This window comes from Legionella impletisoli, assembly GCF_900639875.1.
GTDB classification, from domain to species: domain Bacteria; phylum Pseudomonadota; class Gammaproteobacteria; order Legionellales; family Legionellaceae; genus Legionella_A; species Legionella_A impletisoli.
Genome location: NZ_CAAAIA010000002.1, coordinates 57672 through 288357 on the forward strand (window position 1 = coordinate 57672; position 230686 = coordinate 288357).

Here is a 230686-nt window from a genome sequence, read left to right on the forward strand (position 1 = left end):
TTAAAATTGGCGTCGTGGCTGGTTCGCTCTTATCAGCGATTATGGGATGTGTGGTATTTATTTTAGCTAAGAAAGGAAAACCCTCTTCATTACAAGATCGAAGCGGTGAACTTGCTTCGTAAATAAAACCCTCTGGGCAAGGTTTGGATCTTGTTTCCTTCCCGATCATAGCCGTAGCAAAGTGATTGTTTATTGGCAGCTTTGGGTCTTACTTGCAAATATTCTCCAATTCCAGCATGGATATCTTCAAGCTGTCCAGATGCCAACATCCAAGCTAGCTCATTCCAATCTGCGGCTAGAATTTTTTCTTGCTCAGGGTTTGGTGACCACAAAATGGCTTTACCAATTCTTCGCTCTTGAAAAGGTATTTGTTTATCCGATTCTATGGGAAGCCAAAGTACACGTTTTAATTTGGAAAAACATTGAGAGGTTAACCAATTTTCTTGATGAATGGTTAAAAGAGAGATTGAAGTCACAAAGGTTGACTCTGCGGGCTTTCCTAAATGATTCAAGGGTAACGTTTTAAGTTCAATTCCCAATTCTGAAAAATCCGGAGCAGCAAGAGACCCCGCATCGGCACCCAATACCAGCTCCACCATTTGGCCTATCCATCCTTTACGATGAGAAGACGACAAAGGAATCATTAATTTAAGTTCATAAGCAAGCTGTGCTAGCGTTAGGCCTTCAATTCGTTGACACCGCTCTAAAAGTTCAGCTTCGCTCAACACGACTGAGGCTTGAACCATGATCGTCCTCCTTAAACTCAATGCTTAATGGTGGAATAGGTGGCTTGATTCCGGCCGCTTTAAATTGGGCCATAATGGCAAATAATACGTTTGAACGAACCTCAAATCGCGTGTGCTCTTGAACATTAATGTAATAGCGCGCTTCAAATTCAATGAGCGCTTCATCAATATGCTTTAGGAAAACCTGGGGAGGGGGGTTATCCAAAATTTCAGGAATAATGGCTAATACATCCAAAATCAATTGCTGGACCATAACGGGTTCGTCACCACGACTCACCTTGATTGGAATAACACTTCGAACCACATTATCTTGATGCGTCCAGTTTGTAAAAGGCTTATTAAAGGTTTCCGCATTTGGGATTAATACTTCCATATTATCCCATGAAGAAACGCGCATCGAACGAATACCAATATGAGCCACCCGTCCTTCATATTCTCCAAGCGTAATCAAATCCCCTTCTCTGACAGGTCGCTCAATTAAGAGCATTATCCCACCAATAATATTGCTAGCAAAATCACGAAGACCAAATCCCATACCCACTGCAAGACCACCTAGAATCATAGACATTCCAGAAAAATCTAGGCCCAATGCTCGCAATGTTATAAATGATCCAATTAAAATCACGCCATATTGCGTAAACGCAGATAAGCTATTTCGAATGCCTGCATCACGGGCATTGCGATACAACCAACGATAGCAAAACTCACGTGTCCATTTTGACGCCCAAAGAAAAATAAATAATAAAACCAAGAATTCAAGAAAGCTAAACAGCGTAATGTGGATCCCTGATAGATTCACCAGGGGATAATGTCCAATCACTTTTAAATGCGTCATAACCCAGGAGTCGGAATACCAACCATAGAGTTGGAATAAAATTAATATACTGACAAGCCATAACAAAATACGTAGAATTTTGTCAAAAGGCTTTAATAGGACTTCAATCCATAACCACCCATTCCTAAGCGAGGAAATCATCCATTCCGACAATAATTCTAAAGCATCCGAAATTAAACCTCGTGCTACAACATATCCAGTGATGACCAGCAATAAATAGGCTTGATAGCGGCTCATGGTCCATGCAAGATTTATATATCCAATTAAACCAATCACAGCCGTTGTTAGTAACGTAATAGGAATTAAATTCACAAGTAATACAATCGCGCTTCGAATATAACGTTTTTTCGCCTTTAGGATTGGGCGCAACAAATAAGGAATGACTTCTTTACTTTTCCAAATTACCACCGCCATTGAAAGAAGAAACAGCATGAAGAAGCGATTAAAAATATCTTGCATTAACAATGTTAAAGGATACTGATGGCTAAAAACCATGAGTGCCGTTGCCCACCCCCCAGCTAAAAACAACCATTTTAGACGATGGTATAACCTCACATCCTTTCCGGATGAATCACTAATTCGTTCTAAAAGCATGAGCCTTGCTATCAGGATCAAATTACGAAAAGCCAGCCACACGAACATTAAATTAAGAAGGAGTCGATAATTTCCAGACGCAATATTGTTCAAATAAAACATCGTAACCAAAAGAACAATACTCGTTAATTGAGGGATATTCCGCTTAATCAACACCAATAACCCATCATAAAGATGACCGGTCAGGCGTTGTCTTTCTTTCTCTTGAATTAATTTATTTAAGAGAATTCGCAAACCAAAAGCGATGATAAGAATGAAAAAACAAATCCCCCAAAACACTCCCTTAGACCAGGATGATTGCCAAGCATAGTTATCGACTGATTTAGTCATTAACGCACTGAGATAATGATAAAATTTTATAGGGATCTGCAAAAACTCATGCGCTATCTCTGGCCAGCTCGTCAAGTGATATTCTGCCAAATTTTGACGCATCGCCAGTTGCTTTTTTAATTGTTGCTGATGCTCTGCTAACTGAGTTTGTAATCTTAATTCTCGAGTAGAAACTTCTTCAAGTCGTTTTTTTATTGCCGATTGCAAGTTTTTGAAATGATTATTTAAAGTTTTATTATTGAGTTTCATTTGCTCATGATCCACTAACGATTGCATCGCTGTTAGGGACTGTTTTACTGTATCCAATTGATTAATTGCATTTCGATAAGTATTAATTACCGATTCTAATGATTTGACATCCTGGTTTTTTAACAATAAAAATTCTGCTTTCAACTGTTTTTTATAATGTTCAAGTTCCGCAATTCGGGTTTGTATTAATAGAATAAACTGATTATTTAAGAGAAGTTTTGCCTCATGATTAATGCGTGATGTTTCATTCCCCTCATTGTTTCGTAAGGCCTGAATGCTTATATTTTCTTCATAGAGCTTGGACTTTGAGTGATCAAGTGCCCTAAGACGTTGGTTAACTTGGGATATTTGTGTGCTTAAGTCCGTTTCTGACTTCCAAAGTCGTAAGTCGTGCTGCTCTGCAAGCAATATTTTGTTTAATTTTTTCGCTAGGGTTAAGTCTTCGTGTATGAGCTCTATGGTTTTCGTGTTTATTTCAATTAAGTTATTAAGCTTGACGGATTTTTCTTGAGCCTCAACATCACTAATCGAATTTAAAGGAGATTGTTGTAATTTTTTTAACTTTTGCGATAACCGCTCTTTTTCCTTTTTCGCTTCGATTAAAAAATTCTCAAGATTTACAATTTTAATCTGAGTTACGGCCAACAAAGCATCGTTTTGTTTTTTGCGCTCAAAAAAATCGTCCAAATTGGTTGGCTCAGCAAACGGTTTGAACGAATTAATCTTAAGGCTCAGAGAAGATTTTTCTTGCGTTAGGTATTCGATGAGCTGACTTGCTCCGAGATCTTCTGCTGCATTCGCTGGAGAAATAAAATAACTTGAGAATAATAATAGACAGAAACAAAAGTACTGTAATAAGGCGTAGCGCCGAAGCGCTACACCTGATAATAAGATATTATTTGAGTGATGCCGTTTGCGCAAAGCGTATTCCCAATTCTTTCAGTTGAGCTGCTCCAGCTGGTGCTGGTGCATTCGTTAACAAACACGAGGCGGATTGGGTTTTCGGGAATGCAATCACATCACGAATTGAGCTTGAGCCAGTTAAAAGCATAGCCAGACGATCGACTCCCAATGCAATACCACCATGTGGAGGACATCCGTATTGTAAGGCATCTAATAAGAAGCCAAATTTCTCTTGGGCTTCCTTTTCGGTAATTCCGAGCATGTTAAATACCGTCTGCTGCATTTCTTGACGATGAATTCGAATCGACCCCCCTCCAATTTCATAGCCATTGATGACGATATCATAAGCATTCGCTAAGGTACCTAAGGGATTCTCTTGCAATGCTTGGGGCGTTGCATTTATGGGAGAAGTGAATGGATGATGCATGGGTTGTAATTGATGCGTTTCTATATCCAGTTCAAACATAGGCCAATCAACGACCCATAGCAATCGCCAACCTTCCTCAACTAAGCCGCAGTCATGACCTAATTTAATTCGAAGTGCTCCCATCGCCTCATTGACGATCTTTTCTTTATCTGCACCAAAAAATACCACGTCTCCGGTATTTGCCTCAACACGATTTAAGATGGCCTCGATAAGTGCTGGGTTTAAGAACTTCAAAATGGGTGATTGCAACCCTTCTAATCCAGCTGAGCGATCATTGACTTTAATGTAAGCCAAACCTTTTGCCCCATAGATCCCAACAAATTGACCATAATTATCCAGCTCTTTACGGGTCAATTTACAACCATTAGGTAACTTAAGTGCGACCACTCGACCCTCAGGATCGTTTGCAGAGAAAGAAAATACTTTAAACTCACTTTCCATAACCAGATCAGCGACGTCGACCAATTCAAGCGGAATTCTAAGATCAGGCTTATCACTCCCATAACGACGCATTGCTTCGGCATAAGTCATACGCTGTAATTTTTCTGGGAGTTCGACTTGCTTGAGCTCTTTGAAAACTTTTTTGAGCATGCCTTCTATGGTGCTCATTATGGTTTCTGAATTGATAAAAGCCATTTCAAGGTCGAGCTGCGTAAATTCAGGCTGGCGATCGGCACGCAAATCTTCATCTCTAAAGCATCGAACAATCTGGTAATACTTATCAAAACCAGACATCATTAATAATTGTTTAAACAATTGTGGCGATTGCGGCAGAGCATAAAACTCGCCAGGATGCACTCGCGATGGGACCAAATAATCTCGCGCTCCCTCGGGAGTAGCTTTCGTTAACATGGGGGTTTCTATATCCAAAAACCCTTTATTGTTTAAATATTCACGAATACAACGAACTAAGTTATGGCGGATTATAAATTTTTCCTGCATCTCGGGACGACGAAGATCCAAATAGCGATAACGATAACGTAAATCTTCACTAACGGCTTGATGTTCATCGGGTAAAATGGGCGGGGTTAATGATTGATTCAAAATTTCAAGCGCATGGCCTACAATTTCGATTTGTCCTGTGGTCATTTTTTCATTTATCATACCCGTTGGGCGTGGTCTTACCAACCCACTCACCTGGATGACGTATTCATGACGTAATTTTTCAGCGACTGCAAACACTTCTTTTTGCTCAGGCTCGTAAACTACTTGAACCAAGCCTGAACTATCTCTTATGTCTAAGAAAATCACACCACCATGATCGCGTCGATTATGAACCCACCCGCAGATTGTTACTTCTTTATCAGTCATCGCTTCATTCACTTCAGAGCAATAGTGAGATTTCATAAGACCGCCTATTTAGAAATTTGTTGTTCTTTTAAATCAAATGCAGCAGGTGATAAAGGCTGCATTACACCTAGTGAAATAATAAATTTTAACGCCTCGTCAATGGTCATTGATAATTCAATCACATCAGACCTTGGAACCATCATTAAAAATCCGGAGGTCGGGTTTGGCGTCGTTGGAATAAATATAGAGACCATTTCATCCCCAGTATGGCGTTTGATTTCAGAGGAGGTAATCCCCGTCTGAAATGCAAGACTCCATAGCCCCTTCCGAGGATATTCAACCAAAATTACTTTACGAAACGCTTCACTGTTCGTTGCAAAAATAGCTTGTATCACTTGCTTGGAAGCATTGTAAATCGAACGAACCAAAGGAATGCGCTCAAGAATAGATTCGCTCCAGCTTACTAAGCGCTGTCCGAAAAAATTCGTGGCCAAAATACCTGTTAGTAATAACAATATAAGGGATAACAAAACACCAAGCCCTGGCAAATGAATACCAAACAACGCTTCAGGTTGATAAGCATCTGGAAGCAACGCCATCGTTTGATCAAGAATATCAATAATAAACCGCAAAATGACAATGGTTGCCAATATCGGTAACCAAACCACTAAGCCTGCTAAGAGATAACTGCGAATTGATTTACTTTTCAATCCTTTTCACCTTTTGTTTGCGTAGAGGAGCTTGATGAGCTCGAATTCTGCTGATCATTTCCTCCGGATCCCGAAGATTTATTTGTATCTGACGATTTAGGTTGTCCCTTGTTTTTAAAATCGGTCACATACCACCCTGTCCCTTTTAACTGAAACCCCGCTGCTGAAACCAAACGTTCCGCTGTATTCATGAAACATTTAGGACATTGTTTCGCTGGGGCATCACTGATTTTTTGCATTAAATCAAATGTATGATGACAATTAGAACACTCGTACTCATAGATTGGCATCAAAAAACTCCTCAAAGCAAAAAAAAGAAAAACTGGTGCCAACATTTTAACAAAATGGGCAACCAATATCCAGAAAGTAACGTTAAATTAACGTGAGTTCGCCAGAAAAGTCATGTATGACTTTTCTGGCGCTAAACGAACATTGTCCCGTAAAAAGGCGAAGCTTTTTGTACGGGATCCATTCAAAATAAGCCCGTTCGATATCATCAACATTTGAATTTTTCTGATATTGAGCGGACGTTAAATTATATAGAAGTCGCGGCAGCTAAACAATAGACAACAGGCCCGCCCCACGGTTGTCGCATCAAACTTTGATCAATAGGGCGTAGGTTAGGCCTTAGCCCAACATGGTCAAATTTCATAGTCTATTTTTCTTGCCAAACATTGGCCTCATGCTTCGTATTGGACACCCATTAAGCGATTAAACGCTGCCTTAGGGAGTAGTGTGCCATTAAAATCAATTCTGGCTATTAATGGACTTTCCATCTTCCGTTTCAGCGTATGAATGTTTTCGTAAACCATCATCATGTTTGGATCGATGCAATTAGCAATCCAACCTGCACATCGTATTTTATAAGTTTGTAAAGCTGTTTCAGTAAGAAGAGCATGGTTTAGGCAACCCAATTTTATACCTACAATTAAAATAACCGGTATATTTGTAAGCTTTAATAAATCAACCCAGGTTTCATGGTTATTCAAAGGAACCATTAACCCTCCTGCACCTTCAATAAGCAACGTATCTACGTGAGAAAAAGCCTCACTAAAACAATATTCTGCGATATCTTTCGTGGTTATCGAATCATTAACTAAGTGGGGAGATACGGGTGGCTTGAAGCGCCAAGGATTAATTTCGGTGTGATGTAAGTTACACGCCAATGATAATAATTTGGCATCGCTATTGATTAATTCACCTTCTTTGTCCTCACAACCGGTAGCAATTGGCTTTACAGCAAGGGTTAGAGCACCATGGTCATTTAAATAGGCGAGCAGCTGCAAGGTGGCATAGGTTTTACCGCAATCCGTATCGGTGCCCGTAATAAAATAACGCTTCATGATATAAATTCCTTCAATAAGGCAATAAACTCATTCTGTTGAGACATAAAAGGCATATGTGCTGATTGTTTAAAAGTCCTATAAACCAAATGAGGATGTGTCTTTTCCATTGCCAATTTTGTAGCATGAGGTGTTATCGCATCTAACCGCCCGAAAAGATAGCAAACTGGAATGGCAAGATGATTTAAAGCCAGACGAAGATCCCAACGGAGCAAACAATCTAATCCCATACTTAATCCTTCTGGTATGGGATTAGAAATTAAAGCGCGTATGCTTTTTTTGTTTTCACCATGAGATTGTAACGATACAAATTCCTCTAATGTTTTCAAAGGATTTTGACGAAGACTTCTATAAAAATTATGAAATAACTCCATCTCAATGCCCGGCCAGCCATTCTCTTTAACAAACTTAGGTGAAGAAGAAACGTTCAGCAGATGTGTAATCCGCTCCGAAGCTTCCGCGGCTAATCGGGTTGCAAATAATCCTCCCATGGACCAACCTATAAGAGCAAAACGTGGGGGTAAAGCGGACAAAAGTTCAGTTTTAAAGTAACCCCAATCGCATAAGGATGTATTACCAAAACCTGGAAGATCAACAAGATAAAGTTGATAACCTGCATCAATTAATGCGGGTGTAATACTCTGCCATACACCACTATCAAACCCCCATCCATGAAATAAAACCAAAGGGTATCCTTCTCCGTAGCAATAAATCTTAATTTTCATATTGCTTCCAAACAATCAAACAAATAATCAATTTGCTCTGGCCGGTGATTCGCATTTAAAACGACTCTTAATCCTGAGTCTGGCTTTCGAACCGTGGGAGGACGCATAGGTAAGCAAAAAATATGCTTATCTCGTAAACGATTCGCGGTATGAATCGCCCGATAGGGGCACCCTAACTTTAATTGTTGAATTTGTGTGCTTGAATTACTCCAACTCCATTTTGACGTTGTTGTTTTTTTTCTAAAATATAAAATCAAATCGTTTAATGTTTGCCGCCTATCATCCGCTTGTCTTATCACATCCAGAGTATATTCAAGCCCATAAGCATAAGCGGGGCTTAGCGCAGTCGAGTAAATATAACTTCGAGCGCATTGGAGTAAAGCCTCTATCCAAAGATGCTGACCTGCAATAATTGCCCCTGATGCAGCAAATGCTTTTCCAAGAGGGATGACACGCAAAGGAACCTCATGTTGAGATAAATCCGATGCCACGACTTCCCCAAGCCCTTCTTTTCCACTTACCCCAAATGCATGGGCCTCATCGACAATGAGCTGACCAGGACATAATGCTGCAATGGCTTTCAGTGGGGTTTTTTGTCCACTCATACTAAAAATACTTTCCGTAAGTACTATGCATTCTCCTTTGATTTTAGTTCGCTTTTCAGTTAAATCGGTTAGGTTTTGATGGTGATAACGAGTATAAGAAACGTCGGCTAACTTTAAACCATCATAGATGGAAGCATGCACTTCTTTATCGATCAAAGCATGAAGTTTCAAGCGACCTAAAAAAGACGCTATACTCAAATTAGCGGCAAACCCCGAGGTGAATATAAGACACTCATCAACATCGAGCGCCTTTGCAAAGGCTTTTTCTAAAGAGGCATGAGCAGAATGATAACCACTCACAACCATGGACCCCGCGCTGCCTACTGGGAAAAAACGAAAGCCTTCTCGATAAGCATTTTGAATCGAGGTCTCTCTTCTAAGCGAGAGATAGTCATTGCTGCTGAAATTATAAGGAAGCTCTTCACACCTCTCGCGAATGCGATACAATCCATCCAGTTTAATTTGATTAATAAACTGTTCAAGTGTTTCCTTTATCATATAGAGACAGGGTGTTCGCTTTCATTTAAACCGAGCTTATTAAAAAGAAGGTGATCTTTATCACGCAGAGGGTTATCTTCTGTTAATAATTTCTCGCCAATAAAAACCGAATTCGCCCCAGCAAAAAAACAAAGCGCCTGAAGTTCATCGCTCATCTCAGTTCGACCTGCAGTGAGCCGTATAACGCTATTTGGCATAAGAATTCGAGCCGTAGCAATCGTTCGAACTAGTTCAATATTATCTACAGGCTTCGATTTAGCCAAGGGAGTTCCCAGAACGGGGATTAAACGATTAATGGGCACACTTTCTGGTGGGGTTTCAAGATTCGCTAAGGTCAGTAAAAATTCAATGCGATCCGCTCGACTTTCTCCTAGGCCTAAAATACCACCACAACAAACGCGAATCCCAGCATTTCTCACTTCTTGTAAGGTTTCGAGTCTATCTTGAAACGTACGGGTGGTAACCACCTGATTGTAATAACTAGGAGACGTGTCAATATTGTGATTATAATAATCAAGACCTGCTTCTTTAAGGGCTGTAGCCTGAAGAGAATTAAGCATTCCTAATGTCATACAGGTTTCCATTCCAAGCTTTTTTACTTCCTTTATCATGTCTATTAATTTTGGCATAGCCTTGGTAGGAGGGCATCGCCAAGCAGCCCCCATGCAAAAACGCTTTGCTCCACCCTCTTTGGCTTCCTTAGCTTTTTGTATCACCTCATCTAAGTTCATTAAAGCTTCTTTTTCAACGTGGGTGCTATGATGACCACTTTGTGAGCAATATCCACAATCTTCGGGACAAGCTCCGGTTTTGATGCTAAGCAAAGTCGCTAATTGTACTTGATTGGCAGAATGATACTCACGGTGGATGGAATGTGCTTTAAATAATAAATTATTAAATGGTTGTTCATAAATTGCCGTAACATCATCCGCATTCCAATTCATGTTCATTAGGGTCATCGTTATATTCCTATTGTTTTATCATTCTATGACCAATAAATTTGTCACAAACTTCCGCCCATGATAAATTAGCCCCACCCTTTGTCAACCTATTTTTTAAATTGTGGTTAACAGTGATTTTTTAATACATAAAGATTTAAAGCACATCTGGCATCCCTGCTCTCAGATGAAGGATTTTGAACAAACGCCTCCCTTAATTGTTCATCAAGCCAAGGGTAATGAGCTTCATACGAATCGAGGCGTATTAATTGATGCGATTTCATCTTGGTGGTGTAAATCCTTAGGACATGGTCACCCAGAAATTATTGCCGCCATCCAAGCCCAACTATCCCGCTTCGAACATGTTATTGGGGCCAATACAACTCATGAAGAGATTGCCGAATTAGGAGAACAAATCGCTCATCTCACAAAAAATCAACATGTCTTTTTTGCAAGTGATGGCTCAAGTGCTGTAGAAATTGCAATGAAACTTGCCTTACATGCTAAGCAATTACAAGGGTATCCTTCTCGCAATCAATTCATATCCTTAAAAAACAGCTATCATGGAGAAACATTGGCCACTTTAAGTGTAAGTGACTTAGGGCTTTATAAAAAACCTTATGAACACATGGGTGTAACGTGCCATGTTCTTCAGAATATTCCTTATGTCAGCGGCAAAGAAGATCCTTTATGGACTTCATGCGATCATCATTGGCAAGCCACCAGAAAAGAACTTGAAGCAATCAAAGAAAATGCCTGCGCCATCATCGTAGAACCTCTCATTCAAGGAGCAGGAGGCATGCTTTGCTATAGTGCAGACTATTTAAAAAAACTAAGTCAATATTGCAATGAAAATGACCTATTTCTTATCGCCGATGAAATCATGACAGGTTTAGGAAGAACGGGAAAATGGTTAGCTTTAGAACATGCAGGAGTTAAAGCCGACTTAATCTGTTTATCAAAAGGTTTAACCTCAGGAACACTGCCTTTAAGTTGTGTCAGCGTCGATCATTTCATTTATGAATTATTTTATAATGACTATGAATCAGGGCATTCTTTTTTGCATTCGCACACCTATAGTGGCAATGCCTTAGCTATCAGTGCGGCCCTAGCAACTTTAAACATTATGCAGCGAGAAAACAGTCACATAAAAGCCGAAGTTCTCGGTCAAACCATGGAAAAACACTTCATTGAAATTGCACAGCTTACTGGCAAATTAAAAAATGTTCGACGCTTAGGAGCTATTGTTGCAGGTGAATTAATTAACGAAAATCAAAAAAGAATTGGATTTGAATTATATAAACGTGGCCTTGATAATGGAGCTTTGCTTCGACCTTTAGGAAATACCTTGTATTGGATGCCCCCTTTAAACTGCGATAAAAAGACTATTGGGAATTTGGCTGAAATCACACTAAAATCAATAAAGGAAGCTTATACCTAATTGGAACAGTATGACGCAGCATAAATTTAGGCGCCCAGGAGGTTTTTATATTCTTATTTTTTTCTGGTTACTTTTAACCAGTCTCTTTCTTATCATTATTTTTTATTTTAATTGGAATAAAGAACAACTAGAAACACAACAAGAACTTTTTAAAGCCTCTAATTCTATCAGTCATGCGGTAGATAATTTCATCAACGACATTCAAAATTCTGTCTATTCTATACCTATACTCAGCAGTAATTTTAATGAATGCACATCAGAAGTACGGACAAGTCTTCAGAACGCCGTATTTAATAACCCTTTGATTTCTGCTTTAGCAATAAAAAATAAAGAGAATAAGATACTTTGCGCATCTCTTAGCGACATTACAACTGCAGAGGGCTTAAATCCCACAGCACAAGGTTTATTAGGACCCGTCCGTGCAACCAAAGAAGATAAACCCGCCTATATCATTCAACAACCTTTAGGCAATTTCATTTTGGACGTGTATATATTAAAACAAGTTTTAGATCAAATTTTAGAAACTCGCTCTCCTTATGCTGAAATGGTTGTACTGTATAATAATCAATCGAATAAAGCCGTTCTTCAAATCGAACGAAATAAACAATCAAGGCACTGGCAGGCAAGTCCTGAAAGCCACTATTTATCGATGAATGAGATTAGTAATTACGCTTATTTCTACATCGCAGCGGTTGATAGCCTTAAACATATCCAAATTGTTTTAATCGCTGAACCTAAAATAATCCGTCAACTAACCCTCTGGCATAAATTGGTCACTTTTTTGGCCGTTGTTCTCGTTTCAGGCTTAGTTTATTTATCCTTGAGACGGTTTTTAAATCATTTTTTTTCATTGCACCGTGCAATTGTAAACGCAGTAAAACATGAACGATTTTTTCCAGTATTTCAGCCCGTTTATGATTTAAATAAAAATCGTTATATTGGCGTAGAAGTTTTAACTCGTTGGCGAACCGAACATGATGAAGTTATTATGCCAGATGCCTTTGTCAACGACGCCGAACGAACGGGCCTAATCGTACCTATTTCCTTACAAATCATTGAAAAGGCATTTAAAGAATGTCGTCATCTTTTGGCGAATCACCGAGATTTCTATTTAGGATTTAATTTATCAGCGGCTCATTTTTCGCACCATGATTTTTTTCATCGCTTTGAGGAGTTATGCTTAACTTTTCAAGTAAAACCTTCGCAAATATTATTAGAAATCACAGAGCGTGAATTAATTAGCCATGGTGAGCCCGCTATTACAAAAAAAATGAAACAACTTAGAAGTGAAGGTTATTCTTTAGCCATCGATGATTTCGGTACGGGTCATGCTAGTATTAGTTATTTAAGGCACTTCCCGTTCAATTATCTTAAAATTGATAAGCTTTTTATCACAGCCATTGGCACAGGAGCTGTGACTGAAGTGCTAAGCCATTCCATTATCCAGTTAGCTAGAAACTTAAAACTAGAAATTATTGCCGAAGGAGTAGAGTCCGAAAAACAAGTTGAATATCTAAAAGAAAAAGGTGTACACCTAATACAAGGATGGTATTTTGCTAAGGCAATGCCCATTTATGAACTCATGCCATTTATGAACGGAGTCAAACATGAATAATCTTACTCGTTGGTTTACCATTTTTCTGAGTCCAGTCATGATAAACGTTCTATTTGCGAACCCTGCAGCGGTCATGAGAGGTCAAAACAGTTACTGGCAATGTAAAGCGTATGATGATCAAAATCATCAGTGGGTAGCTCATAGCTCTTATGCACGAGTTGCCATTAATAAAGCTTACGAAGCATGTAAAAGCCAAAGTAAAATGCCTGCAAGCTGTAAAACCGCTCATGAATACTGCGAGTCCATTATTAAAGGAGTCACCACACGGCCCATGTGGCGCTGCACTGCCCTTGACATGCATGCGCATGTTTGGGTGAGTGATCTTTATACCAACCGCAATGATGCCGCATTGGGCGCAAGAGCTTATTGCGAGCATCGAAGCGGCATGCCAGAAACCTGTTATGTTAATTTATTAACTTGTAACAATGAAAATAAAAGCGAATAAGGCTTAGAATGTATTGTGTCGCATTAACTGGTAATATCGCCAGTGGAAAATCAACGGTTGCTAAGCTCTTTAGTAAACGAGGTATCGATATCATCAATGCCGATCAAATTTCACGCGCCTTAACCCAACCTGGAGAACCTGCTTTCTCCGAAATCCTACAATACTTCGGCGAAGCCATCCTCACTGCTCATGGCGAATTAGATCGTTCAAAGCTTCGACACATTATTTTTAATGATGCCGAAAAGCGACAATGGCTGGAATCCTTATTGCATCCACCCATAAGACAAGAAATTGCCCGTAAAGTAAGCGAATGCAATAGTCCCTATTGCATGATTGAAATTCCATTATTACCAAACCGTAAACACTATCCCTATTTAGATGAAATCCTTTATGTTGATGCTCGAAGAGAGGATCAGATAGAACGAGTTATGCGACGTGATCACTGTAGCCACGAGAAAGCTTTGGCCATCTTAAACATACAAGCTTCTATCGAACAACACAAAAGCTTAGCCGATAGGATTTTATATAATAATGGATCATTAGATGATTTAGAAGAACAGGTGGATAAACTCCATCAACAGTATCTCAAACAAGCTCAAGCAAAAACTGAGTGACTATTCTGAAACGATCGTTTCGTCAGTAACTTAGGTCTTAGTTACTGCACAGAGGATATTTTCCAGCAATTTCCGTCTAACTCTAATATTAAGCTAATAAATAGATCTTTCCTGCATTGAACTTTCGGGACGGAAATTACGCGATATTTTCAAAAAAACTTGACAAAGATTATTTTTTTTTGTTTTCAACAAGAAGTATGTTAGTCTAGATGAATCATGCACTCAATGCGCAAAACCAATGCTAAATGAAACCATTACATTTCAGCTTGCAACACACTTTCTATCGAAAATTGCTTTACGTCTTGAGTGCCTATTTTTAACGATAGAGCAAGCGTGTGAAGAAACACATCCAGTTATTCATCATTATGCGTTAAAAAATATTGTAGAAATTCTAAAAATCATCGAAAAACCCGAGCTTAAGAGTCGATTTTTAAAAGAACTCATGCGCATCGAACATGCGATTAATAAAACTCAGCTCACCATAACCTCTGAACAATATGCCAAGTTATTTACTCAGGTTCAATATTTGAGCCACGCTGCAGGACGATTTGGCGGCTCAATCCAATTTGATCCATTTCTCCAAGCTATTCGATTAGCCCAAGCCGCTGAGCACAACGATTGTGAACTGCACTCCCCTCAACTGCTTTTGTGGCTAGAAAATACCCCTGAAAAAAGACAACATGATTTATTAGGGTGGCTTAAGAAGCTTCAATCGTTACAAGAAACGGTGTCGGTTTACTTATCATTACTACGAAATACTGCCCAATTTGATACCATTGACATGTATAATGGTTTTTACCAACGCTCCTTACCCTCTAAACTTTCTTGTCACTTAATTTTGTTACGAATGGATAAAGATTGTGGAATTGTTCCTAAGATGCATATTGGACATCATGGGTTAAGCTTGCGCTTATGCGAAGCGAACTCAATGAATGAAGTCAGTCACAGTCGCACACCTATCGATTTAGCAATCTGCCAAATTTAATCCGCTCTTTGCATGCTTCAGCGGACATTTCAAACCACAGTATTCTTATCTAGACCATGTAGATTATCGACTTCAGGGTATCTTAACTTCATGAGCTTGATTATTTTTTCATTAGCCTCAGGAAAATCATACTGATTTAAATCATCCAAACCAACCCATTTTAAACCAGGCTGGTTCTCCTTAGGATGGGCTTGTCCTTCAAATGAGGAAACATAAAATACGAATAACCGGACTGCTACATTCAAATAGCGATGGTTGATTTCACATAAATGAACGCAATCAATAATCTCAAGGTTAACCTCCTCTTTGATTTCTCGTTTTAAAGCCGTGATAGGAGATTCATTTGCCTCGACTTTTCCACCAGGAAATTCCCACATCCCTCCATGAGACTTATTAAACGGTCGCTGCGTAATAAGCACACGGAGGTTTTTATCTACAATAACGGCAACTGCAACATCCATTAAAGCTTACCATGGCAGGCTTTATACTTTTTGCCTGATCCACATGGGCACGGATCGTTTCGGCCTACTTTTTTGGATGTTCGTTTAAACGTGGAAACTTCCGGTTCTTCTTCCTGCGTATCGGAAGCCGCATGAATGTATTGCATTTTATAAGATTGATCTGCTCGGCGCTGCTCTTCAACCGCGTCAACATCATCCGAAGTTTGGACCTCAACGGAAGACAATAGTCGAATAATTTCATAACGCATACTATCCAGCATCATTGAAAATAGAGTAAATGCCTCACGCTTATATTCCTGCTTTGGATCTTTTTGCGCATAGCCCCGTAAATGAATCCCTTGACGTAAATGATCCATAGCAGCCAAATGTTCACGCCAGTGATTATCTAACGTTTGCAAGATGACTGATTTTTCAAATTGAGCCAATACATCGCGACTAATTTGCTGTTCTTTTTCTTTAAATTGAGTCTCACTTAAATGAATGACTTTTTCTTTAATTTGCTCAGGTAAAATTGCATGATCCTTCTCTATCCATTCAGAGATTGGGGCTTTGAGTTTAAAATCATCAAAAAGCACTTGTTCGAGCGATTGAATATCCCATTGATCTTCCATGCTTTGTGGTGGAATATAACGCTCCACTAAACTACCCAAGACATCTTCACGAATCGCATCAACTGATTGCAGGGGATCTTCTATTGCCATAATTTCAGCGCGCTGAGAATAGATCACTTTCCGCTGATCGTTTGCCACATTATCGTATTCAAGCAACTGCTTTCTAATATCAAAATTATGCCCCTCAAGCTTACGTTGCGCGTTTTCGATGGCTCTGGTCACTAAGTTATGTTCAATAGGCTCGCCTGGTTTCATACCTAGACGGCGCATTAAGGCAGCCACCCGCTCAGACGCGAAAATCCGCATTAAATTATCATCGAGCGACAAATAGAAACGACTACTACCTGGATCACCCTGACGACCTGAACGTCCACGAAGCTGGTTATCTATACGTCGTGATTCATGCCGCTCTGAACCAATAATCCTTAGCCCACCAGCCGCCACAACGGCATCATGCCGTTTTTGCCAGTCTTCGCGAATAGCTTGTTTTTCTTCATCCGTTACCTCTTCAGGAAGTGCTGCAAGCTCAGCAGAAAGATTACCACCCAATACAATATCAGTACCCCTACCCGCCATATTCGTAGCAATGGTTACTACACCAGGACGTCCGGCTTCCGCGATAATCTGAGCTTCTTTCTCATGGAATTTTGCGTTTAATACCTGATGCTTTATCTTCGCTTTATTTAACATCTGGCTGAGCAGTTCAGACGCTTCAATAGATGCGGTTCCTACCAGCACAGGTTGCTTCCTGGCCACACAATCGCGAACATCCTCAATAATTGCTTGATATTTGTCAGCAATGGTTAAATAGATTAAGTCCGGCTCATCGATGCGTTTCATGGGCTGATTGGTTGGGATAACGACGACTTCGAGATTATAAATTTGTTGGAATTCATAAGCCTCGGTATCTGCCGTACCCGTCATGCCGGACAATTTATCGTATAAACGGAAAAAGTTTTGGAACGTAATCGATGCCAAAGTCTGATTTTCATTCTGAATGTGAGCACCTTCTTTTGCTTCTATCGCCTGGTGTAATCCTTCTGACCAGCGTCGACCGGGCATGGTTCGCCCTGTATGCTCGTCGACGATTACCACTTCATTATTCTGTACGATATAATCCACATCGCGGTGGAACATGGCATGTGCCCGTAAAGCAGCGTTGACGTGATGCATTAAAATAATGTTGCTGGCATGATAAAGGCTTTCACCTGGGTCAAGCAACTTAGCTTCCGTAAGTAATTCTTCAATATGCTGATGACCCGCTTCGGTTAAATGCGCCTGTTTTTGTTTTTCATCGATGGTATAATCCCCACCACTTTCTTCATCTTCCTGTTTTTTTAATTTTGGAATCAATTGATTGATTTTTAGATACAGCTCTGAACTATCTTCTGCCGCTCCCGAAATAATTAAAGGCGTACGTGCTTCATCAATTAAAATCGAATCGACTTCATCCACGATAGCAAAATGTAAGTCGCGCTGAACTTTGTCTTCTAGGCTAAATGCCATGTTGTCGCGCAAATAGTCAAACCCAAATTCATTGTTTGTCCCATAAAGAACATCCGATCGATAAGCCTGTTGTTTTTCCTCATGAGGCATATCGGGGTAGATCACACCAACACTTAACCCTAGAAATTCATAAATAGGCTTCATCCACTCACTATCGCGCTTAGCTAGATAGTCATTCACTGTGACAACATGAACACCACGGCCAGTCAATGCATTTAAATAAGCCGGCAAGGTTGCCACCAGCGTTTTTCCTTCGCCGGTACGCATTTCTGCAATATTGCCCTCATGCAACACCATGCCGCCAATCATCTGCACATCAAAATGACGTAATCCTAATTTTCGAACCGATGTTTCACGAACGACAGCAAACGCTTCCGCCAATAGTTCATTCAGAGTTTCACCATCCGCTAATCGGGCCTTAAAATGTTTGGTCTTCCCAGCAAGCTCCTCATCGGACAGTGCTTTCATATGAGGCTCAAACGCATTAATCGCTTCCACCGTTTTTTCCATGCGCCGCAAGGTGCGTTCGTTTCGGCTACCAAACATTTTTTTCATTAACGTATTCAGCATGGCCCTGATAATCCCCTCATCGAATCAAATTTTTAAAATTGCTTAATGTACTAGAATTCCTCTCCAAAAGCCATGATTCTGCGGTAATTCTAGCGATTCTGTATGCAGTTCCTAGCCTGCTCTTAACTTTCTGAGCAAGAATTTCTAATGACTAAATACCTCACTGCTAACGTGCTCCATATCCTGCATTTTATCCAAAGCTTGTTTGATACCTTGTTCAAAATTATCGCGCTGAGCACTGAGCAAACCCTCTTTCCACCGCTTGCCATTAGGTAGTCCATAAGCAAAACCAAAAACCGGTTTTAATAATAGGCTCGCAGGAACTCCAGCTGCATACTGAGCGAGCGCATACTCAAAATAGCTCGTTAAGATTTCAACTCGTGTAATAAGTGTATACCCTGGAAACATCTTATGATGAATGTGTGCTATCTGATACGGATCCTGGCAAGCCAAACGCCCAAGCATGACCCCGTCAACTACCGTCAAATGGCTTTGTATTTCATTATAGCAGGTAATATTACCATTGATGACGAGAGGAAAAGCTCCTAGCTCTTTTTTTAATCGATAGACATATTCATAATGAATAGGTGGTATGGTTCGGTTTTGTTTGGGGTTTAATCCCTTGAGCCAGGCTTTGCGCGCATGAACAATGATCTTATCTGCACCAGCATCGACAAGTCGATGCGCAAAGTGGGCAAAAAACTCATAACTATCTTGTTGGTCAATCCCAATGCGTGTTTTAGCTGTCACCGGAATACCCACCGCGTTTTTCATCGCGATGATGCAATCGGATACCAAATCAGGCTCGGCCATCATACAAGCGCCAAAACGCCCTGCTTGCACTCGATCACTTGGACATCCAAGGTTTAAATTGACCTCATCAAATCCTGCTGCTTCAGCCATTTGTGCACAACGCACGAGTGCATCGACAGTAGCACCCCCAAGTTGTAGGGCCAATGGTTTTTCAGTACGATGAAATTGTAGCGCACGCGATGGATTATTGAATAAAGTTCCGGGCGTTTGCATATCGGTATACAGTAATGCATTGGGAGCTAATAATCGCATCAAAACCCGAAAATGGGTATAAGTCCAATCGATCATTGGCGCAATAGCTAAAGGAGAAAGTAAGCTTGGTATTTTAGACACAACACACACTACAACTTATGAACATTTTTTATAGTATACATCAATCGATTTGTGATTAAAATTTACCCTACTCCAAGTTTACTCCCTACGTCATTCTAAGGTACGTTATCTCTCTCAACTCATCACATAACGAATGCCATGATCATAAGCCAGTATAAGCAACGTTAAATTTCCACCCTTTGGGTGTATCTCTCCCCTCGCCCACTTTTGATAAGTAGAAGGGGTCATAATTCAGCTCGATTAAACCACCCCCTTCCATTTTAGGAAGCTTTTGATTCGGGTTTATCCCAAAATGCTAATGAAAGAAAAGCAAAGTTTGAGGATTACGCATTACGCTCGATTTTTTCTTTTTTTTCTAGAGATGAGTTATAATGAAGTGCCTTGAGGCAGCCAACCGCACACATGGGGCAAGTCATGCATATTTTGAAAATTGATTACAGGGATTCTGAAGCCGATAAACAATTTAGTAAGTCGCTTCGAGAAACAGGATTCGCCGTTTTAGAATACCACCCCATTTCTTCCGAACTAATTGATTCCATTTACGGCGAATGGATTAATTTTTTCAAAAGCAATGAAAAACAGCATTACCTCTATAAAAGAGAAACTCAAGACGGTTACTTCCCTCCTTCGATATCTGAGAAAGCAAAAGGCGCTTCCATTAAAGATATTAAAGAATTTTTTCAATATTATCCTTGGGGGCAGTATCCCTCTACAATAAGCCCAAATACCAAAGTGCTTTATCAGCAGCTCACTGATCTCGCCTCAACCCTTTTAACCTGGCTGGAACGAACCTTACCTCCAAGCGTTTCTAATCAATTATCCATGCCATTGTCTTCCATGATCAATCAAAGTGATCAAACGATGCTACGAATTCTTCACTATCCGCCACTCTCTGGAACTGAACCCGTAGGAGCTGTTCGAGCCGCGGCCCATGAAGACATTAACTTAATTACTCTACTAGTTGGTGCAACAAGCTCTGGATTACAAGTAAAAGACAATCAAGGACGTTGGCATGAAGTCCCTTGCTCTAAAGAACACATCGTTGTCAACGCCGGGGACATGTTGGATCTGGCAACCAATGGACATTATCGATCAACCACGCATCGAGTCGTTAATCCTGATTCAAATAATCTGGCGAGACTTTCCATGCCCTTATTTCTTCACCCACGACCCGAGGTACAACTTTCGCCTGAAAAAACTGCAAGACAATATCTTTATGAACGGTTAAGTGAATTAGGAGTGTTGTAGCTATGAATTCCGAAAAAGCCAGTCTTCCATCTGATGCCATCACACAAGTCAAACAGTATTTATTGCGATTACAACACTCGATTTGCCAAACATTGGAACAATTAGATGGAAGCAGTCAATTTATTGAGGACGCATGGACCAGGACTCAGGGTGGTGGTGGAGTTTCTCGTGTTTTAAGTCACGGTGCCGTTTTTGAAAAGGCTGGGGTTAATTTTTCTCATGTGATGGGACAACAATTACCTGCCTCAGCAACGGCTCATCGTCCTGAGTTAGCTGGTCGTGAATTTACTGCATTAGGCGTTTCTTTAGTCATCCACCCCCAAAATCCGTATGTTCCGACCTCACATGCCAACGTTCGTTTTTTTAGCGCGGAAAAAAAAGGAGAGCGTCCTGTTTGGTGGTTTGGTGGGGGGTTTGATTTAACACCGTATTATGGCTTTATCGAAGATTGTCGGCATTGGCATCAAACAGCACGCGAGGCATGTGCTCCCTATGGCGACACCATGTATCAAAAATTTAAAAGCTGGTGTGATCAATATTTCTATCTTAAGCACCGTGAAGAAGCACGCGGTATCGGTGGATTATTCTTTGATGACTTTAATGAAGGGGGATTTGAATTAAGCTTTGGACTCATGAAACGTATTGGTGATCATTTTATCAAAGCCTATGCACCGATTGTAGAGAAAAGAAAAGACACCCCTTATGGGAAACGACAAAAGGAATTTCAGTTATTCAGGCGCGGGCGCTATGTTGAATTTAATTTAATCTATGATCGAGGTACTCTTTTTGGCTTACAATCCGGAGGGCGAACCGAGTCAATTCTTATGTCACTCCCACCTGAAGTTCAATGGCAATACAATTGGCATCCAGAACCTCATACCCCCGAGGCAAGATTGTACACAGATTTTCTTCCGGCAAGAGACTGGCTAGCCTAGTCAGGGGTCAGGGGTCAGGGGTCAGGGTTCAGGGTTCAGGGTTCAGGGTTCAGGTTTCAGGTTTCAGAGTGCTAACTCCTGCATCTCCACGTCCTACGGCTTTGACCCTGTCTCTTGATCACATCTTAAGCCTACGCCACCCGGCTTGTCCGGGTGGCCCAGTGTTTTAGCGCAGTACTTATGGATTCTGTGTCAAGTCACTGAACCTAGAAGACTAGAGCTGGACTAGATTTTCAGTAATGTGTAGAAGATTCAGGGCTTTGACCGCAGCATCCATTGGTTTTGAGGCTTCTAGCATGGATCCTGCGGTCAAAGCCGCAGGACGTTGAAATATACCTGCCCCCCTCACTCCTCACTCCTCACTCCTCACTCCTCACTCCTCACTCTTGACTCCTGACTCCTGACTCCTGACTCCTGACTCCTGACCCCTGACCCTGACTCCAGACTCCCGAACCTGATCCTTATTTCCTAAAATAAATCCAAAAGATTCCAGCGGCAAAGACATTTAGAATGCCTAATGTTAAGAAAACCCCTGGGATAGGAACCTTTAAATAAATAAGCAGCATCACAAACAATGAACCAAGCACCATAAAAAAAGCATTGAATATATTATTGGCAGCAATGGTTCTTGCACGATGCGTTCCTTCGCTACTCACTTGAAGAAACGTATAGAGTGGGACAATAAAAAGTCCCCCACTGAATGCTAAGAAAAATAAATCCAATGAAATACGTATGTGCTGAATATCTAGAAAAAACTCGGTAAGCGATAACATTGTTTTAGACTGATTTGGGGTTGCCCAATACAAATCACACGCGAAAACCGATAATAGCAACATGGCTTTAGGAACCAATCTTAGAGAAACTTCTCCTTCTAAAATTTTATTAATGGCCAGAGAGCCAGCAGCGATGCCAATTGAAAATAACGCAAGAAAGACTGCAAACACCGTCGTTTCGGCATTTAATACATAATTTGAGTAATCAGGTAGCTTGGTTAAAATGACAGCACCTATTAGCCAAAACCAAGAAATTGCAAATAATGCGGGCACGATTTTGGTATTGCGAACAATATCCCTTATCATACGATTGGTTGCTCGAATAAGGCGCCAATCTACATTAATATTACTATCTTTAGAGCGTGCTGGAGGAATAAAATGACTTGCAAATAAGCCAATCAAAGCAGATGAGCAAGTCAGCAGAACAGCATACAAGACACCCGAACGTTCTCCACCAACTCCTAAAGCACCTAATGTCGTGCCGAACAAAATAGCCAAAAATGTGCTGCCCTCAATGAGTGAGGTTGCAGCGAGCAATTGTCCATTTGGAAGATGGTCTGGCAAAATAGCGTATTTGATTGGTCCAAAAAAAGTGGAGTGAACGCCCATGCCAGTTAAAGTAAGCATCATGAGGGGAATATTCCCATAATATAGCCCTACTCCACCGACTATCATGAGCATTAATTCAAATACTTTTAGTACGCGAGTCATTTTAGCTTTATCAATTTTATCTGCTAATTGACCGGCAGTCGCAGATAGAATAAAAAAAGGCAGGATAAATAATGCCCCGGCTATTGCTTGAAATTGCTCGGATTGACCTTGGCTTGTACTAAGAAAATAACTGATTAAAGTCAGCATGGCCAGCTTATATGCATTATCATTAAACGCGCCGAAAAACTGGGTTAAAAAGAGCGGGAGAAATGTTTTTTTTCCTAACAAATGTAATACTCTCGCTTTCATTGAAATAGAACCCTGTTTTAGTGAGTGTTCTCTACAACTCGACGCGTTAATGCCTGCATTACTTTTTCAAGATTATGTTGATGAGGAGCAGTCTGATTAATTATGGCTCTCATGCGCTGTTCAAAATAATCCTTCACTTCGCGATCTGGTAATATATAAAACACACCTTTTTCTATTTCGGCAAGGACATGATTGGCCACTTCTTCAGGATCGCGACTTCGTTGAATTAAATCAATCATGACAGCATGCAATGGGCTTTCCTCACTGGGCTTAGAGTTTGATAATAACCCCGTATTTGCAAACGAAGGGCACACCACCGATACATCGACCGGCTTTTCAGAAACGCTTAGCTCAAAATGAAGTGATTCGGATAGTGCAACAATCGCATGTTTTGACATGGCATAGGCTGTCATATTCGATCCGCTACATAACCCATAAAAACTAGCCATGTTAATGATGCGTGACCGATGCCGTTGCTCAAACAAGATAGGAAGGAATACTTGAATGCCATTTAAGACACCATACAAATTAACATCCATGACTTGTTGAATTTCATCCGGGCTTAACATCCATAAAGGAGCAATTCGTCCACTAATACCTGCGTTATTAAATATCCAATCCACACGACCAAAGACTCGGATTGACTCTTTAGCTAGGTGATGAACGTGTTCTAACTGTGTTACATCACAAGGAAAGCTAAGAACACGATCGCGCTCACTCATATGAAGTTGCATGACACGGCGAGTCAAGGCCTGTTCATCAATATCGGCCATTACTACGCGCATTTGTTTATTAAGGCAGGCGTTTACAAGCGCCAAACCAATCCCACTTCCAGCACCGGTTATTACAGCGACTGGCGCATTTTCCCAATGTTTACTCATGAAATAACTAGACCTTAAAATAAGTCATTTATACTCAGTAAATAAGTATATAATGAGCCCAGTTTAATATTTAATCGGGTATGCGAATGGTGTATGAATCAAATAGATAAGTCAATAAGTCGTCTCTTTTTCAATAACAACATCTTGAGCCTTAAACCCTTTGGGGCCTTTGTCAAGGACATAACTGACGGTATCGTTTTCATGAAGTGTCTTAAAACCAACCCCCTGAATATCTTTGTAATGCACAAAAATGTCATCGCCATCAGGGCTAATAATAAATCCAAATCCCTTTTTTTCGTTAAACCATTTAACTTGTCCTGTTAATCGTTGCGACATTTCGCTCATCCTCTTTTTTTTGGTTTTAAAAATCCATTAATTTTAAAATTATTGCTAAAATAAAATAGCTAATTGGGTAAACTAGCCCTAACAGCATAACAATATTTTAATTGATTATTAAGGATTTTTTTTAAAAGTCAATATCGGGAGCATCTGTGAATAATTTAAAAGAAGCGTTTATACGACTTGCTTTAGAGTGCGAGGCATTAAAATTTGGCGAATTTACCTTAAAGTCTGGAAGAAAAAGTCCTTATTTTTTTAATGCGGGTTTAATATATCAGGGGAAAGGTCTTAGAAGCCTAGGTCAATTTTATGCGAATGCGATTTTTGAGCAAGAATTAGATTTTGATCACATTTTTGGCCCTTCTTATAAGGGGATTCCCATTGCTACCGCAACAGCGATTGCATTAGCAGAAATGGGAGTAGATACCACCGTCACCTTTAATCGCAAGGAAATAAAAACTCATGGTGAAGGTGGCCAGTTAATTGGTGCCCCATTAAGTGGCAAAACGCTTGTTGTGGATGATGTAATTACCGCAGGAACAGCGTTTCGAGAAGCACAAGATTTAATTATTCGCCATGGCGGAACTTTATCGGGGGTTGTTATTTCTCTTGATCGATGCGAGCGCGGTCAGGGAGAGCAATCGACCTTGCGTGAGATTAAATCGCAAGGAATTGAAGTGATCTCATTGATTACTATTTTTGATTTAATCGATTACCTTCAAGAACACGCTGAAGAGGCTAAAGTTTCGCAATTAAAGAGTTATTTAGAAATTCATGGCGAATCGTTATAAGACGCTCTCTCAGAGCGTTATATAATAAAATTGCAATAGGGAATATTGCTAGCCAGCAATCTAATTGCTGGCTAGCAATAATAAAATAGTATTGTTATCGATTTTAATAAGAAGCGATATCGATGGTTTTCATTTTGTGGGTAATCTTCTTATCCTCTCGCAAGATGGTAAGGCTTATTTCATCTCCTACTTTAATTTTACTCAATACATTATAAAGTGTATCGTAATTTCCTATAGCCTGACCATTGAGGCCAATGATGACATCACCGAGATGAATTCGCCCAAGTCTGTCACGATAAGTGCCACGTAACCCAACTGCAGCGGCTGGAGTTTTGGGCAATACTTCTGAAATTAAAATACCTTTTTTAACCCCCAGTCTTACTGCAATATTTGGCTCCACTCGCTGGATCCCAATACCGGCGAGTTTAACACGTCCATGCTCAATAATTTGGTTCACAAGTCTTGCGATATCATCCGCAGGAACAGCAAACCCTACCCCGGAAGATGAACCCGATTGCGAATAGATAAGGGTATTTAACCCAATGAGTCTGCCAAAACTATCAAGTAATGGACCACCTGAATTACCCGGATTAATTGAGGCATCGGTTTGAATCATTTCTCGAATAGTCACCCCACCAATCCCCGGGACTTGACGACCTAGTGCTGAGATAACCCCCGTTGTTAAACTATGATCTAAACCGAATGGATTTCCAATCGCGATTGTTTTTTGACCAACTAATAGATGATCGGTATGTGCAATTTCAAAAGGCTGAAAAGATTTCACTAAATCTAAGGCTTTTCTAGATTCTAATTTCAATACTGCTACGTCTTTTCGTGGTTCAGCACCAACCACTTTGGCAGGAAAGGTATGGTTTCCTATGCTAACGGCTAAGTTATCTGCATCTGCAATAACATGAAAGTTCGTAACGATATGACCTTTGTTGTCCCAAATAATTCCAGAGCCAGCCCCTGAGGGAATATGAAGCAGCTCAGAGGTTCCATTGACTACGGTTTTAATCCGATGAACATAGATCACTTTAGGCGATGCTTTCTGAAATACTTCAATGGTATTTCTTTCATCTGGTAAAAAGTGATCAAGATTATTAGCAAACCCGGGATGAAACAGCAAAAAGAAGGTGAAGGTTGTAATAAAACGAATAAAATAATGATTCATGTTTCCCCCTAATGAGAGCCCATGAAAGCAAAGGCTTTTCTAAATTAGGCTAAGAACGGTATTCAAGATATCGGATAATAAAGAGGTATTATGCTTTATTGCTGCGCAACTTGTCAATTTTGGCAGATAACCAATAAGAGTGAATTCTAATGTAAGGATGAAAAGGCATAATGAAATTTTTGTATAAAACTTATCAATCAACAGCTTCAGTAGTAGGTACCTTCACATTTTATCGTGAGGCTTTAGGCACCACAAAAAAAGCCCATCATTCCATAACCTAAGAAATAATGGGCCTTACTAGAGAAATTTGATTATCTAAGCGGGTTCCGAAATGTATGACTGCTCATCATACTCTGTCTCAGACTCTTGCTCATAAAATGAAGGGTGAGATCCATCGTCCAAATCCGAATCATAACCATTAATCTCTCTTTCCGTATTTCTGACATCCATACGAGCAGCGCGTTCCTCCTCGAAACGACTTGGAGAGATGTTCGAACTTAGATTAAAAAACTGCAAGAGCATTTGTAAGGGTGCAGTAATTAACTTAAACGCCTGAGAACCCGACTCAATCGATTTCATGGTGACTTGTTCTGAATTTTGATTGTGCCGAATATAGATTTTTTCTAATAAGCCCGTATGCCGCTCATAGATATCATCTAATTTCTTATTACGTTCCTTTTCCTGCTGCAATAAATAATCTTGCAGATCTCTGTGAGTATCCCAAAACGTTGCACGACGAGCCTGAAGCTGACTTAATTGCTCGTCGTAGAACTCAATCTCACGGTCTATTTCCTGTCTTAACCGATCACAGACTAGTTTACGCTCATCAACTTTTTCACCGTTTATCAATGCACTCGATTCCTTGAGCATCAATTCAGAATATCGTTGAATTAAAATAAATTTTTTATTCAAAATATCATCAATTTTCTGATCCAGGTATTGAATGTCATCTTTATTCGAATCAAGCACTTTATAATGTGAAGTAAACCGTTTATTGCTTTCCATTTGCTTTCGCAAACGTTCAAGCTCAACAGCCTCTTGATCTAATGCCCGTTGCTGGGCTTTATCATTTAAATGCTTGTCGCGGCTTAATAATAACTGCCTAATAAATGCTGAAAGCGTTGTAACGACTCCGAAAATAACGGTACTGATGATCGCTATCGTGACAGGTTCCATAAACCGCCTCCTTAATGCAAATGAACCAACTGAGTATGTAATTCAACAGCAAAATAACGACTAAAATCTTGGTAATTTTTTACTTCGGGCCAGACGCCTGTTTCATCACACATGCGATGCATTTCTGCTTTAAACATGGGCTGATAATAATGCTTAAGAAAAGGTTTAACTTCCGTTAATTGATTGAAGTTTTTAACAACCACCGTAGCATTTTCAGAGATCTGAGTGAGATTCACTGTGTTTAAAATAGTGGTCAAATCCGTTTGTTCTTGAACGGCAGACTTCATCCATTTTAATAAAACCGCACGTGGTTTAATGCAAACCAACTGATGCCCATCCTGTAAAGTAGGCTCCATCAATACGATTTGTGAGTGAAGCTCAAATTTGAAACAACAGAGAAAGTCCAGAAAACTGCCTTCAATATCATTGCGGGCATCCTCACCCAGCCATCTTGATATTTCATGTCTGAACATGGTTGGAAAATGTTTTTCAATCTCATCCAGCGTGTCTTCTTCATCATCATGTTTCAAAATAGTATACGCCGTCGTATCCGTTTGAAAAACACTGAGATCAGGGATTTCTATTTCCGGTAACTGTGCCGCTAAAAAAGAACGAAAAACGGATGTTGGTTTTAATATTACAACTTCCCATTGACTTTGTTGCATAATGCTCTCCTTAAAATATTGTCTCATCCTGAGTACAACGTGAAAAGCTAATATTAATTTACATCTTTTCTCGGGGAAGACTATCAGCTTATCATTTTATAATTAAATAATGCAATAGATTTATTTATCGTAACTTGGTTATTTTATTTTTATATGGTTGCATTTCGTCACTTCTAACCCGTTGAATTCGTGACTACCAAGCGTTATCCTTGTAAGCCCATTCTATTAATGAAAACAAAATCTCTGGGAACACATTGGCTTAGAATTATGAACGTTCTTAAAAAAATCTTTTTTATATTTCTTGCGACCATTCTTGTTTTAGTTATTGGGCTCTGGTTATTTCTCAAGACCCTCGAACCCGAGTGGGTCAAAACCTATCTTTCCAAACAAATTACCCTCATTACTGGCTTACCCAGTCATATTAATGGAACGGTCAGTTGGCAGGTTTTTCCTACCCCTGGCGTTAAGGTCAACCACATTCAAATGGGTGAGGATAATATAAAAAGTAAGCTTAAACTTTCGATTAACGATTTGATATTAAAACTTCAAATAAAACCTTTATTTCATGGAAAATTAGTTTTTAGTGAGATTAAAATAGATGGGGTAGACGCGGTGATTCATCCCAATGCTCCAGCACCCGCAATCATTAAAACTACTCCCGCGAAGAAAAAAGAATCTAAGAATAAATTGCCCCCTTCTAAAATAGTCTTTGCGATTGAAAATTTTCACTTAACCAATGGCCATATAAACGTTATACAGGACGAAGCTCAATATACATTGAACGATTTACACATCGGGTTATCTCAATTAAATCTAGAAAATAAGTATTTTCCCTTACAATTAACATCTACTTTAGCCATAAATTCACCTAAACATTCAGGACATGCGGCAATAAATTATAAAGGAAAAATAAAACTCTCTAATGAAATCCTTTACTTTGCTCAAAAGAGTCTCTCAGGATTCAATACAATTGGCCAACTGAGTCTCAGCGATATTAAGCTTAATCAATTTTATATTGAAAAAATAACGGCCAATACCCAAGTTCAAAACAATGCCATTCAATTCGACCCGCTCAAAGTAACGCTTTATGAAGGGGAATCCATTGGAAATATATCTTACCAATTTGACACTCAAATCATTAGGCTCAATCAAACAGCAACCAATCTTAACCTTGAACCGCTTCTTAAGGATTTACTGAATAAAAACTTAATGGTTGGAAAATTAGACTTGACCACACATGGCAATGCTCGTTTAAGTGACACCAATTGGTTAAGTTCTTTACGAGTAAAAGGGGGTGCTTCGGTTAAGGATGGTAAGTTATTATTCATGGATATCCAAGCTTTGGTGAACGAATTGCTTAACCGTTTTCAAACGCTCATGAGTAACCCAACGATAGATCCCCAAACCATTTCTGAGCTTACTGATTTAAAACCTGAAGAATATCAGAAAGGTATTACTAAATTTAATACTTTAAATCTAACGTATGATACACCACAAAGTATGTTGCTCAATAACTCAATAGTTTTGCAGACTAACAAGTTTGAACTATCAGGCCAAGGCGTTATCAATCTACAACAAATGACTATTCATAATGGCTTAAATTTAAAGCTTTCGTCAAACAACAATCTGGCTAAAATCCAAGCCATTTTTTCTAATGGCATTCCGCTTCTTTTGCAAGGCCAACTTAGTAAGCCCGTGATATACCCAGATATGAAACAAATTAGTACAACTCTCACCCAGTATTATTTGAAAAAGACGTTAGATAAACCTGTTAAGCAATTAAAGGAAGAAGTAAAAAGTTTTTTTGATAGTCTATGAATACAACTGAAATCGCAGCGCAATTTACCATGCCGCTTTTAGAATGGTATGAGCTTCATGGTCGTAAAGAACTACCTTGGAAATCCAGTGATCCCTACCCGGTATGGATTTCTGAAATTATGTTGCAACAAACCCAGGTAAAAACAGTCATTCCATTTTTTAACCGATTCATGGCTCGTTTCCCAACCATCGAAGTGCTTGCCATGGCCTCCCTTGATGACGTGTTAGCTTACTGGTCTGGACTTGGTTATTATAGTCGCGCACGAAATATTCATAAAACAGCTCGAATACTATACTTTGAACATGGAGGAACATTTTCTAAAGATCCCAATGAACTAAAAAAACTTCCTGGCATAGGCGACTCCACTGCCGCAGCCATTACATCCTTAGTATTTAATAAGCCAACCCCTATTCTAGATGGCAATGTAAAACGAGTCTTGAGCCGTTTTTTTCTGGTGAAGGGAGCGCCAGATAAAACCTCAGTTAAAAAACAGCTCTGGAATCTTGCTGCACAATGCATGAGCTCAGATAAATGCGCAAGATATACCCAGGCAATCATGGATTTAGGCGCGACTTGTTGCACCATTAAACATTCTCAATGCGAACAATGCCCTTTACACAAAGGGTGCAAAGCATTTCAAACCAACGCTGTTTCAAACTATCCTTACAAAAAGCCAAAGAAATTAAAACCCATTAAATCACAACAGTTTTTGTTGATTTTTGATGAACATCAGCGCATTTATCTTGAAAAAAATCCACCTGAAGGTTTATGGGGCGGACTCTGGTGCCTGCCTGCTATTGATAAAGAATGCTTAACTGAGGATTATATTAATGAAGAATATAAGCTTACCGTCAAAAAGAAAATTAAGTTAAGTTCGTTTAAGCATGCATTTAGTCATTTTAGTCTTGAAATCCAACCCTTTGCTTTATTAATAGGCCATAATGATAATCAATTGACATCTATCCCTAAAGGCAGTTGGTGGAATTTACAAGAAGCACTGGATTTAGGACTTCCTAAACCGATACGAACGATTATCAATGAATACCAAAATAACATTTGTTTAATGAGTTAAACATTCTCCATGTTTTTTAAGTAGCACTTCCGTTCGTTAACATTTTCATAGCAGCGATAGCATCAGGCTGTCCTGCCTTAGCAGCACATTTGATCCAAAATAAGGCTTTTTTTCGATCTTCGGTTACACCTTGACCGTAAAAATACATATATCCCACCGCATATTGCGCATCAGGATTGCCTTTTTCTGCTTCAGGTTTCAACCGAATAAACGCGGATCGATAATCTTGTACTTGAAAACTACGAATGCCTTCTTGTAAATTCATTTTTGTGAATGAACACCCTGTCAGAAGTAGCGCAAAACTAATGGTTAACATCACAAAAAATTTTGAAACCATATTGTTCAATCCCCAATTAAAGGCTTAGCCACTGGTGCAAAGATTAATTCATTTTTGGGTAAACTTAAACTCTCTAATGAACCTTGACGGCTAACAAGAACCCCATTTGGCGTAATACGCTTAATGATTCCACCACCAGGTAACTGATCGCCTACCTGATAAACCTGCTCTTGACCATTCGCAGAACGAATGATTACCTGAGACCGAGCCTCATCTTCAGCATAAACAACACCAACTACGGTTAAATTTAACCTTGATTGTTTAATATTGGACCCCTCCAGGTGTTCAGGCACATATTCTCCAAAAAACGTTGCCTTAGAAACTTCTGTATGGGTAGGTAAGGGAATCGATTTTGGAGGGAGTGGCAAAGCGACAGGACCATGGGCGTGATGAATCTCCAAAATTGAAATTACCCCATCAATAATCAACCACACCACAAAAACCGCTAGAATGATAAAGGCAGTTTTCGGTACAAAGGGCTTTGACAAGGTATTTTTCAAATCAGTATACACCTAACCCCCTAAACATGATGTCTCAAGTCTCTAATTCTATTTACAAAAGCGATTTCTCAAGTTAGCTCAAAGGCTAGATACTGGATCAATTGCCTCTAACTAACATCCCGAACTGGCGTTTTTTAAGCTAAAAAAACTATCATGCGAAATATCCGCTCTAAATCTCTGGAAATAATTTTGAGCAAAAAATTTGATTCGGATCGTATTTCATTTTAACTGCTTTTCGCAAAGCATACGAACGTCCATAATGATTTATCCAATAATCACTATCGAGATCAGAATAAAACCAACCAGAAATATAGCGCTTACCCCCTATGCTTATTAATATATCATCTATTTTCAATAACGCTTGAATAACTTTTTTACAATCTTGCTCTTTAATTCCGGGAGGTAACACGTTTAAGGTAACGATGTTTTCACTCTCTGGAAGCATAAAATATTTAGGTGCTACAGGCGCTATGGGGAAAATATGATAAATTCCTCCAATACTATCATCGAGTATATCCATAATTTCTGCAAGTTTACTTTCTAGTAGAAAACGATCTACGTAACATTCATACCAAGGGTGCGAATAGTCCCAAGCTCCCGAGTCTTTCATGCTTTGAATTCTTGTATCATGACGATTAGTATAATCTTTAAGGGATAAATCGATGACGTCCTCTCTAAAAGACGCGTTTAATTGCGGAATATGCTCCAAAGGTTCTTGTTCATATTCCATGGCTAAATTAATAATGAATGCTTTCTTTTTCGTTTGATTAGCATTATCTGTAACAAATGCCTCAAGATAATCGCCATGCTGTTTTAACACAAACTGGTCATTCAACCATACGTGTCTATCTTCATACACAAAACGAAACACACGAACCTGATTTTGACAAGGTCTAGTTTTTAAGGCGGCTTCGATTATGACTCCGAATAAGCCAGCTCCCCCGAGACAAGCGTTAAATAAATCAGCATTCGAATGGTGGTCACATCGAATCAATTCACCCTCTGCAGTTAAAACTAATAATTCTTCGATGTGAGCAGCAGAGATGCCTTCTTTAAACGAAGCAGAACCTACTCCGCCTACCGATAGTACCCCTCCTAACGTTAGATTGGTATTGTAAGGAATAACGATTGGAAGTTGATTTTGAGTCAAAGCCTTTGCAACAACGGATTTCCAGGTTGCTGAACAACCAGCGATTAATTGATGTCCCCGCCAATAAACATGTTCCTCTAGATGAGCAATATCGACAATCACACTTCCATTAGGGGCGAGCGACTGTCCAGACTGGCCAAATCCATTGGCTCTTATAGTGATAGGCAATTGATGATGATTTGCAAACTGTAACAGGGATTGTAATCCTGAGATATTGAAGGGTTTAAAGACTGCAACCGCCTCACCTTGTGTGAGGCGGCCGAAGTCTTGATTCGCTTGGGTAACGGCATTTGAGTCCTCTAGTAACCGTTGCCCTGTTCTTTCTTCACACTGCCTCAGTAGCGCTTGATTCCACTGATATTTCGCCATGGGGTAGTTTCCTTTCTCTGGCTAATTCCAATCGATTATTACAAGCAATCATTAATCCATCGAACATTTTACTAAACGCGTCGTAACATCGATCAATCATCTTTAAAGCATTTCGGCGAGTACTAGTTGATACACGTCGCTCGTACAATTTTCGTTCCATTTCTTCTTCAAAAATAGCATGAGCCATTTCAACTTCAAGGTGAGCGCTTGAGAAATATTTCAAATCACTATCTCCACCGGCTTTTTTCACTTGATTCGCTACTTTTTCAAAAAAGACATGGCCAGATGATTCAAGAGTCAGCAACAAAACCACATTTAATAATTCATCATCAATTTTATAGATTTCTGCAAGAATTGCATACGCTGCATCTCGGGTTATTTGTAAATCCTTACTATAAAGCCAAGCCACATCGTCATTATTTTTTCCTTCAGAAAGCTCAAGTAGATACTTTTTATCATGAAGAAACCATTTTTCATGCCCCGCATCTTCCATTCGGTGGTGTCGAGCAATTTTTTTCAAGTAAGGATCACTGACTTTTTCTTCGTTAATTCGCAAAATGTCTTGGAAAGTCATGGCCCAAAATGTAAGCTCTGGCACAAAATAACTGATCTCTTCTAGTGTATTAAGTTGCTCTAGTTTTTCAAAAAAAGGATGATCAAGAAATTCATTTTGTTTAGATTCAATATATGCTTCGATTGCTTTCATGATAGCCTCCTGGCTTAAATACTTTAGACGAAGGTATATATGCATACATTGTGCCAACTTTATATTCAACTACCCTGCTTAAGCAATCTAGTAGCGCGCTGAGTTTCCTCATAGAAAAATAACTACCGTCAGAGATTCAAAGCGACAATTTTTTGACGTTTTTTTAAACAGCGAAGGCAGAAACATCCAACTCTGCCATTTTTTTGTCGTACAGAGGCATCAGTGCATCCACCCTGGCCCAATCGATCTCATTGAATGAATTGGTATTTTTGCAAATTTTGTCAATAAATTCAGTTTGGATCTGACCATGGGCATAAGCCTCAAGATAGGGCGTGTTGGTGAACATTACAAGAACATGCTTTGAAACATAGCGATCAGGATAACGACGCATCAATTCCTTTTCGATCTGTTTTTTTAAATTAAATTGTTTATCCCGAATATCATGTTGGATTTCACGATAATTATCCATAGACATCGCAGCTACTGCGAGTGTATTTTTTACACGCTCCTCAAAAAAAGCAGGCAATGCCTGATCCCATTGGTCCTCATATTGTTCTAATAACCCATCAAAAATGCGACAGTCCTCAAACGCGCAATTCATACCTTGACCAAAGAAAGGGATAATCCCGTGAGCTGCATCGCCTATCAGCAGGCAATGATCTTGGTAATACCATTTTGTACACTTTATGGTACTCATATTTCCAGTGGGGTGAGCAAAAAACTCTCCTACCAAGTTAGGCATTGCATCGACTACATCCGAAAAATGTGTCTTAAAAAAAGTCATTAACTTCTCTTTAGAATCCAATGATTCAAAGCTATTTTTGCCGCGATTTGGCATAAATAAAGAGCCCGTAATGGAATCATCTAAATTAGGGTTTCCTAAGAGCATAAACGAATCTCTTGGCCATAAATGCAGATGTTCTCGAACCATGCTGCCCCCATGGTTGCTGCTAATGGATAATTCCTTATAGCCATGGGGCAAAAATTCGCGCGTATAATCGAGATGATGATGCTGCTTCATCGCTTCGCGAACAAAAGAACCTGCGCCATCTGCTCCAACTAACCTTTGATAATCAACCATCACTGGCTCATTATTCGCATTGACGAAACGAAGCTTTTTTTCTTCGAAATGAATATCCAGCAATTTTAAATTAAAATTTAATTCGATTAATGGACTTTTTTCAGCCTCATTCAGCAACAACGCATTTAATTCGCTTCGTAAAATAGCGTTTATGTATTCATCTTTATGTCGTCCAAATGCTTGAAAACTAACCTCACCCTGCTCTTCGTGTATCGCCCTTGCCCTCATTGGAACAATAATATTGGTCACTTGATCCATTAATCCAATCGCTTTTAAGCTGGTGATGCCACGACATGAGAGTGCCAGGTTTATGGAACGGCCACCATCCATTGGTTCTTTTCGTACATCACCACGCGCTTCATAAAGACTAACTTTATATCCACGCCTAGCTAGATAAAGAGCAAGTAGCGTCCCTGCCAACCCAGAACCTACAATCGTGACTTGTTTCACACTTCCTCCATCGATCCATGCTTAATTGAGAGTAAATTATAAAAATTAAAGACTGAATTTAAGGAAGGTTCAAGAACTTATTTAATTTTAATATTTTTCTTTAAAAATTCTTCGACCAAGTCTGGCTTACAAGGCGGACTGAAATAATATCCTTGTGCACTGTCACATCCATGAGCAACAACGAAATTCTTTTCAAATTCATTTTCGACGCCTTCTGCGAGCACTTCTAAATTTAAGCTATGACTTAAATTAATAATCGCTTTTACAATGGCTTCGTCATTCTTATTATTCACCATCCCTTGAATAAAGGACTTATCAATTTTGAGCTTATTTAGAGGAAACTGCTTTAAGTAAGATAAGCTTGAATAACCCGTTCCAAAATCATCAATCGCCAACTTAACCCCAAGCGCTTTCAACTCATGCATGAGTTCTACCCCATTATCGATATTTTCAACCAATAAGCTTTCGGTTAATTCAAGCTCAAGAAATTCGGGTTTTAATCCTGTTTTTTTAAGGGTTTCATGTACAAACTGAGGTAATTTAGATTGATGCAACTGTCTTCCGGAAATATTGACCGCAATAGTCAAGTCTTTATACCCTTTTTTTTGCCAACGGACCGTTTGTTTGCAAGCTTCTTCAATAACCCATTGTCCGATGTCAATGATTAAACCGTTTTCTTCTGCAACAGGAATAAAATTAATTGGAGAGACGTGGCCTAGCATCGGATTACACCAACGTAGTAATGCTTCGTGCCCAAAAACACGTTTACGTTTTAAATCAATTAAAGGCTGATATAAAAGATAAAATTCGTTATTTTTTAAAGCGCCTCGAAGCGCATTATCGATTTGTGCATAATTAATGACCCGGTGATTCATTTCCGTTTCAAATACACGATACGTATTACGACCACTGTCTTTAGCATGATACATCGATAAATCGGCATTTTTCATTAACGTTTCATAATCTTCGCCATCTCTTGGATAAAAACTGATGCCAATGCTTGCAGTAATTTTTAAGTGATGTTGATCAATTTTAATTGGCTTTTGAATTAATATGAGCAATTCTTGGGCCAATACCTCCGCATCATGATATTGTTCAAGATTGGGTAAAAGAATAACAAACTCATCACCACCAAATCTTGCCACGGTATCAAAATCATTCGTGGCGATTAAAAGCTTATTGGCAATCGATTGCAGTAGTTTATCACCCATACCATGACCTAAGGTGTCATTGGTCATTTTAAATCGATCTAAATCTAAAAAAAGAAAGGCAACTTTGGATTTATTCTTTTTCGCTTGCAAGATAGCCTGTTCTACGCGGTCCATTAACAACACTCTGTTCGGAAGCTCGGTGAGTGAGTCATGGGTGGCTTGCCTTAATAGTTGCTCTTCCATTTCTTTACGCTGGGTAATTTCATTAATAATAAAGACATAATGCTTCACCGCATTAAATGAGTTTTTAACTGGTGCCACTCCTAATTCGCACCAAAATATCTCACCTGTTTTTCGTTGTAACTGCACTTCAACCGTTTCTTCTCGCTCTTCTCGAATTCCAAGATTAATACGTTGTTTATTTGCTTGATCCATAATTTCTGGATAAATAAGCGAAATCGATTGTCCTAATAGATCCTCTTCACTAAATCCAGTGGTTCTCTCAAACGATGGGTTGATATAAATTATTGGCAAATCCTGTTTGCTTAAATCAATAATGGCAATTCCATGGGTACTGGCTTCAATAGCACGCTCTCTTATTCGCAATTCATCATCCGCGAGACGTCGTGCGGTCACGTCTCGAAAACTATATACTCTTCCGACAATCTCTTCTCCTACTCGCTGTGGTTGAGTATAACGTTCAAAGATTCGACCGTCTTTAAAATGTAGTTCTGGGAGCTCTCCTTGCCATTCAGGGTGGCTGTATAAAAATTTGACATCAGCGATGATTTTTTCCGGCTCAATAAGTTGCTCTAAAATATATTCAAAACTTAAATTTTCAGGTCCAGCTTCCATTAAATGGGTAGGGATCCGCCACATTTCAACAAACTTTTGGTTCCAATCCACCACTTGCCCTTTTCCATTGACCATCATAATACCATCGGCAGTGCATTCTAGAGTCGCTCGTACAAGGGATAAGGATTTTTCAAGTTCGGCATTGATATTAGGATTCAACGTTTCAATTCGGATATTATCTGTGAGGGGAATATTGGATTTTCGTTGGAATTCAGGTTGAGTATGATACCATTTTTCAAGTAAGTTAGATAATTCAGGAGTAACCGTAACAAGCCCTAATTCTTCACAAATATCGGTAACAGACGGTTCAATGCCTTTCTTCTTTAGCTTCGACGCGGCTTGACAGACTTTTTTATAATCAACTTCTTGCCTACGCATGAATCCCTCTCTAGAATGGCATTCCATTATTATTAACGGCAAAGCAGCGGAATACTTTAATTTGTAACACTATGAGTAAAATTTTAGCACAGAATCAATTGGTATAAAAAAATAGTCATGCGTCACTTACATCCCGCTTTATTTTGGGAGCTAAAGAGACAGCCCTGACCTACTCGAAAAATTTGAGGTCGGAACGGTGGTATATTGTGTAATTCATACAGGAGTAATCATGTCTCAAAAAAAATTTGAAACCAGGGCTATCCACGCTGGCCAATCCTCTGATCCCGTCACAGGCGCGGTCATGACACCCATTTATGCCACCTCCACCTATGCTCAGTCTGCTCCAGGTGTGCATCAGGGTTATGAGTATTCTCGAACCCATAATCCAACTCGAAAAGCTTATGAAGATTGTTTAGCTAATCTAGAATCTGGGCAATATGGATTTGCATTCGCAACCGGTATGGCTGCCATAAATTCAGTCATTGATATGCTCGATTCAGGCGATCATGTCATTGCCATGGATGATTTGTATGGTGGAACATTTCGGTTATTTGATAAAGTTAAAACCCGCACCAATCGGTTATCATTTTCCTTTGTGGATATGCGAGAGCCTAAGCATATCGAAGAAGCCATACGCCCAAATACTAAATTAATCTGGGTAGAAACACCTTCAAACCCGATGCTAAAGCTTGCAAATTTACGTGAAATTGCTGAAATTGCAAAAAGAAAAAAGCTCATTAGTGTAGCGGATAACACATTTGCAACCCCATGGCTTCAAAGACCTTTGGAATTGGGGTTTGACATCGTTGTCCATTCGGCTACGAAATACTTAAATGGGCATTCAGATGTGGTCAATGGGGCGGTCGTTATTGGTGATAACGCCGAGCTTGCTGAAAGACTCGCTTTTTTACAAAACTCCTGCGGTGGTGTTTGTGGCCCCTTTGATAGCTTCCTTGTATTAAGAAGTTTAAAAACATTATCTTTAAGAATGGAGCGCCACTCAGAAAACGCTCGCGCACTTTCCGAATGGCTAACGCAGCATCCTAAAGTATCTAAAGTGATTTATCCAGGACTTTCCACCCACCCGCAACATCAATTAGCCAAAGATCAAATGCGTGATTATGGCGGTATGATTTCCATGGTACTGAATGGTGACCTAGAAGACGCCAAGCGATTTTTATCACGTTGTGAACTATTTACATTAGCAGAGAGTTTAGGTGGTGTTGAAAGTTTAATTGAGCACCCAGCCATTATGACCCATGCCTCTATTCCCCCAGACAACCGCAAAAAACTTGGAATTGTGGATGGATTGATTCGACTCTCCGTTGGCATTGAACACATCGATGACCTTAAAGCGGACTTAGAGCATGCCTTAAGCTAACGCGTTAAACATTGTAAAATGTCCTATACCATTTCACAAACTCTGCCACACCGACTTCAACACTGATTTTGGGTAAATAGCCAAAGTCAGTGTGTAAAGCGGTCGTGTCAGCATGCGTGGACAATACATCGCCCTTTTGCATCGGCATAAATTCTTTAATCGCTTCTTTGCCCGTTGCCGTTTCAATAGCTCGAATATAATCCATTAAGTTTACAGGATTACCATTGCCAATATTATAAATTCGATAGGGTGCGTGGCTTCTGGATGGATCAGGTTGCATAGCAGACCAAGCTGAATCGGGCTTAGGTATTTTATCAATCGCAAGAGAAAGACCCATAACAATATCATCTATATAGGTAAAATCACGCTGCATTTGACCCTGATTAAAAATTTTTATAGGGATTCCTTGCAAAATATCTCTGGTAAACGTAAAAAATGCCATATCAGGCCTTCCCCAGGGTCCATAAACGGTAAAAAATCTCAAGCCAGTCGTTGGCAATTGATATAAATGCGAATAAGAATGTGCAATCAATTCATTTGCCTTTTTAGACGCAGCATAAATAGTTAGAGGGTGAGCCGTACCATCCTTTTCACGATAAGGTTGTGATTCATTCGCCCCATACACTGAACTGGTAGAAGCATACACTAAGTGCTCAACGTGATGATGGCGGCAAGCTTCAATGATGTTCGTAAAGCCAACAACGTTTGATTGAATATAAGCGAGAGGATTTTGAAGAGAGTATCGCACGCCAGCTTGGGCGGCTAAATTGACTACACGCTCAGGCTTATGCGTTTTAAAAACCTCGGTTACTTGTTCCAGATTACAAATGTCACGCTCATAAAAGTGAAACGATGGATGAGATTGCAGCAATTCCAATCGAGCTTGCTTTAAACGCACATCGTAATAGTCATTTAGATTATCCATCCCAATGACTTGATCACCCATTTCTAAACGCGCTTTAGCAAGATGATACCCAATAAATCCTGCGCAACCCGTAATTAACAATCGCATGACAAGGCCTAATGTTAAGAATGAAGGTAACTGTAACTGCTCGCCCATCTCACCTCACTTGACTTCCCGCGGCTTGACCGTGGGATCCAGGAATCCTTTCTAGATCGCTGGATCCCGCGGTCAAGCCGCGGGAAGTCGGTAGGGGGAGAGCAGTAACGAATGAAGAAAGTATACTCCCTATCTGATTTGATGGAAACCATCATGACGATCGTTACAAAAAACGCTATACTGGCTTTTTTTAATCGCCAAATAGGATGAACATGAGTCATTTGCAGCAAATAATTGAAGCGAATTTTGAATCACGTCAAACCATTACCCCACAATCAGCTACCCGTGAATTAAAAGAGGCGGTAGAAGACGTTTTAAACGGATTAAACTCAGGGTTTTATCGCGTTGCAGAAAAAGAAGGCAAGGATTGGACGGTTCATCAATGGATTAAAAAAGCCGTTTTACTTTCATTTCGGATGAATCCCAATGAAGTGATTGAGGCTGGTTTTTGCCAGTTTTACGATAAAGTACCCTTAAAATTTAATCATTTGAGTAGCCAAGATTTTCAGGAAATGGGTGTTCGTGTTGTCCCCCATGCGATGGTACGGCATGGAGCTTTTGTTGGACGAAATAGCGTACTAATGCCTTCTTATGTCAACATTGGTGCGTACATCGACGAAAACGTGATGGTGGATACTTGGGCAACGGTAGGCTCTTGTGCGCAAATTGGTAAAAACGTTCATTTATCTGGTGGAGCTGGAATTGGAGGGGTTCTTGAACCGCTTCAAGCAAACCCTACCATTATTGAAGACGACTGTTTCATTGGTGCCCGCTCTGAAGTGGTGGAAGGAGTCATTGTAGAGCGAGGGTCTGTTCTTTCAATGGGTGTATATCTTGGACAAAGCACAAAAATTTATAATCGACTAACCGGTGAAATCACCTATGGACGTATTCCAGCTGGTTCGGTCGTTGTCCCAGGAAATTTACCCAGTGAAGATGGACGGTATAGTCTTTATTGTGCAGTTATTGTTAAACAAGTGGATGAGAAAACGCGCGCTAAGGTCAGCATCAATGAGTTATTGCGAGATATTCCATCATGAGCTCAGTCAAGGACTTACTGGCCCGGTTGATTCGATTTGAATCCGTTACGCCTTATGATGATGGCTGTCAACCATTCATGATGGATTATTTACAGGAGCTCGGATTTACGTGCACTCCCTTAAATAACCACCCTGTCTCCAATTTTTATGCTCAAATTGGAGAGGATAAGCCTTTGTTTTTATTTGCTGGGCATACCGATGTCGTTTCAGTTGGCGAAACAAACAAATGGGACACAAATCCCTTTGAGCTTGTTGAACGAAACGGTCTTTTATTTGGCCGAGGCGCTGCAGATATGAAAGGTAGCTTGGCTGCCATGCTACTTGCGACAAAACGATTTCTTGAGAACCATTCCGAATTTAAAGGCGCTTTAGGATTTTTAATCACCAGCGGCGAGGAAGGCGAAGAGTTTGAGTTAGGCACCCCACATGTCATGCGGACTTTAGCTCAAAAGAACATCATTCCTGATTATTGTATTGTTGGCGAGCCTTCAAGCACTAAATACATTGGCGATGTGGTTAAAATTGGGAGACGAGGATCATTAACCGGAAGAATGATACTCCAGGGTAAACAAGGGCATGTCGCTTATCCGCATTTAGCTGAAAATCCAATTCATACTCTAAGTCCTCTGCTTACGGAATTAGTCAGTACAAAATGGGATAAAGGCAATGATTATTTCCCCCCCACGACTTTGCAAATAACCCACATTGAAGCCGGAGGAATAGGCTCAAACATTATACCGGGTGAACTCAAATTACAGTTTAATTTCCGATTTTCAACCGAACATACTGCAGACTCTCTCATGAAAACCGTTGAAGATTGCTTTAGTCGGCATCATCTTAACCCAGAAATTCGATGGCAATTAAATGGCGAACCCTTCTTAACCGCTCAAGGAAAACTCGTCGATGCAACCGTTAGCGCCATTCGAAAAATTACCACGCTAGAACCTCAGCTATCCACCAGTGGAGGCACTTCAGACGCTCGTTTCATCGCCCCTTTTGGCGTTGAAGTGATTGAATTAGGGCCTGTTAATGCAACCATTCATCAAGTCAATGAGTGTGTTTCAATAGCTGAATTAGAAATATTAACGGATCTTTATTATGCTATCTGCGTCGATTTATTAACTTAGTACCGTTTTGATCGATTCATCCTGGTTTACTAAAACAGGATATTCATGCGAGAGTGCTTGCTTATGTTTCTCATCCACCACTTTGGTAACACAAGCATCCGACCATACGTTCAATGACGTTTCTAACATATCGATAAGGCTGTAAAAAGGTAAAATAATTCCCATCAGAGTTATAGGAACATTCATGCTGGCTAAAAGGCTTGCGCTCAGAAAAAAACATCCCATGGGTACGCCGGCGTTACCAATCGCTGCCACAGTCGACACAACCACCCATAAAGCCATCGAGGCATAAGTTACTTCGATGCCGTGATTTTGCATCAAATACATGACGGTCACAAAAATAAACGCAGCACAACCATTCATATTAATGCTGGTGCATAATGGCAACACAAATCGCCCCACCTCAGGCTTTACCTTAAGAGACGTTTCAACCGTATCCATGGTAACTGGAAGACTACCCACTGAAGACTTAGAGAAAAAGGCAAGCGATAGAGCCGGCAGCATGCCTTTTAAAGCAGCATAAGGTTTTATGCCGTGAGATCGTAACCATAACGGCAATATCACCAGTCCTTGCACGAGATTAGCTAAGACAATAACCAGTAAATATTCTCCTATTCCTCTTAACACAGTTCCTGTCCGGATCTGGATAACCGACGAGGTAATAAAGCCAAACAACCCCAATGGAATAATTGTAATGACCCATTTGGTTATCACCATGAAAAGCCCATGAGCACCTTTAAAAAATTGCGTAATGGTTTGCCTCGGCTCGTCATCAGGTATAAAACGAATCGCTACTCCGATTATTATACTGAGAAACAACACGCTTAAAACTTGCTGCTCAAGAAATGGAGAAAATAAGCTGCTAGGAATTAAATTAGATACATGGTCTAAATAACTAAACTGGCTTGTGGAAACCACCTCTGTGTGTTTTGCATCATGAACCATGCTGGGATGAATGACTAGATACAACAAACAACTAATGGCTGCGGCGACTAATGTCGTTCCTAACGTATAACGCATGGTTCTACGCCATATATGTTTCATCATCCCATCCGAGCGATAGCTTGCGAGTGTCACAATGATAGAAAGTGAAATGATGGGCAAACTAATACATTTAAAGATTTTAATAAACACATCGGCAATTAATAATCCGAGTGTTTTAAGAAGTGGTATATCAGACATCCCACTTAAAATACCTAAGAAAATCATCACGGCATAAAGAACAGGAGTGCTAAACCAAAAAGAAGTTTTTTTTGCTGAGTGTTGTGCGCACATGCGAGTACCCTTATAAGAATGAATTCATTGAAGAAAGAGAACTAACAACAATTACAAAAAGAGAAAGGATAAGTAGAGTAAGAGCGTTGGCAATAAGGGATCAAAATGGTCATCTACGCCTCTTTTGATTTATTTTTGAACATAAAGAGAATATTTTAACACAAAATCCCTAGTGAATAAAAGAGAAAATAAAAAACGTAGCTTAGTTTCTTGTAATTATGACCGCCATCTACGCTGTTTTATTTTCAATTCCATAATTTATGGTTAGAGCCTTGTTGACAATTCATCGCACGGCCTACGCCCTCGACTTTTTCTTGGTGTCTTTAGATTCCCCGGACAAGCCGGGGAACGTAGGACAGCCGGACAAGCCGGGGAACGTAGGCGGCCGCACAAGCCTTGGAACATAAGACAGGTCGTGGATTGCAACCGAATTGCCAACAGATCCTAATCTAAGCGAGATTCAGTTCGAAAGATTTGTCTACTGTGATATGTTTCTTTTTAAAATGATGAATCCGTTGAAAAGATTCTTCAACCCGTGACCGCTGCACTTCTCCGCTTTCCACTAGCGCTTCAATGCAATCAATCACTTCAGGTGCATTAATTTGTCCAAGTTGGTTTCCAAAAATCAACATGTCCGCTCCCGCATTAATGGTTCGCGCTAGAGCCTCAGAAAGTTGATAATGATTGCTAATCGCATGCATTTGCAAATCATCACTGATGATAATGCCTTCATATTGCAATTTGTTGCGCAATAATCCTGTTAAAATAGGATAAGATAACGTAGCCGGCAAGCCTGTATTATCCAAATGATGATTTACCACGTGCGCCGTCATTACCATAATCGGAGCATTACGTTCTTTTAATAAGACCTCATAAGGAATCAATTCTTTTGAATCAAACGTGTCCGTTACATCCACAAACCCTTCGTGAGTATCACCAAGAGCACTGCCATGACCTGGAAAATGCTTATAACAGCATACAATATCATGCTCTTTGAATGCTTTTACAAATTGATTAGCAGCACGTATCACCTCGATGGGATCATTCGAAAAACTTCGCCCCCGCTTACCTATAATTCCGACTTGATCGTTTAGATTTAAATCAACAACTGGGGCAAAATTAAGATTAAATCCTAATGATTTTAAGGTATGAGCCATGATTCGAGCTTCTTGCAACAAAGCATCATCCGAAAGTTTTGCCTGCATGACGGGTGGAATGGTTTGTACACAATCGTCGATGTATTTTAGACGATCAATATCGCCCCCTTCATAATCTAATGCAATAAATAAAGGTAAACATTCTTTATCATCGTTCGCTTGTAACGAGTACTTATAAAGCTTTTCATTAAGCGATTTAATTTGAGTTTTATTCTTAAGGTTTTTACCAAATTGCTGGTTAGGAAAATCATAATCAAACAGCAAAACGCCACCAATCGCATCACGCTGAATCCATTCTGTAACTGGGCTATGTTCATCAACATCATATCCTGCAAATCCCATAATGAGCATTTGGCCAATCATTTTTCTTATTGTAGTCACACAACACTCCTAGTGTAGGTTTATTGTTGTTGGGATGGCGTACATTATTGCGGAGGTACTGGTGGAATTGTTGAAAAATCACACTTGCAATTTGAACCAGCCTGAGGTGGCAGGGGCACTTCAGCAAAATCTTTTGGAAAACAGAGGTTTATATTCCAGGCGGTTTCACTGGCAGTAATCTTCTCGGGCAAAAACCAAAAACGAGCACCTTCATATTGCTTTCCAGCATCTTCCTGCCAAAATGCGGGATTAAACTCTGCTACAAATCTTAATTCTTCCTTAGGCTGACATTCAAATTTCTGCCTTTCCCAAAAAGTCCCCTCTGGCACAATAATAGTAGCCAGCGTTTTATTATCATTCATTACGGACTGTACAGTTACCGTGACATTATAATCTCCCCAGCAACTATCTTTTGCTAAAGTAATAAAACAAGGAAATGATAAAGCAGGGGAAGATAAGCCTATTAAACAGAACAATGCAGCAATTCGACTCATAACGCTTTTCTCTAAAGTGATTTTTATAATTATAATCTATTTATAATGACTTATCCTAATGGCTTTATTCTTGATCTAACACTTAGGTTTTGTTGAAGATGACCCAATGGGATTGATTTTTTTAATCAATCAGTATAATCTTGCGGCTTCGGAGAGGTGGCCGAGCGGTCGAAGGCGCACGCCTGGAAAGTGTGTATACGGAAACGTATCGAGGGTTCGAATCCCTCTCTCTCCGCCAAATGTTCTAAAAGGTCTCTTATCATACCTACCCTCCCCCAGCCTTTCTCTTCTGCAAATTACCTGCACTAGCCGTTGTAATGAGGAAGAACAATTCGCTCGATAAAATCCTTCACAATTTTATTAGAATACGGCGTCTCGTGAATAGCTGTATCAATAATCTCTTGAAGAGATTCATTATTATCTAAATAGCGCATTTGATAGCGTGTTATTCGAGTAATCAAATCCTTCGTATCCACTTCAGGATGAAACTGAAAACAATAAATCGGTTTATCGATAAATTTAACGATGTGATAAGGGCACCGCTCGCTAGAAGCCAAAAGAATGCAATTTGAAGGAATTTTATTAGCTCGTTCTTTATGGCCCGATACAGCCCAAAACGATTCGGGATAATCGTATAAGAGGGGATCATCTTTTACTTCTGAGTGTAAATTTATAGAGTAAATGCCCATTTCCATGTTTTCTTTATCTAGTATGACTTTACCCCCAAGCTCTTCCATCGCAATCTGGAAACCAAAACATGACGCAAGCACTGGGATATTGTTATCGTAACAATAACGAATCAACGCTTTGCAATGCGGAACAAACAAATAGTCTTCTACGTTTAAAACACTAGCATCACTTGAACCGCCGACAAATAAAACATCATAATCATCCATAATGGATGGAGGAAAATGAATCGTTTTAAACGTATTTAATTTTGTAAATTGCTCTTCATGAAGCTGGCTAAACTGCACAAATTCATAAAACTCTTCGAGCATGGTTTCTTCATCTTCACGAATTTGAAGCAACAATATTTTAAGTTGATGTTTTTCTTTCATATTTTTGCCTGAACACCAAGGCCATTGAGACCGTAAGAAGAAAAATCTGTAACAACGTCAGTGCTTGTCATAGAATGGAATAGACTTAGGCCTTGATTCTAAGCAGATTTAGTTCTGTGAAGCAAGCATAGAATTATGCTAGCATAGTTTGTTTGTAAAATAATTTAATGTTCTAATAAGCATGATCGGAGTGGCAACACTTATATATACCCATTCCACCTGAAGATACTGGTTTTTTCAGGTAAAATGGGTATAGGCAAATTTGAACCTTATTTTATCTACTTGTATGAGTATTACACCCTGATCCGAACACCATTCTAATCGTTCATTTTTTGCAAAATTAATGCAAAAATAGATAGACAAATAATAAAATTATCATACAATTCGCGCACCATATTATTTAACCTTTTCTGAGGGGTCAGTGGCGAAGAAAAAACCGATTAACGCATTGCCAGTCAATGATGGCGACTTTCGTCGAGCCTTAAAAACTCGACACGTTCAGCTTATTGCTTTAGGCGGCATTATTGGCTCAGGGTATTTCCTCGGAACAGGTGAAATGGTTCACCAAGTGGGGCCTGCTGTTTTTCTTGCTTACATTCTTGGCGGCTTAATTATTTATTTAACCATGCTGTGTATGGGTGAATTAGCCGTTGCTATCCCGATTTCAGGCTCGTTTATTCATTATACAGCAGATTTTATCTCCCCTGCACTGGCTTGTGGCGTAGGTTGGTCGTATTGGCTGAGCTGGATTGCTTATATTCCCGCAGAGTGCGTGGCCGGTGGAATCATTATGGAGCATTTTACTGGGATTAATGGCTATGTGTGGGCTGTTGGGTTTGGTCTATTAATTACCTATATTAACTTAGCCAAAGTAGGAACCTTTGGTGAAATTGAGTTTTGGCTTGCGATTATAAAAATTTTAGCGTTATTTGGCTTCGTCGCCTTATCCGTGTTTATTTTTTTTGGTGTAATTCATGGTCCTCGACCAGAGAATATCCTCTGGGGCAAATATATCTTTGACCAAGGAGGGCTTTTCCCCAATGGCCCTATGGCGTTTTTAACGGCAATGGTGCTGCTTTTGGTGAATTATCAAGGTTCCGAGATCATCGGTCTTGCAGCAGGCGAATCGATTGATCCTGGCCGCATGATTCCAAGTGCTATTCGCAATGTAACCTTTCGAATTATTTTTATTTACATCATTCCCGTATTTTGCCTTGTTTTAATTTTTCCTTGGCAAAAGGCGAGTTTAGCCAATTCTGTATTTGCTGAAGCACTTAATTTTTACGGACTTAAATGGGCTGGAGCTGCCACAAGTTTTGTTACCATGACCGCTGCCTTATCGTGCTCTAATTCAGGAGTCTATGGTATCGTTCGTTCCATGCACGCACTAGCTCAAAGCGGAATGGCCCCTAGAAAATTAGCAAAGCTCAATCGTAATGCAGTGCCTCAAAATGCAGGTATTGTCACACTGGCTGCGATTTGGCTATTGCTTTTAGCCGGTTATTTCTTTGGTCAATCCATGCTTTACATCGCCCTGTTACTCGTTTCAGGTTTTACTGGTGCTATTGCTTGGATTTCCTTATGTTGGGCGCAAATAAATTTCCGAAGACGGCTCATCAAAGCAGGCTATAGTGCAAACGACCTGCATTATAAAACCCCCTGGTCGCCCTATACTGGGATTTTGGCAATTATCTTAATGGTCATTTGTTTGGTATTTCTTGCTCTGGATAAAGACCCTACCTACAAAATTGCTTTTACCATCGGCGTATTAGGTCTTGTTCTGCCTACGATTATTTATAAAGTTGCAGGTTTAGATAAAAAGCGCAAAGCACTAGCCGATAAGCGAATCGATTTTGACGATCTGTTTCCCTCAAAAGCCTCCTCATCGAGCAACTCGAATTCCGATTATCAACCGGTAAATAATTAATCCTCTAGAAATTTTTTTTGAAGGTCGATATGGTAGATAGTCGTATGTAATATAGGCGAATTGGAAGGAATGAAATTTTTTTCTTAAATGGGGTTGTCACTATCGATAAATTCATGGCTAAGCTCAAATTCCTGGCTAAGATGCTCGCCTAAAGCCTGTATTCCAAAGCGCTCACTCGCATGATGACCGCATGCCAAGTAGTGAATTCCTAATTCCTTTGCTAAATAATACGTTCGTTCTGAAACCTCGCCACTGAGGTAGGCATCCACTCCAAGAGCAACCGCTTCATCAATATAATCTTGGGCGGCACCAGAACACCAGGCAATCTGTTGAATGGGTTTATCTGAAGCGTGGATCACGAAAGGGGTTTGATTTAATTTATGCGTGATCAATTGCGTTAGTTTCTGAATGGATAAAGACTCTTTCAGAGTGCCAGACCACAATAGATCAGGCGTTTTATTAATTTTGTGGCTTTGAATAGATCCGACCTCTAAGCGTTTTGCTAAACAAGCATTGTTACCCAGTGTAGCATGGCAATCCAGAGGTAAGTGGTAGGCGAAAAGATTTAATTCAGAAGCTAAAAGCAGTCCCAATCTTCTTTTCTTAATGCCCTTAACCGTTGGATCTTCACCTCGCCAAAAGTAACCATGGTGCACTAAAAGAGCATCTGCGTTTTTTGCAATGGCCTCCTCAATAGCTTTTTCAGAGGCCGTTACAGCAGTGCAAATTTTATGAATGGTGTCTTTCCCTTCCACTTGTAACCCATTGGGCGCATAATCCTGGAAACTGGCACAGGATAAAAACTCATCAAGATACTGAGAAAGGTTTGAACGTTTAATCACTGGATGAACACCGTTTAATATCCGCCCCAAGCATGGATAGCTTTTCTTCAATACGCTCATATCCGCGATCAACATGATAAATACGTTCGACCCGAGTCTCACCTTCAGCAATTAATCCTGCCAAGATCAAACTCGCAGAAGCTCTTAAGTCGGTCGCCATGACTGGAGCACCGGTTAAATGTTCCACCCCATTAATCATAGCGGTATTCCCATGTAAGCGAATTTGAGCGCCCATCCGTTGTAATTCTTGTACATGCATGAAGCGATTTTCAAAGATTGTCTCTACAATGGTAGAAGAACCATCCGCAACCGTATCTAACACCATAAATTGGGCTTGCATATCAGTTGGAAATGCAGGATACGGCGCTGTCGCTATATTCACCGGCTGTGGACGAAGTCCGTGCATATCCAATTGCACCCAATCTTCGCCTAATGTAATGGCAGCGCCTGCTTCTTCAAATTTACAAAGCATGGATAATAAATTATCCGGTTTCACCTTACGAACGGTGACCTTGCCACGAGTCACAGCACCTGCAGCAAGGTATGTTCCTGCTTCAATACGATCAGGCATAACCGAATAACTTCCCCCTCCTAGAGCCTCTACGCCTTCAATTTCAATGGTAGATGTGCCTGCTCCTGAGATTTTAGCCCCCATAAGCGTTAGAAAATTAGCCAAATCAACCACTTCGGGTTCACGGGCCGCATTTTTAATAATCGTTTTACCCTCAGCAAGCGTTGCTGCCATCATCAGGTTTTCTGTTCCGCCTACTGTTACGGTATCAAAAACCAATGTTTTACCTTGCAAGCGCCCGTGTTTACATCGTGCTTTAATAAAGCCATTTCTAACTGAAATATCAGCACCCATACTTTTAAGTGCTTTGAGATGCAAATCGACCGGCCGGGTTCCTATTGCGCATCCACCTGGCAAAGACACATCTGCCTTGCCAAATCGAGCTAATAAAGGACCTAACACTAAAATTGAGGCACGCATGGTTTTAACCAGCTCATAGGGCGCAACCATTTCATTGATATGGCTGGCATCCACTTGAACATTCATTTTTTCATCAATGGTCAACTGCGCTCCTAATTGGCCCAGAAGTTCCATCATGGTGGTCACATCTTTCAAGTGCGGCACGTTAGAAATGGTTACGTTATCATTTGCTAAAATTGTTCCCGCCATAATTGGTAAGGCGGCGTTTTTTGCTCCAGAAATAATCACTTCACCATTTAAGGGGTGGCCACCATTAATGATCAACTTATCCATGTTGTTTCTCCCATTCATCCTTTGTCCAGGTCGTCATGCTTAAAGCATGCAGACTTCCGCTTGTGATATAGTCCTTTAATAAAGCATACACCCACTGCTGTCTTGCAACCTTTGATTTTCCAACAAATGCGTCTGAAACAACGGTTAATTTATAGTGATACCCATCCCCTTCAACCGTCACAAAGTCTACTTCATTATTTGAACGAAGATACTGTTCAATTTGTTCATTACTTATCATTTAAAACCACTTCCACACCACAAAATTCAGCCAAAGCATAAATTGCCTGCGAGGCCCCAGAAATTTCTAACTTTTTTTTATATTGTTTTGACAAGCGTTTGGCCTCAATAAGCAAGGCTAGTCCTGCACTGTCACATTGTGTTACCTGACCCAAATCGAGCTTCAAATTATTTGTTTTTGAACGAGTAAGTAGCAGAACGAGTTGTTTAAGGTTACTTTGCACCGTATTAAAGGTTAGCTCACCTGTTAAACTCAACGTTTCTACCATGATTAACTCGCCTTCGTTTTTTTCATTTGTGCAATTAACTCAGCCATGTTTGAATTTTGCAACACTTGACCAAACTGAGAACGAAAACTTTGCAGTAAGCTTACACCCTCAACACTTAAATCATAAATCTTCCATTGCCCATTTTTCGTTACCAAGCTATAGCTTAAAGGAATATTTGGACCAGAACTTCGCACAATGACACTATTTACACGCACAAATCGGCCATTGATTGGACCGCGTAAGGGAAGAAATTTAACTTTTTCGTCAGAATATTCTGCAAGTGGAGTCGCATACGTACGGATAACCAGTTGCGTAAATTCCCGTATAAATTGTTGTTTCTCAGCACTTGTGGCTTTATTCCAAGCCTGGCGTCCTAAAACCGATCTTGACATGCCGGTTACATCTACAATCGGCAATAAATATTGCCTAACCGCAGTATGAATCACTTGCGGATTATTTTTTAGGCTGGCACGATTTTCCTTTAAAGTATTGGTGATCTTATTTGCAGCTCCCTCCAACATAGGAATTGGAGAGCTTTCTGCCATTACAATCTGTGATAACACTAGAGTCACTAAAATCAAGAATGCTTTTATTGTTTTCATGCTTATCCCCTCTCCAACAAATCACGATGATATCCATCTCCTGGATTCTCTGTTATTCTACTTTTTAATATTAAATAATAATTGTCCGATTAAATTTTCTAGAATGATTGCTTGCTGAGTTCTAGCGATTACATCACCATCCTGTAGATAAGGATGTGACCGGTCCTCATCATCTTCAAAACCCGGAACGATGCTAATGTAATTCGATCCAAGTAAACCTTCCGTCAAAATCCGTGCCGAGGTGTCATCGTAAGGTATAGGCTTATCTCGTCGTAATGCCATCGTCACCTTAGCATTCAGCTGCTCTGGCTGAAGCTCGATTTTCGTTACCTCGCCTATTTTAACACCAGCAACCGTCACAGGAGCTCGTACTTTAAGCCCTCCAATATCACTAAAATCGGCCGTTACTTCATAAACCTTAGACGAATTGAAATCCGACATGCCACTGACTTTTAATACCATAATTAATAAAGCCAGTGCGCCCAATAACATAAAAAGACCTACAGAGATGTCAATAAATCGCTGCTTATTCATTTACCAGCCTCCAATCATCATCGCCGTCAATAAGAAATCAAACCCCAATACCGCCAGCGATGAATAAACCACAGTCCTTGTTGTCGCTTGACTGATCCCCTCTGCCGTTGGAACACAGGAAAACCCCTGGAACACCGATATCCATATCACCAAAAATGCAAACACAATGCTTTTAATTATGCCGCTTAAGACATCTAAATGAAAACTCACTGCAGATTGCATATTCGACCAGAAACTACCCGAATCCACGCCCAACCAATCCACACCAATAAAATAGCCACCATACACAGCCACTGCTGAAAAAATTAAGGTTAAAATAGGTAGCGCGATTAAGCCAGCCAGAAACCTCGGATAAATAATACGCCCTAATGGATCCACTCCCATCATATCCATGCTGTCAAGTTGCTCAGTGGCTTTCATCAATCCGATTTCTGCAGTTAAAGCAGATCCTGCTCGCCCAGCAAACAATAAGGCACTAATAACAGGCCCAAGCTCTCTCACAATGCTTAAAGCCAATAATTGACCTAATTGACTGTCAGCGCCGAACTTTTCGAGGGTATTATAACCCTGCAAGCCCACTACTCCACCAATAAATAACCCAGAAACGATGATAATTAAACAGGACAACACGCCAATATAATATAATTGGGCCCGCAATGAAGGCCAAAGGCGCAAAATATCTGGCTTTCGAAATAAAACGCGCAACAAAAACACACCTGAACTCCCCACCATTTGGAAAGTTGAAAGGCTCATGTGACCAAAGCGGGCAATTCGGTCAAGCATCAAGTAACTCCTCAGTATAAGGACGTGCTGGATAATGAAACGGTACCACTCCATCCGCTTGCCCATGCATGAATTGATGGACATGTGGATCAGATGACGCTTGCAATTCTAAAGGCGTACCTTGACCGATTACTTTCCCTTCAGCAATCAAATAGACATAATCTGCAATGGAGCAAGTTTCATTCACATCGTGAGAAACAATCATGGTCGTAGTATTTAACAATTGGTTTAAACGCTTAATCAAGCGCACCAGCACCCCCATGGCAATTGGATCTTGACCTGTGAATGGCTCATCATACATCATGAGCAGAGGATCAAGAACAATGGTTCTAGCTAATGCGACTCTTCTTGCCATACCTCCAGATAACATATTCGGCATAAAATTCGCCGTCCCACGAAGTCCTACTGCCTCTAGTTTCATTAATACAATATCACGTAACATGGCTTCGCTAAGATTGGTGTGTTCTCTTAACGGGAAAGCGACGTTATCAAAGACTGAGAGATGCGTAAACAAAGCGCTACTTTGGAAAAGTAAGCCCATTTTTTTTCGAATTGCATAAAGCGCTTTACGAGACAATTGATGGATATTACACCCATCAACAATGACTTCCCCAGAACTGGGTGATAGCAAACCACCAATCAATCGAAGTAGCGTGGTTTTTCCACTTCCACTCGGTCCCATAATCGCTGTAATTTTTCCGCGTTGAACAGCAATATCCACGCCATTGAAAATGACACGCTGATTTCGGGAAAATGATAAGTCTTTGATTTCAACGAAATTATCCGTCATGGAATTGTTCCAATAATGAATCTCACCAAACCACAAAAAATTGAACGCGCACCGTATGGTTCTCTGCCCGTAATCTTTCAAAATGCGATCTTTTAGACGCATTTATTTTTTTCCGGCTCAATTTTAAAAAACGAGTAATGGCGATTCCATTGCGAGTTTTTTAAAATTGAGCAGAAAGAAAAAGGAACAGTATAAAACTCGCATTTTGAAGGATTACGGGTATATTATATACCCTTATTCTAAGTTTTTGCGAGAAAGGGTCGTTCTTAGATTAAAAAATAGTAAAAATGTACAGACTTAATTGTGAAAACTCCTGCTTTGAACGTTCAAGCAAGATAGATCCTCAGATATCAAAAGAATGACTCAAAACAACCCGAAATTTATTGCAATCAATTTTATGCTGCCTTCATGATGTGTTAAGATAGGATTCTTCTTTTTAAATTTTTCGCCTATGAACTTTTGCAAACTTGGGCTCGCGGTGATAGAAACCGAGGCACATGCGGTTTTTGAGTTAACTCAGCGCATTGATGAGCATTTTGAAAGAGCATGTAAAATCATGCTGGCTTGTCCAGGGCGTGTAGTGGTTACCGGGATGGGGAAATCTGGACACATTGGCAATAAAATTGCCGCCACCTTGGCCAGTACGGGTACACCGTCGTTTTTCATGCATCCTGGAGAGGCCAGTCATGGCGATCTGGGCATGATTACTCGCAAAGATGTTGTAATTGCCATTTCAAACTCCGGCAACACGGCAGAAATTGTTTTATTATTACCTCTTTTAAAGCGACTTGAAGTGCCATTGATCGTATTAAGTGGCAATCCAGATTCCGTCTTAGCAAAAGCCGCCGATGTTTCACTTGATTTGTCGATTAAAGCAGAAGCTTGTCCATTAGGATTAGCACCAACTACCAGTACTACAGTCGCCTTAGTCATGGGCGATGCCCTAGCCATTGCATTACTTCAAGCACGAGGATTTACGTCAGAAGATTTTGCTCTATCGCATCCGGCTGGGACACTCGGTAAACGATTATTACTGCGAGTCGATGAAATGAGTCATAAAGAAGACCAGTTACCCATCGTCTTCGAAAAAGCAACGGTGGCTGAAGCATTAATTGAAGTCACAGCGAAAAAGTTAGGCATGACGTGTGTCGTCGATGAGCATGGATATCTTACTGGTGTCTATACGGATGGGGATGTTCGACGAACACTCACTAAGCAGTTAGATATCAATACTACACGACTCCATGAGGTGATGACTCGCTCGTGTCGAACCATATCACCTAATTTTTTGGCCGCAGAAGCTTTAGCTTTGATGCAAAAATATAGTATTACGTCTCTTGTGATTGTTCGAGAAGACAACCGCCCTTATGGGGTTATTCATTTACATGATTTATTAAAAGCCGGTGTGTATTAGATGAACGAATTAATTAATAAAGCGAAACACATAAAATGTCTTATTTGTGATGTAGACGGCGTACTGACTGATGGTAGGTTGTATGTCGATAATCATGGTAATGAATTAAAAGCCTTTCACGTACAAGATGGAATGGGCTTAAAACTACTGATGGCGGCAGGCATACATGTGGCAGTCATAACCACTTCTCGTAATGCAGTCATTGATCATCGTATGGAACAATTGGGCATTCAACATTATTTCAAAGGACAAGTTGAAAAACAAAAATCATTTAAACTACTAAAAGAAACGTTAAATCTTAGTAACGAAGCCTGTGCCTATATAGGAGATGATCTGCCCGATTTACCCATTATTCAGCAAGTTGGATTTGGAGTCGCTGTAGCGAATGCCGTTCGTCAGGTTAAAGAATTTGCAATCTGGCATACCCAAGCCGAAGGTGGTCATGGGGCGGTTAGAGAAGTCTGTGATTTTATTTTAACAGCGCAAAACAAACATGAGGAAGCCCTGCAAGGATACTTTAATTCATGAACGCAGGTAAGCAGGCCGCTTGGTTATTTGCCGTGCTCATCGGCCTTGCTTTTTCAAGCTGGTATTTTGCAAGCTCAGCGCCCGTTAAAAAATTGGATGAAAATACGTTATCGAACACGGTTGATACCATTATCCAGGACCTAACATTAAGCCAATATAATGAAGAGGGAAAACGAATCAATTTTCTGAAAACACCCCTAATGCATCATATACCCAAAGACAATAAGCATTGGTTGAAAACTCCTTATATTGTCGTGACACAGGAAAATCAAACACCGTGGGAAATTAAAGCACTTGAAGCCACTTCACTCTACGGCGGCGACAAAATTACCTTAAGTAAGCATGTCGTACTTCATCAAGCTTCGAGTGAGAAAACTCCCGAAAGTACACTGAAAACAGAAGAAATTATCTATTTTCCTAAGAAGAAACTCGCAACAACTAAAAAAAGCGTGACGTTTGAGCAACCTGGGAACATCGTTCAATCTGAAGGCATGAAAGCCTACCTTGCCGAAAAACGAGTCAAATTATTAGGAAACGCGAGAGGTAAATATGAGCCAAAACATGGCTAAGCATGTTATTTGTATTTGTGCAGTGTTCCTCAGCCTATTCATTTCCTGCATTAGTTTTGCTCTACCGGATGATCGTGAAAAGACCTTGTATTTACGAGCGAATAAAGCAGACATCAACCAAGCAACGCATAAAGGGATCTACACCGGAGATGTAGAACTTGATCAAGGAAGCTCTCACTTAAGAGCAGCTTTTGCAATAACGCAAGGGAACGAAAGTAACCAACTCATCAAAGCCTTTGCTAAAGGAGATACGCATGCTCAAGCTCATTTTTGGTGTCTGACAGCCCACAATAAACCGGTTTTACATGCATATGCTGATAAAATATATTACTATCCTAATAAGCACATCATTGAGCTTGTAGGAAATGCAAAGGTGTCGCAAGGTGAGAATACCTTTCAAGCGCCCACAATTCTTTATAACGTTGAACAACAACACGTCATCACGAAACGTTCAGGCAATCAACGAACCAGCATTACGATTTACCCCGAGAAAAAATCATGAGTAAACTAGTTGCCCAACACTTAAAAAAATCCTTCAAAAATAGAACGGTTGTTAATGGAGTCAGCGTTGAGATTTCCCATGGGGAATGTGTGGGTTTACTAGGACCCAATGGCGCGGGGAAAACAACCTGTTTTTATATGATTGTTGGCCTGCAATCCTGCGATGAAGGTCATATTTTTTTAGATGGTCAAGACATTACCGAAACCGCTATGCACCAACGGGCTCGATTGGGCATCGGTTATCTTCCTCAAGAAGCATCCATTTTTCGCAAATTGACGGTTTCAGAAAACATTATGTCTATTTTACAGCTTCGAAAGGAGCTCAATGATAAACAGCGCAAAGAAAAACTCGATCAACTCATGCAGGAATTTCACATCAACCACCTGGCAAAAAATTTAGGCATGAGTTTATCTGGTGGTGAAAGAAGACGAGTTGAAATTGCTCGCGCTTTAGCTATTGAGCCTTCGTTTATCTTACTGGACGAACCTTTTGCTGGAGTGGATCCCATTTCAGTGCTGGATATTAAAAAAATTATTCAACATTTACGTGATAAAAATATTGGTATATTAATTACGGATCACAACGTTCGAGAAACATTAGACATCTGCGAGCGCGCCTACATTGTATCCCAAGGAAGCATCTTATGCGAAGGTTCTCCCCAAAGCATTTTATCAAACCAGCAAGTACGCGCTGTGTATCTGGGTGAGGAATTTTCGTTGTAAACAGGCTCTATAACCATGCTGCTTTTGATTGATAATTATGATTCTTTCACCTATAACCTGGTTCAATACTTTCAATGTCTAAACCAACAGGTACTTGTTTATCCTCATGATCAAATTACACTAGAAAAAATTAAAGAATTATCACCAAAGCACCTGGTTATTTCCCCAGGGCCTAAATCTCCTCTGGAAGCTGGAATATCACTTTCGGTCATTCGCCATTTTTTTACTCAAATTCCAATTCTTGGTGTTTGTCTAGGACATCAATGTCTTGGGCATGCCTTTGGCGCACGAATTATTCAAGCACCCAAGATATTGCATGGAAAAACATCACCTATTTTTCATCATAAACAAGGCTTATTTCATGATTTACCGAATAATTTTCTAGCAACTCGTTATCATTCGTTAATCATTGAACCGGAAAGTCTCCCCGATTGTTTTTCTATTGATGCTTGGGCAAATGAAGTGATTATGGCAATTTCTCATCGCCAATATCCACTCTTTGGTCTACAATTTCATCCTGAAGCCATATTAACCGAATATGGCTTGCAACTCTTACAGCGGTTTCTAGAGCATGAACATTAAACACATTTTTGAACAACTCATAGAAGGTGAAAACTTAGATACCCCGCAAATGCAAAGCATTATGAAGCAATGCATGGATGGTGAACTAAGTGATGCACAATTGGCAGCGTTTCTAGCATTAATGCGTATGAAGGGTGAAACCGTAGAAGAATTAACGGCTGCGGCTTTAATCATGAAAGAATTTGCACATACCCTTTCTTTAGGAAATGACTTGGTGGATATAGTCGGTACGGGAGGAGACGGGCGAAATACATTTAACATTTCCACTATTAGCAGTTTTGTTGCCGCCGCCGCTGGGGCTAACGTTGCCAAACACGGCAACCGTTCAGTCTCGAGTCAAAGTGGTAGTGCTGATCTTCTAACTGAAGCAGGGTTTTCAATTGAACTATCCGATAAAGCCCTTGAAGAATGTTTTAAGCAATGTGGCATTGTGTTTTTGTTTGGTCCTCGTTTTCATCAAGGATTGCGACATGCACGCGAAGCGCGAGGGGCCTTAAAAATTAGAACGCTCTTTAATTTATTAGGTCCTCTATTAAATCCAGCGGAAGTAAAAAAACAAGTGGTTGGAGTTTATGCGAAATCCTGGTTAAGACCTATTGCAACGGTACTGGCAAACCTTGGCAGTGAGCACACCATGGTCATTCACTCTCGTGACGGTTTAGATGAAATCAGTATTGCAGAAGTAACCGACGTCGTTGAATATAAACAAGGACAATTTATTGAGTGGAGCATCGATCCGAAACGCTATCACCTTGACCATGCTCATTTAGATGACATTCTTGTTCATAGTCCTCTGGAAAGTCTTAACCTTGCTGAACAGGTTTTTTCCGGCGAAAAAGGCCCAGCCCGTGACATTGTATTGCTTAATTCTGCAGCTGTTCTTTATTGTGCTGATCTCTGCACTCATTTTGAAGAAGGGATCCAATTGGCCAAAGAAGCGATTGATAGTGGAAAAGCGAAAGCACGATTTAATGCATTAAAAGAACACACAAATAGGAACCTCAATGGCTAGTATTCTTTCCAAAATTGCTCTACATAAAAAACAAGAAGTTTTGTTCGCTAAAAATAAGCGTTCTCTTCCTAATCTGCTAGAATCTGAGCCTAAGTCCATTCGTGATTTCACAGGCTCATTGCAAAAAAAAAATCCAGCAATCATTGCTGAAATCAAGAAAGCCTCTCCAAGCAAAGGGATCCTACGAGAATCGTTTAACGTGTCTGAAATTGCACAAGCTTATGAAGCCAATGGCGCATGTTGCTTATCCATTTTAACGGACATTCATTTTTTCCAGGGACATCCAGACAATATCCAACTGGCTAAATCACAAACTGACTTACCTATTTTAAGAAAGGATTTTATTGTAGATGATTATCAGGTCTATGAAAGCCTAGCCTTAGGCGCTGATTGCATCTTGTTAATTGTCGCTTTATTGGATGATTATCAGCTCATGGATTATTGCCAATTAGCGAATGAGCTTAATCTAGCCGTTTTAGTCGAAAGCCACACCCATAAAGAATTAGAACGAGCATTAAATTTACCTACCCCTTTAATAGGAATTAATAATCGCAGTCTTCATAGCTTTGAAACCAACTTGAATCAAAGCATACAACTTCGTTCTTTCGTACCACAAGATAGAATATTAATCAGCGAAAGCGGTATTCAGTCTCATCAAGATATTGTTAATTTACAAGCACATGGAATCAATACGTTTTTGGTTGGCGAACAATTAATGCGAGCAAACAATATTGGTGAAGCTCTACGAGAGTTAATAGAAGGATAAAAAACATGACTATTCGTCTGAAAAGCCATTAAATAAATGACTAATCTTCAGAAACGGTGTACTCGTGTCAAATCAAGAATTGATCATCTATGCTAAATTAAAGATAATGTCCGCTTTTTTACAAAATTACCCTTTATGACAAAAAAACTAACACTAGCCTTACTTAAAAAAATCGTTGCCCAGGCAGAGTCCAATCAGTCAGGAGAGGTAGCGAATTATATTCCTGAGCTCGCAAACGTGAACAAAGAAACAACGGCTATCGCCGTGTACCCTATTCAAGGCGAACCCTTGCATTACAGCAATAGTCCTATTGTACCTGTCACCTTGCAAAGTACGGCAAAATTGATTCCTTTGATTGGTCTGCTCGAAGATTGCGGCCCAGAGCAAGTTTTTGAATGGGTTAAAGTGGAACCCTCCGGAGATGATTTTGCATCGATTACACGTCTGGAGCAATTTGGACCAAAGCCCTCAAATCCGATGTTGAATGCTGGTGCTATTTGCTTGTGCTCTCACATTCCTGGAGAAGGTGAACAACAATTTGCCTGGCTTGAAGGCTGGACTGAGAGGTTGTTTAATCGGCATTTAAGAATTAATCCTTTGGTGTTTGCTTCCGAGAAACGCACGGGCGATCGAAACCGTGCACTTGCCCATCTGCTTCACAGTCGTGGCAACTTAGGAAGTCGCGTCAAAGCAACATTGGATTTATATTTTTCCCTATGTTCGTATGAAGCCACCATTGAAGAAATGCTTTACTTACCTACCTTGCTTGCTAATCAGGGTAAAGATCCCAAAACAGGTAAGAAAGTTCTCTCACCCGAGACATGTAAAATTACGTTAGCCATTATGGCTACTTGTGGATTGTATGATGAAACAGGCACGCATATGGTGCAAACTGGAATGCCCGCAAAAAGCGGCGTATCCGGTTATACCGTGGCAGTGGTTCCAGGAAAAGCAGGTATTTGCGTATTAAGTCCAAGAGTCAATGCAAAAGGCAATAGCATACGAGGTGAAATTATGCTTGAACAGCTTTCCAGGCTCATGAATTGGCATTTCGCCATCCCCTAATTTTATATGTGCTTTCGCACAGCATTTATTCGTCTACTGAAGGATCTTCTGGAATTTTAACCGGTCTTGGTTCCGGTTTATCGATAGGTTCTGGCTCAGGAGTATTGGGCGGCATGGGCTCTACAGGTTCGGGTAAAGGAGGCGATTCTATCGGTGGTGGCTCAGGAATTTCATCGGGCATATCTGGTTTTTGAGTATAAATCATCAGGTGCTCCATGCTAAGTTAGTACGTATGGATGTATTTTTCTAAGTGCTCAATCGTTTTTGCTCTATCTTCAAGAAGATTATATAGAATATCTCCAATTGAAACGATGGCAACAATTTTTTCATCTTCTTCGATTAGAATATGACGACGCTTGGTAAGCGTCATGGCTTCCATGGCTTTTTCAATCGTATCGGTGATGCTAAGAATGGTAATATCAGCACACATGACCTCGGAAATCTTAGTTGTTTCGGGTGATAAGTCCTTGTATACGACAAACCGTATAATATCTCGCTCACTTAATACCCCGTAGAAGTCATCTTCATCTGCCACAACTAAAGCGCCAATATTTTCATGAACCATTAGTTCAACCCCTTGTTTGACAACAACATCAGGATATACCTTAACAATAGGTCTTCTTGGCTGTGGCAAAAGTGATCGTAAAATATGAGCCATGTTGCTCTCCTTAATCATCCAATGATTTTATAATCATTGTATTGATTAATTTTAGCACATAGCCATGGATTATTAATGACAAAAAAACTTGAAAAAGAGAATTAGTAGCGTTTATACCCGTGATCTTTCAAAATAAGCCCGTTCGATATCAGCAAAATTTGGATTTTTCTGATATCGAACGTACATTAATTAGCTAACCACTCTCCAAGACCCATCAGCTTGACGACAAGCTTTGCCATAAATTTGTTGGGTTTTACCACCAATTAACGCATTGGTCACGTATTCACGACAAGGCTGTTCATTGCTGTAGTAAGTTCTGGTTGGTTTAACACTGAACTGATTCCCGGTATCTGGGTTTTTCCAAGATACCGCCCTACCAGTTGGTGCAGTTTCTAAGGCGCGCTGCATTTCCATCCGGTCTTGGCGATCCATATATTGACCAATTTTGCCGCCAAGGAACGCTCCTAAAAGCGCACCACCTGCTGCTGCGGCTACCTTGCCTGAGCCGCCACCAAACTGGCTGCCTAATAATCCGCCGACAACGCCTCCTGTGACGGTACCAACTCCTTCATTCGTCACCTGGGCACAACCAGCTAAAAATATGGATAAAGACAATGAAGCTACAACTAACTTTTTCATTCTTTCACCTGTGTAAATGTTTATAAAAACGATAGGCATTCTAGCATCAAGGATATAATTTATCCATTAATTTAACATGTGTTCGCCAGAAAAATCATTTATGCCTATTGTGGTGCAAAACGAACATTATCCTGCACAAAAAACTAATCTTTGAACGAGATCCATTTAAAATAAGCCAGTTAATTTAGTGGATATTTCGCTGATGGGCATAAAAATATTTCATGACTCGATATATAACCACTCAAAGAGTATAGATAGATTCTATTTTGGATGAACCTAACGTCTTAGTTATATGCAGGTAAAACGAGTTTTCCATCATTGAAGTTTGATATCATCTCTTCCCAATTCTTTAATATCATACATTGCTCGATCTGCTACTTGTAATAAGTCCTTTAAGTTGTTTCCATCGGTAGGGTATCTACTGATGCCAATACTCGCTGTGATTCGGGATGAAATTCCATCAATTTTAATGGGTTTTGAAATACTTACTTGAAGAGATTTTGCGATTTTTAAGACTTCATTGCCATCTTTTAAGTCTTTAGCAATAATCACAAATTCATCTCCACCTGTTCTTGCAAGAATATCCGTGTCTCTTAATTTATTTTTCATACGCTTACTAATAATTCTAAGGATTTTATCCCCGACTAAATGACCATTTTTATCATTTATGTGCTTAAAATAATCTAGATCGATAAAATATATTCCACAAAATAAATGATTCGATAAGTTTTTTTTCATTTTTTTGAATGCAGCTTCTAAGGCTTTCCGATTTAGCAACCCCGTTAAAGGATCTTCATTCACCATTTTTTTTAGTTTTTCTTCGGCTTTTTTTTGATCATCAATGTTTTGAACTTGGGTGATAAAATATAAAGGCTCATTGGAGAATTGATCACGCGCCAGGGCCACGCTTAGCAAAATCCAGATTACTTTTCCATCTTTACGAATGTATCGTTTTTGAGTTTGAAAAGTTGAAATTTCTCCAGAAAGCATTTTTTGTTGGTGGATTAAATTCTTTTCTAAATCATCTGGGTAGGTAATCGTTTGGAAATCAAGTTGCAATAGCTCTTCTTCAGAGTAACGAAGCAAATGACATAACGACTTATTGACTTTTATCCATTGCCCTCCAGGAGCAACCAACCCCATCCCAATTGCTGCATATTCAAAAGATAATTGGAAGCGTTGTTCGCTTTCAAATAATGCCAAATTTAACTTTTCCAAAAGTTTTTTTTGGTAAGTCAATTTGTTTGCCAAATGTACTAATTTCTTATTTGTTTGAATGAGGTCTTCTTCTGTACTGGATGGACATTGCGCTTTAATTTTATCGGATTTTTTTTCCACTTTAACTCCCAGTTATACGATCCGTAACAAAAAAATCCTAGAGTGCGACTAAGGAAATTAGGAATTAGATTAAGCATCGATACATCATAAAAGTATAGGAGAGATTACGATGGTTGAGTTTAATCTTTGCAAAATCTTTACAAGATATCATTTAGATTAAGTACGAACCCGAGGAGCGACTTTACAAAGCAACTCATAAGCAATGGTATCTGCTTTTTTTGCAACGGTTTCAACAGGAATATGGCTTCCCCATAATTCTACCCGATCATTAACCTTTGCATTAGGGGACATGGTTAAATCAATGGTAAGCATATCCATTGAAATACGGCCTACGATCGGCACAATGTCTCCATTTATCCAAACTTCGCCACCATCGATATGTCTAGGATATCCATCACCGTAGCCAGCGGGAACAACGCCAATAATGGAGGGCTTAGGACTTTGCCAAGATGCACCATAGCCAATGGGCGAATAAGGAGGAAAGTGGTGAATAGCACTGATTGCTGAATTAAAATGCATCACAGGAAGTAACCCTATCTCTAGACCGATTTTATCGGGAAAAGGCGATATACCATAGAGCATAATTCCTGGTCTCACCACGTCGGCATGGCTTTCTGGTAGGGTTAAAATAGCGGCAGAATTCGCAATGCTACGGATATAATCTCCTTTGGGAAGAAGGAGCTGATTGAAAGCGTTCAATTGGGCTTGGTTTACCGGATTGCCAACTTCATCTGCACAGGCAAAATGCGACATTAACCCAATTTCCCGATGTACCCAAGGACACACTTGCAATATCTGCATAATGGAATGGATTTCATGAGGCTCAAACCCTAATCGATGCATGCCTGTATCCACTTTGACCCAAACTTTAACTGGCGCGGGTAAAGCTGTATTCACTAGCCATTTTAACTGATGGTGTTGGTGAATAACTATCTGAAAGTTATTTTGATAAACAGGCTTAAGTTCGTCTGAATTAAAAATACCTTGAAACAGAACACAATCTTTACGACTTCCTAAAGCACGAATTGATAATGCTTCTTCTAAGGATGCGACTCCAAAGGCATCGACATCTGATTCAAGTGCCGAAATTACAGATGCAATTCCACAACCATAGGCATTCGCCTTAACCATTGCAATGATCTTTCGACTCATGGCATGAGCTTTTACTTGCTTTAGGTTGTGGGTCAATGCTTTTTGATCAATATGGATTCGAGTTGGCCTCGTCACCTTAATCTACCCCTTGATAGCCAGTATATGCCAAATCTTCAAATCGAGTGTATTTACCAAGAAATGCGACTCGTACTTTGCCAATAGGACCGTTTCGTTGCTTAGCAATTATAATTTCCGCCGTACCTTTATCTGGGCTGTCTTCATTATAAACTTCATCCCGATAAATAAAGCAAATTAAGTCCGCATCCTGCTCGATTGCACCTGATTCTCGCAGATCAGACATGATGGGTCGCTTATCATGACGTTGTTCTAAACTTCGATTTAACTGAGATAAGGCAATAACGGGAACATCTAACTCCTTGGCTAGCGATTTTAAACTGCGTGAAATTTCTGAAATTTCTCCTGTACGATTATCTGCCTTAAAACCAGGTACTTTCATCAATTGAAGGTAGTCCACCACAATTAAACCAAGCTGTCCATGCTCCTTAGTGAGTCGCCTTGCACGTGCACGCATTTCAGCCGGGCTTAACCCAGGCGTATCATCAATAAATAAAGGAGCTTCTGAGAGCATATGAACAGAAGACGTGACTCTAGGCCAGTCATCATCATCTAATTTTCCCGTTCGAATTCGATGCTGATCAATCCGACCTAAGGAAGACATCATCCGCATGGCTAAGGAATCTGCTGGCATTTCCATTGAAAAAACTAAAACAGGCTTCAAAGCTTTTATGGCAGCATGCTCAGCCATATTCATGACTAGGGTTGTTTTACCCATAGAGGGACGACCTGCGACAATAATCAAATCAGACTTCTGTAATCCTGAGGTCATTTCATCTAAATCTTGTAAACCGGTAGGAAGCCCTGTAATGGTCTCATCGCTATGATAAAGTTCATCAATCCGTTCAACAGCACGAACTAAAATGGATTTAATGGCTTCTGGTCCACCTTCACTTGCGGTTTGCTCGGCAATGGCAAACACTTTGGTTTCAGCATAATCTAATAGCTCAGGCACCTCACGACCAAGTGGGTTATAAGCTGAATCAGCAATTTCATTTGCAACGTTAATGAGCTGGCGTTGAACAGATTTTTCGCGAACGATATCTGCATAAGCTGAAATATTCGCCACACTAGGTGTATTATTGGCTAACTCAAAAAGATACGCTTCTCCGCCAGCTTGATCCAGAACATCAAGACTTTTTAATGTATCGAGCAGGGTTACTACATCAAAAGGTTGGGTTTTACTCGCTAAGTCACTAATGGCACGATATAGAATACGGTGTTCAGTACGGTAAAAATCGGTTTCACACAACTTCGAACTAATTTTATCCCAAGCTTGATTTTCTAACATCACCCCGCCAATGATAGCTTGCTCTGCTTCAATGGAATGGGGCGGGCGCTTTAAAGGATCAGTAGATTGTTTACGTGTTTTGAGTTCGACCATGGTGCGTCTATAACAAGATTAAAGGGTCTATTTTATAGGGGATTGTAGTAAATGCAATGGGGTCAGGGGTCAGGGGTCAGGGGTCAGGGGTCAGGAGTCAGGAGTCAGGCTAGACCTGAAACCTGAAACCTGAAACCTGAAACCTGAAATCTGATACCTGATACCTGATTACTTACGAACCCAAACTTGGGTTCTACCTAACATAGACATACCGACGTATCCACGTACATACAATTTATTCCCTTTTACCGTAATCTTGGCGTTGTATATCTTGCCGGATTTAGGATCAAGAATTTTACCGCCAGTCCAGGTGCTCTCATTTTTTTTCTCTAATCCCCAGAGGAATTGTAATCCTTTAATGGGTTTATCTTTAAATTGACCAGGACATTTGCTGCATTTTCCGGTATCGCCCTCTTGTTTATAAACGTTAACAACGCTTCCCGTTAACTTCCCTCCAGACTCAGACAATCTCACTACCGAACGAGGCTTACCTGTTTTATCATCGATGGTTGTCCACAATCCTTCAACTGATGCCGCAAATGCAAAAGGAATATATAAAACAGTTAGAACAGCAATTAACAATCGGCGCCCAAATCTCATTGTAGTTCTCCATAGGTTGAATAGAAACCGTAGAAAAGAATATGTTAAGTAAGTAAGATTTGCAATGAGCCAACTCAGAGATTTTCCAAGCTTTCTCATCTCATGGCATAAGGTATGGAAGAAGAAATAGCCGTGAATTAGACCTATCCCAACGGTGCAAAAAAAGCTTCAATTTCTTGTTCTGTAAAACGCATTGTTCCTGCTGCTTTATTCGCTAAGATTCCTTCAACTAATTGGCGTTTATTTTCTTGCATCGTTAGTATAGCTTCTTCGACCGTTCCTGAAGTAATTAACTTATATACGAACACAGGATTCTCCTGACCAATGCGATGACTTCTGTCCGTAGCTTGGTCTTCAACCGCAGGGTTCCACCAAGGATCGTAATGAATGACCGTATCAGCCTGGGTTAAATTTAATCCCGTCCCCCCTGCTCTCAAACTGATCAAGAAGATAGATGCTTTTCCTTCTTGAAATTGTCTAACCAATTCCATTCGATTTTGCGTTTGACCCGTAAGTTTCAAATATTCATAGTGTTTCGCTTGTAGTGCTTGTTCAATTAAGGCAAGCATCGAGGTAAACTGCGAAAAAATCAAAACCCGCCTTCCTTCATCCATTAAATTTTCAAGAATTGTGAATAAAGCATCCATTTTTGCAGAATGTCCATAAGCCACCCTGGCTTCAGGTAGCGATAAAAGCCTGGGATCACAACAAACTTGTCTTAATTTCAATAACGCATCCAGCAAAATGATTTGGCTGCGGCCAATTCCTTGCGCGGCAATTGCATCGCGTACTTTTTTCTCCATCAACAAGCGAATGGCTTCATACAGATCACGTTGAGGCCCGGTTAATTCGATGGTATAGGTGGTTTCTGTTTTGGGAGGAAGCTCTTTTGCAACCAAGCCTTTTGTGCGACGCAATAAAAACGGTTGCAGCCTGGCCGCCAACAATTTCTGACGTTCAAGATCACCCTCTTTTTCAATTGGATTTTTGAAGTATTGACGAAACTGACGCACTGTTCCGAGTAAGCCAGGCATTAGAAAATTGAATAAGGACCACAACTCGCCTAGATGATTCTCTAACGGAGTCCCTGTCAAGCATAAACGGTGCTTCGCTTTAAGTTGTTGAATAATTTGCGTCGTTTTTGTCCGCGCGTTTTTGATAAATTGCGCTTCATCTAAAATAAGATAATAAAAGAAATAATTTAAAAATCTTGTCTTATCTCGCTGAATCAAACCGTACGTTGAAATCACCACATCATAATGGTGGAATTCATCTTCATGACGAGAAGAACCATGAAAAACCAACACTCGCAAGCCTGGTGTAAATCGTTTTGCTTCCTCGTACCAGTTTCCAACGAGACTTGTAGGAGCAATGATTAAACAAGCTTGGTTTAGCCGCCCTTGTTCTTTTTCTAATTGCAACAAAGTCAAAGTTTGTATGGTCTTTCCCAACCCCATATCATCTGCTAGAACACCACCAAATTGATTTTCGCGCAAACATGAAAGCCAATTTAGTCCTTGCTTTTGATAGGGGCGAAGCTTTGCGATTAAACCGTTAGGAAGGGGTACGTCAGGGATCTGATTTAAATTTGATAGCTGTAAAAGAGACTGTCGTAACGCGTTTGTTCCCATCCAACGCGAGGTGGTTACATCCAACGCCTGCTCAGCTTCTATCATTAATAGAAGCTGATGCGATTTGAGTTTAAGAGATTCTTCTGCTGAAGTAGCACAATAATGTAAAAGCAATTGTAGCAGCGGTTTTATACGTCCCATAGTGATTTTTAAACTTTTACCCTGAACCAAAGGCAATTTGAGTTCCATTTTGTCTGAAAGACTTTCTAAAGTCTTTGTATCCCATCGGCTGATTAAATCCACCACAATTGGAACGATATTCACCCTCTTTCCATCGATCAAAAGGCCTAATTGATAAGAGAAAAGCGATTGATTTGACGTATCTAAGGTTGAAAACCATTCAAAATCATCCGCTTCAAGAATTTTATCTTCCTTAAAATACGATGTAGTGGATGGAGTAGGTTGATTTTTGCCATTCAATTCTTTTGCTTGAATAGCAAGAAGAGCGGCTGCGGCATGGACGCAGTTTTTTTGAGTGGTGCAATTGCATAGAGCAGGAACTTTAGGCCAATTTTTTAAATCGATGTGGACATTATAAATCTGGTTTGAAGCGCCCTTAACCCGCGCTTTAATTAATCCATCACTCAAACGGACATTCAACACAAACCCATGAGTCTGATATTCGTGGCTCTGGCTTAAAACGAAAGGAGAAAAGACTTCCGCCATGCGTGATATTGCAGTGTTCAACATGCTATAACCTGGGGTTTGGCCAAATGCTCTAAAGCCTTAGGGAATGAAAATCTCATATCTTCATTGACAAAAGGATCTATATTACCAAATTTTTACTTGTTTTTCAGTAAAACCATGCGCTAGCGCTTAAGTTTGGTATACAATGCATTATTTTCAAATGTCCTTTTATAAAATTAGACTATGCAAAACCGTTTAAACGTGTTGATGGCCCAAATTAACCCAACCGTCGGTGCCATTACTGAAAATACTAATAAAATAATTGACTGTATTCATAAAAATCAGAAAGAACATGATCTCATTGTATTTCCCGAGCTTGCTTTAACCGGTTATCCACCTGAAGATTTGCTACTTCGAGGGGAGCTATTTCAACGCATTGAAGAGGCACTAAAACGAATCCAGAATCATACTAAAGCGTGTTTTGTTATCGTAGGTCATCCTTCAAAAGAACATGATCTTTGTTATAACTCCGCTACCATTTTTCATAATCAAACCCAATTAAAACGCTATCATAAACAAACGTTGCCCAACTACGGTGTGTTTGATGAAAAACGTTATTTTTCAGCTGGAAAGCCAGATGTTTGTATCTTCAACGTTAAAAACTATCATATTGCACTATGCATTTGCGAAGATCTATGGAGCGAAGGTCCAATTGAACGAAATATAAAAGAAGGTTGTGATATTCTACTTTGTATTAATGCATCTCCCTTTGATTATGAAAAATATGATCGTCGCAAAAAATTAGTTCAAAAATATGCCCAAAAAGGCCCTATTATAATTTATGTAAACCAAGTGGGTGGCCAAGATGAACTGGTTTTTGATGGACAATCGTTTGCGATGAACCCTAACGGTGAGATTACCGCCCTTGCTCCAGCGTTTAAGGAAACCTACTCTACCGTTACGATTGAAGGTCAAAACGTTAACGGCGCAATATCCCCGCTTCTGCCAGAAGAAGCATTAATTTATGAGGCGCTGGTATGTGGCCTTAAGGATTACATTCATAAAAATCATTTTCCCGGGGTGATTCTTGGATTATCAGGAGGAATTGATTCTGCACTCACACTAGCCATCGCAGTGGATAGCTTAGGTAAAGAACGAGTACACGCCGTGATGATGCCTTCACGATTTACCGCTTCGATGAGTTCTGAAGATGCGTTAAAGCAATTAAATGATATGGGAGTTTCATACACCACACTACCCATTGAAAATACCTTTAAGGTCATTCTGGAGACGTTAGCCCCTTCATTTCAAGGGTTAAAAAAAGATACGACCGAAGAAAATATTCAAGCAAGAATTCGTGGGCTTTTCCTAATGGCTTTATCCAATAAAACGGGAAACATGGTGTTAACCACAAGCAATAAAAGCGAAACCGCCGTTGGGTATTCTACTATATACGGGGATATGGTTGGTGGACTTGCCGTTTTAAAAGATGTTTATAAAACCCAAATCTATAAACTGGCGCGATACCGAAACAAGCAATCTCATGTGATTCCTGAGCGTGTTTTAGTAAGACCTCCGTCCGCTGAACTTTCCGAAAATCAAACCGATCAAGACACATTGCCAGAATATGATATTCTAGATGCCATTGTAACGCTCTATATGGAACAAAATAAAAGCGCTGAAGACATTATAACCAAAGGCTATCCATCGGAGGTGGTTTACCGGATTATAAAGATGATTAAACAAAATGAATACAAACGCCGCCAATCAGCTCCTGGGATCAAAATCACCCCACGTTCGTTTGACCGCGACTGGCGATACCCCATCACGAATCATTTTTAGCGCTTAGTAAGCATACTTACCTTTGCCCCAGCTCTTACTAGTCCTTAGTGAAACTGAACTTCAAAAGAGAATAACAATTCCCGCCCCGAAAGTTCAGTGCAGGCAAGGTCTATCTTAGAGTTGGGCAGGAATTATTAAGAGGGAACTTTAAGCTTGCAAAAAAAAGCCAAATCGATAACATTGAGGTAATAAAAAAATAATAAACAAGGAGTGTCATGCGAATCGCTTTAATCTCTGCGGCTATAATAGCAAATACTGCTGCGGGAGCCGCAACACCAATTGATGGGTTATATTCCAGCGTATTTGGTGGATATACTTATATACCAAACAATATCAGCGTTACAAGCCAGGGTTTAACTCGCACGGATGCAGACTATCAAAGTGGGTTTAACGCAGGTGGCAGCATTGGGTTTAAAAGCAACCCCCTTCGTTATGAGGGCCAACTGACTTATTTGTCAGCCAATTTAAATAAATTCAGAGTAAACGGCACTGAGCAAACTGGTGTAGCTGGATATTCTAATGCCATTTTAGCCATGGCAAACGTTTATTATGATATCCCTCCAATTCTTGAACCTATCCAGCCGTTTTTAGGCGTGGGCTTAGGTTACGCTTGGGTTCATGCAAAATTAAAAAGCTCAGGTCCAGGAGCGACTACGGCTTACGAAGGATCTAATAGTGTGTTTGCTTATCAGGCATTGGGTGGATTAACTTATAATTTTGCTGAAAATTATGCCTTAAATCTTGGCTATCGCTACGTCGGAACAGAACGCCCTGATGACCTAGGGAAAGTCTTTCAAGCGCATCTAGCGTATTTGGAAGTAGTCTATCGCTTTAATGAAGTTTTCTATAAGTAAAGGATTTAATGTTATGAAGCAGTATGGTTTGTTTGGCGTGGCCTTATTATCTCTAAGCACCTCCACAGCGCTTGCAGTAAATCCAATGAATGGGTTATATGCTGGTGTTATCTTAGGTGGAAGTTATGCTCCGAAGGGAACCATTAATTTCAACGCCCCAGTAACTCCTAATAGTACTTCCTGTTCCAGTAGTGCTTCTTGTACCCCAGCCAGCGGGACATTAGCATATAGTGGTTATGGAAATATTGGGGGTCAAATTGGAGGCCGGTATAATCAGTTCCGTGTTGAGCTGGAGCCAGTAGTGAACTATAACCCCTACCAAAAAATCACAGTTGGCACGACCAAATATACCAGTCCTAAATCTAGTACCGCATTGCGCTTGAAAGGCAGCACGACCACTGCGGCTTTGATGCTCAATGCCTTTTATGACTTCTACACTCCCCAAAGCCAAACTGACTTCGTTCCTTATGTAGGGGCAGGCATTGGTTATGCAAATGTAGATAACAGCATTCAATTTTACTGTAATAACGTGACAATCCCCTGCACGCAACTTTCGGAAAGCACGCATTCTGCTGCTGTACAGGGAATTGTCGGAGCGGCCTATTTTATGGATGATTTCACCTGGTTTGGGTTAGATTATCGTTATATTACTACTCAAAAAGTGAATATCATGACCTCTCGAGTTGAAGTCCATACCATTAATTTATCATTTAACGGCATGTTTTATTGTGCTTAAGCAGAGTTCGTATGCGCTATAAAATTTTACCGTCTATTCTTTCCGCAGATATGATGCATTTGGCTGATGAAGTCCATGCGGTGATTAAAGGCGGAGCTGACATGATTCATTTTGATGTAATGGATAATCACTATGTTCCGAATCTAACGTTTGGTCCTATCATTTGCAAACAAATGAGACAACAGTTTAAAACGATTCCTATTGATGTTCATTTAATGGTTTCGCCAGTCGATGAACTGATTCAAGAATTTGCAAAAGTGGGTGCAACGCGACTCAGTATCCACCCTGACGCAACCATTCACCTGGATCGCAGTTTACAACAGATAAAGGAAATGGGCTGCGAAGCGGGCTTGGTTTTAAACCCATCAACCTCCATAGATTGGTTAACTTGGTGTGCCCATCGACTCGATTTTGTTTTAGTGATGACGGTAAATCCAGGTTTTGGTGGCCAAAATCTTATTCCCGAGGTCATTGATAAAATCAAAACGATTCATGACACCTATCCTAATTTACCAATCGGTGTGGATGGGGGAATTAGTAAAAAAAATATTGCTCAACTTGCTGCTGCGGGTGCTAGCCAGTTTGTTGCAGGTTCTGCTATATTTAATACAACCGATTATGCGAGCACCATCCAAGATCTTCGTGCACAACTGAATGGTGTTTAATACACAACCCTACTTATCCTCAAATCATGAAGAAATTTTTTTTACTCCTAATTACCTTAGGTTTAATGTCGTTTGCCTATGCAAGTTCAGGTGAAGCTTATCTTCAAAAATTTCAAACTTATACAGAATTAAGTGAGCACTTAAGCAGTACACCATCCGAAGCCTTCTTTACTTTTATTCAAGACGACTCCCCGTTAGCAAATAAATTACGCGCGAAATGGCTATACAAGTTAGCCAAAGAGAAAAACTGGTCTTTATTTAACGAGTATTATAAACCAACGGATGATTTAGAATTGCAATGCTATTATTGGACTGCACGCTATCATCTTGGGCATACCGGTGAGGCTTTATCAGCAGCGAAACCCCTTTGGCTTTCCGGTCAATCGCAACCTTCGGCATGTAATGGATTATTTGATCAACTTTTAACCCATGACAAAAATCGAGAACAACTTATCAGCCAAAGGATTACGTTAGCGTTACAAAAGCGGAATTTATCGTTAGCTCGCTATCTTTTGAAGCAACTCAATCCTCCTCGCCTAAAAGATGTCGATCTCTTAAATAAAATTTATCAAAAACCTTCTGAAATCGTTAAACTTGAAACAGGTGAGCTCCATGATGATTATTATTTGTATGGCCTAAAGCGCATGGTCTCAACCAATATGGACCAAGCGATTAAATATTGGAAGCACGTCAAAACCAAAAAATTACTCAGCCAAGCACAGCAACAAGAATTTCTCGCGCACGTTGCATTGTATAAAGCGATGAGAAATCATAAGGACGCCCCTTTCTGGTTTGCAGAGGTAAAACCAGAGTTTTACACCGACGTCTTACTTGATTGGCAAATACGATTCGCCCTCAAAACGCATCATTGGAAAAAAGTTGAGCGTCTTATTCGACTCGCAAATGAGCCGGATAATTTGTCCTGGCAATACTGGCTTGCCCGCTCTTTAGAAGCACAGGGAAAAAAATTTGAAGCGAATAAACTCTACAACCAACTGGCTAAAAATAGAAACTATTATGGGTTTCTAGCCAGTATACGCTTAAAAAAACCATTTACCTTTGAGCATGAGCGCACCAATACAAATCTTGAAGTGCTCACACCATATAAACCATTCATTGAACAAATTCGTGTGCTGTACTCATCTAACCAAATACTTCAAGCATCAAGAATGCTTAATGATTTTGTGCTTGAGCTGCCCAAAGAAGAGCGCAGTACTTTGGCTTACTGGCTAGCACAAGATTTAAAGTGGCATGATAAAGCATTGTATTTAAGTAACAATGATGAGCTAACGAATCATCTAACCTTGCGATTCCCGCTCGCCTATCACAAAACTATTGCCAAATACGCCAATCACTATCAACTTTCTAAAGAGTTTATCTATGCGATTATTCGACAAGAAAGTACGTTTCGCGAAAACGTAGTATCGAGTGCTGGCGCGCATGGTTTAATGCAAGTGTTACCTAAAACAGCAAAAAACATTGCAAACCAACAAAAAATTCCTTATCAGGGAGAAAAACAATTATTTTCACCCCCCACCAACATCCATATAGGATCGGCCTATTTACAATATTTAAGTAAGCGTTTTAATCAGCACCCCCTATTAATGGCCGCAGCCTATAACGCAGGTCCAAGTCAAGTTCTTTATTGGTTAAAACACCATCCTCCAAAACAAATTGATATCTGGATTGAGACCTTACCCTGGCATGAAACTCGCAATTATTTGAAAAACGTCATGGCCTTTTTTGCAGTTTATCAATATCGCATGAAAGAAAAGCCGGATTTGAGTGAGTTTATGAAACCATTTTAAGGTGCACTAGGAGCATAAGTTTGGATAATGAGCCAATACTCTCAAAAATCATATCGAATGTTTAATAATGGTTTTGATTAGGCGCCTGTTAATTGGCTAACTTACCAAGCAGAAAATATTTTGGCACTCAATGAAGTTAAACCCAAAGCATCAGCTGATTATTTAAGATAATAAGTGCTGTCTGCCATCCTAGTGGCAGACAGAATGGAGCTTAATTAGATAATCAGAATATAGAGCGCACCAGCTCCACGTAATACTTGCACTAAGAGTTGCTTGTTATTTTCTTTTGCCGCTAACTGCAAATCATTCATTGATTTCGTGGATTTATTATTTGCAGCAATAATGACATCTCCTGGCCGCAATCCAGCTCTCCAGCCAGCACTAGCTTCTGCAGCCCCAACGACCTGTACCCCTTTAATATGACCATGTAATGGAGAATCCTGATCAAAGTCGGTTAAGGCCAATCCAAAAAGAAAAGGATTTTTGGATTGTAGCTCCTGCTCATGTTTTTTCATATCCGTCACGATGACTTTAAACGTAAGATCTTTATCCTTACGTTTCACTTTAATCGTTGCCGTACTGCCTACACGAAGCAAACTAACGGTGGTCTTAACCTGAGAAGCTTGGGTGATTTTAGTATCATTAATTTGTGTGATGACATCACCTGCTCTTAATCCAGCAGATTCTGCAGGAGAGTTCTCATTGACTTGTGAAACGAGTGCACCTTTAAACTCTTCAGGATATCCCATAGCTTGGGCAAGCTCTGGGGTCAAATGCTGTACAAAAATTCCCATTAGTCCACGATGAACTGAACCGAATTTGATGATTTGCTGAGCGACATCCTTTGCCATATTAATAGGAATTGCAAAACCAATCCCGACATTACCGCCATACAAGGAGATAATCGCGGTATTAATTCCCACTAACTCGCCCTTTGTATTCACCAGTGCCCCTCCAGAGTTACCTGGATTAATGGCAGCATCCGTCTGAATGAAGTTTTCAATTCCTTCAATATTTAAATCGCTACGCTTCATTGCGCTAACAATTCCAAAGGTCGCTGATTGGCTATTACCGGTGCTATTTAAACCAAAAGGATTTCCAATGGCTACCACAAAATCACCAACTTCAAGTTGATCCGAATCCCCAATAGGTAAACTTTTTAAGTTTTTAGCGTCCACTTTAAGCACAGCAACATCCGTCGCGCTATCGCCCCCAATTAACTTCGCTTTTAGCCGGCGGCCATCATTTAACGTGACGGTAATCAGATTGGCGTTACGGATCACATGGTCGTTGGTCAGTATGATCCCATTTTTAGGATCAATAACTACTCCTGAACCAATACTTTGAAACTTTCTTGGTTTTTCAATGCCTGGCTGTGGAGGACGTTCGGACTTTTCATCCTCTTCTGACATTGGCAAATTGCTTGGTATAATTCCCTGCACCGCCACGTTCACAATCGCTGGCATCGTTGCATCCAAAACGGGTGCTAACGTTGGTAATAAAGGCGCATCTTTTTGTGCAAAGACAAGTGAAGTTACGCTTAATAGAAAAATCCCAAATATTGATCGCAATCTATAAAACATTGTCATTTATCCTGTTTAAACCAAATTAAAGTAGCCATTCTACCTGTTTCACCATCCCTGCGATATGAATAGAAATGCTTGTCATCTTCCTTGGTGCAAGCCCCTGAAGTATATACCGCATTTAATCCTTGCTCTGACATAATGAGTTTAGCGAGCAACGGCAAATCAGCATACCAGCGACCTCCTTGCTGATTAAATCCTTTTCTCATATTCGGATAGGCTCTTGCAAAAGCAGCCATTACATCCTCACCTACTTCATAACAAACACCACATATGGAAGGGCCAATCCAGGCAATTAAAGCAGCAGGTTGATTATTCATTTTCTTTAAGGTGTTCTCAATGACACCATCAGCCAACCCCCTCCAACCCGCATGGATGGTGGCAATTTCTGTACCCTTACGATCACAAAGTAGAATAGGAAGGCAATCCGCTGTCATCACCGCTAATGGTCGTTTTGCATCGCGAGTAACGGCAGCATCTGCTGTTCGAGAATCGTCCTTTTCAACAACCACACAGTCATTGGTGTGTTGTTGATTTAACCATTCTGGTTCACTTGGCAAATTGAGTTCTTGAATTAGATTAGCTCGATTGGCTCGAACATATTCTGGGTTATCTCCCACATGAAGCGCCATGTTATTACTATCATAAGGAGAATGGCTTTCTCCACCTATTCTTGTTGTTGTTAAAGCACCAATATGTGCTGGTGCCGGCCATTCAGGTATTATATGATTCATCGCTTGCATCCATTTTTGATAGTAACTGCTCAAAATCATCCGGCAATGTAATGGTGAATGTCAACTCTTCATGTGAAATTGGATGTAAAAGGGACAATGAATAGGCATGTAACGCTTGACATTTGAATTGTTGTAAAGCGATTTTCAAGGAACTAGAAACACCAGCAGGAATTCGCGCACGTCCCCCATATAATGGATCACCGACAATAGGATGATTTAAATGCGACATATGAACCCTGATTTGATGCGTCCGACCGGTTAGTAATTTAATATCTAGCAATGAAAAATGATCAAAATGGTGTTTCACTTTATACTCGGTAATCGCTTCTTTACCTTGGTTGGTTACAGCCATTTTCAAGCGATTTCTTGGGTGTCGGCCATAAAAGGTAACAAGCCGACCTCCTGCCATGACATGACCATGGACTAATGCTAAATAGTTTCTTTGGATTTCGCGAGCCTGCATTTGTCGAATCAAAGCCGTATAAGCAGGCAAGGTTTTAGCCACAATTAGGAGCCCGGTGGTATCTTTGTCAAGCCGATGAATAATACCAGCTCTTGGTAAATGCTGAAGTAGCGCATCATGATGAATGAGTGCATTAACCAATGTGGAATTAGGATTTCCAGCACCAGGATGAACCACTAATCCTCTGGGTTTATTCACAATCAACAAATGCTCATCTTCAAACACGATATTAAGCGGGATATCTTCCGCATCAAATGATTCGTCAATTCGCGCCAATTGAGCCTGAATTTTAACCAATTCACCACCTTTTAACTTTTCTTTAGGCTTTAGCAGTCGGTCATCAAACGTCACAAGCCCCTCTTTTAACCATTGAGTCAGTTGTGATCGGGAAAACTCTGAAAATAGTGCAGCAAGGACAACGTCGGCGCGTTGTCCGTGAAATTCGAAAGGAACTATGGCTTCTTTATTAACAGTTTCACTCATTAACGATTAATCGACCTCGTAGAGAGTTCGGTTGTGCTTCTGTGATGATTACTTCAGCAAATTGACCGATTAAGTTAGGATTTCCATCAAAATTAACCACGCGATTGCACTCAGTACGTCCTGCTAATTGCAGCGCTCGCTTTTTAGAATGACCGGTCACAAGAATGCGTTGGTTGGTGCCAACCATAGATTCACTATATCGACCAGCTTGAAGTAATAAACGCTCCTGCAAAATTTTAAGTCGTTCTTTCTTAACTTCCATCGGCGTATCATCTGGTAAATTCGCAGCAGGCGTTCCAGGGCGCGCGCTGTAAATAAAACTAAATGAAGTATCGAATCCTATATCATGAACCAAGTTCATCGTGTCTTCAAAATCTTTATCTGTTTCACCGGGAAAACCAACAATAATATCTGTAGATAAACGAATGTCAGGACGAACGTTCCGAAGCTTTCTAATTTTGGATTTATATTCCATGACAGTATATCCACGCTTCATCATGGCAAGTATGCGATCAGAACCACTTTGAACAGGTAAGTGCAAATGATTAGCAAGTTCAGGGACCTCAGAATAAGCATTTATCAAGTTATCTGAAAAAGCAACCGGATGCGACGTGGTGTAGCGAATTCTATCGACCCCATTAATTGCAGCAAGATAATGAATCAGTAACGCTAGATCGGCGATATCTCCGTTATGCATTTCGCCGCGATAATCATTAACATTTTGTCCAAGAAGATTAATTTCTCGCACACCTTGTTCTGCTAACTGATAGCACTCGGCCAACACATCATCAAAGGGGCGACTGATTTCTTCACCGCGAGTATATGGAACAACACAATAACTGCAATATTTACTACAACCTTCCATAATGGAAACAAAAGCTATTGGTCCTTCTGCGCGAGGGGCTGGCAAATGATCAAATTTCTCAATCTCGGGGAACGAAATATCAACCACGGGTTTTTTTGAACTCAATCGTTCTTCAAGCATCGCAGGCAAACGATGCAGTGTTTGTGGACCAAATACCAAATCAACAAATGGGGCTCTTTTAATGATGTCTGAACCTTCTTGGCTAGCGACACAACCGCCAACTCCAATGACTACATGAGGATTTTTCTGTTTGTAATCACGCCATTGGCCCAATTGAGAAAAAACTTTTTCTTGTGCCTTTTCACGAATCGAACAGGTATTGAGCAAAATAACATCCGCTTCTTCAACATTATTTGTCTTTTCAAGTCCGTGTGAGTTCAATAATACTTCTGCCATTTTAGATGAATCATACTCATTCATCTGGCAGCCATTGGTTTTGATATAGAGTTTTTTAGTCATAATGCTTAATACAAAAGGTTATTCAGTTATGTTAATTGATCATCAACGCCAACCTTCGAGGTTGTTCAATGACGGTAACGTTTATTCGTTTTCTTCAACATTTTTACAATAAGTTTCACGTATTAAGGGAAGAATCAGTAATGAGATGAGCATCCCCACTGGCAGTAAGGCCAAACCAAGATGATAGGCTTCCATGGGATAAACGCGAACCCCATTCGCCACTTTACCACTCCAAAACAAATCAAGTATATAACCAATGATTGGCTGAGCGACAGCAATTCCTATCATATTCATCATATTCATGAAGCTCAATCCAGTCGCAACATATCGCTGACTGCATAATTCTTTGGCTACTGCAAATGCAGGTAAAAAACCTGCTGAAAATACGCCAAATAAAAACAAAAGAGATTGCATCATGGCGCCCGATTTAATGGGGGCAAAAATAAATAACGTACTACAGATGCAAGCACCAATACTGCCGAAATATAACGGTGGCTTACGACGACCAATACGTCCCGAATAAATACCCCACAAAGGACTTGCAATAGCCCAACCTACGAATACTAAAGAAATGTAGTTCGCAGCTGTAGCTTTCGCCAAATCCATTTTGAACATTAAAAATGGTACACCCCAGAGCCCACAAAAAACGGGAGTAGCCATATACATTAATCCACCATACGTTGCAATCAACCACAGTTGCTTGTTTTTAATCAACGTGAATAAACTTTTCAACAATGGCTCTTCATCGCTATTCTGTAAGGGTTGTGCGGCATAATTTCTTCGCTCGTCTTTGGGTACATCTCGGGCTATAAAAAAGATCAAAAAAGCCAAAGCAATCCCAATGCTTCCCATAATCACCATGCTGTCACGCCAACCATAGTTATCAATGAGTATCGCTAAGGGAGCTTCACCACCAATTGCACCCAACATGCCGATCGTCACCATAATCCCTGTTAAGAGGGCGAATCGCTCAGAAGGAAACCAGTTGGCTGCTAACTTCATAGCGCCAATCGCTGCAAATGCTGAACCAAAACCAATCATCAGCCTTGCTACACAAGCCATATAAAAGCTGTTAGTTAATCCAAATGCGATGGTACTCACTGCGCAAATGGCCGTTGCAATGGTAAGCAACTTTCTAGGACCGAAGTAATCTAGCAATAACCCACCTGGCAATTGCATTGCTGCATATGAATAAAAGTAAACTCCGGATAAAATTCCTAGCGTATGGCTTGTGACCGCAAAATCACGCATCAACTCATGACTCATCACACTCGGTGATACTTGTAATAAACACTCATAAAAGTAAAAAAGGCAACCAAGACCCCAAACAATCCAAGGCATAAACGTTTTAAATGAAAAAACTTCCGCTGCAGCAGATTGAGGTGGGTTACTATAAGCCATATTGAAACTCCAATCGATTAAAGCTAAGAGCTATTGATATGCAATGAGATAGCTCTACATCCAAAACTTACAAGTGAACATAAAATGTTATCAGCTTGTTTAGTATTTGTCTATTACTGAGTAAGTAACTGTGTTGGGGACAAATAGAATTGTCCGGATCCGTAGCACATGAATTGTCCGCTTTGTTATAACAGATTAGCTATTCATTAATCAACCAATCTGACAAAAGACGAAGCGGCGAAATTGACGCTCACAACGTCCCCGCGCCTCAGGTGAATAGGCTGGAATCATGCTAATACCTAACTGATGTAGCCCCCGCCTAACCTGTGTAAATTGGGTTTTATTGACAAGCCCGTCCGCTTCTGGTGTATGCCAGTAGTGGCTTCCTCGGTCAGTATAGAGCGAGCAAAATATACCTTGCTTTTCTATAGTTTCTTTGATGCCACGAAAACTACTATCTGTGCCTTCTTCTTCAACAAAAAACATGGAGTAATGTTCACTATCTGCATCATCAAATGTAATGATTAAATCCCATGAAACTCCCCGTATCCATTGGTGCGTACTACCATCTTGATGAATCATCATGCCTTTTGCGGGAACCCTTACACGGCGTTTGCGATGAGGGCCTTTTTTAGATGTTTTCTCAACCAAACCCGCATTTTGCAACGTTGTTTTAAGCCATGTGTAACTTCTTGTGCCTTTATGTATCCGCCAATAAAAACTGGCAAAATGTTTAACATTCCATCCAAAATATTTTTTGCTATAAAGCTCTGTTACCTCCATAACCTCATTTACTGGGGCTTTACGATGCGAGATTTGACTCCACCGAGCATCCACGAGACCTTCAAGACCTTGCTCTTTATAATCCACTAAATAACGGCGAAAAGTTCTATCCGATACACCTAATAATCGCGCCGCCTCTTCCTGAGTGAACCTCTTTTCTTGCCAACCTTGATAGGCTTCTTCAAAACGATACATCAATAGCTCCTGTAGCAATTTTGTCCGTTTCATGAGTACCTCCTTGGTATCTACCAAGATGTACCATAAAACCGGACAATTCATTTGCTACAGATCCGGACAAGTCATTAATCCGCGACACAAAATAAATACTAACTTGTTAATAATAGTTCATTATGATAAAATCATAAACTCCTTAATCAAATACATTGCATTTTAGAGGTGTTTACTATGTCAGGTAAAGAATTTAAAGCGCGTGAAGCGCAACTGTTGAAATTAAAGGCTAAATTGCTTGAGTTAAAAGCTAGGGGGCTTGAATTACCAGACCCCAAGGAAGATAAAAATAATATTATTGAATACGCCCAAATGGTGTTTACCCAACTGCAGCAACTGCACTATGCTGACATAAATGCACAAAATCCTGAATTAATTAATTGTATTATCGCTACCTTAGAGCTGCTAGTTAAAATTGATAATAACGATGAGCTTAGCAAATTATTACCTAACTACCTACAACTGGCGCACAAATTGATGGAGGAAGGAAAAAAAGAGGAAACGGCTACCGGGAAAAGCCTCATAAAATATTTAAGCTTGGCCATGATAGTGTTAGGAGTTGCTTTGATTGGTGTGTCTTTAGGTTTTGGTGTGGCTCTTGCCCTAGGACTATTTACCAAAACATGGATTGTTCCTGCCATGGCTTCTCGCGGGATGATTGATATTGGCGCAGTTATTTTTAATGGGCTCTTCGCCGGCGCGCACAGTAGTACACCTCTGTATCCTTATTTAATATCAGCATTTAGTTTTCTTGCTGGGATCACAGCTGCTTTTGGTGGAATCTTCATAAACAATGAAATGAAGCAAAACGCGAAAGCCAAATCCCAACTCGGCAGCAATATGATAAGATTGCATGGTATGTTTGCGAAGAAAGACGAGCCTGTACCTGATGCCCACCCCATCATAAAAGAGGATGAATCAGCAAAACCATCAGAACGTATTTAACATGTAATATGATTAACTATTCTAAGCAGCTGTTCCCCAAAAACTGAGTTCGTCAAAATTTCTAAGGGCTGTACCATTCAAATTGATGAGGAAAAACTTGAGAAGGATGCCTTATTCGATGGTTTTTGGGGGTTGAGAACGAATATTAAAAATGCAGTGCCAACTGAAGTACTTGGGCACTATCGGGGTCTTTGGCAGGTTGAGCAAACGTTCAGAATTGCTAAATCTAACTTGGAAATTAGGCCGGTATTCCACTATACACCACGACGAATCAGGGCGCATTTTCTGCTTTGTTTTATGGCTCTTGCATTGATACGATTCGTCGAATTCACATTAAAAACTAACCAAATCTATCTACCAGCAGACCAGCTATCTCTCTTACTTCATCGTATGCGAAAGGTGCGAGTGATTAATAAAGACAATCAATACTTTGAAATCCTTGAAGACCCTCCAAATGAACTCATTCCTGTGTACCAATCCTTAAACATTAAGTGGCATAAAAAATTCCAATATCTTCCTTATTTGAAAGAACGGTTGGAAAAGATAATTGTGTCTCTTTTGAGAATTTAAAATTACAGATTCCCAAAGATGAACACCGATGTCATTACATAAGAGCGAAGGTCCGTGTACATCGTTACTTCAGCGACGAACTGGCGATTTTCCACGGCCCTCGCAAACTCGCAGACTATGATAGCAAAGGAAAAATAAAATTGCCTGTTGATGCACAAGAAATGTCGATCGCAGCATAAACCGTCTGTGGACTATGTGGATAGTATGGATAACGATAAACCCGTTACCCACACTATCCACATGGGTCCACCAGACTCAATAACAGGTTAATATTTTAAAAACAAAAGATGTAAATCCGCTTCGTCTTTTGTCAGATTGGTTGATTAATGAATAGCTAATCTGTTATAACAAAGCGGACAATTCATGTGCTACGGATCCGGACAATTCTATTTGTCCCCAACATTACTGAGTAAGTAACGGTGACGAGGAAGAAACGATTTTGACCTTGTTTGTTCTTCTCACGTTCCTTTTGTCTATAATTTAAATGTATTTTTATGCAGGATATACCCATGGATATTAAAAACTACTTAGTGATTCTAACGGTGTTGTCATTTGCTCTAGCCAATTCCTTCGCCTTTGCTGTTGAACACGACAAAAAAGAAGTGGTGGCAACATTTAAAACAGAAGAGGGAAAAGAAATAAGATGTTTGGTGCATCAAGACGATAAGAAAATCGCAGAGACAATGCAGCAGGGAGCGATTCTTCAATTAATTTCCGATCCGTTAATTTTTGAATGGGATCCGCGTGGCAGGTGGACTGAATAGGTTTTTATAGGAGGTCAAGACAAATTACATGGATAGGCTCAGTAATGGTCATTATCGAACGTTCACATGATGTCTTCGTCCACAGTAAAAATCGACCTTCTAACGTGATATATTTTCTAATTTGCACTTGACAAAATGTCTATAAGAAGCCAAAATCTCGCCCGATTGTGGCTATGTAGCTCAGCTGGTTAGAGCGCAGCACTCATAATGCTGAGGTCGGTGGTTCGAGCCCACCCATAGCTACCACCCCTCCTCGTCTAGTAATTCACCATTCTTTCAGAAATTTTTGTAGAGACCTATTACAACGTTTCAATTTTAGTTATCATGAAACCATTCACAAACAAATGGTCTATTGATGCGAGTTTGGGTTTACATTTTATTATTTTTGTTTGCTTCGCTAGCCCATGCAGCGGATGTCGACATCAAAACTTCAACAGAAGATAAAGAAACCGTTTATCTTTTACATGTGGCTGCCTATTCAACTCAAAAGCAAGCCGATGATTTAAAAATCAAATTAGAACGTATCGTAAACGTTCCAGTTGAAATCGAATACCTGAATGAAAAAAAATTATATTTAGTTAAAGTCGGACCCATTAAAAACTTAGCCAATGCCCAATCGTTAAAAACAAAAATTGAATCGACACTCCATTCTTCACCTAAGCAATCATCCAGCACTGTTTGGAACTTAAGAAACGCCGATATCCGTGCCGTCATTGCAGAAGTCTCAAGAATCACGGGCAAAAACTTTTTAATTGATCCACGTGTTCAAGGTAAAATCACCATCGTTTCCAGCCAACCAATGAACGAAAAAGAACTGTATCAGGTCTTTTTATCCATGCTCCAAATCTCAGGATATGCGGCGATTCCATCAGGCGAGGTAATTAAAATCGTCCCGAACATTGAAGCCAAAACACTATCACCGGATTTGCTGAGTCAAATGCGAAAGCCCCCACAGGGTGACGACATGATGGTTCAAGTGATTCCGGTTAAATATGTTCCTGCCGAACAACTCGTACCCGTGCTTCGACCCCTTATGCCGCAATGGAGCAGTGTATCCGCGTATGCACCGTCCAACATGCTTATTCTTTCTGGACGCGCGAATAACATTCGTCAAATGGCTGAAATTATTAATCAGGTTGACAGCTCAAATGCTAGCGGAATCGACATGGTCCCGCTTAGGCATGCTCTAGCCATGGATATAGCCAATACGTTAAAAGATCTCATAAAAACCCAACCGGGCATTATGCATAGCCAAACAATGATTGCAGCCGACGATCGAAATAACGCAATTCTCATCAGCGGCAATAAAACAGAGCGAATACGTTTAAGGCTTTTAATCTCACAACTGGACAAACCCGGCCCTTACGGGAATGATAGCAACACACAAGTGATTTATTTAAGTTATGCTCGTGCGGAAGATTTAGTCCCTATTTTAGCCGGGATTGCTCAAGCTAGCTTTAGCGGCTTAGTCGGCACGACGATAGGCACCATTACAAGGCCGGTATTAGATAGTACAAACCCTGCTGCCAGTATGGGAGCAAATGCTTTAAGTGCGGTCTCTCCTCCCCCTGTTCCGTCTACGCCGGTAGCCCCTATTGCTCCTGGTGCTTTGCCTACAACTACAGCAACAGCCACACAAATTGAAGGAACCACCAAGCCTTCTGTTCAAATTATTGCTGAACCCAACACCAATTCTATTATTATTAATGCCCCGCCAACGCTTATACGCACTTTAAAATCAGTGATTAGCCAGCTAGATATTAAACCTGCTCAAATCTTAATTGAGGCGTTGGTAGCAGAAATTAACGAAAGTGATGTCTTAAATTTGGGTATTGAATGGGGAAGTGTGATTACAGATTCTGCTACAGACACAAGCACCTTTAGACCCGGGTTTGCCATATTAAATTCACACACATCCTTGGATCAATTTCAAGCGCAAATTTATGCGCTAGCACGGGAAAAGAAGGCAAATATCTTATCAACACCTTCTGTCGTTGTTTTGGATAATCGCCAAGCTAAAATTTTGATTGGAAAGCAGCTGTCCGTCGCAACCTCATCTTACCCAAACAACGCCGGTGGAACCACAACTGCAAGTCCATTTACCACATTTGACCGCATTAATGTCGCGTTGCATTTATATGTAAGGCCGCAAATTACCAGAGACAATGGCATTCAAATGCAAATCGATCAAGGAAACGATACGCTTGATCCTGTCAGTGCTGCAGATGCCTCCACTAACCCTATTTTTAATATCAGCGCTATTGTGACCTCCGTACATGTGGATAGTGGTGATATAATTGTATTAGGAGGATTAATTCAGGACAGTTTGGGTAATGATGATAATCGATTACCCATTCTCGGTGATATTCCTGGTGTGGGTAAATTATTTCAACACAACATCACCAGCCGGGAAAAAAAGGTACTCATGGTATTCATCAGACCGTTTATACTTAAAACAAGAGATCAGTATTTACAAGTAACGGGGACTAAATACCATCAAACAAGGGATATTCAATTAGAAATGGTACGTACTCAAGATTACAACGAGCATGATATGAATACAGTGCTTCCTCCTTGGAAAAACACTTCTCTACCTACACCATTTTGTAAACCTCCATGCAAAACAGCAGCCGTTATTCCGCCGAAATCTCAGTTTATGACTAAATAGCTATGAACGGAACCCAACCTCAAATTCCATATCATTTTGCAAAAAAGCATGGAATAGTTGCCGAATTATTTGAGGATGAGCATAAAGCCGTCGTTTATCATTTAAAAGAAACGCCTCTACAGGTTTTTGCAGAAATTAAACGCCTACTGCATTGTGATTTAACCTTAAAAGAAGTTGATTTTGATTTTTTCCAAAAAAAATTAGCGAATTTTTATCAGTCCCAGTCGTCTATTCGCGATGCGGCTGTTGGAATGACTGAAGAAATGGATTTGGATAAATTAGCCGATCAACTGCCTGATAGTGAAGATTTACTGGATACCCAAGATGATGCCCCCATCATCCGATTATTAAATGCTTTATTTACTCAAGCCATTAAACACCGTGCTTCTGATATTCATATTGAGACTTATGAAAATCGTGTGCTTGTTAGAAACAGAATCGATGGTGTGTTACAAGAAGTATTAGAAATCCAACGCAGTATTGCGCCTTTGGTTATTTCTCGCGTTAAAGTAATGGCTAAACTTGATATTGCTGAAAAGCGAATTCCTCAGGATGGCCGCATTGCCTTGCACATTGGAGGACATAATATCGATGTTCGAGTTTCCACACTTCCTTCCAATCATGGGGAGCGCATTGTATTGCGGATACTTGATCAACAAGCCGCACAACTTGATTTAAATAGTCTTGGCATGTCTAAGAAAACTCAATCGACCATTCGGAAACTAATTTCTCAGCCTCACGGCATTTTTTTGGTTACAGGACCAACTGGCTCAGGTAAGACCACGTCTTTGTATGCCATGCTTAAGGAATTGAACCAAGTCAGTCGTAATATTTTAACCATTGAGGACCCCATTGAATATGACTTGCAAGGTATTGGCCAAACTCAAGTCAACCCTAAAGTTCAAATGACCTTTGCCAAGGGTTTACGCGCAATTTTGCGTCAGGATCCAGATGTGGTTATGATTGGTGAGATTCGCGATTTAGAAACCGCTGAAATTGCTGTTCAAGCGAGTTTAACCGGTCATTTGGTTTTTTCTACCCTGCATACGAATACTGCGTTAGGAGCTTTGGTTCGCTTAAAAGATATAGGGGTTGAATCATTTCTTCTTTCTTCAAGTATTATTGGCCTAATGGCCCAACGTTTAGTTAGAAAGCTTTGTCAAGCGTGTAAAAAGCCGCATAACCTTAGAGACGACGAGCTGGACTTGATGGGACTTAGTAACAAACAAAATGTTCAAGTCTATGAACCGAACGGCTGCGAACTATGCGGGCACTCCGGCTATAAAGGGCGAACAGGAATTTATGAAATTATTACCATTGATGAAACCCTTCGAAGTATGATTCATCGAAATGAAGATCAAGCAACGATCGAACACTACATACGTCCAACGATGCCAAGCATCCAGTCCGATGGATTTCAACGCGTACTTGCTGGAGAAACATCACTGTCGGAAATACTTCGCGTCACCCATACCTAAACTATGATTTGGCTCTTTGCGATGATAAAAAAGCTTCCTACCCCCCTTAAAAAAGAAGGGCTATATTCAGGGATGATTATGTCCCTAAGTGCTGTCATTGCCTTTTCTTTATATCGTTATTTTCAATGGTCGGAAGGCTATTGGGCTGTTATTTCAATTGCCGCAGTAACTCAAGCTAAAGTAAACAACACAAACTTTAAAATTCTGTTGCGCTTACTTGGGACAGTAATCGGTGCCACTAGCGCTTATTATTTTGTACGATTACTGCCTGAGTCGTTTCTCACGCCTGTGTTTTTCATTTGCATCTTTTTGGCTATATTACTCACCTTAGCCGCAACCCATTATCGCTATTTAATGATCATTACTGGATTAACATTTACCTTAGTCGTTGCAGCAGGACTTACCCATAATGTCGAACAAATGGCTCTTTGGCGAACCTATGAAGTGATCGTTGGATGTTTTATTTGTTCGTTACTTAGTTTATTGGCTGGACATTATATGCCGGAAATTAAGGGGGAGCCCATTAAGCGTCAATTTGAGTTTGTATTCAAAAAGAGCATGCTCCTTGAAGCGTTCATGATGAGCCTTGCGTGTGGGCTTACCTTTTTAACCTGGCGATGGTTTAACTATCCGTTAGGCTTCTGGGCCACCATCAGTTGCCTTTTCGTTTTGGAAGAAAATATAGGTAAAACAGTACAAAACGCTTGGAAGCGAATTTTAGCTCATTTATTGGTTGCCTTGTTTGCAGGCCTTGTTGCACTATTTATTACATCAAATAACCCTTGGATTTTAGTCCCGTTAGCCATTGGTTTATTTGCCTGTGGCTATTGCTTAGCCTTACAGCCACGTTTGGCCAACATGGCTAATACAATGGGCATTGCTTTATCGGTAGTCTTACTGCTTGATGTGCCAGGTTTGAGCCAAGAGGTTATTGTTTTTGCTCGATTTTTTAATGTGATTTACGGTGTATCCATTGCTTTTTTAATTATTTACTTAGTTGGCTTATTTCAGAAATCTATGAATTCCAAAACGAAGGAGACGCAAGTTAAATAGCTTAATTCGATGCTCCCCTTCTTCTTTGTTACTCCTCCACTTCTTCTCTGGAAATACGCCACGTCGTACCTTCAGAACCATCTTCAATTTCAACACCTTTATCGAGCAACTGATTTCGAATTTCGTCGGCTTTTGCCCAGTTTCGCTCTTTACGAGCCTCGTTTCGTTCTTTAATTAACGTTTCAATCCATTCTTTATCTTTTTCAGTCAGTCCTGCTTGTAAAAAATCATCCGGTGCTTCCGTTAAGATCCCTAAAACACCCGCAAGTTTGTACAAGGTTGCTGCAAGCTTAGACGATTTAGTTTTATTGACCTCATGACTCAACTGAAACAATACAGCTAATGCTTCGGGAGTATTAAAATCATCATTCATGACTTTATTAAATTTAGCTATCCAACTCTTATCTACGTCGTCTTTATCAAAAGATAGGCCTTTTAGTGACTGATATAGTCTAACCAATCCTTTATAAGCATTTTCTAAATTTTCATCAGAATAATTCAAAGGGCTTCGGTAATGACTGCTTAATAAAAAATAACGTACCGTCTCAGGATGATACTTTTTTAATACCGCTTCAATAGTCAGAAAATTTCCTGTGGATTTAGCCATTTTTTCATTATTGATTTGCAGTAATCCGACATGGAGCCAATAATGCGCAAACGCATGCCCGGTTGCGCCTTCACTTTGCGCAATTTCGTTTTCATGATGGGGAAATTGTAAATCAACGCCACCACCATGAATATCAAATTGCTCACCCAATTCTTCCATAGCCATCGCTGAGCATTCAATGTGCCATCCAGGTCTTCCGAGACCCCAAGGAGATGGCCAGCTTGGCTCACCAGGTTTTGCCATTTTCCATAAAACAAAATCTAGTGGAGAACGTTTATCTTTTGTGACTTCAATGCGTGCACCCGCTTCCAATCCTTCTAGGTCTTTGTGAGATAGTTTTCCATACCCTTCAAAATTTGGAACGTGAAAACATACATCACCCGTTGCGGTAATATAGGCACATCCTTTGTTAATTAAGCGTTGTATTAGTGCGATGATCGCATCAATATTTTCTGTCGCTCGGGGTTGCTTATCTGGGGGTAAAATTTTAAGTGCCCGAGTATCGAGATCCATCGCTTCGATATATTTTGCTGTTAATTTTTGGATGGGCATATTGCGTTCAATAGCTCGATTTATGATCTTATCATCAATATCCGTGATGTTACGAACGAACGTTACATCAAACCCTTGGGTACGCAAAAATCGAACAATTACATCAAAACAAACCATGGCCCGAGCATGACCAAGATGGCAGCGGTCGTATACCGTAATGCCACAGACATACATCCCAATTTTGCCAGGTCTCATGGGAATGAATAGTTCTTTTTTTCGAGTTAATGAGTTATAGACCTTCAGCATGCTAGTGTCCTTATTTTTGATTGGGATCCGGTTAGAAGATCTTGATCATAATTCCTTAGCCCAAGTATCTTTTAAACTAACCACGCGATGAAACGCAGTGGTTTTTTGATTATCTACTTCATTAACCGCATAATACCCTAAACGTTCAAATTGAAACACCTCGCTCGCGGGTTGATTCGCTAAAGAAGGTTCACAATACCCATTAGAAATCTGCAATGAATCGTAGTTGATGAATTGCAGAAAATCTTCCTCTCGCCCTGGATTTGGATCCGTAAACAAACGATCGTACTGGAAAATTTTAACCGGGTGTGCGTGTTGAGCTGAAACCCAATGTATAACACCCTTCACTTTGCGACCTTCAGGATTTTTACCCAATGTGTTTTCATCATAGCTACAATGAAGTTCCACCACATGACCTTGTTCGTCATGAATAACTTTTTCGCATCGTATTACATAGGCATTGCGCAATCGAACTTCAGCTCCAGGCGATAATCGGAAGAACTTTTTAGGGGGATTTTCCATAAAATCATCCGCCTCAATGTATAATTCACGACAAAAAGGTAAAGCACGAAGTCCGAATTCAGGGTTTTGAGGATGGTATGGCGCGTTGAGTTCTTCTACCCTGTTTTCTGGATAATTTAAAATGACAACTTTTATCGGGTTTAAGACACACATGGCTCGTTTTGCCGTTTTATTGAGCTCATCACGAACGCATTCCTCCATGAGTGACATATCAATCACAGAATCACTGCGAGAAATTCCAATGAGCTCACAAAATTCACGTATTGCTTTAGGAGGATAGCCTCGTTTTCGCATGCCACGTATCGTTGGAAGACGAGGATCATCCCAGCCACTGACATAGTTTTCTTCGACCAGTTGTCTAAGTTTCCGTTTGCTTGTAACGGTATGCGATAAGTTCAACCTAGCAAATTCGGTCTGAACCGGTCTAGCTGGCACCGGTAAATGTTCAATTAGCCAATCATACAACGGTCTGTGATCTTGAAACTCTAATGTGCACAAAGAATGGGTAATATGTTCTAAAGCATCCGACAATGGGTGGGCGTAATCGTACATAGGATAAATACACCATTGATCACCGGTTTGTTGATGCGTGGCATGACGAATTCGGTAAAGAACTGGATCACGCATGTTTAGATTGCCTGATTGCATGTCTATCTTAGCTCGCAATACATGAGCGCCGTCTTCAAACTCACCGGTTTTCATTCGCCGAAATAAATCTAGATTCTCTTCTATCGAGCGATTACGATAAGGACTTTCACGACCCGGTTCTTGCAACGTGCCACGATATTCGCGAATGGCTTCCATGCTTAAACTATCAACGTAAGCCAATCCCTTTTGGATTAGTAATTCTGCATAGTCATAAAGCGCTTGATAATAATCGGAAGAATGCGTTTTAGCATACCAATCAAACCCAAGCCAATGCACATCTTCAATAATTCCCTTTACAAACGCTTCTTCCTCTTTCATTGGATTTGTGTCATCAAATCGCAAGTAACAACGGCCATTGAATTCTTCTGCTAATCCAAAGTTTAAACAAATCGACTTGGCATGGCCAACATGTAAAAAACCATTGGGCTCCGGTGGGAACCGGGTTACTACCTCTTTGTGTTTACCGAGTGTTAAATCGTCTTTGATTAATTGACGAATAAAGTGAGGTCTTTTTTCAATGCTATCGGTCATTCTTTCAATTCCAAAATAAATGTTTTAGCATGGATGGTTATCCATCGCTTGCCGCATTTCAGCTATAAACGATTTTCCAGCTTCTAATGGATCTCTCTGGTTCTTATAAGCATGGTGTATTGTATCAATTAAAGCGGCTCCCACAATCACACCATCTGCAAATTGTGCGATGCGAGCCGCTATTTCTGGCGTTTTAATTCCAAATCCCACCATGAGTGGTAATCGGGACTGCGCTTTGCGACGAGAATAATCATGTTTTACGGATTCCAAATCCAATGCATTCGAACCGGTCACACCTTTTAATGAAACATAATATAAATATCCACTTCCCAGTCGATTCACCTGCGACATACGCTCGTCAGAAGTAGTTGGAGAGCACAGATAAATTGCATGAACACCATATTGTTCCCACAAAGGAGCCACGGTTTCGCTTTCTTCAGGTGGCAAATCAACAAGAATGGTTCCGTCTACCCCAACCTGCTTAACTCGTTTTATGAACGTTTCATAGCCATATTGCTCAATCGGATTAAGATAGCCCATTAAAATGATAGGCGTTTCAGTATTTTTTGTTCGAAATTCAGCGACCATATTCAAGACATCATCCATGCATACTCCATGCGCTAATGCTCTTTCCATTGCGCCTTGAATAACTGGACCTTCAGCCATAGGATCTGAAAAAGGAACGCCAATTTCCAATGCATCTGCTCCGCCTTCAACTAACGCATGCATCAGGGATACGGTAAAATCAGGCTCTGGATCACCTGCCGTAATATAAGGGCTTAGCATTTTCTTTTTAGATTCATTTAGCCTTGTGAGTGTCTCATCAATTCGATTCATAGTGTTATGCCTTCTAGTTTAGCCACCGTATGAATATCTTTATCCCCACGCCCAGATAAATTGACGACGATTTGTTGCTGAGGGGTCATAGTTTTCGCTAATTTCATTCCGTAAGCCACCGCGTGGCTTGATTCCAAAGCAGGAATAATGCCTTCAATCTTGCATAAGACATGAAATGCTTCTAAGGCTTCGTCGTCGTTAATAGCAACATATTTAACCCGCCCTATATCGTTTAAATAAGCATGTTCTGGTCCAACCCCAGGATAATCTAATCCGGCTGAAATCGAATGCGTATCCATGATTTGACCTTGCTCATCACACAATAAATAGGTCCGATTACCATGTAAAACACCAGGCTTGCCACCTAGAAGTGAGGCTGCATGCTGGCCACTATCCAACCCCTTTCCACCCGCCTCTACACCATAGATTGTTACATCTTTATCCTTTAAAAAAGGATAAAATAATCCAATTGCATTTGAGCCCCCACCAACACAAGCTACTAAGGCATCGGGTAAACGAGTGGTTTTTTCTAAGAGTTGCTGCCGTGCTTCCTCACCAATAACGGATTGAAAATCACGAACCATTTGTGGGTAAGGATGAGGGCCGGCTGCTGTTCCAATAATATAAAATGTATCATCCACATGGCTAACCCAGTCTCTCATTGCCTCGTTTAATGCATCTTTTAAAGTTTTGGAACCAGAATGAACGGGAATTACAGTTGCACCTAATAATTTCATTCGATAGACATTGATGGCTTGCCGTTCAATATCCTCAGCTCCCATATAAACCACGCATTCCATGCCATATTTTGCCGCAACCGTTGCAGAAGCTACGCCATGCTGCCCTGCACCAGTTTCCGCTATAATGCGCTTTTTACCCATTCGTTTGGCTAATAATGCCTGACCTATCGTATTATTAATTTTGTGCGCACCGGTATGATTTAAATCTTCTCGTTTTAAATAAATCTCTGCTCCACCGATTGTTTGGCTTAGATTTTTAGCATGATACAGCGGTGTTTCTCTTCCGACGTATTGGATTAATTCAGATTTAAATTCAGCCTGAAAATCAGGATCATGACGTACTTTCTCATATGCCTGTTGTAGTTCTTGCAATGCATGAACTAAAGTATCGGCGACAAACATTCCGCCATATGGACCAAAGTGGCCGTATTGATCTGGAAGTTCTTGTTCGCTCATAGTTACTCCATAGTTTGCATAAATTGTTTCATTTTTTGGTGATCTTTTATTCCTGGTGATGACTCCACTCCGCTGCAAACATCAATGGCATATAAGGGGAGGCTTGAAATAGCAGCCATAACGTTCTGAGTATTTATACCTCCAGCAAGAATGATAGGTAAGGGTAATTGCTGGGGTATCATGGCCCAATCAAACGTTTGACCACTCCCTCCACGCTGGCTTGATGGCGTATCCAGTAATATTCCTGACGCGTTAGGGTATTTATTTGCCTCTTGTAAGATGGATTCATAAGAAGTTGCTGAAATAGCCTTGATGTAGGGCTTAGAAAATTGTTCACAAAACTCGCTGGACTCATCTCCATGAAACTGCAAAATATGCACAGGAATGTCACGAATCACTTCTTCTACAAACTGACGCTCAGGATTTACAAAAACCGCAACAAGACTCATGAAGGGTGGAAGATTTTTTGATAACTGCTTCGCATTTGAAAGCGTGATGCAGCGAGCGCTTTGTGAATAGAAAATTAACCCAACTGCATCGACGCCTAAGGAAACAGCCAATTCAATATCTTGCCGCTGCGTCATTCCGCACATTTTTACACGGACACGCCCCATGAATTAACATCCCCCAAGAAATAAAGGCGTATTATTTCCTTTGATTACCCCAAATTCTTTCGGATATACAACCTCAGTTAAGTAAAGTCCGTAAGGTGGTGCTGTTTCAGCACCCATTCTTCGATCTTTGGCGGCTAATACCTCATTGACCCACGGAACTGGCTGACGCCCAGAACCCACGGCTATCAATACACCAGCTATATTTCTAACCATGTGGTGTAAAAATGCATTGGCGCAAATATCGATAATTACGAAATCTCCCTTACGAGCCACTTGCAAATGCTGTACATTGCGCATTGGAGAATTCGATTGACACTCAATAGAACGAAAAGAAGTAAAATCTTGCTCGCCCAATAAAAATTGGCTAGCTTCATTCATAAGGCGATGATTTAACTGACGATATTGCCAAGTCACATTCGAACGTAATAAACCAGGCCGTATAGGCGCATTATAAATCACATAAAGATAACGTCTGGAAAGTGCGGAAAATCTGGCATGAAATGTGTCAGGCATTTCTCGCCCCCATTTAATACAAACGTCTTTAGGCAAAAAAGAATTAGTGCCATGAATCCATGAACGAATGGTTCGCTCTTTTTCCGTATCAAAATGAATGATTTGATGGGTTGCATGAACCCCTGTATCTGTTCGGCCCGCGCAAATAACGTTGACGTCCTCATCCGCAACCTTACTTAAAGCATTTTCAATGACTTGTTGAACTGTGCGCAGACCGGCTTGCGATTGCCAGCCGTGATATTGACTGCCATCGTATTCAACCATCAAAGCAATGCGCATAAACCAAAATCTCACTAAAATCGCCAATGTATAACACTGTTATAGATTTGTCTAGGCTATTTGTCGAATGGTGTCATTCTCGACCACCTTTAAGATCGAGTAAGGAAGGACTGTCTACCAGCACTGATCTTTATACGTGGGATTGTTGGTAAAATAGCATAATTTACATCTAAGGTTTCCAAGAAGTAAGCGTGCCCCCTGCACGTAATCGGGTTTTTTCAGAGGGAAAAACCTAAAATGCTGGGAAATATAATACATTTCCATGGACAACCACACCAACACATGCTGGAACATTAGGCCATGTTAGTTTATCTTGATTCAATGTGATTGGGCATTCTCGAATCAATCCATTGTTCCCTAATATCTTCACAACGGTTTGTCCTTGTGGAAAATATACGGTTTTATCGCGAGAATCCCATCGGACCACTTGGTCATTTACAGTAATGGTCATGCCAGCGGCAATTCCTAAGCCAAACGATTTACTATCGCCGCTTGGAGCAGCTTGCGGCAATGGATTTGGTAAACCAATATAGATATCCCCATTGTTTTGCGTTTGCAACACCAATCCGCCGCTACAGAGTAAACCTGTGTCTTGAATAATGGATAGTGAATCGCCTGATTTTCCAATCATACAGCTTGCGCTAATGTCATGTTGATAAGCAATTAAATTAATCTGGGTAGCATTACCTAAATTATCTAGCGCGATTTTAGAGCCATTGGTGACTATGTGATGTAAAAACTCGGCATACATGGAAGGATCCATACCAAATACGACGTATTTAGGTGCCTCTGGCAAAACTCCACCATCCCCGGTATCGGGGATATCAGCGGGCAAATAAACGTGTATTTTTTCATTTCCTTCTTTCACGATATTAAGTCGTAAACACAGCTCTCCTTGTCCACGCGTAACATTATCAGGACTTATCGTTAAATTACAGGAAGCGGATTTATTGCCTTGAAAGGCTTTTAAAACAGAGTTTTGAGGCAACTGAGATGCTTCAATTGGTTCTGCGTTGTTCAAGATCCTGTCATTCAGTGCTGCGCTCACTCCGAATGTCGGGTTAAAATTAAATTGTACTTTAAAGGTTGCTTTAGGTGGCTGTGGGGCTTCAGGGAATGTCAAAGTTTTAGTGGTGTTATTAATAATCAGCTGAGCACACAGTGTGCCGCTATCGCCAGTAACTTGCTGGTTTGTATCCACTTTAAGAACACACTGTGAGGCATCTTCTAGGAGTTTAACCACAGCGCCATTGACTATATTAAGTTCCTGGTTATTAGATACAGGTTGTTCATTATAGGTTGCTTTAACCCCTTCTGGCACAATCGCTTTAAACTTAATTTCACTGGGTTGTTGGTCTTCTTTAGGGCAAAAAATTAATTCAAATTTGGTTTGCGGTCCACAACGTGCGAGTCCTTTGGCGTCATCATAAGCATACGTATAGGAATTGCATTGTTGGATTTGGGTCACAGCTTGTGCATAACTACTTCTAGCAGCGGGGCCTGCGCTACATTGTCCGCTTGAAATGGGTGGTGTCGGACAACAATACATTTGGGCTTCAGGTGATTCTGGCGTTAGACCGCCTAAAATATGTTTCCAACCACCGGCATCACTTCCACCATCACTACCCTGGGCCGTGGTTAACTTAGCGCAGGGACTAAAACAACCAATGGATTCTCCAGTCTCTTTTTCAACCCACTGTAAATTAACTTCTGTGACATTTACTCCATTAATGGTATTGAATTGACCTTCAGTTGATAAGTTTGCACTTGCTGGACATAAGGTTGGTTTTAATCCTCCGCAATTCACCCCTGGATCGGTTAAGACTTGTTCAGAGTGCAAATCTAAGCAAGTGTTTTGATGGTTTATGACGTTCACAGCGTAAGGTAAGGTGTAACCATCAACTGCAGAACCATTCCACCAGGTCTCAGGACCTAAATTTTGTCCTGGAGCGCTGGGATTTGGTGCACAAAGAGAAGGGTTATGATTAAATATCGCAGCAACACATCCCCACGTTGCTTCAAATTTGCTATTGATATCCGGCGCATAAGGAGGCTTCTGCCAGCCTTTTGATTCGGCTTCAGGTACGGCAGTACTTTCACCAACCTTACAGTTATACCCATGTTCGTTACATCCTTTTTTAGCCCAAAATCTTGTCGATGCAAGCCCTTTATCTGGGATGGCATAATCATATGCTAAACCAGGAGCTATCTCTACTACATTGGGATCATTCGTTGGGTTTTTAAAATCTTGTTGAATCCATAATGGTTCATCGCATTGATTGGTAACCCTGAATCGACTAGTTTGTTGAGTATCAGGTGTGGTAACCCCTGCTATGCCATCCAAAGAAATGAAGCAGATAACTAAACCTATTAAGATATGTTTAATCTTTAGATGCGGCACATTCGTCATGAAGTCACCTATTTATAACACATATTGTAAGTATAGATGCCACGAAAGCGGCGAGTTGCTATTTTACTATTTCTTAACGTTTATGCTACTTAAAAGCTAACTCAGAGGCTTTATGGGGAGCCAGCACAGTTGTGCAGTTCGAAGAACTGTTTTCAGAGGTTTTGGCAAACAAAGAGTTTATTTCTAAAGAAGAGCTCACTGGTAATTCATAATCTAATCCATGCGTACGACAATACTCATTAAACGGAATTTTTTCCGCTTCACGGATGCCTACAAATGTAAACAGGCTATTCAACAAGTCCTTTAAAAGTTCGGTTGCCTCATCTTTTAGGAATATATAATCATTTGAAGAAATTTCTACGGTATTATTCCTATTAGGAAACTTTTTATAATCTTTGTATTTTTCTTTAAATTTGACTATAAAATCTAAAAAAACATTACCGTAATCCGTATAGGATAGCTTAACGTCTAAAATCACATCAGAGGGATCGCATAAATCAAACTTTAATCGGATGTGATCAATATTTGTAATGTTTTTATCATGAGGCGTTAAAACTATACTTCCCTCATCTTCTTTAAGGTTAAGCCTAGGTAGAGGCATGTCTGATCTCCTTATAGGTCCATTCAAACGCATTCATCTTATAAGTGAGTTACTCCTTGTCGAGAAGTTGCTCCAACATGGATTTAGCTTTTTTCTTCTGTTCCTCAGTTCCATATTCTATAACTTCTTCAAGTGATTGTTTTGCTGCTTCATAATCGGACATACTGACATAAGTAGAAGCCAAATCAAGAAGGGTTTGTAATGCACGAGTACTTTTTATAGGCTTTAATTCTTCCTCATCCACAGTAGCTACTATAGACTCATCGGAATTTTTTTCCTCCTCGTGATGGATAGACAATTCGATTGGAGGCTCAGGTTCATCTACTGGAGGACTCTCATCTTCTTGAAGGTCCTCTTCCTCTGTTTCTTTTGATTTTTCATCTTCTTCAAACACTGGAGGCACAAACTCAAGAGCATTATCCTCTTCATTAAGTTTATGCGAAACGTTTGACGGAGTTGTTGGCTCTGATTCAACCTTTTCCTCAGGAATATAAGGTTCAAATTCAATGAGTCCGGTATCTACACCATCATCCTCAGAAGCTTCTCTACTTTCAGACCTTTCTAAACTTACATCTTTAGAAACCTCTGACTCTGACTCTGATTCTGGCTCTGATTCTGGCTCTGGTTTTGGCTTGGGCTCTGGCTCTGGCTCTGACTCTGGCCCTGGTTTTGGCATCTCCTCTACTGCGTCATGCCTTAACTCATCAACTTTTTCTTCGGGGGGTTCTAATACGATAGGCTCCCCTAAAATTTTGGGGGCGTTTTCAGTTTGAGGCTCGATATCGCCTAACGCCTCTTTTGGTGTAATCTCAGGTTCCTTCGTTAAAGTAGCTTGCTCTTTTTCCTCTTGCGTTTTAGGAACTCTGCTTTCTTTAATGACCACACCAGATGTAGGTAAAGGTTTTAGAGGCTCAGAAGTTTCCGCTTCTTCTGAATGATTTTCCGACGACTCTTCTTCTGTGATGATGGGTAAGGTTAGGGACTCACTGGAAGACTCCTCCATTTTCTTAACTTCTTTAGGCTCTTGATGGCCTTTTATTATCCAGAACCACCAATAACTAAACAAAGCCCCACCGATTATGAATACGATAATAAGTACCACCCATGGCCATGATGAGGGATTCTTATATTCTTCTGTTGCGCTTGCTTGGCCGGCCAAACCTTGCCTTAAGGTCAACTTTCGAACTTGTTCTTGTAAGTTTTGTAGCGCTTGCTCTCTTTTTTGTAGTTCATTTTGGAGGCGTTTATTTTCAGCTTGTAAGAGTTTAACTTGCTCAGTTAAGAGTGAGTTGGTTTCGCGTACGGAATCGATAGCGGCTGCAGCAATAGCCATTTCTGCTCTAAGATGCGCTTGATCGCTGCTTGTATCTTGAACCTGAGTTTTAACCGATGCAGGTTTGGGTGTAGCGTCTTCTCCCGCAGATAAAAACGATGGATCGCTTGGGATAAAGGGTGAAAAAAAGGTCGTTTTACCTGGAACTGAAGCCGTAAAATCAGGAAGAGGAGGCAGTATAGATTTGTATTCTTTTTTTTGCGTTGATACTGGCTTTTGTATTTCACGGTCAACCTTAAAGTAAGGAGGGGCTAATACGTGGTTGATGGGTTCTTTTTTCTCCCAAGCAAGATCATGTTGGAACACTTCTCGTTTAGCTAGTTCTTCAGGGATTGTGTCTGCTATTTCAGCTGAAGGAATGTTTAATTTCATTCCCTTTTTCAAACCATTAATATTACCATCGGTAAACGCATCAGGATTTTCTCCAGTAATGGCTAAAATCATCTGGTGAAGCGTAATGCCAGATGGTTTAAGACGCTGTGCAATTTGCCAGATGGTTTCATTTTCTAACGTAGGACCATACGTCTTGGCTTTAGACTGACCAATTGAATCACTGGTTTCAAACATTTGAGTGATTACTTCTTTTTCAACAACGCCCGGCGCCCGGGTATTGGCAGTGGAATAAGCGCGTTTTTTTTTCTGTGCACGTATTTCTTTTCTTTTTAAATCCAGTTGATAGGCGGGAGGATCGAGAAGAACCGTGTAGGCGCGATAAACTTGACCATTCGGCCAAGCTAAATCAACTAAGAGGTCTAGGTAAGGTTCTGTTATTGGCTCAATGGAACGCACCACAAGATAAGTTTTTCTGCGCTTTTTCTCAAGCTGAAAGATCAATGCGTCAAGAATATAGGAACGTTCAAGTCCTGCACGTTCAAAATCTTCAACTGAAGCGACACTCACTTTAATGGCAGATGAAGGTAAATTACCCACATCAATTAGTTCAATTTCAGCATGGAAGGGTTGATTTAAATAGGAATGCACCGTCATATTGCCGAGACCAAGCGCATTGGCGGCAATAGGAAACAGGAAAAATGTAATTACGTAACGTAATAATTTCTTCAAGAAGGAGCTCCCTGCACCAATGGCTTCCTCGCTAAGTTATAATGCATAAGTTTTTAATAAAAAACATAGCATTATAATCAAAATGATTCAAATTCACATCATAGGATTTGTTGAACATTCCAACGTTGAAAGTTTATACAAACAAGTTCCATTGCTAATGAACGAATAAACCACTCACTGGAAAATTTTAATTAAATTTAATAATACCCCATTTGACTGTTGCTTACATCTATTTGATAATCCTTTTCATTTTTTTCATTAAGTTTGCTCTATGGCCTCTTTACTCGATGGCAAAAAAGTCGCTTCTGAACTACACCAAACTATTTTACGTGCTGTAAGCAAAAGAATTCAAAGCGGATTACCTGCTCCACAATTAGCCGTTATTTTAGTCGGAGATGACGCGCCTTCGCAGATCTATGTACAAAACAAAAGAAAAGCTTGTAAAGAAATGGGTATTCAATCGCTATTTTATCATTTAGCGCGCGATACCCACGAAGAAGACTTATTATCCCTTATTAACGAATTAAATGAAAATCGGGAGGTTGACGGGATTCTCGTACAATTACCTCTTCCTACTCATATTGAAAGTAAAACGATTATCGAACACATTAACCCTTATAAAGACGTCGATGGCTTCCATCCTTATAACTTTGGAAGACTAGCACAAGGAAACCCTTTATTACGACCCTGTACCCCTTATGGCATTATGCGACTTCTAAACTATTATGACCTCTCCTTACAGGGAAAAAATGTCGTTGTGGTTGGTGCATCCAATATCGTTGGACGACCAATGGCGTTAGAGTGTTTACTGGCAGGCGCCACCGTCACGATTTGTCATCGCGGAACGAGAAATCTAAAAGAACATATCCTGAATGCGGAGGTTATTATTGTTGCTACAGGCCATCATGGAGTTATTAAGACCGAATGGCTAAATAAAAATCATGTCGTAATTGATGTTGGTATTCATCGTAATAAAGAAGGTAAACTTCAAGGCGATATTGATTTTGATGCTGCAAAAGAAGTTGTCGCCTGGTTAACTCCCGTCCCAGGGGGTGTTGGCCCCATGACCATCGCAACTCTTATGATGAATACCATGCTTGCAGCAGAACTTAATCAGCAAGCAGTTTAGGCTTATAATTTGGAGATTATTTATCTATTTCATCCCAATCAAACTCTCCATCCAGCTCATCTTCAAGTTCTTCTTTTAAGCGTTTTCGCTCAAGTCTTTCTTCAATCATTTTGCGAACACGTTTTTTATGTTCAGAGTCTTCAATGGGATCAAGTCCTTCCAGATCTTCATCATAGTTTAAATCTGAAACAAGCTGGCTGTCTTCAAAGCCTTTATGTAAGCCCATGGTTAGCCTCCATTTTTTCGTTGCAAGGGACGTTCCCTGATCTAAAGTATAGTGTAAAAATGACAAAGGTTTGTCTAAGGTATACTTTTTAATATTAAAACGATCATAACTGGCATGAAGAAGGAGGTTTTTATGACAATTGTTGCCTTATCTGCTTTGAAAGATAATTATATATGGGCCATTATTAATGAGAAAAATCATACTTTTATTTGTGTAGATCCCGGTGATGCAAATCCCCTTCTCTCCTATGCTGAAAAGAATCATTTATCTTTAACACATATCTTAATCACGCATCATCATTATGATCACGTGGGTGGCTTAGGCCCGTTAAAAGAGGCTTTTCCAGACGTCAGAATATTTGGCCCCATCGATGAGAGAATACCAGAGGTGAATACGCCAGTTCGCGATGAAGACGTAATTCATATTGATCAATATGATTTTAGAGTGCTAAGCATTCCGGGACACACCAGTACTCACATCTGTTACCAAGAGCCCTCGAAAGGTTGGTTATTTTGTGGAGATACGTTATTTTCAGCCGGTTGCGGACGTGTTTTCGATGGCAGCATGAAACAACTCTTTTACTCCCTTGAGTTGTTGAAAGCATTACCTCAACAAACCAAACTATTTTGTGCGCATGAATACACAAGGCAAAATTTAAAATTTGCGAGGCAAGTAGAACCTGAGAATGAAGCCATTCAAACGTATCAAAATCATCTAGCCGATGAATCGATTCAATGTACTTTACCCTCAACCATTGCCCTGGAAAAGCAAATCAATCCTTTCTTAAGAACCGATAAAGATGCTTTAAAACAGTATGCTGAAACTAACGGAATAAACCCCGATGATGAGTTTTTAATTTTTAAACACTTGCGAGAAGCGAAAGATCAATTCAATTAACTACGAAATTAGGGCATAATTTCACTAAATTTAGTCCTCTTTGTATAAATTTAACCACATATGGATTAATTTAAACCCAAAAAGGTTTTCTAATGGTTTTTTTTTTAGTAGACTGCAATGCTCTATATTAGAATAGGCACATAAGGTTGAAGTGTAAGCTACTGATATTTAGATATTTATTTATTATATTAATTGGTTTTGGATTATTTACTAATACGGCTTATGCCCAGTTTACGCCAAGTATTTGGGATGTTTTACGTCGCCAATTTACCCTAAATCACGAAGAACGGCGTCCTGAGGTACAGACTCAAATACGTTGGATTGTATCACACCCAACGTATCTTAAGCGTCTTGCTCAATCAGAACCCTACATCTATCACATTGTTTCAGAAATCCGAAAACGACGATTACCGGGTGAAATCGCACTTATCCCCTTAATTGAAAGCGCTTATGATCCGTTTGCCTACTCCGGAGCAGGAGCAGCCGGTCTTTGGCAATTGATGCCAGGTACTGGTACTGATCTTGGATTAAAACGCGATTGGTGGCATGACGGTCGGCGAAGCATTCGACCTTCAACGGATGCTGCACTCAATTATTTAGCGTACCTGAATAAATTTTTCAGTGGCAATTGGTTATTAGCATTCGCAGCCTATGATTCTGGTGAAGGAACCGTTTCAAGATTAATTAAAAAAAGTGGTCAACGTCGGCAAGCTGATTTCTGGCGTTTGCCTTTACCTAGAGAAACTAGAAATTATATTCCACGACTTCTTGCCTTAGCTGCAATTATTCAAAACCCTCAACGCTATCACGTTCAACTTCCGGAAATACCACATGTACCTTATTTTGAAGAAGTTAATGTAGGCAGCCAGATTGATTTAAACCACGCTGCTAAACTTGCAGGTATTTCCTACAAAGAATTGATTAAATTGAATCCCGAGTACAATCGTTGGACTACTGCTCCTTATCATCCCTACAAATTGTTGATCCCAGTTGATAAAGTCCGAACCTTCTATCATAAGTTATCTCAACTTCCTCATGAAGAACGCGTTAATTGGCGACGACACAAAGTTGCTTCTGGAGAAAACTTAAGTTTAATTGCAAAACGTCATCACACGACAGCGAATCTTATTAAAGAGTTAAATCAGTTAAAATCAAACGCGGTTAAAGTAGGACAATATCTATTAATTCCAAGCACCACTCCTATCCCTACAGCACCAACGTCAACTCCAAGCGCTGAAAAGAAATCAACGCCTATAAACTTCGCTGAGCTGAAGCAGTATAAAATTATTCATATCGCGCAGAAAAAAGAGTCGTATGCCGATATTGCCAAACGCTACGGCGTTACCGAAGAAAATATTAAAAAATGGAATCTAATAGGACCTCATGTTCCTCTTCATGCAGGGCATCAGCTCGTTATCTGGAAAGAACAAAAATCCAATGGTCCTAATCGCTATACCATCGTCAAAGGGGATAATTTAAGCCGAATAGCAAAGCGTTTCAGCACAAAAGTAAGTGCTTTAATGAAACTAAATCCCCATTTAAACAAACATGCTTTAAAACCTGGCCAGGAGATTATTTTACGATAATCACCCCCCCTTAAAAGTAATCCACGGAAAATGGCCCTATACTTTGACAATTAGGGCCTATTCTCGCAGAACAAGTAAGCTGTAAATTTCTAGTTTTTCTCATAGATACTTGCAAGATCCTTGAAAATCATGTGTTATACTTAAGATTACTTAATAAAAATTGTATGGATAAATGAAATTACTATTTGATTTTTTTCCAATTCTGGTTTTTTTCATTTGCTATAAACTGTTTGGAATATACGTGGCAACCGCCGTAGCCATGGTAGCGTCACTTATACAAGTTTTATTTTATCGCATTAAAATGCAGAAATATGAAAAGATGCATTTAATCAGCTTAGGATTAATTTTGATATTGGGTGGTGCAACATTATTTTTCCATAACCCTTGGTTTATTAAATGGAAACCGACGGTTTTATACTGGCTAGCATCTTTAGTCTTTATCGGCTCATCGTTTATAGGAAAAAAAACACTCATTCAAAAAATGATGGATGGGAATATTACCTTGCCGACTAAAATTTGGAGCCGGTTGAATATAGCTTGGGCTTTGTTTTTCTTAATTATGGGCGCACTTAATCTTTACATCGCCTATTCCTTTGATACTAATATATGGGTCAATTTTAAATTGTTTGGCGGAGCGGGATTAACTTTACTGTTTATTTTGCTGCAAGCCATTTACCTTGCCAGACATGTTGAAGACAAGCCAATTGAGCAACAAACCTCACGTAATTCTCAAGGCTAGGAGAAACAATGAGATTACTTTTAATTGAAGATGATGAATTATTAGGGGATGCCGTTAAAACCGGTTTAACCCAGTTCGGCTATGTTGTAGACTGGTTAAAAGATGGTGAGGCAGCGAAAGCCGCCTTAAAAACCGAGACATTTGAGTTAATTATTTTAGATTTAGGACTTCCCAAATTGTCTGGAATTGCTTTACTGCAATCGATTCGTCACGAAGGTAATAGCACCCCCGTCATCATTTTAACTGCGAGGGAATCCGTAGAGAGCCGTGTTAAAGGCTTAGATTCTGGAGCAGATGACTATATTATAAAACCTTTTGATTTAAATGAACTGAGCGCTAGAGTACGTGCATTGATTCGACGTTCTCAAGGGCGTGCCGACAGCGTACTGCAATATCGTAATGTTACACTTGATCCCGCAGCGCATACGGTCATGGTTGATAATGAAATAGTTAATGTACCGCGACGTGAATTTGCGCTTTTGGAAAAGCTTTTAGAAAACAGTGGTCACGTCCTGTCTCGTGAGCAACTCATGCAAAGTATTTATGGATGGGATGAGGATGTGGACAGTAATGCGTTAGAAGTGCATATTCATAACTTACGGAAAAAACTGAATGCGAATTACATACGAACCATTCGCGGCGTAGGATATATGGTTGAGAAGCAAGAAAGCTCATAATTTTAACATTCTAGGCATAACCCTCTACCGTGAAATCTTCAATCCGTAAATTTCTTTTAATCAATTTATTACTGGCCATCACGATCACAACCACACTGACGGCTATTGGTAACTATTATTTGGATCAAAAAGATATCCAAGAACATCTAGACACTTTAATGGCTGTTTCGGCCTTATCGTATCAAGCTCTTTTAGGCGATGATGTTCATCAAAGACCCTTATCAAAAATTCAAACATCTCTTAACAACATCCCGAAAAAAGTTAAAACTTATTTCGAACATCCACTCATTAAGGATGATGCCCCTGAACATTATCTCGATAAATTTAGCTTTCAAGTCTGGACGGATGGCGGAAAATTACTGTTACAATCTTCTAGCGCTCCAAAACTCCCACTAACAGCCGAGGCAGATGGTTTTAGCGACAAGCAACTTGATAATCAAGATTGGCGTGTGTTCACCACCTATAACAATAAAGCTGGGGTCCGCACCGTTCTTGGTGAACGCTACGATACACGAAATGAACTGGGGCAAAGAATTGCTCAGGATGACTTATACATCATGCTGCTCACGTTTCCTTTATCAGGATTATTAATCTGGATCATCATTGGTCGCGGGCTAGATAGTCTTGATCGAGTTGCAGAAGAAGTTGCAAACCGTGCGCCCAATCATCTTGAGCCGGTGAATATTCAAAGAGTTCCCGAAGAAATTAAACCTGTGGTGGATGAGTTAAATAAATTATTTTATCGACTGAAGGAAGCGTTTGAACGTGAAAAACGCTTTGCTGCTGATGCCGCACACGAATTAAGAACTCCATTAGCTGCTCTTAAAGCCCAAGCACAAGTGGCGTTGAATACCCAAGATATTGAAGAAAAAAATGTTGCACTACAAAAATTAATCGCCAGTGTAAACCGTAGCACACATATAGTTCAGCAATTGTTAACCATGAGTAAGTTAGTCCCCGAAGCCGCTACCATTCATGATCTTGACAAAGTAAACCTTGGTAAAATTGCCCGTGAAGTCTTAGCCATGTTGGCTCCTGCCGCTGTTGAAAAAAATATTGAGCTGGAATTTAAAGAAGAACCTAGCGTTCCTGAATTTAAAGGAAACCCGACTGCCATTAGCATTTTAATCCGAAACTTAGTGGATAATGCCATTCGCTATTCGAAAGAAAACAGCTTCGTCACGGTTCGAGTTTACTCTGAACCCAATGAAATCATTCTTGAAGTACAAGATAACGGTCCGGGCATTCCAGATGAATTACGTTCCCGAGTGTTTGAACGCTTTTTCCGTGTATTAGGGAATAAAAGTCCAGGAAGTGGTCTGGGACTTGCGATTGTTCAGCAAATCACCGCGCTTCATAACGGTCGAGTCATTCTAAGCACACCACCAGAAGGAACTGGGCTCATTGTGAAGGTTTATTTTCCCATTCACGAAGCGTTACCACACCCATTGTGAAACCGAATAACTCGATGAGGGTGTTTTGGGCATCCTATCTAGATAAAACCTGCAATGCTTGCCGAATTAATTGCTCACTGGTTTGCCGGCCATCGTCCACTTTCTTAACCGCTTTAATTGCCTCTTGTGACTTATATCCCAATGATTCTAGTGCTTTAATCGCTTCATCCTCTGCAGGCAAAAATACTGATAAAGGGCTCGATGTCTTAGAAATTGCAGAAAATCCATTTAAATTATCTTTCATTTCAACAACCAGTCGCTCAGCCGTTTTCTTACCTATGCCCGGTAATCGTGTTAACATCTGGGGATCTTGATTTTGGATGCACTGAACAAACTCAGCTGGCGTAATACTAGACAAAATAGCAATGGCAAGCTTAGGACCTACCCCATTGACTTTAATCAATGCCCGGAATAAAGCTCGCTCTTCTTCATCTAAAAATCCATAAAGCAGCAAGGCATCCTCTCGAACAACCGTATGAATGTGAAGGCCAACCAAACTATCAAGGCTCGTCAGTTGAAAAAAAGTTTGCAAGGAGGTTTCAACATCATATCCAACGCCATTCACATCCACAACAAGCTTTCCTGGTTGATTTTTATCGATAATGCGTCCTTTTAGCCACCCAATCATCAGCGCCACCTTATTCGTTGTTGTCTTCCACGCTTCATCACTGCCAATCCTTGTTTCATATGACTGTGGCATATCGCAATCGCCAAAGCATCAGCCGCATCACTTTGCGGGGAATTATTAAGCTTTAACAAATTAACCACCATATGTTTGACTTGTTCTTTCTGTGCGGCACCATAACCGACAACAGCCTGTTTAATTTCACGAGCGGAGTATTCACTAATCAGTGCTCGATGAGAGGCACAAGCGACCATAGCAACTCCGCGCGCATGACCCAACTTCAATGCCGCATTTGCATTTTGATGCATAAACACTTGTTCAATAGCCACTTCGTTTGGGCTAAATTCTTCCATGATTTCACAGATCCCATTAAAAATGCGCAAAAGCTTTTGACCCAAACTACAATCACCTGTGCGGATGCAACCACTATCAAGATATTCCAGTTGATTCGGCTTCTTTTCTCTGATTACCCCATAGCCAGTAACACGCGAGCCAGGGTCTATCCCTAAAATAATCGTCATTCGTTGTTAGGATTAAAGTGATGTTCAGGAAACTCAGCATTGCTGTGAACCAATTGCACATCGTCCAAGTCTTCCAACATATCAATCAGCTTTTCTAAACTTTCTGCTGTATCTTGATTGAGTTGAACAGAGGTCTGTGCCCTCATCGTGATATGAGAATGCTCCACTTCAAAGTCAGAGGCCTGTAAAGCTTCTAAAACTGCGTGATACGTTTCTGGTGAGGTAATGATTTCAAGCTGCCCATCTTCTTCCATCACATCCTCAGCGCCAGCTTCAATAGCCACTTCCATTGCTTGATCTTCTCGGTCGGTGGAAGCTAATAGTATTTCACCTTGTTGATTAAAAAGATAGGAAACCGAGCCATCCGTTCCTAAATTACCACCATGCTTGGTAAACGCATGTCTAACTTCTGAAACCGTGCGATTTTTGTTGTCTGACAGGCAATCGACGAGAATAGCAACCCCGCCAGGTCCGTATCCTTCGTATCTTAATTCCATCATATTATCGCCTTCCAATCCACCTGCCCCACGTTTTATCGCATTATCGATCGTGTCACGCTTCATATTTGCTTTCAATGCTTTGGTCACAGCGTCTCTTAATCTTGGATTTGCGGATTCATCATCCCCACCCATACGTGCCGCAACCGTGATTTCACGAATTAATTTTGTAAAAATTTTACCGCGTTTTGCGTCTTGGGCGCCCTTTCGAAATTTAATGTTTGCCCACTTACTATGCCCTGCCATAATAAAACCTCATACTTAAACCAGCTCAATTTGCTCATTATATTTAAAAAGAATGCTCTGACAAAGAAGAGCACGTTAAATAATTTAATTTTATTGTTATCTACCAGAGATGAGGATTTATCAACAACTCCCATCCAACTCTGAACTTCATTCAATCCAACTGCATGCCCTGCATAAAGCAAGACAAGTAGACAAAAAAAGCGTGTAACGTTCAAAAATTAAATGTCTTTGCCCTGAGGTTTTCTGGTGAACTCGACAGGTTTATTTAAATCGAGTTATGCTAAGAGTATCAATCAAGAGCACCAATTGTATTGGAGAGCACCGATGTATTTAAACGGATTTGGAAATCATCATCAAACTGAAGCCATTAAAAATGCTTTACCCAAAAAACAAAATTCTCCTCAACAATGCTCTTTAGGGCTTTATGCCGAACAACTCAGTGGAACCGCGTTTACCCGTCCTCGTCATCGTAATCTTCATAGTTGGTTATATCGCATATTGCCTTCAGTCATGCAGCAAGAGTTTACGTTATATCAAAAAAAATTAACCAGCACCCTTTTATCTCTGCAACCACCTATGCCGCTTCGTTGGTCTCCCTATCCTAACCCGACTACAACGCATGATTTTGTTGACGGATTACAGCCTATCTCCACGAATGAAACACAACACATTTTCTTATATCAATGTAATTGCTCCATGACTACGCGTTATTTTAGTAGTTATGATGGTGAATTGTTGTTTGTCCCCTATCTTGGAAAAATCAAATTACATACTGAATTTGGCCCTCTTGAAATTGAACCAGGATGGATTGCTGTTATCCCCAGAGGGGTCCGTTTTAAAGTGGAGCTTCTAGATTCTAGTGCCGCAGGGTATCTTTGTGAAAATAGCGCCGATCCTCTTACACTGCCCTCACTTGGCCCTATTGGGGCTAATGGTTTAGCAAATCCTCGTCATTTTTTATATCCATACGCTGCTTATGAAGAAGATCATGCTTCAGAAGTCGAATTACTGTGTAAATATAAAAATAATCTTTGGCTTGCCTATAGCGATCATTCCCCACTAAATGTGGTTGCCTGGCATGGTACTTACGCTCCCTATTGCTATGATTTATCGCTATTTAATACCATCAATACGGTTAGTTTTGATCATCCTGATCCGTCAATCTTTACGGTTTTGACCTCAGAAAGTACTATACCAGGCGTTGCTAATCTTGATTTTGTAATTTTTCCTTCGCGCTGGATGGTTGCAGAACATACGTTTCGTCCACCTTATTTTCATCGCAACACCATGAGCGAATTCATGGGGTTAATTAAAGGAAAATATGATGCCAAATTAAAAGGGTTTTCAATAGGCGGGTTTAGCATACACAACTGCATGACCGCTCATGGCCCAGATAAAACCTCTTATCAACAAGCCAGCACTAAAAAACTTGAACCTGAATACTATGACAATACATTAGCTTTTATGTTCGAATCGCGCCATCCTTGGAATGTCACCGAATCTGCGTTTAAGCACCCAGCTCGACAGGAAGATTATCTTTCTTGTTGGAAAGGATTAGAAAAGCATTTTAAAGCCTGAGAAACTGCACAGACACTCATTGGCCTGGTTCCGTGCAGCAGCCGATCTTTAAATGGCTTAAGTCTTATTCAAATAAGTCTTCTTGAGTCAAACCAAGCTCTTCAAGAAGCCCGCGTAAGGTTTTTAATGCTTCAACTTGTATTTGGCGCACGCGCTCGCGAGTTAAATTAATTTCTTTGCCTACTTCTTCCAACGTAGCTTTCTCATGACCGCGTAGACCAAATCTCCTAGCAATGACTTGTTGTTGATTTTCAGTTAACTCATCCAACAAAGATTCAATATGCGTTTTCATGTTCTCGTCGGTGAGAAACTCCGCTGGATTTATGCTACTGTCATCAGGAATGGTATCCAATAAAGATTTATTTTCTTCAAAACCAATTGGGGTGTCTACTGAGGTCACTTTATCATTCAAGCCCAAGAGCTTTTCAACATCTTCTAAGGGTTTATCCACCATTTCAGCAATTTCTTCTGGGGATGGCTCATGATCCAACTTTTGGGTTAATTGACGCGCTGCTCTAAGATAGACATTCAGTTCTTTGACTACATGAATAGGAAGACGGATGGTACGGGTTTGGTTCATAATGGCCCGCTCAATCGTTTGTCTAATCCACCAAGTTGCATACGTCGAAAACCGAAAGCCTCGGTTCGGGTCAAATTTTTCCACAGCTTTCATAAGTCCGAGATTGCCTTCTTCGATGAGATCAAGAAGCGGCAACCCACGGTTTAAATATCGTCGCGCTATTTTAACAACCAAACGCAAATTTGATTCGATCATTTTTTTTCGGGCAGCCACATCCCCCTTCAATGCAAGCTTTGAATAATGCACTTCTTCCTCTGCCGTTAATAAAGGGGAAAAACCAATCTCACTTAGATAAATTTGCGTGGCATCCATAGCCTTAGCCACATTTTTTCCACGTTGGTAGGTAGGGAAAGCTTCTTCGTCAGTAAAATCTGGCTCGTCTTCAGATTCTTCTTCGTTTAAATCTTCCTCTTCTAGGAGAAGACTATCTTCTTCAGCATTAAAATCATCCTCATTAATGAGTTCTTCATCTTTCTTGGATGGTTTATCTGATGATTTCTTTTTCGGGCACATTGTTTCACCTATGCTTGTTTATGATGAGCTTCGAATTACGATCTTCCCTCTGTAACCAAATAATCATTTGAAATCAATAAGCTTTTTAGGGACATCCCCTAATCATAGCAGAAACAATCAAAACCTGCTCGAGCCTTAAAGCTAAAATTGCCGACTTATCCTGAAGTCATACTAAACTGACCGATGCATCAGGCCAGTCCACATATTGAATCGAGAAGTTCTGTTCATGAACATACATATTAATCCATGAGATATTTTTGCAACAAATCCCTATATCCTGTCAACCTTTTTTCAAATAATTCAAAGGATTGACGGGTTTTCCTGATTTTCGAATTTCAAAGTGCAAACCCCAATACTTATGATCAACAAGCCCCATTTTCGCAATAACCTGACCCGCTTTGACCTGTTGCCCTTCTTTCACAAAATTTTGAGCGTTATTGCCGTATGCGGTTAAAAATTGATTATCGTGTTTTATAATAATCAAATTACCATAACCAATTAATCCATTACCTGAATAAGCGACAACCCCACCTGAGGCTGCTCGAACACTCTCCCCCGTGCGACCGGCGATATCAATCCCTTTTTTACCCCGAGCCGGAGCATAATGATTAACGATTCGTCCGTTAACGGGCCATTGCCAACGTCCATTAAAGCTTGTAATTCGCGGTTCGGGCTTCGGTGCAGGCAACCATTTCGATTTCCGCTGTGTGTATACCGGTTTTTTTACCAACGATTTTGAAGTTGGCTTTAAGTGGATAACTTGTCCCACCCTTAATCGATAGGGTGAATGAAGATGGTTAATTTCTGCAAGTCGGAGATAATCTTGATCATAACGAAACGCAATGGCGTATAATGTTTCACCAGGTGCAACAATATGACTCGTTTGATGCAAGCGGGGCGCACGCCAATTTGATTCGGAAACAGGAGCTAATCCTTCTCGTTGGCTGCAAGCCGCGATAAGACTTATTAGAAGAAACAGCACAAATCTCTGGCGCATGGTTAACTTTTCCAGCGATAGAAAAAATAAACAATAACAAAGATTATTACGGTAGACCAGCCAATCGCATCCACATAATGTCTAAGCTTATTTTGTATTCGCTTACCGGCAAAATACATAATTCCTGACACTAAAAAAAACCGCAAGCCACGGCCTAGGATCGAACCTAAGATAAACGGTAAAAAAGGCATCTGCATGACGCCAGCAGTAATTGTAAATAACTTATAAGGCAACGGCGTAAAACCAGCTAAAATAACAATCCATACGCCATAGTAACTAAACCAGCTAGAAATTTTTTCATAATTGGCTGCATAAGAAGAACCGTGAATCAGAGGTTCAATTAATTCGATTCCTAAATACCCAATAAGATATCCAAAAATTCCACCTAAGACGGAAAAAATGGTAGCAATGAGTGCATATCGCCAAGAAGAACTTGGCTTTGCTAAACCCATGCTTAAAAGCATAACATCCGGCGGTATAGGGAAAAATGACGATTCAGCAAAAGAAACTGCAGCAAGATAATAAGGCGCATGTCGGTGAGCGGACCAACCAATGGTCTTATCATACCAATAGGAAAAAAATCTCAAGATGTCCAATCTATTGTATCCATCCAAGTAGCAACTTCATTGAATAATTTGTAATACGTAAGATCTAAATGAAGCGGTGTAACTGAGACAGCCCCGTGACTGACGGCAAAAAAATCCGTTCCAGGACCGCTGTCGGCTTCTTTACCTGGGGGACCAATCCAATACATTGGACGCCCACGAGGGTCGTTTTCTTTAATAACGGGCTCTGCACTGTGTCGACTTCCAAGACGAGTCACTTCAATACCCTTTAATTGTTCGATAGGCAAATCGGGAACATTCACATTTAAAATAGTTTGAGAGGGTAACCGTTCCGATTGCAATTTTTTTACCAATTGTTTTGCAATCATTGCACCCGTTTCGTAGTGTTTTATGACCTCACCTACCATAGAAATGGCAATGGCAGGAAATCCCAAGTAGCGCCCTTCCATAGCGGCTGCCACGGTGCCAGAATATAAAATATCATCCCCTAAGTTAGCGCCTTCGTTGATTCCAGAAACCACAATGTCAGGCACGAAATCAAAAAAACCAGTCAAAGCGAGATGTACGCAATCCGTTGGAGTACCCTCAACACTAAAATCACCGTTCTCCATTTTTCGTACTCGCAATGGACGGGATAATGTCAAAGAATTACTTGCGCCACTGCGATTACGATCAGGTGCCATAACTGCCACCTCACCAATCAATGCCAGCTCATGCGATAAAATGCGAAGTCCAGGAGCTAGAACTCCATCGTCATTGCTTATTAAAATTTTCATTTCAACCCTCAGGCGATTCCAGCCATCGAACCACCGCTAAGCGTTGTTCTAAATCGCTTTTATTCATTTGTAAGGCTTGTTTTAGATCCGAGTGATTTTGACTTTGACGAAGTATACTTTCTTGTTGGGCAATTTCTTCTTGTAATGCGAGTATTTCTTTTCCAAATCCCTGTGGATTTGAACGCAAATCTAACGCATATTCATTAATGCGATTAGCCATCGTCTCTAACTCCCGACAACTGACTAAGTTAGGCGAATCCTCTGGGCATTTGTTTAATGCTTGTTGTAGTGCATGAGGATGCGTTGCAAAATAATGCTTGTCATGAGCTGAACACGCGACAACCCAAAAACTCAATAAAATAAGAAAAACATTGCGTAACATAGGTGACATGGTTCTTATGGCTTTGAAATGAACGATATTACCACCACTCGATGCCCGTGGCTATGTTATCTGAGTAAATTCCAAACGTGTAATTTCTTATGAACACTCAATGCATGTACCGCCGCAAGATTTTTAGATAAAGCAGACATCATTTACCACTTTGGTTTATACTATGTTCTTAAGCTCTCAACGATATCCCCAACCGCTATGCTAGATTTTAAAACCTGCCATGATAAACAAACCGGTGAATGGTATATTGAAACTTCCATTTGTGGAAAACAATTACTAACAACTCCACAACTTAATAAAGGAACGGCATTTACACGCGAAGAACGTCGCGAATTCGGGTTACTTGGAAAACTTCCGAACCGTGTAGAAACATTAGATGAGCAGATTAAACGGGCTTATTTGCAATTTTCGGGTTATAGCTCAAGGATGCAGCAGCATATTTATTTAAACAACCTTCATGATAAAAATCAGATTTTATTTTATAAGTTACTTAGCCAACATTTAGGTGAAATGTTACCCGTTATTTACACGCCAATTGTAGGAACCGCCGTTAAATCCTTTAGCCGAGAATATCGTCAACCCAGAGGTTTATATATTGCCCATTCGGACGAAAATCTCATCGATGAAATTCTTGAAAACCGCTCAAATCCTGACATAGACTTAATCGTCGTAACCGATGGCGAGGGCGTTCTCGGTATTGGCGATCAAGGCGTTGGCGGTATGGATATTCCTGTTGCTAAATTGATGGTATACAGTTTATGCGGTGGCGTTGATCCTACCAGAACCTTACCTATTTTTCTTGACGTAGGAACCAATAATCAGGAACTTCTCAATGATCCTATGTACCTTGGAAGCCGACACCCCCGCATTAGCGGAAGTCAGTATGATACCTTTGTTAAAAAATTTGTTCATAGCGTGATTAAACATTTTCCCAATGCTTTTTTACACTGGGAAGATTTAGGTCGAGGAAACGCACGTAGAATTCTTGATCAATTCCAAGATGAGCTCTGTACTTTTAATGATGATATTCAAGGCACAGGAGCAGTAACCCTTTCAGCGTTATTAGCGGGGTGTGACATCACCGGCGTTCAATTAGAAAATCAAAGAATCGTGGTATATGGCGCGGGGTCAGCAGGAACAGGAATCAGTGAACAAATGGTTGATGCGATGATGCGTTGCGGTTTAAGTCGTGAAGAAGCGCATCGGCGGTTTTGGCTTATCGATAGACAGGGGTTGCTTCTTAAAGATGATCCAGATTTAACATCATCCCAAACTCCGTTTGCTCGCACTATGGAAGAGATAAGCAACTGGGATATACGAGATAAAAAACAGGTCTCTTTAACCGATACCGTGAGGCATGTAAAACCAACGGTCTTAATTGGCTGTTCTGCTCAGCCTGGTGCCTTTTCTCAAAGCATCATTGAAATTATGTGTGAACATATTGAACGCCCGATTATCTTTCCTTTGTCCAATCCGGACGATCGATGCGAAGCTCAACCAGATGATATTTTAGCCTGGAGCAACGGAAAAGCATTAATAGCAACGGGTACAGCTTTTCCTGCTATTGAATATGAAAATCGCTTAGTTCAAATTGCACAATGCAATAATGCATTGGTCTTTCCAGGAATAGGCCTTGGAATATTAGCTGTCCGTGCCTCCAGGCTTTCTAAAGGGATGATCTGGGCCGCAGCTCAAGCATTGAACGAACTTTCTCCTAGCAAAAAAGATAGCTTTCTTCCCCTATTACCTTCACTGGATAAAGCTCAGGTGGTTGCTAAACATATCGCTGTAGCAGTGGCACGTACAGCAATTGAATCAGGATTAGCGCAAATTAATCAAGATAAGGATATTGAAGCTCTAATCCATGAGATGTTCTGGGAACCACGTTATTTACCCTTTAAAAGAATCAAAGATTGAAGATAAGGTTAGATCATTCCCTCTATGAAAACTTAGTGACAAAATAAGCTGGCCATTCTAAATGGCCAGCAAACCTTAGTTTTTTGAATTAGTGGCCGTTTTGAAATGGACAATCACCCGAGTATATGTCGCACTCTTAGGCTCCCAGGAACGGGCATACTTAAAGAGCATGTTTGTTTTTTCGGGATAGGTTTTCCCAGGTTGTAATTTAAATGTATAAACCATGCTTCCGCCTGCTCCAATCAACTTTTTTTGAGGAGCGACAAATTGACTATTGGTTATTTCAAATCGTTTTTTATCGTAATCTTTGATAGACCATTGAAATCCTGTGGTTGGATTAGCTGGTAAGGTAACTTGGAACGTTGGCTGAGTTGGATCAGCAGATATAGTCATGGTATTGGCCGCCTCAACTGGAGCCATAATAAAAAATAATAAACAACTTATTAAAGTTTTCATTGTATTCATCTCCTTAACAGCTGGACAAAAAGTTTAAATCATTGTTTCCAAGGTGGCAAATCTCCTAACACAGCCTCAGGAGCCATCCCAAGTGCAATAACACGATCATATTCTTCATTAAGATATTCGTTTGCGCGATCTTCTAATATCTCTTCATAAAACATCGTGCGTTCATAACAATTATCATGCACGCTGTAGGCATAAGGATTACATACAACCCCAGTCAGTTCAGAACCCAGCCCATTTATTACTGTAAACCAATTGCTTAGTTGCATTGGATTATACGGATCTAGTGCCGGATCCAATACATAATAATTTCCCCATAGTTCAACAATTAACGCTACATGAAACCACCAGCGGACATACCCTTTTGGTGAATATGGCGTTTCTGCCTGAAGTTTACCGAATACAAACAATTTTCCAGGACGAGTAAAATGTTCTTTTTCTACTTTATAGCCACCCAGTGCCGCTCTTAAAAAACACCCATCATCAGGATATAGCCAGCTGATTCGACGTGCGAAATTAGGACCATAATCACTATATAAAAAACGACTATCACGAATTAGGTAAAATAAATCCATTAATTCCTGGTGAGAAGCGACACTTGGAACCGAAGAATAATCAATTTCTTCAAGAGGAACCCGTAAATCTTTGGGAGACTCATGCCAAGAGAATAAAGAGTAGTTTTGAGTTGATTTATCAATCCGCTTAAGCGCGTCTTGAAATGATTCATTTGGAAATCGTTTTGCCGATGGGCTTTGAGGGACTGATTGGGCTAAAGCAAGATTTGCTAAGAATAACAAAAAAACAATAAACACTGGCATCCTGTTAACTCCGTTTAAATCGATTCCAATAAGTACATAGTGTTTATCAATACCATAAAAAAGATTATTTATACGAGCATTTTTCTATTGCATCAGTTTTTTTCCCAATGTAAAGCCCCCTAAAAGTCATTTAAATGCGGCGGATGTATGACAATCCTGCTGGTATTTAATTTAGTAATTTTCTGAATTTATAACTAAGATTTAGAGGCCTTGTGAGAAATTTATACACAAGGCCTCGTCGTTGTCAAAACTTAGATCTTTTTAGCTTTGCTTACTGATGACTTTATAGTTTCTTTATCCGACTCATCCTCACAGACATCAGGATGACATGCCTTACAACACTTATTGCATAGGCAGCGATGGCCACAAAGCACTAAAGCAACTAAAAACATTGCAGCTATTCCCACGCTATTTAAAGTAAATATAGTAAGTAAGGTGGCAATCACCAGTAAAACCAGCCCTAGTAATTCATACTTGTATGCCCATAAACAAGAATGAACATTCTTTGGGTCTTTCATAGAATCCTCCTTGATTATAATTCTTTATCGCACTGTTTAGTTTAGACCAAGATAGTAAACTCGAACAGGAATATATTCAATCTTCACCTATCCTAATAAACATCCCAAGTATAATTAATTTAATGAAAATTATGCATTTTGTGTATTAATGTCTAATCTTTAATTAAATAGCATAATAATTTAGAGAGAGGGATTACTCATGCTGAGAAGATATGGATTTATTCTATTGATGCTTTCTATATTTTCTACCTTTACTTTTGCACAAGTGCGAGAAATTGCCATTACCATTGATGATCTTCCATTTGTTGGCACTACTCATAATAAGCCCGGTAATTTGCAACGCGAACGTGAACGCTTTTTAAGAATATTAGCGAGCTTGAAAGAACATAATGTCCCTGCTACTGGCTTTGTGGTGGCGGGAACCATTGAAAAAGATCAGTGGGATCTGCTTGAAGAGTTCAAAAATGCTGGCCTTACTATAGGTAATCACACCTACTCACACATTAATTTAAATCGTTCAAGCGCTGATAAATACATTACCGATATTGCCCAAGCAGATAAGGTATTAGCCCCTTTAATGACTGGGCCAAAGTATTTCCGCTACCCCTACCTTGCCGAAGGAAAAGGTGAGACAAAAGAAGCTGTTTTGAACTTTTTAACTGAAAATCAATATATCGTTGCCCCTGTCACGGTTGACAGTAAAGACTTTAAATTTAATGCAGCCTTATTAGCCATTCATTGGCGCAATCGAGATAACCACATCAACCGAATTAAAAATCAGTATCTTGATTACATCTGGCGGCAAACCTTACGTGCTGAAAAAAAAGCAAACGGTAAACCCGTCAAACAAATCTTATTGATTCACGCCAATTTATTAAATAGTCATGTGATGGGCGATATTATTCAAATGTATAAAGATCATGGTTATAAATTTATAACGTTAACGGAAGCATTAAGTAATACGGATAATGCGGAACCAGAGGTGATAACCACTCCAGTTGCTGCTGAAGTGCGCGAAGAAGACTCGGGTGTTTTGTAACAGATTATTTATCGAACACCTGCCCGTTCCTATCGACGCAGAAACCAAGTAATAAATAATATAGAGGAGCACTTGAATTTAAAGTCTCCCCCAGTTGCCCTTACCTTTTCATTCCCTCATAATATGTCCTATTGAATAAATTTAAGGCACTTTTAAATGGCTAATTTAATTTTTTGCATGAAATTAAACCGTGAAGCAGAACAAATGGACACTCAACCTTTTCCTGGCCCTCTAGGGGAGAGAATATATAACCATATTTCACAACAAGCCTGGAGTATGTGGCTTGATCATCAAACCATGTTGATCAACGAATACCGTTTGAGCATGGTTGACCCACAAGCCAGGGCATTTTTACGTGAAGAAATGGAAAAATTCTTCTTTGGCGAAGGATCGGAAAAACCATCAGGCTTCAATCCAAAAGAATAATTTAAAAAAATTTAATACCTCCTATTGACTCATAATCATTATCGGAGTTTAATAGCAGCCTCTTGGGGCCAGATAGCTCAGTCGGTAGAGCAGAGGACTGAAAATCCTCGTGTCGGCAGTTCGATTCTGCCTCTGGCCACCATGAAATCAATGAGTTATTTAAAATCCAAAAATTGGATCTTTTTCATTTACCTGAATCTTCTACACCTCTTTGAAAACCCAATCCAGCTCTAATCTTCGACGTTGTGTGACTTGACTACAAAATTGATAGACACCTCCAAACCGATGGATGCTTTGATCAAGCCAAAGCACGTTGGGTTAAGGAATATTTTTCTATTCCTACGTACCTCGACTCGAACGAGGTATCCAGGTTTGAAGTTCATTTAACTTCTAGACAAAGCAAATTGATTGGCGTAGATTTCTTTTTTTAATTAAAAAGAATTCTGTTTTTTTGTTTGAGAAAACGGTTATAAATATTACCGATGATGGAGCAGTTTCTTGAAAAAGGGTTTTTTCTTATTATTACTCCTATTTGTGAGTCAGGCTTTTAGTGTTCAGCAATCAAATCAAAGTGCTTCTGTTTTCGCAGAATTACTCCTATGGCAGATCCATGAAATCAGTGATGATAATTGGGGGCAAGTGATTGGCCCAACTGGTACTTATCAACAAAACCAATTTCTTGATGTTCCTTTCAAATGGAGCCCAGGTCTGCGCGCTGGTGTAGATTTTAACCTCAAAGAGAGCCGATGGCATGTGCTTCTTTATTACACTGGGTATCAAACTGAAGGTAAACGCGTAGTCAGTACCAATTCCAGTGAAGTGCATTCGGCTTTTCTCGGTAACTTCTTTGCAAATAACCTAACTGGAGCCGGTGTTTCTGGGCCTTATTACAAAGAAGCCGGAATGCGCTGGAACGTTTTATTTCACACCCTTGATTTGGAATTAGGTCGTGAGCTCATAATTAACCCTCTTATGAATTTACGCCCCTTTGTGGGGCTAAAAACCAGCGTCATTGACCAGTCTATCAATACCTCTTGGCAACAGCCGTTTGATGATACAACAAAGCAGCCCATTACCACGTTTTCATCCGCTACGGAAAAAGTCACGAATGATTTTAAAGGGTTTGGACCGTCTTTTGGCTTGGATTCATACTGGCATCTTTATACCTCCCATGAAAATAGATTAAACCTTATCGGACAATTCTCTGGTGCATTTTTATGGGGGCATTGGGATATCACAGATGTTTATCAAAACAATACCCCTGTATCCATCACTATACAGAATGACAAGATGTCGTCAGTCGCTTTCATGGCGCGAGGCTATCTAGGGCTGGAGTGGGCTCATGGAGTCGGTCAGATCGACATGTCTCTACGTATTGGATATGAGACGCAAGCTTGGTTTAATCAGCTTCGTTATTATTCTTTTGATATGGGTCGCACAGAAAATGCCTTATTTCTTCATGGTGGTGTTTTAGGTGGTTATTTGCGTTTTTAAATAAGAAAAATAATGAAATTTCGACATAATATTGTTCTACTTTTTTTAAGTTTATTGAGTTCGATGAGTTGGGCATCTAACCAAGTGTCCGTTTATGAAGATCTTATCTATTGGCGAGCATCACAAGAGACTACATCGCCATGGGCTTTTCAACAAACAACCAACTCACCACCTGGGGCTTTGTATACAGAACCAAATGCTTACTTTGAGTGGAGTCCTGGTGTACGAGCAGGCGTGCTCTATGAACCAGAAAATTATTTTGATACCAAACTCTATTGGACTTATTTTTCAACCAAAGCCAAAGAGGAAATTACAGCCCCCAGTGGTCAGTTTTTCCTCCCAGAGTTTTTTAATGGCTTTACATCGCTAAACTTGTTCAACGCAGCTCAACTGGATTGGCGACTCATTATGAACATGGTTGACCTTGAGGTTGGCCATGCTTTTAAACCCATTGATTCGCTTATACTACGTCCTTTTGTTGGTGTGAAAGGAGGAACAATTAATCAATCCATTAATTCATTTTGGGAGGCCGATATTGGCACTACCACAGCATACTCAGCCCGAGAAAAACTAAAAAACAATTTTCTTGGCTTGGGTCCAAGTTTTGGCATCGATGGTACCTATGCGCTTTTTGATCACGTGAATATAAAAAGTGATTTGTCTACAGCCTTATTATGGGGGCGCTGGAATATTCAAGATACCTACTTCAGGCCGACCGCTTTGTTAGGCCTCATTCCGCAAACCACGATCACAACGAATCGAAAAAATTTAATGCTTGGTACGTTCATGGCACGATATTTTCTTGGCTTGGATTGGACCTTTCAAGCGAGGGCAACAGTAACCCTCAAAGCCGGGTATGAGATGCAATTCTGGAGTAATCAACTGAGATTACCCATGTTTCAAGCGCTTCCTGTTCATGGTGATTTGACATTACAAGGTGGTACATGCGGTATTTTAATCAAATTATAATGACCCTAGGTTTTTTAAGTTCGCCTACAGCTCATGCCATAGAGCTTTATGCTGATGCGCTATACTGGCAAGCTACTGAGACGGTGGATTGGTCGTTAACGAATAACTTAAGTCTTCCTAATCAAGTCATTTCCTATAACACCATCGACTTTGATTTTGCTCCAGGCTTTCGAGTTGGCGCCGGCATGCAAGTCAAGGATTGGTCTTATCGGTCACTTTACATGCACTATTCCGTTGTTGAGAAAGCCTCAACACAAGGAAATGTCATCTCAATCTTCATTCCCGGAAAATTTGCTGAGGCGTTTTACAATACTGGCCAGGTAAATTTCACCATTGATATGAACATGGTGGATCTCGATTTTTCCAAAGAGATAGTGATTGGCCGAGCTTTTAGCATACGCCCTCTCTTTGGGCTTAAAGGTGGTACGATTAACCAAGAAGTGAATACTCACTTTCAAGGGGATATTACTGTAAATGAACGTGTACATAATGATTTTACAGGACTAGGACCCAAAGTCGGCATCGATAGCCGATGGAATTTTTATTCAGCAGATTTTTTACAATATAGCTTCGCTGCTGAAATTCAATCTGCTTTTATGTGGGGAAAATGGTCTATTGACGATAATATGGCCCAAAGCAACTCTACTTTAATAAGCTCTGTTCAAGTCGGAAAAAGAAATGTTGGCGCTTTCGAGCTGCAAGGATTCTTTGGCATTGAGCTTCGTTATAAAAACGCTGGGCTTAAAATAGGTTATGAAGTTTCTGATTGGTTTAATCAATACCAGCTTTTTGATGATGGTACTGGGACGCATACCAATGATTTGGTTCTGCAAGGGATAACCGCAGCACTAACTTATCGTAGTTAATGAGGCGAAATCCCTCAACCAACCGCTCGCTCACGGATACGACTCAATTTTGTAAGTTTTTTTAAATTCCCTGCTATTTTCGCTCCATCGCAAGCTAAGAAGGTGAGAATAACGCTTATTTATATTTTACTGTTTGGTCTAGCAATGAGCTTGATTGCACTCATTGGCAGCATCACTCTTTTACTGAGTGAACAATTTTTTCAGAAAATAATCTTACCCTTAGTAGGTCTTGTCACGGGAACATTAATTGGAGGCGCATTTTTCCATTCACTTCCCGAAGCCATTACCATTATTGGCAATGTTCAATCCGTTTATATTTCTTTAACACTAGGTTTTATTTTGTTTTTTATATTTGAGCAGTTTTTACACTGGCATCATTGTCACTTAGGTAGGTTAAATCATCATCCGGTAAGTTATATGATTTTGATAGCAGATAGCCTTCATAATTTTATTGGAGGACTCGCAGTCGGCTCTGCCTTTCTTGTAGATATCAAGTTTGGAATTGTCATTTGGACAGTAGCGGCCATCCATGAAATTCCGCAAGAACTGGGTGACTTTGGAATTTTAATCAATAGCGGCTGGAGTCGCAAAAAAGCGCTGTTATTTAATATGATCTCTGCGCTAACTTTTCCAATAGGTGCGATAATGGCGTATCTTATTTCCTCTCAAATCAATGTGTCGCTGTTATTGCCATTTGCTGCCGGTAATTTTTTATATATTGCAGCCGCAGACTTAATACCACAATTACGTTCTAAACAGTTAAAAGAACAATTGACGCAGTTTTTGAGCTTAATTTTGAGACTTATCTCAATTGTAATTAAACTTAGAATACCAATGGTCACAACCATGACAAGTCCCAAAGCGCCTAATGCATATTTTTGAATACGGCTTGAACGCTCATCGTACCCAAGCCATTTATTATTTGGTTTTCCTAAAGCTAGGTTCGTAAAATAGGCTACAATCTGCACAGCTGTTTGTGCTGAATGAGCGAGCATCTTAGAGACCCCAACAACCACCATGCCAACCAATCCCATAGCCGCACCAATCGGCAAGCCTAAGCCGCCTAAAATATATTTTTGAACAAAACTCTTACGCTCGTCTTTTCCAAAGTTTTCGTCTTTGCTATTTTTAAGGCTAAGATTCGTTATCTCTGCAAATATATGCCAGCCAGTCAATGCCGTATGACCAATCATACGTGCTGCCCCTGCCACAATAAATCCAACCACACCAAAGGCTGCACCGATTACTAAACCAGGAAATCCAAGAATATACTTTCGAACAAAATTTCGGGGCTGAGCATCCTTTTTTTCTTCAGTTTCTTCAAGAGCTTCTTCATCGTTATCTAACGCCGCATTCCAAGCCAATTTAAGCGCAACTTGTTTAAGTTTCTACAATATGATAAAATAATGCTCGAAACCAATCTTCCATAGAACATTATTTTAATATGAATCAAGATGAACTTTTAGCTGGCGATCTTATTTTCTATTTTAATACACTAGGCATCGCAGAACATATTGCATTATATGCTGGCGAAAAAGACGGGATCCCTTATGTCCTTCATGCGACCACTGAGCCTCATAGAGCTGTAATGTTAACTTACTTGAAAGAACCTGATCCTTTCTGTTCATATCATGTGATGCGACCCGTCAATCAAATTTTGGCTCTTGAAGCCAAACAAATCTTATTGAATTGGGTAAAACATTTAGTGCCATTTGCCTCGGATGAAAAATACGATCGCTTGGTTAATCCTATTGATGAGTTAGCTGGGTTTGAACGTGCCGATTCAGGCATTATTCAATATGAGTATGGAAGGAGAACGTACCGGTCTAATTTCAATCAGTATCTACTTTTTGCAAATCATCTTCCATACATCCCAGAAGAAAATGGAAAAATACAAGGGTTACTTTGCTCCGAAGCAGTTATTGCTGCTTTTAATGTCGTATTAGTGCAAACATATGCCTCTTCTAAAGAAATCTTTGGTAAAAAGGTATGGAACATCGAAGGAGATATTGAAGCGTTTATTGACTCTCTAGACAGTCCATTACCTCTAGATGCAAAAACCACTTTTCCAGCCGGTATCTATGAGCATTGCCTGCGTGAACCAGCTCATTGGCATCACCTTGGTGTATTAACGATCTCCCCACTCCCCGCCATAAGTGAACACGATAAAGCGCAATGGAAGGAGTTTATCAGCTCGTTAAAGGAAAGTGCTCAAGAAAAAGCTCTATCATTTTCAACTTCAGAAACCCCTGATCTCTCATCTGGCGCAGATTCACGCTCATCAGACTCAACAGCAATCCTTTCTCTTAGCCCTTTCTATTGTACATTCTTTAAACCAAGAGCTCTGACTGATAAACCGAGTGATTCTCAAATTTCGCATCACCCTGTCCCCTTATCCTCGAAAGAATCTAATTAGCCAAGATTATTATTAAAATCATTTTCACATAAGCAAATAAAGGAGGAGTTTGTAACAGCGGGCCAATAATAGTATGGCGTATAAATAAGATTGTAAAGAAATTATTCTTTTTTGACTTGGCAAACACTTTAAAAACTGCTTAAGATACAAATAGATGCTATTAGAGACTGACATAGCTTTTGAAGTCTAGAGAAAGATAACCCTAGGAAATTTGAAATGTATCGTTTCAAGGAAATTGGCCACTCAACCATATGGTTTGTTGGTAGCATTCGCATATTTTTTCGATTTCTAGGACATTTTTTTTCAAGTTTTTTTCATTGCTTGACTGGGCCTCAGTCTATTGGTTGGTCAAATTTTATAAGCACATTATACCAATCTGGAGCTCATTTGTTGCTCCCCATCGTGATTATCAGTGGCCTATTAGGTGTTTCTATATCGCTAAGCTTATTTAGTATCTTAAACGAGATAGGCCGTGGTAGTAACGCACTTCCCATTTCGCAAAATATTGCCATTAATAATCTGGCTCCCTTATTAATTGGTATTATGTTATCTATCCAGTCATCATTAAATTTAATTAATGCAAATATTCATAAATTACACCATACACCTGATGAAGTAATGTGTGAATTCATCATTCCCATAAGCATCAGCCTCTTTGTAAACGGGTTGTCACTTTATATTTATTCGTTACTTACATTTCTAGTAACGATTTATTCTACCTTTCAGTACATCATCAATATGGATACTCGCGACACGTTGTTGCATTTAGCTAGCATCGTTTCAATTTATGATATTATTTATTCCATTTTTAAGCTTTTTATTTTTTGTTGTATTATAACGTTAGTACTTGGATACTATTATTATGAGATTTCAATACGTAAGATTTCCTTACGGACTGCAGTCTCACGAGTTATGACGCGCTGTTTATTTTTTATCATATTGTTTGGGGCTTATTTAAATATTTTTCACGATTAACGGTAATCATACTTGAGCTAAGTTAAGGACAACGATGCGCCAAGATCGAAAATATACTTTAGTCGGCATTTTTATTACCGGCGCATTCATTTTATTTATTTTCTCCTCATTCTTTTTCTATGAAACGTATCTCAAACAAGAGATGGAAACATACGTCATGTTCTTTAATGGCTCTCTTGAAGGCATTGATTCTCGTTCTTCAGTGACCTATCGTGGTGTTAAAATTGGAGAAGTATCTCGTATTGAATTAACAGAAAGTAGGAAAAAAAATACGGTAGAAGTTCCAGTATATGTACAATTTTTTGTAGAAAGAACGACAGGGTTTAGACAAAACCCAATTCGTTTACTAATCAATCAGGGATACATTGCCGATGTCTCTACACCCAATCTTATCACAGGCGTTGCAAGCATTGAGCTCATAAAATCCGAGAAACACCCAACTCATTATCGCTATTATTATAATGATTATCCAATTTTTCCGACCGCCACAATTGTTGAAAAGCATACTTCCGTAGATGAAACTTTAAAAGTAGCTAAAAAGGCAATGGAAGATATTAGAGAGTTCATTAAATCTGGTGAAATGCAGGAAATGGTTCGTTCCATTAATGACATGAGTAATAGCGTTGAAAAATTAGCGCACCAGCTTAATTTAAACGTAGCACCTTTTATGACGCAGTTTACGCTAAGTATGCAGCAAGTATCCAAAGCAGCAGAATCCACTGAAAATTTTATGGATTATTTGTTGAGGTATCCTGAGTCATTACTAAGGGGGCGAGCGTGAGACTTACGAATGTCGGATTAATCCTAGCCTCTACAGCTATTTTGTTTGGTTGTGGCCGCAGTAAGCCGCCTGAGTTGTATGTGCTTAGCCCTATTCCATGTCATAAAATGCAGATTTCTGAAAAATACGCTCACTTAAGAATCGGAATTAATCCTGTAAAAATACCTGAATATATACAAAAGCCAGAAATTACCCTTCACTGTAGTAAGCATCAGGTGAAGTTAGCGGAAAATCATCATTGGGCTGAATCCTTAAAAGATAATATCACCCGGATTCTTCAAACCAATCTAACGACCTTGCTTCCTGGCGCTGTTGTGCAAAAATCGCCTTGGTATAGCCAATTTTTTCCAACTTACACACTTGATGTTATGATTTCTCAGTTCGAAACGGACATATATGGCAATCATATTTTTCGCGCAGAATATTTAATTTATCATGACAATCGAGTCGTTAAAAATGGACAAATTTGCTACAAGAAAAAATTGCCTGTAGTTACACCATTAACGGTGGTGAATAGCATGAATGATAATATAAACCAATTATCAAAAGAAATAATGCTTACTTTTAAATCGATGTAAGAAAAACCCATACTCATTCTTTCAAGAATCAGTACAAGGTATGCACCTAAGCATCGCGGTCAATTAAAACTCATAATCGAGGACAATTATAGAATCTTTTCCCCTTCTCAACAAAGGAAAAATAACCTGCTGCGCCACGTTCTTATGTTCAGGATGAGCAAGATAGGCATCCCGACTTGCAGTGTTTTCAAACTCCATGATAAATGCATGGTTAAAGCCTTTATTAAGTTGCTCGGGACTTGTGTTTTGTCCATAAGAAAATGAACGCACTGAGGAGATATGGCCTTGTAATATACTAAGCTTAAAAAAGAGATGAGTTATTTCTTCAGAAGTTGCAGACGGTTTAAACTCTAGCAAAACGATGTGCTTAATCATAACCCCACTCCTTGATTCATTATTTTAGACAGTAATATCATGGCCTTATGCGCAGGGTAAACCTTTTCTATTAAAAATAGATGATTCGGATAATGACCTTAGTCCGTTAGCCAGGATCTACCCATTTCATCACGAAGAAAATCTTTTTAAAATACAAGTCTATTTTTTTAGAAAATACTTTGCTATTCTGGATGTCCAATTCTATAAATCTTGTTTCTACAAACCTGTGGATAGTTTTTTATTCATACCCTTTCAATTTATAATCCTTATTGGCTTACAGTGACGATAGCCCAATAAATACAACCTCTTTTCAAACTTGCCCTTTGTTACTGGTTATCCACAAAATCTGTGGATAACTCTGTGGGTTAGCCTTTAAAATGCTGAAAAGAAAACAGATTGAGAAGATGCGTTCAAATTTACCAAGGTACTTGCCATTATCGCTTAAACTATTATCAAAGCACTTTCTTAAAAACCGATCCTTTTCTGAATTATTTATAAACTATTTGTATTTTAACTATCACGTTTGTTTTGATATAATATAATAGTATCCATGAGTTTTCGGAGATAAGTATGACGGTTATGTATATTGACCAAGCGGACAAACCGTCCGCAGAAGCACTAGCAGGTGTTGATGGTGAATCGTTTAGAGAATTTGGCGAGAAGCTTTCAGGTACTCCTTCAGAAATTACTATAGCTGCCCATACAGACGAAACCCGAGGAAAAATTGGTGACATGACTCCACGAGAATTTGCACAACAATTTTCCAAAAAATATGGCTCACAAAAACCACAACTAAAGCATTTGTACTTAATATCCTGTGAAGCAGGGCTAATGGTCGATGGTCAAACATTAGCACAACAGATTGCCCTTGAAATGAATCAACAAGGATTCACGAATTTAGAAGTTCACGCCATGGCAGCGCCCATTGAAGGTGCAACAGGCATGCGTGTGGAAGTGGTAAGTAAAGAAGGTCTAGGAACAGGAGGCGTTTCCGCTCGTGGCCAAGTGAGTGTTTTTTATTATGAATCGAAAGAACTTGAAGAAATAGATGAAAGAATTGCGGCTATTGATGCAGAGATTTTGGGCATCTATAAAGAAGGCCAAGAGATGCGTCGAAAAGGTACGGATAACCCTGATGCAGTAAATCAAAGACAAAGCCGTATCGCTGCGTTAGAACAAGAACAACGAACTCTTGAACAACAACGCGCCCAAAGCATTGCTCAACGTATTGATTTAGTCTCAACAACCAATTACAAATCCGTTATGCGAGAAGATCAAAACACCTTTTTGCCTACAGGGCCTAAAGGCGTTGTTCATCAAGATTTAGTTTCTGCAATTGGTCTCTTACAAAAGCAAAGAAAAAGTCTTATACCGCAAGAAGGAGAAAAAGTAAAAAATCCGGGAAGAAGTCTCAAAGCGATTGGATATATTGATGAAACCATTCATAAACTCAAAGAAAATCCTAGACTTGATGGCGGAGAAATTATTGATTTACTCAGGAGGATGAAGGAAGGAGAAAATGAAAAAGGAAAAAAGCATACTGGAACATCTGCCTTCAAAGAGTATGTGTTAAACCCTATTATAGAGGATTTGACTAAAAAAGCAGCTACAAGAAGCAATAATGATAACTTTGAACCCAGAACTAAACGCGAGCTGGTCATAAAACATTTAATGATACAAAAACAATATGCACAATCCGACCAGTTTCAACCCAAATCTAAACTATCCAAACAAGAATACATTGCAAGAGTTCAATGGGATATTGAACGTTTACAGCGTAGAAGCGATAGTGATTTTAACCCTGAGGAATGGATACAATCGATAAAAGATAGACAGGATGATGTTTATCAGAATGCAATTAATATGAAGCATCTTGAAACAGAACTGGGTGCTTCACGCTTACCCGATAAGCTTGAACCCCGAGCAACAAAAGCCCCCCAATCAAAACGCTCGACTTCCAATCAAGCTGCAAGCTCAAGGCTCGCTGAATCTCAAAGCATGTTTAGACGTTCATCTAGTTCTATAGATGAGTCTGAAACAGCCCCTCTTTTATCCTCTTCTCAAAGGCGTAGCGAACCCAAACCGGTTACCCATGCACCCAAACCTTTAAGTCAAACCACCAGCCTTATTCGAGTTTATGGCAAAAAATTACGAGACGGCAGCATTTCGGATGATGAATTAAGAACACTGCTCACTGAGGATACATTTAAAAAATCATCCCAATTTGATAACAAAAAACCGATTTCGGACAATAATCATCGCACGCTTGATGCCATGAGAAATTTTGTAGGAGTGATTGCCCCTTCAATTGCTCCTGAGATACTTCATGAATTAAATGATCGGATGTTAAATTTGGCCGATCAAGATAAACTACCAAAGACTTACTTACGAAATAATAGTCTAGCTAAAGTGATGCTTGCTTATGAAACGTTTCATTTTCCTGACTCAGCAGAAGATCATTATCGTAACAATAAACGATTATCTACGTTGTTTACTGACAGAGAAAAAATTGGATTTCAAGAAACACTGATTTCTCCCAATGTGGAGTATTTTTCCCTTCAAAATATGAAAAGATTTTACACCCACGCAGCTGATTGGTTAAATCCTAGCAATCGTACCCATAGCTTTGAGGCCAATGGCGACCATTTAAAAAAGGAATTACAAGAATTTAAAGGCGATGCGTTAAAAACATCTATCCTCAAATCGTTTAAAAAAGAACTCGATAATTGTGATTCAACAGATGATTTAAAAGAGACCGTTACCCGCTTGAAAGAAACAGACGAATACAAAACATTAGCAACTGGCCAAGACCGAACAACAAGAATACTTGGTCTTAAAACCTCTTCGGTCAAAGCCTTTGAACAAATGATTGCAGAAAAAGAAAAGGAGTTGGAACCTGCAAATTCCAAACGACTTAACTAACGTTATTCGATAAAAAAGCGAAGCTTTTTGTAAGGGAGCCTTTCAAAATAAGCCTGTTCAATATCAGCAAAATTCGGATTTTTCTGATATCGAACTCACTTTGAAAGCATAGGTAATTGCAAAACAATAACAAAAATCAAAGGAATCCAATGTATTCACAATTTTGGTCTATATTAAGGAATATACTCCCTGAAAAAGAGAACATCATGGCCACAGAGACCCATAGTGAAAAAATGCGTGATGCCCAAGAGAAATTTTATGATGCCTTGCGAGAGCTCGAAGAAAAAGTTAATGAAATACGGATAAAATTTAGGAAAAATCCTGATGAGTATCGAGCTGCTTTCCATGCGTCAGGTCAATTATCTAATTATTTAAGAACGGCGGGTGACGCTTTTTTTAAAGACAAAACCATAACCCAAGATGAGTTTCTCTCCAAATGCAATAGTTTAATACAATCCGCGGAACCGATTTTAAAACAACATCGTGGCTTTGGAAAACTATTGGAGAAAATTCAAGCCATTGTAAACTTCTTTAAAGACCCCTCTAAAGAGAGATCTCAAGACTCTACTGCTAAACACGGTTTTTTTGTTCCAAAAACTGACTCAGCTAAAAGAGTAGATAATATACGAGAGGCGTTGAAATCATTTGAATCCAAAGATTCTGAAAACTCTTCTGGAGAAAAACCCAAAGGTCCGTAGAATCTTAATTGCATCTTATTTCAGCAAGAATACACGGCCTTTATGAGTGCTTTAAAAAGATTGCGAAAGCATTTTCTGTAAATTAAAAATTCAGGATGAAATTGTACGCCTAAAAAAAATTGTTTTCTTGGATCTTCGATGCATTGCACAATTTTATTTTTTTCCGAAGCGGTAATCACAAGATCAGAGCCAAGTTGGCTTATGGATTGCTTATGTAGACTATTCACTTTTATCTCAGGTTTTTGAATAAGTAAAAATAATTTACTTTCTTGTTCAAGATAAATCATTTTTCTAAAGAAAATATAGCCTAATAAATTTGAAGGGTATTGAGCTTTTTCATATGCTTTAGTGATATCTAAATGCAATTTACCAGATCGAAATACATTCATGAGCTGGCACCCCCGGCATAGACCAAACACAGGAATATTTTTTTTATCTGCTAAAGCTAAATGACTGAGTTCTAATTCATCTCGTTTCGGTTCATATAGATAGCCTGGCTTTTTTGTTTCTCCGTATAACTCGGGATTTAAATCGACCCCACCACATAAAACCAGTCCATCATAATCAAAAAAAGTTGAGTTTTTTTTCTGAGTGATGCATTTAGGCTTGCCGCCTGCGAGCCATATGGCTAATTTCACAAAAAAAATCGCTACCCTCGATTGCTTAACGGAATGAGTCATGGCAATAATAGGTCGCTTTTTCATAACTGTTTCAGATAAGTTGAGGTAGTATTAATCCATTTATTTTTATTTAAAAAAATGGATTGTTGCTCGAGTTCTAAATATTCCTTAGCCATTTCCCCTTGTACATTCTGATTAGCCGCAAGCTTTTCAATATTCAACCAACGCATCCATTCCGTAGTAAAATTCCAGCCCGAAACATTCAAATTCGAATTAGCTAGGCGATAATGAAACGTAGGTCTAGCATGAATAAGCCTTGAGCCAATTTTTTCTTTTACCCGTTGCTCATCAACGTACTTAAATAGAGGAAGCATATCCAAGGCACGATTGCGCGTTCGATTGTAAAGCATATAATCATCCATTAAGCGGGGCATGGATGGACTATAATTCGGATTCAAAATTTTCTTTTTATACGCTGTTGGATATTCGTTGATGAAAGGCAGTGCCGCTCGACTGATATCCACATCAATCTCATTTCTTAACCAATCACTGAGCAATACATACGATCGCAAATAACTTAAAATGCATTCGACTGATAAAGAAGGCACATCGGGATTAATATGTACCCCAAATGCAGCAATTTTGGAGGTGTGAGTTCCTTTAGCCCCATGCTCATGTAAATCATCCACGATGGGATCTAATAACTGAATGGACTGAATGGTCACGGGGGGGGTTATAATTTCTAAAGGAATAACGTCATCAAGCGCCGAAGAGATAAATCGTTCAATATACCCTTTTATATCTATCTTATTTTCTTTGCGATTTTTTTCTGATTGAGCTGCCAGTTGCTTTAAAAGATGAGCATCGAGCTCCACTTTAAATTGCCCAAGAGAAGAATCTTTTACGATATATTCATTTTGATTGATACGTTGAATATCGCCTGAAAAAAGATTTTTCAAAAGTTTTGCTGATTCTTCAATGGAAATGCCAATATATTCAATTTCAAATCCGACAAGGCGCTCATTCCCCTCATGATTTTTTAGATAGGGTGGGAATAAATCTTCAGATGATGGATGATGTGTTTTATTCATCAGCACTCAAAAAACGAGACAAAGAGTTAGTATAAACAATAGATTAATCTAACCTTTAAAACAAGCAGACTGGTTAAAACGAGGAAGGTACAGTGATTTTATGAAAATTAACGTGCAATAATTCGAGGTAAAATTTAATCCTAAGTTACCTTGACATTTTTCTTTAGCATGCAAAGAATGATTGAGAATAATGTAATTAATAAGGCAGGGATGCTAATGCCAGGTCATCTCATCACGAAAACAGTCGATATTCATCATTATCCAGAACCAGAAAAAAACGATGAAATTTCTGAGATCACCGTTGGAGATCTTCACGGCAACGCTCTTAATCTACTTCATTATTTATTAAGCCATAGCCTTTGTGAGCTCTCTAAAGAAAATTATGAACGAATTGTTGCTCTTTATAACTTACCAGAATCCGAATTAACTTCGGAACCAATCGCTGAATTTAATCACCTGATTGCCGACTTAAAGGTTCTTGATCATCAAACGCTTGTGCGATTACTTGGAGATGAGTTAGGCGATCGTGGAAAAAACGATTATTTTGTTTTAAAAATTTTAGAAATACTTCATAAAAACGGACTTAAATTCGAAATTTTATTATCCAATCATGGAATGGCATTCATAGATGCTTATGAATCTTTCTCCCACAGCGGGCGCTTGGATTCAAATTTAATTGTAGATTATCAGCGCACTTCGCTTCGAAACTTGGACTCCTTGATTCAACAAGGAATCGTTTCCTATGATGAGGTTTATGGAATCATCAATCGGCATTATAAGCCCAAGTTAAAATTACTCGCTTATTCTTTAAATAAAGACGGGAAAGAAATAACCATTTATTCCCATGCCAAGATTGACCTTAAAGTAATTGCAGCCCTAGCAGACTTATTTGAGGTGGTTTACCGTGATGATACCCACCAAGAATTAGCACTTACTATACAACAAATTAACTTGAATTTTGCGGAAGCGGTTCAAGAAGAAGAGGTTCATTTTATTACCTCTATACGAGACTTTCCTTGGGTTTATTCTAAGCTTTCTTCTAATCCAGTTGAATTTATCCTGTGGAACCGCGATCATCAAGTTCTATCTAGACCATCCTCCCACCCAACTTATTCCTATTGTTTAAAATTTATTCATGGGCATGATCCTATCGAAGAGTCCAATGAACATCTGATTACACTCGATAATATGCTCGGTAAAGGAGAAGACTATCATCAGCATGAAGCGCGGGTGTATGTTTCTAATGATGTACAAATTCTACCCTATCAACTCTCTAGAAACCATGATGATGACTTGAGCTCTGAATCTGAAGATAGTGACGTTTTTACAGAAGAATCTGATTGTGAATCAACGGATGAGTCGTCTAACCCCTCGACGCAAGAGTCAAGACAAACTATTCCTCTAAATAGTATTTTCTATCGCAGCAACATCCCTAGCGTTGAAGATTTCTCAGAACACCCTGAACTTGCTTTTGAAGCTTTAAAATTTTAAAGGCTCTGGCCAATATTTAAAACAAGGTTTACTATTGGGACCTATTTGTTATCGCTTATGATGATCATGCACTTAGATATTGTTACTATTGAGTCTATTAGCCCTGGTGTGGAAAGCTCCCTCCCCTCTCCCAGTGCCCGAGGAGAAGGGAGTAAGGTTGAAGAACTTTTCAGACAAGCCGGATTTAAACCAATTTTAAAAACCCCTGCCAAACCGGTTACCTTTCCTCTTAGCCAAGAAGATCGCGCTTTAATTGCCGCAATGGAAAAAAAACTTTATGAGCTGGGCGGCGTTGGCCTTGCAGCACCACAAGTCAATTACGCAAAACAAATCATTGCTATATACATCCCAGAAGAAGCGTCTTTATTAAGAGATTTCGCACAAACCTACCCCATGCATGTGATGATCAATCCGAGTTATCAAGCTTATTCAGGGGAAAAAGTTTCTGATTTTGAAGCGTGTTACTCAGTAGCATCAAAAGCTGGAAAAGTCCCAAGATTTCAGCAAATTCAACTAACTTATCAAGATGAAAATGGCCACAAGCATTCAGAACTCGCATCAGGGTTTTACGCTAGAGTATTGCAGCATGAAATAGATCACTTAGAAGGCACATTAATAACTGACCGTCTAACGCCAGATTGTACTCAAGGAACGGTAGAGGAAATGATGAAATTGCGACGGGAATCCTTACCAGATGAGAAAAAACGTCTTTTTGACGAAGTCATGGTGAAAAAACTTCGAAAATAGTTGTAGCTCAGCTTTCTGCAGCAATGCCATTAATTAGCCAAAGACTTGGAGAAGAACTAAAAGATTAGGCTTACACACAACATTAAGCGCCAAAGGATGGCTGCTGGTTCACCCCATGCAATAATGTTGCAATTTCTGTATGCCCCATGATGATTGCAATCTCTTCAGGCGTCATCTGAATTTCTGTATCCGGGTTGGTCGATTGTGTTTGAGCATGTATAAATTCATTCATAAACGTTTCCACATTTTCCCTCCTAGCAAACTGCTGTAAGCTCCCAATTGAAGATTTAAAAACAAGATCACTTCGAGCGCCTGAGTTAAGTAAAAGTTCGACTACTTCAATATGGCCTTTCTGAGCGGCTATGAATAGAGGCCCTCCACCATTCTTCATTGCCTGATTTATATCCGCTTTCCAGAGTAACAGTTCTTTGACCACTTCGATATGCCCTTCCTCAGACGCCATGAATAGAGGCGTTTCACCATCATCCGTTGTCTGGTTTATCTTCGCCCCACGCTTTAATAGCTCTTTGACCACCTTAAGGTGCCCCGCCCAGGCTGCTATGAATAGAGGCGTTTCACCATTACTCTTTGCCTGATTTATCTTCGCCCCATGGTTTAACAGCTCTTTGACCACCTTAAGGTGTCCCGCCCAGACTGCTATGGATAAAGGCGTTTCACCAGTATTCTTTTCCTGATTTATCTTCGCCCCACGGTTTAATAACTCTTTGACCACTTTGACATGCCCATTCTGAGCAGCTATGAATAGAGGCGATGCACCATCATTCGCTGCCAGGTTTATATCCGCCCCAAGGTTTAATAGTTCTTTGACGACCTCGATATACCCATTCTGAGCTGCGAAATAAAGAAGCGTCGCATGGCTATCATCCGTTAACAGTGCTTTTGCCGCAGAAATTTGATGCATACGCGCCCATGTGTCCTGCTTTTTCCAAACACTGATAGCCTGGCTGACGTTTGTCTCCTGGGTTATGGTGGTAAAAATAAGTGTTTCAAAAATTAAAGTATCATTTATTGAGTCGCGTTGTGATTTCAATGCAAGATAAACCTTAGATGCTACATCCTCTGGGCTAAAGAGCGCTTGTATTGGAAGTTTATTCGCATCGGCAAAGAGCCAATGCTTTATTGTGGGGCTCCAGGTAATAGAAATGGCGTGAGTTGAAGACTTTAATTGCATGGAGACGGGGTTTGTTATAGCCTGGTCGTTTTCAATGGATGTTTGAAAACTTGTGAAATAATCTTTTAGCTCCTGCTTTGAATAAGCGCCGATAAAATCGCCAATTTCCCGTATACCACCTTGGCCCTCAAGTGCTGTGGATAAAACAAGAGGTGCTGTTTGTTTCAATGATTGAGCAGGGGCTTTTCTCTCTTCATACCAGTCACGATAATGATAGGGTTGCTGATAAAACATAAGGTCGTCAAAAAAAGCTTGAATTTCAAGCCACTGTCTTGTTTCTTCTGAAGGAGGAGCCTTGCCTAGTTTTTTTACTTCTTCTCGTGCCTGTGTCACGTTCTCCACAAGCGCATCAGGGGTCAAGCTTGCAAGAAGATTAAGACGCCGGTTAAATCGAATCACCTGCTCCTCTCCCAAAAGAGCCGCCTGTATCGCCATGGAAGAAAGCCCAAAACAAACGCCTTCTTCATTAAACCTGTAACCCAGTTTGACTAAATGAGAAATAAGATGAGTATGTGTCAGTTGTTGCGGCTGAGAATTAAAAAAACTGGATGACGAAGCAACCAGTTGGGCTACTTTATCAATCCGAACCCCATCCCGAGCCTTACGCACACGAACATCGCGGAGCATATTTCCTAATAGCTCGTTTCTTTGTGTGAACGCAGCAAGGAATAGATTGTATTTTTCCTCAGACACTTCAGGAATGACTATGTCGCAATCTTGCAAATCAATCTTATCGATAAAATCGAACGTCTCAAGCAGGGCCAAAAGCGCAGTAGAAATCCCTTCCCCAAATTGCTTGATCATTTCTAATTTTAAGTTCTCATTCATCAATCGTGCTATATTTGTTCTTAATGGTGTTAGTGTAGACACATTGTTGTTTGCAAGCAAATATGGATATATTCCTTTTCTAAAAGAATAAACACTTATATTTCTGAAAGTGACGCATTGATTTCTCTATACAGAATAAAACGTGAAGACACGCTTGCACAGGTTTACTCCAATCCAATTTAATGACTGTTCATGTTGACTTAAGATTTTAGCGATATACTTAACATAAGCACAATTTTTAGGAATAAAACCATGCCTCAGACTCATTCCGAGCGTTATCAACAATTAGTCACTGCGGATAAGTCTCGATTAAACGTGGATGCATTAGTATCTGAAATTAAAGACTCCGCTTTACCGAGCGCTCCGGATGGAGAAGGCGTATATGATCACTTAGTTGATCTCTTCCGTGAGCATAGCGATGCGCAATTCGGGATAGTCTCTAAACTAAATGAACGTGGCGAATGGGTTCGTGATGCAACTGAATCCATTCCTCTTTCTCAGCGAATTTCCCACACTGCCCCAGTCATTGAAGCGAATAATACCCTATTAAGATGTTTGTCTCGCTTACGACCTATTGATTATGTGCTCTCTCAAAAATACTCTGGCGATAAGCCTGGGCTTCGCAAGGATATAAAAAATCAATTTGCCCAGTTAGTACAAGATATTCTCACCGAAGTAAACCTGGACAAAAGCGAGCATGCAAAACAGCGCAAATTTAAAAAACTCGAAAAAGAATTTGATACCTTTTTAATTCGGAAATTGCACGAGGCCAACTTAACGGAGGGTTGTGAAACGGAAAAAGACTGTAAAAAACTACTCAGCCATTATCGCATTTTATCAAGCTTATTAATCCCTGCTCGTCCCTTAATCACCTTAACCTATGACGCTCAAAATAAAGTATTTCAGCGTGAAACCCAATATCCAGTTACTGAAAAAACAGAAAAACAAAAAAAGGCGTTGCAAACTGCATTTGATTTAAACCCCTACCCTGTAGACACTGATAAAACTGCGCAAACTGTTCAGGCGTTAGCGACTCAAAAAGCCAATGCTTTTTTTGCAGAATTAATGACTCAAGACGATCGAGCACTACCCGCTCAAAGTCGAAAAATCCATTTGGTTGGGGCAAGAAATGCCTTTATTGTTAAAAATGAATTATTTTTTGGCGTAGAGCGTGATCACCTTGAAGACGCGCAACAATTAGAAGCTTTCAAAGAAGATACCTTATGGATGGCTAGAACCGGCGTACCCGTCTATGTTGGAAAAGGTGAAACAGCGGAGCGAATTCAAGAACATACTCGTGAAAACTTAAAGCAAATCCGTCAGGCAGCCTTAAAAAGAATGCCTGAAACTCCTGAGGCCTTAAAGCTTCACCTCACTACCCTAAACACCAATATGCGTCATGAAAACCAGCATATTATGATACCCCATCTATATCAGGCCACGCGAGACAACCCTGAAAACGAAGATGATCTATCTTACATCCCTGTTAATCTATTGGGCACGTTTAGTTGGCTAGATTTAGCACCTAGTTTAGCGTTCGAATCGGATGAGCATCGTCCAACAGGCATCGCTCCTTTAGCCAAAGCAACTCGGGCACAAAGTGCCGTCGAAGTGATGCTAAAAGCATGCGATAGCCCAAATACGTTAAATGTGGTTCATTGTGCGAGCGGGCAAGATCGCACAGGAACAGTCGTTGAAAAAACGACCCAAATTTGGATGGCAAAACGGTATCAAGAGCAGGAACCAGCACTTGATCCCAACTCAATACAAAGCATGCGAGCTGAAGGTGGGAATGCTGCTGAAATTGCGAGTCATCATATTTCCGGATCGCCTGGCATGAAAACCGTTTCAAAATCTGGAGATACGTTTACCGACGAAGCAAGCGCACAATTTTATCGTAAAAGTGCTGATTTAAATTTAAGTAACCCCGTCGGCTCTGTAACCTGGCTTAGAGAGCCTAGCGAAGAAGCAAAAAAAGCCTATCATGATCAATTAGCAGCTTTTGAAGCTCGGTTAAATACTTTGCGAAAAGAACTCAAGGGAAATAAAAATAATCAAAAATTGTTCACCCAAGGAAGCATGATACTAGAACAAGTTCGAGACATTTATCAAAGTTCTCGCCTTTCTGCCAAAGAAGTGTCCGATCTGACATGGGTATTGTCTTGTAGCAATAGAGCGATAAGCGAGCCTAAAGATGAAGCAAATATTCGTAAATTAGCTGGACTTTCAAAAGAAGTGTCTGGTCATGCTTCGCCTAAATGGAGAAAGCTAGGTGCAGCGCTTGCGATCTTCGCATGCGTTGCTTTAGTGGTGGCTGGGGTTTTAGCCGCCATTCCAAGTGGTGGCACAAGCTTATTACTAGCCGTTGCAGGCGGTGTTGGTTTAAAGGCAGGAATAACAGGGGTTGCCGCTTCCGGAGTCGTAGGATTGGGGTTATTTCATAAAAGCAAAAGCGATGGTCTCGCCAAATCGGTTGAAGACCTACAAACCACTCTTAAAGACCTTAATAAGAGGTAAAGCCCACTCTTCCAAATCCATTTAAATAGGAATAGATGTTCTAATTAAACGCCAACTTAACAATCCTTCATTGATGAAGCGATGCGATTCGCTATTGCATTCACTCCCCGGATCAATATTGGCGTATCGTATTTGCAAAAACGTTTGGAAGTCTTCGCTGACTGTGATGAGCCAATGATGGCTTCCAGCTTTTTCTTTTTCCGCCGTAATTAATACGCAAGGAAAACTGCCTAAGTCATTAATTAAAAAATTAACATGTTTCCCCTCTATGGGTAAGCTGCACCCTTTTTGTGAAAGACTGTTTATTGCTGCATTAGGATGAGCATCCTGACTGACACAAGCTTTTGTTGACTGATGATTGAGATTGGCTGTAATACGATTTGCAGCACTTTCTAATTGATACATTGCTTCATGCTGGACTAGATTTTGGTTATTAAACTTAGAATATAGAAATATCGCTTGCATTAAAGACAGTACCAAGCCTGTTATCGCCACCAACATGAACAGAGTCGTTAAAAAAATTACGCCCTGATTATCGCAGGCGAACGCTAAATTGTTTTTTTTGTTCATCAGAAAGCTCAAGGGTTATTCGCACCACTTTGCCCAAAGGGTGGTCAGCTAATGAAACCGTCATTGAATGAACTAAAGAAGAAAGTTCCTCCGAATGGTTTTGTTTATAGAGTAGAGATGAAGTATGGTGGTTACGGTGGATGAAATACGCCTCGTTAATCCACCCACCGATATAAATTGGTTCTTTAAAATTAAATAATAATGGCTTTTCAAAAGTCATTCGCTTTGTAGCACCATAGGACTCAACTCGGCGAATTTGATGAACTTCTGCATGATAACAATCTGCGATCAGCACCTGTTGTTTAGCTTTAAAATCGGCAAGAGTTAAAATCGTTTGTTCACTTAATATGGACTCAATAACTTGATAAGATTCATGCATTCGTTGAATCTGCAATCGAGGTTCATTCGCATCAATATACAGCGCACTTAATTTTTGATCATTTTGAGTTCGATCGGCTGTAACTAATTGTTCTAAATTCAAACAGGGTGTAAAGCCAGCGTGATGAATACTATGGCGAAACAAATCCTTGATGAGTTGTAGCTCCATGTCTTGTTCAATCGCTTGGTTTATAAAGCGAACATGATGTTTAATACTTAGGAATTGATTGACTAAGAGCAAAATAAGGACACTCGATAAAAAGAGCCCTATTAATAATTCTGTCAGACTAAAACCTAATGGATATTGTTTCATCCTAAAAATAAACTTCGCTTAAGAGTACGAGGATAGTTACCTTGAACAGATGGCTCATACCAAGTAATTTCTAGTTCGGTCTTTTTTTGATGGTTTGTGATGGTGCATTGAAAGATTGCTTCTTCAGAAACTTGCTGCTTAAGCTCTTCAGACAAGGAGTCTAATTCGTTTAAAGCACTACTTTGAAGATGAAATTGATTAAACAGGCGGGTAATTTGCCATTGCTGATGTAATAAAGCCAGTGAAGTCGTGGTGATTAAACATAATGAAATCAACACTTCGGTTAAAGAAAATCCATGAGTTTGGTGCATTGTTCATCCTGAGGTTGGTCCATGCATAGAATAGCTTGTACACCCCCTGAAGTGCAATATCTATTTATAGGCAATCATAATGCCCTTGTACAATTTATTTTTAATCCAGTGTTCGTTAATATATTAGGAATGAACTTAATTTCAGATGATAAATCAGGACTTATGCCTGGTCGATGCTGTATAGATTTTATGTAACTTTTGGCACTGTAGCCTTTAAATAAATCTTCAGGAGAAAGACTTATGGCTTGCGATTATCATTTGCTCCCTCATTCTGGGATTCAAACGCTTTCTCCCTATATCCCTGGCAAATCAGTCGAACAACTGGCTGATGAGCTTGGGCTGACCGACATCATAAAATTGGCAAGCAATGAAAATCCACTGGGTTGCAGCCATAAAGTGACCAAAGCACTGTCAGCGCTTTCAGGCCATGCTATTGCAATGTATCCATCGCCCTATCACAGCCCATTATTGCAAAACCTCAGTGCTAAGCTAGGTGTTCCAACCGATATGATCACCTTGGGAAACGGTACAGATATGCTATTCCCCCTAATTATCAACTGTTTTGCATTACATCAGGAAAAACAAGTTTTAACACATGAGTATGCATTCAGCTCGTATGCTATTTATTCCAAAATTTTAGGAGTTCCTGTAACTTCAACACCAGTAGATGATCAATGGGCCGTAGATATCAAGATTATGGCAAAAGCATGCGATGAGAAGACGGCTATTATCTTTCTCCCCAATCCCAATAACCCGACAGGAGTGCCTGTAAAAAATCGTGATATCATCTATTTACTTGAGCATATTCCTGAGTCAACATTTTTAGTATTGGACGAAGCGTATGTTGAATATAACTCAGAGACTCCACAAAATGACAGCATCGAATTGTTACAGCATTATTCTAACTTAATTATCACGCGAACGTTTTCAAAAGCCTATGGCTTGGCTGGATTACGTTTAGGGTACGCCATTGCGAGAGCTGAAGTCACTTCGTTACTAAAAAAAATTAGTCCACCCTTTTTTGTTAATTGTGCAGCTTTGGTAGCGGCTAATGCCGCTTTAGACGATGCGCAATTTATTCACGAAACCTTAACGCTTAATCAGCAGGGGCTAGCACAATTAAAAGCGGGCTTAAAAAAATTAAAGCTCACCTGCCTTCCATCATCAGGCAATTTTATTACAGTGGATTTTAAGAAGGACGCAGGCCCACTCTATCAAAGCTTACTTCGATATGGCATTATTGTTCGTCCTCTTCATCCCTATCGCATGGATAACTTCTTACGGATTACCGTGGGCACCATGCAGCAAAATATTCGATTCTTGGATGCATTAGAAGAGTGTCTTAATGAGGAAAAACTATGACGAGTGATTTAAGTACGAAACATTGCGAAGCCTGTGAAGGTATCGGATCAGCTCTAAATGAAGAGCAAATTAATAATCTTATACCGCAGTTGAATAAGACTTGGAAGGTTTCAATTGACTATAAACAGATACATCGCAAATTTTCATTTAAAAACTTTTATGAAACCATGGCCTTTGTAAATGCCATTGCGTGGATTGCAAACGTTGAAAATCATCATCCTGATCTAGAAGTTGGATACAATTATTGCAATGTGACATTTACCACGCATGCGTTAGATGGCTTAACGCAGAACGATTTCATCTGTGCTGCCAAAATTGATACGTTGTTAGAAGATTAGTTCTTTATATCAACTGTTGCCTTGAATGTAAAAGACCGTTCTTAGTTAACGTGAGTTCGACAGAAAACAGCTTTTTTTGTCTACTTGCTCTGCTTTATGCAGGGATCCAGTCGTTCTTAAATGAAGTTCAGAGCTGGATTCCGCGCATAAAGCGCAGAACGTAGACATTTTGATTTATTTGTAGCTGCGCGAAGTATATACTATGGGCGCTCATCAATCTCTTTGCGCTGGACGGGCATGAAATCTTTTCTATCTAGCCCCATGCTTACAGCTAGAGCTCCTGCTACGTAAATCGATGAATAAGTTCCAATCACGATACCGATAATTAATGCTAACGCAAACCCATGAATAGATTCACCACCATACACAAACAAGGAGACTACGACAAATAAGGTTAGTACCGAAGTCATAATAGTACGTGACAAGGTTTGATTAATGGAGGTATTCATAATGTCCACAGGACTTGCACGACGGATCTTAATAAAGTTCTCGCGCACGCGATCAAATACAACAATGGTATCATTAAGCGAATAACCAATGACAGCCAATAATCCGGCTAGCGCTTTTAAATCAAACTCTATCCCAAACATAGCAAACACGCCCAAGATTAAAACGGGATCATGAATCAAGGCGACTGCTGAGCTAAACGCCAACCGATATTCAAATCGGAGCGCAATATAAATCATCGTTCCTAATAAAGAGACAATAATAGCTAATGCACCTTTCGTCGCGAGTTCTTTTCCGACTTGGGGGCCTACAAATTCAACACGCTGCTTGGTTGCGCCTGGTAATTTTTCCATAACCTTATCAACCAGCAATGTTTGATCAATATCTGTTCTTGGAGCAATGCTAATTAAAACATCTTTTGAAGTTCCATAGCTAACCACTTGCGCTTCTCTAAAGCCTGCTTCAAACAATTTTTCACGAATTTCAGGAAGATTAGCGGCCTCGTTATAAGATACTTCAATCTGCGTTCCACCAGTAAAATCAAGCCCCCAGTGTAACCCATTCATAATTAAAGCAGCGATTGAAACAATAAAAATCAAAATGGAAAACATCGCGGTCCATTTGCGCGCTCCCATAAAATCCACATTGGAATTTGGATTAAATAATTCCATCTAAACCTCTCTTGTAAATGTAAGAACTAACGTCAAACGCATACTATCTGCAAATAAAATTAAAATGCCGTCATTGCGAACGAAGTGAAGCAATCCAGATCGATGCTTCGTTAGGATTTCATAATGGATTGCGTCACTTCGTTCGCAATGACAACGTATTATTCTGTATTTTCATAGTATGGGTTTGCCTAGGTCGAACGCGAGTTAACTTAGGTAAGCCTTTATATCCCGATCGATAGTTTTTTTACGTTACGCCCACCATAATACCAATTAACTATGGCGCGAGTAAAAGTAACACCCGTTAACATGGAGGTTAATAAGCCAATAGATAATGTGATGGCAAAACCACGTACAGGCCCAGTACCTATCGCAAACAACACCAAACCAACAATAAGCGTAGTAATATTGGCATCAATAATCGTAGCAAATGCGCGATCATACCCTGCAAAAATAGCCGCCTGAGGCGATAACCCCGCTCGAAGCTCTTCGCGTATCCTCTCATAAATCAATACGTTTGCATCCACAGCCATACCAACGGTTAACACAATTCCCGCTATACCCGGCAAAGTTAACGTTGCACCAATTAAAGACAAAACTGCGCACAACAATACTAAATTAAGCAGTAACGCAATATTTGCAACGAGACCAAAGAATCGATAATACACCAGCATGGTAATTAAAATTAGGCCCATGCCCACTTCTAACGAGATGATTCCACGACGAATGTTTTCTTTCCCAAGAGTTGGTCCAACCGTTCGTTCTTCAATCGGATAAATGGCTGCGGGTAATGCACCTGCCCTCAGAAGAAGCGCCAAATTGCTTGCTTCTTTGGTGTCTTTAAGTCCTGTGATTTGAAAATTATTCCCTAGTGCATTTTGAATGACCGGGGCACTAATAACTCGCTCTTCTCGTGTGGTCACGCGTTTTGTCTCGCCGCCAACTTCTTCCAGCCGAGTTTTGCTTTCGACGAAAACAATGGCCATGCGTTTACCAATATTTTCACGAGTAACTTTTGTGAAAAAGGTTTCACCTCCACCACCAAGTTGAACTTGCACAGCGGGTGACGCCGTTTGTTGATCGAAGCTAGATACAGCGCTAGTAATTGAATCCCCACTTAAAACAACTTGTTTTTTTAAAAGAATGGGCTGCCCATCCATCATATATAATTTGCTATTGATTGGAACGGCACCCGTTTGCTTAGCAATCTCTGGATCATTTTCCTGATCAACCAAGTGAAATTGGAGTGTGGCAGTACCACCAAGAATTTGTTTAGCACGTGCAGCATCTTGAATACCAGGTAAGTCAACCGCCACACGAGTTGCGCCTTGCTGTTGTACGACCGCTTCACCCACACCAAGCTCATTCACGCGATTACGCAAAATGCTCATGGTTTGTTCAATGGTGTTTTGACGAATAGTGCTTAGCTCACTAGTTGTTAAACTGGCCGTAATGTCCATCGTGATTTTAGATTTCGTGAAATTTAGACCAGGCATTTTATCACTAAGCTCTGAGTAGGCGTTTTCCATAATATTTTGACTACGGAACCGAACCTTCACGCCCTTATCTGCCATGTATCGGATACCAGAGTATCGAATACCAGCCTCACGTAAGTTCTGGCTAATGCTTTTCATGATGCCTTCATAGCGACGATTTATCACGCTATCGACATCCACCTCTAAAAGAAAATGCACCCCACCCCGGAGATCTAATCCTTGTTTCATGGGTTCGGCACCAATAGCCATTAACCAGGAAGGAGTCGATGGCGCTAAATTCAACGCCACGGTATAGTCTTTATCTAAACCGCTTCGAATCACATCTTTTGCTAGTAATTGATTATCGGTTGATGCAAAGCGAACCTCAATGCCATCTTTTTGCGTTTCAATACCGAGATATTTTAGCTTTGCTTTATCAAGCAAGCGTTTGACTTCCTGTTCTAATGCATGCGGATCCACTGGTTTTTCAGAGGAAATCTGGACAACAGGATCCTCACTATACAGATTAGGAATCGCATAAATTAGACCAATGACGGTGATAAACACCAACATCAGGTTTTTCCAAAGAGGGTATTTATTTTGCATGGGTGGGTCTCTATGACAAGCTTAAAGTGATTTCAAAGTTCCCTTGGGCAATACAGCACTGACTGCATTTCGTTGAATGTTTATCTCAATGCCTTCAGCAATGTTGGCTTTAATATACTGCTCTTCAAGCGCTGTAACTTTAGCGAGAATACCTCCGCTCGTGATTATTTCATCGCCTTTTTTCAAATTACTGATTAATTCACGATGTTCTTTAGCGCGCTTATTCTGAGGGCGAATGAGCATGAAATAAAATAATACAAAAATAGCTGCGATCATAATTAAAGAAAACGTGCCATCAGCCTGAGCTGGTTGACCAGCTTGGGCCGCCATCGCACTACTAATAAAAAAACTCATGTGGTTCTCCTCGATACAGACACAATACAAAGACTGTAAATACAGTACGCTTATTAACACAGAGCCTATATAACGAATCCAGTTCTAACTGAAGACCTTTAAATCCCATCAACATACTGTGAGATTAAAACTGAAAGACGTAGGCCGCTTATTAGCGTGACATAATATCGAGATTTAGACCTGGCGTAAATGGATTGCACGAACTTTGGCCTGAGAATAATGAATATTGTGCTCAATTAATAATCGTTGACATAATAGCGGTGTTTGAGAATACAAGTGGTGAAAGTAAGCACGCGAAAATCCTTTTTTACAACTCGTGCAAAAACAATCCGATTCTACTGGCTCAAAATTAAACTCATTCACTGTTTCAGTAATATCCAGCATTCCTTTCTCTGTATACAACTTTCCTTGCATGGCATCCGAAGCCGGTTTATCGGACTCCAGATAAGCCACCCCCTTTGCAGCCAACTTGGTTAAATCATAAACATTGAATGATCCAGCTAGATAATACGATCGATTGGGTGCAAATTCAGAGGAATCAAGTAAAGCATTCGCTTCATCAATAGGATAATAATAACCGTAATCGGATGGTTGCTCTGCGTCAGAAAAGGTAAGAAAAATCTCTTTATGATTGGGTAAGAAAGATTGAATTGATTCAAATTCGTATGCGGAAAGCTTTGGCAAAATTAATATATCAGGATCTAACGAAAGGGAAAGTTTAACTAATTGCAAGAGTGTCAGTTGAGTTACTTTTCCATCGTAAGTTGAGCGAACTGTATAAAAGGTCTCGCTTTTTCGCTTAGGTAAAGAGGCGTTTAAAACCAATTGATGAGGCCATGCTAAATAGCGTTTAAGATGCGTTAATTTTAAGAGTGTGTCGTATCCTGGCTTCATGAGTAAGGATTCTAATGAGCAAGATAAAACTCGAACTCCAGCGGCTGACCAGCTTTCGGCCGTTAATGCACGGCCTGCTACCGTAGAAACAAGAGGAATAAATTGTGGTTTTCCAAGCAATTTTTTTTGATTCATATCTGTTTCCATCAATTAAACATTTACTATTTTTTCATAGGCATTCAAGACAAACGTATCTAATTTTTGAACATTACACGCTTTTTTTGCCTACTTGCCCTGCTTTATACAGGGCATCTAGCGATCTTGAATGAAATTCGGAGCTGGATTCCCTGCATAAAGCATGGAACGTAGGCATTTAAAGTAATCATCATGATAGTGTTACAATAATAAACACGCATCCCCATAGCTATAAAATCGATACTGATGTTCGATTGCAATTCGATACATCTCCATGGTTGCCTCATAGCCAATAAAAGCCGCCACCAACATAAGCAGGGTTGATTCCGGTAAATGAAAATTAGTAATTAACCCATCACAAATTTGAAAATAATATCCAGGATAAATAAATATATCGGTATCTCTACTTTCTGCTTTAAGCTCACCATTGATTGCCGCGCTTTCAAGACTTCTTAAGGCTGTTGTACCTACTGCAATCACCCGTCGGCCTTCGCATTTAGCTTGATTAACGGCATTCGCCAGCGCTTCACTTACAGAATAAAACTCACGATGCATCTTGTGATCTTTTATGTCATCGCAACGCAATGGGCGAAATGTACCCGCTCCAACATGCAAGGTTGAATAAGCGATTCCAATACCTTTTTCTTTAAGAGCAATTAGTAAAGGCTCATCAAAATGCAATCCGGCAGTTGGAGCTGCGACTGAACCGTTATGACGCGCATAAACCGTTTGATATCGATTTAAATCCAAAGCTTCATCATCTCGATTTATATAAGGGGGCAAAGGCATATGGCCAATTTGCGCAAGCATCAAATCTACATCGCCGTTAACGGAGCATATAAACAAATCATCCTCACGGTTAGTAATTTCAACCCGCCAACCTTGATCAAGGTCGATGAGACTGCCTGCTTTTGGAGATTTGCTGGCTTTAATATGAGCTAAGAATTGACTTGAATTCATGAGTCGTTCGACTAAAAACTCAACCTTACCCCCACTTTGCTTTCGACCATAAAATCGAGCGGGAATAACGCGACTATCATTCATCACCAAGAGATCACCTGGTTCAAGCAGATCAAGGATCGATTTAAATTGATGATGGGCAAATTCCTTTCGTGCCCGCGTATAGGTTAACAGTCTTGAGTCAGAGCGGTTATCCAGTGGATATTGCGCGATTAAGCGTTCAGGGAGTTCAAAATAAAAATCTTGTCGTTTCATTTTACAAAATGCCAATTATAAGTCTTTTTTAGCTTTGTGTTAAGCAATCCACGCTCAAAGTTGAAGAAAATAAATGCCTCTAAAATCTCATATTTTGAAAGATTACGGGTATAGTTGTTGTTTCCAATAGGACAATCCCCTATATTAAGGAGGCTAATTTGCTATAAATTTGTTATCAGGAGAAGAAACTATGTCACGATTTACTAAAGCGCTAATCGGTGCTTCTTTAAGTTTAGCTGCAGCTGCTTCATTTGCACTACCTCCAACTGAACTGGTCAGTCATAATAATACAGACGTATCAAGCCAAGCTTATTTAGGCCCTAATCTGGATATTCCACAGCAGCCTACAGCGCCTGGAGCGGTCAAGCGCGTGAGCTGGGTTTCCGTGAGAATCTTATGCATGAACACACCAAAACCAGGCATTTGTCCTGCTAAAATCGCATTAAATACCACACCACAAACGACTTTGGGCGTTGTTGAGTTGAATCTTGCTACAGGAGATATTAATCCTAAAGTATTAAGCGCAAATGGTTACAAAATGACAGTTATTAAACCAGGTGAAATTGCATTTACTAAAGGTGCTTAAAAAACAAACCCGCCACACTCTGTGGCGGGGAATCAAGTTTACTTCGTTTTAACAACCTCTTTATCAATCGTCCAAACAGCTTGTAATCCAACTAAATTAGCGTGTGGTTTAGCACGTGCATTCACATTGTAGGACGATGTTGTACCCAGTAAGTCGGTCTTGTTCACTGTTGTTTCACTTCCAGCAAATAAATAGGTATAACCAATATCAAAGCCTAATGCAGGGTTATATTGATAATGGGAACCGATGGAAAGAGCCCAACGATTAGCGTCAGGTAATCTTACATCACGCTCAACATCAACGGTTGGAGTTTGATCATATCCACCACCGACTCGCATCATCCATTGATCATTCACTTGATAATTCGCCCCAAGAGCAAAACGCCAAGCGTCTCGGTAATTTTGCTCAGTTGTGCTGTTAGTAACAATTTGACCTACCAAAGGAGAAAAAGCAGCGACATTATTCAGTTGCGTTTCTTGAAATACGTTCCAACCTGTAAATACGACTGAACCGAGTAAAGCTAATTTATCGGTGACGTCGTGATAACCACTTAACGTAATGACTTCTGGGAAATGGATTTCGTTACTAAATAAGCCATCACTACGTAAAACAGCCTGGGCATCGGTCAAGGCGGCATCTGCTAAAGGCCCACGTAACTCACTAAACCCATGGAAAACATGATGCATTTTCGACTGGTAATTTAAACCAACTCGGGTGTGTTGATCATTAAACATGGCGAGAGCACCCGCATGAAAGCCTACTCCAGTAGAATGTCCTTTATTATAACTTAAGGAATCCAATAGTGTTGGAGGGAGCAATTGGGCTTGTAACGCCGTTGGAGTACCTAGCATGCGATTAAATTTCACTTGCGACCATTGCCAATCTAACCCCGCTCCCACCGAAAAATTATCCGTCAGTTTATAACCAAACTCAGGCGATAGATTGGCGGTTAATAACTCCGTAAAGGTCGCTGCGTAACGCACAGGAGAGGTTGTGGAGTATTCGGTTGAAAGACCAAAAGGAGACACCACACTAAGACCAAATGCTGCTCGATCACTTAAAGGCAATGCGTAATGGAATGCAGGTACTAATGCATCCACAGAGGCTTCTAAACCGCTAAAGGTTTGAACATACGGAGGTAAGCCTAGTGTAGAAAATGTGCTGGTGCCACTTAATTTAGTACTGGGGAAAACACCTACACCACTGAGCACAACTTGTTCTTTATCAAGGAATACTAAGCCCGCAGGGTTGTACCAACCAATTGAAGCATCTGCAACTTCCGCAGCAATACCGGCTGCATAATTACCAATTGCTGCACCGCTTCCTTCTGTGTATAAGGAAAAACCACCGGCATGAACCGCGCTGCTAGCCAACGCTGCAAGGATGGCCGTACTTAGGTACGTTCTACGTGGTGTTTGCATTCTCTTCACTCCCTACTCCTAAGATATAATCCAAAAAACATTAAGAACAACTGATAATAAATGAATGAAAACGTTTTTCAAACTATTCACGTAAAATATCTTAAGTTACTGTTTATAAATTACATTACTAAGGCATTAATCAGTCATCATGGTAAACTTTGCTTCTTTCCTATCGTTTCTTGAATTAACCCCTAAAAGCCATGACGATTACCGTGGGCAAACACTTGTATAGTCTATTAAGTCCATGCTAATGTGCTCTAATTTTGCACGGGAATATTATGCAACAAGTTATCACTAAATTTGGCGGCACAAGTGTTTCTTCCCGAGAAAACTGGGAGCATATAGCCGCTATAACGCTTAAGCACATTCAAAACGGTTCGCAACCAATAATTGTTTGTTCTGCCTTAAGCCAAGCATCAAACATGCTTGAAAAAATGGTGGATGCGGCTTTACTCAATGAACACCACACTTTGGAATCTGAGCTCAAAACAAACTATTTTAATTTAGCCAAATCATTAGAAGTGAGTTCTGATTTAATTGCAGATGAACTAAACCTCTTGTCGCAATTACTAACTGGTATCGCCCTTCTTAAAGAAGCTCCAGCAAAAACACGCGCCAAAATCTTAAGCCTTGGCGAATTAATGATGACCCGTCTGGGCCATGCGTTTTTAAACACTAAAAACATCCAAAGCCAGTGGTTTGATGCACGTAAAGCCCTAGTTTCAACACCCATCGCTGGAGGCGAAGCCATCAATTATCTTGCAGCACGCTGTGCTGAAAAGCCGAACCCTGGGCTTGCCAAAGCGTTATTGAATAGCGGCGCTGATGCTATTATCACTCAAGGTTTCATTGCCTCAAACAACGAAGGAGAAACAGTTTTACTTGGGCGTGGCGGTTCAGACACATCAGCCGCTTTGCTGGCCGCCATTTTACAAGCAAGTCTTTGTGAAATCTGGACGGATGTACCAGGCATTTACACGGCTAATCCTCATCAGTTACCCCACGCAAGGCTTCTTAAGCAGTTAAATTACTATGAAGCACAAGAAATAGCTTCAATGGGAGCAAAAGTACTGCATCCAAATTGTTTACCCCCTGTTCGACGTGCTGGGATCCCAATGGCGGTAAAATACACTCGAATGCCCGAACACCATGGCACACGCATTTCCCAAGAAAGTGATGATTCGGCCCCTCCCATTAAATCCATTTTGGCCAAACATAGTGTTACGCTCATTTCCATAGACACCTTAAATATGTGGCAACAAGTTGGCTTCTTAGCTGATGTGTTTTCGACTTTTAAACAGCATGGTTTTTCAGTGGATTTATTGTCTTCTTCTGAATTTAACGTCACTTTGTCCTTAGATGTAAATGCCAAACTTCGTGATCGAAGTGCTTTAGATGCGCTTATTAACGATTTAAATCAATTTGGACGTGCCAAAGTGATTGAACCCTGCAGTGCTGTCAGTTTGGTGGGGCATCGCATTCGTACTGTTCTACCGCAACTCGGACCAACCCTTGAGGTGTTTGAAGCTCAGCAAGTTTATATGATGTCACTCGCTTCAAACGATTTGAATTTGACGTTTGTGGTGGAAGAAGCCCAGGCCGATAAGTTATGCCAAAAGTTACATACGTTACTGATTGAAAATAACCCACAAAGTTTCTATTATTCCAAAAGCTGGCATGAAGAGTTTGGGGAGCACAACGAACCCTCCCAACAGTGGTGGAAAAAAGAACAGGAGCAGTTATTGTCGATTGCAGCCAAACATTCTCCTTGCTATGTTTACAATCTAGATATTCAAGCCCAAAAGGCCGAACAATTGCTAAGCGTTCACTCAGTCGATCAATTGTTTTATGCAATCAAAGCCAACCCCCATCCTGCTATATTGCGTACATTACATGATAAAGGTATCAATTTTGAGTGCGTTTCAATTCATGAGTTAAACCACGTTCTTCTGCAATTTCCTAATTTGGACCGCAAACGGTTATTATTTACCCCTAATTTTTCAGCTCGCGAAGAGTATGAACATGCAATATCACTAGGTTGTTATATTACGGTTGATAGCTTATACCCTCTTCTGCATTGGCCAGAACTTTTTAAAGAACAAGACATTTTAATACGAATTGATCCAGGCGTTGGTGCGGGTCATCATAAATATGTTTGTACCGGAGGAAATGAGTCTAAATTTGGTATTCCTCGTAATAGCTTAGATAGGGTGCAAGAGCTTACTGAAGCCCATAATATTCGTGTTATTGGATTACATGCTCATTCGGGTAGCGGGATTTTATTTCCCGATCTCTGGCAAGAAACTGCCATAATGTTAGCAAAAGAAGCGAAGCGATTTCCGAATGTTACGATCCTTAATTTAGGTGGCGGATTAGGTGTTGTAGAAAAACCTGGCCAACAACCATTAGATCTAGCGGCATTGGATGCTTCGTTAAACGCTGTGAAGTCTCAATATTCCAAACTAGTTTTTTGGCTTGAGCCTGGACGATATTTTGTAGCTGAAAGTGGGGTTATTCTTGCTAAAGTCACGCAATGTAAGGAAAAAGGAAAAGTGCGATTTGTGGGGATTGAAACAGGCATGAACTCTTTGCTTCGTCCTGCTTTGTATGGCTCTTATCATGAAATTGTAAACTTATCACGACTCGAGGAAGAAAAAACTTCATTTGCTCATATTGTAGGCCCTATCTGTGAGTCTGGCGATACACTAGGCCATGATCGCCTCCTTCCAGACACCAAAGAAAAAGATGTTATCTTAATTGCCAATACAGGGGCCTATGGGCATTGCATGAGTTCGAATTACAACATGCGTCCACCTGCAGAAGAAGTCGTAATCGGAGCCTAAGACAAAGATGATATTAAAGGACAGCGATCATCGAATCCTTGCAACCGATCCAAGCCGATCATTTATTGTTCAAGCACCCGCTGGATCGGGAAAAACGGAAATTTTAACGCAGCGCTTTTTGCGATTATTGGCCACGGTTCAAGCACCAGAGCAGATCATAGCTCTCACATTCACGCGCAAAGCTGCTAATGAAATGCGCGAGCGTATTCTAATCGCTTTGCAAAAAGCTGAAAACCAAATTGCCCCTCAATCTGCCCATCAGCAACGTACGTATGAATATGCTTGTCAAGCGCTAGAGAGAGATAAAACGCTAAACTGGCAACTTGTACAACAACCAAACCGCTTACGTATCTTAACGATTGACTCGCTTTGCCAGCGCCTCGTCGAAGCGATCCCTTTGCAAGAAAAACAAGTGCCTTTCGCCACCATTGCAGATAAGCCCCAACAATTTTATACTTTGGCAGCAAAACAATGTCTGGACTTTGCCTTGCAACATTCGGCTTATCATGAGCCCTTAAAGCAGCTACTCCACCACTTAGATAATCAGCCACAAAAATTACTTCATATTTTTGCTGAACTCTTGGCCAATCGCGATCAATGGTTAGGGCCAATTCATCAAGCCAAATTCCAGAATAAAGAAGCGTTCGAACAAGCACTTGAATGGATTGAAGAGCATGAATTAACGAGATTTTATCAGAGCTTACCCTTAAGTATCTGGGATGAATTAATAACTTTAGTGCAAAAGCTTGCAAAACTTGAAACCGCTCCTTTGTGCATTCAAGAACATTTCGGACAAACAAACCAGGTTAAAAAATTCAATCGCCATAACGCAGCCGGGCTTGCTTCTCTCTTGTTAACCACGCAAGGAACTTTTCGCAAACGCTTTGATCACCATGTGGGCTTAAAAAAAGGCGTTTGCACGCCTTCGCTGTATCAGGATTTAAAATCAGGCAGTGAAGCGTTATTTGAAACATTACATGATCATCCTGATTTTTTAGATGCTCTAAAACGCGTTCAAAACTTGCCTGCTCCACAATACGATGAGCATCAATGGGCCGTTTTACAGGCTTTATTTGCTCTTTTACCCATTTTAGCCGCTCACTTACAGCTGGTATTTAATGAAGCCAATAAATTGGATTTTTCAGCGATTTCACAACAAGCGATTTTAGCGCTTGGGGCTGAAGAAGAACCGACTGATTTAGCTTTATACCTCGATCATCAAATCCATCATTTATTAGTTGATGAATTTCAAGATACCTCCATTCAGCAATTTGAATTATTAGAAAAGCTGGTGAAAGAATGGTTACCCGGAGACGGTAAAACATTATTTGTTGTCGGTGATCCTATGCAATCCATTTATCGCTTTCGCTCGGCTGAGGTGGGGTTGTTTCTTAGAGCCCAACAAGTTGGAATTGGCCCCGTTAAACTGACCGCGTTGGAATTAACCTGTAATTTTCGCTCCACAGCTACGGTGGTTGAATGGATCAATGATTCGTTTCAAAGCGTTTTTCCAAAAACAGACGACATTGAATCAGGTGCTGTAAAATTTTATCCCTCAGAAAAAACGCAGCCTCCCGTTACACATAGCTTCATCAAAACATGGCAATATTCCACGCCTATTGAAGAAGCACGCGCTGTGGTGGCAACGGCAAAAGCTGAATTAGAAACACATACAACAGAAAACATTGCCATTTTAGTTCGCTCTAGGACGCAGCTCAAACACATTGTGCGTTTACTACGCGAAGAGCAAATTCCATTCCAAGGAATTGATATTGACCCCCTAGCTAATTTATCGCATTTACGGGATGTTTGGTCATTAACCCAGTCTTTATTGATGCCCGCAAATCGCCTGGCGTGGCTTTCGTTTTTACGAAGTCCGTGGTGTGGAATATCGCTGAAAGATTTACATCATTTAGCGATTTTTGCTAAATCAAAAAGTATTTTCTATGCCTTATCTCAAGTCGATGTGATTACAGCTCTGAGCACTGAGGGTAAAACACGTTGCAAATTTATTTATCAAGTTATGGATCACGCCTTAAACACACGTTATCAATATCCGTTAGTGGAATGGATTACTACAACGCTTGTTAATCTACACCAAACGAGTTTATTAACTGAAGAAGAACAAGCCGATCTTGAACAGTTTTGGTACTTAATCAATCAATTTGAAGCGCATGGTCAAATCAGTAACTGGGAGCAATTTGCAGAAGAATTTAATAAACTTTATTCACAACAAGTCACTCCTTCACGATTGCAAATCATGACCATACATAAATCAAAGGGACTTGAATTTGATGCGGTGATTCTACCTGGCTTAAGCTCTAAGTCCCAAACGCCTGACAAACCTTTATTACGCTGGTTAAAATTACCGACGAAAGAACGCGATCTCTTACTTATATCTCCCATGAAGGCGCTGCATCAAGATGTATGTTTAGTTTATGATTACTTACAACAGTTAGACTATGAAAAAGATAGGTATGAAACCCAAAGACTTTTATATGTTGCAGTAACCCGTTCCAAGAAAAGACTTTATCTTCTGGATCATGAAAAAAGCATTCCAAAAGGGTCTTTTCGTCATCTCTTACAGCATGTGTCTTTTGAAGAACAAGTCGCAATCGACGATAGGACTGCCTCCAGTGATTCTATCATGGAATTACCGAAGTTATATCAGTTACCCATTGAGTATTATCGACACGAACTAGAACCCAGCGAAAACCCCTATAGTAATCTGCGCCTAAATGAATCATTAAACACGGCTCGCTTAATTGGCATCGCTGCCCATGAACTACTGCAATGGATTTGTACCAATCACCCCTCCAGCAGCGAAGTAGTACCATGGTCCATTCTCACTCATTATTTTGCAAGCCATGGGTTTTCTCATGATGAAACAACGTCGATATTAACCCCCATAAAAAACCAAATTTGTCGTCTTTTTAATGAGCCAGTTGGTCAATGGCTTATTTCTAAACATGAGGAAGAACAAAATGAGTATGAATTAATGGTTATAGACGGTGAAGAAACGACAACTAAGATAATCGATAGAACATTCCTAGAAAATGGCAAGCGGTGGGTCATTGATTTTAAAACTGGGCTTGAAGATTCAACTTCTATCAACAAGCACAAAGAACAAGTGAATCATTATGCCCATATTTTAACTACTCGTTTTCAAGAGCCCATTGAATGTGGTTTATACTATTTAACCAGCGGCCATTGGATTTCTTGGAATTTTCCTAGTTCGCTACTCCAGAGCGATTTATCCTAAATTCGGCGATTGAATCGTCCCCAAGAGCGCTCACGAACATCTGAACATAGGTAAATTATCTGGGCAGCTCATGTTTTTTAAGTTAATATCTTGTGTTTTACGGCAGCATAAAATAAGACTTTAGTTCATGAGTTTAGTAAAACTGCCTTCCTAAGCCACTCGAATATATTTGCTAGGTAACATGGGTTTACATTCCGTTAAAAACGATCGTCAGGAATCACAAATTCATCGCTTTCGACTAAGCCTCATGGTGGCTTTTTTAGTTGTTTTATCTTGTATTTTAATCTTACGTCTAGCTTATTTACAGCTCTCAGAATACAAACGCTATGCGACACTCTCGCTTAAAAATCAGATGAGTATTCTTCCCATCGCGCCTCCTCGTGGAATCATCTTAGATCGCAATGGGGTCATTTTGGCGGATAATGTGCCCGTTTACGTATTGGAAATTGTCCCTGAACGAGTAAAAAATCTTTCTTTGACGCTCACAAAATTACAAACGCTACTTCCATCCATTACGGAAGAGGATATTGAAAACTTCAAGCACGCCCAGAGCCAGAATCGTTCATTTACCCCAATTCCTCTTAAACTAAAATTATCGCAAGAAGACGTTGCGATTTTTGCGAGTAATCAATTTCAATTTCCAGGGGTAAGCATTAAAGCTCGGCTCATGCGTTATTATCCATTAGGTGAAATGACCGCACATATTGTAGGGTACGTTGGGCGAATCAATGAAAAAGAATTACAACAAGTTGATCCAACCAACTATCGCGCCACCAACTTTATTGGTAAAACAGGAATTGAGAGGTTTTATGAAAATGTGTTGCACGGACAAGTAGGTTATCAGCAGGTTGAAACGGATGTTAGTGGCCGTACTTTGCGAGTACTTAGCAAACAAAACCCTGTTTCGGGTGAAAAAATGTACCTCACCCTCGATGCCAGATTGCAAGAAGCTGCTTATAATGCCCTTATGGGTAAACGCGGTGCCGTAGTAGCTATGAGTACCCAGAATGGTGATGTTTTAGCGATGGTAAGCTCGCCTAGTTTTGATCCCAATTTATTTGTTAATGGCATTGGAAAAAAAGACTATCAGCAGCTAGCTAACGCCTCTGATAAGCCCTTGTATAATCGCGCTGTTCGAGGACTTTATCCCCCCGCTTCAACAGTTAAACCATTCATTGCTTTAGCTGGACTTGATAAAGGTGTTGTAACGCCAAGTACGAAAATTTTTGATCCTGGCTGGTATCGTCTTCCTGGAGTTAGTCATAAGTATCGTGATTGGAAACGTGTAGGCCATGGGATTATCAGTTTAAAGAAAGCGATTATGGTGTCTTGCGACACTTATTTTTACCAATTGGGTAATAAATTAGGCATATCTGCGATTGAAGACATTCTGATGCAATTTGGCTTTGGCCAATCAACACATATTGATTTATTCGAAGAATTGCCCGGAATTGTTCCAGGTCCAGGATGGAAAAAGCGAAGTCGTGGTGTAGTCTGGTATCCAGGAGATACCATTATTACCTCTATTGGGCAAGGGTTTATGTTGGCTACTCCCTTACAGCTAGCCAACGCAACCGCCGCTATGAGTTCCAAGGGCAGACGATTCCGACCGCATTTATTAAGCAAATCTATGCGCGATCACGGCGATGTGCATTATTATAAGCCTCTGGAAGAATACCCCATTCTACTAAAAGATAATAACAACTGGTCCATAATCGCCGAGGCCATGCAAGGTGTAGTCACTCCCGGTGGCACCGGCCATCGGTTTGGACATCATGCACCTTATACAGTTGCAGCTAAAACAGGAACAGCGCAAGTATTTAGCGGCAACCAATACGAGAAAAAACGTTATCAGGAGATCCCAGAAGCATTAAGAGACCATTCCCTATTTATTGCCTTTGCACCGGTGGAAAAACCTGAAATTGCCATTGCGGTTTTGGTTGAGAATGATTTTGTTGCTTCACTCGTTGCTCGTAAAGTATTGGATGTTTATTTTGAATTAACTCAATCTACTGAAACTTCATGAATATAAATACCGCTAGACCCATTTACCGATTTACTCCCAAAGCACTGCATGTGGATTGGCCATTGTTAGGGTTGATTTTTTTATTGGTCTTACTAGGACTTATTATTTTATACAGTGCCTCCAACGAAAACATAGGGATGCTTATTCGTCAATCCTTAAGACTGTTGGTTGCTTTTGGCGTGATGATGGTGTTTGCTTTTATCCCACCACATAAATATAAGTTATGGACTCCCTGGATTTATGGATTTGGACTCGCCTTGCTGATTGCCGTGATTGGCATGGGAAAAATTGGAAAAGGCGCTCAACGTTGGCTTGATTTAGGCCTTTTCCGATTCCAACCTTCTGAAGTGATGAAACTTGCCGTTCCCATGATGACAGCCTGGTATTTCGATCGTAACGCTTTCCCTCTTAGCTTAAAAATGCTCTGCTATTCTGCCTTAATTATTTTTATTCCAGCCTTACTCATCGCAAAACAACCTGATTTGGGTACTGCAATCATGGTAATTTTTGCTGGATTATCGGTGGTATTCTTAGCCGGCATTTCGATCAAAATTATTTTGTTTTTATTAGCTGCTATTGGAGGTGCTGCACCTTTTCTTTGGCATATTTTGCATGACTATCAAAAACAAAGAATCATCACTTTTTTAAATCCAGAAAATGATCCTTTAGGGGCAGGTTATCATATCATCCAATCTAAAATTGCTATAGGCTCGGGCGGTGCAATTGGAAAAGGCTGGTTAGAGGGAAGTCAGTCTCATTTAAATTTTCTACCAGAACATGCCACCGATTTTATCTTTGCCGTCAGTGGAGAAGAGTTCGGGTTTGTTGGCGGTGTTATCATCATTTTGTTAGTCATTTTGATCTCTTTAAGAGGTTTGCACATCGCAAGACACGCTCAAACAACCTTCACCCGTTTACTTGCAGCGAGCCTTTCCATAACGTTCTTCTTATCTGCTTTCGTAAACATTGGTATGGTGATGGGCTTAATTCCTGTGGTGGGTGTGCCGCTGCCATTAGTCAGTTATGGCGGTACCGCGATGGTAACATTCCTAGCCGGATTTGGAATTTTGATGTCCATAGGCACGCATCGAATTTTATTTAATGCCTTATAAATATAGAATACAACGGAGATGTGTTTTAAATCGTTACTCCTCTACTTCTTCCATTTGATTTAATGCAGCAGAAACTGGCGTAAATCCCTTACGATGAATGGTGCACGGCCCAAGTTTCATTAAAGCTTCTTGATGCTGAGGAGTTGCATAACCCTTATGCCTAGCAAACCCATAACCAGGAAAATGAAGATCCATTTTTTCCATTTCTTCATCGCGATGCACTTTAGCTAATATCGAAGCAGCACTGATTTCACAAATCAGATCATCGCCCTTCACAATAGGATAACAAGGCATTTTCACATTGGGTATGTGAATTCCATCCACTAACACTTTATCTGGAACAAACGCTAAATTCTCAATCGCGCGTTTCATCGCCAATAACGTTGCATGATGTATATTTAATTCATTAATTTCTTCAACCTCTGCACGCCCATAAGCATAACAAACCGCCTTTTCTTTGATTTCAGCAGCCAGAAGTTTACGTTTTAATTCGGGTAGTTTTTTGGAGTCCTTTACCCCTTCAATTGGGTCGTTTAAGATAACAGCAGCCGCAATAACTGGACCTGCTAAGGGGCCTCGCCCTACTTCATCAACACCCGCTATATACATGCGATTTCCTATTTTTCTTATTTAACGAAAATCGAGCATAATACTTTGAAATTCTGATTTTTCCAATAAGCTGACTACAAATGCTAGTTAAATTCCAAATTTAATATACCTCTACTTTGCACAATCATCTTGTTAAAAAGTTCTATAATTTAATTAGGAATAACATTCTCAAGGAGATAACAATGAATCGCTTAAAAATGAGCCCGTTAGCATTGGGTCTGTCTTTAGGAATTTTTTGGGGGGTATCCATTTTATTATTTGGCCTGATGGCCTATTTTTTCACATTTGGTGAAGTCTTTGTCAATGCGATTGGAGCCATTTATATTGGATATGAACCAACAATAATAGGAAGCTTTATTGGAGGGATTATTGGATTTATTGATGCGTTTATATGTGGGTTGATTATAGCCTGGCTGTATAACTTGTTTGTAAAGTAACGTGAGTTCGACATAAAAGTCATTTATGACTTTTGTGTCGCTAAACGAACGTTATCCCGTAAAAAAGCAAGGCTTTTTATACGGGATCCATTCAAAGTTCGACATAAAAGTCATTTATGACTTTTGTGTCGCTAAACGAACTAAGTGGTGGTGTTCCTCTTGTTCGATATAAACATTTTTGTTTATATCGAACTCGATTGAGAAGAAACACTATCTTGGTTAAAGGTGCCAATAAGAAATAGAGCATATAAAACGCCGGTCAAAGCACAATATAAACCAAATAGACGATTGCTGTGCCAATCATAGATTAAATTAGCCACTTCCACCCCAATTGCTTGGAACATCATCGCGATAAACGTCATTAACGCTGAGGCGGTCCCTTTTGCAACGGAAGTTGAAAAAAGAATTAGCCGATTCAAAGGTGCACAAGTAATGCCTAGACCCAAAAAATACAAAATTAAACCTGGCATTATCCAGACAAAATAATTTCCTGCAAAAAGAGGTAATAGAAAAATAAATATCGTGCTAATGGTACAAACACCCGTACCAATTTTTAAAATTTGACGCGATGAATAATGATGGGTTAATCGTTGCAAAATCCAATTTCCAAGAATTGATGCACCAAAGACAGGAATTTGCCAAAGGCCATATTCAATAACGGAAAGCTTTGCATCCTTTACTAATATAATGGGAGCAAGTGCAATCCAAGCAAGACAAGGAATAACTAAAACTCCGAATGCTAATGATCCTCTTAGAAATGAATGATTTGAAATCAGTGTCTTATAATTGGAAAGAATAACGTTTGGTAACAAAGGAGTACGGAGTATCTTTTCGCCATCGCGCTTGATTTGACCAATGGGTTCGGGCATATATCGCCATAATCCCAATAATGCGATTAGAGCAAAGCTTGCAATGATATAAAAGATCATTCGCCAGCTGTAATAATGAATAAACACAGCTCCCAACAGTGGCCCGATTAATGGCGCAAGGATTGAGATATTGGCCATGATTGCGGTCAAGCGAATCGCATCCATTTCTGCGAATATTTCTTGTAAGGTGGCGTAACCAATCACACCAATAAAACATAGCCCCATGCCTTGAAAAAAACGAGCTAAAATAAATTGCGATAAGGAATTTGAAACGGCTATAAATAGCGTACATAAAACAAAAAGAAAAGCGCCAAAAATCATTACAGGCCTTCTGCCATACCGATCAGATATGGGGCCTAAAAAAATTTGTAGACTAGCCCCACCGAGAATATAGGCCGTAAGTGAATTAGCCACAGCACTTTCAGGGCCATTAAACGTTTTAATGACTTGAATCATTCCAGGCATAATCATGTCGTTCGCGATATAGGTTAAAAACTCGTATAACACTAAAAACGCGGCGAACACATAAGCCTGTTTGCTGGAAATATTAATTAATGGCTTCGGCATTGCACGCTCATTTAGAACAGAAGGAGTTCACGAATAGAGCAAATGATATCATATTTTGACAAGAAAAATGGAGTTGACCATCCATTTTTTTATCGAATCAATTCAAGCGACCAAGCCAAACCTTGGCTGTAAAAATCATCGCTCACCGCAAACCCCACAACAGCAGCCAGTTGCCCATTTACATAAAGTAGAGGGATAGCATCGCGTTGCCAAGGAGGAACATTCCACTCTTGCCATAATTTTTTAAGCGATTTAGTCTGCTTATGCCACTTAAACGTCTCCCCCCCCTGTCTAAATCGCACCTCAATTACACTTTCTTTAGGAATGCAAAGCCCTTCCTCTGTTGCACTCGCTTGCAACCACCCAATCCCCTTTATCGCTAAGGCAGATGGAAAATGCACCCACTCAATATATTTTGGTACGCTCGTTGACTTGGCGGGTAATAAATAAAGTGAACGGTGATATCGCTTGAGCACGACATTATCCCACGTAAAGCTAGGATTTGCAGATGTCCGTGAGAAAACCAAGTCATTGAGAAGTATTTGAAACCGTTTGGTGGAAAAGAGACGCACGCCATTCATTCTTAACCAGGTACGAATAACATTTGTAAGCCGAGCTTGACTTAGGTGCTTCAGTGTGTCGAGAGAAAGCACGGGGTTTTCTAGACTTTGCTCTTTTGCATCCAACCATGCGAGATCGTTAAGCAGGTATTTTGCCTCTTGGCAATGCAAAGAAGTCCTATTTAAATTGCTCACAACACTTGGCCATTTCGTAGTAAGCAAAGGCATGATCTGATGACGGATAAAATTTCGAGAATAATCGAGATCCAAATTGCTTTCATCTTGAATCCAAGATAAATGATGCTCTGTGGCATACGTTTCAAGTTGCTTTCGGGTTAGCTGAAGTAATGGTCTAAAAAGCACCCCTTTTCCAAACGGCTTTTCAGCAGGCATCGCCGTCATGCCATCAATGCCTGCACCACGAAACAAATTAAGCAGCAGCGTTTCTGCTTGATCATCACGATGATGAGCAAGAATTAATGCATCATTTTTTTTTATTAAAGAAGAAAACACCTGCAAACGAGCAATTCTTGCATTTTCTTCAAGATTGGCATTTCTTGAAAAGTCCGGTTTAAATGCCATAAAGGGAATTTGAAGCGATTCGGCAGTTTGCTTGCAATCTTGTTGCCAAGAGCTTGCATGTGGACTTATGCCATGATTCACATGAACGGCTACTAGTTTTTTGAAAAGAGAAGATTCTTTAGATAAAGCATGCAGTAATACGGTTGAATCTAATCCACCACTGAAACCAACATAGAGTTGATTGCACTGAGCAAGTTTAGTGATCCACTCCCGGGTAAGTGGACTCTTAGTCACAAGCACCCATTGCCATAAATTTCTGATAGCGATTTTTTAAAAGCTCGCTCATAGAAAATGATTTTAGGTCTTGTAACTCACGAATGAGCATTTTATCGAGGTTGCTCATCATTTCTTTCACGTTACGATGAGCTCCACCTAAAGGTTCTTCAATGACTTTATCAATCAGCTTGTTTTCAAGAATCTTATCTGCGGTAATCCCCATTGCGGCAGCAGCTTCGCTCGCTTTGGACGGATCCTTCCATAAAATCGACGCGCACCCCTCAGGAGAAATAACCGAATAAATCGCATATTGTAGCATAATGACTCGATCACCCACGCCGATCGCCAAAGCACCACCGGATCCTGCTTCACCAGTAACGACACATATGATAGGTGTTCTTAACTTTGACATTTCCAATAAATTTCTTGCAATTGCTTCCGATTGATTGCGCTCTTCAGCTCCAATTCCAGGATAAGCTCCTGCAGTATCAATAAAAGTAAAAACAGGTAATTTAAACTTTTCAGCCATTTTCATTAAGCGTAAAGCTTTGCGGTACTCTTCAGGCCTGGCCATACCGAAATTTCGATACACTTTTTCTTTGGTTCGTTTTCCTTTTTGATGCCCCATCACCATGACAGGCTCACCATGAAAACGCGCCAATCCACCGATAATGGCAGGCGCTGCGGAATAATGGCGATCGCCATGAAGCTCTTGAAAGTCGGTAAACAGATGTTCTATATAATCGGTAGTTTGAGGGCGAAGAGGATGTCTTGCCATTTGCGCGATTTGCCATGGCTCCAAATCTGAAAAAATATTCGCAGTAAGCTCTTCGCATTTTGCTTCAAGCCTTGCAATTTCTTCACTGAGATTCACTTCGCTGTCGCTGCCGACCATGCGAAGGGCTTCAATTTTTTGATTTAACTCTTCAATTGGCTGCTCAAAATCCAAAAATTGTCGACTCATTAGATACTCGTTTTTTGATGATATACTCACTGAAATCTTCGATTCACGTGAGTATTTTCGTTACAATATGAACTATTCGTAGTATAACCGTAACTTTGCCTGGATGCCAGAAATTCCAAATTATGAATATAAGCGCTTTTAATCCCCTCTTTATCCCAATTACCCTCGGAGAATATTCCTTATCCAATCATCGTATTGATGTCTGGCAATTTCCATTAACGTTAAATGTTGATGCATTAAAAAGCTTATTGCCGCAAGAAGAACTTGATCGCGCAGCTCGCTTTCATTTTCCTATCCATAGAACAAGACACATCGCAGCACACACTATTTTGCGCTTTATTTTATCTCGCTACCTCAACCAACCCGGAAACAATTTAAATTTTGCATACAATGCACACGGTAAACCTGAACTGAAGGACCAGTACTTACACTTTAACCTGAGTCATTCGCGAGACTTAGCATTACTGGCGGTTGGAAAACATCATCCCTTGGGCATTGATTTAGAATATTTTTCTGCACGACCTTATGAAGGAATTGGACAACATATTTTTTCTGAATTAGAAAATAATGCGCTTACGACGCTGCCTCAATCGCTTAAGTCGCTCGGCTTTTTTCATCTTTGGACTCAGAAAGAAGCACTTACTAAGGCTTGTGGTCTAGGGCTAAGCTATCCTACCAAACAATTGACACTCCCTCTGCTGCCGCCCGTTCATCAATCTGTTTATGATTCGCTACACCAAACGACTTGGCAATTGCATTCCTTTATGCCTGCCATAGCCTGCTGTGCTGCCATTTGTTATCATCCTACTATTTCAGAAATTCGATTCCATGCCTTATCAGATTTAAGCATCTTATGATCCAATTTAATCAAACCCAGCAGAAGATTATTCATTATTTAAGTAGCGGAAATCGCTTCAGTGGTACTGAAATTGGAAAAGCCATTGGCATTTCTCGCACCGCTGTATGGAAACACATTAAACAGCTTATTGAGATTGGGGTACCCATTCAGAGCTTACCAAAACAAGGCTATCATCTCCGTGAGCCTTTAATATTGCTTGATGAAAAAAAGATAAGGTCTTTTTTAGAGAGCCTGTCGTTTGATGTTCCAATTACTTTTCATTTATTTGCTTCTCTTGATTCAACCAACCGATATTTAAAAAAGCTCACTCCTAGTACACAAATCGAATTGTGTTGTGCTGAAACACAAACCCAAGGACGAGGACGATTCAATCGTCACTGGTTTTCTCCCTTTGGAGAAAATGTGTATTGTTCTTTTCGCAAGCAATTTGCAGGTAGTTTATCTCAGTTATCTGGGTTGAGTTTAGTGGTTAGTCTAGCCCTACGAAAAGCAATCCAGTCGCTCTTTCTTATTGAAAATATCCACGTTAAATGGCCAAATGACATAATCTGGCAAAACAAAAAGTTAAGTGGCATTTTAATCGAAATCCAAGCAGAAAGTCATGGATTCTGTGATGTCATTATTGGAATCGGTATCAATGTTAATGCCATGACGACGGATCCTGGTTACGAATCATCTTGGGGCTCACTACGTGAGATAACAGGCCAGCTTATTGATCGCAATCGTTTAATCGCCAATCTAATTAAATACCTAAACGACTATCTCTCACGTTTTTTAAACCATGGACTGCAGGCCTTTCAAAAAGAATGGAGCGAAGTGGATTGCTTATTCAATGAATCGATTACCGTATCTCATATTCATCAAGAGCTTCATGGCACAGCCCAAGGCATCAATGAATTCGGGCAACTACGCGTGGTTGACCAACAAGGCAAAGTCCACTTGATTGCGTTTGGGGATACATCATTAAAAAGAGAGAGAAAATGACGTCCCGAACATCTATATTGCACGGGACGGGAAGACTGTGATTTTGAATTCGGTGTTATACAACTTCTTCGGTGTCACTGCCTTGTTTTTCTTGTTGGATGCGCAAATAAATTTCTTCACGGTGTACGGAAACATCTTTAGGTGCATTAATACCTAAACGCACTTGATTTCCTTTAACCCCTAACACCGTAATATTCACATCATCACCGATGATTAGAGTTTCACCGATACGGCGAGTTAAAATTAACATGTATAAATCTCCCTTACAGGTAGTTATCTTATTCATCCATAGAACAATCCATGGTACTCAAGATAACCCGGTTCTTAAAAAAACAATAAACAAAATTATTGCTCGATTATAATTTTATCGCAGAATCCTTAAGAGAATATTAAGAATTCACAAAGTGCGCATTTTTTAGCTTATAGCCTGTTTACAATGCATGTCGCCAGCTAAAAAATGAGATGATTGTGTTGTAAACAGGCCCTACTATTAGACAAAATTTTAATGTCAAAAAAACCTATGACCGCTACAGAGTAGTGATCTACATAGGATGAAACATTGAGATTTCCGATGAAGCGCTTACACGGAAAAAGACAAACTCATTTTGTTCAATAGATTTAGAGCAAAAAGGGCAATTTTGTCAAAAAAAAAGGTTATTGGCTAGTGTTTTTTCTTACTGTGAATGTATTTTTTTCTTCCATCTCAATTCGCTTGTAATTGTACTTGGCCGGCCTTTAAACGCATTGCCAGTAAAAATAAGGGAATATACGCAATTAATAAGCCATAAAATCCCTTTAAAGTGCCTAAACATACAAGAATCGCAATGGGGAAAAGCCATAAAATATTGATTAAAAGTACAGCCAACGTCACAGGGGTATGACTTTTTAATCGCATTGCTGCGTGCTGATACGCATGACTACGATGCGCTTCGTAAATTTTTTCACCACTTAGCATTCGACGAAATAATGTAAGGGAAGCGTCTACAATAAATACCCCAAGAAGAATCAGCCAACAATAGAATAATTTTACATCAACCCATGCCGCTTGAATCGAAAAAGCACCTAATGTCATCCCTAAAAATCCACTTCCAGCATCACCCATAAAAATTCGCGGTATAGGGAAATTCCAGAGCAGAAACCCTGACACAGCCAACGATAGAACAAGAGGTAAAGGCATGATGTCCGTATGCCCCATTAGCCAATATAAACTGATCATTCCAAGGCAAGCTGTTATGGCTTCAATACTCGCTAATCCATTGATGCCATCCATGAAATTATAAAGATTCACAAGCCAAACGAGGTAAAAGAGGGCCAATATGGAACTCAATGCTCCAGGAAACAAAGTCCAAGCCAAAATGTTAATCGGTGGTAAGCCACCAAACCAAAATAAAATAATTCCTGCTGCAATAAAATGTCCAACAAATCGCCACCTTGCAGGTATTTCTGCAACATCATCACCAAATCCTAATCCAGCGACAATAACCCCAGACATCATCAATGCAAAAAATAAAGAACGCTCAATGAACCCGGAATAAAAACAAAGCGGTAAAACCAATAGAAATAATACGACAAAAGCTAGCCCCCCACCTCGTGGAGTTGGTAAGGAATGAGAGCTACGATGATTCGGGATATCCACTATGTTCTTTGCTAAAGAGTATTTTCTCAATAGTCCTGTTAAAAGAAATGAAAGAATAAAGCATAGAACACTTGTCAGCAGCATGAATTAGTCACCTTAAAGGGCATCAATCAAGAGTAAATCGCACCATAATTCAATATGAATAGGATTTATTCGACTTTATTATCTTAACTTAAAATGATATTTTTATCGTTTTAAAAAAATAGAGTTTACATGAATCTTGCAAGCAAAACGACCACCTGGAAATCTTTAGAAAATCATGCAGCGGAAATTCGTTCGAAACTTAATTCAGGAGCTGTATCCAAAGCCAAGCCTATTTCAACCTGCAATATCACGCTTGATTATTCAAACCAATCCATCCCCCCTAATGCACTATCTTTACTAACCCAACTTGCAGAAAACTGTCATCTACATGAAAAGATAAAAGCTTTGATAAGTGGTGCTATTGTAAACCACAGTGAGCATCGTCCGGCACTTCATACTGCTTTAAGAGCAGATGAACAAACGGTCATTACTGTAGAAAATAAAAATATCATGCCAGAGGTGGTGAACACACGCTTTGAAATAAAGCGTATATCAGAACTAATTCGCAACAAATTATGGTTAGGTTTTTCAGGTAAACCCATCAAAGATATTGTTAACATTGGCATTGGAGGGTCTGATCTTGGACCAAGATTTTGTATTCAAGCTCTAAGAGATTACATAACACCTGAGTTAGGTTATCATTTTATTCCTGATGTTGATCCCAATGGGTTTGAGCATACCGTACGAGATCTCAATCCTGAAACAACGCTTTTTATTGTTTCCTCTAAGTCCTTTACAACCCCTGAAACCTTATATAATGGACGTAAAGCCCTAGCCTGGATTGGAACGCGCACAAACCTGCAGCAGCATTTTATAGCCGTTACAGCAAATCGGCAGAAGGCTTTCGAATTTGGCATAAAAAACGTATTGCCGATTTGGGACTGGGTAGGCGGGCGCTATTCTTTTTGTTCAGCAATCAATTTAATTTCAGCCATCGCGTTGGGTTACCCTCATTTCAGTGCGATTTTGCAAGGCGCACAAGCAATGGATGAACATTTTTTAACAGCTGATTTTCATGAAAATCTACCAGCGCTTCTAGGACTTATTGGCGTTTGGAATAATAATTTTTTCTCCATTCACACGCATTTAATCCTAACCTACGCCGCGCAACTTGAAAAACTGGTTCCTTATATTCAGCAGCTTGATATGGAAAGCAACGGAAAATCCATCGACAATCAGGGCAATCCAGTACACTATGCGACTGGACCTATCGTTTGGGGAGGTTTAGGAAATCAAGCGCAGCATAGTTATTACCAATTACTTTGCCAAGGAACGCACAAAACAACCGTGGACTTTATCACGTTAAAACCCTTTGAGCAGGAACTGATAAACAATATGGCGGCTGCAAAAATGAATATATTAAGCCAAGGGGTTAACAATCAAGAAAATCCGGTTGAATTTATACCTGGCGGTGTTCCTTTAAATCACATTCAACTAAACGATTGCACTCCTTACACAATCGGAGCCTTGGTGGCACTTTACGAGCACAAAATATTTACTCAAAGTGTCATCTGGGACATTAACCCCTTTGACCAACCCGGCGTGGAAAGCGCTAAAAAACATTCTAGGTTAAAAACATTATTAACTGAGTTTAGTTAATGTGGGTTCGATATCAGAAAAATCCAAATTTTGCTGATATCGAACTTCAAATTTACACATGAGCTTGCATGGAATGTCATGAAAGATTATTTCTTTTTTCAAGGAAACCCCAATATTACTGGCTCTCGCGATGCTACGCGCGAATCTTTTAGTAAAGGTTTGATTGAGCAGGGTGAAATTTGAATGCAGATGATAAAAAGCCACAATCAAACATCGCATACCTATAATCAACCCTTTGCGGATGAACTTACAAGGAATATCGCTGAGCATTATTTTCCCTGCTTTCAACAATTCTTAGACCGCATGTTATCTTGACGTGTTGACAATTAGTCCCCCGCCTACTTGCCTCGGCTTGACCGAGTCATTTATAAAATAGTCAATTAAGAGCAATTTTTTCGTATTCTTAATAAAAATTTAATTTCCTCAGGGCATTCCCTTGAGGTATACAATTAAATCTTTTCTTTAAAAGTCATTCCTTTTACAATTGCGCCACTTTGGTTCCTAACTTGATATTCAGGGACTAAATTTTTTAAGAGCAGTAACAATTCATCTTCTTCATAAGTTAAACAAGCATTTTTTAATAATCGCATTGCTTGTTTTAATTCGACCCAATCAATTTGTCGGAATTTTGCTTTAAAAAGCTTTTTATGCTCCGTTTGGTCGAGTTGCTCCGATTGATGAAACAATTCTTCAAATAATTTTTCGCCAGGTCTTAAACCCACATACTCAATGGCTATATCTTTACCTGGCTCTTTTCCAGAAAGACGAATCATTTGTTCAGCCAAATATTTAATTTTAATGGGCTCACCCATATCCAATACAAAAATCTCACCGCCTGTGCCATTTGCCATTGCCTGCAAGATAAGTTGGCAAGCCTCAGCAATGGTCATGAAATAGCGTTCAATATCAGGATGCGTAACCGTTAAAGGCCCTCCTTTTTGGATTTGACTTTTAAATAACGGAATCACACTGCCCGTTGATCCTAAAACGTTGCCAAAACGCACTGTAATAAATTTTGTATTGCAATGTAGCTGTAAATTCTGACAAAAAATTTCTGCTACACGTTTGGTCACCCCCATGATGTTAGTAGGATTAACTGCTTTGTCTGAGGAAATTAAAATAAACTTAGAAACCTGTTGTGTAACGCTGGCTTCTGCAACAATTTGGGTACCTAAGATATTATTTTGTACGGCCAATCGAACTTGGTGTTCAAGCATAGGAACATGCTTAAAAGCTGCTGCATGAAAAACAATTTCCGGCTTAAATTGATTAAAAACAGCCTCTACCCCAATCTCATCACAAACACTCACCAAAGCGATTTCAATCTGAGCATTAGGATGCTTTTCTTTTAGTTCGCGCTCGATTTGATACAAATTAAATTCCGAGTTATCCATGATGAGCAGCTTATTTGGAGCATGCATCATGACCTGCCGGCATAACTCCGAGCCAATTGAACCTCCACCGCCCGTTACTAGAATCTTTTTTTCCTTGATGTTATTTAGAATTGAATCCCAATTGAGTTCAACTTGATCGCGCCCCAAGAGATCCTCGATGTTCACTTCGCGAAGCGCATTCACCTGCACGTGACCTGAGGCTAAAGCACTGAGACTTGGTAATGTACGAAAAGGAATTTCACTGAGCTCACAGTGATGAACAATGCGACGCATAGCAGCGGAGCTAGCCGAAGGAATCGCAATAAAGATTAAATCGGCATGATATTGATTCACCAGTTTATTTAGATCAGCGATGGTTCCAAGAACCTGCACCCCATGGAGCTCCACCCCTTTTTTGTTGGGGCTGTCATCTACAATTCCAATCGGTACGTAAGTATCCGTTCGTTTTAAATCCCGGATCAACCCCTCTCCGGCTCGACCAGCTCCAATAATTAACACGCGCTTCATTTCTGTAGAGTTGTTAAAAAGTTGGTGTTTATCCATATGTAAACGCAAGGCTAAACGCGCTCCACATAATAGTGCGATTAAATTAATCCCATATAACGGTAAAATTGAGCGAGGAATGTCATGTAATAAAGATGTAATATAAAAAACAGGAATTATGGCAAGGATGCTGCAAACAACCGCACGGATAATTCGTTCAACATCATTAATGGAAGAAAATCGCCATATTCCCCGATATACTTTAAAGTGATAATAACAACCCACCTGAATAACCATCAGAATGGCTAAAGGCAACAAAGACTGCTTATTTATAGGATTTTTAGGAATCGATTCAAGATTATAACGAAACCAATAAGCTAAATACCAAGCAAGAGGAACGGATAATATATCAAACAATAGTACTGGCAATTTAAAATAAATCTTTTGCCAATATAAAACCAACTTTTCCATTCCTTATCCTTATAGTATGCCAGTATAGGATTTTACATCCTCAAGCAGAAACGATGCTATCAACCCTTAATAATTTAGTCAAACTGTCAAAAGAACGTATTAAAGAAGTTATAATTCCCAAGTTTTAAATTTAATCTCATGGTTAAGAATGTTTTCAAGTTTTCGCTTTTAAAAGCCGAGGTAAAAGATACGCAAGATATCGATTCAAGCTTTTAATAAGAACTTGTAGTTTTTTTATAAATGGGTATTTTGGATCAAATAATAATTGAATAAAATTCACTACAATAAAACCAAGTTCAGTATAAAAACATCTCATTCGATTAAGTTGGCGGTATTGTTTTAAAGTTTTGTCTATCTCAGCAGATATATCAGGCACTTCTTTATGATGGTTTGGCTGTTTGACCAAAGATAATATTTCTCGCTCGACCAATTGTGAAAAAGCATACTGCGAATATAAATCAGACTCAATTAAATCTGAATAAGTTCTATCGGCCAACTCTTGCAAATAATCATTATCGCTAATTTTTTCTAACACATCTTCTAAATTAGAAAAATCTTTTTCCAGAACAATATAATGCTCGCCTGGCTTACAAACCCCACTGTACTCTCCAGGAAACATAATCATAGGTGTTCTGGTGGCCGCTGCTTCGAATACTCTAGGGGACACGGCATTATAAAGAATGTTGCCGTCATAAGGTTTTAAGACGTTTTCATAAACCAAATCAAAATTTTCTGTGCGAATTTTTTTTAAGTAACGGTTAGTTAGCTTACGAATGCTGTCATCAAAATCCCAAATACTCGATCCACTTTCAGTTCCCAAAACTGCTTTTGAATTTTTCAAAAGCTGTAACCAAGCCTCACCATAGACACGATCCGCTTCATCAATACTGATATCTAACGTGAGCTGTCTTACCCCCACACGTCTTTTAAATTCATTTGCAATCCATTCTTTTTCATAAGCCAGTTTACCGAGCCAAAATTCACATCGTCGTCCACGATAAGACACATCAATCGGCCTATCTTTTACTAATGGAGCATCAATATGTTTCATATACTCCTGAACATAGCCGGTTAATACCGTTACTTTTTTTAACGAACTTAATCGAGGATCAGGATAAGCCAAATCCATTATTTTGGGGTTAACTAAAGTAAATAAAAGATGAAATCCTAACTCAAACAAATAATCTTGAACCAGATTAACTTTCTGATACTCATCCTGTAAAAATAAGAACTTTACCCCTGTATAATTCGAAATTTTTTGTTTTAAAGCAACTGAAAGATAGTAGTTATTATAAGGTTTGATTGAATAATGGATGCCAATCGCGTCAAAGTTTGATAAATCCAGCTTATCAATCGTACGATTGATAAGGGGATTTAATACATGCCAATGAATGCTCTTTGAAGAGGTTATTGCTGTGATATGATCGGTAACTGCACTGGTGTGGTGAGCAGTATCGGCTAGAAATAAGATATTGGGTTTAAGTGTATTCGTGTTTATCATTTAGAGATAGGCCGCAGCATTTTAAAAAGAATCTTAGTCAGCGCTAACATGGCAAATTTTGGTCTACAACAACCTTTCACAATTAAACGCAGGCTATTGGGTGATTTTTGATACATCGTTAAGCAACGCCTATAAATTCTATTTTTGAACGAGACATGCCTGATATCTCTTTCAAATTCTTTTATAGAATATACCTCTCGCACCTTAGATTTATTTCGTGTAATAAATTCTTGTATGATGATCGCATCAACACTTTTTACAAAAGACTTATAACTGTATTCTGGATTTAACGCTATTTCATTAAAAGCTCTATCAGCCATGGCTTGTAAAAATTGATCATCTTCAAGATACATAAGAACTTGTTCAATATTGCTAAAATCTTTTTTTAAAGGAATGTAATGATGATTAGGAATAAGAATCTCAGAGTATTCGCCCTCATAAAGCACTAAAACGGTTTTTAAAGCAATGGCTTCAAAACAACGGGGGGAAATTTGATTCAGCTTATATTTGCCCTCATGCTCTAATAAATACTTCTTTTGTACCGTATGAAATGAATCATTAGGATGGGTAAGTTGATGCAAGTCAATCACTTTTTCAAGCTCACCAGTAAAATCCATGACACTTGCACCACTTTCTACACCTAAGGTTGCTTTACAAGATAATAAAAATTCAATCCACTTATGACCGTAGATTCGTTTGTTTTCGTTATAGGAAATATCAACATTTAACTTGGCATTTTTTGTAAATTGATGCCATTTATCAACGATGCTCCATTTCTCATAAGCTAGTTCACCATACCAAAAGGGCAGTTTTCGTCCACGATATCCTACATGAATCGTTCTATCTTTAGTTGGTGGAAGATCGCCTATATCGAGTAATCTCTGTGGAAGATAGCCTGTAAGATTGTTCACGACTTTAGTATTTAATAGCTTATCTGGAGGATAAATTTTATTAAGTTCATTCTCAGGGAAGCAGGAAAATAATATATCTGCTTTTAAGAAGTTGAGTTCATCAATTAATTTATTAATTTGGCGATATTCATCTTGCACAAAAACGACTTTCAATCCCTCGTAATCATGTATTCTTGTTTTAGCTTCCTGATTAAGATAATAGTTTTGTAACAAACTAAGAGAATAGTGAATAATTATGACATCAAACTTATTCAATTGTAGCGTTTTAGGTAAATGGCCGAGGACGGAACATAACCAGACTGTGCCCTCGGAATACTTTTGTATTGATTCTATATGATCAACAACGGTATTCGCATTAGATCCAGCATTTGGCTTGTTGCATAATAAAAGTATATTTAATTTCATATTGATTAATTAATCGTTTCTTGCCACATATTAGCCGTAAAAAATCGCCATAACGCATTGATATCACCACCTGTAGCAGGCGTATGTGTTCGATTTTGCAAAAGTATATTAAATGAATTAAATAAATAATCACGCATTGATTGAGAGATACTGGAATAAATTAAATTGTTTTTACTAAAATATCCTTTAAAAAAATTAAGATTTTCATTCTGTAAAAACCATTTATGAGCTGGGGTAGTAAATCCCATTTTATCCTTACGATTTAAAACCTGTTCGGGTAAAACTTCTTTAGCTACATTGTGTAATAACCATTTCGTTGTGCTCCCACGAATTTTATACTGGTGAGGTAAGCTGAATGCAAATTCAATTAAACGGTAATCAAGAAAAGGCAATCGTGACTCTATTGAAAAGGTCATCGAATTACGATCCTCATAATGCAACAAATTTGTTAAGTTAGTGAATACATGCTCCAGTAAGATAGTGTTTAAATCGTCATTTTCAAACTCTTTAAAATAATGTAATTGGGTTTCTGCAATATTAGGGCTGTAAAATCGGGCCGGTTTTCGCATGCTAGCCATAAAACTTAATAAATTTCCATATTTCTGTCCGGTTCTTTTTTTAATTTCTGCTGCATTTGACAAATAATTGAATATAGAAAGCAAATTTCTTGAGTTCTTAACTTTACGCAAGTGCGCCAATAAGCTATAACGGAAATAACCATGATATCCCCCTAATAATTCATCCGCTCCTTGCCCATCCAACAATACCTTTACATTCTGGCTAGCCAATTGCATGACTGCTCTTTGTGACAATATAGACGGGCCGCCCGTTGGGCCATCTTGTTCATAAATCGAAGTGTGCATTAGCTCCAGAAAGTCATCATGGCGAGGCTCAATGTATTGAGGGATGGTGTTGAATTTTTCTACTGAATATTGGATGTATTGAGACTCATCAAATTCTGGTGTACTTGGGTAAATACATGAAAAAGTATGTAGACGATTCTCATATAGCTGTGAAGCCAAACCGACAATCGTACTGCTATCTAAACCGCCGCTTAAACATGAGCCAACGGGTACATCACTTCGAAAACGCAATTTAATTGCATCCACTAGAAGTTCTTTAAACATGGAGGATGCCTCATTATCACTATAATGCGACAAATTTTCACAAGGAGTCCATTTCCAATATCGCTGTTGTTGTGCTACTTCACCATGTTTAACAAAAAAATAATGTCCCGGTAATAAGTTAAATACATTTTGATAAAATGTTTTTTTATAACAGGCAAAAAAATCGCGCTCAACAAAATCAATTAAAAAATCTTGATTCACTCGCTTAAATTCTGGGAACTCCTGAACGATAGATTTAGCTTCGCTAGCGAATACTAAATCACCGGATTTTGTCATGCCATAAACAAAGGGCTTTATTCCCATTCGATCGCGAGAAGCAAATAGCATTTTTTTCTCTTTATCATAGAGTGCAAAAGCCCACATGCCATTAAATTTATTTTGACACTCGACTCCCCACTGATCGTAGGCTTTTAAAATGACTTCAGTATCCCCATTAGTTTTAAATTTATGCCCTTTATCAATCAGCTCCTTACGAAGTTCTAAATAATTATAAATTTCACCATTAAAAACAATTACATTCCCGTTCTCAGAATCAATCATCGGTTGATTAGATTCTTTGCTTAAATCAATGATACTTAATCGTGCATGAGCTAATCCCGTTCCAGAGAGCGCTAATGTTTGTTGGGCGTCTGGTCCTCGATGCTTGATAATATTGATCATAACTTTCAGAGTCTGATCGGACGGTACTTCATTCAAATCAGATAAAAAAATTCCGGCTATACCACACATATAGATCCCATTAATTAAGTTGGTTTAATTATTTTTTTAACCGAAATGGGAATCCAAAAGACAATTTTTGTCTTAACAGAATTCGGAAGCATTCGAAAATAATGATATAGAAGTTTAAGTATATTTTTGATCATTTTATTGAAAATCAATTTAATTAGCTCAAAAGAAGAGAGTTGCTCAGCTATCGAATGTAAGGTGAGTTTATTGGCGACTCGCTTAAATTCCGTAAAATTAGTACATTTCGTAGGATAACAAGCTATATCGTTTATACTAAGCTCCAATCTATCTTTCAAATTGTGGATGACTGATAAGGAATATTTATCTTCTGCTGTTCTGGCTAATACATGTTGTTCTAAAAGATATTTATCAAAATCTATCACATAGGATACGTTGATATCATTGGTTAATAAATTGTTCTCATTAAACCCAAAGATTTTTTGAACACCTAGATTTAAAACCAGCTCATTTAAGTAAGACTTTTCCTGTGTTGAATCTGAGAAAATAATCTTATATCCCCCATATTTTTTTATGATTTCTCCCACTGGATGTATTAAATAATTAGTAATATTTTGTTTTACAGCAGGAATAATAATAACATCGAAATGTTTAATGACGGCAATATCTAAAGATGAATCAAAAGGAATATAATATATGTCATGGCTTGAATGAGATATAAAATTTTGAAATAGTGGCATGTATGCTAAATTTTTATTTTCAAATTCGCAAAGAATCCCCGCAGTATACTTAGAAAATTCATGATTAGCAGTACGTTCCGAGCTTAACCTATGGATATGTCTTAAGCACTCCTCAAATTTTAAATCATAATCTTGTAACGAAGCAGATTCTAAGCATTTTTCAATATATTGCTGGTTATTTTTTAACAACACAGCACGCTCTAACGCAACAGAAAATTCCTCGATACCACTTGCAAAAGTTATAACCTCACTAAAAGGCTTAAGTGCTTTAATAGGTACACTAACCACTGGCAAACCACATGCTAAATATTCAAAAGCTTTCAAAGGAAAAGAACGTTCAATTAACCATTCACTCTCAACAAATGGAATAATGCCAATATCTGAAATATACGCTTTTTCCTTTAATTGCTCAGGTGATAATATTCCAACATACTCAACATTCGGCAATTTGCAAAGGGATCGCCACCCAGCTTCTTTAAAGATAACCCGACCAGCAAATACAAACTTCCAAGAAGGAAATTTTTTTGCTAGCTGAATTAATAATTTATAATCCAACTTATCAAATATATTACCTTGATAAAAAATCTGTATTTTTTGCGTATTATGATGCGGCTTAATTTCCTGTGGTTTGTAAAATTTATAATCACATCCATTCGTGATTGTGACTATACGTCCTTTATAATTGGCTTGTGTTAAAAAGCTATCCGCAACGCCATCTGAGACACAAACTAATAAATCCGTTAATTCAAGCATTTGATTGAACGCATTTATATATTGATCATCCTTAAATTGCAAGCGGGATTTAGAAGTTAAATAATCTTCTGTACCATGATAAATATTTAAAATAGAAAATCGCTGTCTTAGAAAACCGGTAAAAAATATATTGTATACCCAAAAAATTGGACGCAAACACCCCGCTTCTACAAGAGCCTTATTAAGCAAACTAGTTTGGGCATTACCGTATTTATTATAAACATGTAAAATTGTAACATTTGACACGTCACTTTCTTCAAATTGATATGACTCATGTTCTAAATCTGGCTGTACAAAAATAACAGGAACTATTTTTGCAAATCGGGTTGCATAATGATATCGATTGCTTCTTAACTCAGTTTTCCAATTTGACCAAGTAAGCATTACAATTGCGTCATACTCCTGATGCAAATGCTCATTGAACATAACTCTAACTCCTGGGGGGTATCATTTAATAACATTCGCAACATTTACAGACATTCAGGTTTTTTATTTAACAAAATCAGTAAGAGTTTTTTGATTGATAACTTTAATTGTGAGGGTAATATTTTTTTAACTGAATCAATTAAAAGATTAATCGCTTTAAATATAAATACTTTACCCAGTTCCCAAAAGGTTAAATTTTGTAAAAACTCTGTTTTAATACATGTATCATTAAGGAATGATCGAATTGTCTTACGCTTAAAAGATGGTTCTAATGTATTACTTATTTGAGTCATCGACAAAATTTTGGATGAAGGCAATAGTATTCCACTTTGCGAAAATGAATTTAAACAAAACTCATTGTTTGTAATATACCCTGAATAAGAATAAATAATTTTTCTATCTGCTGAATGTTTCTTTAATTTACTATAAATATAATCATCAATCTCTTTTATGAACTGTTTATATGAATATTTTCCTGATTCAATTGTATCCTTGTATGCTTGGTCGACAAGACCTTGAATAAATTGATCATTCCTAAGCCTGCAAAAAATTTCTTCAATATTACTAAAATCTTTTTTTAAAGGAAGATAATGAATATATGGTTTTAATACTCCAGAATAATTTCCCTCAAATAAAATCAGAGCCGTTTTTAAAGCAATAGACTCAAAAATTTTGGGAGAAATCTGATTCATTTTTATAGTTTCATAAGGGGCGATACATACTTCATATAATTCTTCATAAGTAAGGGATGGGTTTTGAGCTAGTTTTTCCTCAATTCGGCGACGAACACTACCATCAAAATCAAACAAGTTTGAGCCGCTTTCTGTACCCAAGGTGGCTTTACACTCACCCAAGAAATCATACCATCCAGAATAAATTCTTTTAGAATCGTCCCATTCTATATCCACCTTATAACCATTAACCAAGCAATATTCTTTAATATATTTCCCTATATTTTTTTTTTCTTGACCTAAACTTCCGTACCAATAAGGTAAAACTCGACCGCGATAGCCTATCATTATTGAGCGTTCTGAAGTTCTTTTATAAGAGTTTAGATCTTTTAGACTCAGAGGAACATAGCCAGTTAATGTACTTAGAAACTCTACGTTAGGGAATCGTGCTTTAGGATAAACTTTCTCTATGTATTCCTTAGGGACACAAGTATAGACCGTATTAATACCCAGAGTTGTAATCCATTTCCTGGCGATTTCTGTGCCTTCATATTCATCCTGTATAAATAATATTTTGTATCCTTTGAAAGATTTAACTGCATCCTGATAACATTGCGAAAGCATGTAATTGCCTTCATTTACACTAAGCCGAACGGAATAATGGATAATTATTACGTCAAAAATGTTTAAATCTACTTTGCAACTCAGCCCTTGAGTTGCTGGCAAGTAAGAAACAGTGGCTGAAGAAAAAACCCCAAAGCTTTTTAAATGCTCGGAAATGGTTGGAACTTCGATACTCTGCGGTTCATAGAGAATTACGATATTTATCTCTTCTGGAACAGATTGTTCAGTATACATATCTATTATGTTATCTAATAATTTTTTAAAAAATTGTACACTGAAAGTGCTTTTGACACCAGTTATGACTGACCACTTCGAAAAAAAGGGGCTATGCCTAAAGCATAAAAAGAGCCTTTTGCATCATCAATTGATTTTTTGTTATTTAAATTCAAACCGCATAATTTTAGATAACTTTTTCGATAGAGCTTGTAAATTATATATGGGTCTAACACAACCTTTAACAAATAAACGCAATCTAGCAGGAAGTTTTTGGCTGGCTTTTAATCCATATGTATAAATTCTTTTTTTAAGCGGTCTATAAATAAGATCACTTGCAAACAGATCGTCTGTATAAGTATCCTTAACCTTTTGTTTCTGATGCGATAAAAACCCATTCATTATAATTTCATCAACACGTTTTACAAACATGTGATAACTATAATCAGGGTTCAAAGCAATCTCATTAAATGCCCTATCAGCCATGCGTTGTAAATATAGATCATCTTTGAGCAGCTTCATAACTTTAGCGATATTGCTAAAATCTTTCTTGAGCGGAATAAAATGACGATTTGGTTCAAGTATCCCTGAATATTCCCCTTCATAGAGAACCAAAACCGTTTTTAAAGCAATCGCTTCAAAACAGCGAGGGGAAATTTGATTTAACTTGTATTTTCCCTCATGCTCCAGAAGAAATTTATTTTGAATTGAGTAGAATGAATCATTCGGGTGTGTTAATTGATGCATATTAATATTTTTTTCAAGATCGCCTGTAAAATCCATCACACTTGCACCGCTTTCAACTCCTAAAGTTGTCTTGCATGAGGATAAAAATTCAACCCACTTACTGCCATAGATACGATCACTTTCATGATAAGAAATATCAACTTTCAAATCCATGGTGTCGGCCGTATATTGCTGCCATTTATCAACAATATTCCATTTTTCGTAAGCTAGTTCACCAAGCCAAAAAGGAGTTTTTCTTCCCCGATATCCAACATGTATTGGGCGATTACTTATTGGAGTTTGATTTGAAACCTTAGCGAGTCTCTCAGGAATATAACCTGTTAAATTGTTAAATTTAGCAACCTTTGGAAGATTATGGGAAGGATAAATCCGTTCGATTTCACTCCCGGGAAAGCAAGTGAATAAAATATCCAAGTCAATATAAGCAAGCTCCTCAATCATTTTATTGATTTGTCTATATTCATCTTGGATAAAAGCAATTTTCAAACCTTTAAAACGTTTTATTCTTTCTTTTGATGGTCGATCTAAATAAACTTCACTCAACAAACAAATGGAGTAATGAATGATGATGGCATCAAACTTCTCAAGCTGCAGCTTTTTAGAAAGCTGACCCAAATTAGAACAGAGCCAAATATTATGACTAGAATAATTTTCGAATGCCTCAATATGATCAACTATTGTATTCGCATCGTTGCCAAGTAGTGGCTTATTACATACAAAGAGGATATCTAGTTTCATAAATGCCTAGATTTGATTAACAATTTTTGAATTATTTGTACAAATGAATTGAGTATTTTAATTTTAATAATCAACCGCTTAAGTAAACTTAGTATTGAATGTGAGACGGTTTTATTTATTTTGCCTGGATCATGATTGCTACATACATACGATTCTTTTGATTGACTAAAAAGTACTTCTTGTAATAATTCTTCATAGTTATAAGAATTTACTTTATTTTTATCACGAGCGATAAACTCAGAAGCAACAATTTGGTCCACTCTTTTAATGAATGATTGATAACTATATTGTGAACTCAATACAATTTCATTATAGGCCCTCTCACCCATTTGCTGAAGAAAATCATTATCCTTAATTGCATCTAATACCTTATTAATATTACTAAAATCTTTTTTTAAACTAATATAATGTCGCCCTGGAATTAAAACTCCTGAATATTCTCCTTCATATAATATTAAAACGGTTTTGAGAGCAATGGCTTCAAAACATCTAGGAGAAATTTGATTTAATTTATATTTTCCTTCATGCTCAGTTAAATAATACTTTTGTACATCATAAAAGGAATCCTCCGGAAAGGTCTTTTGATGAAAATCGATAATTTTTTCTAATCGACCAGTAAAATCCATTACACTAGCGCCACTTTCTACTCCTAAAGTAGTTTTACAAGAAGTTAAAAATTGTATCCATTTCTCCCCATAAATTCGATCGTCCTCATGATAGGAAATATCCATAATCAGATTGGCATTGGCAGTGTATTTTTTCCATTGATCTACAATAGAACATTTTTCATAGGCTAGTTCACCAAGCCAAAAAGGAATTTTTCTTCCCCTATAACCTACATCTATTTTGCGTTCTGAGCTTCTTTCATAAGAGGAAATTCCAACCAGATTTTCAGGCACATAACCTGTTAAATTGTTATACTTTACTAAATTGGGCAATTTAGATGTAGGATAAATACGTTCAATTTCCGAAGAGGGAAAACAAGTAAATAATATATCAAAATTAATAAAATTAATTTCAGTAATCATTTTATTAATTTGTCGGTATTCATCCTGCACAAATAAAACTTTTAACCCATTAAATTCACGTAGCTTATTCTTAGATAAAGAGGAAATGTAATACTCATAAAGTAACGATAACGTGTAATGAACGATAATTACATCAAATTTATTTAAATCTAATTTTGGTGGTATATCTCTTAACATAGAATAAATTAAAATATTATGTTCAGAGTATTGTTCAAACGCAGAAATATGATCAAGAATAGTATTTGCATTCTTTGATTTTTTAGGTTTATCACAGAACAGCAATATATTTAATTTCATAGCGCAGCCCTAAATCAACTTTCACTTTTCTAATTGAATATATAGATCTAAGCCAAATTTACGAGCCCAGAATCCATTTAAACATTCTATCCGCTTATCAAATCGATAGATTGGAAGTTTCCCTAGTTTAAACTGAACATTTTCATCAAAGTTTTCACACGTCAGTTTTTTCGCTTTAAAATATTTACAAGCTTCGCTTATTTCTCTTTTTGAAAAAAATTTTGTTTCTGGTGCCCCTTCATTTGATAAAGAGGCATCATAAGCTTCACGCTGCTTTTGAGTTGATAAGCCACTAGATTTATTTATCACATTCAATAATAAATTTTTGGTTGTTAACTTAGGCCATCTCATCCATTGCCGTAAGGAATATTGGTTATAAACCATTATCGTGGCCTTGCCCCCTTTTTTTAATATACGATATGTCTGATCAACGCAAGCCTGAAAATCTCCTGTATGATGAAAACAACCTATAGAAATCACATAATCAAAATAATTATCGTTAAATGGGCACTCTATCATGCTGCCTGTACGAATATCTCCCGTGAGGTTATGTTGGCTTAAACGATGAGCAGCCATCGCAACTGCATTAGATGCGATATCAAGGCCATGATAATTTGCTCCCGCCAATGCTAACTTTTGACTTACCGTACCATAGCCTAAACCAACCTCTAGAACATTTTTTCCTTTGATTTCATCAAGAAAAAGGTATTTTTCCAAATATGGGTAATAATTATTATAAAACTTATCAAATTTGGCTAAACTTTCCTGACTTGAATCCACCACACCTAATTCTTTTGCTAATTGCGTTCCACAAAGCTCATTCCAAAAGTTTCTATTTTTTTGATCAATTTGGTGTTGAATATTTTTTTGCATGCTTAAATTCCCTGTTAATATAATCTAAAATTTTAAAACTATAAAAATTCCCCATAATACATCATCAAAAAATGCAAAATGGATAATGATCGCTCCTCTTGATCTATGTTTAGAGAGTGAACAAAGTTATTTATTGGATCCTGATTTTGATAAATTAGCTCAATGCCTGCTTGTTTAAAAAATTTATCTTCCAAATAATCTGCACTGCCATTTCCTGATAAGTAAGTATCTGCATTAACTTGTTTTATAAGTTCGATTAACAACTCATTAGAACTTTTACTGTGTACCAGTTCAGATTGCCTAACGAAGTGAGTGCTCAAACCAAGAAAATCAGCAAGCTTAGTGATAGCATGAATATTATATTCAACTAGGTTAATAGCAGGATAATGCAGGAGAGATTTAATAAATGGATAAAGTTCTCGGTAATATTTTGTTTTTTTATAATTATACTCTAAGGCCTTGGTTATTTTTTTTAAATGATAATCTTTATTGGTAAAGGACACGGTTTTAATTAACTGAATACCATTTTCTCTTTGAATAGGTAAACCATACCATGAAGGTTTACCAGAATTTAATAATTTTACCCTGTTACACCATGAGCCAGCTCCACTACCACTTTTAGGATAGGCAACTTCATCCAAGAAAATAAAAACGTCGGCTCGTTTAATTTTGTCAAAATATCCGCCCCAAGGGAAAAAATTAGGTTGATGGATTGCGCAAATTGTCATAATTTTTCTTAAAATTTACTAAATAAATGAAGTAAAATATCCTTTGACTTTTCTAAAACGGTATAACCCAAAAGAATAAAGAAATATTGCTAAAAAAAGAACGTATAAAAGTCCCAATAATAAGTTGGTTGGAATGGCATGATTAATTAAAGGCTGCCTAAAACCCTCAGTTAATATGTAAAACGGATTAGCCGTTGAAACAATTTGTATGGGTTTTGGCATTGACTCTAAAGTATAAAAAATAGGAGAAACAAATAATATCATCATCAATAAATTTGGTAATACGATTGGTAAATCTCTTAGAAATACAGAAACCGCTGAAAGAAAAAAACCCAGCCCAAACATAAATAAATACATAATAATAATAACGGGGATTATTAGAAGCGCGTGCCAAGTTAAAGCATTATGATCAAAAAACATGACAATACTTAAAAAGCATAAACTTACAATTAAAGGGACAATAGAAACTAAAACAGAAGAAACGGGTAATATTTCCGTTTTAAATGCCATGTTTTTTACTACACCAGAATTTGCGATTACGGAGTTTGAGGAATTCAATAAACCCTCACTCATCGCAAGCCAGGGACCATAACCACTGATTAACCAAATCACATAGGATAGAGTCGTACTTGCGCCTGGTAATTTTGCACGATAAACAAATCCAAAGATAAACGTAAAGATCCCTAGCATTATAATAGGGTTTAATACAGCCCATACTCCTCCCAAAGCAGATGCCATGTAACGATCGTTAAGATTAATTTTAAAAAAGTTGAAGATCATTCGGTAGTCAGTTTTTTCGAATCCGAACATAGGTTGGCTTCCTCATTGATTAATTTTATTTCAGCTGGGTAATGCAATAATGACAGCCCCCCTTGGGCCATATGGTCATTTTTAACTTCGAAATACCTGCTATAGTAATTCGTAATTTTCCCATTTTCGATAAGTTCGAACTTTATTAGATAGAATCCTTTGTTAAGAATTAGCGAGTTTAATGAATATTTTATTTTCAATAGTTTTGAATAAGAGCTGTTGTCTTCTGGGAGCTCCATATGTTCGTGTGAAATTTTTAATCCATCCATTCGCTCAATATAGAAATGAAGCTTGCCAGTACCAGGATTAATTTGTTCAATAAAGAGGGAAATAATAAAACTTTCCTTAGTATAAAAAACGGTTTGGTCGTAATTGCTTTCAGCACCCTGTATTGAGATATGAGTAATTTTGTATTTAGCATGTGGATCGATAACCGCAACGGTTCTCTGAGACTCTTCTACTACCTGATGTTGGTCTTCTTCACGTATTTTTTTTAAATAACTTTTTGTGACTTTAGTAGGCTCAGCATCCATAAGAATAGAACCTTTTTCAAGCCAAAGACAACGATTACACATTGTCTCTATAGTTGCCATTGAATGAGAAACCAAGATAACAATTTTTCCGCGTTGACATATTTCTTTAATTTTATTAGACGCTTTATTAGCAAAAAAAGCATCTCCAGCTGAAAGCGCTTCATCAATAATCAATATTTCAGGCTCAATTCCTACCAGCATAGAAAACGCAAGCCTGGATTTCATTCCAGTAGAATAGGTTTTTATTGGTTTATCAATAAAATCATCTAATTCTGCAAATGAAATGATTTCATCAATAACCTTGTCCACTTCCTCTCTTGTTTTACCTTGAATTTGCCCATCGAGATAAATATTTTCACGACCAGACAAATCCTCACGTAAGCCAAGACCAAGCGTCATAACAGCGGTCACTTTACCGCGAATATTAACTACTCCAGAGGTTTGTTTAGATACTCCAGCAAGAATAGATAATAAAGTTGATTTACCAGCGCCATTACGTCCAATAATGCCAATTCTTTCGCCTGAATTAACCTCAAAATTGAGACTATCTAAAACCAGTTTATCTTCTTCGGTGAGAGTACTTTTAGCAAATGTTTTTTGATGGATAACATCGCTAAAGTTTTTATAATAGACCTTAGATAACTGTTTAACTTCTATGCTAGGCTGCAACTTCATCTTTAATCCTAATTTCCGATTTCCATGGTAAAACAGTAACTACATCTACTTCAGGGCCTTTTACAATTAATCTGATTCCATTTCCATAAGTCCAACTACGCCCCCCTAGTTTTGATGAATCAACCATAGGATCTAAAGACTTGATAAATAAATTTAAATAGTAATTACCGGCAATGAGTGGTAATTTATTAATATTAATTTGGCAATGATTTATCCCAAGTTTCGCCGGAAGTTGTACAAAATTCTCATTTAATAAAATTAGCTCCCAGCCATACCCGGGACGAAATAGATCAATCGAATAACTAACGGCTAAGGGGATAGATTTTTTTAGCAATATATCGAACTCGATTTTGCAATCCTTCCCGCTTTCATAGGTATACCCATTAGACTTAAGTATAATCTCAGCATATTCTTGTGAAGGTTTAGGAAGGTTAAGATATTGTTGTACTATATTTTCTGAGCTACCAAATGCAATAATATTTCCTTTATCTAAAATATAAGAAAACTCGCAGAGCTTAAGAACTGCCGACCAATCATGCGTCACTAAAATTCCCGATGCACCATTGGAAAACCGTTCTCGTAATCTTTTCCAGCATTTAGCCTGAAAATGCTCATCACCTACAGAGAGCAATTCATCAACCAAATATATTTTATGTTGTAACTCAGTTGCTGTAGAAAAAAATAATCGCGCAGACATACCAGATGAATAGGTATATATGGGGTTGTAAAAATCATCACCTAATTCAGAAAAATTTTTAATATTATTAATTAGATACTGACGTTTTTTCTTATTGATACCGTAAACCGATAAATACCGATCTGCGTAACCATATCCTGTTAATCGATTATTTCCCATACCGCCCATTTCAAAAAGACCGCTTATTTCTCCGAAGGCCTTTACGATACCTTGTGATGGTGGATAAACCCCTCCCAGTATTCTTAATAAAGTACTTTTACCTGCACCATTTCGACCGATAATCCCAATGAACTTACCTTTTGGAACATTTAAATTAATATTATTTAATACTGAAAACGTTTCTAAATGTCCTATCTTATCGCGAAAGACTATACGCCAATTTAGGTTTTCATTAAGAATGTAAAACTCCTTAGACAGCTTCTGACAACAGAGTGCGCTTTCTTGTTGAATGCCTTTCATTTCTAATAAAACCTTGCAGAACTTTATTTTTGTTTTATGATCGTGCGGGATATTAGCACAAGATAACAGTCTAAAACTATTATTTGTAACTGCTATTGTATTAAAAAATTAGCTTTCTTAAATTAACAAATACTTTGGGTTATCAAAATGCATGGGAAATCAATTAGTCTTCGCCCTATTATTTCGGAAGACTCTGACCAATACTTTAAATGGATCAATAACGAAGAATTAGTTTCTTATAATGCTAACTATAAATCTGTTTCAAGAGCAGAGCACCAAACATGGTTTGATAATATTCAAAATAAAAAAGATTTAGTTATTTTCTCAATTATTTTCAATGAAAATGGCCAACTAATTGGTAGCTGCTCGTTAAGAAATATTAACAGACAACATAAAAATGCCGAATTGCAAATTAGAATTGGTGAAATGAATTACCAAAACCGCGGATTGGGAAGTGAGGCTGTTCGTTTACTAGTTGATTATGGATTTATTGAGATGCAGTTAAAGCGAATTTATCTATATGTTTTTTCTGAAAATATTCGCGCGATTAAAGCCTATGAAAAATGCGCTTTTATAACAGAAGGAACATTAAGAAAAGCGGCTTATATTAAAGAAAAATTTGTTGATTTAAAAATTATGGCTATTATTAATGAGTAGGGAATATCTCTAAGGTTAGTAACTAATCAAACAATTTGTCATAAATTTTTTCATATCGCTCCGCGCAAGCTGTAGCAGAGTGCCATTTTAATGCGTATTCTCTGCTTTTGTTACCAACTACTTTTCTTAAAGTAGGGTCAAGAATAAGTTTTTTTAAAGCCTCATAAACCGTATGCTCTGTGGCTGAAATTAATGGGCATTCATCTAGACATGCCACTTTATCCTTTTCATTAAATTCGAATTTATTAAGATAACAAATAACTGGCTTACCCAGCATCATTCCTTCACGAGCATTAGCACCATAACGGCCATAATTCAACTGATCAACGATAATATCAGCTTGGGCCTGATAGAAACGGACCTCTTTGTTAGGCTTATCCGTTATAAATATTAACTTAACGTTATAACCTTCTCTTTGAAGACGTTCCACAGCCTCGAATACAAAAGGAGTACCCTTAATATTTCTTGATTCAGAGGCACGAGAATTATAATTACCCATGGCATGATAGATTAAAACCTCATTTTCGCTGCGTGAAATCCGATGCTCTTTGGGAATAACTAGTTCAGGCGACCAATAGGATGAATCTAAACACATCGTTAAAGGCTCTCGAATAACATTTGGCTGTGCTGCTATATAATCTAAACCAGGGCCAGCTTCTGAAAAAATGAGATCGCAATATTGGTGAATTTTTTCGCCCCACGCTAGATTTTTTTTATCATTACAAACGTTTTCATTTAATTGCCAAATGCACCGGTCACAAACACTCAGTCCACTATCTGCAATAGACCACTTACTGATTGATGTTTGGGATCTTCCACTATTACAGCCACTTACTGTATAGGCAATCTTATTGTTTTTACTTTTCCATTTGATAATATCCGGAGGAGTGTCATGCGTTGCGAATTCAGGAAAAAAAGATAAATAACCATCACCTGCAAAATGCATTAATTGGAAACGATGCTTTGCGTCATTAAAAAAATTTTTTATATTTTTCCGAAATATTTTGGGATCTTCATTATATAAATTTAAATCTTCCCCATGATAAAAATTAGCATTAACTCCAGTGGGTGGTTCTAAATTAACAACAATGGCATCCCATCCCCTTTTTCTTAGTGCTTGGGCCAAATAATAAAAATGGTAATAACTCTGGCGATAAAACACAACGCTTCTTTTTTTTCTATTTAGGTTAAATAAATTTTTTATAAAATTCATATTTTATACCTGCAAACTTTACAATTCAAAGAGATATAGAAGCATGGTTTAGGAGTTTTCTCCATTGATCTTCACAAATATTTCTTAGTGTTTTTACATACAAATATCTTTTATGATGGGACATTAAGATAACCTAGGTTATATATGGCTACCTCAAGATATATTTTGCCGATTAGTGGTTAGTAAAGCGTGATCATATTGAGCTATGGCATTTTTTTTGCTCATTTCAATCAAGTTTATAATTTTTTCGCGAGGCATATACAATTCAGTAGTCCACCACACAGGATGTGTTAAAACCTGCAATTGATTAATGCTATCATCATTTAATACATCATCTAAGGAACGAAAACGCCAAAACCCGTTTGAGTCCGAGCAATAATTTACTTTCGTTTTAAAATGTTTAGAATAAGTATTAATCATTCCAGCATAAGTGTTTTCACTAAATGCCATGGTCAAAGAGCTTGGATTGTGGAAAGAAAAAACTTCAATCGAATAATTAAATAATTTCTGCAAAATATTTTTCTCGAAGGTTAGCCAATCTATTAGTTCTAAAATAGATTGAATTTTGTAATAATTACAATCGAAATGTAATCCAATTGAATGGCCATAAGACAAAATTTCCCTGACAAGACCCAATGAGTTTCTATCGAATAAATTGTAATAATTACTGTGTAATAGCAAGAAATAAGTTGCTTTAATACAATTTTCATGTTCAATTTTCGCCATTTCAACCGCTTTTTCTAACGAAAAATCAATATCGTGACGCCAAAAAACAACATTTTCGTTATTACACTTATCCCATTCAGAATATTCAAGAAAACGAAATTTGTTAACCGCTCGTTTTAATAGCTCAATATAGCATTCTATTGTAAATTCTTTAGGATCGTAGTTAACCATATTTCAGAGAGCCACTTCTTTATTTCTGCAATAATCAACAATACCTTGAATCGAAGAGCATTGGTCTACATCTTTATCCGGTATGTTAACTCCTAAGCGTTCGTCAATTGCCATTAAAATGCTAGCTAAATCTAATGAATCTAAACCAAATTCAACAAAATTGTCTTCAATACCTAACCTAGATATATCAATTCCTTTAATCGTTTCTGTAATTAATTTTTTTATGACTTGTTCTGTTATCATGATAAACCTTCTTTGAATTAGTTAGTACTGTTGTTGCCCATGATAATCCAACACCAAACCCGGAAATTATAACACGCTTACTCTTTTTTAAAACTTGCTCTCTGGCTAAAGACATTGGAATGGAGGATGAGATGGTATTTCCATAATTTCCTGCAACAAAGGGAGTTTTTTCTTGTGCCTCAATTCGTTCTGCTATGGTTTCAACAATATAGCGACTGCCTTGATGCAAAATAATTTGATCAATATCCGATAACGATAGATGATTTTTTTCTAATGCTGATGCAATGCTTACAGGGACTTTTTTTGCAGAAAAATTAAAAACATTTCGTCCGTTCATTTGTAATTTATGGCTCTCATCAACATAGAGCGACATACTTTCTGCACCATCAGTCCCAAAATCAAATGAACCAATTTGCCATGGGGCATCAGATTCCAATAACGTTGCTGTAGAAGCATCACCAAAAAGCAAGCTTGTATTTCTATCATTCATATCAACAATCTTAGAATAAGGATCTGCTGTGATTAGAACTCCTTTTTTTAAATGATTGCTTTCCATAAAAGACTTAATTATTGACAACCCATATACATAACCAGAGCAACCAAGCGATACATCAAATGCAGCACAATGAGCTGATAAGTTTAATTGAGAATGCACTAAAGCAGAATTGTGAGGAAGACCAAAACCATCTGGGTTCTGAGTCACCAAAATCAAGCAATCAATTTCTAAGTGGTTGAGATTATTTTTGAAACATAACTGCTCCACTGCTTTTACTGCTAAAGAAGTCGTTGTTTCATCATCAGATTTTCGAGCAAGTTGCAACATCCCGATTTTATCGCGGATTAGTTGCTCAGAAGCACTGAGGACTTCCGCTCGTTTTAGATTATCAAGTTGTGCGATAGGTAGATAATATGAAATATCGGAAATACCAACTTCAATCATTGAGAAGCCTTAGAAAAATCGGAAAAATAGATATAACCATAGAAAACATCATCAACATAGATAGCAGACTTCGTAAGTTTTACACCTAGGTTATTTATTAAACGTAATTCAAAATTTCCAATTATTGGCGGCTTATATAATTCGAGTTTGGTAAATGCCCATTTCACTGAATTAGATATGGTATGTTCAAGAAGCTTTTTGTTTAAAGCTACAACATATTCACTAAAGCTATAAGCTGATGGGCATGAAGTTAAATTAATCGACTTATTACCCATAAAAAAACCTTTTGTTACATGCGATTCATCATAGGAATAACGTTTAATAATAGCTTGCGAAGGATGCTCCAGAATTCCCCAGCAATCAGTTTTAGTTTGCTTTGAAACAAAAATATTTCCTGCAAAGGCACTTTTAGAAAAAGAATCTTCTAGAGGAACTATCGATAAAGCACGGGTCATTTTACGATGCAGAATCATAGTTAGCTCTTCAAAATGAGCTAAGTTTGCAATCACGGCGTTAAAAATATCAGTACTGTGAATATAATCTCTTTCACCCTTGAATGAGAGATCTAAGTCGATTTTCTTGGGAGTCACAAATGATTTTTATTTATTTTAAAAAGAAGCTAGAATCTAGCATTTCTTCCAACAAACATCAATAAAATGAAAAAAATCGTGATTTTAGGAGGCCATGGAGATGGCTTAGTCGCAGCACAAGTGATCAAAGATATGAGTTTGGCTGGTAATCCGATTATGCTTGCAGGCTTTCTGAATGATCACTGCGTTCCTGGCACACTAATACATAACATTCCTGTATTAGGTCGTATTCAGGATTGGAAAACTCTTAATGATGAGTATTTCTTTCATCCTGCCTTACACAAAGTAAAACAGATGATTGAACGCAAAAAACTTCTGTTGCAACTAGAAATACCCAATCAAAGAATAGCTTCGCTTATTCACCCAACAGCTGTTATTGCAGATAATACTAAAATCCAGCATGGAACGCTTATTTGTTCTTATGTAACCATCCAACCGGGAGCGAACATTGGAGCATTTAATTCAATCCGTGCAGGTGCAAACATTGGTCATGAGGCAGTAACAGAAGATTTTTGCTATATAGGCCCTAACGCAACCATGACAGGTAAGTCAAGGTTAAAGGAAGGAGCACATCTTGGTCCAAATGCTGTTATCACAGATGGGATTACTTTGCAAAATTTCTGCATCGCCGGCGCAGGCTCCGCTATTATGCAAGAAACCACCCCTTTTTCTATATATATAGGCAATCCAGCTCGAAAAGTATTAACAAGTTCTCAAGAAGCATAAAATATCACAACCATGTTACAAAAATCATAGATAGTATAAATCTATTACAAGAAGTGAGCACACCAGTTTTCTAGGTTCAATAACGACCAGATAAATAATCGTCTATTTTTTGCACCGGATAAGTGTTCGTTTAACATAAATTGAACTGTCCCTGAATCAAAAAATTCATAGATTCGAGCTTCCTTGTTCAAAATTAACGATCGAATAAATTCAATGCTATCCCCTTTAAACCAACTATTATCTGGTGAAGAAAACCCTTGCTTTGGAGCATTAATATGCGATTCAGGAATATATTTTTGCAGAGCTTTACGCAAAATTAACTTACCATCATTATTTTTGGTATAGCTGTTATGCGTTTTCTTTCCTATTATATTTTCATCAATCCGCAGCATTTCTTGCAAGCGGTTAAGTTTTAAGTTAACGGGAATTTTTTGGGCGAATTCAACTAGATCATTATCCAAAAATGGCACTCTGACCTCTAAGGAGTGGGCCATGGACAACTTATCCTCGACAACAAGCAAGCCATGTAAAAATGTTTTTGTCTCAAAATATAAGGAATGGTTTATATAATCCTCGGGCCTATATAAACTATCTGAGTACTGCTTAAAAACTGATTTAAAAATATCTTTCGTCCAAACATGGGAAACCTTTGCCCTTATAGGAGCAAATAACTCTTTGATAAGACTATTAGGTACTAACCGCTGCCAAAATTGATAATATTTATCAATATAATCATCAAAGCTATCATTATTGATCGCACGATAGTACCGCCAAGGGTAACCACCAAATAACTCATCACCACCAGCACCGGATAAAACCACCTTTACAAATTTACCCGCGAGCTTTGCAGCATAATAATTTGGATAACTTTGGCCGACACGCGGTTCTTCAAGGTGCCAAGCGAAACTGGGCAAACATCGCTCCATATCCCCAGATTTTAAAACCATTTCATAATGTTCAGTTTTGCAAAGATAAGAAAGAAACTCAGATTTTGCACGTTCATCATAGCCAAGCTCTAAACCAGAGGCATTATTTAAATCAAACCCAATAGTAAACGTTTTAATATATGGTAAATTTTTAGCTGCCACCGCTGTAATCGATCCACTGTCTATCCCGCCACTAAGAAAAGAACCAATTTCTACATCACTAATCAATTGACGATTGACCGCCTGCTCGAATAAAAAAGTTAACTCTTCAACATACTCTTCTTCACATTTTATGGCTGTTGTCTCGCTGAAATCAAAATCCCAATATTGTTTTTGGATAACTTGGGTATCACCTTTTAAATTAATTTCAAGATAGTTTCCTGGAGGCAATAAATATACGTTGCCAAATAAGGTTTTATCAGTAAAAAAATTCTGAAAAGTAAAATATTCTAACAAACCCTCATAATCAAGCGGAGGCTTCTCATCCAAATAGGCTAAAATAGCTTTAACTTCGCTACCAAAAATAATTTGATTAGACCGCGTTCTAGTATAGTATAAGGGCTTAATTCCATAGCGATCCCGCACCAAAAATGCTTTATTTAAATTTCTGTCCCATAGAGCAAACGCAAACATCCCATTAAATTTAAATATGGCCTCAATGCCCCATTCAATATAGGCATTCACTAAAACTTCTGAATCTGTCTCAGAATAAAACTCATAGCCTAATGAAAGCAATTCATTCTTGATTTCTTTGAAATTATAAATTTCACCGTTATAAGTTACCCAGACGCTTTTGGAAATATCTGAAATAGGCTGAAATCCGGAAGAAGATAAATCAAGTATTGCAAGCCTTCGATGACCAAAAAATAGATCCCATCGATGCTGATAAAGATAATTTTTAGATTGGGGATCATCAATACAAGGAATCAACCCTATCTCATGAGCAAATTTCTTTTCCGTAAAAGCTTGATAATACTGTTGTGAGCGTGGGTGATTATTTCCTGTCTGTGCAATGAGGTAACCCGCACCATTTGGACCGCGATGTTGAATAGCATCACACATTAATTTTAATCTTTCAGGATGAATACTTTCTCCTGAGAGTGAAATAATCCCAGCTATACCACACACTTTAATGCCCCATGAATATGTTCAATTACGTATTCAAATTCTTCTTTAGTCATTTGAGCATACAATGGTAATGCGATACTTAACCTATCAGCAGCATAGGATTTAAGATAATCGCCGTGTTGTAGATGATAACGTCCAGCATAATAACCTAAGGTATGAACAGCATGTGTTCCTTGACGTGTTGCAATCCCTTTCTCTTCGAGCATTCTCATGAGTTCATTACGTTTTACATTCAGGGAATCGATTGCTTCGAGAGTTAAACTATCAAGATCTGCTCCTAGAGTAAAAAGAGTCACATAAGATTGATAGCCATGAGTATAGCCATCAGCTTCAGAAGGTAATTTAAATGCAGATAGTTGGCTCAAAGCTTCATCATACTGTTTTGCAATATTTCTTCGACCATTCATGATCATTTTAGATTTACGCATTTGGCAAACACCTAACGCACCTTGAAAATCCGTCATGCGATAATTGTAACCCCGAAGCGTAAAATCAGGCAGTAAAGACCCTCCTTTTTCTTTATGACGTTCTAGATCGGATTTAGAAGCACCATGGTCGCAAAGCTGTGAAACTATTTTATAAATAGCTTCATCTTGGGTCACTAACATCCCACCCTCACCCGTTGTAATCGATTTTCGCGGATGAAAAGAGAAGCAACCAATATGTCCTACGGTACCAGAATGCCTTTTTCCGATCCAGGCATCAAACCCACAGGCTGAGTCTTCTATTACGTACAAACCATATTGCTGTGCAAGTTTCATCACTGTATCTAAGTCTGCACATAATCCAAAAAGATTAACTGGCATGATTGCTTTAATAGCTGGATCAGAATCAAGGATTTCAACTAGTTTTTTGGTATCAATATTAAAGGTATTCAAATCAATATCACAAAAAACGACCTCAGCACCCGTATATTCCACCGCATTTGCAGACGCCACATAGGTAAACGAGGGAACGACAACTTTATCACCAGGTCCTATTCCTAAGGCCACTAAAGCAAGATGTAGTGCTGTTGTACAGTTGCTAACTGCTTTGGCATAAGACGATTGAATATATTCAGCAAACATTTGTTCAAATTGTTTTACATAAGGTCCTTGAACTACCCAACCACTTTGCAATGGTTTTATTATCTCAGCCTGCTCTTCAGCATCAAACACGGCTTTTGTAATCGGAATATACTGCATTTTAATTCCTTAATTGTTATACAAACTCACTGGACAAACAACAACTTGATTCAAATTCAAACTCACCAGTTTGTCGCCAGTGAATTAATTTTTTTAGCCCTTCTTTCAAAGAAATATGATATTGAAATCCAATTTGTTGTTGAGCCTGTTGAGTTGATCCTATTCTATTTTTAACCAATTGACGCGCATCATCAGCTCCATAAGGCTGGTAGTTCACTTCCAAATCCGACTGCTTTAAATCCAAAATAAGATCGCATAATTCTCTAATGGTTGTTTGTACTCCCGTGCCAACATTATAAAATCCGTGTTTCACGGGAGAGGTCAGAGCATTCATATTGGCTTTAGCTACATCTTCTACATAAATAAAATCGTACGCCTGACTCCCATCACCATTTACCACAGGCGGTTCATGCTTATCAATTTTATTTAACATAATTGGAATAACGCCAGAATATACAGCATGTTGATCCTGACCTGGTCCATACACATTCATATATCGTAAGCCAATAACTTCTAAACCATAGCGATCATGGAATGCAGTACACATCGCTTCACCAGATATTTTTGTAGCGCCATAAAAGTTTTTATTATTAAACGGATGGGATTCACGCATGGGCACCTCTATCGCATCACCATAGACTGAGGCGCTAGATGAATATATCAATTTTTTTACTTTATGCTTAACGCAAGCCTCCAATACGTTAAAAGTTCCTGCTATATTGACGTCAAACGCTGTGCGAGGAAAATCTTTGCAATGAAGTAACCACATAGCAGCTAAATGAAATACATAATCCATTCCTTCTACAGCTTTATCCAAAACGTCCACTTCCCGAATATCACCACCAAAAGGAAATAAGTTACAGCGAGGATCGTTAAGACAGTCATCTATATTTGATAACTTTCCGCGAGCAAAATTATCAAAAATAAAAACTTTCTTGACATTTGTTTTTAATAATTGTCTTACAACAAAGCTACCAATAAACCCTGCACCGCCAATAACTAAAATCTTTTTACCTTCTAAATTCACATAAACTCCTTGCCTAAACGTATGGCGCTTGAATCACATAAAAAATTATCAATAATCAATTTAGAAAAACTAAATGCACTTGTAAACGCTGGGGATACTGCATTAAGAACATGCGTTTCATTTTCCGTGCTCTTAAATAAAAAGTCCATCACTAATTCTTTTTCATGCTTATCATATAGCTGTGCTCTAATTCCAACCTTTGAACTTTTAACCAAATCATTTCCTTGAATACGTGGTATCAATTGTCGAGCAGAAGCGATAAATCCAGCTTTAGTGAATTGTCTTATTTCTTGGTGTGCATATAGGCGAAATCCTTGCTTATTACTTATATACTGTCGAGCAAGATGTATAAATATCTCTAGCGTTTCTTTAATACTCATGCCTTTTATCCCCCCATAATGCTCACGTCCAAAAGCAGGGAAAGCAGAGGGGCCGATATAAATCTTCCCTGAGACTGACCGAGTAAAATGAACACCAAGGAAGGGGACATTCATATCTGGGGCAGGATAAATCAAATGATTAATTTTAATAGGAGCGTTAGCTTTCAGTTCATAATAAATACCCTTAAAAGGAATCATAGTATATTGCTCTGCAATTCCGCATTCCTTTGCGATAATATCCGCATTAAGCCCAGCAGTGTTAAATAAATGGCCGTATGAAAAAATTAAATTGTTGGAAAATACTTTTTTTCTTTTAATATCAATTTTTTTGCAAGGTTGATTAAAATAAAAAACAACTTTTTTCTTAAGCAACTGTTCGTATAGATTTAAAAGAATTGTTTTAGGTTCAATAACCGAAGTATCAGGGGAATATAAGGCTTGACTTCCGAAGATCTTAGCTTCTGGCTCAATCTCTCTAAGCCCATATTCATCAATTAAAGAAACATTTGCACCATTTTGTCTTGCACACTGATATAACATTTGTATTGTGCTTTGATCAGAGGGCTTAGTAGGTGTAATAATTTTTCCTATGGGATTAAGTGGGAGTTTATATCGTTTGCAATAATCTGCCATTGCCCGTGCACCTTGTAAGCACAGTTTTGCCTTTAAAGATCCTTCCTTATAATAAATGCCTGAGTGCAGAACACCACTGTTACGGCCACTCGCATGCAATCCAATTTCGGTTTCTTTTTCAAGAACGACAATACGTGCTTGAGGTTGTTTCCTCACTAATTCACGAGCCAGGCTTAATCCAATTATACCCGCGCCAACAATAAGGTAATCTGCGTATACTACATTGCTTAACATAATATTTTAAGGATATGCTCAGCCGCATTACCCTCACCGTATAATATTTTGGAATTTAATTCTGAATAAGGCTTTAATTCGAGAAATTCGACTAAAGAAAATGGCTTGTCCGGCGAACATAATCGATTCCAACCTGCATCTACTAATTCCACCCATTCTGTTTCATCCCGCAATGTAATACAGGGAACTTGATTAAAATAAGCTTCCTTTTGTACCCCGCCCGAGTCAGTAATTATTGTCATCGCATGCTCTTCTAAAGCTAGCATGTCAAGATATCCAACAGGCTCAATTAGATGAACATGATGTGTAAGAGAGCTCAATAAATCTTGCTTCTCAAGCACCGCCCGGGTTCTTGGATGCAAGGGCAAGATAACTTTAGTTACTTCACTTAACTCAATGAATGCATTACAAATATTACTTAACCTCTGGGAGCAGTCTGTATTTTCTGCGCGATGGATGGTGGCCAAACAATAAGATTTAGGTTCTAAAGCCAAATCATCAACAATGGTTTTTCTATTACTATTAAACTCGTTGTAATAAAGCGTTGCATCATACATGACGTCGCCTACATTAAAGATATTCTCTTCTCTTATGCCCTCTTTAACTAGCTGTTGATAGCCATTTTGCGTCGGGGGAAATAAAATGGTACTTAGGTGGTCGGTCATAACGCGGTTAATTTCTTCAGGCATTTTACGATTAAATGATCGTAAGCCTGCTTCAACATGCGCAATCGGTATATGAAGCTTAGCTGCGGCCAAAGCACCAGCTAAAGTAGAGTTAGTATCGCCATAAACGAGCACCCAATCTGGTTTTTCTTTCAGTAAAACTTCTTCAAGTGCCGCAAGCATTAGTCCGGTTTGTTTGCCGTGTAACCCCGAGCCTATATTCAAATTATAAGTAGGCTTGGGAATATCGAGCTCTTCGAAAAACTGCTCGGACATATTGGCGTCATAATGCTGCCCTGTATGAATAATAATTTCTTGAATATGCGGTGTAGATTTAATGACTCTGGATACGGTCGCGGCTTTTATAAATTGTGGTCTAGCTCCGACGATGGTACATAGCTTCATAGTGTTCCTTTTATCTGTATAGGAAGATTTTCTGTTCGGTAAATACATTTAGGGTGGAATTTGCTCTCGTAAAAGTCTGTACTAACCATTCTTTTTGTTCCGATCTTACCTTCACCCTAGCGCCAGGCAAGATCTTGAGTGAGGATAAATTCCTCGTAATATCATCGCACGGTACTTCATGTGCAGTATCCTTTGTTTTGAGGCTCCTAGCATGGATCCTGCGGTCAAGCCGTGTGGCGTAGGCTTAAGATGTGATCAAGAGACAGGGTCAAGCCGCAGGACGTTGAAATATATAACAGATATTATATTTAAACGATGAAATTGTCATTTTTTGATTATTCATGCGTTTGCCCTGACCCTAGCTCTCTCCCGTCAACAGTACATGAGATTTAGTGCTATATTCAAGAAGTTGAACGGTGTTATCTTGTTTTATATATATATCATCAGTATTTGGGCATTTGGCCATCCATGAGCCATCAGGTTGTTTTGTAAAGGTTAATTGCTCTCCAAAACGACTCATCCAGCCAATTTGTCGGGCAGGTACACCTACCATGAGCGCGTATGCTGGCACATCGCGGTTGATCACTGCTCCTGCTCCGATAAAGGCATATTCTCCAACTGTTACACCGCAGACAACGGTGCAATTTGCGCCTAATGTCGCTCCCTTTTTAATGAGGGTATTACGATACTCTTTCTTACGAGACACAGCTGATCTAGGATTATATACATTCGTGAATACCATGCTGGGTCCACAAAACACATCATCTTCAAGTGTTACGTTATCATAAACGGAAACATTATTTTGAATTTTTACATTGTTGCCAATATTTACACGATTGCCGACATATACATTTTGTCCAAGACTACAGCACTCACCAATGTTTGCACCAGAACTCACATGAACCCAATGCCAAATTCTTGTGCCCTTACCAATGGCTGCACCTTCATCAATAATTGCAGTTTCATGTGCTTGAAAAGGCATCTTACAACTCCAACGGCAAATGAACTGTTTGATTATCACGAGCCGCTCGATAAGCAGCGATTAATAATTCTAATGAGGTTAATCCCTCTCGACCGTCTACCAGAGGTGCTTCTTTCCCTTGCAGGCTGTTAATGACATTATCATAATAGAGTGGATGGCCAAATCCATACACAGACGTTGTTTGGTAGCTGGCTTGTTTGATTTGCTCATCTTCAGGCAGATTATCAGCAAATTCCCAATGTTGGATTTCATTGACAGCAAGTCCTCCGACTCTTACCGTCCCCTTCTCACCTAAAATGGTGATGGAACCTTCGAAATTTTTAGGATATGTGAGCATGGTCACATTTACCGAACCCATAGCACCATTTCGCCAGCGGATATTCAATACGCCTGTATCTTCTGCTTGAATTTTTCGCTCCAAGGTGCCCATCATCGCTTGGACAGATTGTACAGGGCCTAATAGCCAGTGAATTAAATCAATATAATGACTGGCTTGATTCATAAACGAGCCACCATCAAGCTCCCACGTGCCACGCCATCCACCACCTTGATCATAATAATCTTGGGGACGAGTCCAAAAAACATTGATATTCGCCATGTAGATTTTACCGAAACGACCGCTGTCTACTGCTTTTTTTAAAAGTTGTAACGTGGCATTCAGCCGATTTTGTTTAACCACAAATAAACGAACACCTGCCTCATCACAAGCTTGTACCATGCGCAAACCATCTTGCCATCGAGTGGCCATTGGTTTTTCCGTGATAACATGGCGTCCTGTTTCGGCAATTTTGATCGTTTGAGAAGGATGAAGGCCACTTGGAGTGCAAAGCGTGACGATATCTGCATTAGAATACTGTAACAATTCATTAACATTCGAATACCCATCGACACCATATGATTCCGTTGCAATTCGAAGGGCTGAAGGATCCGTATCACATACGGCCGTTAAATGAAGTCGATCACCATGCTGCTTAATGGCTTCTAAGTGATTTTTTGAAATTCTGCCACATCCAACCACGGCAATGTTAACTTTCCGATCATTTATAAACCAAGGTGACTTTGTCATGCTTAAGCACTCACTATATTATCTTGTTTAAATTGTTTGAAAGCGCCACGTGTGTCAATGATTAGGTTTGCATTAGAGGCAATCAGATCATAATCAAAGGCACGATGGGCTGTGGTTAAGACCACGCAATCAAATTGACGCAATACTTCTGCGGATAATTCTATACTATGTAAATCAAAATGATGAGCACGCATAGCAGGAAATACTGGAACGTGAGGATCAGAGTAGGATACCTCCGCACCCTTTGCTTGTAGAAGTTCCATCACTTCTATCGAAGGAGATTCCCGCATGTCATCGACATCGCGCTTATAAGCGATGCCTAAGATTAAAATTTTGCTGTTTTTAATAGCACGCTCTCTAGTATTTAAAGCATCACTTACTTTATGAACAACCCATTTAGGCATGCTGCTGTTAATTTCACCGGCAAGCTCAATAAATCGAGTATGAAGTCCATACTCTCTGGCTTTCCACGTTAAATAAAATGGGTCAATAGGTATGCAATGCCCGCCAATTCCTGGTCCTGGGTAGTAGGGTACAAAACCAAAAGGCTTTGTGGCTGCTGCGTCAATGACTTCATAAATATCAATATCCATTTTATCCGCTAAGACTTTCATTTCATTCGCTAAGCCAATGTTTACCGAGCGGTGAATATTTTCCAAAAGCTTGGTCATTTCAGCAACTTTTGCAGAGGACACTTTAACCACTTTATCAATAACTGCCGAATACAAGCTTAATCCCGCTTCAGAGCAAGATTCAGTATCACCCCCACAGACTTTTGGAATGGTGGATGTTGTAAAATGCGCATTACCTGGATCTTCCCTTTCAGGGGAGTAAACTAAAAATACATCTTCGCCAATTTTTAAACCAGTACTTTCGATTCTTGGCTTTAATTCTTCTTCGGTTGTCCCAGGATAGGTAGTGCTTTCTAATGAAATTAGCTGGCCAGCTCTTAAGTGGGGGAGTAGTGCATCAATGGTCTGCAATACGAAGCTTAAATCTGGTTCTCTGTATTTATCAAGCGGAGTTGGTACACAGAGAATAAGTGCATCAGCCTCGGTAGCCTTCGAGAAATCAGACGTGGCAATAATCCTATGTTGTACTTCTGTGATTCGCGTCGATGTTATATGTTGAATATAGGATTTACCTTGATTGAGCAATTCATTTTTGTGCTCATCTACATCGATACCAATGACTCGGTATCCAACCTCGGCAAATCGAAGCATAAGGGGTAAGCCCACATAACCTAACCCCACAATACCAATAATGGCTTCTTTGTTACTTATTTTTTCTTTGAAGCTCGTTAGCATGGTTTATTCCTTTGCTTTAAATCATAGAATGTTATTATTTAACGTACAGCTCAACTCCGGGTTATAGCTATCGCTTTCTATAGCAACTACAAGATTAAACTGACTTAGTACTTATATGTTTTTCCCTCATCCGCCCCCCGCCTTCGCGGGGGCAAGCTCTTCGGGCACCTTCTCCCGTTAGCGGGAGAAGGAGGATAGTGCGCTCTTATTATGCGGTTGCCATTGTTTCTGAGAGAACTTCCTCTAAAGCCGTGCAAACTTTTTTCTGATCTTCCAAGGTTAGGTAGGGATGCATTGGGAGACTCATTACCCGGCTTGCAGCTCGTTCTGTTTTTGGAAACTGTTGTTCTCCAGGATAAAGTGTTTTAAAAATCGGTTGTTCGTGTAACCCAACTGGATAATGTACAGCAGTGGGGATACCTCTATCATTTAATTGGCTCTGAACATACTCTCGATTAGGCACTTCAATGGTATACTGAGCATAAACGCTAGCATTATGAGCTAGAATGTTCTGCTTTTTAATCGCTTTAGGAAGAAGCGTTTGATATCGCTCGGCAACTTCCTGACGAAGTTGTACTTCCTCAGGGAAAAGAGCTAATTTTTCAAGCAAAATAGCCGCTTGAATTGTATCCAGTCGGCCATTAATTCCTAAACTGGTGTGGTAATAACGCTTAGATTGCCCATGTGTTCGAATTTCATTCATTCGTCTTGCAAGTTCTGCATCATTCGTAAAGCAAGCTCCGCCATCACCGTAACATCCTAAGGGTTTGGAGGGAAAAAAACTGGTACATCCAATCGTCGTTAGACCACAAGATTGGTTTCCTTTATAGGTTGCGCCAAAACTTTGAGCGCCATCTTCGATAACCGGAAGATTATGACGCTTTGCTATGGTGTTAATTTCATCAAAGTCAGCGCATTGGCCATAAAGGCTCACCGGCATGATAGCCTTCGTTTTAGGGGTAATCGCCGCTTCTATTTGAGAAGCATCGATATTATAGGTCGATTCATTGATATCAACAAATACGGGTTTAGCTCCTAAAAGAGCAATCACCTCGGCAGTTGCAAAAAAGCTAAATGGAGTAGTGATTACTTCATCACCCGCTTTAACGTCTAAAGCCATAAGCGCAATTAACAAAGCATCGGTTCCACTGGATACCGCGAGCGCGTGCTCTACACCGACATATTTAGCAAGCGATTGTTCTAGCTCAGGAATTTCTGGCCCCATAATAAACGCCCCGTGATTTAAAACAGTTTTAAACCGTTCAATAAGGCGTTGCTCAATGCGATTGGATTGTGCTTTTAAATCAATGAATTGCATAGCGTCTCTCAAAAGTATTGTTTTAATTCAGGTACATAGCGCTGATGGGTCTTCATGCAACGCTTGATTGTATCCATGTTTTCTGTTGTCCAATGAATTGTTTTTTGTAATCCCTCGGGTAAAGTCACTTTAGCTTTGAAACCAAGTTCGCGCTCTGATTTGCCAGTATCACCATGGCGCTTACCTGAGCGGTCCCAGGCACGAGCAGGCATGTCTGCAATTGCTGCCGTATTACCACTCATTTCGTTAATTAACACAGCGAGATCTCGAATTGAAGTCTCAACGCCTGAGGCGATGTTATACACCCCACCATTTTTTCCGCGTAAAGCACAAGCAATAAGTCCTTCAGCAATGTCATCCACATATATAAAATCACGCGTTGCAATGCCATTATTTTCTAACGGTAAAGGTTGGTGATGTAATGCTTTAAAAATAAATGTTGGTGTAACGTTTCGCCAAACCGTATTGGCATTACCTCGCCATTGGCCTGCACCTAAAATTTCACCGGGGCCATATACATTTTGAAACCGGGCTTTGACGAAGGGCATGTTATAACGCATAAAGTAGTAATTGCCATAAAATTCACCGAAAATTTTCGACATTTGATACGGACTATCTAAATAAAGTGAAACATCTTCTTGTTCCACGGTCGCTTCTGCATCATCAAATGTTTTTTTAGCAACCGTGCATCCCGCTGACGAATAAACAACCTTCTCCAATGATTTAAACCTGCTGATTCGATCAAATAATTTTAAACTGGTCAGGGTATTATTTTCATGATCTTTTAAAGGATCTTCAATTGAACTTTGATTTCCGTGATACGTTGCTAAATGAAACACGTAATCCAGATCTTCAGGTAAGTTATATAAAATATGATCTTCCGTAATCGATCCATGCACGAATTCTATGTGATTATGTTCTGGAACACGTGAGATATCTGCTGATAGTAAATTGTCAACAACGATTACTTTTTTAGCATTGCGTTCAAGAAGCATGTTGGTTAATGTACTTCCAACAAAACCAGCCCCACCGACGACTAATATTTTTTTACCTGAAAATTCAGTCATTATGTATTCTCATATTCAATTATTCTTTGTTATTTATGCCCGCCTTTAGATGGCCCGAATAAATCGGGCCAAGTAGGTGGGATTTAGGTAGCCTTGAATGAGACCCCTTTATGCTACTTTGTTAACCTCACTCGTTCAGGTCAAGACCCAACCGTGCTCATGGCCGATAAATCGGGCCAAGTAGGCGGGATTTAGGTAGCCTTGAACGAGCCCCCTTTAGGCTACTTTGTTAACCTCACTCGTTCAGGTCATGACCCAACCGTGCTCATGGCCAAATAAATCAGGCCACGTAGGTGGTTGAACGACCTACATGGCCTGACTTGTTCAGGCCATCTATAAAACTTTTATGCTACCTCTGGTTCTTCTACAGCAGCACGAAGATGAGTAAATGTTTGCTCAATACCATACTCTTTATAGTATTCAATAGCAGCGTTTACTCCATCTGATAATGGCGTATGCACTTCCCATGAGAAATCTTCTTTCGTACGAGAAGGATCTAAAAGAATGGTATATGCATCATCAGGATGACGCTCACGGACTTCAACTTCATTTTCAAGCTTAATGCTTAATGCTTCTAACGTTGCATCGAACAATTCTTTAATTGAGTAATCACTGCCAGAGGAGATGTGGTAATACCCATGGCCTTTCCCATCCACAGCTTTTTCAACGCAATCAACCAAATCCTGAATGTAGACAAAATCACGTCGAGTATCCATAACAAAACAAGGTTTATTTGATGTTAAGCGATGATAAAACGTTGGTAATGGTCCGCTGATGTTTCTAGGGCCATATGCATTTGCCAAACGGAACGATACGAAACTTAAGCCCGATAGCTCGATGTAGTGTTCTCCGGCAGTTTTACTAATGGCATAACTGCTTCCACGAGCATCAAAGTGATGATCTAACGTAACGGGTTGTTCTTTTGGATTTAATCCATAGCAAAGTGCGGTTTGAAAATAAACTATACGCTCGCAACCTGCTTTTTTAGCTGCAGAAACAACGTTCACTGAGCCAAGAACATTCGTTTGGCAATCTTCTACCCAGTTATCAGGGTCTTTATAAGAGGCCGCTGCATGAACCACCACATCGGGTTTAAATTGCGTAAAAATGCGATTCATTGCTTCGGTATTAGCAATGCTTTCTTCAATGACTTCTAAGTTTTTATGAGGTTTTAAATTGTCCCTTCTTCCCGTGCTGAAATTATCAATAACCAAAATCTTATCATTTCTTGCAAGCAATCGATCAGTCAAATGCGATCCAACAAACCCAGAACCTCCGGTAATTAAGACTTTCATTTCTATCTCCTCATTAATAATTTTTTTGCAGATTAGACCACACTTGTCATGCCGTTGCATGGGCAACATGGCTTGAACTATCGGCCCTCGTTTTATTGCTTAGCAGTGATTTAAATCGGTAAGCTTGGTCATGAAATTGCTGCTGCCAGATTTCATAACACAAAAATCCCCAAGTTTTACGACTAAATTTTCCGGTTTTATTAAAATTTTGAATTATTTTTTGATAATCAATAAAGCCATCTTTTCTGGAATTTCCAGCCGCAAGGATGTCATAAATATACTCTTTGAGTTCGCCCTGCATCCACTCCGTTAAAGGCACGGGAAAGCCCATTTTATCTTTACGATTAACGATTTGAGAGGGAAGAACGTCCGAATAGGTTTGTTTCAACAAATGCTTCATACGTCCATCTTTGAATTTGATGTTCGCAGGAATGGTTGCCATAAATTCAATTAATGGGGCATATAAAAAAGGAACGCGGGATTCAAGACCATGAGCCATGCTCACACGGTCCTCAACGTGGAGCAAACCCGGTAGCAAGCATTTAAAATCAAAATGCGTCATGCTATCAAAATATGATTCTGCTTTTTCAAATTTTGCGGTATTAAATACATTCAGAAATTGGCTATATACTTGATCTCGTTCGACAGAAGTCAACGTCACTTCCCCATCCAGATCCGCACCGCGGTCCACTAAAGCAAAATAACGACTTTCTAAAGGTTCAAATAATCCCTTACTCCAAAAACGCTTAAGTAAGGGCTTATAAGCGTTAAGTACTTCAAGATTTGGAATAATCGATTCTGCGGTAACAACAAAGTTCCCTTTTTTATAATTGCCTTCAATAGCCGCCTTCATGCATTGTTCAAAATAAGCAATCACATAACGCGCATATCCACCAAATATTTCATCGCCTCCTTGTCCACCCAACACTACTTTAACTTGCTGAGCTGCCATTTCAGAAACCATATATTGGGGAAATACACCAGGCCCTGCGACTGGAAAGTCCATATGATAAATGATTTTGCTGAAATGTTCTTGAAACTCTCGCGCGGTGATATCGCGAACGTGAAGCTTTGTGCCACATTTTTGTGCGGCGTATTGGGCATATTCACTTTCGTCGTAAGATTTATCTTCTAAAAAACGACCATGGAAAAAAGGCAGAGATTGATTTTTTTCTCGGGTTGCCAAAATACCGATAAGACTTGAATCCACCCCGCCACTGACATAAGCACCTAGATTAACGTCTGCGCGAAGATGGACTTGAATTGACTCATGAATGATTTCTTCAAGTCGATTAGCGAAATAGGTTTGAGTATGATCATAATCTATATGGTAATGTACATCCCAGTATCGCCAAATTTTTTGCTTTTCTGGGGTGATCAACATCGCATGGGCAGGCTCTAATTGCAACACATCACAAAAAAGTGTTTCTTCTCCCATAGGATATTGAAAGGTAATATATTCAACAAACGCTTTTCGATTTGTTTTTATTTCAGGAAGAAAAGGCATTAATGCCTTACTTTCTGAAGCGAAGATAAACTCGTTTTTCAGCCTCGTATAATAGAACGGCTTTATTCCGAAATGATCACGAGCACAAAAGAGTTTTTCGCCATCCCAGATAGCAAAAGCAAACATGCCTTTAAAATGTTTTACGCACTCCACCCCAAAGACTTTGTAAGCTGCAAGAATTACTTCCGTATCGGAGTTTGAGACAAATGTCCAATGAGGTGACAAGGACTTTCTAAGCTCGATGTGATTGTATAATTCCCCGTTATAAACAATAACATCCCCGGTTTGAGAAACCATAGGCTGATGAGCGTGCGTTGATAAATCGATAATGCTTAATCTGCGATGAGCAAGACCGATGCTTTGTTCTTGATTGGTCCAAATTCCTTCGTCATCGGGTCCACGATGCGCAAGCAGGTCATTCATAACCGAAAGTTTATTGACTAGATTATCTATTGTGTTTTTTTTTAGATTAAAGATTCCTGCAATTCCGCACATAGACACCATTCCATTAAAAATATAATCAAACTTCGTTATAATTGCTTGATTTGAGTTGCTAAAAATTAACTGCTCGTCTAACTTTCATTACCCTGCCCCGCAATTTGATGAACCCGGATAAATTCGTAGTTTCTGCATTCAAGCCGTGGGAAATTGAGGAGCATCCGAACATCGTCAAAGGGGCTAGTACGCTAAAAATTAGCAATGGCACCACCAATATAACTCAGTCTAAAGCTCGCGAAATACTATCAAGGCATCATGCTTTAGTCAAATTCTAAACGATTTAATAATGAACAAAAATTTGGATGAAAGTTTTAGATATCTCTACTGCAAAACGATTCAATAGAGGATATACTCACCTCATGAACGAGATTAGGATTACTACATGACCTTAAAGGCCATGTATAACAATATTGCCAGTCGCTATTGTGTAGCCAATCGATTTGGGTCGATAAGTAAAAGTCATCAGCGTGCGATTGAGCAGATTAAGTATGCCAATTTAGGCCAGAAACCGAACTATAAAGTACTGGATCTAGGCGTTGGGAATGGTGCTTTTCTAAAAGAATTAGAGCAACATATGCCTGATGCTTTGTTTACAGGTATTGATGTTTCGCCTGAAATGCTTGCACGCGCTCAACAAGCCTTGGATTTAACGACTATTGAGGCTAGTGCTACAGAAGCAAGTCACTTATTGCCACATCACAGCCAAGATTTAGTCCTTGCGCATTTTATTAATGCTTATATTCCTATTAATACACTATTTGGCCAAGCTAAGCTTTTAACAAGAGCTTCAGGACATTTCTCTTTAATTACCACCACTTATGAGTCCTTTCCAGTCGCTCAGGAGCAGCTTGCTCATTTTATTACGCAAGAAAGTGTATTAAGTCGAATTGTGGGACATTATTATAAAGCCATTGTTAAAAATACTACGGTTGCGGCAGGAAAAGAGGAATTAATGCAAGCGTTTTGCCAACATCAATTCAAGGTAATTGCGCACGATCGTTTAGAAATACCAATCACAATCAATGATATTGATGAATTAGTGATGTTTGGCATTGAAGGGACTTGGTTTTTAAATAGTCTTTCCATTAAGCTCTTACCTAAAAATTTTTTACTTCATCGTTTAAAACGATTATTTAGTAAAATTTTTACCTTTCCATATCATGATACGCACATTATTGATGTGGTATTGGCAGAGAAGTAGGTGTCAGGTGTCAGGTGTCAGGTGTTCGTGCGGCTTGGTGTGGTGATTACAACCGACATTCCACAGCATAGTATTTCTCAATTTTTAGCAAAAAAGACGCAGGTGCGGAATGTCGGTTACAAGCCTAGATTGTCTCGTTTAAAGACTCGGTCGGCTCGATAGCTTGAACGAACCAAGGGGCCTGAGGCTACTTCAAAAAATCCTTTCTTTAGGCCAATTTGTCGTAATTGATTGAATGTCTCTGGGGTTACATATCGTGTAACAGGTAAATGATTTTTTGTAGGTTGTAAGTACTGTCCCAGGGTGAGAATATCCACTTGTTGACTACGCAAATCATCCATCGTTTGGATGATTTCTTCATCGGTCTCACCAAGCCCTAGCATTAAACTGGTTTTAGTCAGTACATCTGGTCGGTACTGCTTTGCAAATCCAAGTAAATTAATGGTTTGCCAATACCCTGCCCGATTATCGCGAACTGGATGAGTTAAGCGCTCTACGGTTTCAACGTTTTGTGCGAAAACATCTACCCCACTCTCTAGTAGCAAAGCAATATCGCTGTGATTCCCTTGAAAATCAGGAGTTAATGCTTCCACTTTAGTATGAGGGCATTGGGATTTGATAGCACGAATAGTATCGGCATAATGCTTTGCACCACCATCGGGGAGATCATCGCGGTTCACCGAAGTTAATACCACGTAATCCAAGTTCATTAATGAAACCGTTTTAGCCGTATTGTACGGCTCTTCTTCATCAAGCCAGCCGCGCGGATTTCCGGTATCTACCGAACAAAATCGGCATGCTCTAGTACAAACCTCACCCATCAACATGATGGTAGCAGTGCCATGTGACCAGCATTCTGCAATATTCGGGCATTTGGCTTCTTCGCAAACGGTCGCTAATCGATGTTCTTTAACTTGATGCTTAACCTGTTCATAAGCAGGTGATGTATGATTCACAATCCGTAACCATTTGGGCTTTGGGAGACGTTCATATGACGATGAGGCTGATTTAACCCCATCTTTTATCGCTACAAACCCCTGCTTTGTCTTATATTTATGACCACTTTCAACGACAACGGGTATATCTTTGAGTTTACTCATTGCACACCTGCATAACAAATTATCCTAATGATCGCAAATAGAGCGCCTTAAATCAAGGTGATCTATCTTATCTGCTTTGTAAGACATTCTCTCAAGGTTACTTCTTCTTAAGCAGCAATTCAGAATGTGATCCATCACAAAAAGGCGGCTCTTTCGTTTTTTTACATGCGCAAAAGAGAACCGTTTCGGTCACTAAAGCGCGATACACTTTACAAAGCTCTCCACAGTCTTCACGATCACAAAGCGGTTGTTGTTTTGACTTTCCACACCCACACCATCGATAGGCTTTGCCTGCTTCAACTTCATAGGCGATCGGAAAATAATTAGGATATGAATTATTTTTCTTCATGCCTGGATCTCCAATACGGCAATATCCAGCCTACAAGAAGTGCAATCAACAAAACAACATAGGAGTATATGAGTTTAGAAAGCCAAATAGGTTTCAAAAGTAAAATAATAGCGACTCCTAAAAGAAAAACCCAAGCACTAATGTATAGCTGTTTATGATAAGATTGCATGCGCTTTAAATACGTTGAGAAAAAATAAATTAGGAAAAAAAGAATAAACGGAATGATATAAAACAATGAATACATAAAGAGATATGTGACACGTTGAAGAGAAGTAAGCGATTGGCCAATTAGCCACTGTTCAAAAATCAAACCAACATTCATTAAACAGAATTGCTGATAAGAAAAAACGAAAACTGTAGTTAAAATAATAAAAGGCCATATCCTAGGCATAGGCTTATTTATTTTTAGTTGGGAGCGAAACCCATAAAAAACCAGATACAGTAAGAAGATTAATCCAAATGCATTCGCAATCCATCTCAAGGCATTAAACCATTCATAATAAAGATTTGTAAATGCCAACTTAAAATAGGTAAGAATCCATAACGTTGTAATAAAGATTATTCCTATCATAGCTTGTTGGTTTTTAAATCCTGGATATAAAGATACAAAAGCGAAAAGCACCAAATAGATAAATAAAGAACATGGAGTAACAGCATCCATCAAGCCAGATAAGGGGATGAATAATTGAGGATTCCGAGCAATCCAACTATCAATTTCATATTGACTAGCAGAACCTTTCGCCCTTAATACACTAATCGTCGCTTGTGGTAATGTTCCGTATTTTTTTATTTCATCGCGACAATAAGTCATTGCATTCAATAAAGGCTTTCCAGAGCGTTCAGCGTCGGCAAAACCCACCCACCTAGAATCGCAAAAGAAAAAAGCAGGAACGGCGAAATTATTAACATCTTGTGATTGAAGTCGTTCATAAAATAATTTTAACGCGGCTTTATCTTTATCAATTATATGACGCTCAAACTTAAGCCAAGGATAGTTCGGTGCAACTTCTTTAAAATATTCATCCGCTTTATGACAATGTGGACACGTCGAAGACATGAATAAATCAACATGTAACGTTACCTGTTGATCGGGGCCTACGGTATACCATGGCGATTTGGTATTGGCCTGTACTGGTAGTGCGATAAGAATAATGACTAAGGTTAAACATGATGTAATCAGCGAGATTCGTGCCAAAACCATGCTTATAACCCTATAGATAAGTGCATGAAACGATAAACGACTATTGCACTTGGTAAAGGCTCTGTGGTCCATTACATGTACCCTTATACGATAACGTACCTATTTCGTTATGATAATTATATTACGACATTCCGACACCGGCGTCTTTTTTTGCTAAAAAATACTAGGGTGCTGAATGTCGGATATTCTTATACTTCTTTTAATTTTTGGCTGCGTGAGGTGCGCTCTCGTTGAATAAGCAATAAATTTCTGGAATAAATAAAGACGCCTGTTGATTGGCCCAAAATGAACACCGGATCACGCTTATAAACTGAATAAGCCAATAATGTGACACCACCTAATAAACTTAAATACCAAAACGCCACCGGAATCACACTCCGTTTCACTTTTTCACTGACTAACCATTGAACTATAAAACGTGCTGAGAATATTGCTTGGCCTAAAAGCCCAACGCCCAACCATACATACTCAATGTTCAACATGATAAACCTCCGGTGCACAGGGGCGTTTAAGTAACCAGCGCATCCCTATTAAATCATGAATACCTACAAACAATCGGTTCATTACGCCATATTTCGAAACGCCGTGCCGACGCGGACGATGGTTCACTTTAACATTAACAAGTTGATACCCTGCGCGTTTAAATAACGCCGGCATAAATCGATGCATATGATTAAAGTGGGGCAACATTAAGAACGCTTCACGAGGGAAAAGCTTTAAGCTACAGCCAGTGTCTGGGCACTCATCATGAAGTATCCATTGTCGAACACGATTTCCAACCCTAGATGATAAACGACGCAGCGCATTATCATCGCGCTTTTGGCGATTGCCTAAGACAACGGTTTTCGGCGTTAAAGCATGCTGATATAAACTTGGAATATCAGCAGGATCATTTTGACCATCACCATCCATGGTAACCAAGGTAGGATAACGAGCAGTTCGGGCGCCACTTAAGAGCGCTGCACTTTGTCCATAATTGCCCTTATGAAAAACTGCCTGAAGATTATCATAGATTTTAGCAAGAGCCCCTAATTTTTCTTTTGTGCCATCGGTACTGCCATCATCCACATAAATCACTTCAAAACGATATTGGCTTATGGGCAGCGAAGCAACAATTTCTTGATATAAGGCTTCTACATTATCCACTTCATTGTAGACTGGAATGATAATTGATAATTCAACTGGCGATTCAACGGACATCGTAGGCACCTAACTCGTCAAAAGTTAGGCATTATATCGTAATTTCACGATTCGGTTCTAGATCAAAGGGAATTAGCCAACCATTCCCAAACATAAAGCTCAGAGCTGGCAAGATCTCTTTGTCAGAAAACTTTCGTAAACTGCCTAAAGTCATCCCGGCAGGCGCACATCCTATGCGCTGAAGGAAAATTAAGCACGGCAACGTTGTATCACAGGGAGCTGAGATGCATCAAATGTTCGCCGATACCACCAATAGATGATGCTCACTTCAATAAATGACAAGTAAGCGGCCATTAACACATCACTTAAATAATGATGGGTTAATAGAACTCTTGAGATTGCAATGCAAAAAGCAACCATAAGAAAGGTGTAAGCATGTTTCGGGAAAATAATACAAAGGCCTAAGGCAACGCCTATAATGTTCGTCGTATGGCCAGAAGGAAACGACCAGAATGAAGCCTTGGTTTTAAAGCCATAAAATCCGTACAGCCCCTCATTAAACAATAACATGGGACGAGCACGACCCAGAGAATATTTTAAAACGATACAAATTAAACTTGGGATAACCACGCATAACCATAAGAACCAAGCTCTTTTTTCCCAGATTGGTTGACGATACACATAACGAAACAACATCGCCAATAAAAAAAACGAAACAATATAAATTCCTCCTAAACCTATATTCGTTATCCACACTAAAATTAGTAAATTGGATTCTAGGTCAAGACTTTGAAAAAAAAGTGCTAAAGGTTGGTCAACATATAAAAAACACAGTGCAATTAATAAAACATAGCCAATTGCAAACCAAGGGTTTGCCATAACAGATACCAATCGGTCAAATGGCATTGAGGTATTTTTATTGAATGTATTCATAATAGGCCTTTGATGTGGTTAAAATATTCTATTTTTTTCAATAACTTGATTGTTATTTGATGGGCTGTTCTTGCCCTCAACTAAAAGAAGCTTCACCCATTTTCCTTTGCTGTAGTTGAATCCATGAATCCGCGCAAGTATCGTTAACCCGTCATAATGAGCGAGTTTTGCAAAGTTTTCTTCATCAATTAAAAGCAATCCTTGTGATTGATTAAGACGATTAAGGGCTACGTTCTCATCGGTAAAGAGAACATTTTTTGTATTTAAATAAAAGACTAAACTGGGTTCACCATACCCTACCACAAACAAAGGATTTTCTTCAGAAATTGCTTTCGGATGAATAACTTCTGCAATATTATGAGAAATCCACACCGGTCTAAGCTCTGGTAATAAACACGAAAAAATTAAAGGATAGGATAAGAGCGCTGCGAGCAGCACACTGTAACTGGCAGGTTTATATCTCCCCTTCCAGGCAAAATAAACACTTGTTACGCCTAGGATGCATAAAACCCAAAAGATAAAAATCGCAGAAAACGTCACTTGATGCATGACGAGATAGGGCAAAATCAACAGAAAAATTGCTAACCCAATCGTTAACACGCCCCATAATACTTGTAAAATCCGAAGCCATTTCCCCTGTTCTCTTTTGGATTGACTTGCCTGTATTCCGAGTGCAAGCAAAAGCGTAATAGCAGGAAAAGTCGGCAACACATATTGTGGCAACTTCGTCGGCATTAACTCAAAAAACACCCAAGTAGGGATAATCCAAGCCAACAAAAATTTTACAATCGGTTGATGTTTTTCTTTAAAGGCATAAGCTACTCCCTGCCATAAAAATAGTGAAGCGGGCCAAAGGGTTAGAGGTAGAATTGCTAAATGAAATAAAGGAGGTTTTCCATGAGATTCATGCCCTCCCTGAAGCTTAGGTAGAAGGTCTTTATGAACCATTTGCAAGAGGTAATTACTTTGTTCTGCGACATTAACAAGAAATAACCAAGTTAAGCTTAAAGCTAAAAATAAACCCAATCCCCAGAATAAATGCAACCCTCGTAGCCAGCGAATGCGTTTATCGATAACACATAGTGTAACGATGGACAAAACACCCACCAACGGTGTTACGCCTTTTAAAACGAAACCATACGCCATGGCAAGCCAAAAGATAAGAGCCCACCCCCAATAAGCCTTATTCTCTTTATACCCCGCATGATAAATCATCCAAAGAGCACCCTGCATGAGCACAACCGAAGATAATAAAGAGGTGTCAATCACAGCCATATGGGCTTCGACAACTAACAATAATGAACTAGCCAGAAACGCTGAGGCAAGAAGTGCCGTTTGCTCAGGAATAAATTGACTTGTAAAATAAAAAGTAAGCAAAACAGCCAATAACGCCCCGAGAAAAGAGGGGATCCGATAAGGCCAAATAGCATTCGCATCGGCATGACTAAAGAGTGAAACACTGGCAGCTTGTAGCCAATTGATTCCAGGTGGCTTTTGGAATCGGGTTTTTTCTTGAAATCGGATCTGGAAATAAGAATCGGTTTGCAACATTTGCCTTGTGGCTTGAGCGAAATGCGCCTCATCGCGATCAATAACGGGCAAACTAGCTATTCCTGGTAGAAACAACACCAGTGATAAGAGAATCAGCTGTAAATAGGGGTTTAGCTTTGGCAATTTACGCGTCTCATGTATATGAGTGAAAATAATTCGCAATCATATTAGAGCTCAGCATGAATTGCCAGGCTTTTGTTTAACAAGATGGTGATGGTGAGCGAACGGCTAAGTCTCGTTCTAGTTCCGCCGAAGGGCTAGGAGGAAACCTTAAGCTAAATACCCCATGACTCATAAGCAAGTCAGTAGGACTTGGAGTACCTGAAGCCCGCCCCTGCGTCTCTGCCGGTGCAGCTACAGTGGTTTCACCAAAAAGCGTTTTTTGTACACCAAATCGTATCGCTCTTGGGACTCTTGGTATCTCTAACTCTGTATCTGTATCTTCGTGCGATGCACTGGCTGCTGAGGTTCGGCTTGTAAGAGATCTTATGGGTGTTTTAAATGGACTACTATCGGCAGCAGTGGGGCCTTTTTTCACGGTTGTTAAAGGCGAACGAATTCCGGTGTTTAAATTAATGACCCCTTCATATTGCTGTTGATGATGGCCTCTAAAAATGACGTTTGGATATTCTTCTAAAAACTCACTGCATGTCGCGCAACACAGTTTGGAGATGCCGAAAATATAGGCTGTTTCTTTAGGGATCTCTAAATGCATATAAAGATACGTTGCAATGAGTTGTTCCGCATGAACATATCTTAAATCTCTAGCATCTAATAACGGATGCAATGATTCATGGCTTTGAAGAAACCCTCTTGGTGTTGCATGAGTAACGAGTAATTCAATATGATCCTCTACAATTGAGGGAAGTAAAATTACAGCTGTGTTTAAGAAAGCATCCTTCTCTTCTTCTGAAAATGTTTCTGAATCATACAATACGGCATGAGTCAGCTTAAACACCGCTTGTTCAAGTGCGCTAATTTCTTTACCTGTTTGAGTGGAATCTAAATAAGTAGGAAATAAATCATGAAATAGTTTTAATGATAGTTCATGACAATGAGAGGGATCAGGTAAGTCGGCGTATCCAAATCGATACATTGAAAAGAAAGACTTCAACACCGATAATTTAGCTTTAATTTCCTTTAAAAAATCAGCTGCCCCTTCGGAGAAACTTATGTTTGCTCCAATAATTAATCTGGGCTCAACCGTGGTAGTATCAATCGTCACTGCACCACAAACGGATAAAGAAGGTTTTTGAGAGGCAAGGATGCGTGCAAGACTATCATAACGTCTGACTCTTCGATGTTTACTTACTTCAATCCGAGCATCGACTGGCGCATACTCATCTTCTACCCATTGTGTTAACTCGGCAGTCAAAGCACTCGGATCATAAGGAAAACGTAAATAGGCATCTTCCTTTTCAAAACTTCCTTGACTTTCTAAAGATTCAAATTCTTCTGCTTCTCTAAGAATCAACGCTTTTAAGCCTTCACAAAGTTTATCAATGCACTCAACTTCTTTAGCGCGAACAAAAGCTAATTTAATAGTTGAACGATTCAATTCTTGTTCGTTGAATAACCGATCCAGCTCAGTTTGAGCATGACTAAACACCGTTTCCGGTTTAAAATTCGCATTAATCACGCGATGAAAAATATCATTTCGAATACGGTTTTTATCTGAATCAGCAAAAAAACCTGCCTTCGCTAATTTGTCTCTTAAGGTATTTCTAATATGGTATTTCATGACTTAAACCAAACTTACAACAAAGTGCGTTATTATAACACAAACAAGGACTTTAGTGAAATCCTTGTACAAATACAGCTAAAACAATTGTATCAAGCGTTATTTGAGCCATTTTTTTAATAATAAAAGGACTCTTTTCAAATGGGAAAAAATAAGGAACAATGGCCATTTTAAATTGTACGAACCCATCATCCTAAAATAACCAGAAATCGGATCCATGCAGACTTTAACAATTATTCAAAAAATAACCATATGGGCTTTCCCATTAATCTTTGCGATTACCTTACATGAAGCAGCCCACGCTTATATTGCGAATCGTTGTGGAGATACAACCGCTAAAATGCTTGGACGCTTAAGTTTAAACCCAATTAAGCATATTGATTTAATTGGCACGATATTGGTTCCAATCTTCATCGCTATCGTGACTCAGTTTCATTTTGTGTTCGGCTGGGCGAAGCCTGTTCCAATTAATTGGCAGCAGCTTCGCCAACCTAGGCGTGATATGGCGCTTGTTGCTTTTGCTGGTCCTGGTGTTAACTTCATGATGGCACTTATTTGGGCGGGATGCTTGAAATTTTCTACCTTATTTAGCCCTGATACGTCTTCCCCAGCTTTATTTTTATTGTTAACTTCACAAGCTGGTATTTTAATTAATCTCGTTCTGGCTTATATCAACTTAATCCCCGTTCCTCCTCTAGATGGTAGTCGAATTGTAGCAAGTCTTCTTCCCCCACAACAATCCTATCTTTATCTAAGGCTTGAACCTTATGGATTATTTATTTTATTAATTTTGTTATTTACTGGGATGCTAGGCTGGTTAGTCGGTCCTTTGTTGTACTGGTCATTGCACATAATTCAACTTGTTTTTAACTTATGATCGTTTTAGCAGACGCAACATTACCCGGTTTGGCTGAATTATTTGCGCAATCATTCAATTTACGCACTTATCGCTCGGAAGAGGAGTTAAAAGCGTTTTTGCACGATAGTGATGTATTGATTTGCCGTTCAACGTTAAACGTTAATCAAGATTTATTAAAAAATAGTTCTGTGCGTTATGTGGCAACTGCAAGCAGTGGGATTGATCATCTGGATACCAATTATTTAGCGACGCAAGGGATCCAATGGTTTGACGCAAAAGGCAGCAATGCCCATGCTGTGGCTGATTATGTGGTTGCAAGCATTGCTTATTTGCAGCAAGCCCATCTCTTACAGGATTCTCGAGCTGGCATTATTGGTTTCGGAGAAGTCGGCAGTCGAGTCTACTCACGTTTGCTCGCACTGGGCTTTGAGGTACTTTGTGTGGATCCATTTAAAGTCTCGCAAAATAAAGGGTTTACATTTCATGAATTACACGCATTAGAGAGTTGCTCTTTGCTAACCATTCACGCCAATCTCCACCATGCCTCTCCCTACCCAAGCTATAACTTGATTGATGAAGCCTTTCTTCACTCTTTAGCAAATAATACCGTCATGATTAATGCTTCTAGAGGTGGTATAGTAAATGAACAAGCCTTATTAAATTCCCAAAAATCTCTGATTTATTGCACCGATGTATTTCTTAATGAGCCAGATATAAACCCACAAATAATTAATTATGCCACCTTATGCACCCCCCATATTGCTGGTCACAGCTTGGAAGCAAAGCAAAACGCCGTCATCTATTTAAGCCAACAACTGCATGAGACCTTAGGACTGGATTTCACGTTTGTTCCAAGTGATTCAAAACAACCTCTCCCCTGCACACCGAATTCAACCTGGGGTGATTGTGTTTTGAACCTTTATAATCCCATGAATGAGACCATCGCTTTAAAACAGGCTGTAAATAAAAAGGAAGCGTTTATTTCCTTACGAAAAGCGCACCATTTCCGCCATGACTTTAACCAATACGACAAACCTCATTTAAATCCAACTCTCAAAAAGATTTTAGGCAGCCCTAATACCTAAACCGTTCCTAATGCCTAAACAATTTTTCAATTGTTTTTTAAATACATTTACTGTATAATCTTAGCGCAACAATGCGTTTTTTATTAACGAAGTGATGCTCTATGACTTCCATATAACCCCAGTTCGGAGTTTTTATGCTTTATAAACAAGCAAAATCAAGGAGTACGAGGCAAAATCAAATAAAAAGCGCAGGACTAGCAGAGCTAATTCGAGCATTTTTATTTGATTTTAACGAAGTAATCGTTGATTTGGCGCGGTTTATAAAGCATAAAAACTCCGAACTGGGGTTCCATATAATTATTCCTGAAGAAATAAGTCTAAGAGCGTCAAGAAGAGGACACTATGCCTGACTCCACCTCTGATCTGACTCCTTCTGTATTTCAACGTTTGAATCAAACGTATTGTCGTCTTTTGTCTTCAGAAACTCCCCTTCTGAACCTATTAGAAACAATAAGCTCAAGTGAGTATATCTTATCGACACTTCAACAAAAGCTAGCCACAAAAGTAAAACTTCTTGAATCACTACGGCATGTTATTCATTTACGTTCGGCGCTGAATAAACACGATAAGACAAAATATTTGCTTGATATTTTACGATTAAATCTCGATGTTGCTTTAAGTTATGAACAATTCCAATCGATTCTAGATGAAACCACACGCACTCGGTGGGAAGATCAATATCGTAGGCTTACTACCCCAACTTATAAAAGTCAGTTTAATGGGCTTTTAAGTACGGCAACCGCAATACCTGTAAGTTTTTATCATCATTTTGTTCCAACGTTTATTCAAAATACAGTAAAAGTGTTCGCTCCGGATACGATTGATAGCGAAAGTAAACGAATTCTTCTGGATTGTATTGATGTAACAGAAGATCTGTTAAATCAACGTATTCGAGAAATCAATAGAGATATTACGACTCTTTTAACCGATTTAGTGCTTTTCTTCAATCTTGATATCGAAACGTTGCCATCCATTGAATCTGAACTTAAAGGGTATACTTCTGATCAAATTGAATCGTTGTATCAAACCACGATGGCTGCCAAAGCAATAGCTGAAACATTTGAAGATTTGATTGCTGATGTTCATCAAAATAAAACAAATTTAGCTAGAATCAATGCACTAGACAGCCAGATAGATAAATTTGTAGCGAAATATGATGGGATCATAGTAGCTATTTCTAATTTCCTCGCTAAATACATCGCTTCATTTTTTAAAACCACAAAAGCAGAACAAATTGATGAATTAAAGCAAATTAAATCTAATCTTCAAAATTTAAGAACCGAGGTAGAGACGCAAAATCAACAATTATTGAGTAATATTGATAAAAATCAGTACTTAGCTCCCATTGTTAAAAACGCGTTCAAAGCACGTCTGGAGAGTGAAACACCAATTATAGCCACCACGTCCATGAGTTTTTCCAACCGCAATGGGTTCTTTAAAGAAATTCAGCAGGAAAACCAGACTCTCGAGACTGACTTGCACACTTCAGCTAGTCCAGTTTCAACTTAAACAATAAGTCGATTACTATGCGATACATAGACCTTGGATTTTTTTTCTTTCAATATTCACTATAATTTTAAAATATGATATTTTGTTGTCCTTTTTAGAGACCCAGTATCGTCTTAGGTAATGTCATGAAACCTTATGTCATCGCATCTTTTTATAAATTTGTTCCGCTTAAAGAGTATGAATCGCTAAAAGATCCGTTGCTCACACTCATGAACAATCAAAACCTTTTCGGCACCGTAATCCTAGCCGATGAAGGAATTAATGGCAGCGTTTCTGGCACAGCCACAGACATGGCTTTTTTCTACGACTTTTTACATAGCTTACCTCCCTTCGCTGATTTAACATTTAAAGAAACTTTTGATGATTTTATTCCTTTTGCCAAAGCAAAAGTTAAATTTCGTAAAGAAATTGTCACCTTAGGCGTTGAAGGGGTTGATCCCCTAAATAATCCCGGGCAACATGTTTCTCCTGAAGAATGGAATCACTTAATTCGTGATCCAGAAGTGCTCGTGATCGATACACGTAATAATTATGAGGTTGGGCTTGGAACCTTTCAAAACGCCATCAATCCTAAAACGGATAATTTTCGCGATTTCCCAGAGTATGTTGAAACGCATCTTATGAATAAAAAGGACAAAAAAATTGCAATGTTTTGCACAGGTGGAATTCGATGTGAAAAATCGACCGCTTACCTACGAAATCTCGGATTTGAGAAAGTATATCAATTAAACGGTGGCATATTAAATTATCTTGACCAAATTCCTGAAGAACAATCGTTGTGGCAAGGAACTTGCTTTGTTTTTGACGATCGTATTGCAATTGAGAAATAGGTTAGCTTTTCATAATCTTTTGAACTACCGCTTGATCTGAAAATACTAAGCGCTGATTTCCAATCTGTTGGTAAGTCTCATGGCCTTTACCCGCTATTAAAATAATATCATCTCGGTTTGCTATACTAATCGCTTTTTGAATAGCTTCCTCACGTAAAGGAATTTTAATCGCCGTTGTGTCTTTATCAATCCCTACTGCGATGCCCTCGATAATGCTCATTGGCTCCTCACTGCGAGGGTTATCACTGGTAATGATGACTAAGTCCGAATATTCACTAGCAATACGACCCATCATTGGACGTTTTGCTTTATCTCGTTCTCCACCACAGCCAAAAACGGTGATGATGTTGGCTTTTTTAAGTTTATTCAACGCTTGCAATACATTTTCTAATGCATCGGGGGTATGAGCGTAGTCCACGATGACGCACGGTTCTTTAGCCACTACTTCCATCCGACCTGGTGCTGCTTTTAATTTAGATAAAAGTAAAACGACCTCCTCAACAGAACAATCATTCGCCAAAAGCGCTGAAAACACAGCCAAATTATTATAAATATTAAAAAGACCCAACGTTGAAATCTGTAAATGGTGTCGGCCCCATGGTGATTCTATTTCAAACTCACTACCCGTCATGCTAAGTTCCCACTGAGTGACTTTCACATCGGCATAGCCATGAATACCATAAGTGAATTTTCTACAAGAGGGTGGTAAATTGGATGCCATACGCTCACAAAACGAATCGTCTTGATTCAAAATCACTGACTTCAAACTGGGCATGACAAATAGCTTAGACTTTGCCTCAGCATAGGCTTCCAGTGTTTTATGGAAATCGAGATGCTCATGGCTTAAATTGGTATAAATGGCCTGATTAAAATCAATGTAATCCACCCGATTAAGACTGAGAGCATGAGAAGATACTTCCATGCAAACTTGACGAACCGGTGAAGTTCTATATTCATGAAATAACTTCTGCAAAAATAAACCATCCGGTGTGGTATTGACGAGAGGATGCAGTTCATTTATCTCGCCCTCTCCCAGAGTGCCAATATATCGAGCTTCCTGGCCTAATAATTGATAGGCTTGAGCTAAAAGATAAGCCACGGTAGTCTTACCATTCGTGCCCGTGACCCCAGTAACCGTAATTGATTTGGAAGGATCATCGTAAAAGCGAGTGGCAATCGCTGCCAGTTTTTTATCAACACCGGATAAAGGAATACAAGGAATCGTTGTTTCAGGAATAACCTGCTCAGGAAGCCCTATAGGCTCGTAAATCACAGCACTTGCGCCGGATTCAATCGCTTTTTTAATATATAATCGCCCATCGGTTGCTGCACCGGGATAGGCCAAAAACAAATCACCTGGTTTGATTTGACGACTATCATTATGAATGCCTTTGACCTCAGAATCTTTGGAAATAGGATCAATGAAGGGACTTAATAAAGTAGATAATTTCATTATATTCTCGTAGCTTCATCAGGTGGAATATCCAATATTCTAAGAGCCGCCGCCATTACTTTGGCAAATAAGGGGGCAGCTAATGCTCCGCCATAATAACTTCCTTTGGAGGGCTCATGAATCACAACCGCAACAATTAAACGGGGATTAGAGACTGGCGCTATCCCAACAAAACTCGCTATGTGGCGATCAGCAGAATACCCTTTCTTCCCAGCTATTCGCGCCGTACCTGTTTTTCCAGCGACACGATAGCCTGGTACTTTAGCACGCCGTCCCGTACCTTGCACATCCACGACAGCTTCCATCATGCTAAGCACCACTTCTGCCGTTTCAGGTTTTATCACTTGGTGTGTTTCGGGAGGCTTATCATAGTGCAACAATCGAACCGGCATGATTTTACCTTCGTTTGCAAAAATCAAGTAACTTTTGGCCAGTTGTAACGGCGTTAATGACATCCCATAACCAAACCCAAGTGTTGCCAAAACAAAACGATTCGCGTCTTTTGCTTTGACTAACGATCCCTCACTTTCTCCAGGATAACCGGTTTCGGTTCGCTGGCTTACTCCACAAGCTCTAAGAAGATGAATCAACTGCTCAGGCGGACTCGCCAACACCATCTTTGTCACTCCCACATTACTGGAGTGTTGTAAGATCCCAGTAACATCCAAAACCCCATAATTTCGCCCATCACGAATGGCATGCCCTTCCACCATCATCCAGCTTGGTCGTGTATCAATGACGGTATCTTTCGTAAAATGTCCACTTTCTAATGCACTGGCGATACTAAACGGTTTCATAACCGACCCAGGCTCAAACAAATCGGTAATCGCTCGATTTCGATAATGATCAGATGGGTAATAGCTGCGAGCATTGGGATTAAACGAAGGACAATTAGTAATCGCAAGGACCTCACCATTTTTAGCATCCAACACCACTATCGAACCTGACTTTGCTTCGGCATGATGAATGGTTTCGCATAATGCGTTGTAAGCAAAATATTGAATCCTTCGGTCAATGCTTAGCTGCAAATTATTACCAGGTCGTGGCTCTCGGACTTGGCCTAATACTTCAATAATCCGACCCAGCCTATCTTTCACGACTTTGATTTTTCCGCTGATTCCCATCAACCATTGATGATAAGCGAGTTCTAATCCTTCTATGCCATTATCGTCAACATTCGTAAAACCAATCAGTTGAGCAGCACTATCCCCCTGAGGATAAAAGCGTTTAAATTCTTCTTGAAAATTAACTCCAGGTATTTTTAGTGCATCAATTTTTTTGGCAAGTGAGGGGGTTAATTGCCTTCGTAAATAGATAAATTCACGACTGCTCTCTTCAGACGCGCGTCGTGCAATTTGTTCTGGGGTTAATGAAAGTAGTTTTGCGAGTTGATTTAATTGCTCGGGGGTGGGTTGAAAACTTTTAGGGTTAATCCATACCGATTTAACAGGCGTACTAACAGCCATCGGCGCGCCTTCCCTATCCGTAATCATCCCTCGATAGGCGGGTATATCGACCATGCGCAAGCTTCGCGCATTTCCTTGGCCCTGCAGAAACTGACGATCTTCTACTGTCAGCTCATACATTCTCCAAATCAATGCGATAAGAATAAATCCAAAAAAGAAACAAACGGTTGTGAGCCGGACTTTATGCCGCCAGTTATTCATTTTATTCGTAGCATATGAATGTGTTTATTAGCAGGCAAAGTCATGTTTAATTTAGTCTTAGCCATATGCTCGACTCGTGCTGGTGTTTCAAGACTGGCTTGTTCGAGCAACAGCTGTCCCCATTGTAACTGCAATTCGTGCGTTTTATGTTTAGCTTGTTGTAATTGCATAAAAGTAACTCGATGCATATTGGTGGTATAAATGACGGCTAATGCAGTAAATAAAACGGCGAGTAACAAGGCAATTTGAAAACACAGCTGTCGAGAGATGCGGATATCAGCAAATTGCCCACTAAATACATTGCTTTGATGGATCGTTTTCGCTGCGGCATTCATGCTATTTTTTCTCCTATCCTAAGTACAGCACTCCGGGCTCGAACATTTTGCCTGACTTCTTCTTCGTTGGGTTTGATGGCTTTACCCAAACGTTTAAAATTTGTTTTTAATTCAAACGCTTTAAGCGGCACCCCAGGAGGAGGCGTATCTCCCTCTTCTGCATGGCGCATAAATTGTTTTACCAGTCGGTCTTCTAAAGAGTGGAAACTTATCACCACCAAACGTCCGTGAACCGCTAATACATCGAGGCTTTGATTTAAACAGTCTTTCAAGTCTGTTAGCTCTTTATTGACATAAATCCTTATAGCCTGGAAAACGCGCGTTGCAGGGTGCTTATGTTTTTCCCACTTTGGATTTGCGGCTTTAACTATCTCTGCCAAACTTCCCGTTGTAGTAATGGGAGATTCCTCGCGTGCTTGTACGATTGCACGGGCAATTCGACCTGAAAAACGCTCTTCCCCATACGTTTTAAATACAGCAGCCATCTCTTCAGCACTTGCCTGATTAACAAATCGGGCAGCGGACAAGTCTTGTGTGGTATCCATTCGCATATCCAGAGGGCCTTGATGCATAAAGCTAAACCCTCGCTCTGGATTATCTAACTGCGGTGATGAAACACCTAAGTCAAGCAAAATACCATCGACCTTTCCAACAACACCTGCATGGGTTGTAAACTCTTTTATCTTTGCAAAAGAGCCTTGGTATAGCGTGAATCGCTCATCCCCAGAAAAATGGTTTTCAGCGTAGAAGATCGCTTCAGGATCTTTATCAATCGCGATTAATCGGCCACTTTGATTGAGTCGCGATAAGATTGCCTTGCTATGGCCGCCGCGCCCAAATGTACCATCAACATAAATCCCATCAGGCTTTATAGCTAAGCCTTCGATGGATTCATGCAGTAGCACAGATTGATGTACGGCCATTTCCATTCTCCCTTACAGAGAAAAAGTCTTCATTTCATCTGGCAAGCCATCCTCTCTGGATGCTTCTTCTGCCAACCATTGTTCACGCTTGGATTGCCACAAAGATTCATCCCAAACCTCAAATTTATTACCCTGCCCTATAAGGACAACTCGCTTGTTTAAATGAGCGTAATCGCGCAATAATGGCGGCAGCAATATACGCCCATTACCATCAAGCTCCACATCAGTCGCATGTCCGATTAACAAGCGTTGAATACGCCGTGCAGTCGCATTAAAACTTGGCATGCGCTGCAGATTGTCTTCAATCACTTGCCACTGACTTGCTGGGTACAGCAGCAAACATGTTTCTTCGGTATCAATCGTGACGACGAGTGAAGCGCGGTCTTCCCCTAGCGCATCGCGATATCGCGTGGGCATGGTAAGACGGCCTTTCCCGTCGATGCTGATTGAATTAATTCCTCGAAACATGATTTTTCTTCTGTGAGGAAATTTATCCCCACAATTCTCCACTTTTTAGTTATTTTAAACCACTTTACTACACTATAGGAACACATTTTCCCTATCGTCAAGGCAAAAAGTTGATTTTTTTTGCATAATCGCTTGGATAAACAAAAGAGATGATCATACGTTAAGCAGATTGCTTTTTAAATGGTGTCTTGAAGGATTGTAAGGGGAAAACAAGGGTATTCGTTTTATAATTGATTCATTGCCATGGATAAACGGATCCCTTGAAGAACTAAGTCAGCAGCTAGCTCGTCATATAGATGACAATCAGCAAATAGAGAAGCAAACCCACCGGTTGCTAGTACGATAACCTCTTGATTGGGGAACGTGTCTTCTTTAATCCGTCCAACCAACTCACGGCAAGCTCCCAATGCGCCATAAAAAACGCCAGACTGGATGCTTTCAATTGTAGAACGCCCTACCACACATTCCGTTTTGATGATTTCGACTGACGGAAGCTTCGCTGTGTTACGACTCAACGCATCCACTGCCAATCGCACCCCGGGTAAAATAGCCCCACCTAAATAGGCTTTTTTAGAATTGATGACACAAAAAGTGGTTGCCGTACCAAAATCAATAATAATTAGATTTTTGCTAGGAAAAAGATGCGTCGCTGCGATCGCATTAGCAATCCTATCGGCACCTACATCCACAGGATTTCGATACTGAATATTTAAACCCGTCTTCACCCCGGCTTGAAGAAAAAAGGGTTCCGTTTGAAAGTACTTTACACAAGCTCCACGAAGCGAATAATCTAATTGCGGTACTACAGAACAAATTCCGATTTGATTAACAGCATCGGGAGAACAGTTGTTTTCTCGCAAAACCGATTTTAAAAAAATTCCCAACTCATCTGAGGTGCTAACTTTGGAAGATTGGCGAAATCGTAATCGTATCTCATCGCCTGCAAAAACACCGCCATAAATATGAGAATTTCCCACATCAATACAAAGGATCATAATGAAGACTCGCAGAGTTGAAAGTGCGATCGTACGGTGAGAACAACATAGAATCAAGAGGTAAAAGCTGGTCGATAAGCCGGGTTCTGTCGTGGACAATCATTCATCTGGGACAAACGTCACCGTTTGCCTCAAGCGACCTACCCGAATCCCGCATGGGCCATGCGTTATGGCCTAAGCCATATGGATCCCTATTTGGTCTTGCTCCAAGTGGGGTTTTCCCTGCCACGACTGT

General features: G+C 39.4%; 211 protein-coding genes, 3 tRNA genes, 1 other RNA gene and 2 pseudogenes (2 of these 217 only partly in view). 81 read left to right on the plus strand and 136 right to left on the minus strand.

The genetic code is table 11. The features are described 5' to 3' along the window. Window positions 1-122: the 3' portion of a Na+/H+ antiporter NhaA gene (nhaA, locus tag E1O41_RS02500; protein WP_131775746.1), read on the plus strand. 1078 nt of this gene lie to the left of the window's left edge; the window shows 122 of its 1200 coding nt (coding positions 1079-1200); its start codon lies off the left edge, out of view; the stop codon is at window positions 120-122. Here the strand turns inward: nhaA and mutH are convergent. The 9 genes from mutH to bioB form a co-directional block, all read right to left on the minus strand. Then, window positions 90-746, minus strand: a complete 657-nt coding sequence (gene mutH / locus E1O41_RS02505) for a DNA mismatch repair endonuclease MutH (RefSeq protein ID WP_131775747.1) — start codon at window positions 744-746, stop codon at window positions 90-92. The two genes, nhaA and mutH, sit on opposite strands and share 33 nt — an antisense overlap. Then, on the minus strand, window positions 712-3675 hold the full coding sequence (locus E1O41_RS02510) for a mechanosensitive ion channel domain-containing protein (protein WP_229669318.1): 2964 nt from the start codon (window positions 3673-3675) through the stop codon (window positions 712-714). The genes mutH and E1O41_RS02510 overlap by 35 nt, the downstream gene beginning before the upstream one ends. Beyond that, window positions 3650-5431 carry an aspartate--tRNA ligase gene (aspS, locus tag E1O41_RS02515; RefSeq protein ID WP_131775748.1) on the minus strand — a complete coding sequence of 594 codons (1782 nt, stop codon included), beginning with the start codon at window positions 5429-5431 and terminating at the stop codon, window positions 3650-3652. Before aspS ends, E1O41_RS02510 begins: the two co-directional genes overlap by 26 nt. Window positions 5432-5439: 8 nt before the next feature. Continuing rightward, complete coding sequence (locus E1O41_RS02520) at window positions 5440-6084, minus strand: DUF502 domain-containing protein (protein ID WP_131775749.1); 645 nt, start codon at window positions 6082-6084, stop codon at window positions 5440-5442. Beyond that, complete coding sequence (locus E1O41_RS02525) at window positions 6081-6374, minus strand: FmdB family zinc ribbon protein (RefSeq protein ID WP_131775750.1); 294 nt, start codon at window positions 6372-6374, stop codon at window positions 6081-6083. Before E1O41_RS02525 ends, E1O41_RS02520 begins: the two co-directional genes overlap by 4 nt. Before the next feature lie 390 nt (window positions 6375-6764). Next, a complete protein-coding gene (gene bioD, locus E1O41_RS02530; protein WP_131775751.1) occupies window positions 6765-7427 on the minus strand; it encodes a dethiobiotin synthase in 663 nt (220 codons plus the stop codon). Continuing rightward, window positions 7424-8152, minus strand: a complete 729-nt coding sequence (locus E1O41_RS02535; protein ID WP_131775752.1) for an alpha/beta fold hydrolase — start codon at window positions 8150-8152, stop codon at window positions 7424-7426. The genes bioD and E1O41_RS02535 overlap by 4 nt, the downstream gene beginning before the upstream one ends. After that, window positions 8149-9255, minus strand: a complete 1107-nt coding sequence (locus E1O41_RS02540; RefSeq protein ID WP_131775753.1) for an aminotransferase class I/II-fold pyridoxal phosphate-dependent enzyme — start codon at window positions 9253-9255, stop codon at window positions 8149-8151. The genes E1O41_RS02535 and E1O41_RS02540 overlap by 4 nt, the downstream gene beginning before the upstream one ends. Next, the gene (gene bioB / locus E1O41_RS02545; protein WP_131775754.1) at window positions 9252-10214 is read right to left on the minus strand and encodes a biotin synthase BioB; all 963 of its coding nucleotides are present in this window, start codon (window positions 10212-10214) and stop codon (window positions 9252-9254) included. The genes E1O41_RS02540 and bioB overlap by 4 nt, the downstream gene beginning before the upstream one ends. 103 nt (window positions 10215-10317) lie before the next feature. On the opposite strand from bioB, the gene bioA reads away from it, so the two are divergent. From bioA to zapD, 5 genes are all read left to right on the plus strand, one after another. Next, window positions 10318-11634 (plus strand): adenosylmethionine--8-amino-7-oxononanoate transaminase, encoded by a 1317-nt coding sequence (gene bioA / locus E1O41_RS02550; protein WP_131775755.1) that lies wholly within the window; start codon window positions 10318-10320, stop codon window positions 11632-11634. A 10-nt stretch (window positions 11635-11644) separates the two neighbouring features. Next, on the plus strand, window positions 11645-13249 hold the full coding sequence (locus E1O41_RS02555; protein ID WP_131775756.1) for an EAL domain-containing protein: 1605 nt from the start codon (window positions 11645-11647) through the stop codon (window positions 13247-13249). Then, entirely contained in the window at window positions 13242-13694 is a 453-nt protein-coding gene (locus E1O41_RS02560) for a hypothetical protein (protein WP_131775757.1), read from the plus strand. Before E1O41_RS02555 ends, E1O41_RS02560 begins: the two co-directional genes overlap by 8 nt. A gap of 8 nt (window positions 13695-13702) precedes the next feature. Continuing rightward, window positions 13703-14308 carry a dephospho-CoA kinase gene (coaE, locus tag E1O41_RS02565; RefSeq protein WP_131775758.1) on the plus strand — a complete coding sequence of 202 codons (606 nt, stop codon included), beginning with the start codon at window positions 13703-13705 and terminating at the stop codon, window positions 14306-14308. A gap of 238 nt (window positions 14309-14546) precedes the next feature. Continuing rightward, window positions 14547-15293 (plus strand): cell division protein ZapD, encoded by a 747-nt coding sequence (gene zapD / locus E1O41_RS02570; RefSeq protein ID WP_131775759.1) that lies wholly within the window; start codon window positions 14547-14549, stop codon window positions 15291-15293. A 29-nt stretch (window positions 15294-15322) separates the two neighbouring features. Here the strand turns inward: zapD and mutT are convergent, their stop codons facing one another. The 3 genes from mutT to dusA form a co-directional block, all read right to left on the minus strand. Beyond that, complete coding sequence (gene mutT, locus E1O41_RS02575; protein WP_131775760.1) at window positions 15323-15754, minus strand: 8-oxo-dGTP diphosphatase MutT; 432 nt, start codon at window positions 15752-15754, stop codon at window positions 15323-15325. After that, a complete protein-coding gene (gene secA, locus E1O41_RS02580; RefSeq protein WP_131775761.1) occupies window positions 15754-18441 on the minus strand; it encodes a preprotein translocase subunit SecA in 2688 nt (895 codons plus the stop codon). Before secA ends, mutT begins: the two co-directional genes overlap by 1 nt. 144 nt (window positions 18442-18585) lie before the next feature. Further along, window positions 18586-19542 carry a tRNA dihydrouridine(20/20a) synthase DusA gene (dusA, locus tag E1O41_RS02585; RefSeq protein WP_229669325.1) on the minus strand — a complete coding sequence of 319 codons (957 nt, stop codon included), beginning with the start codon at window positions 19540-19542 and terminating at the stop codon, window positions 18586-18588. 459 nt (window positions 19543-20001) lie between these two features. Between dusA and E1O41_RS02595 the strand changes: the two genes are divergently transcribed. Next, window positions 20002-20835, plus strand: a complete 834-nt coding sequence (locus tag E1O41_RS02595; RefSeq protein WP_131776018.1) for a 2OG-Fe(II) oxygenase family protein — start codon at window positions 20002-20004, stop codon at window positions 20833-20835. 2 nt (window positions 20836-20837) lie between these two features. Continuing rightward, window positions 20838-21770 (plus strand): oxygen-dependent coproporphyrinogen oxidase, encoded by a 933-nt coding sequence (gene hemF, locus E1O41_RS02600; protein WP_131775763.1) that lies wholly within the window; start codon window positions 20838-20840, stop codon window positions 21768-21770. Between the two features lie 461 nt (window positions 21771-22231). Here the strand turns inward: hemF and E1O41_RS02605 are convergent, their stop codons facing one another. The 3 genes from E1O41_RS02605 to E1O41_RS02615 form a co-directional block, all read right to left on the minus strand. After that, window positions 22232-23503 (minus strand): MFS transporter, encoded by a 1272-nt coding sequence (locus E1O41_RS02605; RefSeq protein ID WP_131775764.1) that lies wholly within the window; start codon window positions 23501-23503, stop codon window positions 22232-22234. 17 nt (window positions 23504-23520) lie between these two features. Next, window positions 23521-24384 carry an SDR family NAD(P)-dependent oxidoreductase gene (locus E1O41_RS02610; protein ID WP_131775765.1) on the minus strand — a complete coding sequence of 288 codons (864 nt, stop codon included), beginning with the start codon at window positions 24382-24384 and terminating at the stop codon, window positions 23521-23523. A 111-nt stretch (window positions 24385-24495) separates the two neighbouring features. Further along, a complete protein-coding gene (locus E1O41_RS02615) occupies window positions 24496-24720 on the minus strand; it encodes a cold shock domain-containing protein (RefSeq protein WP_131776019.1) in 225 nt (74 codons plus the stop codon). A gap of 155 nt (window positions 24721-24875) precedes the next feature. On the opposite strand from E1O41_RS02615, the gene pyrE reads away from it, so the two are divergent. Then, window positions 24876-25514, plus strand: coding sequence for an orotate phosphoribosyltransferase (gene pyrE, locus E1O41_RS02620; protein WP_131775766.1), 639 nt, complete (start codon window positions 24876-24878; stop codon window positions 25512-25514). 103 nt (window positions 25515-25617) lie between these two features. On the opposite strand, the gene E1O41_RS02625 is transcribed toward pyrE, so the two are convergent. The 3 genes from E1O41_RS02625 to E1O41_RS02635 form a co-directional block, all read right to left on the minus strand. After that, on the minus strand, window positions 25618-26688 hold the full coding sequence (locus E1O41_RS02625; protein ID WP_131775767.1) for a S1C family serine protease: 1071 nt from the start codon (window positions 26686-26688) through the stop codon (window positions 25618-25620). Window positions 26689-27003: 315 nt separating this feature from the next. Continuing rightward, window positions 27004-27864 (minus strand): hypothetical protein, encoded by an 861-nt coding sequence (locus tag E1O41_RS02630; protein ID WP_131775768.1) that lies wholly within the window; start codon window positions 27862-27864, stop codon window positions 27004-27006. Between the two features lie 11 nt (window positions 27865-27875). Beyond that, complete coding sequence (locus E1O41_RS02635; RefSeq protein ID WP_131775769.1) at window positions 27876-28529, minus strand: hypothetical protein; 654 nt, start codon at window positions 28527-28529, stop codon at window positions 27876-27878. 267 nt (window positions 28530-28796) lie between these two features. On the opposite strand from E1O41_RS02635, the gene E1O41_RS02640 reads away from it, so the two are divergent. Together E1O41_RS02640 and mutY are read left to right on the plus strand one after the other, a co-directional pair. Continuing rightward, a complete protein-coding gene (locus E1O41_RS02640) occupies window positions 28797-30347 on the plus strand; it encodes an AsmA family protein (RefSeq protein WP_165481082.1) in 1551 nt (516 codons plus the stop codon). Next, window positions 30344-31420, plus strand: a complete 1077-nt coding sequence (mutY, locus tag E1O41_RS02645) for an A/G-specific adenine glycosylase (RefSeq protein ID WP_131775771.1) — start codon at window positions 30344-30346, stop codon at window positions 31418-31420. Before E1O41_RS02640 ends, mutY begins: the two co-directional genes overlap by 4 nt. A 16-nt stretch (window positions 31421-31436) precedes the next feature. On the opposite strand, the gene E1O41_RS02650 is transcribed toward mutY, so the two are convergent. From E1O41_RS02650 to E1O41_RS02675, 6 genes are all read right to left on the minus strand, one after another. Then, window positions 31437-31736 carry a tetratricopeptide repeat protein gene (locus tag E1O41_RS02650; protein ID WP_229669324.1) on the minus strand — a complete coding sequence of 100 codons (300 nt, stop codon included), beginning with the start codon at window positions 31734-31736 and terminating at the stop codon, window positions 31437-31439. 26 nt (window positions 31737-31762) lie between these two features. Beyond that, a complete protein-coding gene (locus E1O41_RS11945; protein WP_131775773.1) occupies window positions 31763-32269 on the minus strand; it encodes a type II secretion system protein N in 507 nt (168 codons plus the stop codon). 157 nt (window positions 32270-32426) lie between these two features. Beyond that, window positions 32427-33776: an FAD-binding protein gene (locus E1O41_RS02660; RefSeq protein WP_131775774.1), complete on the minus strand. Its 1350-nt coding sequence runs from the start codon at window positions 33774-33776 to the stop codon at window positions 32427-32429. Then, entirely contained in the window at window positions 33733-34482 is a 750-nt protein-coding gene (locus tag E1O41_RS02665) for a hypothetical protein (protein WP_131775775.1), read from the minus strand. The genes E1O41_RS02660 and E1O41_RS02665 overlap by 44 nt, the downstream gene beginning before the upstream one ends. Window positions 34483-34645: 163 nt before the next feature. Further along, window positions 34646-36013 carry an FAD-dependent oxidoreductase gene (locus tag E1O41_RS02670; protein WP_131775776.1) on the minus strand — a complete coding sequence of 456 codons (1368 nt, stop codon included), beginning with the start codon at window positions 36011-36013 and terminating at the stop codon, window positions 34646-34648. A 77-nt stretch (window positions 36014-36090) separates the two neighbouring features. After that, window positions 36091-38397 carry a putative bifunctional diguanylate cyclase/phosphodiesterase gene (locus tag E1O41_RS02675; RefSeq protein WP_131775777.1) on the minus strand — a complete coding sequence of 769 codons (2307 nt, stop codon included), beginning with the start codon at window positions 38395-38397 and terminating at the stop codon, window positions 36091-36093. A 229-nt stretch (window positions 38398-38626) separates the two neighbouring features. On the opposite strand from E1O41_RS02675, the gene E1O41_RS02680 reads away from it, so the two are divergent. Beyond that, window positions 38627-39778, plus strand: a complete 1152-nt coding sequence (locus E1O41_RS02680) for a trans-sulfuration enzyme family protein (protein WP_131775778.1) — start codon at window positions 38627-38629, stop codon at window positions 39776-39778. Between the two features lie 4 nt (window positions 39779-39782). Here the strand turns inward: E1O41_RS02680 and E1O41_RS02685 are convergent, their stop codons facing one another. Beyond that, window positions 39783-40790 (minus strand): NAD-dependent epimerase, encoded by a 1008-nt coding sequence (locus tag E1O41_RS02685; RefSeq protein WP_131775779.1) that lies wholly within the window; start codon window positions 40788-40790, stop codon window positions 39783-39785. Window positions 40791-41050: 260 nt separating this feature from the next. On the opposite strand from E1O41_RS02685, the gene dapD reads away from it, so the two are divergent. Together dapD and dapE are read left to right on the plus strand one after the other, a co-directional pair. Next, window positions 41051-41878: a 2,3,4,5-tetrahydropyridine-2,6-dicarboxylate N-succinyltransferase gene (dapD, locus tag E1O41_RS02690; RefSeq protein WP_131775780.1), complete on the plus strand. Its 828-nt coding sequence runs from the start codon at window positions 41051-41053 to the stop codon at window positions 41876-41878. Then, the gene (gene dapE / locus E1O41_RS02695) at window positions 41875-43005 is read left to right on the plus strand and encodes a succinyl-diaminopimelate desuccinylase (protein ID WP_131775781.1); all 1131 of its coding nucleotides are present in this window, start codon (window positions 41875-41877) and stop codon (window positions 43003-43005) included. Before dapD ends, dapE begins: the two co-directional genes overlap by 4 nt. Here the strand turns inward: dapE and E1O41_RS02700 are convergent. The 3 genes from E1O41_RS02700 to E1O41_RS02710 all read right to left on the minus strand — a co-directional run bounded on the left by E1O41_RS02700 (window position 42997) and on the right by E1O41_RS02710 (window position 46312). After that, on the minus strand, window positions 42997-44280 hold the full coding sequence (locus E1O41_RS02700) for a dicarboxylate/amino acid:cation symporter (RefSeq protein ID WP_131775782.1): 1284 nt from the start codon (window positions 44278-44280) through the stop codon (window positions 42997-42999). The two genes, dapE and E1O41_RS02700, sit on opposite strands and share 9 nt — an antisense overlap. A 449-nt stretch (window positions 44281-44729) precedes the next feature. Continuing rightward, the gene (locus tag E1O41_RS02705; protein ID WP_131775783.1) at window positions 44730-45818 is read right to left on the minus strand and encodes a glycoside hydrolase family 3 protein; all 1089 of its coding nucleotides are present in this window, start codon (window positions 45816-45818) and stop codon (window positions 44730-44732) included. Window positions 45819-45862: 44 nt separating this feature from the next. Then, entirely contained in the window at window positions 45863-46312 is a 450-nt protein-coding gene (locus E1O41_RS02710) for a hypothetical protein (protein WP_229669317.1), read from the minus strand. A 150-nt stretch (window positions 46313-46462) separates the two neighbouring features. Here E1O41_RS02710 and E1O41_RS02715 point away from each other — a divergent pair. Continuing rightward, a tRNA-Ser gene (locus E1O41_RS02715) sits at window positions 46463-46550 on the plus strand. A 67-nt stretch (window positions 46551-46617) separates the two neighbouring features. Here E1O41_RS02715 and E1O41_RS02720 read toward each other — a convergent pair. Beyond that, window positions 46618-47370: a type 1 glutamine amidotransferase gene (locus tag E1O41_RS02720; RefSeq protein ID WP_131775785.1), complete on the minus strand. Its 753-nt coding sequence runs from the start codon at window positions 47368-47370 to the stop codon at window positions 46618-46620. Window positions 47371-47791: 421 nt separating this feature from the next. Between E1O41_RS02720 and E1O41_RS02725 the strand changes: the two genes are divergently transcribed. After that, entirely contained in the window at window positions 47792-49297 is a 1506-nt protein-coding gene (locus tag E1O41_RS02725; protein WP_131775786.1) for an amino acid permease, read from the plus strand. 83 nt (window positions 49298-49380) lie between these two features. On the opposite strand, the gene E1O41_RS02730 is transcribed toward E1O41_RS02725, so the two are convergent. The 8 genes from E1O41_RS02730 to E1O41_RS02765 are packed head-to-tail and all read right to left on the minus strand — an operon-like array spanning window position 49381 to window position 54618. Continuing rightward, window positions 49381-50139 carry a Nif3-like dinuclear metal center hexameric protein gene (locus E1O41_RS02730; protein WP_131775787.1) on the minus strand — a complete coding sequence of 253 codons (759 nt, stop codon included), beginning with the start codon at window positions 50137-50139 and terminating at the stop codon, window positions 49381-49383. Beyond that, entirely contained in the window at window positions 50132-51403 is a 1272-nt protein-coding gene (gene murA / locus E1O41_RS02735; RefSeq protein WP_131775788.1) for a UDP-N-acetylglucosamine 1-carboxyvinyltransferase, read from the minus strand. The genes E1O41_RS02730 and murA overlap by 8 nt, the downstream gene beginning before the upstream one ends. Further along, a complete protein-coding gene (locus E1O41_RS02740; RefSeq protein WP_131775789.1) occupies window positions 51396-51641 on the minus strand; it encodes a BolA family protein in 246 nt (81 codons plus the stop codon). The genes murA and E1O41_RS02740 overlap by 8 nt, the downstream gene beginning before the upstream one ends. Beyond that, window positions 51631-51909 (minus strand): STAS domain-containing protein, encoded by a 279-nt coding sequence (locus E1O41_RS02745; RefSeq protein ID WP_131775790.1) that lies wholly within the window; start codon window positions 51907-51909, stop codon window positions 51631-51633. Before E1O41_RS02745 ends, E1O41_RS02740 begins: the two co-directional genes overlap by 11 nt. 2 nt (window positions 51910-51911) lie before the next feature. Beyond that, entirely contained in the window at window positions 51912-52511 is a 600-nt protein-coding gene (locus E1O41_RS02750) for a Tgt2/MlaC family protein (protein ID WP_131775791.1), read from the minus strand. 57 nt (window positions 52512-52568) lie between these two features. Beyond that, a complete protein-coding gene (mlaD, locus tag E1O41_RS02755; protein WP_131775792.1) occupies window positions 52569-53045 on the minus strand; it encodes an outer membrane lipid asymmetry maintenance protein MlaD in 477 nt (158 codons plus the stop codon). Beyond that, window positions 53046-53828, minus strand: a complete 783-nt coding sequence (gene mlaE, locus E1O41_RS02760; RefSeq protein ID WP_131775793.1) for a lipid asymmetry maintenance ABC transporter permease subunit MlaE — start codon at window positions 53826-53828, stop codon at window positions 53046-53048. It lies immediately after the preceding gene. After that, window positions 53821-54618: an ABC transporter ATP-binding protein gene (locus tag E1O41_RS02765; protein WP_131775794.1), complete on the minus strand. Its 798-nt coding sequence runs from the start codon at window positions 54616-54618 to the stop codon at window positions 53821-53823. The genes mlaE and E1O41_RS02765 overlap by 8 nt, the downstream gene beginning before the upstream one ends. 451 nt (window positions 54619-55069) lie before the next feature. Between E1O41_RS02765 and E1O41_RS02770 the strand changes: the two genes are divergently transcribed. The 9 genes from E1O41_RS02770 to glsA all read left to right on the plus strand — a co-directional run bounded on the left by E1O41_RS02770 (window position 55070) and on the right by glsA (window position 61778). After that, complete coding sequence (locus E1O41_RS02770; RefSeq protein ID WP_131775795.1) at window positions 55070-56032, plus strand: KpsF/GutQ family sugar-phosphate isomerase; 963 nt, start codon at window positions 55070-55072, stop codon at window positions 56030-56032. Further along, window positions 56033-56560 carry a KdsC family phosphatase gene (locus E1O41_RS02775; protein WP_131775796.1) on the plus strand — a complete coding sequence of 176 codons (528 nt, stop codon included), beginning with the start codon at window positions 56033-56035 and terminating at the stop codon, window positions 56558-56560. Then, window positions 56557-57129 (plus strand): LPS export ABC transporter periplasmic protein LptC, encoded by a 573-nt coding sequence (lptC, locus tag E1O41_RS02780; protein ID WP_131775797.1) that lies wholly within the window; start codon window positions 56557-56559, stop codon window positions 57127-57129. Before E1O41_RS02775 ends, lptC begins: the two co-directional genes overlap by 4 nt. Continuing rightward, complete coding sequence (lptA, locus tag E1O41_RS02785; protein ID WP_131775798.1) at window positions 57122-57631, plus strand: lipopolysaccharide transport periplasmic protein LptA; 510 nt, start codon at window positions 57122-57124, stop codon at window positions 57629-57631. Before lptC ends, lptA begins: the two co-directional genes overlap by 8 nt. Next, window positions 57628-58353 carry an LPS export ABC transporter ATP-binding protein gene (lptB, locus tag E1O41_RS02790; protein WP_131775799.1) on the plus strand — a complete coding sequence of 242 codons (726 nt, stop codon included), beginning with the start codon at window positions 57628-57630 and terminating at the stop codon, window positions 58351-58353. The genes lptA and lptB overlap by 4 nt, the downstream gene beginning before the upstream one ends. Before the next feature lie 15 nt (window positions 58354-58368). Continuing rightward, window positions 58369-58935, plus strand: a complete 567-nt coding sequence (locus E1O41_RS02795) for an anthranilate synthase component II (RefSeq protein WP_131775800.1) — start codon at window positions 58369-58371, stop codon at window positions 58933-58935. Further along, a complete protein-coding gene (gene trpD, locus E1O41_RS02800; protein WP_131775801.1) occupies window positions 58925-59947 on the plus strand; it encodes an anthranilate phosphoribosyltransferase in 1023 nt (340 codons plus the stop codon). The genes E1O41_RS02795 and trpD overlap by 11 nt, the downstream gene beginning before the upstream one ends. Beyond that, window positions 59940-60713, plus strand: a complete 774-nt coding sequence (trpC, locus tag E1O41_RS02805; protein WP_131775802.1) for an indole-3-glycerol phosphate synthase TrpC — start codon at window positions 59940-59942, stop codon at window positions 60711-60713. The genes trpD and trpC overlap by 8 nt, the downstream gene beginning before the upstream one ends. A 135-nt stretch (window positions 60714-60848) precedes the next feature. Then, a complete protein-coding gene (glsA, locus tag E1O41_RS02810; protein ID WP_131775803.1) occupies window positions 60849-61778 on the plus strand; it encodes a glutaminase A in 930 nt (309 codons plus the stop codon). Window positions 61779-61803: 25 nt separating this feature from the next. Here glsA and E1O41_RS02815 read toward each other — a convergent pair whose 3' ends face one another. The 8 genes and pseudogenes from E1O41_RS02815 to E1O41_RS02850 form a co-directional block, all read right to left on the minus strand. After that, window positions 61804-61983, minus strand: a complete 180-nt coding sequence (locus tag E1O41_RS02815; RefSeq protein WP_131775804.1) for a hypothetical protein — start codon at window positions 61981-61983, stop codon at window positions 61804-61806. 18 nt (window positions 61984-62001) lie between these two features. Then, window positions 62002-62436: a CBS domain-containing protein gene (locus E1O41_RS02820; RefSeq protein ID WP_131775805.1), complete on the minus strand. Its 435-nt coding sequence runs from the start codon at window positions 62434-62436 to the stop codon at window positions 62002-62004. Window positions 62437-62625: 189 nt separating this feature from the next. Next, a complete protein-coding gene (locus E1O41_RS02825) occupies window positions 62626-63075 on the minus strand; it encodes an RT0821/Lpp0805 family surface protein (protein WP_131775806.1) in 450 nt (149 codons plus the stop codon). A gap of 315 nt (window positions 63076-63390) precedes the next feature. Beyond that, a complete protein-coding gene (locus tag E1O41_RS02830) occupies window positions 63391-64413 on the minus strand; it encodes a GGDEF domain-containing protein (RefSeq protein WP_165481083.1) in 1023 nt (340 codons plus the stop codon). Window positions 64414-64569: 156 nt separating this feature from the next. Continuing rightward, on the minus strand, window positions 64570-65640 hold the full coding sequence (alr, locus tag E1O41_RS02835) for an alanine racemase (RefSeq protein WP_131775808.1): 1071 nt from the start codon (window positions 65638-65640) through the stop codon (window positions 64570-64572). Between the two features lies 1 nt (window position 65641). Then, a complete protein-coding gene (dnaB, locus tag E1O41_RS02840) occupies window positions 65642-67024 on the minus strand; it encodes a replicative DNA helicase (RefSeq protein WP_131775809.1) in 1383 nt (460 codons plus the stop codon). Between the two features lie 168 nt (window positions 67025-67192). Then, window positions 67193-67624 carry a DUF2147 domain-containing protein gene (locus E1O41_RS02845; protein ID WP_131775810.1) on the minus strand — a complete coding sequence of 144 codons (432 nt, stop codon included), beginning with the start codon at window positions 67622-67624 and terminating at the stop codon, window positions 67193-67195. 143 nt (window positions 67625-67767) lie between these two features. Beyond that, window positions 67768-69621: pseudogene (locus E1O41_RS02850) on the minus strand (DEAD/DEAH box helicase); the annotation flags it as partial. 504 nt (window positions 69622-70125) lie between these two features. Here E1O41_RS02850 and E1O41_RS02855 point away from each other — a divergent pair. From E1O41_RS02855 to E1O41_RS02875, 5 genes are all read left to right on the plus strand, one after another. Next, the gene (locus E1O41_RS02855; RefSeq protein ID WP_131775812.1) at window positions 70126-71724 is read left to right on the plus strand and encodes an NAD+ synthase; all 1599 of its coding nucleotides are present in this window, start codon (window positions 70126-70128) and stop codon (window positions 71722-71724) included. Window positions 71725-71939: 215 nt separating this feature from the next. Further along, window positions 71940-72578 carry an outer membrane protein gene (locus E1O41_RS02860; RefSeq protein ID WP_131775813.1) on the plus strand — a complete coding sequence of 213 codons (639 nt, stop codon included), beginning with the start codon at window positions 71940-71942 and terminating at the stop codon, window positions 72576-72578. A 13-nt stretch (window positions 72579-72591) separates the two neighbouring features. Beyond that, window positions 72592-73314, plus strand: coding sequence for an outer membrane protein (locus E1O41_RS02865; RefSeq protein ID WP_165481084.1), 723 nt, complete (start codon window positions 72592-72594; stop codon window positions 73312-73314). An 11-nt stretch (window positions 73315-73325) separates the two neighbouring features. Next, window positions 73326-73979 (plus strand): ribulose-phosphate 3-epimerase, encoded by a 654-nt coding sequence (gene rpe / locus E1O41_RS02870; RefSeq protein WP_131775815.1) that lies wholly within the window; start codon window positions 73326-73328, stop codon window positions 73977-73979. A gap of 26 nt (window positions 73980-74005) precedes the next feature. After that, on the plus strand, window positions 74006-75787 hold the full coding sequence (locus E1O41_RS02875) for a transglycosylase SLT domain-containing protein (protein WP_131775816.1): 1782 nt from the start codon (window positions 74006-74008) through the stop codon (window positions 75785-75787). 215 nt (window positions 75788-76002) lie between these two features. Here the strand turns inward: E1O41_RS02875 and E1O41_RS02880 are convergent, their stop codons facing one another. The 6 genes from E1O41_RS02880 to E1O41_RS02905 form a co-directional block, all read right to left on the minus strand. Continuing rightward, window positions 76003-77370 carry a Do family serine endopeptidase gene (locus E1O41_RS02880; RefSeq protein ID WP_131776020.1) on the minus strand — a complete coding sequence of 456 codons (1368 nt, stop codon included), beginning with the start codon at window positions 77368-77370 and terminating at the stop codon, window positions 76003-76005. Between the two features lie 2 nt (window positions 77371-77372). Continuing rightward, a complete protein-coding gene (gene pgeF, locus E1O41_RS02885; protein ID WP_131775817.1) occupies window positions 77373-78104 on the minus strand; it encodes a peptidoglycan editing factor PgeF in 732 nt (243 codons plus the stop codon). Beyond that, window positions 78085-79050, minus strand: a complete 966-nt coding sequence (gene rluD, locus E1O41_RS02890) for a 23S rRNA pseudouridine(1911/1915/1917) synthase RluD (RefSeq protein WP_131775818.1) — start codon at window positions 79048-79050, stop codon at window positions 78085-78087. Before rluD ends, pgeF begins: the two co-directional genes overlap by 20 nt. After that, window positions 79043-80374 carry a tRNA (N6-isopentenyl adenosine(37)-C2)-methylthiotransferase MiaB gene (gene miaB / locus E1O41_RS02895; protein ID WP_131775819.1) on the minus strand — a complete coding sequence of 444 codons (1332 nt, stop codon included), beginning with the start codon at window positions 80372-80374 and terminating at the stop codon, window positions 79043-79045. Before miaB ends, rluD begins: the two co-directional genes overlap by 8 nt. A gap of 81 nt (window positions 80375-80455) precedes the next feature. Then, window positions 80456-81775: an MFS transporter gene (locus tag E1O41_RS02900; RefSeq protein ID WP_131775820.1), complete on the minus strand. Its 1320-nt coding sequence runs from the start codon at window positions 81773-81775 to the stop codon at window positions 80456-80458. 210 nt (window positions 81776-81985) lie between these two features. Next, window positions 81986-82786, minus strand: a complete 801-nt coding sequence (locus E1O41_RS02905; RefSeq protein WP_131775821.1) for a helix-turn-helix domain-containing protein — start codon at window positions 82784-82786, stop codon at window positions 81986-81988. A 177-nt stretch (window positions 82787-82963) separates the two neighbouring features. On the opposite strand from E1O41_RS02905, the gene E1O41_RS02910 reads away from it, so the two are divergent. From E1O41_RS02910 to E1O41_RS02945, 7 genes are all read left to right on the plus strand, one after another. Continuing rightward, complete coding sequence (locus E1O41_RS02910; protein WP_131775822.1) at window positions 82964-83731, plus strand: hypothetical protein; 768 nt, start codon at window positions 82964-82966, stop codon at window positions 83729-83731. Window positions 83732-83749: 18 nt separating this feature from the next. After that, a complete protein-coding gene (locus E1O41_RS02915; protein ID WP_131775823.1) occupies window positions 83750-84301 on the plus strand; it encodes an IS1634 family transposase in 552 nt (183 codons plus the stop codon). Between the two features lie 509 nt (window positions 84302-84810). Further along, the gene (locus E1O41_RS02925) at window positions 84811-85065 is read left to right on the plus strand and encodes a hypothetical protein (protein ID WP_131775824.1); all 255 of its coding nucleotides are present in this window, start codon (window positions 84811-84813) and stop codon (window positions 85063-85065) included. A 169-nt stretch (window positions 85066-85234) separates the two neighbouring features. Next, window positions 85235-85311, plus strand: a tRNA-Met gene (locus tag E1O41_RS02930). A 109-nt stretch (window positions 85312-85420) separates the two neighbouring features. Beyond that, the gene (gene lspD / locus E1O41_RS02935; protein ID WP_131775825.1) at window positions 85421-87733 is read left to right on the plus strand and encodes a GspD family T2SS secretin variant LspD; all 2313 of its coding nucleotides are present in this window, start codon (window positions 85421-85423) and stop codon (window positions 87731-87733) included. A 2-nt stretch (window positions 87734-87735) separates the two neighbouring features. Next, the gene (gene lspE / locus E1O41_RS02940; RefSeq protein ID WP_131775826.1) at window positions 87736-89211 is read left to right on the plus strand and encodes a GspE family T2SS ATPase variant LspE; all 1476 of its coding nucleotides are present in this window, start codon (window positions 87736-87738) and stop codon (window positions 89209-89211) included. A 21-nt stretch (window positions 89212-89232) separates the two neighbouring features. Then, entirely contained in the window at window positions 89233-90264 is a 1032-nt protein-coding gene (locus E1O41_RS02945) for an FUSC family protein (protein WP_165481086.1), read from the plus strand. 28 nt (window positions 90265-90292) lie between these two features. Here the strand turns inward: E1O41_RS02945 and cysS are convergent, their stop codons facing one another. The 9 genes from cysS to E1O41_RS02990 form a co-directional block, all read right to left on the minus strand. Then, window positions 90293-91669, minus strand: coding sequence for a cysteine--tRNA ligase (cysS, locus tag E1O41_RS02950; RefSeq protein WP_131775828.1), 1377 nt, complete (start codon window positions 91667-91669; stop codon window positions 90293-90295). A gap of 45 nt (window positions 91670-91714) precedes the next feature. Further along, complete coding sequence (locus E1O41_RS02955) at window positions 91715-93370, minus strand: glutamine--tRNA ligase/YqeY domain fusion protein (RefSeq protein WP_131775829.1); 1656 nt, start codon at window positions 93368-93370, stop codon at window positions 91715-91717. A gap of 24 nt (window positions 93371-93394) precedes the next feature. Beyond that, on the minus strand, window positions 93395-94207 hold the full coding sequence (trpA, locus tag E1O41_RS02960) for a tryptophan synthase subunit alpha (RefSeq protein ID WP_131775830.1): 813 nt from the start codon (window positions 94205-94207) through the stop codon (window positions 93395-93397). Next, window positions 94204-95403, minus strand: a complete 1200-nt coding sequence (trpB, locus tag E1O41_RS02965; RefSeq protein ID WP_131775831.1) for a tryptophan synthase subunit beta — start codon at window positions 95401-95403, stop codon at window positions 94204-94206. Before trpB ends, trpA begins: the two co-directional genes overlap by 4 nt. Window positions 95404-95405: 2 nt before the next feature. Beyond that, on the minus strand, window positions 95406-96017 hold the full coding sequence (locus E1O41_RS02970) for a phosphoribosylanthranilate isomerase (protein ID WP_229669316.1): 612 nt from the start codon (window positions 96015-96017) through the stop codon (window positions 95406-95408). A 3-nt stretch (window positions 96018-96020) separates the two neighbouring features. Beyond that, on the minus strand, window positions 96021-96809 hold the full coding sequence (gene truA / locus E1O41_RS02975; RefSeq protein ID WP_131776023.1) for a tRNA pseudouridine(38-40) synthase TruA: 789 nt from the start codon (window positions 96807-96809) through the stop codon (window positions 96021-96023). Between the two features lie 232 nt (window positions 96810-97041). Then, window positions 97042-99219 (minus strand): glycoside hydrolase 64/thaumatin family protein, encoded by a 2178-nt coding sequence (locus E1O41_RS02980; protein WP_131775832.1) that lies wholly within the window; start codon window positions 99217-99219, stop codon window positions 97042-97044. An 85-nt stretch (window positions 99220-99304) separates the two neighbouring features. Beyond that, entirely contained in the window at window positions 99305-99820 is a 516-nt protein-coding gene (locus E1O41_RS02985; RefSeq protein WP_131775833.1) for a hypothetical protein, read from the minus strand. Between the two features lie 49 nt (window positions 99821-99869). Next, window positions 99870-102215 (minus strand): motility hub landmark protein FimV, encoded by a 2346-nt coding sequence (locus E1O41_RS02990; protein ID WP_131775834.1) that lies wholly within the window; start codon window positions 102213-102215, stop codon window positions 99870-99872. A gap of 271 nt (window positions 102216-102486) precedes the next feature. Here E1O41_RS02990 and folD point away from each other — a divergent pair, with 271 nt between their 5' ends. Further along, window positions 102487-103344 (plus strand): bifunctional methylenetetrahydrofolate dehydrogenase/methenyltetrahydrofolate cyclohydrolase FolD, encoded by an 858-nt coding sequence (gene folD / locus E1O41_RS02995; RefSeq protein WP_131775835.1) that lies wholly within the window; start codon window positions 102487-102489, stop codon window positions 103342-103344. A gap of 16 nt (window positions 103345-103360) precedes the next feature. Here folD and E1O41_RS03000 read toward each other — a convergent pair whose 3' ends face one another. Continuing rightward, window positions 103361-103570, minus strand: a complete 210-nt coding sequence (locus tag E1O41_RS03000) for a PA3496 family putative envelope integrity protein (RefSeq protein WP_131775836.1) — start codon at window positions 103568-103570, stop codon at window positions 103361-103363. Between the two features lie 132 nt (window positions 103571-103702). Here E1O41_RS03000 and gloB point away from each other — a divergent pair, with 132 nt between their 5' ends. From gloB to E1O41_RS03025, 5 genes are all read left to right on the plus strand, one after another. After that, on the plus strand, window positions 103703-104467 hold the full coding sequence (gene gloB, locus E1O41_RS03005; protein ID WP_131775837.1) for a hydroxyacylglutathione hydrolase: 765 nt from the start codon (window positions 103703-103705) through the stop codon (window positions 104465-104467). A gap of 146 nt (window positions 104468-104613) precedes the next feature. After that, window positions 104614-106053: a lytic transglycosylase gene (locus E1O41_RS03010; RefSeq protein WP_131775838.1), complete on the plus strand. Its 1440-nt coding sequence runs from the start codon at window positions 104614-104616 to the stop codon at window positions 106051-106053. Window positions 106054-106225: 172 nt separating this feature from the next. Next, the gene (locus tag E1O41_RS03015; protein ID WP_131775839.1) at window positions 106226-106792 is read left to right on the plus strand and encodes a septation protein A; all 567 of its coding nucleotides are present in this window, start codon (window positions 106226-106228) and stop codon (window positions 106790-106792) included. 8 nt (window positions 106793-106800) lie between these two features. Further along, complete coding sequence (locus E1O41_RS03020; protein ID WP_131775840.1) at window positions 106801-107469, plus strand: response regulator; 669 nt, start codon at window positions 106801-106803, stop codon at window positions 107467-107469. Window positions 107470-107498: 29 nt separating this feature from the next. After that, a complete protein-coding gene (locus tag E1O41_RS03025; RefSeq protein ID WP_131775841.1) occupies window positions 107499-108923 on the plus strand; it encodes an ATP-binding protein in 1425 nt (474 codons plus the stop codon). A gap of 34 nt (window positions 108924-108957) precedes the next feature. Here E1O41_RS03025 and ruvA read toward each other — a convergent pair whose 3' ends face one another. Genes ruvA through E1O41_RS03040 form a run of 3 tightly spaced genes read right to left on the minus strand, consistent with a single transcriptional unit; the run spans window position 108958 to window position 110812 of the window. Next, entirely contained in the window at window positions 108958-109551 is a 594-nt protein-coding gene (ruvA, locus tag E1O41_RS03030; protein WP_131775842.1) for a Holliday junction branch migration protein RuvA, read from the minus strand. After that, complete coding sequence (gene ruvC / locus E1O41_RS03035; RefSeq protein WP_131775843.1) at window positions 109551-110069, minus strand: crossover junction endodeoxyribonuclease RuvC; 519 nt, start codon at window positions 110067-110069, stop codon at window positions 109551-109553. The genes ruvA and ruvC overlap by 1 nt, the downstream gene beginning before the upstream one ends. Next, window positions 110066-110812: a YebC/PmpR family DNA-binding transcriptional regulator gene (locus E1O41_RS03040; protein WP_131775844.1), complete on the minus strand. Its 747-nt coding sequence runs from the start codon at window positions 110810-110812 to the stop codon at window positions 110066-110068. Before E1O41_RS03040 ends, ruvC begins: the two co-directional genes overlap by 4 nt. 324 nt (window positions 110813-111136) lie before the next feature. On the opposite strand from E1O41_RS03040, the gene hmgA reads away from it, so the two are divergent. Then, window positions 111137-112390 (plus strand): homogentisate 1,2-dioxygenase, encoded by a 1254-nt coding sequence (hmgA, locus tag E1O41_RS03045; protein ID WP_131776024.1) that lies wholly within the window; start codon window positions 111137-111139, stop codon window positions 112388-112390. A 64-nt stretch (window positions 112391-112454) separates the two neighbouring features. On the opposite strand, the gene rpoS is transcribed toward hmgA, so the two are convergent. The 5 genes from rpoS to E1O41_RS03070 all read right to left on the minus strand — a co-directional run bounded on the left by rpoS (window position 112455) and on the right by E1O41_RS03070 (window position 116204). Beyond that, entirely contained in the window at window positions 112455-113483 is a 1029-nt protein-coding gene (gene rpoS, locus E1O41_RS03050; RefSeq protein ID WP_131775845.1) for an RNA polymerase sigma factor RpoS, read from the minus strand. A gap of 280 nt (window positions 113484-113763) precedes the next feature. Further along, window positions 113764-114480 carry a peptidoglycan DD-metalloendopeptidase family protein gene (locus tag E1O41_RS03055; protein WP_131775846.1) on the minus strand — a complete coding sequence of 239 codons (717 nt, stop codon included), beginning with the start codon at window positions 114478-114480 and terminating at the stop codon, window positions 113764-113766. Window positions 114481-114482: 2 nt separating this feature from the next. After that, window positions 114483-115067 (minus strand): YqaA family protein, encoded by a 585-nt coding sequence (locus E1O41_RS03060; RefSeq protein ID WP_131775847.1) that lies wholly within the window; start codon window positions 115065-115067, stop codon window positions 114483-114485. Continuing rightward, entirely contained in the window at window positions 115064-115822 is a 759-nt protein-coding gene (surE, locus tag E1O41_RS03065) for a 5'/3'-nucleotidase SurE (RefSeq protein ID WP_131775848.1), read from the minus strand. Before surE ends, E1O41_RS03060 begins: the two co-directional genes overlap by 4 nt. Window position 115823: 1 nt before the next feature. After that, window positions 115824-116204, minus strand: coding sequence for a hypothetical protein (locus E1O41_RS03070; RefSeq protein WP_165481087.1), 381 nt, complete (start codon window positions 116202-116204; stop codon window positions 115824-115826). A 207-nt stretch (window positions 116205-116411) separates the two neighbouring features. On the opposite strand from E1O41_RS03070, the gene E1O41_RS03075 reads away from it, so the two are divergent. Continuing rightward, on the plus strand, window positions 116412-118130 hold the full coding sequence (locus E1O41_RS03075; RefSeq protein ID WP_131775850.1) for an NAD-dependent malic enzyme: 1719 nt from the start codon (window positions 116412-116414) through the stop codon (window positions 118128-118130). A gap of 75 nt (window positions 118131-118205) precedes the next feature. On the opposite strand, the gene E1O41_RS03080 is transcribed toward E1O41_RS03075, so the two are convergent. The 3 genes from E1O41_RS03080 to E1O41_RS03090 form a co-directional block, all read right to left on the minus strand. Then, window positions 118206-118586, minus strand: coding sequence for a protease inhibitor I42 family protein (locus E1O41_RS03080; RefSeq protein ID WP_131775851.1), 381 nt, complete (start codon window positions 118584-118586; stop codon window positions 118206-118208). A 38-nt stretch (window positions 118587-118624) separates the two neighbouring features. Then, window positions 118625-119410, minus strand: a complete 786-nt coding sequence (locus E1O41_RS03085; protein WP_131775852.1) for a protein-glutamine glutaminase family protein — start codon at window positions 119408-119410, stop codon at window positions 118625-118627. Window positions 119411-119661: 251 nt separating this feature from the next. Further along, a complete protein-coding gene (locus tag E1O41_RS03090; RefSeq protein ID WP_131775853.1) occupies window positions 119662-119928 on the minus strand; it encodes a hypothetical protein in 267 nt (88 codons plus the stop codon). Window positions 119929-120127: 199 nt separating this feature from the next. Here E1O41_RS03090 and E1O41_RS03095 point away from each other — a divergent pair, with 199 nt between their 5' ends. The 11 genes from E1O41_RS03095 to E1O41_RS03145 all read left to right on the plus strand — a co-directional run bounded on the left by E1O41_RS03095 (window position 120128) and on the right by E1O41_RS03145 (window position 129472). Further along, window positions 120128-120967, plus strand: coding sequence for a polysaccharide deacetylase family protein (locus tag E1O41_RS03095; protein WP_229669314.1), 840 nt, complete (start codon window positions 120128-120130; stop codon window positions 120965-120967). Between the two features lie 156 nt (window positions 120968-121123). After that, window positions 121124-121393: an oxidative damage protection protein gene (locus E1O41_RS03100; RefSeq protein WP_131775854.1), complete on the plus strand. Its 270-nt coding sequence runs from the start codon at window positions 121124-121126 to the stop codon at window positions 121391-121393. 66 nt (window positions 121394-121459) lie between these two features. Beyond that, window positions 121460-121535: transfer RNA gene (locus tag E1O41_RS03105), tRNA-Phe, on the plus strand. Between the two features lie 356 nt (window positions 121536-121891). Further along, window positions 121892-122887, plus strand: a complete 996-nt coding sequence (locus tag E1O41_RS03110; RefSeq protein ID WP_131775855.1) for an Lpg1974 family pore-forming outer membrane protein — start codon at window positions 121892-121894, stop codon at window positions 122885-122887. A 12-nt stretch (window positions 122888-122899) separates the two neighbouring features. After that, entirely contained in the window at window positions 122900-123856 is a 957-nt protein-coding gene (locus E1O41_RS03115) for an Lpg1974 family pore-forming outer membrane protein (RefSeq protein WP_131775856.1), read from the plus strand. Then, entirely contained in the window at window positions 123832-124722 is an 891-nt protein-coding gene (locus tag E1O41_RS03120) for an Lpg1974 family pore-forming outer membrane protein (RefSeq protein ID WP_131775857.1), read from the plus strand. Before E1O41_RS03115 ends, E1O41_RS03120 begins: the two co-directional genes overlap by 25 nt. A 417-nt stretch (window positions 124723-125139) precedes the next feature. Next, window positions 125140-125604, plus strand: a complete 465-nt coding sequence (locus E1O41_RS12005) for a ZIP family metal transporter (RefSeq protein ID WP_423202459.1) — start codon at window positions 125140-125142, stop codon at window positions 125602-125604. A gap of 562 nt (window positions 125605-126166) precedes the next feature. Beyond that, entirely contained in the window at window positions 126167-127138 is a 972-nt protein-coding gene (locus E1O41_RS03130; protein WP_131775858.1) for an NlpC/P60 family protein, read from the plus strand. 216 nt (window positions 127139-127354) lie between these two features. Further along, on the plus strand, window positions 127355-128113 hold the full coding sequence (locus E1O41_RS03135) for an ABC transporter permease (protein ID WP_131775859.1): 759 nt from the start codon (window positions 127355-127357) through the stop codon (window positions 128111-128113). A gap of 34 nt (window positions 128114-128147) precedes the next feature. Beyond that, entirely contained in the window at window positions 128148-128894 is a 747-nt protein-coding gene (locus E1O41_RS03140; protein WP_131775860.1) for an MlaD family protein, read from the plus strand. After that, window positions 128891-129472, plus strand: coding sequence for a PqiC family protein (locus tag E1O41_RS03145; RefSeq protein ID WP_131775861.1), 582 nt, complete (start codon window positions 128891-128893; stop codon window positions 129470-129472). Before E1O41_RS03140 ends, E1O41_RS03145 begins: the two co-directional genes overlap by 4 nt. Window positions 129473-129535: 63 nt before the next feature. On the opposite strand, the gene E1O41_RS03150 is transcribed toward E1O41_RS03145, so the two are convergent. Continuing rightward, window positions 129536-129847, minus strand: a complete 312-nt coding sequence (locus E1O41_RS03150) for a Dabb family protein (protein ID WP_131775862.1) — start codon at window positions 129845-129847, stop codon at window positions 129536-129538. Between the two features lie 570 nt (window positions 129848-130417). Between E1O41_RS03150 and E1O41_RS03155 the strand changes: the two genes are divergently transcribed. Both E1O41_RS03155 and E1O41_RS03160 read left to right on the plus strand, forming a co-directional pair. After that, window positions 130418-132769, plus strand: coding sequence for a hypothetical protein (locus E1O41_RS03155; protein ID WP_131775863.1), 2352 nt, complete (start codon window positions 130418-130420; stop codon window positions 132767-132769). Window positions 132770-132918: 149 nt separating this feature from the next. Further along, window positions 132919-133467 carry a hypothetical protein gene (locus E1O41_RS03160; RefSeq protein WP_131775864.1) on the plus strand — a complete coding sequence of 183 codons (549 nt, stop codon included), beginning with the start codon at window positions 132919-132921 and terminating at the stop codon, window positions 133465-133467. A 20-nt stretch (window positions 133468-133487) separates the two neighbouring features. On the opposite strand, the gene E1O41_RS03165 is transcribed toward E1O41_RS03160, so the two are convergent. Next, window positions 133488-134171: a gamma-glutamyl-gamma-aminobutyrate hydrolase family protein gene (locus E1O41_RS03165; RefSeq protein ID WP_131775865.1), complete on the minus strand. Its 684-nt coding sequence runs from the start codon at window positions 134169-134171 to the stop codon at window positions 133488-133490. Next, window positions 134168-135178, minus strand: a complete 1011-nt coding sequence (locus E1O41_RS03170) for an amidoligase family protein (protein WP_131775866.1) — start codon at window positions 135176-135178, stop codon at window positions 134168-134170. The genes E1O41_RS03165 and E1O41_RS03170 overlap by 4 nt, the downstream gene beginning before the upstream one ends. 177 nt (window positions 135179-135355) lie before the next feature. Here E1O41_RS03170 and wip point away from each other — a divergent pair, with 177 nt between their 5' ends. Next, window positions 135356-136669 carry a Dot/Icm T4SS effector Wip gene (gene wip, locus E1O41_RS03175; RefSeq protein WP_165481088.1) on the plus strand — a complete coding sequence of 438 codons (1314 nt, stop codon included), beginning with the start codon at window positions 135356-135358 and terminating at the stop codon, window positions 136667-136669. A 66-nt stretch (window positions 136670-136735) separates the two neighbouring features. Further along, window positions 136736-137416 (plus strand): peptide deformylase, encoded by a 681-nt coding sequence (def, locus tag E1O41_RS03180; RefSeq protein WP_131775868.1) that lies wholly within the window; start codon window positions 136736-136738, stop codon window positions 137414-137416. 82 nt (window positions 137417-137498) lie between these two features. Here def and E1O41_RS03185 read toward each other — a convergent pair whose 3' ends face one another. Then, complete coding sequence (locus E1O41_RS03185) at window positions 137499-139436, minus strand: ankyrin repeat domain-containing protein (RefSeq protein ID WP_131775869.1); 1938 nt, start codon at window positions 139434-139436, stop codon at window positions 137499-137501. Between the two features lie 252 nt (window positions 139437-139688). On the opposite strand from E1O41_RS03185, the gene E1O41_RS03190 reads away from it, so the two are divergent. Further along, the gene (locus E1O41_RS03190) at window positions 139689-141953 is read left to right on the plus strand and encodes a hypothetical protein (RefSeq protein ID WP_131775870.1); all 2265 of its coding nucleotides are present in this window, start codon (window positions 139689-139691) and stop codon (window positions 141951-141953) included. Window positions 141954-141974: 21 nt separating this feature from the next. Here E1O41_RS03190 and E1O41_RS03195 read toward each other — a convergent pair whose 3' ends face one another. Genes E1O41_RS03195 through E1O41_RS03205 form a run of 3 tightly spaced genes read right to left on the minus strand, consistent with a single transcriptional unit; the run spans window position 141975 to window position 143525 of the window. Further along, entirely contained in the window at window positions 141975-142523 is a 549-nt protein-coding gene (locus E1O41_RS03195) for a hypothetical protein (protein WP_131775871.1), read from the minus strand. Next, on the minus strand, window positions 142486-143214 hold the full coding sequence (locus E1O41_RS03200) for a hypothetical protein (protein ID WP_131775872.1): 729 nt from the start codon (window positions 143212-143214) through the stop codon (window positions 142486-142488). Before E1O41_RS03200 ends, E1O41_RS03195 begins: the two co-directional genes overlap by 38 nt. Next, on the minus strand, window positions 143211-143525 hold the full coding sequence (locus E1O41_RS03205; protein ID WP_131775873.1) for a type IV pilus modification PilV family protein: 315 nt from the start codon (window positions 143523-143525) through the stop codon (window positions 143211-143213). Before E1O41_RS03205 ends, E1O41_RS03200 begins: the two co-directional genes overlap by 4 nt. 240 nt (window positions 143526-143765) lie before the next feature. Between E1O41_RS03205 and hisC the strand changes: the two genes are divergently transcribed. Both hisC and E1O41_RS03215 read left to right on the plus strand, forming a co-directional pair. Continuing rightward, window positions 143766-144887, plus strand: a complete 1122-nt coding sequence (hisC, locus tag E1O41_RS03210; protein ID WP_131775874.1) for a histidinol-phosphate transaminase — start codon at window positions 143766-143768, stop codon at window positions 144885-144887. Then, window positions 144884-145225 (plus strand): 4a-hydroxytetrahydrobiopterin dehydratase, encoded by a 342-nt coding sequence (locus E1O41_RS03215; RefSeq protein WP_131775875.1) that lies wholly within the window; start codon window positions 144884-144886, stop codon window positions 145223-145225. Before hisC ends, E1O41_RS03215 begins: the two co-directional genes overlap by 4 nt. Window positions 145226-145425: 200 nt before the next feature. Here the strand turns inward: E1O41_RS03215 and secF are convergent, their stop codons facing one another. From secF to queA, 5 genes are all read right to left on the minus strand, one after another. Next, the gene (gene secF / locus E1O41_RS03220; RefSeq protein WP_131775876.1) at window positions 145426-146343 is read right to left on the minus strand and encodes a protein translocase subunit SecF; all 918 of its coding nucleotides are present in this window, start codon (window positions 146341-146343) and stop codon (window positions 145426-145428) included. A gap of 221 nt (window positions 146344-146564) precedes the next feature. After that, window positions 146565-148421 carry a protein translocase subunit SecD gene (secD, locus tag E1O41_RS03225; protein ID WP_131775877.1) on the minus strand — a complete coding sequence of 619 codons (1857 nt, stop codon included), beginning with the start codon at window positions 148419-148421 and terminating at the stop codon, window positions 146565-146567. Window positions 148422-148442: 21 nt separating this feature from the next. Continuing rightward, window positions 148443-148775 carry a preprotein translocase subunit YajC gene (gene yajC, locus E1O41_RS03230; RefSeq protein WP_131775878.1) on the minus strand — a complete coding sequence of 111 codons (333 nt, stop codon included), beginning with the start codon at window positions 148773-148775 and terminating at the stop codon, window positions 148443-148445. Between the two features lie 174 nt (window positions 148776-148949). After that, a complete protein-coding gene (locus E1O41_RS03235) occupies window positions 148950-149804 on the minus strand; it encodes a tRNA-guanine transglycosylase (RefSeq protein ID WP_165481089.1) in 855 nt (284 codons plus the stop codon). A gap of 201 nt (window positions 149805-150005) precedes the next feature. Further along, entirely contained in the window at window positions 150006-151019 is a 1014-nt protein-coding gene (gene queA, locus E1O41_RS03240; protein WP_131775880.1) for a tRNA preQ1(34) S-adenosylmethionine ribosyltransferase-isomerase QueA, read from the minus strand. A gap of 190 nt (window positions 151020-151209) precedes the next feature. Here queA and E1O41_RS03245 point away from each other — a divergent pair, with 190 nt between their 5' ends. After that, window positions 151210-151605, plus strand: coding sequence for a hypothetical protein (locus E1O41_RS03245; protein WP_131775881.1), 396 nt, complete (start codon window positions 151210-151212; stop codon window positions 151603-151605). A gap of 38 nt (window positions 151606-151643) precedes the next feature. Here the strand turns inward: E1O41_RS03245 and E1O41_RS03250 are convergent, their stop codons facing one another. Beyond that, entirely contained in the window at window positions 151644-153035 is a 1392-nt protein-coding gene (locus E1O41_RS03250) for an OmpP1/FadL family transporter (protein ID WP_165481090.1), read from the minus strand. Window positions 153036-153304: 269 nt separating this feature from the next. Between E1O41_RS03250 and E1O41_RS03255 the strand changes: the two genes are divergently transcribed. From E1O41_RS03255 to rodA, 4 genes are all read left to right on the plus strand, one after another. Next, window positions 153305-155869 carry a bifunctional aspartate kinase/diaminopimelate decarboxylase gene (locus E1O41_RS03255; RefSeq protein ID WP_131775882.1) on the plus strand — a complete coding sequence of 855 codons (2565 nt, stop codon included), beginning with the start codon at window positions 153305-153307 and terminating at the stop codon, window positions 155867-155869. 7 nt (window positions 155870-155876) lie between these two features. Further along, window positions 155877-159131: a UvrD-helicase domain-containing protein gene (locus E1O41_RS03260; protein ID WP_131775883.1), complete on the plus strand. Its 3255-nt coding sequence runs from the start codon at window positions 155877-155879 to the stop codon at window positions 159129-159131. A gap of 181 nt (window positions 159132-159312) precedes the next feature. Beyond that, window positions 159313-161157, plus strand: a complete 1845-nt coding sequence (gene mrdA, locus E1O41_RS03265; protein ID WP_131775884.1) for a penicillin-binding protein 2 — start codon at window positions 159313-159315, stop codon at window positions 161155-161157. Continuing rightward, the gene (gene rodA, locus E1O41_RS03270; RefSeq protein WP_131775885.1) at window positions 161154-162269 is read left to right on the plus strand and encodes a rod shape-determining protein RodA; all 1116 of its coding nucleotides are present in this window, start codon (window positions 161154-161156) and stop codon (window positions 162267-162269) included. Before mrdA ends, rodA begins: the two co-directional genes overlap by 4 nt. Window positions 162270-162302: 33 nt before the next feature. Here rodA and rnhB read toward each other — a convergent pair whose 3' ends face one another. After that, entirely contained in the window at window positions 162303-162878 is a 576-nt protein-coding gene (gene rnhB, locus E1O41_RS03275; protein ID WP_131775886.1) for a ribonuclease HII, read from the minus strand. Between the two features lie 182 nt (window positions 162879-163060). Between rnhB and E1O41_RS03280 the strand changes: the two genes are divergently transcribed. Beyond that, window positions 163061-163315 (plus strand): bacteriophage holin, encoded by a 255-nt coding sequence (locus E1O41_RS03280; protein WP_131775887.1) that lies wholly within the window; start codon window positions 163061-163063, stop codon window positions 163313-163315. A gap of 182 nt (window positions 163316-163497) precedes the next feature. Here E1O41_RS03280 and E1O41_RS03285 read toward each other — a convergent pair whose 3' ends face one another. The 3 genes from E1O41_RS03285 to E1O41_RS03295 all read right to left on the minus strand — a co-directional run bounded on the left by E1O41_RS03285 (window position 163498) and on the right by E1O41_RS03295 (window position 167073). Then, entirely contained in the window at window positions 163498-164751 is a 1254-nt protein-coding gene (locus tag E1O41_RS03285; RefSeq protein WP_131775888.1) for an MFS transporter, read from the minus strand. Between the two features lie 89 nt (window positions 164752-164840). After that, on the minus strand, window positions 164841-166127 hold the full coding sequence (gene tilS, locus E1O41_RS03290; protein ID WP_131775889.1) for a tRNA lysidine(34) synthetase TilS: 1287 nt from the start codon (window positions 166125-166127) through the stop codon (window positions 164841-164843). Next, window positions 166120-167073 carry an acetyl-CoA carboxylase carboxyltransferase subunit alpha gene (locus tag E1O41_RS03295; RefSeq protein WP_131775890.1) on the minus strand — a complete coding sequence of 318 codons (954 nt, stop codon included), beginning with the start codon at window positions 167071-167073 and terminating at the stop codon, window positions 166120-166122. The genes tilS and E1O41_RS03295 overlap by 8 nt, the downstream gene beginning before the upstream one ends. Window positions 167074-167195: 122 nt before the next feature. Here E1O41_RS03295 and E1O41_RS03300 point away from each other — a divergent pair, with 122 nt between their 5' ends. Both E1O41_RS03300 and E1O41_RS03305 read left to right on the plus strand, forming a co-directional pair. Continuing rightward, complete coding sequence (locus E1O41_RS03300; RefSeq protein ID WP_131775891.1) at window positions 167196-167930, plus strand: 4'-phosphopantetheinyl transferase family protein; 735 nt, start codon at window positions 167196-167198, stop codon at window positions 167928-167930. Next, complete coding sequence (locus E1O41_RS03305) at window positions 167927-168916, plus strand: biotin--[acetyl-CoA-carboxylase] ligase (RefSeq protein WP_131775892.1); 990 nt, start codon at window positions 167927-167929, stop codon at window positions 168914-168916. Before E1O41_RS03300 ends, E1O41_RS03305 begins: the two co-directional genes overlap by 4 nt. Window positions 168917-168971: 55 nt before the next feature. Here the strand turns inward: E1O41_RS03305 and csrA are convergent, their stop codons facing one another. Continuing rightward, window positions 168972-169166, minus strand: coding sequence for a carbon storage regulator CsrA (gene csrA / locus E1O41_RS03310; protein WP_058529628.1), 195 nt, complete (start codon window positions 169164-169166; stop codon window positions 168972-168974). 453 nt (window positions 169167-169619) lie between these two features. Beyond that, window positions 169620-170636: an MraY family glycosyltransferase gene (locus E1O41_RS03315; RefSeq protein ID WP_131775893.1), complete on the minus strand. Its 1017-nt coding sequence runs from the start codon at window positions 170634-170636 to the stop codon at window positions 169620-169622. A gap of 129 nt (window positions 170637-170765) precedes the next feature. Here E1O41_RS03315 and pgi point away from each other — a divergent pair, with 129 nt between their 5' ends. Both pgi and E1O41_RS03325 read left to right on the plus strand, forming a co-directional pair. After that, window positions 170766-172235 carry a glucose-6-phosphate isomerase gene (gene pgi / locus E1O41_RS03320; RefSeq protein ID WP_131775894.1) on the plus strand — a complete coding sequence of 490 codons (1470 nt, stop codon included), beginning with the start codon at window positions 170766-170768 and terminating at the stop codon, window positions 172233-172235. A 30-nt stretch (window positions 172236-172265) separates the two neighbouring features. After that, a pseudogene (locus E1O41_RS03325) lies at window positions 172266-172550 on the plus strand (HI0074 family nucleotidyltransferase substrate-binding subunit). 134 nt (window positions 172551-172684) lie between these two features. Here the strand turns inward: E1O41_RS03325 and E1O41_RS03330 are convergent. From E1O41_RS03330 to E1O41_RS03390, 13 genes are all read right to left on the minus strand, one after another. Further along, window positions 172685-174583 (minus strand): polysaccharide biosynthesis protein, encoded by a 1899-nt coding sequence (locus E1O41_RS03330; RefSeq protein WP_131775895.1) that lies wholly within the window; start codon window positions 174581-174583, stop codon window positions 172685-172687. A 154-nt stretch (window positions 174584-174737) separates the two neighbouring features. Then, window positions 174738-176084: a hypothetical protein gene (locus E1O41_RS03335; RefSeq protein WP_131775896.1), complete on the minus strand. Its 1347-nt coding sequence runs from the start codon at window positions 176082-176084 to the stop codon at window positions 174738-174740. After that, window positions 176081-177400 carry a hypothetical protein gene (locus E1O41_RS03340; RefSeq protein ID WP_165481091.1) on the minus strand — a complete coding sequence of 440 codons (1320 nt, stop codon included), beginning with the start codon at window positions 177398-177400 and terminating at the stop codon, window positions 176081-176083. The genes E1O41_RS03335 and E1O41_RS03340 overlap by 4 nt, the downstream gene beginning before the upstream one ends. A gap of 5 nt (window positions 177401-177405) precedes the next feature. Beyond that, on the minus strand, window positions 177406-179256 hold the full coding sequence (asnB, locus tag E1O41_RS03345; protein WP_131775898.1) for an asparagine synthase (glutamine-hydrolyzing): 1851 nt from the start codon (window positions 179254-179256) through the stop codon (window positions 177406-177408). Between the two features lie 14 nt (window positions 179257-179270). Beyond that, a complete protein-coding gene (locus E1O41_RS03350) occupies window positions 179271-181130 on the minus strand; it encodes a glycosyltransferase (RefSeq protein WP_131775899.1) in 1860 nt (619 codons plus the stop codon). 44 nt (window positions 181131-181174) lie between these two features. Continuing rightward, window positions 181175-182659 (minus strand): hypothetical protein, encoded by a 1485-nt coding sequence (locus tag E1O41_RS03355; protein WP_131775900.1) that lies wholly within the window; start codon window positions 182657-182659, stop codon window positions 181175-181177. A 141-nt stretch (window positions 182660-182800) separates the two neighbouring features. Beyond that, window positions 182801-184123, minus strand: coding sequence for a hypothetical protein (locus E1O41_RS03360; protein WP_131775901.1), 1323 nt, complete (start codon window positions 184121-184123; stop codon window positions 182801-182803). After that, window positions 184120-185448 (minus strand): hypothetical protein, encoded by a 1329-nt coding sequence (locus E1O41_RS03365; protein ID WP_131775902.1) that lies wholly within the window; start codon window positions 185446-185448, stop codon window positions 184120-184122. Before E1O41_RS03365 ends, E1O41_RS03360 begins: the two co-directional genes overlap by 4 nt. A gap of 21 nt (window positions 185449-185469) precedes the next feature. Further along, on the minus strand, window positions 185470-186321 hold the full coding sequence (locus E1O41_RS03370; RefSeq protein WP_131775903.1) for a class I SAM-dependent methyltransferase: 852 nt from the start codon (window positions 186319-186321) through the stop codon (window positions 185470-185472). Between the two features lie 38 nt (window positions 186322-186359). Beyond that, a complete protein-coding gene (locus tag E1O41_RS03375) occupies window positions 186360-187049 on the minus strand; it encodes a WbqC family protein (protein ID WP_131775904.1) in 690 nt (229 codons plus the stop codon). Between the two features lie 18 nt (window positions 187050-187067). Next, a complete protein-coding gene (locus tag E1O41_RS03380) occupies window positions 187068-187787 on the minus strand; it encodes an ABC transporter permease (RefSeq protein WP_207384500.1) in 720 nt (239 codons plus the stop codon). A gap of 38 nt (window positions 187788-187825) precedes the next feature. Continuing rightward, window positions 187826-189067 carry an ABC transporter ATP-binding protein gene (locus tag E1O41_RS03385; protein WP_131775906.1) on the minus strand — a complete coding sequence of 414 codons (1242 nt, stop codon included), beginning with the start codon at window positions 189065-189067 and terminating at the stop codon, window positions 187826-187828. Further along, window positions 189051-190223 carry an ABC transporter ATP-binding protein gene (locus E1O41_RS03390; protein ID WP_131775907.1) on the minus strand — a complete coding sequence of 391 codons (1173 nt, stop codon included), beginning with the start codon at window positions 190221-190223 and terminating at the stop codon, window positions 189051-189053. Before E1O41_RS03390 ends, E1O41_RS03385 begins: the two co-directional genes overlap by 17 nt. 147 nt (window positions 190224-190370) lie before the next feature. On the opposite strand from E1O41_RS03390, the gene E1O41_RS03395 reads away from it, so the two are divergent. Beyond that, window positions 190371-190880 (plus strand): GNAT family N-acetyltransferase, encoded by a 510-nt coding sequence (locus E1O41_RS03395; protein ID WP_131775908.1) that lies wholly within the window; start codon window positions 190371-190373, stop codon window positions 190878-190880. A 22-nt stretch (window positions 190881-190902) separates the two neighbouring features. On the opposite strand, the gene E1O41_RS03400 is transcribed toward E1O41_RS03395, so the two are convergent. From E1O41_RS03400 to E1O41_RS03420, 5 genes are all read right to left on the minus strand, one after another. Further along, entirely contained in the window at window positions 190903-192093 is a 1191-nt protein-coding gene (locus tag E1O41_RS03400) for a glycosyltransferase family 1 protein (RefSeq protein ID WP_131775909.1), read from the minus strand. Window positions 192094-192246: 153 nt separating this feature from the next. Next, window positions 192247-192990, minus strand: coding sequence for a polysaccharide deacetylase family protein (locus E1O41_RS03405; protein ID WP_131775910.1), 744 nt, complete (start codon window positions 192988-192990; stop codon window positions 192247-192249). A gap of 3 nt (window positions 192991-192993) precedes the next feature. Beyond that, on the minus strand, window positions 192994-193233 hold the full coding sequence (locus E1O41_RS03410) for an acyl carrier protein (protein ID WP_131775911.1): 240 nt from the start codon (window positions 193231-193233) through the stop codon (window positions 192994-192996). Beyond that, window positions 193187-194173, minus strand: a complete 987-nt coding sequence (locus E1O41_RS03415; protein WP_131775912.1) for a ketoacyl-ACP synthase III — start codon at window positions 194171-194173, stop codon at window positions 193187-193189. Before E1O41_RS03415 ends, E1O41_RS03410 begins: the two co-directional genes overlap by 47 nt. Continuing rightward, window positions 194170-194763, minus strand: a complete 594-nt coding sequence (locus E1O41_RS03420) for a hypothetical protein (protein ID WP_131775913.1) — start codon at window positions 194761-194763, stop codon at window positions 194170-194172. The genes E1O41_RS03415 and E1O41_RS03420 overlap by 4 nt, the downstream gene beginning before the upstream one ends. 66 nt (window positions 194764-194829) lie before the next feature. Here E1O41_RS03420 and E1O41_RS03425 point away from each other — a divergent pair, with 66 nt between their 5' ends. After that, window positions 194830-195489: an LbetaH domain-containing protein gene (locus E1O41_RS03425; RefSeq protein WP_131775914.1), complete on the plus strand. Its 660-nt coding sequence runs from the start codon at window positions 194830-194832 to the stop codon at window positions 195487-195489. Between the two features lie 44 nt (window positions 195490-195533). On the opposite strand, the gene asnB (E1O41_RS03430) is transcribed toward E1O41_RS03425, so the two are convergent. The 12 genes from asnB (E1O41_RS03430) to asnB (E1O41_RS03485) form a co-directional block, all read right to left on the minus strand. Next, the gene (gene asnB, locus E1O41_RS03430; protein WP_131775915.1) at window positions 195534-197543 is read right to left on the minus strand and encodes an asparagine synthase (glutamine-hydrolyzing); all 2010 of its coding nucleotides are present in this window, start codon (window positions 197541-197543) and stop codon (window positions 195534-195536) included. Further along, entirely contained in the window at window positions 197531-198727 is a 1197-nt protein-coding gene (locus E1O41_RS03435) for a DegT/DnrJ/EryC1/StrS family aminotransferase (protein ID WP_131775916.1), read from the minus strand. The genes asnB (E1O41_RS03430) and E1O41_RS03435 overlap by 13 nt, the downstream gene beginning before the upstream one ends. A 16-nt stretch (window positions 198728-198743) precedes the next feature. Next, a complete protein-coding gene (locus E1O41_RS03440; protein ID WP_131775917.1) occupies window positions 198744-199754 on the minus strand; it encodes an NAD-dependent epimerase/dehydratase family protein in 1011 nt (336 codons plus the stop codon). Next, window positions 199751-201001: an L-2-hydroxyglutarate oxidase gene (lhgO, locus tag E1O41_RS03445; protein ID WP_131775918.1), complete on the minus strand. Its 1251-nt coding sequence runs from the start codon at window positions 200999-201001 to the stop codon at window positions 199751-199753. The genes E1O41_RS03440 and lhgO overlap by 4 nt, the downstream gene beginning before the upstream one ends. After that, on the minus strand, window positions 200995-202071 hold the full coding sequence (gene wecB, locus E1O41_RS03450) for a non-hydrolyzing UDP-N-acetylglucosamine 2-epimerase (RefSeq protein ID WP_131775919.1): 1077 nt from the start codon (window positions 202069-202071) through the stop codon (window positions 200995-200997). The genes lhgO and wecB overlap by 7 nt, the downstream gene beginning before the upstream one ends. Before the next feature lie 358 nt (window positions 202072-202429). Further along, window positions 202430-203053, minus strand: a complete 624-nt coding sequence (locus E1O41_RS03455) for an acyltransferase (protein ID WP_131775920.1) — start codon at window positions 203051-203053, stop codon at window positions 202430-202432. A gap of 1 nt (window position 203054) precedes the next feature. Further along, entirely contained in the window at window positions 203055-204119 is a 1065-nt protein-coding gene (locus tag E1O41_RS03460) for a Gfo/Idh/MocA family protein (RefSeq protein WP_131775921.1), read from the minus strand. A gap of 2 nt (window positions 204120-204121) precedes the next feature. After that, on the minus strand, window positions 204122-205426 hold the full coding sequence (locus E1O41_RS03465; RefSeq protein ID WP_131775922.1) for a nucleotide sugar dehydrogenase: 1305 nt from the start codon (window positions 205424-205426) through the stop codon (window positions 204122-204124). A 208-nt stretch (window positions 205427-205634) separates the two neighbouring features. Further along, complete coding sequence (locus E1O41_RS03470) at window positions 205635-206744, minus strand: DegT/DnrJ/EryC1/StrS family aminotransferase (RefSeq protein WP_131775923.1); 1110 nt, start codon at window positions 206742-206744, stop codon at window positions 205635-205637. An 8-nt stretch (window positions 206745-206752) separates the two neighbouring features. Then, on the minus strand, window positions 206753-207811 hold the full coding sequence (locus E1O41_RS03475) for an NAD-dependent epimerase/dehydratase family protein (RefSeq protein WP_131775924.1): 1059 nt from the start codon (window positions 207809-207811) through the stop codon (window positions 206753-206755). Window positions 207812-208155: 344 nt separating this feature from the next. After that, on the minus strand, window positions 208156-209106 hold the full coding sequence (locus E1O41_RS03480; protein ID WP_131775925.1) for an NAD-dependent epimerase/dehydratase family protein: 951 nt from the start codon (window positions 209104-209106) through the stop codon (window positions 208156-208158). Window positions 209107-209152: 46 nt separating this feature from the next. Continuing rightward, window positions 209153-211108, minus strand: coding sequence for an asparagine synthase (glutamine-hydrolyzing) (gene asnB / locus E1O41_RS03485; protein WP_131775926.1), 1956 nt, complete (start codon window positions 211106-211108; stop codon window positions 209153-209155). A 385-nt stretch (window positions 211109-211493) separates the two neighbouring features. Between asnB (E1O41_RS03485) and E1O41_RS03490 the strand changes: the two genes are divergently transcribed. Further along, the gene (locus tag E1O41_RS03490) at window positions 211494-212312 is read left to right on the plus strand and encodes a class I SAM-dependent methyltransferase (RefSeq protein WP_131775927.1); all 819 of its coding nucleotides are present in this window, start codon (window positions 211494-211496) and stop codon (window positions 212310-212312) included. Window positions 212313-212428: 116 nt separating this feature from the next. On the opposite strand, the gene lipA is transcribed toward E1O41_RS03490, so the two are convergent. The 8 genes from lipA to E1O41_RS03530 form a co-directional block, all read right to left on the minus strand. Then, window positions 212429-213412, minus strand: a complete 984-nt coding sequence (gene lipA, locus E1O41_RS03495) for a lipoyl synthase (protein ID WP_131775928.1) — start codon at window positions 213410-213412, stop codon at window positions 212429-212431. Window positions 213413-213509: 97 nt separating this feature from the next. After that, complete coding sequence (locus E1O41_RS03500; protein WP_131775929.1) at window positions 213510-213761, minus strand: CDGSH iron-sulfur domain-containing protein; 252 nt, start codon at window positions 213759-213761, stop codon at window positions 213510-213512. Further along, window positions 213748-215034 (minus strand): glutaredoxin family protein, encoded by a 1287-nt coding sequence (locus tag E1O41_RS03505; protein WP_131775930.1) that lies wholly within the window; start codon window positions 215032-215034, stop codon window positions 213748-213750. Before E1O41_RS03505 ends, E1O41_RS03500 begins: the two co-directional genes overlap by 14 nt. Before the next feature lie 116 nt (window positions 215035-215150). Then, entirely contained in the window at window positions 215151-215444 is a 294-nt protein-coding gene (locus E1O41_RS03510; RefSeq protein WP_229669311.1) for a lipid-A-disaccharide synthase N-terminal domain-containing protein, read from the minus strand. Next, window positions 215431-216162 carry a glycosyltransferase family 2 protein gene (locus E1O41_RS03515; protein WP_131775931.1) on the minus strand — a complete coding sequence of 244 codons (732 nt, stop codon included), beginning with the start codon at window positions 216160-216162 and terminating at the stop codon, window positions 215431-215433. The genes E1O41_RS03510 and E1O41_RS03515 overlap by 14 nt, the downstream gene beginning before the upstream one ends. Before the next feature lie 189 nt (window positions 216163-216351). Continuing rightward, window positions 216352-217035 (minus strand): phosphatase PAP2 family protein, encoded by a 684-nt coding sequence (locus tag E1O41_RS03520; protein WP_131775932.1) that lies wholly within the window; start codon window positions 217033-217035, stop codon window positions 216352-216354. Between the two features lie 18 nt (window positions 217036-217053). Next, window positions 217054-218709, minus strand: a complete 1656-nt coding sequence (locus E1O41_RS03525) for an ArnT family glycosyltransferase (protein WP_131775933.1) — start codon at window positions 218707-218709, stop codon at window positions 217054-217056. A gap of 76 nt (window positions 218710-218785) precedes the next feature. After that, entirely contained in the window at window positions 218786-220327 is a 1542-nt protein-coding gene (locus tag E1O41_RS03530) for a hypothetical protein (RefSeq protein WP_131775934.1), read from the minus strand. Window positions 220328-220544: 217 nt separating this feature from the next. Here E1O41_RS03530 and E1O41_RS03535 point away from each other — a divergent pair, with 217 nt between their 5' ends. From E1O41_RS03535 to trhO, 5 genes are all read left to right on the plus strand, one after another. Then, window positions 220545-221204: a site-2 protease family protein gene (locus E1O41_RS03535; RefSeq protein ID WP_131775935.1), complete on the plus strand. Its 660-nt coding sequence runs from the start codon at window positions 220545-220547 to the stop codon at window positions 221202-221204. Next, entirely contained in the window at window positions 221201-222271 is a 1071-nt protein-coding gene (locus E1O41_RS03540; protein ID WP_131775936.1) for a 4-phosphoerythronate dehydrogenase, read from the plus strand. The genes E1O41_RS03535 and E1O41_RS03540 overlap by 4 nt, the downstream gene beginning before the upstream one ends. A gap of 134 nt (window positions 222272-222405) precedes the next feature. Further along, a complete protein-coding gene (locus E1O41_RS11830) occupies window positions 222406-222621 on the plus strand; it encodes a hypothetical protein (protein ID WP_207384501.1) in 216 nt (71 codons plus the stop codon). Beyond that, entirely contained in the window at window positions 222614-223780 is a 1167-nt protein-coding gene (locus E1O41_RS03545; RefSeq protein WP_131775937.1) for a hypothetical protein, read from the plus strand. The genes E1O41_RS11830 and E1O41_RS03545 overlap by 8 nt, the downstream gene beginning before the upstream one ends. A gap of 125 nt (window positions 223781-223905) precedes the next feature. After that, window positions 223906-224610 (plus strand): oxygen-dependent tRNA uridine(34) hydroxylase TrhO, encoded by a 705-nt coding sequence (gene trhO, locus E1O41_RS03550; protein WP_131775938.1) that lies wholly within the window; start codon window positions 223906-223908, stop codon window positions 224608-224610. A gap of 1 nt (window position 224611) precedes the next feature. Here the strand turns inward: trhO and E1O41_RS03555 are convergent, their stop codons facing one another. From E1O41_RS03555 to rnpB, 7 genes are all read right to left on the minus strand, one after another. After that, on the minus strand, window positions 224612-226063 hold the full coding sequence (locus E1O41_RS03555; protein ID WP_131775939.1) for a UDP-N-acetylmuramoyl-L-alanyl-D-glutamate--2,6-diaminopimelate ligase: 1452 nt from the start codon (window positions 226061-226063) through the stop codon (window positions 224612-224614). Continuing rightward, window positions 226063-227730: a peptidoglycan D,D-transpeptidase FtsI family protein gene (locus E1O41_RS03560; RefSeq protein ID WP_188668168.1), complete on the minus strand. Its 1668-nt coding sequence runs from the start codon at window positions 227728-227730 to the stop codon at window positions 226063-226065. Before E1O41_RS03560 ends, E1O41_RS03555 begins: the two co-directional genes overlap by 1 nt. Then, on the minus strand, window positions 227727-228065 hold the full coding sequence (gene ftsL, locus E1O41_RS03565) for a cell division protein FtsL (RefSeq protein WP_131775940.1): 339 nt from the start codon (window positions 228063-228065) through the stop codon (window positions 227727-227729). The genes E1O41_RS03560 and ftsL overlap by 4 nt, the downstream gene beginning before the upstream one ends. Further along, window positions 228062-228988, minus strand: coding sequence for a 16S rRNA (cytosine(1402)-N(4))-methyltransferase RsmH (gene rsmH, locus E1O41_RS03570; RefSeq protein WP_131775941.1), 927 nt, complete (start codon window positions 228986-228988; stop codon window positions 228062-228064). The genes ftsL and rsmH overlap by 4 nt, the downstream gene beginning before the upstream one ends. 12 nt (window positions 228989-229000) lie before the next feature. After that, window positions 229001-229456 carry a division/cell wall cluster transcriptional repressor MraZ gene (gene mraZ, locus E1O41_RS03575; protein ID WP_131775942.1) on the minus strand — a complete coding sequence of 152 codons (456 nt, stop codon included), beginning with the start codon at window positions 229454-229456 and terminating at the stop codon, window positions 229001-229003. 224 nt (window positions 229457-229680) lie between these two features. Next, window positions 229681-230451, minus strand: a complete 771-nt coding sequence (locus tag E1O41_RS03580; protein ID WP_131775943.1) for a type III pantothenate kinase — start codon at window positions 230449-230451, stop codon at window positions 229681-229683. A 59-nt stretch (window positions 230452-230510) separates the two neighbouring features. After that, window positions 230511-230686: RNase P RNA component class A (rnpB, locus tag E1O41_RS03585), an RNA gene on the minus strand (it continues 191 nt past the right edge of the window).

Coding starts and splice junctions, on each gene's coding strand:
- E1O41_RS03255 (WP_131775882.1), top strand. CDS start 153,305: ATGCAACAAGTTATCACTAAATTTGGCGGCACAAGTGTTTCTTCCCGA.
- E1O41_RS03475 (WP_131775924.1), bottom strand. CDS start 207,811: ATGACTGAATTTTCAGGTAAAAAAATATTAGTCGTCGGTGGGGCTGGT.
- E1O41_RS02905 (WP_131775821.1), bottom strand. CDS start 82,786: ATGAAACGGACAAAATTGCTACAGGAGCTATTGATGTATCGTTTTGAA.
- E1O41_RS03215 (WP_131775875.1), top strand. CDS start 144,884: ATGACGAGTGATTTAAGTACGAAACATTGCGAAGCCTGTGAAGGTATC.
- E1O41_RS03390 (WP_131775907.1), bottom strand. CDS start 190,223: ATGAAAGGCATTCAACAAGAAAGCGCACTCTGTTGTCAGAAGCTGTCT.
- E1O41_RS03425 (WP_131775914.1), top strand. CDS start 194,830: ATGAAAAAAATCGTGATTTTAGGAGGCCATGGAGATGGCTTAGTCGCA.
- E1O41_RS03285 (WP_131775888.1), bottom strand. CDS start 164,751: ATGCCGAAGCCATTAATTAATATTTCCAGCAAACAGGCTTATGTGTTC.
- E1O41_RS02630 (WP_131775768.1), bottom strand. CDS start 27,864: ATGGAACCTGTCACGATAGCGATCATCAGTACCGTTATTTTCGGAGTC.
- E1O41_RS03115 (WP_131775856.1), top strand. CDS start 122,900: ATGAAATTTCGACATAATATTGTTCTACTTTTTTTAAGTTTATTGAGT.
- lptA (WP_131775798.1), top strand. CDS start 57,122: ATGGCTAAGCATGTTATTTGTATTTGTGCAGTGTTCCTCAGCCTATTC.
- E1O41_RS03155 (WP_131775863.1), top strand. CDS start 130,418: ATGACGGTTATGTATATTGACCAAGCGGACAAACCGTCCGCAGAAGCA.
- E1O41_RS03385 (WP_131775906.1), bottom strand. CDS start 189,067: ATGAAGTTGCAGCCTAGCATAGAAGTTAAACAGTTATCTAAGGTCTAT.
- E1O41_RS02860 (WP_131775813.1), top strand. CDS start 71,940: ATGCGAATCGCTTTAATCTCTGCGGCTATAATAGCAAATACTGCTGCG.
- E1O41_RS03195 (WP_131775871.1), bottom strand. CDS start 142,523: ATGAACAAAAAAAACAATTTAGCGTTCGCCTGCGATAATCAGGGCGTA.
- E1O41_RS03020 (WP_131775840.1), top strand. CDS start 106,801: ATGAGATTACTTTTAATTGAAGATGATGAATTATTAGGGGATGCCGTT.
- E1O41_RS02660 (WP_131775774.1), bottom strand. CDS start 33,776: ATGGCGAAATATCAGTGGAATCAAGCGCTACTGAGGCAGTGTGAAGAA.
- E1O41_RS02745 (WP_131775790.1), bottom strand. CDS start 51,909: ATGGTAGAAACGTTGAGTTTAACAGGTGAGCTAACCTTTAATACGGTG.
- E1O41_RS02955 (WP_131775829.1), bottom strand. CDS start 93,370: ATGACCGATAGCATTGAAAAAAGACCTCACTTTATTCGTCAATTAATC.
- E1O41_RS03330 (WP_131775895.1), bottom strand. CDS start 174,583: ATGGAAAAGTTGGTTTTATATTGGCAAAAGATTTATTTTAAATTGCCA.
- E1O41_RS02910 (WP_131775822.1), top strand. CDS start 82,964: ATGTCAGGTAAAGAATTTAAAGCGCGTGAAGCGCAACTGTTGAAATTA.
- hisC (WP_131775874.1), top strand. CDS start 143,766: ATGGCTTGCGATTATCATTTGCTCCCTCATTCTGGGATTCAAACGCTT.
- E1O41_RS02900 (WP_131775820.1), bottom strand. CDS start 81,775: ATGGCTTATAGTAACCCACCTCAATCTGCTGCAGCGGAAGTTTTTTCA.
- lptC (WP_131775797.1), top strand. CDS start 56,557: ATGAACGCAGGTAAGCAGGCCGCTTGGTTATTTGCCGTGCTCATCGGC.
- E1O41_RS03555 (WP_131775939.1), bottom strand. CDS start 226,063: ATGAAATTATCTACTTTATTAAGTCCCTTCATTGATCCTATTTCCAAA.
- E1O41_RS03410 (WP_131775911.1), bottom strand. CDS start 193,233: ATGATAACAGAACAAGTCATAAAAAAATTAATTACAGAAACGATTAAA.
- E1O41_RS03465 (WP_131775922.1), bottom strand. CDS start 205,426: ATGCTAACGAGCTTCAAAGAAAAAATAAGTAACAAAGAAGCCATTATT.
- E1O41_RS03375 (WP_131775904.1), bottom strand. CDS start 187,049: ATGACAATTTGCGCAATCCATCAACCTAATTTTTTCCCTTGGGGCGGA.
- E1O41_RS02720 (WP_131775785.1), bottom strand. CDS start 47,370: ATGAAAGAAAAACATCAACTTAAAATATTGTTGCTTCAAATTCGTGAA.
- E1O41_RS03455 (WP_131775920.1), bottom strand. CDS start 203,053: ATGCCTTTTCAAGCACATGAAACTGCAATTATTGATGAAGGTGCAGCC.
- E1O41_RS02845 (WP_131775810.1), bottom strand. CDS start 67,624: ATGAGATTTGGGCGCCGATTGTTAATTGCTGTTCTAACTGTTTTATAT.
- E1O41_RS03205 (WP_131775873.1), bottom strand. CDS start 143,525: ATGCACCAAACTCATGGATTTTCTTTAACCGAAGTGTTGATTTCATTA.
- E1O41_RS03415 (WP_131775912.1), bottom strand. CDS start 194,173: ATGATTGAAGTTGGTATTTCCGATATTTCATATTATCTACCTATCGCA.
- cysS (WP_131775828.1), bottom strand. CDS start 91,669: ATGCTGAAGGTCTATAACTCATTAACTCGAAAAAAAGAACTATTCATT.
- E1O41_RS02675 (WP_131775777.1), bottom strand. CDS start 38,397: ATGCGTAGGCAAGAAGTTGATTATAAAAAAGTCTGTCAAGCCGCGTCG.
- E1O41_RS03185 (WP_131775869.1), bottom strand. CDS start 139,436: ATGAATGAGAACTTAAAATTAGAAATGATCAAGCAATTTGGGGAAGGG.
- E1O41_RS03535 (WP_131775935.1), top strand. CDS start 220,545: ATGCAGACTTTAACAATTATTCAAAAAATAACCATATGGGCTTTCCCA.
- lspE (WP_131775826.1), top strand. CDS start 87,736: ATGAACGGAACCCAACCTCAAATTCCATATCATTTTGCAAAAAAGCAT.
- E1O41_RS02635 (WP_131775769.1), bottom strand. CDS start 28,529: ATGCAACAAAGTCAATGGGAAGTTGTAATATTAAAACCAACATCCGTT.
- E1O41_RS03040 (WP_131775844.1), bottom strand. CDS start 110,812: ATGGCAGGGCATAGTAAGTGGGCAAACATTAAATTTCGAAAGGGCGCC.
- E1O41_RS03095 (WP_229669314.1), top strand. CDS start 120,128: ATGCTGAGAAGATATGGATTTATTCTATTGATGCTTTCTATATTTTCT.
- E1O41_RS03080 (WP_131775851.1), bottom strand. CDS start 118,586: ATGAAAACTTTAATAAGTTGTTTATTATTTTTTATTATGGCTCCAGTT.
- E1O41_RS03335 (WP_131775896.1), bottom strand. CDS start 176,084: ATGATAAACACGAATACACTTAAACCCAATATCTTATTTCTAGCCGAT.
- E1O41_RS02560 (WP_131775757.1), top strand. CDS start 13,242: ATGAATAATCTTACTCGTTGGTTTACCATTTTTCTGAGTCCAGTCATG.
- E1O41_RS02815 (WP_131775804.1), bottom strand. CDS start 61,983: ATGATTTATACTCAAAAACCAGATATGCCCGATGAAATTCCTGAGCCA.
- E1O41_RS03480 (WP_131775925.1), bottom strand. CDS start 209,106: ATGAAAGTCTTAATTACCGGAGGTTCTGGGTTTGTTGGATCGCATTTG.
- wip (WP_165481088.1), top strand. CDS start 135,356: ATGATTGAGAATAATGTAATTAATAAGGCAGGGATGCTAATGCCAGGT.
- E1O41_RS03085 (WP_131775852.1), bottom strand. CDS start 119,410: ATGCCAGTGTTTATTGTTTTTTTGTTATTCTTAGCAAATCTTGCTTTA.
- E1O41_RS03120 (WP_131775857.1), top strand. CDS start 123,832: ATGCGGTATTTTAATCAAATTATAATGACCCTAGGTTTTTTAAGTTCG.
- yajC (WP_131775878.1), bottom strand. CDS start 148,775: ATGAGTTTTTTTATTAGTAGTGCGATGGCGGCCCAAGCTGGTCAACCA.
- E1O41_RS02625 (WP_131775767.1), bottom strand. CDS start 26,688: ATGAATCATTATTTTATTCGTTTTATTACAACCTTCACCTTCTTTTTG.
- secA (WP_131775761.1), bottom strand. CDS start 18,441: ATGCTGAATACGTTAATGAAAAAAATGTTTGGTAGCCGAAACGAACGC.
- E1O41_RS02665 (WP_131775775.1), bottom strand. CDS start 34,482: ATGAAAGCAATCGAAGCATATATTGAATCTAAACAAAATGAATTTCTT.
- miaB (WP_131775819.1), bottom strand. CDS start 80,374: ATGACTAAAAAACTCTATATCAAAACCAATGGCTGCCAGATGAATGAG.
- E1O41_RS02680 (WP_131775778.1), top strand. CDS start 38,627: ATGTCTCAAAAAAAATTTGAAACCAGGGCTATCCACGCTGGCCAATCC.
- E1O41_RS03540 (WP_131775936.1), top strand. CDS start 221,201: ATGATCGTTTTAGCAGACGCAACATTACCCGGTTTGGCTGAATTATTT.
- E1O41_RS03435 (WP_131775916.1), bottom strand. CDS start 198,727: ATGCAGTATATTCCGATTACAAAAGCCGTGTTTGATGCTGAAGAGCAG.
- E1O41_RS02925 (WP_131775824.1), top strand. CDS start 84,811: ATGGATATTAAAAACTACTTAGTGATTCTAACGGTGTTGTCATTTGCT.
- E1O41_RS02615 (WP_131776019.1), bottom strand. CDS start 24,720: ATGTCGCAACGATTAACAGGACAAGTTAAATGGTTTAACGAAAAAAAG.
- dusA (WP_229669325.1), bottom strand. CDS start 19,542: ATGATCGATTGGACTTATACCCATTTTCGGGTTTTGATGCGATTATTA.
- mrdA (WP_131775884.1), top strand. CDS start 159,313: ATGGGTTTACATTCCGTTAAAAACGATCGTCAGGAATCACAAATTCAT.
- glsA (WP_131775803.1), top strand. CDS start 60,849: ATGACAAAAAAACTAACACTAGCCTTACTTAAAAAAATCGTTGCCCAG.
- ruvC (WP_131775843.1), bottom strand. CDS start 110,069: ATGACGATTATTTTAGGGATAGACCCTGGCTCGCGTGTTACTGGCTAT.
- truA (WP_131776023.1), bottom strand. CDS start 96,809: ATGCGCATTGCTTTGATGGTTGAATACGATGGCAGTCAATATCACGGC.
- E1O41_RS02685 (WP_131775779.1), bottom strand. CDS start 40,790: ATGCGATTGTTAATTACGGGTTGCGCAGGATTTATTGGGTATCATCTT.
- E1O41_RS03510 (WP_229669311.1), bottom strand. CDS start 215,444: ATGTTGAACATTGAGTATGTATGGTTGGGCGTTGGGCTTTTAGGCCAA.
- secD (WP_131775877.1), bottom strand. CDS start 148,421: ATGCAAAATAAATACCCTCTTTGGAAAAACCTGATGTTGGTGTTTATC.
- trpA (WP_131775830.1), bottom strand. CDS start 94,207: ATGAATCGAATTGATGAGACACTCACAAGGCTAAATGAATCTAAAAAG.
- E1O41_RS02825 (WP_131775806.1), bottom strand. CDS start 63,075: ATGAAAAAGTTAGTTGTAGCTTCATTGTCTTTATCCATATTTTTAGCT.
- E1O41_RS03545 (WP_131775937.1), top strand. CDS start 222,614: ATGCCTGACTCCACCTCTGATCTGACTCCTTCTGTATTTCAACGTTTG.
- E1O41_RS03135 (WP_131775859.1), top strand. CDS start 127,355: ATGTATCGTTTCAAGGAAATTGGCCACTCAACCATATGGTTTGTTGGT.
- def (WP_131775868.1), top strand. CDS start 136,736: ATGCACTTAGATATTGTTACTATTGAGTCTATTAGCCCTGGTGTGGAA.
- trhO (WP_131775938.1), top strand. CDS start 223,906: ATGAAACCTTATGTCATCGCATCTTTTTATAAATTTGTTCCGCTTAAA.
- E1O41_RS03300 (WP_131775891.1), top strand. CDS start 167,196: ATGAATATAAGCGCTTTTAATCCCCTCTTTATCCCAATTACCCTCGGA.
- E1O41_RS02880 (WP_131776020.1), bottom strand. CDS start 77,370: ATGTTTTATAGATTGCGATCAATATTTGGGATTTTTCTATTAAGCGTA.
- E1O41_RS02750 (WP_131775791.1), bottom strand. CDS start 52,511: ATGAAAACAATAAAAGCATTCTTGATTTTAGTGACTCTAGTGTTATCA.
- E1O41_RS03165 (WP_131775865.1), bottom strand. CDS start 134,171: ATGAAAAAGCGACCTATTATTGCCATGACTCATTCCGTTAAGCAATCG.
- lhgO (WP_131775918.1), bottom strand. CDS start 201,001: ATGTTAAGCAATGTAGTATACGCAGATTACCTTATTGTTGGCGCGGGT.
- dapE (WP_131775781.1), top strand. CDS start 41,875: ATGAGCTCAGTCAAGGACTTACTGGCCCGGTTGATTCGATTTGAATCC.
- E1O41_RS03315 (WP_131775893.1), bottom strand. CDS start 170,636: ATGCTGCTGACAAGTGTTCTATGCTTTATTCTTTCATTTCTTTTAACA.
- E1O41_RS03280 (WP_131775887.1), top strand. CDS start 163,061: ATGAATCGCTTAAAAATGAGCCCGTTAGCATTGGGTCTGTCTTTAGGA.
- E1O41_RS03355 (WP_131775900.1), bottom strand. CDS start 182,659: ATGTATACTGAACAATCTGTTCCAGAAGAGATAAATATCGTAATTCTC.
- E1O41_RS02775 (WP_131775796.1), top strand. CDS start 56,033: ATGAACGAATTAATTAATAAAGCGAAACACATAAAATGTCTTATTTGT.
- E1O41_RS12005 (WP_423202459.1), top strand. CDS start 125,140: ATGATTTTGATAGCAGATAGCCTTCATAATTTTATTGGAGGACTCGCA.
- E1O41_RS03530 (WP_131775934.1), bottom strand. CDS start 220,327: ATGAAATACCATATTAGAAATACCTTAAGAGACAAATTAGCGAAGGCA.
- trpD (WP_131775801.1), top strand. CDS start 58,925: ATGAACATTAAACACATTTTTGAACAACTCATAGAAGGTGAAAACTTA.
- rluD (WP_131775818.1), bottom strand. CDS start 79,050: ATGAGTGAAACTGTTAATAAAGAAGCCATAGTTCCTTTCGAATTTCAC.
- mraZ (WP_131775942.1), bottom strand. CDS start 229,456: ATGTTTCGAGGAATTAATTCAATCAGCATCGACGGGAAAGGCCGTCTT.
- folD (WP_131775835.1), top strand. CDS start 102,487: ATGGCCTCTTTACTCGATGGCAAAAAAGTCGCTTCTGAACTACACCAA.
- E1O41_RS02555 (WP_131775756.1), top strand. CDS start 11,645: ATGACGCAGCATAAATTTAGGCGCCCAGGAGGTTTTTATATTCTTATT.
- E1O41_RS03200 (WP_131775872.1), bottom strand. CDS start 143,214: ATGAAACAATATCCATTAGGTTTTAGTCTGACAGAATTATTAATAGGG.
- E1O41_RS03295 (WP_131775890.1), bottom strand. CDS start 167,073: ATGAGTCGACAATTTTTGGATTTTGAGCAGCCAATTGAAGAGTTAAAT.
- E1O41_RS02525 (WP_131775750.1), bottom strand. CDS start 6,374: ATGCCAATCTATGAGTACGAGTGTTCTAATTGTCATCATACATTTGAT.
- coaE (WP_131775758.1), top strand. CDS start 13,703: ATGTATTGTGTCGCATTAACTGGTAATATCGCCAGTGGAAAATCAACG.
- pgi (WP_131775894.1), top strand. CDS start 170,766: ATGAATCTTGCAAGCAAAACGACCACCTGGAAATCTTTAGAAAATCAT.
- E1O41_RS03350 (WP_131775899.1), bottom strand. CDS start 181,130: ATGTTCAATGAGCATTTGCATCAGGAGTATGACGCAATTGTAATGCTT.
- E1O41_RS03000 (WP_131775836.1), bottom strand. CDS start 103,570: ATGGGCTTACATAAAGGCTTTGAAGACAGCCAGCTTGTTTCAGATTTA.
- E1O41_RS03150 (WP_131775862.1), bottom strand. CDS start 129,847: ATGATTAAGCACATCGTTTTGCTAGAGTTTAAACCGTCTGCAACTTCT.
- E1O41_RS03090 (WP_131775853.1), bottom strand. CDS start 119,928: ATGAAAGACCCAAAGAATGTTCATTCTTGTTTATGGGCATACAAGTAT.
- E1O41_RS02875 (WP_131775816.1), top strand. CDS start 74,006: ATGAAGAAATTTTTTTTACTCCTAATTACCTTAGGTTTAATGTCGTTT.
- E1O41_RS03505 (WP_131775930.1), bottom strand. CDS start 215,034: ATGGACCACAGAGCCTTTACCAAGTGCAATAGTCGTTTATCGTTTCAT.
- asnB (WP_131775926.1), bottom strand. CDS start 211,108: ATGTGCGGAATTGCAGGAATCTTTAATCTAAAAAAAAACACAATAGAT.
- lipA (WP_131775928.1), bottom strand. CDS start 213,412: ATGAGTAAACTCAAAGATATACCCGTTGTCGTTGAAAGTGGTCATAAA.
- E1O41_RS03160 (WP_131775864.1), top strand. CDS start 132,919: ATGTATTCACAATTTTGGTCTATATTAAGGAATATACTCCCTGAAAAA.
- ruvA (WP_131775842.1), bottom strand. CDS start 109,551: ATGATTGGGTGGCTAAAAGGACGCATTATCGATAAAAATCAACCAGGA.
- queA (WP_131775880.1), bottom strand. CDS start 151,019: ATGAAACGACAAGATTTTTATTTTGAACTCCCTGAACGCTTAATCGCG.
- surE (WP_131775848.1), bottom strand. CDS start 115,822: ATGAAAATTTTAATAAGCAATGACGATGGAGTTCTAGCTCCTGGACTT.
- E1O41_RS03100 (WP_131775854.1), top strand. CDS start 121,124: ATGGCTAATTTAATTTTTTGCATGAAATTAAACCGTGAAGCAGAACAA.
- E1O41_RS02770 (WP_131775795.1), top strand. CDS start 55,070: ATGAACTTTTGCAAACTTGGGCTCGCGGTGATAGAAACCGAGGCACAT.
- E1O41_RS11830 (WP_207384501.1), top strand. CDS start 222,406: ATGCTTTATAAACAAGCAAAATCAAGGAGTACGAGGCAAAATCAAATA.
- E1O41_RS02700 (WP_131775782.1), bottom strand. CDS start 44,280: ATGTGCGCACAACACTCAGCAAAAAAAACTTCTTTTTGGTTTAGCACT.
- E1O41_RS03075 (WP_131775850.1), top strand. CDS start 116,412: ATGCTAGATTTTAAAACCTGCCATGATAAACAAACCGGTGAATGGTAT.
- E1O41_RS02985 (WP_131775833.1), bottom strand. CDS start 99,820: ATGCCTCTACCTAGGCTTAACCTTAAAGAAGATGAGGGAAGTATAGTT.
- E1O41_RS03140 (WP_131775860.1), top strand. CDS start 128,148: ATGCGCCAAGATCGAAAATATACTTTAGTCGGCATTTTTATTACCGGC.
- E1O41_RS02855 (WP_131775812.1), top strand. CDS start 70,126: ATGCAAAACCGTTTAAACGTGTTGATGGCCCAAATTAACCCAACCGTC.
- bioB (WP_131775754.1), bottom strand. CDS start 10,214: ATGACCCTAATGAACATGAATTGGAATGCGGATGATGTTACGGCAATT.
- E1O41_RS03580 (WP_131775943.1), bottom strand. CDS start 230,451: ATGATCCTTTGTATTGATGTGGGAAATTCTCATATTTATGGCGGTGTT.
- mutT (WP_131775760.1), bottom strand. CDS start 15,754: ATGGATGTTGCAGTTGCCGTTATTGTAGATAAAAACCTCCGTGTGCTT.
- E1O41_RS02610 (WP_131775765.1), bottom strand. CDS start 24,384: ATGAGTAAACATTGGGAAAATGCGCCAGTCGCTGTAATAACCGGTGCT.
- asnB (WP_131775898.1), bottom strand. CDS start 179,256: ATGTGTGGTATAGCCGGAATTTTTTTATCTGATTTGAATGAAGTACCG.
- mlaE (WP_131775793.1), bottom strand. CDS start 53,828: ATGCTTGACCGAATTGCCCGCTTTGGTCACATGAGCCTTTCAACTTTC.
- E1O41_RS02595 (WP_131776018.1), top strand. CDS start 20,002: ATGCATATTTTGAAAATTGATTACAGGGATTCTGAAGCCGATAAACAA.
- dnaB (WP_131775809.1), bottom strand. CDS start 67,024: ATGGTCGAACTCAAAACACGTAAACAATCTACTGATCCTTTAAAGCGC.
- trpC (WP_131775802.1), top strand. CDS start 59,940: ATGGCTAGTATTCTTTCCAAAATTGCTCTACATAAAAAACAAGAAGTT.
- E1O41_RS02605 (WP_131775764.1), bottom strand. CDS start 23,503: ATGAAAGCGAGAGTATTACATTTGTTAGGAAAAAAAACATTTCTCCCG.
- E1O41_RS02650 (WP_229669324.1), bottom strand. CDS start 31,736: ATGTTAACCATTAGTTTTGCGCTACTTCTGACAGGGTGTTCATTCACA.
- E1O41_RS03560 (WP_188668168.1), bottom strand. CDS start 227,730: ATGAATAACTGGCGGCATAAAGTCCGGCTCACAACCGTTTGTTTCTTT.
- ftsL (WP_131775940.1), bottom strand. CDS start 228,065: ATGAATGCCGCAGCGAAAACGATCCATCAAAGCAATGTATTTAGTGGG.
- E1O41_RS02980 (WP_131775832.1), bottom strand. CDS start 99,219: ATGACGAATGTGCCGCATCTAAAGATTAAACATATCTTAATAGGTTTA.
- E1O41_RS02710 (WP_229669317.1), bottom strand. CDS start 46,312: ATGAGTCGAATTGCTGCATTGTTCTGTTTAATAGGCTTATCTTCCCCT.
- E1O41_RS03515 (WP_131775931.1), bottom strand. CDS start 216,162: ATGTCCGTTGAATCGCCAGTTGAATTATCAATTATCATTCCAGTCTAC.
- rpoS (WP_131775845.1), bottom strand. CDS start 113,483: ATGTGCCCGAAAAAGAAATCATCAGATAAACCATCCAAGAAAGATGAA.
- rodA (WP_131775885.1), top strand. CDS start 161,154: ATGAATATAAATACCGCTAGACCCATTTACCGATTTACTCCCAAAGCA.
- hemF (WP_131775763.1), top strand. CDS start 20,838: ATGAATTCCGAAAAAGCCAGTCTTCCATCTGATGCCATCACACAAGTC.
- E1O41_RS03235 (WP_165481089.1), bottom strand. CDS start 149,804: ATGAATCAAAAAAAATTGCTTGGAAAACCACAATTTATTCCTCTTGTT.
- E1O41_RS02795 (WP_131775800.1), top strand. CDS start 58,369: ATGCTGCTTTTGATTGATAATTATGATTCTTTCACCTATAACCTGGTT.
- E1O41_RS02945 (WP_165481086.1), top strand. CDS start 89,233: ATGATAAAAAAGCTTCCTACCCCCCTTAAAAAAGAAGGGCTATATTCA.
- lspD (WP_131775825.1), top strand. CDS start 85,421: ATGCGAGTTTGGGTTTACATTTTATTATTTTTGTTTGCTTCGCTAGCC.
- csrA (WP_058529628.1), bottom strand. CDS start 169,166: ATGTTAATTTTAACTCGCCGTATCGGTGAAACTCTAATCATCGGTGAT.
- bioD (WP_131775751.1), bottom strand. CDS start 7,427: ATGAAGCGTTATTTTATTACGGGCACCGATACGGATTGCGGTAAAACC.
- E1O41_RS03170 (WP_131775866.1), bottom strand. CDS start 135,178: ATGAATAAAACACATCATCCATCATCTGAAGATTTATTCCCACCCTAT.
- E1O41_RS02535 (WP_131775752.1), bottom strand. CDS start 8,152: ATGAAAATTAAGATTTATTGCTACGGAGAAGGATACCCTTTGGTTTTA.
- E1O41_RS03470 (WP_131775923.1), bottom strand. CDS start 206,744: ATGCAATTCATTGATTTAAAAGCACAATCCAATCGCATTGAGCAACGC.
- E1O41_RS03360 (WP_131775901.1), bottom strand. CDS start 184,123: ATGAAACTAGATATCCTCTTTGTATGTAATAAGCCACTACTTGGCAAC.
- wecB (WP_131775919.1), bottom strand. CDS start 202,071: ATGAAGCTATGTACCATCGTCGGAGCTAGACCACAATTTATAAAAGCC.
- E1O41_RS03405 (WP_131775910.1), bottom strand. CDS start 192,990: ATGGTTAACTACGATCCTAAAGAATTTACAATAGAATGCTATATTGAG.
- E1O41_RS03500 (WP_131775929.1), bottom strand. CDS start 213,761: ATGAAGAAAAATAATTCATATCCTAATTATTTTCCGATCGCCTATGAA.
- E1O41_RS03190 (WP_131775870.1), top strand. CDS start 139,689: ATGCCTCAGACTCATTCCGAGCGTTATCAACAATTAGTCACTGCGGAT.
- E1O41_RS03260 (WP_131775883.1), top strand. CDS start 155,877: ATGATATTAAAGGACAGCGATCATCGAATCCTTGCAACCGATCCAAGC.
- E1O41_RS02820 (WP_131775805.1), bottom strand. CDS start 62,436: ATGGCTCATATTTTACGATCACTTTTGCCACAGCCAAGAAGACCTATT.
- E1O41_RS03055 (WP_131775846.1), bottom strand. CDS start 114,480: ATGCGCCAGAGATTTGTGCTGTTTCTTCTAATAAGTCTTATCGCGGCT.
- lptB (WP_131775799.1), top strand. CDS start 57,628: ATGAGTAAACTAGTTGCCCAACACTTAAAAAAATCCTTCAAAAATAGA.
- E1O41_RS03520 (WP_131775932.1), bottom strand. CDS start 217,035: ATGAATACATTCAATAAAAATACCTCAATGCCATTTGACCGATTGGTA.
- hmgA (WP_131776024.1), top strand. CDS start 111,137: ATGTATTTAAACGGATTTGGAAATCATCATCAAACTGAAGCCATTAAA.
- rpe (WP_131775815.1), top strand. CDS start 73,326: ATGCGCTATAAAATTTTACCGTCTATTCTTTCCGCAGATATGATGCAT.
- E1O41_RS02970 (WP_229669316.1), bottom strand. CDS start 96,017: ATGGGGCGTGTCCGTGTAAAAATGTGCGGAATGACGCAGCGGCAAGAT.
- aspS (WP_131775748.1), bottom strand. CDS start 5,431: ATGAAATCTCACTATTGCTCTGAAGTGAATGAAGCGATGACTGATAAA.
- mlaD (WP_131775792.1), bottom strand. CDS start 53,045: ATGAATAAGCAGCGATTTATTGACATCTCTGTAGGTCTTTTTATGTTA.
- secF (WP_131775876.1), bottom strand. CDS start 146,343: ATGGAATTATTTAATCCAAATTCCAATGTGGATTTTATGGGAGCGCGC.
- gloB (WP_131775837.1), top strand. CDS start 103,703: ATGACAATTGTTGCCTTATCTGCTTTGAAAGATAATTATATATGGGCC.
- E1O41_RS03395 (WP_131775908.1), top strand. CDS start 190,371: ATGCATGGGAAATCAATTAGTCTTCGCCCTATTATTTCGGAAGACTCT.
- E1O41_RS03070 (WP_165481087.1), bottom strand. CDS start 116,204: ATGTTACGCAATGTTTTTCTTATTTTATTGAGTTTTTGGGTTGTCGCG.
- E1O41_RS03340 (WP_165481091.1), bottom strand. CDS start 177,400: ATGAAATTAAATATACTTTTATTATGCAACAAGCCAAATGCTGGATCT.
- E1O41_RS02640 (WP_165481082.1), top strand. CDS start 28,797: ATGAACGTTCTTAAAAAAATCTTTTTTATATTTCTTGCGACCATTCTT.
- E1O41_RS03305 (WP_131775892.1), top strand. CDS start 167,927: ATGATCCAATTTAATCAAACCCAGCAGAAGATTATTCATTATTTAAGT.
- mutH (WP_131775747.1), bottom strand. CDS start 746: ATGGTTCAAGCCTCAGTCGTGTTGAGCGAAGCTGAACTTTTAGAGCGG.
- E1O41_RS03130 (WP_131775858.1), top strand. CDS start 126,167: ATGAATCAAGATGAACTTTTAGCTGGCGATCTTATTTTCTATTTTAAT.
- E1O41_RS03400 (WP_131775909.1), bottom strand. CDS start 192,093: ATGAATTTTATAAAAAATTTATTTAACCTAAATAGAAAAAAAAGAAGC.
- E1O41_RS02865 (WP_165481084.1), top strand. CDS start 72,592: ATGAAGCAGTATGGTTTGTTTGGCGTGGCCTTATTATCTCTAAGCACC.
- mutY (WP_131775771.1), top strand. CDS start 30,344: ATGAATACAACTGAAATCGCAGCGCAATTTACCATGCCGCTTTTAGAA.
- E1O41_RS03015 (WP_131775839.1), top strand. CDS start 106,226: ATGAAATTACTATTTGATTTTTTTCCAATTCTGGTTTTTTTCATTTGC.
- E1O41_RS03490 (WP_131775927.1), top strand. CDS start 211,494: ATGACCTTAAAGGCCATGTATAACAATATTGCCAGTCGCTATTGTGTA.
- murA (WP_131775788.1), bottom strand. CDS start 51,403: ATGGATAAGTTGATCATTAATGGTGGCCACCCCTTAAATGGTGAAGTG.
- pgeF (WP_131775817.1), bottom strand. CDS start 78,104: ATGAATCATATAATACCTGAATGGCCGGCACCAGCACATATTGGTGCT.
- E1O41_RS03380 (WP_207384500.1), bottom strand. CDS start 187,787: ATGGCATCTGCTTTGGGAGGAGTATGGGCTGTATTAAACCCTATTATA.
- E1O41_RS03370 (WP_131775903.1), bottom strand. CDS start 186,321: ATGCAAAAAAATATTCAACACCAAATTGATCAAAAAAATAGAAACTTT.
- zapD (WP_131775759.1), top strand. CDS start 14,547: ATGCTAAATGAAACCATTACATTTCAGCTTGCAACACACTTTCTATCG.
- rsmH (WP_131775941.1), bottom strand. CDS start 228,988: ATGGCCGTACATCAATCTGTGCTACTGCATGAATCCATCGAAGGCTTA.
- E1O41_RS03245 (WP_131775881.1), top strand. CDS start 151,210: ATGTCACGATTTACTAAAGCGCTAATCGGTGCTTCTTTAAGTTTAGCT.
- E1O41_RS03460 (WP_131775921.1), bottom strand. CDS start 204,119: ATGACAAAGTCACCTTGGTTTATAAATGATCGGAAAGTTAACATTGCC.
- trpB (WP_131775831.1), bottom strand. CDS start 95,403: ATGAGCGAACAAGAACTTCCAGATCAATACGGCCACTTTGGTCCATAT.
- E1O41_RS02740 (WP_131775789.1), bottom strand. CDS start 51,641: ATGATAAGTAATGAACAAATTGAACAGTATCTTCGTTCAAATAATGAA.
- E1O41_RS02765 (WP_131775794.1), bottom strand. CDS start 54,618: ATGACGGATAATTTCGTTGAAATCAAAGACTTATCATTTTCCCGAAAT.
- rnhB (WP_131775886.1), bottom strand. CDS start 162,878: ATGTATATAGCGGGTGTTGATGAAGTAGGGCGAGGCCCCTTAGCAGGT.
- E1O41_RS03365 (WP_131775902.1), bottom strand. CDS start 185,448: ATGAAATTAAATATATTGCTGTTCTGTGATAAACCTAAAAAATCAAAG.
- E1O41_RS02540 (WP_131775753.1), bottom strand. CDS start 9,255: ATGATAAAGGAAACACTTGAACAGTTTATTAATCAAATTAAACTGGAT.
- dapD (WP_131775780.1), top strand. CDS start 41,051: ATGAGTCATTTGCAGCAAATAATTGAAGCGAATTTTGAATCACGTCAA.